This is a genomic window from Paraburkholderia sp. CNPSo 3281, from assembly GCF_024206515.1.
GTDB lineage: Bacteria > Pseudomonadota > Gammaproteobacteria > Burkholderiales > Burkholderiaceae > Paraburkholderia > Paraburkholderia nodosa.
The window spans coordinates 1-230686 of sequence record NZ_JAMBPS010000005.1; the positions used below are offsets into that span (position 1 = coordinate 1).

Here is a 230686-nt window from a genome sequence, read left to right on the forward strand (position 1 = left end):
CCAGCGCGTGACGTTCGCGAGGCTGATGACATAGTTGCCGTGGTTCTTGAAGTTGTCGGGCAGCGCCCAGTTCGGCACCGATTTAGCCCCCGTTTCGGAAAGAAAAAGGAACTTGTCCTCGGTCACGGGCACGTTCAGCGGTGCGCCTTGCTCTTTCCAGTCCGGCATCAGCTCGTTCAAGGCACGCGGATCCATGACCGCGCCCGAGAGGATATGCGCCCCGATTTCCGAGCCTTTCTCCAGCACGCAAACGCCGACTTCAGCGCCTTTCTCCGCGGCCAGCTGCTTCAGGCGGATCGCGGCGGACAGCCCGGCGGGGCCGCCGCCGACGATCACCACGTCGTATTCCATCGACTCGCGTGGACCGTGCCCTTGCTGATTCTCCTCCGCCATCCCCACTCTCTCCCTGGCCTCGTAACGTCGCCATGCTCGTTGGACTCTTGCCCGTCGAGGGCGCCATCAACACGGGAATCGCTTCCAGCATCTCCCGTAGGTGACAGCGAGGAGTATATATAAATGAATGACGTATAACAATATGAACGGCGGCGGTGGTGAAGGCGCCACATGAACGAGCGCCTCCACGCGCACGGACCGCCGCCGGCTCAAAGTGGGGTGCCTCGATATACGTCGAGGAAGCCCACCGTCTGGAGTTTGTCGAAGATCGCTCCCACGGCCGCTTCAGGAGACGATTTCGTGGTGTCTATGCGCATTTCCGGATTCTGCGGACGCTCGTAGGGCGAATCGATGCCGGTAAAGTTCTTCAACTCGCCGCAGCGTGCCTTCTTGTAGAGGCCCTTCGGGTCGCGCTGTTCAGCCACTTCGAGGGGAGTATCGATGAAAACTTCAATAAATTCGCCATCTTCCATGAGATCGCGCGCCATGCCTCGTTCGGAACGGAACGGCGAAATGAAGGCAGTGATCACGATTACGCCCGCGTCGGCCATCAACTTCGCCACCTCGGCGACGCGCCTGATATTCTCCACGCGATCCTCGGCCGTGAATCCGAGATCCTTGTTCAACCCATGTCTGACGTTGTCGCCATCGAGTAGATAAGTGCGCTTTCCCATTGCATGCAGGCGCTTCTCCAGCAGATTGGCAATGGTCGATTTGCCCGCCCCCGATAGTCCGGTAAGCCAGACAACGCCACTCTGATGCCCGTTCAGCACCCGCCGCGCGCGCTTGTCGACCTCAAGCGCCTGCCAATGGATGTTGCTTGCGCGGCGCAACGCGAACCGCAACATGCCCGCGCCAACCGTATTGTTGGTCATGCGATCGATCACGATGAAACCGCCCGTTTCGCGGTTATGCTCGTACGGATCGAAGGCAATCGCGCGGTCAAGCTCAATTTCCGCGACACCAATTTCGTTCAAAGTAAGCGTCTCGCCAGCCACGTGTTCGAGCGTATTGACATTCACTTTGTACTTGAGTGGCATTACGGTTGCCGTAACGGTCCGCGTGGCGAGTTTGAGCAAATAGCTGCGCCCGCGCAGCATAGGCTCGTCGCTCATCCACACGAGTGTCGCTTCAAACTGGTCGGCGACCTGTGCGGGCGAATCGACTGTCGAAATCAGGTCGCCGCGAGAAACGTCCACTTCGTCAGCAAGCACGAGCGTGACGGACTGTTCAGCGTAGGCCACGTCGAGCTCGCCATCTGCCGTCACGATTCGGGCTACGGTGCTCTCCCGTCCCGAGGGCTGTATCTGTACGCGATCCCCCTTACGCACCGCGCCGGATGCGATCGTTCCAGCGAAACCACGAAAATCGAGGTTGGGACGGTTGACCCACTGGACCGGGAAGCGGAAGGGCTGGGCTTGCAAGCGCGCCTCGTCGATCTCGACAGTCTCGAGGTGATGCATCAATGAAGGACCGTCGTACCACGCAGTCTTTTCGCTTTTCTCAATGATGTTGTCGCCGTTCACGCCGGAGATCGGAATGGCCGTTACCCCTCGAATACCGATCCTCTCCACAAAGTCACAGTATTCGCGCGAAATTTCATCGAATCGCTCGCGCGAGTAGTCGACGAGGTCCATCTTGTTGACCGCGAGCACCACGTTGCGGATACCGATCTGCGACACAAGATAGCTGTGTCTGCGAGTTTGCTGCAGCATGCCCTTGCGGGCGTCGACCAGGATAATGGCCAGATCGGCCGTCGATGCTCCCGTGATCATGTTGCGGGTGTACTGCTCGTGGCCTGGCGTATCGGCTACGATGAATTTGCGGCGATCCGTCGAGAAGAACCGGTAGGCGACATCGATGGTAATGCCCTGCTCGCGTTCGGCCGCCAGGCCATCCAGCAGCAACGCGTAATCTATCGCGCCGCCACGCGTACCTACCTTCCTGGAATCGGCTTCGAGTGCCGCGAGCTGGTCCTCAAACAGCATCTTCGACTCGTACAGCAAACGGCCTATCAGTGTGCTCTTGCCGTCATCTACGCTCCCGCATGTGATGAATCGAAGCAAGCTCTTCGTTTCGTGCTGTTTCAAGTACCGCTCGATGTCGGTGCCAATGAGTTCGGAGACGTGTGCCATCAGAAGTACCCCTCTTGCTTCTTTCGTTCCATCGAAGCCGCCCCATCATGATCGATAACGCGGCCCTGCCGTTCCGAGGTTGTCGTCAGGAGCATCTCTTGAATGATTTGCGGAAGAGTCGTGGCGCGCGACTCCACTGCACCGGTCAACGGATAACAGCCGAGCGTGCGAAAGCGCACGATCTTCTCCTCCGGCCTTTCACCCGGCTTGAGTGGCATACGGTCGTCGTCGACCATCACGAGCACGCCGTCCCGCTGCACTACCGGCCGTTTCGCTGCGAAATACAATGGCACGATTGGGATGTTCTCAAGGTAGATGTACTGCCAGATGTCAAGCTCAGTCCAGTTCGAGATCGGAAACACACGAATCGACTCGCCCTTGTTCTTGCGCACGCTATACAGGCGCCATAGCTCGGGCCGCTGGTTCTTCGGGTCCCACTGATGTGTTGCACTGCGAAACGAAAAGACGCGTTCTTTCGCGCGCGACTTTTCTTCGTCTCTGCGTGCTCCGCCAAAGGCCACATCGAAACCGTGATTGTCGAGGGCCTGCTTGAGACCCTGGGTCTTCCACATATCCGTGTGGACTTGCGATCCGTGATCGAACGGATTGATTCCTAGTGCCTTTGCTTCCGGGTTCTGGTGAACAATCATTTGCATTCCCGTCTCACGCGCCATGCGATCGCGCATCGCGTACATGTCGCGAAACTTCCACGTGGTATCCACGTGCAACAGTGGAAACGGTGGCGGTGCGGGATGAAACGCCTTTTTCGCGAGATGGAGCATGCAGGCGCTGTCCTTTCCGATCGAATAAAGCATCACCGGTCGCTCTGCTTCTGCAACGACTTCTCGCATGATATGAATGCTTTCGGCTTCGAGCCGTCGCAGGTGAGTCAAAGTGGGCATGACAGGTCCTTCAGGAGGAACGATTCATTGCGAGGCCGCGATAGCGCCCAGTATCGATTCGGCAACCTCGCGACGACAGATGAGCAGATCCGGCATCGCGGCGTCTGCGCCGTTGTATATGCACGTGCTGCCGTCAATGCGGCTTGCGTGAAGGCCAGCAGCGAGTGCCACCCCCACCGGCGCACACGAATCCCACTCGTATTGACCACCGGCATGGAGATAGGCGTGCGCCTCGCCTCGCACGACCGCCATTGCCTTGGCGCCTGCAGAGCCCATCGGCACGAGTTCAGCGTTCAGGCGTTCCGCGACCTTCTGTGCAAGATCAGGTGCCCGGGTGCGGCTAACGAGAATTTTCAGTTGCCCTTGTGGCGCAGCGGGTAAGGTTGCCGGCGAGCCGGTTGCGAACGTTATCCCCAAAGCCGGTAGCGCGACCGCGCATGCGTCCGGCTTACCTCTCACGGTCAACGCAACGTGGACCGCCCAGTCGCTGCGCCCTTCGATGCGCTCACCATACTCGCGGGTGCCGTCGAGCGGATCGATGATCCACACCCGATTGCAAATAAGGCGTTTCGGGTCCGGCACCGATTCCTCGGAGAGAAAGCCATCGTCAGGTCGTACGTGGCCGATGATTCGCGCGATAAGCTCATTGGCCGTAGCGTCGCCGACTGCGCCCAGAGGTTTGCCGGCAAGCACCGCCGATGCGCGTATCGCGTTCAACGCATCACCGGCCGCCGTCGCGATGCGAGCAGCGAGGCGATGGTCGTCATCCAGCGCGAACGCCTCTTCGAGTACGTTCATCGCAGTGCCCCGTTGCGCGGCAATTGCTCCATTCCTGCGAGACCCGCGGGCGTATACCAGATGTGTTCGATATAGTGCCCCAGCGTAGCGCGGTGATCCGTGTAGAAGTAGCGGGCCGCGCCCGACGACTGGCCGTCGACAACAATGGGCACACCTCTCGCAGCCATTTGCTCTCGTTGCGTATCGAATGCGGCTTCGCTTTCGATCAACTGGGCGATGTGATGGTGACGAATTGCGAAACCCGTTTGAGGCAACGCCTCGCGGTAGATGCGATCGTCGCCCGAAAGCGGTTCGATCAACTCCAATTGCGTTCGTCCAACGAACGCGAGGGCGATATTCAGCTTGCAGTGGCGGCCGCCCATGGACTCGATTTCAATTCCGGGCAACCGCGCCCACGCCGGAACGTTGTGTTCAGAAGCGAAGCGAGCAATCGCCTCGTCCACATCAGTCGTGACATAGGCAATCTGGAGGAAGCCGGAAAACGGCGAAAGCGAAGCAGTCTTCATCTGTCGAGCCCATAGGTGGTCATGTAGCGGGAGAAGCACTCCCTGATCGCATCCGCGGCGAGACCAAATTCGTCAAGCGTGTAGCCATGGGCACCGTGAGCGCGCTCCGGATTCTGCTTGACACGCTCGCGCATCGCCTTCTCTGTTTCCGCACTCAGCCCGAAACCGAAGTGACTATAGATCCGCCTCACCGCGCCGATCGGGTCGACCTGAAAGTCCTTCTGCCGGATATCGACGAACTGCCCCTTGGGTAAATGCGCACGCGCCTCGATTGCCGCTTCGCTCGCTCTCGCCCAATTCTCAACTTCCCGTCGGCCGATCTCGTGCTTGTCGACTCGCTCGCCCTCGGAGACGCGGCGCGCCATCGTCAGCACACTCGCGAGCGAAGGGAGTGCCTGCGTCGGGTCGCGGTGCGTCTGCACGACACAGGCATCGGGAAAGACCTCGAAGAGAGCGGGCAACTGCATGATGTGGCCGGGATTCTTCAGCAGCCACGTCTTCTCGCTATCGCGCGCTCCAATCAAGTCAATGGCCTTCGCGAAGTAGCGATATGCGGGCAACTCGCTTTGCTCGCGCCACCAGCTATCGTATTGGGGCACGCGGAATGACGACCCCCAGAGGTTGCTGCAGAATCCCTGCTTGAGGATCTCGAGACATTCGTCCACCTCATCGGCCACGATGTTGTGCGCTGCGCGCATTTCAGGCGCGGCGTTGAAGAAGGCTTCGAGCCCGGCCGCGGTCGCCCGGAACTGTGCATGGCCGCTCCACGCCTCCCGCGGGGGGCGAGGCTGCGGAAAGACCGTCAACCATTTTTCCAGCCCCTGGAACTGAGGATCCACCGAGAGCAGCTTATGCAACGCTGTTGTGCCTGTTCTGGGTATTCCCGTTATGACGAGCGGGCGCCGCGGAATTTTCTGCACGGCGCCGGCATGTTTGCGTAGGCCATCTACGAGCACCAAGCGCGAAATCAGCGCGCCGACCAGCGCATTCCAGACGAACTCGCGCCCTCCGGGTGCGAAGCGCGGACCGTCGTCGTCGAGCGCAATCAAAAGCTGCGTCAGACCCGGCATGTACTCCGCGCCGACTCCGAAATCGTTCAAGCCGGCTGCGCCGCTAGCGGCAGCATGGAGCGCATCCTCCGCGCCTGTGAATCGTCCAGGCAATGACATGTGGCATCTCCTTTAAAACATTTGTTGTACTTACCAACGCCGCCTCAACTGCGCGCCGATGCGTCGTTCCCGCAAGCGCTTCTCACGCTCGCTCTCGTCAACAATAGGAGTTTGCGCTGGCAGGTGATTGCGAACGTCAGCCAATGACACACGCTTGAGCGTCGGGACAGGCTCCGAACTGCACGCATACCATCTGCCTATCGCCGTGCCGCGATTGATGCCGCAGGTATCGAGCCAGTTCGGCACACCCGGATCACGATGAGCAATCACAGCGCGAAAATGCCCGTCTTCGTCGACGTGAGCCTGATGTCCATTGAGACTGCTTTGATGATCGATAAAGTCGAGCGTGTTGAAAAGCGCGTCATTCAACTGCACGTTCCAGTAGCGTTGTGTCTGCGGCAATGCCGTTTCAAGGATCAGCGCCTCGTCGGGACCAAAGTCGAAAATCGCCTGCCAGTAAGCCTGTTTCGCGAGACCGCCGCCGAAGATAAAGAACTCGAATTCGTTCACCTTGCTACGTGCACGCAGTTGCTGCATATGTGTGAGCCAACGGCGTGACAACCGGCCCGCATAGTTCATCAGTTCGCCGGTTCGCCGCGCGATGTCCTCGTACCCCATCAGTGGCTTCGTGAACGGCGCGTCAAGACACTCGATGGCGACACGCGCGTCGCGCTCCGTACCCCACGCATAGGAACGCTGGCGCAGCATCGCAAAGTCGGCTTCGCCATGTAGCGGCAGCCAGTTACCCTCGTAACCGACCGGCCGCTGCGCACTCAACAGCACCTGGAAGTTCCCGTCGTCGTCGATCTCCAGATCGTCGAGATCGAATTGACCGAGCGGAGGATGGATTTCGTCGGTGGTTCCCATGATGCCGCGGCCGATATCGAGCGTCAGCAGATGCACGCTTCCACGCTCTCCCACAAGCCGGTATCGCAGGTCGCCGCGTAGTGGGGCGATGAAGTACGTGTCGTCCGGATTTGGCTGCAGCATGAACACCGAGTTCAGGAAGGGCAGCCAGTCGGGATGAAGTGGATCGGACTGGAAATAGATGAAGTACGCAAGCGAGAGGTTCATCTGAAACTGACGATACAAATCCGCCCGCGTTTGAGGGTCGTCAGGCGTTTCGGTCAGTTCGAGCAAGTTCTCGGCCTCGCCGAGCCTGGCAAGATAGTCCCTCCACGATTTCAGCTGAGCCATGGATTCACCATGACCTTGCATTGCGTCGAGCGATTGCGCAGTGCTTCAAAAACTTCAGGCAGTGCGTCGAGCGAAATGCGATCCGTGATCATCATGCGCGGTTCGACATGGCCCGCGTCGAACACGTTCGCGACATGCGTGAACTCCCGCATGCTGTATGTAACAGCGAACAGGATCCGCACTTCCTTCCACACAGCCGCAGCGGGAACGAATTGATCGGGGACCGTGCAAAAGCCGAGCACGATCACGTCGCCCTGCGGCTTGACACACTGAATCGCCTTCGCGATCAGGTTCTTCTGTCCCGCGCATTCGAATACGACGTCCGGTGCACCTTCAAGCACATCGGCGGCCAATGTCGACAGATCTTGCGCGGCGTCGGGTACAACGAACGCATCGGCGCCCATATGCCGCGCGAGCGCCTCGCGGCGTAGTGAGGAAGCGGTCGCAACGATGCGTCCCGCGCCGAGCCGCCGCGCCCAGAAAGTCGCTGCGAGCCCCACGGGGCCTGCGCCAATCACCAGCACCTTCGCACCCGGCGTCAGTTTCGCGAGCGAGACGCCGTGCAAGCCAACCGCCATCGGTTCGATGAGTGCACCGTCCTCCATGCTCAGCGTCTTGGGAAGCTTCGTCGCGACACGCTCCGCGACGACGGCATACTGCGCAAACCCAGCCGCGGCGCCCTTGAACTCCGCACAAAAGTTAGGCTTTCCCGCAAGACAGGTGACGCAATGCCCGCAACCCGTGAACGGGAGCGCCGTAACAGAATCTCCGACCCTCAACTTCTCCACACCCTTTCCAATCGCAATCACTTCTCCGGCAAATTCATGACCCAGTGTCGAATTTTCCGGAAGCGTGAAGTGCGGCGCGTGCCCGTCCGTCATGTGAAGATCCGATCCGCAAATCCCGCAGCGGTGAATTTCCAACACAACTTCGCCCACACCCGGAGTTGGATCTGCAAGACTCCTAACTTCTAGCGGCGAACCTACGCCCGTGAAATATGCGGCTCTCATCGATCGCATCTCCGTTTTGCGTGAGTGATCTGCTCATGTCGAGCACCTGGAACTTACTTTACTGGGAAAGTAATTCGATTCCACCAGGTGTTTTTACGGAGAGTGCGCAGGAAATTCGCCTCGGCGACTATTGCTGCCGAGCGATCCCGCTGCAAGAAGACATGCGGCGTAGGCCCGGTCAGCTCACCGTGGCTGGACGAAGATGAGAGAAATGGCCGGCAAAGGGTGCCGGCGTGAGTGCTGCGTAGCGAACCGCTGCGCAGCGCAACGGGACATTTGGCGCCGACGGCGTTCGACGAGAAGATATCAGCGGCGCTCGCTGCTTCGACGCACAGCCTCTGCGTCGGCAAATAGCTGAAGTTCGCGCAATAGAATCGAGAGCGCAGCCCGCCGTTCCGGCGCCATATGACTGGACGCCACCCAGTCGGTTCCGTATGCCCCTTCGCGGAGAATGTTTTCGAGGACTTTGCGCGCTCGCGGCTTCATTCGCACGAGAATTCCGCGTCCGTCCGCCGGGTCCGGCGTTCGCTCCACCAAGCCCATCTGCTCCAAGCGGCTCACGCACTTCGTGATGCCGCCAAGCGTCATCGCCAGCGGCTTCTGAAGCTGCGTCGGCGACTGTGTATAAGGTGGCCCCGAAACCAGCAGCGCGTCCAGCAGCAACAACTCGGCAGCCAGCACGCCCTGGCTCGCGGCGGCCTCTTTGAGTGCCTGGTCGATGTGTGTCGACAGCCGAAGCAGTCGTTGCCCGATAAGATAGACGTTCGCGTCTTCGGCCGGCCACTCGCGCGCCCACGCCGCGGCTTGAGCGTCGAGGGCGTCGCCAGCTTCGGGGCTTACCGGTGTCTGCAACGCGACGCACTCCGCGAGGAATTGCGCTTCGGCGTGCGCGCGCTTCGAATAGAGCGCCTCGCCGCTATCGTCGTGAGCCACATCGACCCAGCCCGCCTCGTCGAGTGCACCCAGGTGATCGAGCACACTCGCGCGCGATATGTTCAGTCCGCGCGCCAGCCCGGGCGCGCTTTGCGCACCTGCGCCCAGCAACGACAACAGTTGTCGCCGGGTAGCGTCCGCGAGTGCGGCAAAAAGTGAATCGGCGGTCTTGCGAGCACCCATACCATCATCGTTCGGTTGAGACCCGCGTGCCAGATGGCAAATGCTCGTAACGAGCCATAGGCGACATGACGTGATCGGTAGCTCTACGGCTCGCGTCAACGCCATACAGGTGCCGTTTCCTGTAACGGGGTCATTTCGGCAACGCTAAGTTACCAGAAAAATCCGCCCGCAGAACAACACAACAAAGCGCCGTGCACGCCCAGCGCGCACGGCCCAACTATTGTCCAACGAGATCGTAAGCAGCAAGTGCCGCAATCTCCGTCACGCCGCCGTCCACTGGCAGGCATGTGCCGGTAATAAATCGCGACTCGTCGCTTGCGAGAAACAGCGCGGCAGACGCAACGTCCCACGCGTCTCCTTCCAGCGGAAGTGGTGCGATCTTGCGGCGCCGCTCGCGCGCCTTCTCATTGAGCATGCTCTGCACCATGGGTGTAAAGATGTGCCCCGGCGCGATGGCGTTGGCACGCACATGTTCACGGCCGTACATCACCGCTAACTCGCGTGTGAACGCAACCATGCCTGCCTTCGATGAACCGTACGCGGCTGACCCGTGACTGCGTATGCCAGCAACCGAACTGATATTGACGATTGCCCCGCCTCCGCGCGCCACGATCTTTGGCACCGCACTGCGACTCATCAGGAATGCGCTCTTCAGGTTCACGTCCATCACGCGGTCCCACGACGCCTCGTCGATATCCTGCAACCGTCCCGGCGCGCCTGAAATTCCGACGTTGTTCACGAGTATGTCCAGGCCACCATATCGCTCAACGGTCTCTTCGACGATTCGCGCGCACACGGCTGCATCCGTGATGTCACCCGTGCAGACGAACCCCTCACCGCCGGATTCGGTAATCAATGCGAGTGTCTCGGCAGCCCTTTCGTACTGCTGATCGACAAGGCACACGGACGCGCCCTCAGCCGAAAAAAGACAGGCAATCGCCTTGCCCGTGCCGTAACCTTGCCCGAGCGACCCCGCGCCAGTGACGATCGCGATCTTGCCGCTCAAACGCTGATAAAAAACTTTTGGAGAAGGCATGTTGTAGTCGAATGATGTAGTCGCTCGCCACTCAAAGCATTCGCGCGCTTGTGTGCCCGGTGTGGCTGTCCATACGCGCGCGCTGGAGTCGGCATTTTCGACCAAGCTTAGTCTCATGAGGACGATAATGCAACACATAGTTGCATTATCGTCCTTTGCGATCACCTGAGCCTACTCTTCCGTGATCCACCAATGCCGCGCCAAAGCGCGCCGCGTAGGCTGTGTTCACCGCCTCCGTCTGGAAGTGTGTCTCGTTGATGGCGAAGATGAAGTAGCCGTATGCCAGATCGCGTCGATAGTCTTCCCAAGCTTCGTCGAACGAGGGCGCCTCGACTCCGCCAGTTGCCAATTGCGATAAGTAGTGCTCGAGCAGCGGCCGCTCCCACGCGCGACGGTCTTCGATATCGAGCGCGCAGCCTATGTGGTAGGCAACCTCCAGGCTCCACGGCGCCCGGCTTACTTGAGCATCGAAAAAGCCTGGTGTTCCGTCTGGCTCGACGAACAGGTTGCCTAGATGCGTGTCGCCATGAATGAGACACACGGGCTTTCCTTTGTGCTGGCTCGCAATGTCTGCGAGCGCTGCCACCATCCATTCACGACCGTGCAGGTACCGGCTCACGGCGGCCCCTCGCGGAAGCGAGACGTAGTGGGCCCACACATCCGGTTCCAGATAGCGATTCTGATATTCCAGCGACCAGTCGGAAAAACGCTCCCCCACCCAATCAAAGCGGCCGCCCATTTCAAATTCGGCGCTGTTCCAGGTTTGCGCGTGATAGCGCGCCATCGCACTCAAACGCCGTTCCACCTCTTCGTAGCGTTGCGATCGCTGCGCCCTGCAAAAGCGAGCCTCGCGCTGCTCGAGGTCTTCCATCACGACGACAGATTGCCATCGATCGGGATCCGCGCCCGCATAGAAGCATTTCGGCGCGTTCATATTTATGAATGGCAAAACGTCACGATAGAACCGCATTTCATTGCGGTACATGTCCTTCATTGACTCGCTGTGATCCTGAAAGCCACCTTTTACGATCATGCGCGAAGGCAGCGCCATTTCCCTGCCCACATCGTTGTACTCGAGCGCCACGCGCACTTTCGTCGACGTCCCAGGCAACACGGCTACGTGGTTGCACGAAGTCACTTCCACGCCCGCGAAGCGAAACGCGAGTGCCGACGTGAGCCACTCTGCGGTCACGCCTTCCACCGTGACCGGCAACGACATGTCACTCATCACAGCAAATGCAGACAAGATTTCCCCCTGGCGATTGAAATACGCAAGCCGCGTGCGCATCGTCGCGCACAGAGTCGTTCGACCGCAACATGGGGAAAACCACACCTGGTCGAGCGTTGCATATTTTGAATGCCGTGCATATAGTTGCTTACAGATGCAGATACTTTTTTGGCAGGTACCTGATGAATCTCCTTGACGCACCCGCACTGGTCCATGACTTCGCCGGTGCCGCACCGGCAAGAATGCTCGCCCCGGAGGAATACCGAACTGAAGAAAGCGTGGCCTTCAAGATGAATCTGGTTCACCTTCTGCTGGGCAACGAAATCGACCGGAAGCTTGCCGCCAGCGGACTTTCCGCTCTCCAGTGGGGCATCCTGAAAGCGCTCTACGACGAGCGCGCACGCACGCCCACCGCACTCTGCCACATCCTTCTCGCGGACAGTGGCGCAATGACCCGGAAGCTCGATTCACTCGAAAAGCGCGGATTGATCGAGCGAATCCGAAGCATTTCCGATAGACGCAGCGTCGAACTCGCATTGACGGCAAACGGCCGTGGATTGCTGCGCGAGACCCTGCCGCACATCGTGGAAACGAGCAACCGCCAGCTTCACGGCTTCACGATGGACGAAGTCGCAACCGTCAAACGTCTTCTCGAGCGAATGATCGTCAACCTGAGCTGAACGGCTACGTCCATGCCCGAATTGAGCGACGAATCCGCCAAAGCTCAGCGCTTGACTCAATTGATAAAGGAGCAGTTCATGGAGCACACTGAAACAACCGCAAGACCGGCCGAGACGTCGACGCAAGCGTCGGCTTCCGCGCTGCTGCCGGTTGCGCATGTCTACCGCGGCCGTATGATCACCGGAAGCGCGATCAAGCACGTTTCGCGAGATCTCGGTCAGGGGTTCTGTACGCCCAAAATCGAACTGGATGACCTCGTCTGGCCGCGTGCGGAGTCGGGTCCAGCGTTTGATGTGCCGGTCGAGCAGATTATTGATTTCCTCGTCGAGCTCGGTCCCCGCCTGCATCTCGACGTCAATCCGCTCATGCAGGCCGCACTCGAATCGATGATCAAGGTCAGTCCCCTGGGACGCCGGATCCTCGAGAACTGCTATCGGGATCTACCTAACCTGTTTTTGCGCGAGGTAATCGAAGACGAGTTGCGTGTGAGCCTTGGCGACGCGAGGCTCGTCGACGGCTGGGTAGAACGCACGCTGCGCGGCCGCCCTAGCCGTCTGCGCGCCTTCCCGCCGAGGCTCGTTCATATTCTGGCGGGCAACTCGCCGATGGTTGCGGCCATGACCGTCATGCGCGCCGCGCTGACAAAAGGCGTGCATCTGCTCAAGCTGCCGTCGAACGACCTGTTCACGGCCACCGCGATTCTGCGCACGATGGCCGAAATCGATCCGAACCATCCCGTCACGCAGTCCTTTTCCGCCGCCTACTGGCGCGGAGGCGACGAGAACGTCGAGTCCATTCTTTATCGCCCGCAGTACTTCGACAAGATTGTCGTTTGGGGCGGCGAGAGCGCGGTACGCCACGTGACGCGCTACGCCGGGCCGGGTCTGGAACTGGTTGCCTTCGACCCCAAAGTGTCGATCTCCCTGATCGGCCGCGAGGCCTTCAGCTCCAGCGAAGTTCTGCGTGAGGTCGCGCGTGCGGGCGCCGCCGATGTGCTGTCGTTCAACCAGGATGCGTGCAACGCAAGCCGCTATCAGTTCATCGAAGGCGACGAAGACGACGCCGACCGTTACTGCGAGCAACTCGCTCTCGCGCTGGGCGAGGACTACCGCTATGGCGATGGCCGGGGCCCTCTGGTGCCGAGCGACATTCGTGAAGCCGTCGACGTGCTGCGTGAAATGGAGCCGCTTTATCGCGTGTTCGGTGGCTACGACGGCAAGGGTCTCGTCGTGCGCTCGGACGAAATGGTTGACTTCCATCCGATCTGCAAGACCGTCAATGTCATTCCCGTAGGCAGCTTGCGCGACGGAGCGCGCTACGCGACTGTAGCGACGCAGACCGTCGGCATCTATCCGCCGCATCGGGTAACCGAGGTGCGCGACGCCCTTGCGTGCGCAGGCGTGCAGCGCATGGTCGCTTTGGGCGAATCGATTTCCGATGGCGTTGGTGGCTACCCCCATGACGGCATGTTCCCGATCCACCGGTTCATGAAATGGATCTCGGAGGAATCGGGTCCGAACCAGGAGGAGACGCGATAATGCATGCCCTTTCCTCCCTCCTGCAATTCACGGATCTGCAGGACCCCTTTCGCAACGCGCCCGAGAACCTCCATACCGTACAGCTGCAGGCCGTACGGGAGCGCTTCGTGCAGCGCCGTCAACAGATTCGCATTCTCGACAAACGGGCCAGCGAAGCCGGTGTAACGGAACTTGGCACGCTGGATGACGCTGTTCCGCTGTTATTCGCCGACGCCGTCTACAAGAGCTATCCCGATTCGTTCATCGAAAACGGCAAATGGCGTCACCTCACGGCATGGCTTCAAACCCTTACGACGAACAAGATCGATGGGCTCGACTACAGTAAGGTCGCCAATCTCGACGACTGGATCAACGAGTTGCGCCGCAACGGCCACTATGTGATGAGCTCGAGCGGCACCTCGGGCAAGCAGTCGTTCATCTACCAGAGTGAAACCGACCGTGAGCTCGGCTGGCGCCTGCTCGACCAGGGTATTCGCTGGGCGGCAAGCTCCATGCGCGATCGGTCGCGCCGTTATCCCGCGTACCTTTTGACGCCCTCTTCCGGGTCCTACACCGGCACCGAGCGCATGGCGAAGTTCGCCGAATCGATTGCACTGCCTGGCGACATTCACTACATGTCGGATGTGCCACAAAGCGCCGCCCAGACCACGCGCATGGCGCGCATGCGGCGGGCGATTGCGGACGGCACCGCGTTGCCCAGCGAAATCGAAGCCTTCCAGAGCGAAAATCGTGAACGGACCGAGCGCGTGCAAGCCGACTTTCGGCGCTTCATCGACGAGTTGCTCGAGCGACGCCATGAACCGATGTTCATCATGGGCATGATGGGCATGCTCTACCAGATCGTAGCCACGGCTCGTGAACGAGGCATTCCCGACGGCGACTTCCACCCCGACACGATCATCAGTATCGGCGGCGGCAAGAAGGGTGCGAATTTGCCGGAGGATTTCCAGCAGCAGTGCGAACGCTTCTTCAATTTCAACGCGACCAATTTCAACGACGGATACGGCATGGGCGAAGTATCGGGGTTCTGCCCGTGGTTCCATCAAGCGAAGGCGTGGACAGTGCCGCCGTGGCTCGTCCCTCTTGTGCTCGATTCCACCGGCGAGCAGTTGCTGAATCCGCGTGACGGAAAAGGTGTCGTCGAAGGACGGCTTGCGATGATCGATCTACTCGCCGACGGCCGTTGGGGCGGGGTCATTAGCGGGGACAAGGTCACCCTGGAGTTCGGCCACGGCATTGACGGCGTGCAAACGCCCATCATACGCGACGTGGTGCGCTACAAGGATCTTCCCGGCGGCGACGACAAGCTGTCGTGTGCCGGAACGATCGACGCCTATGTCCGCGGAGAAATTGCGGATATGACCGAAGCCCGTATTGCCAAATGAGCCAATTCTTCCCAATACTACGTAGACCTACTCAATAATGACTGAGCAAACGACAAATCCGACCGTGTGGTTCATCACGGGAGTTTCGTCCGGCTTCGGCCGGTCCCTTGCGGAAGCGGTCCTCGCACGCGGTGACAAGGTGGTGGGCACCGTGCGTAACGACACGCAGATAGCGCCGTTCGAGAATCTCGCGCCCGGGCGCGCCTACGGCGTGTTGCTCGACGTCACCGACGCCGCTTCGGTGCCCCGCGCCGTCGAGCAGGCCATTGGCCGGGCGGGCGCCATCGACGTTCTCGTGAACAATGCCGGCTACGGCCTGTTCGGCGCATTCGAAGAGGTTTCCGACAAGGAAGCGCGTCAGCTCTTCGATACCAACGTGTTCGGCACGGTCAACGTGATCCGCGCCGTGCTGCCCCATTTTCGCGAGCGAAAGCACGGGCATATCGTGAATTTTTCCTCGGTGGCCGGAGTTATCGGCATTACGGGATGCAGCTTCTATTGCGCCTCGAAACACGCGATCGAAGGCCTGTCCGAATCGCTCGCGCGAGAACTGAAGCCGTTCGGAATTCACGTGACCATCGTCGAACCCGGCGGTTTTCGCACGAATTTCGCGGGTGGCTCGCTGAAATGGAGCGAGATCGAATCGCCTGCGTACGCTGAAACGGTGGGCAAGATGCGCCAGATGATGGGTGGCTACCACGGCACGCAGGCGGGAGATCCAGCCAAGGCCGCCGCCGCCGTCGTGCGCGCGGTGTCTGCGGAGAACCCGCCGTTGCGGTTGCCGCTCGGCCCGGATGCAGTCGACGTCGTCCGCAAGAAGCTCGCGTCCGTACAGGACAATCTTGAAGCGTGGCTCGACGTGTCGAGTTCCACTGACTTTGATCGCTAACGCTGCAGAAGCTCGTTGCCCGGGAGACGACATGTCCGCACTGGACTCATTTTACGCAATGCTTCGCGATGACGCCGATCCGTTCCGCAATCACCCTGAGAACCTTCGCGAGCTTCAGCTCGCCGCCATGAAGGAGCGTTTCGCCGAGCGCAGCAACCAGATCAGGCTGCTGCGCCGCCGCGCGGACGATATGGGCGTTGAAACCATCAACCGCCATGAGGACATGGTTCCTCTCCTGTTCGCGCATCAGATCTACAAGAGCTACCCCGAACAATTCATCGACAACGGCCGCTGGAAGCACCTGGCGGCCTGGCTGCAGACGCTTTCCAGCACCCCGGTGAGCGAAGTGGATATGACGGGCGTGGCGGACGTCGACGCGTGGATGGGCCGGTTGCGCGAAGCGGGACACTACGTGTTCAGCTCGAGCGGCACGTCCGGGAAATGCAGCTTCATCAACCAGACGCGAGCCGATCTAGAGAACGTCACCGAGTCGTGTGTGAAACTCGGCGTTCACGGTAACGAACTGATCCGCCGTGATTTCGGCAAGCGCCCGGTATTCCTGATGATGCCGCCTGCCGGCGCGCATCGTCACATCGAACCGGTACTTGGCGCTGCGAAGCGACTTGGCGCCGAAAGCACGCTGATGTTCGACGAGCCGGTGCTTGCTTCCGCAACGATCTCGATGGGCCGCATGCGTCGTGCCATTGCCGACGGTTCCGCCAAACCCAGTGAAGTCGCAGCTTTTCAGGAGCATGCAGTGGCACGGCAGCGCCATACTGGCGCGATGATCGACGGCTTTCTCGACAGGCTTGTCGCGCAGCGCAAAGTTCCTGTTCTCGTACAGGGTAACTGGTCGCTACACTGGACGCTCGTGGAGCGCGCCCGCCAGCGCGGCATCACCGATGGAATCTGCCACCCCGACACGGTGATCACGACCGGCGGCGGATTGAAGGGAACCTCGGCGCCCACCGACTATCGGGAGCAGATCATACGCTTCTATGGCATTCGCCCGGAGAACGTCCAGAACAGCTATGGCATGTCCGAAATGATCGGGACCGGCCCTTGGTCGGAGGTGGCGCAGGGCTACGCAATCTGCCCCTGGATCGTTCCGTTCGTGCTCGACAAAGCAGGTGAGCAGCTACTGAATCCGTCGGACGGGCGCGGCGTTGTCGAGGGCCGCTTCGCGTTTTTCGACCTGCTTGCCGATGGATACTGGGGCGGCTTCATCACCGGCGACAAAGTCACAATGGACTTCTCGCCAGCGGGGAACACCGACGGCCTCCAGGGACCGCTGGTCAGGCAGGTCGGCCGCTATGCCGACCTCGAAGAAGGCGAAGACAAGCTCTCTTGCGCGGGCACGATGGAGTCGTATGTGCGTGGGATGATCAACGTTTGATTTCGGCCGCGAGCACTTTGGACCCTAGGGGGTGCCAGTATTGGCACCCCCTCGCGCTCCTGAGTATACTGATGCCCTAATTCCGTCATCAAACGCTCAACAATGTCCAAACCTATGGCAGTTCAGGCTCCCGGCGGAGCCTCGCGGCTCGCTGCGGCGGGCAAACCTCGAACGGCCGGCCGGCCCACCCACGACGACGCGCTCCAGTTGCGCGAGCGACTGCTCGACGCCGCCAAAACGGTCTTCATGAGGGAGGGTTTCGGCGCCGCAAGGGTCGAGGAAATCGCATCACTGGCCGGCGTCAGCAAAACTACCGTTTACCGCCAGTTCGGCACGAAGGAAGAGCTTTTTCGCTCAATCGTCTGGCGCGGGATGTCCGACTTGCGCGGCAAGCTCGATGAGCACCTGGAGCCCGGCCGCGACTTTTCGACCAACCTGGCTTGCCTTATCGATGCGCTCGTTGAGCACATGGCAATACCGGACAGCATTCACACTTCACGCATGGTCATTGGCGAGGCGATACGTTTTCCGGATGTCGCAAGGCAGTTTCTGCAGTTCGTGGTGACGATGCTGGAACCGCTTACGGCCGTTCTGGAAGCCGCAGCGGCGAATGGAATGATCGACATCGACGATCCTGCGAACGCGGCACGTGATCTCCTCACGCTGGTCACTGGCGCCCCCGAAGTGCACCTCGCGATCCAGACTACGCGCGCTGAACGCAAGCGTAGGGCCGAGCGGATTCATCGGATCCTGTTGACCGCCTGGAGGTATCGAGCAACGCTCGATAAGGTTCGGGCCAGGGCAATGCAGTAACGTTCGCCGCGCGCCTGCCTCGCCGGCAGACTAGCCGCCGACTTCCCCCATCACCTGAAACTGCCCGGATGCCTGGGCAATGCACTTCGCATTGGCCCAGATCCGGCAGTCCGAGAAAATCACCCGTTTTCCAGAGCGCAGAACGTCGACATGGGCTTCCACCCAGTCGCCAGGTTCCGCGTTGCCCATGAAGTTGACCGTCAAGCCCGTCGTCAACACCCTTACAGCCGGTTGACGCGAATACTTGCTTGCCCACGTAATGGCCGTATCCGCCAGCATGCAAACGGCGCCGCCGTGCATCATCTGGCCGAGATTCCGATGCGCCTCGCGCACGTACATTCCGACGACGTGTCCACGCTCGCTCTTGCGAAAATAAGTAGGACCGAACATCTGATGGAAGGGGCCAAATTCCGGCATCAAGGCAAAGCCCTCCGGAATGGACTTTTCCTCGCCCTCTTCAAGCGCGTCTACCGCCAGTGCGTGTGCTTGTTCCAATGCCACTCTCCTCTTCAACGCCGTTGGTGACCGGCGCCAATATTCCTTTTTCATCGGCAGGACATAGCGTATCATTATTCGCACACAAGTCAACTATATGAATGAATATGGACATCGGATCGCTCTTTACGCCACTCGTTGTTCGAGGCGTCACGCTTGCCAACCGTATCGTCATGTCACCCATGACTCGCGGTTTTTCTCCCAACGGACTGCCCGGCAGTGACGTCGCCGCCTACTACAAGCGGCGCGCGCAGGGCGAGACTGGCCTCATCATCACGGAAGGTGTCGGTGTCGATCATCCGGCGGCGCTAGGCGAAGCCGGACTCGGCGAGAATTCGATTCCCGTACTCGCCGGGGAAGAATCGGTCGCCGCATGGCGGCGAGTGACGAACGAAGTTCATGCAAGCGGCGCCGTGATCTTTCCGCAACTGTGGCATATGGGACCGATGAAAGAGGCGAACACGGGGCCCTTCCCCGCCGCCGCGCCACTGCGGCCATCGGGACTGTGGGGACCGTCCGGACGTACGACTTCTCTCAACGCGGGCTACATGGAACGGGTCATGCCACCAACCCGACCAATGGCCGACACCGAGATCGCGGACGTCATCGCCGCCTACGGTCGAAGCGCGACTTTTGCGAAGGCCGCCGGATTCGACGGCATTGCCATCCACGGAGGGCACGGCTATCTGATCGATGCGTTTCTTTGGGCTGAGACCAATCAACGCACGGACAAATGGGGTAGGGATCTCGTGGCGCGCAGCCGCTTTGCCGCCGAAGTCGTGCGCGCGATACGCGAAGCGATCGGCGATACGATGCCGATTACATTCCGCTTTTCACAGTGGAAACAGCAGGATTTCCGTGCGCGCCTCGCCAACGATCCGCACGAGCTCGAACAGATCCTCGCACCGCTCGCAGATGCTGGCGTCGACATCTTCGAGGCTAGTACGCGTTATTTCAATCGCGCGGAATTCCCGGGCTCGGAGATGAATCTCGCAGGCTGGGTAAAGAAAGTGACCGGCCGGTATGCTATGGCGGTGGGCGGAATCGGTATTAATAAGGGTTACTACGATTCCATGGCCGGAGCCGAAACATCGGTGCAACCCGACCTAACACCACTGCTGGATCGTTTCTCGCGCAACGAGTTTGACCTTGTTGGCGTAGGACGTTCGCTTCTGCACGACCCGAACTGGGCCCGGCGTGCCCGCCTTGGCGAGCCGTTTCTCGGATTCAGCAACGATTCGCTCGCGCGCCTCACCTGAAATGCAGTTTTGCAGTTGACGCCCCTGTATCAGGCGTCAACTGCTGTTGGTGGCCTGTTAATCTTCAGGTGCGCCCAGTAACCGGAATCAATGCACCGGTTACCCCCGACGCAGCTTCGGAAGCGAGAAAAAGAATCACGTTCGCGATTTCCTCGGGCCGTACCCAACGTGAAAAGTCTGCATCGGGCATGTCGTTGCGGTTTTGCGGCGTGTCGATAATACCCGGCAGGATCGCATTCACGGTAATTGACCGATCCTTGAGCTCTTCGGCTAGCGCCTCCGTCAAACGCATTACTCCCGACTTCGACGCCGTGTACGCACCCATTCCCATACCTGCCTTCAGTGCGGCACCAGCGCCAATGTTGACAATGCGACCGCCGTGCGCGCCGACAGCAAGATAGTCCAACGCCGCTTTCGATGCCGTAGCGGCCGTCCGCACGTTCATCTGATACATCAAATCCCACGTCTCGAGGGAACCGTCCGCCAGTGTTTCCCAGCGAAATCCGCCCGCTATGTTGACGACGGCATCGAGCTTGCCAAGCTGCTCGACAGTCGCCGAAAACGCCGCGCGCGCCGCGTCCAGGTCAGTCAGTTCCACGCCGCCTCGCCACCAGGAGGCGTGTAGCTGCTCCGCGCTCGCGCCCTCCGGCGCAGGCGCCTTGTCGATCAGCGCGACCTTCCAGCCATTGTCGGCAAATACCCGGCCCACCGCGCGTCCCAATGTGCCGAAGCCACCGGTTACCACTACTACCCGTTGCATGTCCGATCACTCCCTCGCCGCTTCGGGCGCGAAAAAATCAACGTCCCTTGAAAACCGGCTCACGTTTCTCGCGAAACGCGTTGACCGCTTCCTGGTGGTCTTCAGTCAAATTCGACAGCGCCTCGTAGGCGATCGACGCATCGAGAATCGAATGCGCGAGTTGCTTGAGTCCGATGTTGATTGAAGCCTTGGTCCATTGAATCGCACGCGCGGCTCCGTTTGCCAGCCGCTTCGCCATGGCATCGACAACGGCATCGAGTTCGTCAGCCGGCACGGCGTGATTGATGAGCCCCAGACGCGCCGCCTCTTCCGCGGTGAGGAGGTCACCCGTCAGGAGGTATTCCTTGGCCTTCGCGTAGCCGACGAGCTGCGGCCAGATCACCGCGCCGCCATCGCCCGCTACGAAGCCGACTTTCACGTGCGGATCGCCGATCTTCGCGTGATTGGCCGCGTAGCTCAGATCCGAGAACAACGCGATCGTCGCGCCCAGACCAATTGCGTGACCATTGATCTTCGCGATGACCGGCTTCGGACAATCGAGCATCGAGAAGACGATTTTCTTGGCGCGCTGCATGCCTTCCAGAAACAACGCCGGGTTGTCGATGACCTGCTGCATGTGCTCGATATCACCGCCCGCGCTGAATGCGCGCCCAGCGCCCGTCAACACGACAACACGGGTCTCGTCGTCCTCCGCGACATCGAGAAAGAGCCGCGACATCTCGATGTCCATCTGCTCGTCAAACGCATTCAGCGTTTCGGGGCGGTTGAGCGTGACGGTCAAGACGCCGCCGTCGCGTTCGAGCAATAACGCCTTATAGTCCGAAATATTCATGGCTAACCTGTTCACAAAGAAGAGACCGCGCGGGACGGCGGGTCGCGCCGCCGCGCAAACGCCGGGTGCCATTCCCGCCGCACCGGCGCCCCGCGCGACTTCGATTACACCTGCAGCGGAATGAACCTGCGGCCGTTGTCGTACATGATCTTGCGCGTGTCTTCTTCGGCAAGCCCATTGAGCGCTTCCGCCGCGAAGTCTATCGGCTCCGGCACGCCTTCCGCGTGCGGATAGTCGGAGCCCATCAACAGGAAGTCCGATGATCCCGTTTGCGCGATGATCTGGCCGATGTCGTCCTCGGGATACGCGACCACAAACACGTTTTCCTTGAAGATCTGGCTCGGGCGCTTCTTCAGTTGACCGCACGGCCAGTAACCATTCTTCGCCATGCCCCGGCACTTGTCCATTTTCACGAGCAGCGACGGCACCCATTCGGCACCGTTTTCCGCGCTGCACAGCTTGACGCGCGGGAAACGCTCGAAGAAATTGTAGAAGATGAACGACGACAGCGTTTCCATCACCGGACGCTCGCCGTAACCGTGCATCCAGACAAAGGCGGTTTGACGCTGGCGCGACTGCTGCACCGGCTCGCCCCACACCGCCATGTGATCCTTCATGTAGATCGCTTCCGACACGTGGAACGTGACACGCACGCCCGCTTCGTTGAGGATCGACCAGAACGGATCGAAATACGGGTCCGCCGGCGCACGGCCATTGAACGGCCCCATCGGCATCAGGATGACGCGGACACCGTTCGCGACCAGCCATTTTGCCTCGGCGACAGCGGCGTCGAGATCGTCGAGCGTGACGACCGGAGTCGTGTAGATCCGGTCCTTGTAGTTGAAGCCCCAGTCGTCGAGCATCCAGTGGTTATACGCATGCAAAACGGCATTTGCGGCAGCAGGCTCGTTGAGGTACGAAATGCACGCGACCATTTCGCCGATGTACATCGTGCAGGCCTCCACGCCGAATTCGTCCATCTTCTTCAGGCGTGCGTCGCGATTGAACATGTCCGGCGTCGGGGCGACACGCATGTCGACGTTGTCCTTGCCGTCCTTCATCGCGCGCAGCCATTCATGCAGCTTGCCCGGCGGCGGCACATGCCCCTCGGCCGAGGTGTAGCCTTCGCTGATCTCCACCTTGCGGTCGCCGACATACATGCAGCGGTTGCCGTCCGCCGTGACACGGCTGGTGAACGACCAGTCCTTCTTGAACTTCTCGGGCAAATGGCGGCTGTATGCGTCCTCGACTTCGTAGAAGTGTGTGTCGGCGTCGTAAATCTTCCCTTGATACGCTTGCATGAACTCTCTCCTGATTGTGGGGGAGCGCTGCTGGCCGTGCGCCCTTGAGAGAAGTATCGGCTCAAGCCATCAGCCCAAAAACTCTCATATCGAACCCAGAAACGTCGATATCGAACTGATATCGGTCGACACCGTCACCAATCCTGAAGTTCGCATACCACTTTCCAGAAAACACCAATACGAACGTTGTTCGGATATGAGTATACTCGAAACGAGACGTACAACCGGAGACGTTTATGCAAGCTGAAGTCCTCCAGCAGCAGGCACACCGAGCACAGCCCGTTGCTGGTCCCCCGCGCGGGTTCACGACGGCGATCCTGCTAGCCGCGGTGGCAGCCTCGTCTGGTATCACCGTTATCTATACGGTACTGGTCACGCTCTACAAAGCATTCCCTGCCTCCAACTCCGTGAGCTGGACCGTTACCGCCTACTGGCTCGGCTCGGCCATCTTTGCCGCCATCAGCGGGCGGCTCGGCGACCTGTTGGGCTACCGTCGTATCCTGCTCGTCGTGATGTCGGTCGCCGCAGCCGGGGCAGTCGTCGCCGCGTGCGCAACCAACGTCGGCGTGCTCATCGCGGGGTGCGCGATGCAATCGATCGCGGCGGGCATCACGCCGCTCTCCATGGGCATGGTTCGCGAGAACCTGCCGCCCGCCAGACTGCCCGCCGCAGTGGGGCTAATCAGTGCGGCCGGCATGGTGTCGGCGGGGTTGATCTACATTTGCGCGGGCGTCGTCGTTGACCACTATTCGTGGCGAGGCGGCTTCTGGTTCAAGGTCGCGCTTTGCGTCGTGGCGGTCGTTGCCGTACGCGCGTGGACACCACCGTCACCACAGCATCCCAGCGTCCGGATCGACTACATTCGAGGCCTTGCGTTCGCTCCCGCACTTTGCGCGATCCTCTTCGCGATGCAACAGATTCGCGCGTGGGGGCTTGGCGATGCGCGACTCTGGGGTTTGATTGGCGGCGGCATGGTCGTGCTCGGACTATGGGCGCGGCATCAACTCAAGGCGCGTCATCCGCTCATCAACGTGCGTCTGCTGAAGACGCGCGAGGTCATCTTGGCGAATGCCTGCATGGCATTCCTCGCGGCAGGCGCGATGCAACTGGGACAGGTTTTCTCGCTGCTCGCCCAGCAGCCTGCCGGCACGCACGCCGGATTCGGGCTGAGTGCAACAGCGGCCGGATTGCTGATGTTCAGCGTCAACATCGTCGCGATGGTCGCGAGCCCGTGGAGCGGCCGCGTTGCGGCCCGCTACAAGGCGCGTCGCGCTGCCTTGATCGGCATGGTCATATTGGCCTTTGCCTGGGCCTCACTAATCGTGCTCCATCGCAGCCTGCTGCTCTTCGTTCCAGGCGCGGTCCTGTGCTCGTTCGGGCTCGCCTTCGCGAGCACGGCGCTGTACAACCAGATCGTGGAAACGACGCCTGCGCATCAGACAGGCGAGGCGACGGGCATGCTCTACGTCTTCTTCTCGTGCTTCTTCGCGGTAGGCGCCCAGGTGGTATTCGTGCTGCTGCGCGGCGCGACGGGGGGACATGACGGCGGGTCGTTTGCTGCCGACAGTGGCTATGTTTCTGTATTCGTCTACATCGCCTGCAGTTCGATTGCCGGACTGCTGATCGCTTCCATGCTGCCGAAGCGTCACGCCCATTGATCGTCGTTGCGGACGATCTGTTACACGCTGGTCCAACGCTTCTTCAAAATCGCCATGCGTGCCGCATATTGAAGCATATGCCTCAATGTGCGGCACGCTGGCCGGTCACTCCTCTTCGGCTTGACCCAATGCAGACGCGCGCTGGGCCACCCTGATCATGTTCTGCTCGAGTTGCGGGCGTTCGCGATCGAAACGCTCGAGCGGCGCACCAATCGCCATCGCTGCAATCACGTTACCGTTCGGCCCGAAGATCGGTGACGACACACCCGCGGAGTCCGGCAGCAGTTCGCCGCGGCTCACCGACAAACCGGTTTCGAGGATGTGATCGAGTTCGTCACGCAGCGCCTTCTTCGTCGCGACCGTTTGCGGCGTACGACGCTCGAACTTGACCGTCTTCATGTAGTCGGTAACGAAAGCTTCCGGCGCATGAGCCAGCAGCACGCGCCCCGCAGCCGTGCAATAGAGCGGACGGCGCAATCCGATGTGCATCGAATAGCGCACGGATTGTTCGCTCTCGATCACGTCGACATAGGTGATCTCTTTGTGCTCGTGATCAAGGACGCCGATATAAACGGTTTCATTGGTGCTCTTCGAGAGATCAACCAGGAACGGGCGCAGCATCTTCGAGAAATTCCACGCGGCCATCACGCCGGCGGACAAGCGGAAGATCGAAGGCCCCAGGCGATAGCGGCCTGCGTCGTGTAGCAAAAACCCTTCCGCCACGAGAGGCCTCAGCAGATTGAGCAGGCTGCTCTTCGGCGACTCGAGGGCAACATTCAGTTCTGCCAGCGACATCCCTTCCGGAGACTTCGCCAGCACGTCGAAAATTCCGAGGAGTCGGGTCAGCGAGCGCGGCCCGCTGACATCCCGATCCGCCGGCGCCGAGGTCTCTTTCAACATGATTTTCCCCATGAATTGACTCCATCGATTATACGTGAACTATTCACATAGTTTTACAACGATCACAATTTGGCACACTTTTCCACCGTCCGAATTCGGGAATACGCCAGGCCAACCTCTCGTCCAAGTTGAGATATAGTTGAACGACGTTCACAAAATTGAAACGCTCGGGCGACGGTTTCTGCAACTCTCACGTGGCACGCACGCGCGTCGAACTGCAGCATCAAACTTCACTTCTGGATCACTCATGCACACGAAAAAACTGGCAGAAAAGGTCGCCATCGTGACCGGAGGCGGGCAAGGCGTTGGACTCGGCATTGCCCGCGCGCTTGCCACCGAGGGCTCGAGTCTGGTGCTGACTGGCCGCACGGAAAGCAAACTCACGCACGCTGCCGGGGAATTGAGCGCCATCGGCTCGCAAGTGCTCGTCGTGCCTGGTGACACGCGCAATCGAGCCGACGCCGTGCGCACGGTCGAACTTGCCATTGAACGTTTCGGACGCGTGGACGCACTTATTAACAACGCACAAAGCAGCAGCCCGGGTGTGCCGCTTGAGTCCGTTACCGACGATGACTGGAGCAACACACTCGAGTCTGGCTTGTACGGCACGCTGTATTTCATGCAGGCAGTATTGCCGCACATGAAGGCACAGGGCTGCGGCGCCATCGTCAACTTCGGCTCGCGCACAGGTATCGAGGGGCTCAAGGGATTCGGGGCGTACGCCGCAACCAAGGAGGGCATTCGTGGGCTTTCACGTGTTGCCGCGCGCGAATGGGGTGCCTATGGCATTACCGTCAACGTCATTTGCCCGGCAGCGCTCACGCCAGCCGCTGAAGCCTATCTCGAAGCCAATCCCCAGGAACGCACGCGCTATCTCACTGAAATCGCTCTTGGCCGCTTCGGCGATCCTCAGCTCGATATTGGACGAACAGTTGCATTTCTATGTAGTGACGACGCTAATTTCATAACCGGGCAGACTATCAGTGTGGACGGCGGACAGTCAATGCTTTAGTGCGTCTTTTTGAACACGGTTGCAATATATGAAACGGGAAGTTGCATTTCGCAGCGGCGCAGATAATTTAATTGAACTATAAGTTGCATTAACTGAGATACCTCGATCCGATGGTGAGTTCGCGAGAGACGCGTACCAAGACGATTGCGAGTGGTCACATCTTTCTCCTCCGGCACACTTCGCGAGAGCGTGTGGAGTTTGGCCTTGGCTGCGGGACACGGAGCCAAGGTTTTTTTGCGCCGTTGCGTTTGGGGATCAAAGAACCCCTGATCGCAAAAGCGTGATACGAAACAAACCAGTTGGCTGCCGAGGGTTCGAGCAACCCCGCAACCATCCTCGAATGTCTCGCAACGACAGTGACATTCGTTATCCTGATTGATATGGATAGTCCACAAGAGAGCGCAGCCCCGCAGGGCTGCGCTTCGCAAGATCCTGCTTTCTAAAGTACCTTCTTTTCGCGCAAGGTATCGATATCGGATTGCGACATACCCAGCACATCACGCAGCACGGCGTCCGTGTGCTGACCGAGCATCGGCGGCGCTCCGTACGAATCGATAGGCGTGCCCGACATCTTCACCGGATTGGCAACCATACGGACCGCCTCGTCGGTGAGCGGATGCACGACTTCAACACACATCGCACGCGCCTGCACATGGGGATCGGCGAACACTTGTTCCAGATTGTTGATCGGCCCCGCCGGCACCCCAGCCGCGTCGAGAGCCGCAAGCAGTTCACCGCTCTGCCAATTGGCGATCAGCGGTTCGAACACTTCGCCAAGCGCGCGGCGATTCTTCACGCGCAGTGCAATCTCGCGGAATCGCGGGTCGCTGGCGAGTTCGGGATGCCCGAGGACCTGGCACATCCGCGCGTATTGTTCGTTGTTGCCCGCAACGATCATGATGTCGCGATCGGCACAGCGGAACATGCGCGACGGCATGCCGCCGTTTCCCTCCGTACCGCGCCGGATCGGAACCTGCCCCGAAACGAGGTACTGGCTCGCATAGTGCGAGGTGGCGGCGATCATCGCGTCCAGCAGCGCCAGGTCGATGTACTGCCCCTCCCCACTGCCGCCTTGCGCCGCGTCGCGATGATAGAGCGCGGCGATGATCGCGGACGCCGCGTACTGTCCACAAAGGATGTCCGCGAGACTGGGCCCGGTTTTCATCGGTCCTCCGCCTGGCACGTCGTCGCCGTTGCCCGTGACGCTCATCAGACCGCCCATCGCCTGGAAAATCGAGTCGTATCCGGGGCGCGGACTGTACGGCCCGGTTTGTCCGAACCCTGTTATCGAGCAGTAGATCAGGCGCGGATTGACGAGCTTGAGGCTCTCATAGTCGAGCCCATAACGCTTAAGGTCGCCAACCTTGTAATTCTCGAGCAGCACGTCGCAATGCGCGGCCAGCGAGCGTATCAGCGCCTGACCGTCGGGCGTCGATATATCGCACGTGATCGACTTCTTGCCGCGGTTCGCGCTGATAAAGAACGTCGACTCGCGCGTGACCTTGCCCTCGCGATCCATGAGAAACGGCGGGCCGAACTGCCGCGAATCGTCCCCCTTGCCCGGACGCTCGACCTTGATGACCTCCGCTCCGAGATCCGCCAGCATCTGCGCACCCCAAGGCCCCGCGAGAATACGGCTCAGGTCTAGTACGCGAACCCCCGCCAACGCGCCTTTCGTCATATCAAACTGTCCCCTTGAATTCATACCGGCCGCGCCGCAAGCCATGCCTCAGCGTCCGACGAACTTCGCCGTACGTTTTTCGATGAAGGACTGAACCCCTTCCTTTGCATCTTCCGTGTTGTAGAGAAACTGCTGCGTCGACTGAATCGTCGCATAGGCATCCTGCCAGCCTTGCCCCAGTGAAACGCGCGCGTTCTGCATCGTGGCCTGCACGGCGAGCGGCGCCTGCGCGGCGATGCGCTCCGCGATGGCAAGCGCCCGGTCGAACTCCTGGCCCGCCGGCACGACGTCCTGAACGAAGTTCATGTGGCGCGCCTCCTCGGCAGTGAACTCGTCGCCGGTGAGCAGCACCTTCATCGCGTTGCCCCAGCCGGCGCGCTGGACCATGCGGAACGTCGCACCACAACCTGCCATGATCCCCCGCTTCACTTCAAGCTGGGAGAAACGGCAGTTATCGGCGGCCACGGCCACTTCCGATGCGAGCATCAATTCGACCGCGACCGTAAAGCAGATTCCCTTGAGAGCGATGACGACCGGCTTGGTGCGCAGCGGCGCGCGCAAGTTGAACGGATCGACCTCGCCCTCCGGAAGCAAGGGTTTGCCCTCACGGCGCAGCGGCGCGATCTTCGGCATGTCGAGCCCCGCCGTAAAGTGGTCGCCTTCGGCATAGACCAGGCCGCAGAACAGATCGCTGCTGTTCTCGAGCCGCGTGTAAGCGGCGGCCAGTTCCTTGAACATCTTCGGGGTAAAGCCGTTGCGCTTTTCCGGCCGGTCGATCCCTATCAAAAGCAGGTTCCCGCGTTGTTCAACGCGAATCTGTCCGTCCTCGTGACGAGTCGTCATGCACTGTCTCCTCGCGGTGTTTTCCATTAGCGAATCTGACCATGGGCTCAATTGACAAAGCCGGGTCACACATTCAGAATCATAAACGTCGTTCACAAATTTGGCAACGCGCGGCACGCCCCGATGCAGTCTGAACGGGGTGCCACAGCCAATACAACCAAGGCCGGGCAGATACCGATGCTGGCTTAAGTGTTCACCCTGATTCCCGCAAGGAAAGACCATGGCCTACGAGACGATCATCGTCGATATTCACGGCAAGACCGGTTTGATCAAGCTGAACCGTCCGCAAGCCTATAACGCGCTGAACAACCAGTTGATGGACGAGCTGACGGCCGCACTCGACGGCCTCGAGGCCGATCCTGCCATCGGTGCGATCGTGCTCACCGGCAGTGAAAAAGCATTCGCCGCCGGAGCCGACATCAAGATGATGGGCGAATGGACGTACATGGACGTCTACAAGAACCAGTTCATCACTTCGAACTGGGAGCGCACCTCGCGTTGCCGTAAACCGGTCATCGCCGCCGTCGCCGGTCTCGCGTTGGGCGGAGGCTGCGAGCTGGCCATGATGTGCGATTTCATTCTGGCCGCCGACAACGCGCGTTTCGCTCTGCCCGAAATCACGCTCGCAACCATTCCCGGCGCCGGCGGCACACAACGCCTCACGCGCGTGCTCGGCAAATCGAAGGCGATGGAGATGATCCTCACCGGCCGCAAGATGGACGCTGTCGAAGCCGAACGATGCGGGCTCGTGAGCCGCATCGTTCCCGTCGATACGCTCGTCGGCGAAGCGCTGAAAACAGCCGACGAAATCGCGCGATTCTCGCAACCGGTCGTGGCGATGGCGAAAGAGTGCGTCAACCGTGCCTACGAATCGAGCCTCGCCGAAGGCATCCTGTTCGAGCGGCGCATGGCGTATTCGACTTTCGCCACCGAAGACCGCAAGGAAGGGATGGCAGCCTTCGCCGAAAAACGCAAGCCGCAGTTCCGCGATTGTTGAATCACTGAGAAAAAAGGCCACTTCTGCCGTGGCGAACTGAGCACGCCAGGCCGCGCGTCCAGCGCCCCTCTGGCACACACTTCCTACCCAAACTACGGGCACGCGATGAAACCCTACGTCAATCGCATTACTGAATTACTCGGCATTCAATACCCTATCATTCAAGGCGGCATGCGCTGGGTGGCGCGCGCCGAACTGGCAGCGGCCGTAGGCAACGCGGGCGGTCTTGGCTTCCTCTCCGCGCATACGCATGCAAGCGCCGACGCGCTCGCGCGTGAAATCGACAAAGTGCGTTCGCTCACGGACAAGCCGTTCGGTGTGAATCTGACCGTACTCGGCGCGAATGCCGGTCTCGACTATGACGCGTATGTGCGCACGATCGTTTCGCAGGACGTCAAGGTCGTGGAAACGGCAGGTAGCAATCCCGCGAAATACATCGCCGAATTCAAGGCGCACGGCGTCAAGGTCGTCCACAAGTGCGTCACGGTCCGCCACGCGGTGAAGGCCGAATCGCTCGGCGCAGACGCCGTCAGCATCGACGGGTTCGAATGCGCGGGGCACCCCGGTGAAGACGATATCCCGGGACTGATCCTGATTCCCGCCGCCGCCGACAAGCTGAAGGTGCCGATTCTCGCCTCCGGTGGTTTCGCCGATGGGCGCGGTCTGATGGCGGCTCTGGCGCTCGGTGCGGACGGCATCAATATGGGCACGCGCTTCATGCTCACGCAAGAATCGCAGGTCCACCCGGCGATCAAGCAACGTCTGCTGGAAGCGACGGAGCGCGATACGGTGCTGGTCGGCCGCTCGCTCGGCGATTCAAGCCGTGTGGTCAAGAATAGCGTGAGCCTCGCCGCGCTCGAACTGGAGCGCAGCGGGCACGTGACGCATGCCGACCTCTACGCGCTGACCGGAGCTAAGCGTTGGATGGACGCATTCGTCACGGGAGAAGTCGAAGGCGGCGCGTTCCCCGCCGGGATCGTGACCGGTCTCATCCACGACCTGCCGACTTGTGCGGAACTGATCGAACGCATCGTGAAGGAGGCTGCCGCGATCGCGCAACGCCAGCTCGGCTTCGGAGCCGCTCTCGCATGAAACTCACCGGTCTTCGCGTCGTGGACCTGTCACAGTTCATGCCGGGTCCGTTCCTCGCCGCCAATCTCGCGGAACACGGGGCGCAAGTCATCAAGATCGAACCGGTCACCGGCGACCCCACACGCGGCGCGCCGGGCACGGATGGCGCGTTCTTCGCCGCAATCAACCGCGGCAAGCGCAGCATCGCCCTCGACCTGAAGCATCCCGATGGACGTGAGGCGGCGCTCAAGCTGATGAACGAGGCCGACGTGGTGATCGAATCGTCACGGCCGGGGGTGGCCGCCCGCCTTGGCATCGACTACGACACGGTGAGCCGGACGAACCCGCGACTCGTTTATTGCGCGATGACCGCATTTGGACAGAATGGCCCGCTCTCTCAACTGCCCGCCCATGATCCGGTGATTCAAGCGCTTGCGGGCACGCTGCCGCGCGATAACCGCGGGATGCCCGTTACCACAGGGCCGTCGCTCGCCGCGCTGGCCGGTTCGTTGACGGCGTTGTCCGCTGTGTTGATGGCACTCCTGCGCGCGCGGGAAACAGGTCGCGGCGACTATATCGACATCTCGCTCTTCGATGCGGCGCTCACGGCGCAGCCGTATCTGAGTGGCCACTTGCTCAACACGCCGGACGTTTCATCTCAGGAAACGCCAGACGACAGCGGGCTCGCACTGCTCAGCAGCTATGAGACCGCCGATTCGAAATGGCTCTGCCTCGGCGGCCGGGAGCACAGCTTCGCCACCAACCTGCTTACGCCACTCGGCCGCCCTGATCTCGTCGGCGACGCCATCGGTCCGGCCGGCGAAGCTCAGACGCGGGTGTGCGCATTCCTGACGCGTACCTTCCTGACCCGCACGCTCGATGAATGGCTCGACTGGTTCGAGGGCCGAAACATCAGCGTCGCGCCTGTGCTCTCGCTCGCCGAAGCGCTCGACCATCCACATGCGCATGAGCGCGCGATGATTCAAAGCGATCCGTCCGGACGCAAACACGTTGCAAGCCCGATTCATTTCCGCACGGAGCCTGCAGCGCCGCCGCTCGCCGTTCCGCGCCTTGGCCAGCATACGGAAGACGTACTGCGCAGCATCGGATACAGCGAAGAGCGGATCGCGGAACTCATCGCGTCGGGCGCCGTGCGTGGGCAGTACGACGAGACCCATGCCGTTGCGCAAATGACTCAAACTACGCACTGACGCGAACAACATCATGCCCTTACTGCTAGAGGCGGACTCCGTCGACTTCGCATCCGTCGTTCGTTCTGGAGATACCGTTGCGTGGGGTCAATCGAACGCGGAGCCCCTCCCGCTCACGAGAAAGTTGCTAGAGCAACGGCGCAGCATTGGCGCATTTCGGATTTTTTTGGGCGCCAGCAGTTTCGACACCTGCCGCCCGGAGCACGCGGACTGCATCGATTTCGTTTCGTACTGTGGCACAGGCGCCAACCGCGCTTTGGCCAAGGCTGGCGCACTCGATATTCTTCCGTGCCACTATTCGCAGTTTCCACAGATGATGGAGTCGGGCCAGTTTCCCATCGACGTCTTGCTGCTGCAGCTTGCGCCGCCCGATTCGCAGGGCCGCTATAGCCTGTCCATTGCACATGAATATCTGATTCCGGCACTGACGCACGCGCGCGTCGTCGTTGCGGAAGTGAATGAGCAGGCGCCCTGGACATACGGCGAGCGCTACCTTCGCGACGACGAGATCGACTTCATCCTGCCGACGTCGCGGGCTCTGCCCGAAAGTTCGCCCAGCGCAGCAAGTGCAACGGATCTGGCGATCGCGCAGTACACGGCAAGTTTGATCGAAGACGGGGCCACGATTCAACTCGGTCTCGGCGCGATTCCAGAGGCGATCCTTGCGTGCCTCACCGATCGTCGAAACCTCGGTATTCATTCCGGCACGATCGGAGACAAGGTCGCCGAACTCATGCAAAGCGGCGTAATCAACAATGCGCGCAAATCCATCGACATGGGCAAGACCATCGCCGGCGTGATGATGGGCGGCCGCCGCATTCACGAGTTCGCGCACCGCAACGACGCGATCGAGTTTCGTTCGACCCGCTACACGCACGACCCGCATGTGCTCGCGAGCATCGATCGCTTCGTCGCCATCAACTCCGCAGTCGAAGTCGATCTTAGCGGGCAGATCAACGCCGAAATTGCCGGGGGCGTATACGTTGGTGCTGTGGGCGGTGCATTGGACTTCCTGCGCGGCGCGCGACGCTCTCGTGGCGGCGTTCCGATCATCGCACTGCCCTCGACGGCTGGCAAGGGCGCCACCCGCATTGTCGCGTCGTTGACGGGGCCGGTCAGCACGCCACGCAGTGATGCCGGGATCGTGGTGACGGAATATGGGGTTGCCGATCTGCGCGGACTGACGTTGCGGCAACGGCGCGAGCGCATGCTTGCGATCGCCCATCCGGACCATCGTGGCGCTCTCGACCAGATGGCCGGCGCCCCGCCGTCCAATCGCTCCGGAAGTGCAACGCTCGTTGCCTGACTGCAATCGGGCCCGAATCAGAATCTCGAAACCCTGCAAGGAAATGTCCCATGAAACGCGCAGCAATTGTGTCCCCCGTACGAACGCCCGTCGGCACCTTTGGCGGTAGCCTGCGCGGTGTCTCCGTCGAAGAGCTCGGCGCACTCGTTGCGAACGAAACGATCCGGCGAGCGAGACTCGATCCCGCTCGCATCGACGACGTCGTGTTCGCGCAATCGTATGCGAGCAGCGAAACGCCCTGCGTGGGCCGCTGGATCGCGCTGCAGGCGGGCCTGCCCGTGGAAGTGCCGGGCATGCAACTGGACCGCCGCTGCGGCGGCGGCCTGCAGGCGCTCGCCACCGCGGCGATGATGGTGCAGACTGGCGCCGCAGACGTGGTGCTGGCCGGCGGCGTGGAAAGCATGAGCAACATCGAGTACTACAGCACGGACATGCGCTGGGGCGCCCGTTCGGGCTCCGTCCAGTTTCACGACCGTCTCGCACGCGGCCGCGAGCGCTCGCAGCCCGAATCTCGCTTCGGCTATATCTCCGGCATGATCGAGACGGCGGAAAATCTCGCCACCGACTACGGCATCAGCCGGGAGGCTGCCGACGAATTCGCGTTGCGCAGCCATCAGCGCGCGGCGGCGGCGTGGGAGTCGGGCCGCATGGCCGAAGAAATCCTTGCGGTCAGCGTTCCCCAGAAGAAGGGCCAACCGCTCCTCTTTTCCAGGGACGAAGGATTCCGTGCAGACGCCAGCATGGAAAGTCTCGGCAAGCTTCGCGCGTTGACGCCGGGCGGCACGGTTACCGCGGGCAACTCCAGCCAGCAGAATGACGCCGCGGCCGCTTGCCTCGTCGTCGCGGAAGACCGCCTCGAAGCGCTCGGACTCGAACCCATCGCCTGGCTGACCGGCTGGGCCGCCGCCGGCTGCGAGCCGTCACGCATGGGCATCGGACCCGTGCCTGCGGTCCAGAAGCTCATGGCGCGCACGGGCCTCACACTCGACCAGATGGATCTCGTAGAAGTGAACGAGGCGTTCGCATGCCAGGTGCTGGCAGTCCTCAAAGGCTGGAACTGGCACGATATCGACCGGCTCAACGTGAACGGCTCCGGCATATCGCTCGGCCATCCGATTGGCGCAACGGGCGTGCGGATCATGACGACGCTCCTGCACGAACTCACGCGCCGAAAGGGGCGTTATGCGCTCGAGACCATGTGCATCGGCGGCGGCCAGGGTATTGCCGCAATCTTCGAGCGCGCTTGACACTGGGCGACGAAGCGCACGGCCTGGCGCGTGCGCATACCCTAACCCTCAGGCCTCCACCTCGACCATCACGAAGTCGGCCTTGGTCGCGCCGCACTCGGGGCATGCCCAGTCATCCGGGATGTCTTCCCAGCGGGTGCCGGGCGCGATGCCCTCCGCAGGAAGTCCCGCTGCTTCGTCGTAGTAAAACCCGCAAAAAATGCACTGCCACTTTTTCATGATCGCTCTGTGAGTCGTTGAGTTGGAGTTGTTTCAGGGCGCTACATCCCAGGCGAGCGGCAGATAAAGCATGCCGTTGACGGAGCCCGAGCCGCATCGTGGCCTGTCGTCTTCGCGAATGCGGAAATCGGGAATGCGTTTGAGCCATTCCTGCAGGAACACCTTGATCTCCGTGCGCGCGAGAAACGATCCGGGGCAGCGATGCGGCCCGTTGCCGAAAGCCGCGTGCATCACCGGCTTGCGCGTGAGGTCGACGGCAAGCGGGTTGCTGAACTTGCGGTCGTCGAGGCCGAACAGAGAGTTCGGCAACTGGATCTGGTCACCCTTTTTGAACTGGATGCCTTTGTATTCCATGTCCTGAGTAATGAGTCGCGCGGTATTCGCCACGCCAAAGCGCCGGATCAATTCGTCGACCGACGACACCATCAGTTCCGGATTCTCGATGAGTTGCTGCCGGTGCGCCGGATTCTCGGCGAGGAAACGTGCGATGAAACCCATCAACGACGCGACGGTATCCAGCCCGCCGAACAGCACGACGATGAACATGCCGAACATGCGCTCGGGGCTGATCGGCTTGCCGTCGATCTGCGCGTTGACGATCAGGCTGACCAGGTCGCCGCCCGCCTGCGCCTTGCGCTTTTCCACCCAGGTGGCGATATAGCCGCCAAGGCGGTGCTGGGATTCGATGCGTTCTTCGAGATTGCCGCGCACGGCCCACTCCGCCCATTCGAGCAACTGCTCGCGATCGCTCAACGGAAGATCTGCGAGACGCAGGAAAATCACGATCGGCAGGATCTTCGAGAACTCCGAGACGAACTCGCATTCGCCGCGCGGAGCGAGCTTTTCGATCAACTCGATTGCGAGGCTGCGCACGTCGCTCTCGAGCGATGCGATTGCCTGTGGAAGAAAAGCGGGCGTGATCAGGTTGCGGTACGCAGTGTGCTCAGGCGGGTCGAGTTCGAGCGGCACGAGCCGCGACTCGTTGAGCGGCGGAATGTTGACGCTTTGATGCGAGAAGCGCGTATGGTCCTTCTGCATCGCCTCGATATCTTCGCCTCGCGTGGCGATCCAGTGGCCGCCATAGTAAGGGGACCACACGATGTCGGGCCCCGCGTGCAACGATTTCCATGCCAGATGAACATCGTCTTGTGCGCCAGGCGGGTTCATATAGTCGAAATCGACCACGAGTTCTCGCGGAACGTGGTCTGGCACGGTCCAGCCTTTCGTATCATTCATCTTGCGTCTCCTTTCATTTCGTCGTCTTCAAATGGATGAATCGCCACACTCCGCGTCAACACGCTAGCGTTCATATTATGCAACGTCGTTCAGTTTTGCTATTATACCGAGGCGAGCTTTTCTACATCAACGCCTGTATCGAACGGAGACAAGAGTGAGCGATTTCGTCAAGGACAAGGTGGTAGTGGTAACGGGGGCGGGTGCCGGCATCGGGCGCGATTTCGCGCTGCAATTCGCGGCGAACGGCGCCAAGGTCGTCGTCAACGACCTCGGTCGTAACGCCGAAACCGGCGAATTCGCCGCACAGCGCGTTGTCGCGGAAATCAAGGAGGCCGGCGGACAAGCGGTTGCCTCGACGGACAGCGTCGCCGAATGGGATTCGGCCCAGAAGATCGTGCAGGCCGCGCTGGACACGTTCGGCCGCATCGACTGTGTGGTCAACAACGCCGGCATCGTGCGTGACCGCATGTTCTTCAACATGAGTCTCGACGAGTGGAAGGCCGTGGTCGACGTCCACCTGAACGGGTCGTTTTTCGTGGCGCGTGCTGCGGCTCCGCATTTCAAGGCCCAAAACGGCGGCAGCTTCGTTCATATGACCTCCACGTCCGGTCTGATCGGCAATATCGGGCAAGCCAACTACTCGGCCGCCAAGATGGGTGTCGTCGGTCTGTCGAAGTCGATCGCGCTCGACATGGCCAAATTCAATGTGCGCTCTAACTGCATCGCGCCGTGGGCATGGACTGCGATGACGGCCTCGATTCCCTCGGAAACGCCCGAGCAAAAGGCACGCGTCGAGATTCTCAAGCGCATGGAATCCCGCAAGATCGCGCCGCTTGCGGTGTACCTCGCCTCCGACCAGGCCGCCAAGGTTTCGGGCCAGATCTTCGGCGTGCGCGCCAACGAAATCTACTTCTTCAACCAGATCCGCATGATCCGCTCGCTGCATCGCGACGGCGGCTGGACGCCCGAAGCGATTGCCGAGCAAGTCATGCCGGCGTTCGAGTCGAGCTTCTTCCCGAACGTGCCCTCCATGGCGCTCACGCCGTGGGATCCGGTGTAAGCACGGTTGAACAACGCCCGCGCCACATCTTTCGGTGGTGGCGCGGGCGGCGCAGTGGCCGCCCCGCAGTTCTCCTTACCTTTCTACCGAACCGCGCACGTTTTCGGTCTTTTCGGACAAGCCGACGATGCGTCTTGCCTTGAGCAAGACCGGCAAGTCCACCATCCGTCCATCCACGGACACTGCCCCGCCTTCAGCGCGCTCGTACGCCTCGACGATTCGCCGCGCCTTGGCAATTTCATCTGCGCTCGGGCTGAACGCAGCGTTGACCGCTTCGACCTGGCGTGGATGAATGCACAGCTTGCCGCCGAAACCCATCGATCGCGCCTTCGACGAGTCCTCCGCAAGTTGCCGTTCGTCATCGATCGCCACGGTTACGCCATCCACCGGAGACGGAATTCCGGCTACACGCGAGGCCAGTACGATGCGCGAACGCGCGTGCAGCAACGCATCCCATGAACCATCGCAATCGAGATCGAGCTCGAAGTCCACCGAGCCGAAAATGAGCCTCTCGACACCGGGCATGCGCGCCACTTCCAACGCGTTCCAGACGCCCATGGCGGATTCGATGATCGGCCATATCGGCTTCTGCGCTGCCGTCGCGACAGCGGTCAGCGCTGCCGAATTCTCCGCCTTCGGCAGCACGATGCCATCGATACACTCAGACGCCGCAAGCGAGAGGTCATCCTCGAACCACTGAGTGCCAGCGCCATTGATGCGCAACAGCACGCGAACAGGCGCAGCCACAAATGTTCGCGCGGCATCGGCGACATGTGCGCGCGCTGACGCCTTATCCGCGTCGACGACGGCGTCTTCAAGGTCCACGATCACCGCATCGGCCCCTGCCGCGAGCGCCTTGGCGAATCGCTCGGGCTTGCTCCCAGGCACAAAAAGAAACGAACGCATAACACTCCAGTTCAGGGCCCGGTCCGCGGACGATCAAACACGTTGGCGGACCGGATTCATCACATCAGGCGAGCACGGCCGATGCTTCCATACGCAACGATCCATCGCTGCCCGAAATCCACAAGCCCACTTTGCCGGGGTCCAACTCGTCCCGCTTGCCGCAGACATAGAAAGGTGCCGTGTCCACCACTGGCTTGATCGCGCGAAACGAGAACGATCCCACGCGCGCACCCGGCAATTCGGATCTCAGCGAGTCCATGAGTAGCGTGGCAAGCAGCGGGCCGTGCACCACGAGCCCCTCGTATCCCTCCTCGCTGGTCGCGTATGGCCGATCGTAGTGAATACGATGACCATTCAAGGTAAGCGCCGAATAGCGAAACAGCAGCACGGGATCGGGAACGACCTCGCGCGCCCACTGAGCGCCTGCGGGCGCAGCCTGTGGCGCAGCCGGCTTTTCGCTCGCGGCCGGATGATCGCGATAAACGATATCCTGACGTTCGACGATCGCGAGTCCGGCTCCGTCGCTGACCTCGTGCTTGACCTTGACGAACACGAGATCGCCGGTGCGTCCCTGCTTGTGCGCAACGCTCTCGATGCGAGAAAGACGCGCAATCGCGCTGCCCGCCTTCAGCGGCCGCAGAAACTCGAGCTGACTGCCCGCCCACATGCGCCGGGGCAGGTCGACAGGCGGGAGGAAACCGCCGCGCTTTGGATGGCCGTCCGTACCGACCATCGACTGACGATGAACAGGCAGAAAATAAAGCCAGTGCCACAAAGGTGGCAAATCATCGCCAGCCGCTGCAGGCGGCTCGTCGCGGTCGAGCAAGGCGCCGAGCGCCGCCATCGGCGTGAGAGTGACCTCGTCCCGCACTTCCTCGGTGCGTCCGGTCCATTGCTGCAAATGCGCGATATCCATGACCATTGCGACGATCACTCCAGATCCAGCGCTTCACGAATCGCAACGGCGATCGGAAGCAACGGATCTTCTTCCGGCGTGGTCGGGTTGAACAGCTTGTTGTGGCAGATCGCCACCGCGAGTCCCGTATCGGGGTCCGCCCAGCCGATCGAATTGCCCTGCCCCGGATGGCACAATGCGCGCGGCGAACGCGCCGCCGTCACCGGCGGATGATTGCCGCCGAACCAGAAGCCGCCGATTGTGATCGGAATCGGAAAGCCGAACATCACCGGGTCCGGCTCTTCGCTGTTGGCGCGCGGCGTATTCAGCGTGGCCACGAGTTCCTTCGAAAGGATCCTCACGCCGTCCAGCTCGCCGCCGCATGCCAGCATCGCCCAGAAACGCGCTTCACTACGCGCATTGAAGATCCCGCCAACACCCGCCACTTCGGCGCGCCGTACGTCCGGGCGCTCGAACACGTGTGGCGTCAACGCGACCGGCTGCGGCATCGAGCGCAGGAACAGCGGCGGCAGATATTCCGCGGGAACTGGCACCATTGCATCGGTAAGTCGAGCGATGCGCGGCTCGACTTCGTCGGGAATGCCAATCCAGAGCTCGTCTATACCGAGCGGCTTCGCAATCTCCTCCTGAACGAAGCGGCCCAGCGAGCGCTTCTTCGGGTCGGCGCGTCGCACCAGCTCGCCAACGATCCAGCCGAAGGTCATCGAAAGATAAAGCGTCTTCGTGCCCGGCTCGGCGAGCGGCTCCAGGTTCGCGATGGCGCGCGTCATCCATTGCCAGTCGCACATCAGTTCCGGCGTCACGCCGTCCGGCATCTGCGGCACGCACGCGCGGTGAGTCAGCACATCGCGTACCGTCGTCTTGTCTTTCCCGTGCGCACCGTACTCCGGCCAATAGCGCGTGACCGGCGCGTCGTATTCGATGAGCCCGCGGTCCGCCAGGATGTGCAGCGCGGTTGCCGCGACTGCCTTCGTCACCGAATAGACGTTGAAGAGCGTATCGCCGTCAACGAGGCGGCCGGTGGACGGATCGGCCACGCCGCTCCATGCGTCGATCTCGAGCCTGCCATTCAGATAGGCCGCCACCTGCACACCGATCTCGCCGCCTTCCTGCGTCGCGCGGTCGAGCGCCTGTTGAACGATTGCATTTCGCCCAGCTAGTGTTTTCACTGCCAGATCCATATCGTGTCTCCCATTCGTGAACATGTCGCTTTGACGGACTAGGTCTTGCCAGACTGCGCGGCAATGCCGGCGAGCCCTTCGAGCGCGAGTCCGTAGCCCAGTTCGTCGGCCATGCGACGCTTGAACGGCTGAGCAAAGACCGCGCGGGTATAACGCAGGGTTTCGATCGGCTTCGCCGCGAGGCCGCAGGCGATCTCCCAGGCGCGATCGAGCAGCGCTTCCTGCGCGACGACTTCGCCGACCACGCCAAGCTCCCACGCGCGTTGTGCCGTCATACGCTCACCAGTGAGGAGGAAATGGCGAGCGCGGTTATGGCCGATCAACATCGGCCAGACGATCTGCACGCCATCCGCCGGCACGACGCCGTGAACGAAGTGCGCCTGGTCCGAGATTTCGGCGTGACTGGCCGCGAGCACGATATCGGACATCACGAGCAACTCGGCGTGAATGAGCGCCGGGCCGTTGATCGCGCCGATAACGGGAACCGGAACGTCCAGCAGTTGCATGAGCAAGTCCTGCCCCTCGCGCTGCAGGCGCGGCCAGATTTGCGCAAGCGGTCCCGACGGAAGCTCGGCGTAGTTCATGGCGTCGCAGAACGCATCGCCGGTGCCCGTCAGGATCACTACGCGATTTTCGAGGTCGCGTGCGATCTGATAAAACGCCTCGCCTAGCTGAGTGTGAATGCTGCCGTCGAGCGCGCCCCACTTGAGCGGGCCGCCATCCGTGTGCAGGCGTACCTGTAGAACGCCATCGCGCCGCTCGAATTCAATGTTCGCAAAGCGCCTGCCGTAGTCCTCGAGATGGCTCATCGTGCATCCTCGAGGATCAGGCCGGCGGCACGCCATGCCATCGCCATCATGGGGCCATTGGTGTTGCCGGAGATCATCGTGGGCGTCACTGAGAGATCCATCACGCGCAGGCCTTCAACGCCCCGCACGCGCAAGCGCGAATCGAGCACGGCAAGCGCATCGGAGCCCATCTTGCAGGTGCCGCAAGCGTGATAGCCGGACTGCCCCTCGCGCCGGTAGAGGTCGAGAATCTCGGCGTCGGTCTGAACGGCGGAACCTGGACGCGTCTCTCCATCGAGCAGGCTCGCAAGCGGCTCGGCGGCCAGCACGTTGCGCATGAGGCGGAACGCGTTGACGGCCATCCGCTGGTCGTACGTATCGGCAAGATAGTTCGCAACGACTTCGGGCGGCACGCGGGAGTCCGCCGACTGGATCCTCACGTGTCCCTCACTGCGCGGACGCAGTGGATAGCTGAAAAGCTGCATGCCAGGAAACGTCTCGAACGCATAGCTGGCCGCGCCGAAATCCATCGAGTACGGCGCCATCATCAACTGAACGTCGGGGCGCTTCGCGTCCGGAGCAGTCTTGACGAAACCGCCCACCTGATAGGAGCCGAGCGACATCACGCCACGGCGGAACAGGAAATACTGCATCGCGTTGCGCCACAAGCGCAGGCCGCTGAACTGCCGGTTCTGCGAGTCGCGCCAATGCCGCAAACGCGCCTGCACCATATACAGATAGTGCTCGCGCATGTTGAGCCCGACGCCCGGGCTCGCTGCCACGACCGGAATGCCAAGCGACTGCAGATGGCCGGGATCGCCAATGCCCGACAACTGCAAAAGCCGCGGTGACTCGATCGCTCCAGCCGACAGCACGACTTCGCGGCGTGCACGGTAAACGATCTGCTGCCCCGCGCTTTCGCATTGCACGCCTGTTGCGCGCGTGCCGTCAAACACGATTCGCGCGGCCTGCGTCGCAGTAACGACCGAGAGGTTCTTGCGCGAACGCGCGGGCTTCAGAAAGGCTTCGGCCGAGCTTTGCCGCTGCCCGTTGCGTATCGTGTAGATCAGATAGGCCACGCCCTCGTGATCGAGCCGGTTGATATCCTCCACGCGCCGAATGCCAAGCGACCGGCACGCCTCGAGAACAGCGTCGCCAATGCGGTTTCGCTGTGCATAGGGCGAGACTTTCAGTGGGCCGCCCGAACCCCGCAGTTCGTCGGCGCCCAGCGCGTGATCTTCGATCTGCCTGAAGCACGGCGCCAGGTTTTTCCAGCTCCAGCCCTCCACGCCCAGCTCGCTCCATCCGTCGTAGTCCTCAGGATGTCCGCGCATGTACACCATGCCGTTGATGCTGCTCGAACCTCCGAGCATCTTGCCGCGAAGCCAGATTTCATTGCGGTGCCCGTTGCCGTCGTCGGGCTGCACGGGGATGAACCAGGCGTGAGCCGGATCGCCCAGCAGCTTTCCGAATCCCTTTGGCATCCGGATCAAGGGACTGCGGTCCTCGGGCCCTGCTTCAATTAGCAGCACCGTATGGCGCCCGCTTTGCGAAAGACGGTTGGCGAGCACGCAACCTGCGGCGCCCGCGCCAACCACGACATAGTCAAACTCCGTCATCAATGCGTTCTCCACCGTCGGTGCGCGCCGGGCAACTCAATACGCGAGCTGCCCAGCGGCACCTGCCTTGTCGGTCGGCCTCGTGAAAAGCCCATGAGGCCGGCTTTGTTCTGATTAGCCGAAGACGACGGGAATCGAATGCGGGACGCGCATCATGATGCCGTTGATCTGCGGAGCCTGCGCGGCCGGATCGAGACGAAGATTGGGCAGGCGGTCGAGGATCGCGTTGAGCGCGCGCGTCATCTCTACACGCGCGAGATGTTGACCGATACACACGTGCGGTCCATACGCAAACGCGAAATGGCGGTGAGCCGGTTTGCGGTAGATGTCGAACTTGTCCGGATCGGGGAAGCGGCTGGGATCGCGATTGGCGCTGCCCGCCAGCACGTCCAGAAATGCGCCTGCGGGAATCTCGATGCTACCGAGCGTGACGTCACGCGTCGCCATGCGCGACTGCATCAACACGGGACCGTCCCAGCGCAGGGCCTCTTCGATCGCCTGCGCGACCAGCGTACGATCCTGGCGCACCGCTTCGAGCTGTGCCGGATCGCGCAGCAGTGCGAGCAGCAGCACGCTGGTTGCGCGATAGGTGGTGTCGCCGCCCGCATTCACGAGTTGGCGCAGGAACGAAATGACGACCTCGTCCGGCAGCAATTCGCCATCGACTTCCGCGGTGGCCAGCACGCTGACGAGATCGTCGCCCGGCTTGCTGCGGCGCGCCTCGACGAGTTGCGCGAAATAAGCGCCCAGCTTCGTCGACGCCTCCACGCCGTGCGCTACGTCGATCGACACCAGCGTTTGCGCGATCGCCAGCTTGTGGAAGATCTTCACGTCCTCCGGCGGCAACGCGAGCTGGCGGTAGATGATATTGAACGGATAGTGCAGCGTGAACTCGTTGACGAGATCCGCATGCCCGCGATCCACGAACTTCGACATCAGTTCGTTTACCACAGGATCGACCAATGTGTCGCCCCATGCCGCCACCGTGTGCGGCAAAAATGCTTTCTGAAAAATGCGGCGGTAGCGCGGGTGCTCTGGCGCGTCCATCGTCGAAATGCTGCGTCCGAAGCTGATGCCGATATTGCGCTCGTAAGACTTGTTCGAGTACGTCGCCGGATCGCCCAGCACCTGCGATACCTCGTCGTATCCGAATACGCAGTAGTGCGCGACATCGGACATTGTCAGGTCTGCGGCACCGCCCATCAGCACACGATAATCCCCTTCCTGAACCGTGCCTTTTTCGCGCAGCTCGGCAATGCGCGGATACGGGTTGGCATCGGCTCCGTAAGCGAGCGAATCCTCGAAAAAGGGATTGAACGTCGGATCGTCGAAGTCTTCAAGTCGCAGCGCGCCAGCCATGTTTCCCGTCTCCGTTAGTCGTTCGATTGCAGGTGCACGGCCTTGCCGTTTGTACCTATAGTTGAACTATGTTCGATTTTGCACGATTGTGCAAGAACGTTTTATCATTCGGTTGAAGGGCCTCCGGCGCTTGACCGGTTTGCGCCCGCGATGAAAGGGAAACTATGTCGTCGAGGAATACCCAGGCCGCCAGCAGCCCGGCAGTCGATAACAAGGAGCCGCGCGCTTCGGCTCGCAGCACAACGCCCGAGCGCATTCTCGATACGGCCGAAAGGCTGTTCGCGATGCACGGTTACTTCGGTACGTCGATTCGCGACATCATGCAGGGCTGCGGCATGGAACTGAGCCTCGCGCGCTACCACTTCGGCAGCAAGGACGCCCTGTTCCAGCAGGCGATAGGCCGCCGCGCGGCCGTGATCTGCCAGCAGGTGATCGGATCGCTGGAAGCGGCGCTCGCTCCGCTGCATGGCGAGTGGCCCGATGTGGAAGCCATTGTGACCGCGCTTTCCGCGCCGGCCTTCGCGCATCTGAAAAGCGGCGACCCGGGGTGGCAAAACTACCTGCGACTGCTGACCCAGATCGGCTGCCTGCTGGAGCGCCCCGACCTCACGGCGCCGTTCTACGACCAATACGCGCCAGCGGCGGCGCGCTACCGCGACGCCTTCGCGAAGGCGCTGCCTGGCGCCACGCGGGAAACCGTCGAACTCGTGCAGCATTTCGTCGAGTCCGTGTTTCATCTGGTGCTCAACGAGCTGTACGCGAAGGAAGCACGATCCGGTACGCGCGCACTTACGGCACCACATATCGAGCGCATGCGCACCTATTTGATCCGCTTTGCGGTTGGCGGCATCGAGGCGATGGTCAACTCCCCGCAGGACCAACGGGGTGCGTGAGCGGGGTTGATGAGCGGGGTTGATGAGCGGGGTTGATGAGCATTGACAGCCGCGCCGACCGTCGTTCACAATTTGGAACATCATTCATAATAACTGAGGCCGCAGCGAGCGCGGCCATGCGAGACGGAGTTCGCCTTATGACAGCTGTAGACGCAGAAAACACCGCGCTGATCGTTGGGGCGGGTCACGCTGCGGGAGAATGCGCGACCGCGATCCGCGAACAGGGTTGGACGGGGCGCATCGTGATGGTGGGGGAAGAACCGCATTTGCCGTACCAGCGGCCACCGCTTTCGAAGGCATTCCTTTCGGGCGAATCGACCGCCGAGCAGCTCTACCTGAAACCGCTTTCGACTTACGACAAGGCACGCGTCGAGTTCATTCCGAATACGCGCGCGGAGCGCATCGACCGTGACGCGAAGCGGGTCACGCTCTCCAGTGGCAGCGAAATCAGCTACGCGAAGCTCGTTCTGGCCACCGGCGGCCGCGCGCGGCGGCTCGCGCTGCCGGCTATCGAAGCCATCGAGAAGCTGCAGAATTTTCACTACCTTCGCACGCTTGATCACGTCGCGCGCATTCGCAACCAGTTTCATGCGGGCTCGCGGCTCGTGATCATCGGCGGCGGATATGTCGGCCTCGAAGTGGCCGCCGTGGCCGTGAAGCGCGGCTTGCATGTCACCGTGCTCGAGGCATTGCCGCGTGTGCTCGCGCGCGTCACCGCGCCCGAGCTTTCCACGTTCTACGAGAAAGTGCACCGCGAGGCCGGGGTCGACATCCGCACGAATGCGATCGTGAGCAGTTTCGAACTCGACGCGTCCTGCGACGCCGTCGCCGCAGTGTGCTGCGCGGACGACACGCGCGTCGCGGCGGATCTCGTCATCGTCGGCGTGGGACTGGAGCCCGCCACCGAACTCGCGCAGGCCGCGGGTCTCGCCGTCGACAACGGCATCGTGGTGGACGAGCATACGCGTACCTCCGATCCGGATATTTTCGCGGTCGGCGATTGCACCAACCATCCCAATCCCGCGCTCGGCCGCCGGCTGCGCCTGGAGTCGGTGCCGAACGCACTCGAGCAGGCCCGCACCGCCGCGGCGTCGCTGTGCGGCAAGGAGCGCGTCTATAACAGCGTGCCGTGGTTCTGGTCCGATCAATACGATCTGAAGCTCAAGATGGTCGGGCTGTCCCAGGGCTACGACGAACTCGTCCTGCGCGGCAGTCCCGAAAGCCGCTCGTTTTCGGCGTTTTATCTCAAGGATGGCGTGATGCTCGCAGCCGACACGGTGAGCCGTGCGCCCGAATTCATGCTGGCAAAGCGGTTCGTCGCCGAGAAAATTCCGGTTCGTGCGGCCGATCTCGCCGACGAGTCGATCCCGTTGAAAAGTCTGCTTCCCCAGTCCAACTAATTTTTCAGAGGTCCAGAAGCCATGCCGCTCATTCGATTCATCCAGCCGGACGGCAGCGAAGCCAGCGTAAGCGCCAACGTTGGCGACTCGGTCATGCAAACCGCGGTGAACAACCAGGTCCCGGGCATTCTCGGAGATTGTGGCGGCAGTTGCAGTTGCGCGACCTGTCACGCCTACGTCGACGAAGCCTGGCGCGGCCACATGCCAGCGGCCGAGTCCTACGAAGTCGACATGCTCACCTGTGCGATGGACGTGCGCGAAAACAGCCGTCTGACGTGCCAGATCTTCATGACGCCGGAACTGGACGGCCTGGTGGTGCGTCTGCCCGGCTCGGCAGCTTGAGCGTCATGACCACGACCGCTACCCGCACGACGCTGATCACCGGCGCGGCTTCCGGCATGGGCGCCGCGCTAGCCCGGCATTTGACCGCACTCGGCGAACGGGTGATTGGCGTCGATCTGAACAATGCCGATGTGTGTTCGGACCTCGCCGACCCGGCGGAACGTGCAGCGCTCGTCGCGCGCGTGCAGGAGATTGCGCCATCGATCGACGCGGTGGTCGCGTGCGCCGGGGTATCTCCCCCCGTGGCCGGCGATACGCTGGTGTCGGTCAACTACTTCGGCGTTGCGGACCTGCTGCCGCGCCTGTTGCCGCTCCTGCATCGCGCGAGGCAGCCCCGCGTCGTGGTGATCTCTTCACTGGCCTCGCTTCATCCCGTCGATACGCGCCTCGTCGAGTTGTGCCTCGACGGCGACGAAACCGCCGCGCGGGAACAGGCCGCAAGAATCGGCGCGCAATGCTATGCGTCGTCCAAACGCGCGCTGACGCAGTGGATACGGCGCACGGCCGTGCTGCCCGGCTGGGCGGACCAAGGGGTGTTGCTGAACGGGATCGCGCCAGGCATTGTGAAAACGCCGATGGTCGCGCCGCTGCTGGAAACCGCCGAGGGCCGCGAGGCGCTTGCAGCGGGTGTACCCACCGCCGTGCGGGACTATGCGAGCGCTGAGCAGATCGTTCCGCTCCTTGCGTTCCTCGCCAGTCCGGCCAATGGCTACATGGTGGGCCAGGTTCCCTTCGCGGACGGTGGCGCCGACGTGCTTTTGCGCGGGGAAGCGGCGCTTTGATGCACACGCCCGCGCGCTAGCGCCGAAGGCGCAAACACGATTACGGCGGCGCTTACGGCGCCTTCGTCAACGCGTCGATGGCGGGTTGTTCGCTCCTGCTCCAGAACGCCGCCCACGTCGGAAAGCCCTGCGGGAGACGCGGCTGGTAACGGTCACCCTCATATTTGCCGGGCCAGTTCTGGAAGCGCGGCGCGCCGGGACGTGCGAGCCAGTCCGTCGAATACCAGTGCTGCTCTTCGCGGCGCTCGAAATACCACTGCCCGTCGCGCCGCACATAGTGATCGAAGTAACAGATCGCCATGACCACCCACGAGCCGTTGTCCTCGTGCTCCGCGCGGCAATATACGCTGCCCGTCGCATGGTCGGCGTCGATGAAATCGACCGCGTGGCCGCAGATCTGGTGGATGCTGCGATAAAAGCCGCGCAGGATATGTTCGGACCCGTAGAACGTTTTCAGCGCAGCGCGCCCCACGCCCCAGCGGCCGCAATTGACGTCTTCGGCGAACAGTTGCACGAGGCTGTCCAGATCGCGCGAATCGACCGCGAGCGCGTATCGAACCGGCAACTGCTGAATGGCGAGTTGCGCCTCGACGCGTTCGACACGCTCAAGAAGGCTGGCGTCCGTCGTCATGCCGCCCCCGTCGTAGCGTTGGCTGCGGCCGAGCGCGCGCGGATTTCATCGGCATAGTAAGGCTGGTGCGAAAGCAGTCCGCCGTCAACGTTGAATACCTGGCCCGTGACGAACGCCGCTTCATCCGAAGCGAGATACACGACCGCGTGCGCAATGTCCTCGGGCAGCCCGAGGCGAGGCGTGAGATGGTGGCTCAACATCATTTCCCCGAGTTCGCCCGCGTAGTACGCCTGAGTCACCGGCGTGACGATCAGCCCGGGAGCGATCGCGTTGCACCGTATGCCCTCCTTGCCGTGCTGCGCGGCAATGTAGCGCGTCAAATTCTCGATGCCGGCCTTGCAGACGCCATAGGCGCTGTACCCCAGCGCACCTGCCTGAGCCGAGCCCGAAGAGGTATTGATGATCGAACCGCCGCCGCGCGAGCGCATGAGCGGCAGCGCGCGCCGCGAAGCCAGCATGGTGCCGCGAAGATTGATGCGCATCGTGTCGTCCCACACCGCGACGTCGACCGCCTCGACCGCCGCATCGACCGTACTGGAAAGCGACGTGGCGGCGGCGTTGTTGTGCAGGATATCGAGGCCGCCCCAGGCCTCGAGCGTGAGATCGAACAACGCCTCGATCGAGCTTTCGTCGCCGATATCGACACGCGCAGCAACCGCCTGGCCGCCCGACTCCTTGATACGGCGAACCTGCTCCTGCGCGCCTTCGAGATTCAGATCCGCCACGACCAGCAAGGCGCCTTCCTGCGCGAGCCTCACGGCACAGGCAGCGCCGATACCCGAGGCGGCCCCGGTCACAATCGCAATCTTGTCTTTCACGCGTTGCACGATCTGCTCCTCCGGGCTCACGCCGTTACCGGTGTGCGGTTGCTTGCCGCAACGCGGTCGAGATGAAAGTCGATATCGCCGAACATCTTTTCCATCATCGCCATCTTGCGGAAGTAATGTCCGATCGGATATTCCTCGGTCAACCCCATGCCGCCGTGCAACTGGATACCCTGCGCGCAAACGAAGCGATTGGCGCGCGCGGCAACGGCCTTGGCCGCCGAGATGGCGCGGCTGCGTTCGGCAGCCGGACGGTCCAGGTGCGCAATTCCGCAGTACAACATCGAGCGCGCTTCCTGCGTGGCGACGAACATCTCCGCCATGCGGTGCTGCAATGCCTGGAACTTGCCGATGGGCTGGCCGAACTGCGAGCGTCCCTTGATGTACTCCGAAGTGATGGCCATCACCGCCTCCATCATGCCGAGACTCTCGGCCACGCTCGCAAGGACGGCGAGTTCCGTTGCCTGCGTGAGCACCTCCAGCGCGCGCTCCGGTCCGACGATCAGCGCATCGTCGCCGACCTCGACGTTGTGCAGATCGATATCCGCCGCACGCGAACCGTCGAGCAGGCGATACGGCCGGCACGTGACGCCCGCAGCGCGACGGTCGACAAGAAACACGGCAACGCCTTGCGATGCGCTTTCCACTCGCGCGGTCACGAGCAGTTGATCTGCCGACTCACCGGCCACCACCAGCGTCTTCGCGCCGCTGATGAGATACCCCGAGGAGGTTCTACGAGCATGGGTTCGCTCATGGCAACCCACCTTGTAGCGGCTGCCCGCTTCACTATCCGCGAGCGAAAGCAGCAACTTGCCTTCGATGACAGCGGGCAGCAGCGTCTCGGGCTGTGGCTGCGAGTCGCCTCGCTCGATGATCGTGGCGCAAAGCAGCGCCGTTTGCACGACGGGCTCGAGCGCCATGCCGCGGCCGAGCGCCTCCATCAGGATCGCCATTTCGACAAACGAACACCCCAGTCCGCCAACATCTTCCGGCATGGTCAGTCCGAGCCAGCCAAGCTCCGCGTATACGCGCCAATGCTCGCGGCTGAAGCCCTCCTGCTGCGCCGCGATGTGCGTGCGCGCCTCGAATCCATACTCCTGATGGACGTAGCGCTCCGCGCCATCCTTCAGCATCAATTGTTCTTCGGAGAAGTTGAAGTCCATGGCTACAGTCCGAATGCGAGTTTCGCAATGATGTTCTTCTGCACTTCGCGCGCACCGCCGTAAATGGTGGATGCGCGCGCGATGAGATAGCCCGACGTGCGGCCGCCCACGTAATCTGGCCAGTTTTCGTCGACCGCAGGATCGGCGTGCGCGACGCTGTGGTCGTCGAAGCGCATTACGCGGGGACCCAGCGCGTCCATCTGTAGCTGCGTCACGCGCTGCTGCATTTCCGACCCGCTGATCTTCAGTGCGGACACCACGGCATCGAGGTTGCGCTCGCTCTTCTCTTCGGCGAGGATGCGCAGCACCGACCACTCGAGCGCCATGAGATCCGTTTCGATCTCCGCAACCTTGCGCGCGAACCCGGGCGTATCGACCAGCCGCACGCCGTCGACCATCTCCTGAGCGGCGATGTCCTTCGCGCGCTGCAACTCGCGTTTGTTGAAGTACAGGAACGCGCTTGTCGTGCGCTCCTTCTCCAGCAGGTACTTCGCATAGGTCCAACCCATGCCCGCCTCACCCACGAGATGCGCCTTCGGCACACGGACGTTCTCGAGGAACACCTCGTTCAGTCCCCTGCCGCCTTCGATTGACACGATCGGACGCACGGTAATGCCCGGCGTGTCCATCTTGACGAGCAGGAACGAGATGCCTCGCTGCGGCTTGACCGTCGTATCGGTCTTGACGAGAAAGAATCCCCAGTCAGCAATCGTGGCGTCGCTCGTCCAGATCTTCTGGCCGTTGATGACGTACTCGTCGCCATCGAGTACCGCCGTGGTTCTCAATCCGGCGAGGTCGGAGCCCGCGTTCGGTTCCGAGAAGCCCTGGCACCAGAATTCGTTGCCACGCAGGAGCGGCTTCAGGAAGCGCTCTTTTTGCCAGGCCGAGCCGAACGCGATGATGACGGGCGCGACCATATGCGTGGACTGCCAGCTGTAGTCCATGGCGTCGGCGTTGTACAGCTCTTCCATGAAGATATGCTTGCGAAACCCGCTCCAGTCGGTGCCGCCATGCTCGACCGGCAAATGGGGCGCACCCCAGCCGCGCTCGTACAGAATGCCCTGCCACTTGCGAATATCATTGCGCGCAGGCGGATGCACGCCAACGCGCCACCGGCGTGAAATATCGGCGGGTGCATGCTCTTTGAAGAACTGCCTCACTTCCCGACGAAACGCTTCGTCTTCCTTACTGTATTCAAAATTCATGTTTCCCGACTCCTGAATCTCTTACGCACCCGTATATCAGACTGGCCGGACCCGCCCTGCTCGTGCGGGCGCCCCAACTCAGCGGCCACGGAAGGCAGGCGCTCGTTTCTCTCTCGCCGCCAGCCGGCCCTCCGCCGCGTCTTCCGAATTCACCGCGAGCGCTACCGCGTTCAGTTCCTGGGCCAGAAACTCCTCCATGCTTGCGGTGTTCAACCGGAACAATTGCTTCGTCAGGCCAAGCGAAAAGGTCGGGCCGGCCGCGAGTTCGCCGGCCAGCTTCGCGGCTGCCGCGTCGAGTTCGCCGTCCTCGACGAAGTGGCTGGCAAGACCCATATCGAGCGCTTCCTTGCCTGTCAGCCGGCGGTTCAGATACATGATTTCCTTGGCGCGAAACTCACCGCAATGACGCGCAAGCAGATGCACCATGCCGCCTTCGGGCAGCGTGGCACGCATCAGGAATGCGGGAATGAACTGCGCCGTATCGGAAACGATCAACTGGTCCGCGCACAGCGCGAAGCTCCATGCAATACCCACGGCAACGCCCCGCACAGCCGCGACCATCGGCTTATTCAGGTTGTACAGCCTCAGCGCGATCTTTTGATACACCGCCATCGATGCGCGCGCATGCGCAACGCTCATTTGCGGCGGCGTGGCGCCGCTGCCGCTGCCTTTGATGTCGGCGCCCGCGCAGAAAGCGCGGCCCGCGCCGGTGAGAATGACTGCGCGAATCTCCGGGTCCTGCTCGATGCGATCGAGGTGGCCGAGAATCAGCTCGAGCATTTCCGGCGTCAGCGCATTGAGCTTCTCGGGGCGGTTCAGGCACAGTGTCGCAACCGCGCCATTCAATGTGAATTCAACGTCCATGATGTTCGGATGTTCGTTCGAGTTCGGTTCGTCAACTGCCACGAGCGTGCAGGCGGATCATCCCGTCGCCGAAAGGCTCGTCGCGGCGCTTGAGCGCTTCCTTGAGCCCAACCGCTTCCATATCTGCCTTAAACTGCGCGCGGCGCGGTCCCTGGCTCTGGTGAGCCCGCGAGTCGTTCTCCACGGCGAGCCGCTGAAGCGTGCGCGAACCGGCCAACTCCAGGCCGATGTTGACGATGCGTTTGTTGGCCGCCAGCAGATCGGCGTCGACGAAAGACAGACGGCGTGCGAGTTCGCCCACCTCCGCTTCGAGTTCCTCCGCCGGCACCGCGTCCATGACGAGGCCGATCTTCGCCGCGTCACGTCCCGTGAGCGAGTCTCCGGAAAGCAGCAGACGTTTCGCCCACTGAGGACCAACGTGATAGAACCACATGTGCGCGGGGGGGGAGCCGTTGGCGCGCGTGGCGGGAAAACCGATTCTCGCGTTGTCGGCGGCGATCACCATGTCGCATGCGAGCGCGAGATCCGTGCCACCTGCAAGACAGTTGCCGTGAACCTGCGCGATGATCGGCTTGTGGATTTCGGCCATCAGATTGACCGTCTCCGCCTGCCGCTCCATCGACCAGCAGTCGTCGTCGAAACTGCGAATCGTGCCGCGATACTCGCCTGGATCGACGGCTTCCGTCGCCCGGTCCGTATACGTCGTCACGAGGTCGTAGCCCGCACAGAAGTCGCGGCCAGCGCCCGAAAGCACGATCACGTTGACCGACTTCAGATCGTCGGCTTCGAGCAATGCCGCCTTCAGTTCCTGCAGCAGCGGATTGTTGATGGCATTGCGCTTGTCCGGGCGATTCAGCGTGATGCGCGCAACGCGCTCCGCGACTTCGAACTGTACGCACTCCGTACTCTTTAGCCATTTGGCCATGATCGGTTCTCTCTGAATGAAGCGATTGCCGGTTCAACTACGCAAACTGCTTGCGCAAAATCACCTTGCTGATCTTGCCTGTCGGCAACCTCGGTAGCTCGTCGACGAACGCAATGGCTTTCGGGCACTTGTAGCTCGCGATCAGATCGCGGCAGAATTCGATCAGCTCGGCTTCGCTGGCTTGTTCGCCCCGGCGCAAAACGACGATCGCCTTGACACATTCGCCCCACTTCTCATGCGGAACCGCGATCACGGCCACGTCGATGACTGCGGGATGCTGCACCAGTGCGTCCTCGACTTCACGGCTGTAAATGTTCTCGCCGCCCGAAATGATCATGTCCTTCTTGCGGTCGACGAGGAAGATATAGCCGTCCTTGTCCTGATAGCCCATGTCGCCGGAGCGATACCAGCCGTCTCGCAGTGCTTCCACCGTCGCGACGCTGTTGTTCCAGTAGCCGCTCAATTGCGTCTGCGAGCGCAGCCATACCTCGCCCGGCTGGCCTTGCGGCAAGTCGTTGCCGTGGTCGTCGACGATGCGTAGTTCGATGCCGGGACACGGCCGCCCAACCGATGCGAGGCGCCGAACCTGTTCCGGCGAGCCGTGCGGCTTGACCTCGTGAGAAGGCAACCAGCATGCGTTGCTCTCGGTCATGCCGTACTGAACCGAAAACACGGGGCCGAGCACCTGAATGCCACGCGAAAGCAGCGGCGCAGGCACGGGTGCCGCCGCAGTAACGATGTTCTCGATGCTCGATACGTCGTAGCTCGACAGTTCCGGCACGTCGAGCACCGCCTGAAGCATGGCGGCCACCATGAACGTGAAGGTGATACGTTCTTCGGCGATCGTTTCGAGCATCTGCTTCGGCTCGAAGCCGCGATGCACGACCGTCGTGCCGCCCATCCAGGCCACAGAATTAACGAAACCAATGCCGCCGACATGGAACGCCGGCGTGGTTTGCAGCACGCGCGTCTTGCCGGAGAATTCCGTGACGAGCGCGCAGCTTTCCGCGGTCACGCACATGGCGTGGTGCGTGCGGACGACGCCCTTGGGACGCCCTGTGGTGCCGCTCGTGTACATCAGGTAGGCGTAGTCTTCCGGGTTCGAACGGATCGGCGGCCCTTCCAGCGGGCCCTCGTCCATCACCGTTTCGAATGAAACAGCCCACTGCGGCGCGTCGCCGATGCAGATGTACTGCTCGATTTCCGGCAATTGCGAACGCAGCCCATCCACGACATCCGCGTACTGCGCCTCGAAGACGAGCGCCTTGGGCGCCGCATCCTTGAGGATATAAAGAATCTCCGCTGGCGCCAGCCGGAAATTGACGGTTGCCAGAATGAAGCCTGCCCACTCGCATGCGCGGTAGCTCTCGTAGTACTCCGCACAATTCATCGCGAGGATCGCAACCCGATCCTGACGCCGCAGCCCGCGCTCATATAGCGCCCCCGAGAAGCGGCGCGCGCGCTCCGCCAGCTGAGCGTGCGTCAAACGGCGCTCAGCGTACACGAGCGCCGTGTGGTCGGCATGCAAGCGAGCGTTTCGCTCAATCATCTCGCCAAGGGTTCTCATTTCAGTCCCGTCGTTGTTTTGTCACTTCGTTCTCTTAGCCTGCGAGCGCCTGCGGATCGGCCAGCACGGTCCCGATGAATGCGGCGAAGCGCGCCGCATCGGCTCCATTGATGACGCGATGGTCGTAGCTCAGCGAAAGGGGCAACATCTTGCGCCAGCTAATACCGCCGTCTTCCGCGGGCGTGGCCGCCAGCCGTGTTTTGGTCACGCCGAGAATCGCCACCTCCGGCGCATTGACGATAGGCGTGAAGCCGGTACCCCCAAAGCCGCCAAGCGAGCTGATCGAAAAGCAGCCGCCCGACATCTCCGCCATCGAAAGGCCCTTTTCGCGCGCCTTCAGGGAAATCGCCGCGAGTTCGGTTGCGAGTTCCTCGACGCTCTTCTTGTCGCAGTCGCGCAGCACCGGCACGAGCAGTCCAAAGCGGGTGTCGACAGCGACTCCAATGTGGAAATACTTCTTGAGGACGATGTTCTTGCCATCGCCGTCGAGCGAGGCATTGAATTGCGGGAACTCCTGCAAGGCGCGCACCACCGCCTTGATGAGAAACACGAGCGGTGTGAGCTTCACTGCCGCATTCGCCTCGTTGCGCGCCTTGCGCCAGGTTTCGAGCGACGTGATATCCGCATCGTCGTGGTGCGTCACATGCGGAATCGTCAGCCAGTTGCGTGACAGGAAAGCCCCTGTGAGCTTCTGGATGCGCGAGACCGGCTTGACCTCCACCTCGCCGAATTCGGCGAAGTCGACCTGCGGCCAGGGCGGCAAATTGGCACCAAATGCGGGCGTTACGGGTTCGCCGGGTCCGGCATTCGCATTGGCCTGCGGCCGGTTAGCAACGGATTCGACACTCATCGCGGATGCCTCTCAAACAACCTTTAAGTACTTGACGGCGTGAAGCCGATCAGCCGATTTCCGCCAGCAGCGTGCCGACGGGATACACTTCGCCAACCTGCGCAACGATGCGCAGCGTGCCCGACGCAGGCGACTCGACTTCCTGAATCGATTTGTCGCTCTCTAGCGCGTAGAGAATCTGGCCTTCGTTCACGGTCGCGCCGTCTTCGGCCAGCCATTCGGCCAGCGTGCCTTCGTTCATCGAAAAACCCAGTTTGGGAAGCAGAACTTGTGTGGTCATGACCTTGCTCTATTGATAATGAAAATCCTTGGGGTGCGCCGCTGTTATTTCAGCGTGGCGCGAACCGCCGCTTCGATTTCGGCCACGCCCGGAACGAAGGCGTCTTCGAGCGGCTTGGAGAACGGCACGGGGCAGAATTGCGCGCCGACGCGCTGCACCGGCGCCTTGAGTTCGCGGAAAAGGGCTTCGTAAATGCGAGATGCGATTTCCGCACCCACGCCGAACGGCTTGACCGCCTCGTGCACGATGACGGCGCGCCCTGTTTTAGCGACCGAAGTCAGTATCGTTTCGGTATCCAAAGGAGAGACAGTGCGCAAATCGATCACTTCACAGGCAATGCCGTCCTTCGCAAGCGCCTCGGCCGCAACCATGACCTCTTGCACGCGGCGGCTGTAGCTGATCAACGTCACGTCGGTGCCTGCGCGCACCACGTTGGCCTTGCCAAGCGGAATCGCCACGCCGCGCTCCGGCGCATTGCCCGGATTCCAGTAGGTCGGCATGTTCTCGATGAAGAGGCACGGGTCGTCGTCGCGGATGCAGGACAGCATCAGGCCGTAGGCATCGGCGGGGTTGGAAGGCACGACGACCTTGATGCCCGCAACGTGCGCGAACCATGCCTCCAGGTAGTCGGCGTGCTGGCCGCCCGTGCCGAATCCCGCGCCCGTCATGGTGCGAATGACAATCGGCACGTTGGTCTGCCCGCCGGACATGAAGCGCAACTTCGCGGCGTGATTGACGATCATGTCCATCGCGACCGTCGTGAAGTTCATCAGCATGATTTCCGCAACGGGACGCATGCCGACCATCGACGCGCCGATCGCCGCGCCAATGATGGCCTGCTCCGAGATCGGCGTCGAACGCACGCGCGACGTGCCGTATTTCGAAGAGAGTCCCTTCGTCACGCCGACAATGCCGCCTTCCTGACCATCGGCAACGTCTTCACCCAGCACGATCACATTGGCGTCGGAGGCCATTGCGTCGTCGAGCGCGTAGTTGACGGCCTGGATGGTGTTGATGTTCGTGGGTGCCTGGCTCATGCGATCACCTCGTCCTTGAAGATGTCGCGCCGAAGCTCCGCAACATCGGGATATTCGCTCGACAACGTGAATTCGACAGCAGCATCGATCTGCGCCTCGTGATCGGATTCCATCGCGGCCAGTTGCTCTTCGGTTGCGTGCTTCGCGTCGATGAGCCACTGCCGGAAGAGCGGCACGGGGTCCCTGGCGACCCAGGCCGCCTTTTCGTGCTTGTCCATATACGCGTCCGGGTCCCCGAACACGTGCCCTTGAAAGCGAAAGGTATTCGCTTCGATGAGCGTCGGCCCGCCGCCGTTGCGCGCGCGATCGACCGCCTCGTGTGCCGCCTTGTGCATCGCGATCGGATCGTTGCCGTTGACCGTTACGCCGGGCATCTGATAAGCGACGGCACGTTGCGCGATATTCGCCACAGAAGTGCCGTAGGCGTATTTGGTGTGCTCGGCGTAGCCGTTGTTCTGACACACGAAGATCACCGGCAACTTCCATACGGACGCCATATTCAGCGACTCGTGGAAGGCGCCGATATTCGAAGCGCCGTCGCCGAAATAAGCCACGGCCACCCGCGGCTCGCCACGAATCTGCGCTGCAAGCGCGAGACCGTTCGCAATGGGCATCGAACTGCCCACGATACCCGTGGTCACCATGACGCCGGATGCGGGATGGGTGACGTGCATCGGGCCGCCCTTGCCCTTACAGGTGCCCGTCACGCGGCCGCCGAGTTCGGCCCACAGTTCCTTGAGCGGCACGCCCTTGGCGATCATGTCGTGAACGCCGCGGTAGATCGTGCAGATGTAGTCGTCGTCCGTGAGGCACACCGACATCGCCGAGGGAATCACTTCCTGGCCGCGCGGCGAGTAATACGGCATGACCAGCCTGCCGGACTTGATGACAGCACGAAAGCGCTCATCGTTCTGCTTGATGAGTACCATGCGCCGGTATATATCGACCAGGACTTCACTGCTGGGCGGCTGATAGGCATTCATTCGTATCTCTCCTGTCTCACCAGATCTTTTGCGCGCCGCTAGCATGCAGCGCCGCGATATAACCGAATACGAACGACGCGCCGATACTGCTGCCGGCGCCCGGATAGCATCGTCCGACCACGGATGCCGTGCAGTTGCCGGTGGCGTACAGGCCGGAAATCTGCGAACCGTCGTCCCTGAGCACGCGAGCGTATTCGTCGGTCACGAGGCCGCCCGCCGTACCTACGTCGCCGGGGTACATGCGCACGGCGTAGAACGGTCCCTCTTCGATCGGCCCGAGGTTCGGGTTCGGCTTGATGGTCGGGTCGCCGTGACAGCGATCGAATGCACGCGAACCACGCCCGTAGTCTTCGTCGACGCCCGTTTCGCAGAAGCCGTTGAAGCGCTTGACCGTCTCGAGCAGACCGGCGCGGTCGATATTGCATTTCGCCGCCAGTTCTTCAAGCGTGTCGGCCTTGATCATGTAGCCGCTGTCGAGCCACTTCTGTGGAATCTGCCCCGGCATGGCGGTGCCCCATGGGTAGTACCTGCGCTGCCGGCTGTCCATGACGACCCACGCGGGCACGGCCTTGCCGGTGTCCTTGTGGCGCTGGTACATGCGCTGGCCGATTTCCATGTAGGCACCCGCTTCGTCGCAGAAGCGTTCGCCATCCTGATCAACCATGATGGAAAACGGCAGCGAGAGATCGAGGTGATGCATGAACGGCAGCGGCGAACCGTCCGGTGCGCGTGCGCCCTCGGGCAACTCTTCGTTGGGGCCGAGTGACGTCACGACCCACCACGCTTCCTCCATGCAGTCCACGGCGCCGCCCAGCGCGATGGCGGCTTGCAGGATTTCGCCGGTATCGCCCGGATTCGCATTCGTCCAATCCGCTGATGAAGGCTGCGGCTGGTATTTGCGGCGCATTTCCGCGTTGTGTGAAAATCCGCCCGTGTTGAGCAGCACGCCTTCGCGAGCCTGGATGCGCATCTCGCGGCCGCTGCGGACCGCAACGATGCCAGTCACACGCCCGTCCTCGACAATGAGTTCACGCACCGGCGTGTCGGTCCAGATCGGCACGTTCGCGCGCAACGCCATCTGCAGCATGCGCCCCTGAATTGCCGCGCCGTTGGCGACCAGCTCTTTGCCCGTGATCTTCTGATACAGCATGCGGCCGCCAAGCTGCATCGCCTTGCGCTTGCCGCCCCACGTCCGCTTCATCAGAAAGAGTTCCGGATACTCGTCCGAGTTGGCCGGCATCGAAGGACCTTTGTAGCGCGACAGGCGCGGCGCCCATTCGCCCAGCTCCTTCACGTCGAACAGCTTCGCCAGCAGCGAACGGCCACGCGGCTCGCCGCCGGGCAGCGTGTCGTAGTAGTCGGACCAGCCATCCGCGTACACGAACTGCATGCCCTGCTGCTCGAGAAACTCGGCCATTTTCGGGCCAGTGCGCAAATATGCCTCGCGTCGCGCCTCCGATGTGCCGGGGCCTTGATACGTCACCGCTGCGTCGAAATACTGGCGCGCGCGTTCATATGAATCGCTCACGCCGTGGCGCTTCATCACGTGATTGTTCGGCAGCCACCACACCCCGCCCGAATAACCGGTCGAGCCGCCGACCTTCGGCAGCTTCTCGATGATGAGCGCGTCCTTGCCCACTGACTTGCATGCGAGCGCCGCGCACATCGAACCGCCACCGCTTCCGACCACCACGAAATCGTAGCTTGCGTCCCAGGTCCCCGACATCACTCCTCCTGCGCGATGAATTCGCGCAGCGCGCGATGGAAGTTCGACACCGACGTTTCCTGCAGCGGATTCGTGCGCGAACCCTTGAACCCGCGCGACTTCATGCCCTGCTGCACGTTGGTCATGTTCTGGAAGTCCTGCCACAGGATCAGGCCGAAGTTCTCCTGCGCGTTCTCCTTCCAGTCGTCCACGCCGTAATAAAACTCACGCTTCAAAGGCGGCTCCGCGCCCGGCGCGAAGCGCTGGAGTGACCAGATGTCGTAGATGCACGAATCGGGGTTGTCACCGTCAGGCCGTGCGCGATAGAACAGCGCGCCGTCGGGGTACGGGAGAAACACGAGATTCGGAAACACGTGCCAGTCCGCACCGGCGCGACCGAGCTGCTCGAACGTGATCTCGGGCCAACCCGCGCCTTCGGCAATAGCCGCCTCGCGCTGGAATTCCATCGCTTTCCCAAGGACTTCGAACTGGTTGCCCGACGGCGACATTTCATGCATCAGGCGCTTCGCGGCTTCATAGTCGCGAGCGGTGTTGATCGCCTTGAGGGTCTCTTCCATGACACGGAAGAAGTTCACGAGCCCCTGGCGCACGTCCTCCGGCATCGGCTTGCCGGTGCGCGGCGACGGCGCACCGATCATGCGCGTGGCCGTCGAGTACCCGAACATGCCGTGGCGGCCGTAGGCGAAGCTGCGCGTCACGTCGTCGCCGGCAACGTCGAGCAATTGCGGATGCGTTGCGGCAACGTGATAGCCTTCGTTGAACGCTTCGAGCGCGACCTTCCAGTTGCACGGCAGGCGAATCGACTTGTACCAGCGGTAGCGCATCTTCTCGAACTCGAAGCAGTTCGTGATCTCCGGCACCGGATCGAGGAATTTTGCGAGCGGCTCGGCGTTCGGATCCATGTTGATGAAAACGAAACCGCCCCACGTGTCCACCAGAACGTCGGTGAGATGCAGATCGCCATCGGCCATTTCCGGGCAGCCTTCCCAGTCTTGCCGGTCTAGCACGCGCGCCACACTGCCGTCCAGATTCCACTGCCAGCCGTGATAGGCGCAGTGGAATTTCGCGGCCTTGCCGCATCCGTTGGTCAGGCGGCGGCCGCGATGCTGGCAGACGTTGAAAAACGCCTTGATCTCTTCAGCCGACTTGCGCACGACGATGATCGACTCGCCCGCCACATCGAAGGTCACGTAGTCGCCGACGTTGGGAATCTCTTCCACGCGGCAGGCAACCTGCCACACGCGCGGCCACAGGCGCTCGTTCTCCCGCTCGAGAAACTGCTTCGACAGGTAACTGTCCTTCGGGACGAAATCGAGTCTGACCGTGTGCTCACCCGAATCGGGACCTCTGTTACCCATGGATATCTCCTTGATGTGGCCGGCGTAGGCGCCGGTTCCGGCTTTTTATGTAGCGGCCGCTCGTCTTGCAGCCTGGTCGGTAGCCAATATGCAACTATCGGTGCAATTTCCGTGAACGGCGTTCAGATGCTAGGCTTACGCCAGGATTGCTGTCAATCCGGGCGAACGTCAATCGAACTCAATCGAGCGCCGCGGTCAGCGCGGGTACCGCTTCGAACAGATCGGCGGTGAGCCCGTAATCGGCCACCTGAAAAATCGGCGCCTCGCTGTCCTTGTTGATCGCGACGATGACTTTCGAGTCCTTCATGCCGGCAAGGTGCTGAATAGCGCCGGAGATGCCCACGGCGATATACAACTTGGGCGCGACGATCTTGCCGGTCTGCCCGACCTGATAGTCGTTCGGCGCGAACCCGGCGTCGACGGCCGCGCGCGACGCGCCGACGGCGGCGCCGAGCTTGTCCGCGAGCGCATCGAGCAGCTTGAAGTTATCGCCGTTCTGCATGCCGCGGCCGCCCGAAACAACGATATTCGCCGCGGAAAGCTCCGGGCGGCTCGACTTCGTGAGTTCCTGACCGACAAAACGGGCCTTATCGAAGGCCGGTGCCGTGGCAACCGCGCGCGCGGGCGCGGTGCCCGAACCGGTGGCCGCCGCATCGAAGGCGGTCGGGCGGATCGTGATGACTTTGATGGCATCGGACGATTGCACCGTTGCGAGTGCATTGCCCGCGTAGATCGGACGCACGAATACATCCGGCGCCCTGATGGCGACGACATCGGAAATCTGCGCGCTGTCGAGCAACGCCGCCACGCGGGGCATGAAGTTCTTGCCCACGGCCGTCGAAGCGGCAATCACATGCGTATAGCCGCTGGCAAGTGAAACAACGAGTGAGGCGAGATTTTCCGGCAGCGCGTGCGCGTACTCGGGTGCGTCCGCCACCAGCACCTCGGCGACACCGGCAATGCTTGCCGCTTGCTCCACCACGGCCGCTGCGCCGTGGCCGGCCACCAGCACATGAATGTCGCCGCCCGCTGCGCCCGCCGCCGTGACGGCGTTGAGCGTGGCGCGCTGCAGGGTTGCGTTGTCGTGTTCCGCGATTACGAGAATAGTCATGATCAGATCACCTTCGCTTCGTTGCGAAGCTTTTCAATCAGCGCTGCAACATCCGGAACCATTACGCCGCCTTTACGCGCCGGCGGCTCACTCACTTCGAGAACCTTCAAACGAGGCGCGACGTCAACGTTCAGCGCTCCGGGGCTCAGCGTCTCCAGCGGCTTCTTCTTCGCCTTCATGATGTTGGGCAGCGTGACGTAGCGCGGGCTATTCAAGCGCAGATCCGTCGTGACCACGGCCGGCAAATCGAGCGCGACGCGTTCGAGTCCACCGTCGATCTCACGCGTGACGAGCAGTTGCTGCCCGTCCACTTCCGTCTTGAACGCGAATGTCGCTTGCGGCCAGCCGAGCAATGCGGCGAGCTTCTGACCGGTTTGACCAGCGTCGTTGTCGATGGCCTGCTTGCCGAGCAACACCAGTTGCGGGTTTTCCCGCGACGCAACGGCGCTCAGCAGTTTGGCGACTGCGAGAGGTTGCAGGTCGGCATCGCTTTCGACGAGCACTGCGCGATCCGCCCCCATGGCGAGCGCCGTGCGCAACACCTCCTGCGATTGCGCAGTTCCCGCCGATACCACGACGACTTCACTCGCAATACCCGCTTCCTTGAGGCGCACCGCCTCCTCTACCGCGATCTCATCGAACGGGTTCATGGCCATCTTCACGTTGGCCAGATCGACACCCGAACCGTCGGCTTTCACCCGCGGTTTCACGTTGTAGTCGATCACGCGCTTCACCGCGACCAGTATCTTCAATTTGACGCTCCGAACGCTTTGTTGAACAATGTTCCATATTCTGAACTCATCTTTTTACGGCTGTCAACGAGAAGAATGAACAAGGCGTCGTTCGGCAACGAATTTGGCGCTCTCGTTCACCACCATGGAGACAACGAATGAAGCTCTATCGATGCGAACGTTTTGAGGGAATCTCAGGCCTGGCGCTACGCGAGGAACCCGATCCACCGCCGCCCGGCGCTCGTGAAGTCCTCGTGCAGGTCAATGCGAGTTCGCTGAACTTCCGCGAGCTGTTGCTGATGAACGGCGCGTTTCGCGACTGGATGGCGCCCAACTTCATTCCCGCCTCGGACGGCGCCGGCGTCGTGCTTGCAGTCGGTTCTGGCGTTCGGCGTTTCAAGCCCGGCGACCGGGTGATGGCGAATTTCGCGGAAGACTGGCACGGCGGCGCGCGCCCGCAACACGCGGATATGCTGGGCCGCGGCGCAATTGTCGAAGGCATGCTGCGCGACAAGGTGGTGTTGAGCGAGGAGGAACTGGTTGGCGTTCCGGATCATCTCTCCGACGAGGAGGCTGCGACGCTGCCTTGCGCCGCGGTCACCGCATGGAACGCGTTGTGCGCGCACGCGCCCCTTCTGCCGGGCCAAACTGTCCTCGTACAAGGGACGGGCGGCGTATCGATTTTCGCGCTGCAGCTTGCGCGTCTGTTCGGCGCTCGCGTGATTGCCACCTCGTCGAGCGATGCGAAGCTCAAGCGCCTCGCGGAATTAGGCGCCGACGCCACCATCAACTACCGCGAAACGCCGCAATGGGACGACGCCGTGCTGCGCTTGACCGATGGACTGGGCGTCGACGTCGTCGTCGAGGTGGGAGGCGCGCAAACGTTCGGCAAGTCCGTTGCCGCCACACGGGACGGCGGCCGGATCAGCGTCGTGGGGCTGCTAACCGGCGCCCCCTCTCCGGGCGAGGGATTCTTCACGCGTGGCCTGTCGATCGCGCCGATCCGCGTCGGTTCCCGTCAGGATTTCGAAGCGATGAATCGCGCGATCGGCCTGCACAAACTGCGGCCGGTCATCGACTCGGTTTATGACTTTGCGGACGTACCGGATGCGCTGCGGCACCTCGAAAGCCAGCGGCATTTCGGCAAGATCGTCATTCGCCACCAGCAGGCAGCCACTGCATGATCGATGGGAGTCAGACTATGAAACTGTTTTCACTGGAAGGACAGATTGCGCTCGTCACCGGCGCGTCACGCGGCCTTGGCTTCGCTATGGCAAGCGCGTTGGCGTCGGCAGGCGCGACCGTCATTCTTTGCGCGCGATCGCGCAAGAGTCTCGAAACTGCCGCGGAATCGATCCGGAAGACGGGCGGCAGCGTCGACGTCGAACCGTTCGATCTCACCGATCAAGACGCGATCAGGAACGGCGTGCGCAACGTTCTTGCGCGTCATGGACGCATCGACGTCCTGCTCAACAATGCCGGCATTTGCGAATGGAGCGATTTTCTTCAGTCGAGCGTCGAAATGTGGCAAAGGACGATGGATACCAACGTCACGGCCGCGTATCTGCTCGCGCAGGAAGTCGCACGTCCCATGATCGAACGTGGGCACGGACGCATCATCAACGTGGGCTCTTACGTTTCGGTGCTCGGCCGGGAGAAGCTCCAGGCGTACGTGGCCAGCAAGCACGCTGTCGCCGGGCTCACGAAATCGCTCGGCGCGGAGTTGGGCCGCCACGGCATTCGTTGCAACGGTATCTGTCCCGGCTATTTCCTCACCGATATGGCCGAGCCCGTTACATCGAATCCGCAAATGAAGGAGGTCGTCCGCTCGCATATCTCAGTTGGACGCTGGGGGAACCCGGAAGAACTCGGCGGCGTAGCCGTGTTTCTCGCCTCCGAGGCCAGCTCCTACATGAATGGCCAGATGCTGATGGTGGACGGCGGCGTCTCGGAGATCCTGAGCTTCTCGATGTCCGTGGTGTAGGCCTGCCCAGCACTGTCCGCCCCGACGTCTCCTGTCTTGCACGCAATTCGGCCCGCCATCTTCGCAGATGGCGGGCCGCTACATTCGTTCTGCGGGCATGTGCCGCGTAACGCGGCACATGCCACACGGTCACGACCGCAGGGTCACCTCGCCATTGCGGGCTTCGACCTGCGACGAACCCGCCGCCGCGGGTTTCGCCACTGCCTTGCGGGAAATCCCTTGCAAGAGGAAATGCGACAGCGCCGGGATCAGGATCAGCGCACCGATCATGTTCCACAGGAACATGAACGTAAGCAGGATGCCCATATCGGCCTGAAACTTGATCGGCGAGAACGCCCACGTCACCACCCCCGCGGCCAGCGTCACACCCACCAGCGCCACCACCTTGCCCGTGAACTGCACCGCGTGGCGGTAGGCCACCTTCAGCGGCTGCCCTGTGCGCTGGTACGCAAGCTGCACGCTCAGCAGGTACAGCGCGTAGTCCACGCCGATCCCCACCCCCAGCGCAATCACCGGCAGCGTCGCCACCTTCACGCCAATACCCAGCTTAACCATGAGCGCCTCGCACAGCACCGACGTAATGCCGAGCGGAACGACCGCCACAACCACCGCGCGCCAGCTGCGGAACGTGATGAAGCACAGCAGGATCACCGCCGCGTACACCATGAACAGCATCGTGCGGTTCGCCTTCGCAACAACCACGTTCGTCACCGCGTCGATACCCGCCGAGCCCGCCGCCATCAGGAACTGGTGGTCCGCATCACTGTGCGCCTTCGCGAACTCCTCGGCCACCTCCATCACCCGCGAGAGCGTTGCCGCCTTGTGGTCCGTCAGATACGCAATGACCGGCGCCGTACCGCACGTCTGGCTGATCAGGTCCGGATGGTCCAGCAGGATCTGCCAGACCGTCTTGTTGATGATCGACGGCACACGATCGATCGTGTACCACTTCGGATAGCCCTCGTAGAAGCCCGAGGTCATCCAGCGCGTCAGGCCACCCACCGAGGTCGTCGTCTGCACGCCCGGAACGCCGCGCAGTGCGGTCTCGAGGCGGTCCGCCTCCAGCACGAGCGGGAAGTTGTTCGCGTCGCAGGTGCCGTGCGACGACTTGCCGACCACCACGAACAGATCGCTCGACAGCCCGAAGTGCGCGTTGATGTACGCGTTGTCGAGGTTGTAGCGCGAGTTCGGGCGCAGCTCCGGTGCGCCGCTATCCAGGTCGCCGATCTGCAGGTGCTGGCTGATCGACCAGCCGACTGCCGTGAGCGCCGCCGCGCACACGATCGCGCCCACCGCCCAGCGGCGCTCGGTGAACCGGTCCAGCAGGTTCCAGAGCGCACCCGCGGACGACGTGCCGCGTTCGTCGTTCTGCTCGCCACGCACGCTGCGACGTGCCGCCGACGGACTCACACCCACATACGAGAGCAGCACCGGCAGGAGCAGCAGATTCGTGAAGACAAGCACGCCCACGCCCACGCTCGCCGTGAAGGCCAGGTCCTTGATCACCGGAATGTCGATCACCATCAGCACGGCGAACCCGACGACGTCCGCGAGCAGCGCCGTGAGTCCGGCCAGGAAGAGCCGCCGGAACGTATAGCGCGCGGCGACGTAGCGGTGTGTGCCGCGCCCGATGTCCTGCGTGATGCCGTTCATCTTCTGCGCGCCATGCGACACGCCGATCGCGAACACGAGGAACGGCACCAGCACCGAATACGGATCAAGCACGTAGCCGAGTGTGCTGATGATGCCCAGCTGCCAGACCACGGCGATGAGCGAGCAGGCCACCACCAGCAGCGTGCTGCGATAGCAGCGGGTGTACAGAAAGATCACGGTGAGCGCAATCGCCGCGGCGATACCAAAGTACATCGCCACCTGCTTCAGACCCGCGATCAGGTCTCCGATCAGCCTGGCGAAGCCCACCACGTGCACGCGCACCTCGCCCCGGCCTTCGGTCTTGATGACCTCGTCGATCTGGCGCGAGAGCTTCGCGTAGTCAAGCGCCTTGCCCGTATCGGCGTAGTGGTCCAGCAGCGGCAGCTGGATCATGCTCGAATGCAGGTCGTTGGATACGAGGCTGCCAACGATATTGGCCCGCGCCACGTTCGTACGCAGCTGTGTAATCGCCTGAGTCGAACTGTCGAAGCCGTCCGGCATGACGGGACCGCCCGCGAAGCCCTTCTCGGTCACCACGTTCCAGCGCACGATCGGCATCCACAGCGATTTCACGCCCGGGCGATCAACGCCTGGAATCAGGAACAGGGCATCGTTGATGCGACGCAGTGCCGCCAGGTACTTCGGATCGTAGATGTCGCCGGAAGGATTCTCGACGACGATACGCAGCGAGTTGCCGAGTCCCTTCAGGTCCGCCTTGTTGGCAAGATAGTTCTTGATGTACGGATGCGAGAGCGGAATCATCTTCTCGAAACTCGCATTGACATCGAGCCGCGTCGCCTGAAACCCGAGCACCGCGGTGATGATCGCGCAGATGATCATCAGCCAGGGACGCCGGTTGAAGATCAGCCGCTCGAGCGCGTTGCCAGAACGCGAATCGAACTGGGCAAGATCCGCCACGACGGGCATCTTGTCGAATTGGGCATTGTTGCCGCCAGCCATGTCTGCTCCCCCTTATTGCGACTTCGCCAATGTGACCCGCGTCAGTCCGGCTGCGCCGGCCAGCACCGCGGTGTCGTCGCGCAGCGCCATGGCGAAGACCCCGCCCGGCTGGCTCGCGCCCAGTGTGTGGAACGTTGCGGCCTGATCGGTGCTCTCGAGCAGCTCGCCGGCCTGCGTGGCCAGCAGCAGACGACCATTCGGGAGTTCGGCTGAGGCGAGGATGCTCGCACCGGTTGGCAGCGTGATCTTGCTCCAGGTGGCGCCGCCATCGGTGGAGCGGTAGGCGTTGCCGAGCAGGCCGTACACGACCATCGCGTTGCCAGCCGCGGCGAGTCCGAAGAGGCTGCCCTTGGACGGCGAGGACACCGCAACGAAGCGCTGCTTGTCGGGATCGAGTTTGAGCAGCAGGCCCTGCTCGCCCACGATATAGAGCGTCCCGTTAATACGCCGCATCGCATGCAGGTTCAGGGCGTCCGGGTTGTCGACGCGGTCAAACCATGGAACCCAGCTCTTGCCGCCGTCTTCGGTATGGAAAATGATGTTGAACGAACCGATGACCCAGCCCGAGCGCTCGTCGTCGAACCAGACGTCGAGGAAAGGACGTCCGCCCTGGTCGGCCACGAAGCGCTGGGCCTCCTCGCGCGAGGCCTTCAAGTCCGGCGAATCGCCCTGCTGCTTCGCGTAATAGTCGGTCATCAGCTTCGCGGCCTGCTCGCCGTCAAGCTGGCGCGTCCAGGTATTCCCGCCATCGACCGTATGGAGCACTTCCCCATCGTGTCCGACCGCCCAGCCCAGCGTCGCGGACTTGAAGGTCACCGCAACAAGATCGGCGCTCACTGGCACGTTCACCTGGCGCCAGTGCGCCGCGTCGTCGTCCGAGACGAGAATGACGCCGCGTGGCCCCACCGCGACCAGTCGCTGGCCGGCCTGGGCAACGGCCATCACGGGTTCGTGTGCAGCGCGTGGGTTGGTGATTGCCGGCGAGTGCATCGGGTCGGCAAACCCCGCATAAACCGCACTGCTCGCGAGGCCTGCTGCCGCCACCAGGGCGAGCCAACGAAACATGGTATTGCGCATTGCGTCTCCTTCACAGTTACTGCCGATCGACTCCGCGAACTGTCCTGGGCTTTATGTAATTTTGGCGTGCAGTGCCGGGTCGGACCGGCACTGCAAGTTTGCTGCGCTTACTGCTTTACCGCGTACTACCGGATACCGCTTGACTGCATGTGCTCTGGCGTAAAGAAGTCATGCGAAAAGCTGCTATTGAAGAAGACGCCTGGCGACTCGGCCGGATGGCTTCCGAAGATATACACACCGCTATTGAAGTCGTAGAACCAGTTGCCCAGCGAATACGGCACTTTGTAATCGTACGCAGGCACCGTAGTCTGGAAGCCCCCACGATAGAGCTTGCCCGACTGGTCGTACGCGTCCATCATTCCGCCGCCGCCGTCCTCGTCGAAGTACATCGTCTTCTTGCTGTAGATGTGGCGCGAGCCCGGCTTGAGCGTCAATTCCACAACCCACACTCGGTGCAGTTCCCAACGCACATCGTCGGGATTCACGAAATGCGGCGTCAGGATCTTGCTCGCAGGCGTCTCGTACTGTTGCTTGTAGTCGTTGTACGGGATGTACATCTCCTTCTTGCCGATCAGCTTCGCGTTCCAGCGATCGATCTTCCCGTAGAACAACTGAATGTCGTCCATCGTGATCGCGCCCGAGTAGCCGGGGTTCGGAGTGTCATAGGCCAGGTCCGGCGCTACTCGTACGCGACGCTGACCGGGGTTGTACTCCCACGATTGCTGGTCGTGATCCGCAGTGTCCGTGAAGAACCAGTAAAGCGTGGTATCACCAATCATTCGCGCCGGCGCTACGAAATCATTGTTGATGTACTGCCAGACGGCAGTGCCACCCTTCTTCTTGAATGCATCTTCCTGTTTGAGGTCGAAATACGGGTAGTAAATCGAACTCTTGAATTGAGCCGCGAGGATCGGCGTGCCGCTGGTGTCGACGAGCCACGTCTTTACATTGTTGCGCTGCGCCGTACCGACGTAGCGCAGTTCCCAGTCCCACATCGCTTCCTGCCCATTCCTGGGCACAGGAAACGGCTTTCCGCCGAATGCGTCTGCCACGAACAGACCGTTCTTTTCGAGCTTCGCACTCTGCGCATTCTTTTCCGAATTCGCCAGATACCAGTCCGGGTACGAGACGGAACGGTGCGTCGGGTAAACATCCATGCGGTACGTCGGGTAGCGCTTGAACAGCTCGACCGAACTGGCACTCAATTTGTCGGCGTATTGCTGGTAGTTTTGCGCCGTTATCTGCATCGTCGACTTCTCACCAGCAAACGGATCCGCCCACTTTCCCGAGTCGGGCTTAAAACCCGCCGGCGCCTGCGTAATTCCGCCCGTGTACGCAGGAATCGCCCCGTCCTTGCTGCCGGCAATTTGCGCGCCGAATGGCGTCATCCCGTTCTCAAGCGCGCCAGCCATCGGCGCCATGCAAACAGCCGCTGCAAATGCTAGCGCCTTCATCAACATCCGGGGGTTCTTCAAAGCCTTCACCATCCCTTTCCTGAATAACTCAGAACCAAAAGCAACAACGCTACTTTCGATACCCAACACCCATGTAGAACTTCGTTGCCGAAGCGTCCTGCCCGGCGGGGCCGGGCAGGACGCTACTAATTACCTCACCCCTACATCGGCAGGCAATTAGCGCACACCCGCAGACTGCATGCGTTCCGGTGTGTAGTAGTCGGACGGGAAGCTCACGTTAAAGAGAATCCCCGGCGTCTCAGCAGGGTGACTGCCGAAGATGTAAATGCCGCTATTGAAGTCGTAAAACCAGTTGCCGAGTGAATACGGAACCTTGTAGTCGTAGGCGGGCACCGTCGTCTCGAATCCACCGCGATAGAGCTTGCCCGACTGGTCGTAAGCGTCCATCATCCCGCCACCGCCATCTTCATCCAGGTAGAGCATCTTGCGGCCGTAGACGTGGCGCGCACCCGACTTGAGCTTCAGGTCAACGACCCACACACGGTGAAGCTCCCAGCGTACGTGATCCGGATTGACGAAATGCGGTGTGAGGATCTTGCTCGCTGGCGTTTCATACTGCTGCTTGTAGTCGTTGTACGGGATGTACATCTCCTTCTTGCCCACGAGCCTGGCGTCCCAGCGATCGATCCGTCCATAGAACAACTGGATGTCATCCATCGTGATTGCCCCCGAATAGCCGGGGTTCGGCGTATCGTAGGCGAGATCCGGCGCCACCCGCACACGACGCTGCCCCGGGTTGTATTCCCAGGACTGCTGATCATGATCCGCCGTGTCCATGAAGTACCAGAAGAGGGTCGTATCGCCAATCAAGCGCGCCGGTGCCGCGTAGTCGTTGTACACGTAATACCAGTTTGCGAGGCCCGCTTTTTTCCGGAATTCATCCTCCTTCTTGATATCGAAGTACGGGTAATAGAGGGAACTCTTGAATTGCGCCGCAAGGATCGGCGTACCACTCGAGTCCACCAACCACGTTTTCACGTTATTGCGTTGGATCGTACCGACGTAACGCAACTCCCAGTCCCACAACGCTTCCTGCCCATTCTTCGGCAGCGGAAACGGTTTTCCGCCAAATGCTCCGGATAGGTAAAGGCCGTTCTTTTCAAGCTTCGCGGTTTGAGCGTTCTTGGTGGAGTTCTCCAAATACCAGTCGGGATACGAAACGCTGCGGTGAGTCGGATAGACATCCATCCTGTAAGTCGGATAGCGTTTGAATAATTCGACTGCCGACGCACTTAATTTGTCCGCGTATTGCTCGTAGTTTTGTGCCGTGATCTGGAGAATGGGTTTTTCACCGGGAAACGGATCCGCCCATTTTCCTGAGTCCGGTTTGAATCCGGCCGGAGCCTGCGTGATGCCCCCAGTATAGGCAGGAATTGTCCCGTCCTTGTTTCCTGCGATCTCGGCGCCAAACGGCGTCAATCCGCTATCGGCGGCTAGCGTGTATGGCGAAGCCCAGATTGCCGCAAGAACCGCAAGCGTTTTAAGAAGCTTTGGGAATCTTTTCACAGCTGTCTCCATCTTTATCAAAACGTTGTCTGATACGTGATACCGAGCCAGGACTTGTCGCTGTAGGGCGCGCCGAGAGCCGTCGCGGCGCCCGCCGTCGAGTACCCCTTCTTGTTCATGTAATAGGTGTAGGTGATGTCCACCTCGTGCTTGTTGTAGATCGTGAAGTCGAGCCCGACCACGAACGTATTCTGGCCTTGCGCCTCGGCGGCCGGCGAGATAACGGACGAGTAGCCCTTCAGGTTCAGATTGACGAACAGCGGCATCGTCAGGTCGACCCCAGGGAATACCTGATACCACTGCGGGCTCGCACCGATGCCGAGACCGGCCCAGAAGCGCGTCGAGCAGTTATTGAATGCAGAATTGCCCGATGCCGAACACTGGCCCGTGGTGTCATAGCTGGAATTAGCAAAATTTCCCGCATTCGACTGCACGCTCAACAACTGATTGAACGAGAATTCCGCCTGCAGGAACATGTTGTCCCACAACGGCGACTTGCCGAACGACTGCGTAACGTTCAAAAGACCATGCAGCGTACGGCCGGTCGGCGCGTCGTTGACCGTCGTCGTGTTGACTGCATTGAGCGGCATGTTCCAGCGGTATGAGACTTCGCCAGCCACGGCGGCATTGCCGATAGCACTATTGAAGCCCAGACCGATCAGGTTGACGTCGTTGCCGTATTTCGCCGTGACGCCCGGCAGATTGGTGCCCGGGAAGAGTTGCGGCCCAGCGCCCGGCACGAGCACGGCCGCCCAGGGCATCTTCATGGCGAAGTGGCGATACGTCAATTCGTAGGTCGTCGCGATCGAATCGACACGCCACTTGCCGTCAAGACCGATATCACCGATCTGACCTTTGGTCGGCGGTACACGCGGAATCGCGAACGTGCCCAGTCCAGGAATCGTCGTGTAGCTGGCCACCGGCGGCCCATAGAGAATCGGATCCGCACCGCCGAAATACGTGCCGCCTTCTGGCAGGCGATCGTGGTTCCACTCGAAGGTATATTGCGCCCCGAGCGTGATCGTATCCGTAATGTTCGTCGTCACGTCAGCCTGAGCCGTCGGCAACACGATTTCCTTGAGCGAGGCGCTCGGGCTCTGCGTCAGCTTCATCAGGTCCAGCGGCGCCTGGCCGATCGCCACCGAGTTGGCGCCACCCAACGTAGCAAACGCCGACTGGCCCCAGGTCACTGCTGTGCGGCCGAGCTTGACGTTGACGGAGTGACCGCCAAGGTCGAACGTGTTGAACACGAACGCATCACGCAGCTCCGCGCTTGGCCCCTGGTAGTACTTCTTGATGTAGCTTGTGTACTCGTTGTTGGGATAGTTCGGCAGAAATGCCGGATTGCTCGTATTGTGATTCTTGAACGTCGGGTCGTACCACGCGTCCATACTGATGCGGAAGCCCGACGTCTCCTTGTACTTGAAATCGAACTCGCTGTAGAGGTTCAGCATCGCCTGGATCGTGCTGAACCTCGGCGTCGACAGATCGCCTTCGTCGTAGGTCGGACTGTTCGTGTAGAAGTGATCCGGGTTCTGAAGCCGAATGTCGTAATCCGCACGCACCGTGTTATCCCATTCCATGTCGATGTCCGGGTTCGGCACATCAAAGTGAAATGCATTGGCGTTCGCGCTCCACAACCCGCAAGCCGCCGCGATACAGGTTGCGTGCACGCCAAGGCTGATCGCACTTGGCTTCAGGCTCTTCTTTTTCATGCGTCTCCTCTTTTCTTTGTCGAACTGCCGCAGAAAAGGCCAAGGCCGTTGGACTGCCGCAGACTTTTAGCAATGAAGCGAAACCGGCCTCTACCTCGTCAGCATCGCGTCTCGGGGTCCCCCCCAGCGCATCACCAGAATACGAATGCTGTTCGCAAAGATAAACGCTCGAAACCTGACTGTCAACGCTCGCTCACCCCTATGCGGTACATTTTCTCGAACGCCGTTCACAAACCTGGGTAAACGAGAGTTCGATTTTTGTCATCGGCTTAACTCAGTACATGCATGCCTTGGCCAATGTGGCGCCGACTGCATACGGCGCGCGTTGTGCTAACGAGTGTTGGCGGCGCTTGCATTTGCGGGGCATCCGCCTCGCCTGCGCGGGTTGGCGACGCAAACCATGGGAGCTTTCGCGCAACAAGCCGGCGGCGGTTCATGAATCGACATGCAGGCCGGGCGCGGCCAAGTATCGCCGCCCCCAAGCGGCGCGGTACCGGTCACGGACGACGCGGCGTTTAGTCTTTCGATTCAATGGTGAACGGAGGAAGAATTGCACGAGCGACCGAAGCGCTTACGGGACCAGACCACCTTCCTTGGCAGTCCTTCCATATATGCCGGCTGTCGACCGCGACTTTCGCAATCCGCTATCCAGTTCCTGCGCTAGCGTGCATTGCTGGTTTTCGGGGAGCAGGAGGGAACACGCGCCAGGCCCCATCGTCATGCCGAAAGAAGAATATCGAAAGGTCCCCCTGCGAGGCGGATGACCGTGCGAGCACACACCTCGTCTGGCTCGAATTCGCGAAGGTACATCGGGTCACGTGCACCGGGGTGTTCGCAGTGGGTGCGAGCCATTTCTCGATGAGCGCACGCAAAGAACTTTCTCCAAGCTTCATGCCCTGCTCCTTCAACCGCTCTTGCGCGCCTCTGACGATCACACTCACGGGTGCAAATGGAGGCACTAACCAGTCAGCCCAGACACCCGTGTTCCTCGTGCTCCGGTTGCCGTCGCAGAAGGTTCCGTGTGATGCAGACGTAAATGTGTCTACTGACTAAATATTAGTAGTCAGTAGACCCATTATCAAGATTCAACGGTACCAGGGGAAATGCCGGTATGGACAAGTCCACCCTATTTTCTAGTAGCATGCGTGATGCTACAGGGCGAGAGCCGCATGTGATCTGGAGTCAATTAGTCGTCGGACTACTGTTTATTCGTCGCCTGACTAGCAGTATCATCAGATCAAACTCGCCGCCGTCCGATCCGAATCGGAAGACGTAAATATCGAGGGCGGGAACAGTTTCCAGTCTTATTCGTCTCGCCATTACGACGCGCGCGAGAAGGACAGGAAACGCCAAGGAGAGCACAACAGATGAAAGACCTGACCATCTCATCGGCAGACCTCGACAAGCCGGCAGCAGACGCGCCTCGGCGGCGAGGGAACAGATCTACACGTGTGCCAGCCATCATTGAAGTGGCGATCGAAGTCTTCGCATCGGAAGGCAACGCTGGATTCACGCAACGCCGCATCGCCAGCGACGCAGGCATCCGGCTGAGGACCCTGCAGCACTATTTCAGCACCCGCGAAGAACTATTGCGGGCCACGATCGAGGCATTCACGAATCGCTATTTCGAACACTATCAGGCGATCACGCAGGACAAACACCGGCCACCGGAGGCCCGGCTGGACATGATCGTCGAAGAGGCATTCTCTGTGCTGACGGCACCCGGCGGCAATCGCGTTAGCGCCTTTGTGCTGGAAACCTGGAGCCTGGCTGAACACGAACCGTATCTCCATGCCCTGATGGCCAAATCCACTGCGGATTTTCAGGTTCTTCTGGCGGAACTGATCGCGGAAATCAACCCAACCCTGGCGTCGGCGGAATGTACGCTGCGCGGCGCCCTGCTTCTTTCCCATCTGCAAGGTCTGGTCGTCTTTCTACGCCGGTCGGGAACGAACACACCCGAGCGGGATTCATTCCGTCACGCCATGAAGGTCGTCTGGCGTGCGCTGAGCAAAGCGTCTCCATGAACCTGAAGTTCAGGCGCGCGCAGCGCGCGTAGCGGTCTGCGCGCACCGGATTCTACAGATATGCGCTCAGCCGGCCACCTTCCACACAAGAGGCAGGTGGTACAGCGTGCCGTTCACACCGCCGTGAACCCCGGCCTTCTCGCCCGGTTTGATCTGGAAATCCGGAATACGCTTGAGCCATTCCTGAAGGAAGACCTTCAACTCCACGCGCGCAAGGAACGAGCCGGGACAACGATGCGCACCATTGCCGAATGTCGAATGAATCGGCGTGGGCCGCGCGAAATCGACAGTCAGCGGATCGTCGAACTTTCTGTCGTCGAGGCCATGCAGCGTGGTCGGCATGATGATCATGTCGCCCGCTTTGAGTTGCACGCCCTTGTACTCGAAATCGTGGGTAATCCGCCGCCCCTGGTTGACCACTGGGAAACGCCGTAATAGCTCGTCAACGGCCTTTTGGGTCAGCTCGGGATTGTCGATGAGCTGCTTGCGATGAGCGGGGCTGCCAGCCAGAAAACTGGCGATGAATCCCATTGCGGACGCAACGGTATCGAGCCCGCCGATCAGCACGAGTCCGCACAGACCGCGAACCTCCTCGTCGGTCAAGGCTCGCCCGTCGATTTTCGAGTTCACGATCTTGCTGATGAGATCGTCGCCCGGATTCGCGCGCCGTTCGGCGATCTTCACGCCCAGGTACTGGAAGATCGCGCCGAGCGCGCCCAGCTTCTCCCTGGCGTCCACCGGGCGCACCATCTTGTCGGCGAGGCTCAGGAGGTACTCGCGATCCTCGGCGGGCAGCGCCACCATGTTCATGAAAATGCCGATCGGCAGATGCTGCGCGAACCCGGAGACGAATTCCACTTCTCCCTTCGGGTAAAAGTCTTCGATCAACTCGATCGCCATTTCGCGCGCTTTTTCTTCGAGCTTGCTGATCGCCTGCGGCATGAACGCGGGCGCGATCAACGCGCGATACGCCGTATGCTGCGGAGGATCGAAGAAGATCGGCGGCAACGGCTGATGCTCGACCAGCGGCACGGTGAGCTGCTTCGACGAGAAGTTCTCGTAGTCCTTGAGGATGTGATAGATATCGTCGCCGCGCGTTGCGATCCAATGGCCGCCGTTGCGAGGCGTCCAGAAAATGTCGGGAATGCCTTCGGCGTGCAGCTTCTTGAGCGAGAGATGGTAGTCGTCTTCTGCCCCGGGCGGGTGATAGATATCGATATCGAATACCCGTTCCGGCGAAACGTGCGCAGGTACCGGCGCCAGTTCCGGAGTTGCGCCATGGCCAGCTGCTGACATAAGGTTGTCTCCTTTCTTCGAATTGGCCGCTATGCACGGCCGAATGAATCTTTCTTGTTACTGTGCGAGCCGCGGTTACAGGAACGCTCCGTATAGCTCGATATGGTGCTCGGTGTTTCCCCACGTCATGTCGATGCAGGTTAGGCGCTTCACATACCAACCCACCGCCAGCTCGTCCGTCATGCCCATCCCACCGTGAAGCTGCACTGCCTGCTGCGCGACGAAGCGCGCGCTGTGCCCGATGAGCGCTTTCGCGGCGGTCACAGCGCGATGAGCGGCAACGTCATCGTCTTCGCCGAGCTTGGCGGCCGCAAAATAGACGATCGATTTCGCCTGTTCCACCGCGGTCAAGATATCGGCAGCGCGATGCTGCAGCGCCTGGAACTTGCCGATCGGCGAACCAAACTGCTTGCGCGTGCGCAGATACTCGAAAGTCAGTTCACTCAGCCGCGACATCGCGCCCACGGCTTCGGCGCACAGCGCGAATATGCCTTGATCGACGGTCCATTCGAGCAACGGGTAACCCTGATCGATCGCGCCGATCACCGCCTTTTGGTCGACTCGCACGCCGTTCAGCACCACTTCCGCGACACGCTGGCCATCCAGTGAGGGAAACCCCTTGACGCTCACACCCTGCGCGTGCGCGTCGACAGCGAAGAGCGTGATACCGTGCTTGTCCGCCTGCTCGCCTGCCGTACGCGCCGAAACGAGCAGAATGTCCGCGCAGGCGCCATGCAGCACGACGCCCTTGCGGCCGTTGAGGATGTACCCGTCACGCGTTGCTTCGGCTCTCGTCGCTACGTTCCACAAATCGAAGTGCGCGCCAGGTTCCAGCGTCGCGAGCGCGGTCTTCAGGCTGCCGTCTGCGATACCGGCCAGCAGCTCCGCCTTGCGCGCCTCGTGTCCCGCGCGCCCGATGAGCTTCGCGCCGATCACAGCCGACGAAACGAACGGCTCCAGCACGAGTCCCCGGCCGAAGGCTTCCATCACGAGCATGGTCTCGACCGGGCCCGTGCCAAGCCCGCCGTGGTCCTGCGGCACGTTCAGCGCGAGCACGCCCATTTCGGCGAGCGTGGACCAATGCGCATCCGACCAGCCCTGCGGCGTGGCGGCGAGACGACGCCTCGCCTCGAAGTCGTATTCCTTTTCGACGAAGCGACCGACCACATCGGCCAGCATCTGTTCCTCTTCAACCAGCGTGAAGTCCATGGCGTGTCCTCAGATGCCGAGCGCCTGCTTGGCGATGATGTTTTTCTGCACTTCGGTCGAACCGCCGTAGATCGAAATCTTGCGCCAGTCCAGGTAGTGCGCGGCCAGCGCGTTGAGCAATTCGCCGTTCGCGGTTTCGCCGCGCCAGTCCGCATCCAGCGCTTCGCTTACGAAAGGCACTGCATAGGGACCTGCGCATTCCATGATCAATTCGGTGAGTTCCTGCTGAATCTCCGAACCCCGGATCTTTAGCACCGAAGCTTCCGGTCCGATGGGACGCCCTGCGGTTTCGGCGGAGACCACGCGCAGAAGCGACCATTCGTGAGCGATCAAATCGATTTCCACCTTGGCGATGCGATCGCGAAAGCGCACGTCCTCGATGAGCGGTTTGCCGTGCTTGCGCACGGTGCTCGCAATCTCCTTGAGACGCCGCATGAAACGCTTGCAGTTACCAAGTCCGGCAATATTGGTGCGCTCGTGTCCGAGCAGATACTTCGCGATCGACCAGCCGCGATGCTCCTCTCCGACGAGATTGCTCACTGGCACTTCCACGTTGTCGAAGAACACTTCGTTCACGTCGTGACCGCCGTCCAGCGTGCGGATCGGCCTGACCGTGATACCTGGCGTCGACATATCGATCAGCAGGAACGAGATGCCTTCCTGCGGCCGGCCGCTCCCGTCCGTGCGAACGAGACAGAAAATCCAGTTCGCCCATTGCGCGAACGAGGTCCAGATCTTCTGGCCGTTGACGACATAGAACGACTGACCGTCACGCTCGATGCGCTCCGCACGCGTCTTGAGCGAGGCCAGATCGGAACCCGCACCCGGTTCGGAATAACCCTGACACCACCAGTCTTCCATTGATACGATGCGCGGCAGGAACCGTTCGCGCTGCGCGTCGGTGCCGAATTTTTGAATCACGGGTCCGACCATGGAAAGGCCGAACGGCATCTGGCGCGGCGCGCCGGCGGTGAAGCATTCCTCGTCGAAAATGTTGCGCTGTGCGGCATTCCATGCGGCACCGCCGAATTGCGCCGGCCATGCGGGCGCGCCCCAACCCTTCCCGGCAAGAATGCGTTGCCAGCTCACGTAGTCTTCGCGCGGCACATGGCGGAAGTTCAGCACGCGCTCGCGAATATCGTCAGGCAAATGTGTCGCCACGAATTCACGCACTGTGGCGCGAAATTCCTTCTCGGCGGGACTCTCTCTCAGGTCCATCGTCAGGCTCCAGTCGCTGCCAGGCAAGTCGCATTGGCGCTGCCAGGCGCGGTTTCAGGCAATTTCCACGATGCCGTTGTTCAGCACCACCACATCGCGCGCATCAACACGCGCGCGCAAATGCAGGCGGGTGTCGCTATCCCGCCAGAACTGGAAACGCACTTCTTCGCCCGGGTAAACCGGCGAAGTCAGGCGCAGGGCGAGCCGCTTCAGACGGGTGGCATCGTTGCCAGCGAAGGTGCGAATCGCGGCGTAGCCCGCCATGCCATAGGTCGCGAGGCCATGCAGAATGGGCCGGCTGAAACCCGCCTTCGAAGCCACTTCAGGATCCGCGTGCAGCGGGTTGGCATCGCCCGAAAGGCGGTAGATCAACGCGGCATGGGCACCGGTGGAGAAGACGTATTCCGCATCCGGCGCGCGCTCCGGCACCGGCGGAAGCGCTTCAGGCGGCACGTCGCTGACCCCCGACTCTGCGCTGAATCCGCCGTCGCCACGAAGAAACGACACCTGGCGGACTTCGGCGAGTTGTTCGCCGCTCGAAACGTCGATGATGTCACGCATGAGCTCGACGATCGCGCCCTTTCCCGCGCCTTTATCGGAGATGCGGCTCACGCGCGTCTTGCTGACGATGGTCGCGGCAACCGGCATCGGCCGGACGAAACGAACGTCCTGCTCACCGTGCACGAGCTTCAGGTAGTCGATGCCCGTACGCGGATTGCGCATCCACGATTTCGGCCACGCGAACGCGGCCGCGCATGTCGGCATTGCCTGAAGGTCCTTTTCGTAGACGTAGCGCAGCTGGTCGGCGTCCAACGGGTCTCCGCCGAGGCCAAGGCCCAGTGAATACAGCATGACGTCGCGCTCGCTGTACGTCTGCGTGACGTCTTCGATAGGCCAGTTCTTGACGACTTCGTAGTTCAGCATGAGGGGTCCTGTAGGTGCTCAGTAGTCCGTGAAGTTAGGCTTGCGCTTCTCGAGAAAGCTCGCCATGCCTTCCTTGTAGTCATCGCACTGGTTGGCGATCGGCATGTCCAGACCAGCGGACATGACCGCCTCGTGGGGCGTCTGGAATGGCACGTCCCAGACCTGCTCCTTCATGATGCGCATCGAGCGCGGCGAGCAGAACTCCGCCATTTCGCGCGCATAGGCGTAAGTCTCCTCGACCAGTTTCTCCGCCGGGATCGCACGGTTCACGAGTCCCATGCGCTCGGCTTCGCGGCCCTTGATCTTGCGACCCGACAGCAGCAGGTCGAGCGCATGCGCCTGACCCACGTGGCGCGCGAGTATCCATGCCATGCCGTATTCGGCGGTCAGACCGCGGCGCGCGAATGCCGTGGTAATGGTGGCGTCTTCCGACGCGAACCGGATGTCGCAAAAGAGCGCGTGAATCAGGCCAATGCCGACGGTCGCGCCATTGAGCATGGCGATCACCGGCTTCGGAATGGCCGGGTAATACGAACAACGCGTCTGCCAGTCCGCGCGCTTACGCATGTCGAATGGGCGCGGCAGCTTGGTCATGAGCGCAGCCGGGTCACCGCCGAAGCTGTGAATATCGCCGCCCGCGCAAAACGCCTTCCCCGCGCCGGTGAATACGATGACACGCACGCCGCGGTCCGCACCCGCCGCCTGCATTGCCTCGTACACTTCCGTCGCCACCTGGTCGTTCCAGGTGTTCATGTGTTCAGGACGGTTGAGCGTGATCGTCGCGATACGGTCGTTGACGTCGTACAGAATGGTCTCGAAGTGCATGAGATCCCCCTCGATGCTCAGAATGAACGCGGCAGGTCGAGCACATGCTCGGCGACGTAGGACAAAATCAGGTTCGTCGAAATCGGCGCCACCTGATAAAGCCGCGTTTCGCGGAACTTGCGTTCGACATCGTATTCGCAGGCGAAACCGAAGCCGCCATGCGTCTGCAAGCAGGCATTCGCCGCTTTCCACGAAGCCGTGGCCGCCAGATGCTTCGCCATGTTCGCTTCTGCGCCGCATGCCTGATGGTTGTCGAACAGATCGCAGGCTTTGTAGCGCATGAGATCCGCCGCGCGCACGTCGATATACGCCTCGGCGATCGGAAACTGGATGCCCTGATTCATGCCGATTGGCCGGTCAAAGACGATACGCTCGCTAGCGTATTTCGATGCGCGCTCAACGAACCAGTAGCCGTCGCCGATGCACTCTGCCGCGATCAGCGCACGCTCGGCATTGAGCCCGTCGAGGATGTACTTGAAGCCCTTGCCTTCATCGCCAATCAGGTTCTCTTCAGGAATTTCCAGATTATCGAAGAACAGTTCATTCGTCTCGTGATTGACCATGTTGGGAATCGGCCGCACGGTCAGACCGTTTCCGATAGCCTGGTGCAGATCCACAAGGAAGCACGACAGCCCATCCGACTTCTTCTTCACATCCGACAAGGGCGTGGTACGCGCGAGCAGGATCATCATGTCCGAATGCTGCACGCGTGAAATCCATACCTTCTGGCCGTTGACCACATAGCGGCCGTCTTTCTTTACGGCGGTGGTCTTCAGCTTCGTGGTGTCCGTTCCGGTGGTCGGCTCGGTCACGCCCATCGATTGCAGGCGCAGTTCGCCGCTCGCGATCTTCGGCAGATATTTGCGCTTTTGCGCTTCCGAGCCGTTGCGCAGCAGCGTGTTCATGTTGTACATCTGGCCGTGGCAGAACCCGGAGTTGCCGCCGTTTCGGTTGATCTCCTCCATGATCACGGACGCCTCGGTTAGCCCGAGGCCGGAACCACCGTATTCCTGGGGAATCAGCGCCGCCATCCAGCCGGCCTTCGTCAACGCGTCGACAAACGCCTCCGGGTAGACGCGCTCGTGATCGATGCGGCGCCAGTACTCATCGGGATATTCCTTCGAGAGGTCACGCAGGGCGTCGCGCAGTTCCTGATATTGATCGGGAGGGGTAATTCGGCTCATGAATGGTTTCCGTATACTTGGCTGGATACGCGGCTCACGCTGCTGCATCGATCAGCCCGCCGGCATTGGCGAGCTGGGTCAGATGATGTTCGGTCGAGCCGAACTGGATATCGATCACGCTCAGGCGTCGCAGGTAGTGGCCGATCTTGCACTCCTCGGTCATCCCGATGCCGCCGTGCAGCTGCACGCCTTGCTGGCCGACGAAGCGGCCCGAGCGTCCGATCTGCACTTTCGCGGCGGACATGCTGCGATCGCGCTCCCCAACATCCGGCTCCTCGCTCATCATGGTCGCGAAGAGCGCCATGCTGCGCGCCTGCTCCACCATGACCAGCATGTCGACCGCCCGATGCTGGAGCGCCTGAAACGACCCGATAGGCACGCCGAACTGCTTGCGGACCTTGAGATACTCCACAGTCTCTTCGTGCGCGGCGGCCATCGCGCCGACGGCCTCCGCGCTCACCGCGGCGATTGCGTTCGCAACGACCGTTTCGATGAGCGGGAACGCAGCACCCGCGACTCCCAGCACGTCGCTATCCGAAACGCGCACGCCGGAAAACTCGATGTCTGCCGCGCTCAGCCGGTCCTGTGTCGGATACACGCGGCGTGTCACGCCCGCCGCATCGCTCCTCACCACGAACAGGCCGATGCCGTCACGCTCGCGCCTGCCGCCCGACACCCGCGCCGACACCACGAGGAGATCGGCGCTGCCGCCGTGCAGCACCACGCGCTTGGCGCCGTCGATCACCCATCCGTCGCCTTCACGCCGCGCGGTGGCCGCAACGTCCGCCAGGTCGTACCGCGACTGCGCTTCGCTGTGCGCAAAGGCCATCAGCAGTTCGCCCTGCGCAATCTGTGGCAGAATCTCCGCGCGTTGCGCCGTGTTGCCGCCAAGGCGCACGAAGCCGCCCCCCAGTACGACCGTTGCGAGGTACGGTTCGACCGCGAGGCCGCGGCCCAACGCCTCCATGACGATCATCGTTTCGACGGGACCGCAGTTGCTGCCGCCGTATTCCTCGTCGAATGAAAGACCCAGTAGCCCCATCTCCGCATAGCGCGCCCATTGCGCGCGGCTGAAGCCGTCCGGCTCCGCGAGATACTTCGCACGCTGCTCGAAACCGTACTCGTCCTTGACGAGCCGCTCGACGCTGTTCTTGAGCATGCGTTGCTCATCGGTGAAATCAAAGTCCATAGCCCACGCCTCTCCGCTGTTCGACCGTCGCTCAAAGTCCCAATACCGACTTGGCGAGAATGTTCTTCTGAATCTCGTTGGAACCGCCCACAATCGAAACGTGACGCGCAAAGTAGTGGTTCGGCGCGATCGTAAGCGCCCATTCGGGCTCGCGAACCGCGTCGCCAAGACCGCGAAGGAAGTCGACATCGAGCGGCAACGCATCCGGACCCGCCACTTCCAGCAGCAGTTCGGCGGAAAGTTGCTGGAGTTCCGAACCCTTGATCTTCAGGATCGAGGTCTTCGGGTCCGGCACATGGCTCTCTTGCGCGCTGCTTTCGGCGATCACGCGCATCTGCGTCATTTCCAGCGCCTTCAACTCCACTTCCACGGCCGCTACCCGCTCCCGAAAGCGCGGGTCGTCCCACAGCACGCCGTCACCGCACGGCACGCGCTTCGCCAGGTCCTTTGCGTGCCGCACGCGCATCTTCGAAACGCCCACGCGCGCGATGCCGCTGCGCTCGTTGCCGAGCAGATACTTGGCGTAGTCCCAGCCCTTGTTTTCCTCGCCAATGCGATTCGCGACTGGGACGCGCACGTTGTCGAAGAACACCTCGTTGGTTTCGTGGTGCCCGTCTATCGTGATGATCGGGCGCACCGTCAGGCCCGGCGTCTTCATGTCGATCAGCAGGTAAGTAATGCCCTGTTGCTTCTTCCCGCTCGAATCCGTGCGCACGAGACAGAACATCCAGTCGGCGTGATGCGCCGTCGAGGTCCAAAGCTTCTGCCCGTTGATGACATAGTGGTCGTCATCGCGAACCGCATGGGTTCGCAGCGCGGCCAGATCCGAACCCGCGCCCGGCTCGGAAAAGCCTTGGCAGAACCAGTATTCGAGGCTCGCGATGCGCGGCAGGAAGTGACGCTTCTGCTCTTCGCTGCCGAACGCGATCAACACCGGGCCGATCATGTTCACGTTGAACGACAGCGTCTCGGGCGCCGGAGCCATGTGCAGCTCTTCCTTGAAGATGTATTGCTGCACGGCGCTCCAGCCCGTCCCGCCCCACGCCTTGTCCCACGCCGGCGTCGCCCAGCCGCGCTCGTAGAGAATGCGCTGCCAGCGGCGCAGGTCGGCCGCCGAATAACGCTGTCCCAGGCTAGCCTTACGTCGAATGTCGGCGGGCAGCGCTTCCTTGAAGAAGGCTCTCACCTCATTGCGGAACGCCAGCTCCTCGTCGGTATATCGCAGATCCATGAGTGTCTCGTTTCGTTTTTTTGGGTCGCCTGCCGTGTGCCGCTCAGGCCAGCGTTCCCGCTTCTTTCAGCTCGCCAATGCGGCCCGGTTCGAGCCATGCGGCGAGCGCTGCATCGACCGTTGCCGCGTCGGGTGCTTCGGGGGCCGTCGGTTTCGCGGGCACCGTGGCGGAAAAGCGCGGCGCCGGAGCGGGCTGCACGATGCCGTCGACTTCGATGAACGTGCCGCGCGCCTTCAGATGCGCATGTTCGGGCGCCTCGGTCCACGACAGCACCGGTGCGAAGCATGCGTCCGAATGCTCGAGCAGCGCGGTCCATTGCTCGCGTGTGCGGCTCTTGAACTTCAGCGCAAACAGTGCGCGTGCGGCGGCCCAGTTGCTTTCTTCGAGCTGTGCGCCGAGGGTTCCCGGGTCGATGTCGAGCAGGCGCAGCAGTTCGAGATAGAACTTGTCCTCGATGGGACCGATCGTGATCCACTTGCCGTCCGCGCATTCGTACACGTCGTAGAAGTGTGATCCGGAGTCCGTGATATTCGTCCCGCGCCCGTCACGCCAGATTCCGGCAGCCTGCATGCCGAAGAACGTGGTGGCAAGGTTGGCTGTGCCATCGACGATCGCGGCATCCACGACCTGGCCCGCGCCGCCGTTGCGCGCATGCAGGATCGCCGAGAGCAGCCCCATCGCGAGATACAGCGAACCGCCGGCATAGTCACCGATCAGGTTGAGCGGTATCGACGGCGGCTGATCGCGGCGGCCTATCGCGTCGAGCACGCCGGTGATCGCGATGTAGTTCAGGTCATGCCCGGCGTACTGCGCGAGCGGACCGTCTTGCCCCCATCCCGTGATGCGCCCATAGGCGAGTTTCGCGTTGCGCTCGAGGCAGACCTGCGGGCCGAGTCCGAGGCGCTCGGTCACACCAGGGCGGAAGCCTTCGATCAAGGCGTCGGCGCGCTCCACCAGAGAGAGCACGAGTTCGACGGCCTCCGTGTCTTTCAGGTCAAGCGCGATCGTCTTCCGGTTGCGCAGCAACAGGTTGTAGCGCAGCGGGCGCTCGATACCGAGCTTGACGGGCTGGCGACGCTCGATGCGCAACACCGTCGCGCCGAGGTCGGCGAGCAACATCGCGGCCATGGGGCCCGGCCCGATGCCGGCCAGCTCGATGATTCGGACTCCTGCGAGCGGACCCATCGTTCAACCCTTGCGCGCATGGGTGCGCATGGCGTCCCATTGTTCGTCGGTCCAGTCCTGCATGGCACGGAAGGTCGGGCCACCAACGCCCTGCATCCAGCGGCCACCGTCAATCACGATCATGTCGCCGGTGATGTAGCCGGACCCATCCGAAGCCAGATACGCGTAAAGATCGGCGAGTTCCGTGTGATCGCCAAAGCGGCGCAGCGGGACGGAGCGCTCCTGCGGCTCGACCTGCGAGCCCGGCGGATACAGTTGCTCCCAGGCGCCGGGCGTCGGGAAGAGTCCGGGCGCCACCGCGTTCAGGCGAATGCCCTTCGGGCCCCACTCGACCGCAAGGCTACGGGTCATCGCCAGAACACCGGCCTTCGCCGCAGCGGACGGCGCCGTAAAGGCCGAGCCGGTCATCGTGGGCGTAGAGACCGTGCTGATCACGTTGCCCGTGTGGCCCGCGTCGATCCAGCGTTTGCCCGCCGCGATCGTGCAATAGAAGCTGCCGTGCAGCACGATGTCGAGCACCGCATCCACCGCCCGGGGCGAAAGGCTTTCCGTGCGCGCGATGAAATTGGCCGCGGCATTGTTCAGCAGCACGTCGAGCGGGCCGTCCTGCCAGATCGCATCCATCATCGCCTCGACGGATTCCGCGCTGCGCACGTCCGCTTGAACACTCGTAATGCGTGCGCCGGGCACCACGCCGCGAAACTCGTCGGCGGTCGCATCGAGCACTTCCTTGCGGCGGCCGCAGATGACAAGATCGGCGCCCAGTTCGAGATAGCGTCGGCCGATACTTTTCCCGAGCCCCGTGCCCCCGCCGGTGATCAGGATTCGTTTGTTCTTCAGCAGGTCAGGCGTAAACATATGCATTGAACTTCCAGTAGAGACAGCAATGAAGAACGGCGGCTTCAGGCGCCCGTGAAAACCGGCTTGCGCTTTTCCATGAAGGCCTTCACGGCTTCCGTGTGATCGCTCGTTTGACGCGCCAGCGGATTGAGATCGGTTTCCAGACGGCATGCGTCCTCGATCGAGTTGCCCGCGTTGACGAGGCTCGCCTTCAGGAGCGCCAGCGTCACCGGCGGATAGCTCGCAAAGCGAGCCGCAGCCTCGACCGCCGCATCGAGCGCGTGTCCGCTCGCCGTCACCTCGCTGACGAGGCCGATACGGCGCGCCGTGGCTGCATCGACGACATCGCCCTTCAGCATCAGTTCACGCGCCTTGCCGCCACCCACCTTTTGCGGGAGCGTCCAGAGAATCCCGGTGTCGGGCAGCAGGCCAACCTTGCCGAAGGCACACGAGTATTTCGCCGTCTCGGCGCTGACCACGACATCACAGGCAGCAGCCAGCGAGACGCCCGCTCCATAGCAACTGCCTTCCACTGCCGCGACGACAGGCTTCGTGCCCGTATAAATCAGCTTGAACAGACGCACGCCCACCGCAATGCGCTCACGCAGCGCGAGCAATGGCGGCGTGGCCGCGTGCATTTCCGAGAGGTCGCCGCCCGCGCAAAAATGACCGCCCGCGCCCGCCAGCACGATGGCGCGCGTATCCGGGTCGTCGTTCATGAGCCGCTGAAACACCTCGGTCAGCGCGAGCCGCATCTTCATGGAGAACGCGTTGCGGCGCTCGGGATAGTTCATCGTGACAATGGTCACGTCGCCTTCGCGGTGCACCTGCACGATCTCGTCGGTGGCCGCCGCCTTTTCCTTCTGCTCGATACTCATCGCTGGGGTCCCCGCGCTCACTCACCGGTGAAGACCGGTGTGGTCTTTTCCATAAATGCCTTGCACGCAGCCTGATGGTCTTTCGACTGACGCAGAATGGGCTGATAGTCGATCTCAGCTCGCAGCGCGCCTTCCATCGTGGTCGCGGCGTTGGTGAGCGATTCCTTAAGCAGCGCCACGCCGAGCGGCGGCAAGGCCGCGAGGCCGAGTGCAACTTCAATCGCCCTGGCGCGCGCCGCGCCCGGCTCGACCACGTCGTTTGCGAGGTCGATTGCCACGGCCTTGTTGCCGTCGATCTCCGTGGCGAGCGAAAGCATCTCGCGCGCGCGGGCCATGCCAATGCGCTTCGGAAGCGTCCACAGAATGCCGGTATCCGGAATCAGCCCCACGCGCAGAAACGCAGCGCAAAAACGCGCGCTCGACGCTGCGACGACGTAATCGGCCGCCACCGCGAGCGACAGGCCGGCGCCGAAGGCCACGCCTTCCACCGCCGCCACAACGGGCTTCGGACCCGCCTGCATTTCGCGCACCACCATGCAGGATTCCGCCAGGATCTCGCGGCTTTGCAGGATCGTGCGTTTCGTCATCTCGGAGATGTCCGCACCCGCGCAAAAATGCTCGCCCGCGCCAGCGAGTACAATTGCGCGCGACTCAGGGTCGTCGACCATGAGACGATGCACCGTGTCACGCAGCAACTGGCGCATCTGGCGCCCCATTGCATTGCGGCGTCGCGGATTGTTCAACGTCACGATCGCGACCGGCCCCTCGCGGGTCACCTCGATCAGCGGCGCCGTTTCGGTTGCTGCCGTTTGTTCTTCGCTCATGTTGGCTCCCTTCAGTCGGCCACGAACACCGGCTTGCGCTTTTCCATGAAGGCGCTCACGGCTTCCTGGTGTTCGCGGCTGCGGCGCAGGATGGGCTGCAGGTTGACTTCGGCTTCGATCGCTTCGTCGAGCGTGCGGATGCCCGTCGCGAGCGCGGCCTTCAGGTGCGCGGTGGCGACCGAGGGCAATTCCGCGTACTGTTGCGCCACCTTCAAGGCCGCGTTCTGCGCCTCGCCGGGCTCGACGACCTGGTTCGCGAAACCGGTCTCACCGGCTTCGACGCCGTTGAACTCGCGCGCGCTCAGCATGAGTTCACGTGCGAGGCCACCGCCCACGCGTTGCGAGAGCGACCAGTAGAGCCCCGTATCGGGCAGCAGCCCGACTTTCACGAACGCGCTCGCATAGCGCGCCGTCGACGATGTGACGACGTAGTCGCAAGCCGCTGCGAGCGAGAGGCCTGCGCCAAACGCAAACCCTTCGACCGCCGCGACCACCGCTTTTGGACCTTCGACCATCAGTCTGAAGATATCGAGCGGCAGTTCATTGCGTTGCCGGTACTCGAGCACCTTGCGCGTCTGCATCTCCGAGATGTCGCCGCCCGCACAAAATGTATTGCCTGCGCCGGTCAGGACGATTGCGCGGCAACTTTCCTCGTGATGCATCAGCCGATAAAGTTGCGCATACAACGTCTCGCGCATCTTCAATGAAAACGCGTTGCGGCGTTGGGGGTAATTCAATGTGACGATCGCGATTGCGCCGTCTTGCTGGGCCTGGACGATCTCTGTCGCGTCGCTGCCGGTCTCTTCGCTCATCTGTCCGTCTCCTGTCGATCAGAGTTGGCGCTTCAGCGCTTACTCTGATCCCATGCAAAGCTGTCGATCAGAGTTGGCGCTTCAGCGCTTACTCTGATCCCATGCAAAGCTGTTGACCGTGGCCTGGGCGGCCGGCGTGTCTTACAGCGTTTCCTCTGTTCCGAGAATCACCGTGGCCTGGCTCGAGAGCACGCCGCCGTTGCCGTGCGCGATGGCCAGCTTCGCGCCGGGGATCTGGCGCTCGCCGGCGCGCCCCGTCAGTTGCCGCATCGACTCTTCGATCAGGAAAAGCCCATACATGCCGGGGTGAACGCAGGACAAGCCGCCGCCGTTCGTATTCACCGCGAGCCGGCCGCCCGGCGCGATGGCCCCATCCGAAACGAAGCGACCGCCTTCGCCCTTAGGGCAAAAGCCGAGGTCTTCGAGGAACAGTATGGTGTTGATCGTGAACGCGTCGTACAGCATCGCGATATCGATGTCGCCGGCGTTCACGCCCGCCATGTCATACGCGCGCCGGCCCGATTGCGCCGCCGCAGTCAACGTGAGATCGGGCATGCTCGCAATTTCGCGGTGTGACGTGGCCGAGGCCGCGCCGAGCAGATAGACGGGCTTGTGGGTCAGATCGCGGGCGCGATCGGCGCGCACCATGACGACGGCCGCCGCGCCATCCGTCACGAGGCAGCAATCGCGCACGGAAAGCGGGTCGGATACGAGACGCGCGCCCATCACGTCATCGATCGACATGGGTGTGCGCATGTACGCATCCGGATTGAGCTGCGCCCATTTGCGCGCGGCGACGGCCACCTCGGCCAGATGTTCGCGCTTCGTGCCGAACTGGTGCATATGCCGCGCTGCCGCGAGCGCATAAGACGAGACCGGATTCATCGGCTTGTACGGGCTCTCCCACGGCGAGGGACGCGACGACTGCACGAGCTTGCCCGCCGCGCTGCGCTGGTTGCTCCCATATGCGATCAGTGCGACGTCGATCTGGCCCGTACACAACGCCATCGCCGCAGTGTGTGCGTAAATCTCGAACGCCGAGCCGCCGCTTCGGTTGTTGTCGGTGAACTTCGGGTTAATACCGAGGTATTCGGCAAACGTGAGGCCCGAGAGCATGTCGTCGGGCGTGCACACGAACAGGCCATCGACATCGCCGGGCGTGAGCCCTACCTGGGCCAGCGCGTCGACGGAAGCGCGCGCAGCAAGGTCCATCGACGACAACCCAGGTGCTTCCCCAATCCCATAGGTGGCGCCTGCCACCAGTGCGGTACGCCCGCGCAAGTTGAATTCCATTCGATCTACCTTTCATCAGGTGCGACCGGCTCTTGACGGCCGGTTGCGGGTTAGCGGGCGTCAGGCTGGTTCGAATACGAGCAGTGCCGCATCCCCCCGGTAGACGATCTTCGCCTGCACGGGCATGCCAATGCGCACGGCCTCCGGCTCGATGCCCTCAACGCAGCTGAGCATGCGCACACCTTCCTCCAGATCGATCACTGCAACGTTGTAGCTCGGCGTGGGCGACTTCTGGCGCACGACCGTGGTGGAATAAACCGTGCCTTTCCCGCACGCCTCGACCCATTCCAGATCGCGCGCCCCGGTAACCGGCTCGGCCACGCGCGGATAGAACACATAGCGGCCGCTGCTGCGGCTGCGCTGGATCATCAAGCGGCCCTCGGCCAGAAACTTCTGATAGTCGACTTCAGGACAAAGAGAGTCCATTCCCCGCTCCTCCAAATCGTTTTTGCCTTAGGGCTCACGCGAATCGAGCCACTGCGTCGGGCCAAAATGGAACAAATAACCGAACACTGTTCCAAATATTAAACGCATCGGAAGCATGCTGTCAACGGCGGGAAAGCCCTGCCGTGCCCCGCCCCACAAGGCTGACACTACATCCCGGCGAAATTCCGGGCGCACCTCGGACAAACCCGCGGCAGCCAGTTTCTGCGCTTGACGGCAATCTAGTCCATCGTTTACTTTATCGAACATTGTTCAATATTATGAAGATGCCGGAACGATTCGGAGCAGTCAGCGAGGGTGAAAAGTTTCCCTACTCCGAAAGTCGCATCTGGGGCCGGCCCGGAAAACCGCCAGTAAGAGAGCTCGAAGTGACATACGAACTAACAGACGACCAGGTTCAGATCCGCGACCTCATCCGTCGCGTCGCAAGGGAGCGCGTGGCACCGCGCGCCGACGAGATCGATCGTACGGCCGAGTATCCCCATGACATGTACGCACTGCTTAAGGAACTGGGCCTCTTCACGTTGCCGTTTCCCGAAGCGTATGGCGGCGCCGGCAGCGTGATGTCGGCCTGTATCGCCGTCGAGGAGTTCGGGCGGGTTTGCTACAACACTGGCTACTTGCTGGTCGTGCAATGGACGCCCTTTGGCGCCATTCTCGAAGGAGGCACGGAGGAACAGAAGGCACGCCTTCTGCCAGGACTCGCATCCGGCGAATTGCGCGGGGCGCTCTCAATTACAGAAGCGCAAAGCGGCTCAGACGTATCCGGCATTCGCACCACCGCGCGCCGCAAGAACGGTGGCTATGTGCTCAACGGCTCAAAGATCTGGTGCACGAACTCGCACATTGCCGACTTCATTCTCGTCGCGGCAAAGACGCTCGATGAGGAAGGACAGCCGCTGGGGATCAATCTCTTCATCGTCGATCGCAACACGCCCGGGCTCACGATCGGCAATGAAGAAGACAAGATGGGTGCGCGCGGCGTGGCGTCGTGCCCCCTCTATTTCGACGACGCCGTCATTCGCACGGAAGACCGTCTCGGGCCGGAAGGCGGCCAGGGATTCAAGGTGGCAATGGAAGCGCTCAACACGAGCCGCCCCATCGTTGCCGCGCGCGCGGTCGGCATCGCGCAGGGCGCGATCGACCACGCCGTCAAGTTCATTCAGGAGCGCGTAGCGTTCGGCCAGACCATCAGCAACTTCCAGGGTGTGCGCTGGATGATCGCCGACATGGTTACGCAGACCGAAGCCGCGCGCCAACTCGTCTACCGCACGGCATCGCTCGTCGACGCGGGCGTAAGCGGACGCGAACTTGCTCCAATGGCTGCGATGGCGAAGATGTTCGCATCGGATGTCGCCATGAAGGTCGCGACCGACGCCGTGCAGCTATTTGGCGCTGCCGGCATCTCCAACGAGTACCCGATCAACCGTTATTTCCGCGACGCAAAGGTTGTGCAGATCATTGAAGGCACCAACCAGATCCAGCGCAACATCGTCGCGGACAACGTGCTGGGCCGCATCAAGAAGAACTGAAAAACGACAGTTGAGCTTACAAGCGAGCGACAACAACAGAGGACAGGCAATGGAAGAAATCGAAACGGTTGGTTTGGGTATCCACTGGGAGGACCTGCCCGTTGGACGCAAGTTCAAGACCGTGGGCCGCACAGTCACCGAAACGGACGTCGTGAATTTCGTATCCGTGACTGGCATGCTGGAAGTGCTGTTTACCAACACAGAGTTTCTAAGGGAGCAGTCCGCGATCAAGGGACGCGTCGCGCCGGGGGCACTCGTGTTTACGCTCATGGAGGGGCTGCTCACGCAGGCCACCATGCAGGGCGTCGGCTTCGCGTTCCTCAACATGGAGCTGGATATCAAGGGTCCCACCTACGTGGGCGACACGATTCATGTGGAATGCGAAGTGATTGAATGCCGTCCGAGCAAGGGGCGCCCAGGACTTGGCCTGGTACGCACGCGTAACCGCGTGTTCAAGCAGGACGGCACGGAGGTGATGGTGTATACGCCGCTCAGACTCGTGAAGGGCAAAGAATACAAGGCCTGAGCATGGAAAATCCACAACAACCCCTCGAACGGGCCACGGGCCCGTTAGCCGGTGTGCGCGTGATCGACCTGACCATCAACGTGCTCGGTCCGGTAGCCACGCAACTGCTCGGCGACATGGGTGCGGACATCATCAAGATCGAACCGCCCGAAGGCGACCAGAACCGCAAGAACGGTCCCGGCCGCAATCCCGACATGGCCGTGTTCTATACGATCATGAACCGCAACAAGCGGAGCGTGATCCTGAACCTCAAACAGGCCGAGTGCCGCGAAGCGCTGCTCAAGCTTGTCGAAACGGCCGACGTCATCGTGCACAGCATGCGTCCGAGCGCCGCCGAGCGGCTCGGCATCGGCTATGAAGCCGTGCGCTCGCGCAACCCGCGCATCGTGTACGCGTCGGGCGCCGGCTACCGCATCGACGGCCCCTACAAGGACCGCCCCGCCTTCGACGACGTGATCCAGGGCGAAACCGGCATTGCCGCGATGAACCGTGACGCTGACGGCTCGCCGCGCTACTTCCCCACCGTGATCGTCGACAAGTTCTGCGGTTACGTGCTGGCCTCATCAATCGGCATGGCGCTCTATCACCGCGAGCGTACCGGTCTCGGTCAGCTCGTCCATGTGCCGATGTTCGAGACGATGCTGCAGTTCAATCTTTTCGAGCATCTCTGGGAAGGCGCGCTGGGCTCCAACGACGGCACCGGGCTCGGCTACCCGCGCATGTTCTCGCCGTACCGGCGGCCCTATGCGACGAAAGACGGCCATATCTGCCTGCTGGCGGTGAATAACGAGCAATGGCGCCGCGTGCTGTGCGCAATCGATGCAGCGCATCTGCTGGACGACCCGCGTTTCTGCCACATGACCGAGCGCATGCGCAACATCAACGAGTTGTACCGCATCGTCGGCGACGCCATACGCAACAAGACCACGGCCGAATGGAACGCCATTTTTGCCTCAGCGGACGTTCCGCACGGTCCCGTACGCGACCTGAAAGACCTGATGCACGACGCGTACATCAAGGAGACCGGCTTCTTCCAGCGCTTCGATCACCCGACCGAAGGCGACATGGTCATGACCTCGATCCCGGTGCACTTCTCCGAGTCGCCCGGCAACGTTCGCTATCTGCCGCCGAATCTCGGCGAGCACAGCATCGAAGTTCTGATCGAAGCGGGTTATAGCGCAAGCGAAGCCAGCGCGCTCGTCGCCCGTGCCACGGGAAAAGGCGAAGCCGTTACGGAAGCGTTGAGCAAAGACTAACTGGCGCGAAAGCGCCTCGCACATCACGGAGGGAATCAATGAAGGGGCTCAAGGAGAAGGTCGTCATCGTAACCGGCGCCGCGGGCGGGATCGGAACCGCCATCAGCAAGCGATTCGGCGAGGAAGGCTCGACCGTCGCGCTGTTCGATCTGAACGAAGAAGGCGCGGCACGTGTCGCGGCGGAAATCGAGGCGGCGGGTGGCAAGGCGCGTGCGTACCGCGTCGACATCACGGATCACGAAGGCGTACACGCCGCCGTGGCCAAAGTCGAGCAAGAACTCGGTCCAATCGAGGTTCTCGTCAACAACGCGGGTTGGGACATGGGTTCGTTCTTCCTGCAAACGGAGAAGCCGTTCTGGGACAAGGTCGTCGCCATCAACCTGTACGGCCCGCTGAATATGCACCACGCCGTGTTGCGACGCATGGCTGAGCGCGGCCGTGGCCGCGTCGTGAACATCTCGTCCGATGCGGGACGCGTGGGCTCCTCGATGGAAGCCGTGTACTCGTTCTGCAAAGGCGGTCTCATCGCGTTCACGAAAACCATGGCGCGCGAAATGGCCCGCCAGCATATTCCCGTCAACGTCGTTTGCCCCGGCCCCACCGCGACCCCGCTGCTCGACAACCTCGCGCAAGGCGAGAAAGGCGAGCGCATCAAGGCCGCGCTCGTGAAGGCCGTACCTTTTGGCCGTATGGGTGAACCGGGCGATATCCCCGGCACGGTTGCCTTCCTCGCGAGCGACGACGCCGCTTTCATCAGCGGCCAGGTCATCAGCGTGTCCGGCGGTCTGACGATGGCCGGCTAACCGGCGTCTCGAACCTGCTCAACAAACAACATCGGAATACGACATGGAATTCAGGGACATTGTCTACAAGGAAGCGGATGGCGTCGCGACGATCACCATCAATCGCCCCAACGTCTATAACGCGTTCAACGCCAACACCTGTGAAGAACTGATCAAGGCCTTCGGTCTCGCGGGATGGAACAAGGATATCGGCGTCGTGGTGCTCACCGGCGCCGGCGAAAAGGCGTTCTGCACCGGCGGCGACCAGTCCGGCGACGGCTACAATGGCCGCGGCACCGTGGGCCTGCCGATCGAGGAACTGCAAAGCATCATCCGCGACATTCCGAAGCCGGTGATCGCACGCGTGAACGGCTACGCGATCGGCGGCGGCAACGTGCTCGTGACGATCTGCGACCTGGCGATCGCATCCGAGACCGCGATTTTCGGCCAGGTCGGTCCGAAGGTGGGTTCGGTCGATCCGGGTTTCGGCACCGCGTACCTCGCGCGCATCATCGGCGAGAAGCGCGCACGGGAAATCTGGTACATGTGCCGCAAATACAGTGCGAAACAGGCGCTCGACTGGGGCCTCATCAACGCAGTCGTGCCTCCCGAGCAACTCGATGCCGAAACGAAGAAGTGGTGCGACGAGATTCTGCAGATGAGCCCCACCGCCATCGCGCTGGCAAAGCGCTCGTTCAATATCGATACCGAGAATATCCGCGGCATCGGTGCGTTCGCGATGCAAGCGCTCGCGATGTATTACGACACGGACGAGTCGAAGGAAGGCGGCAATGCGTTCCGCGAAAAGCGCAAGCCGGAGTTCCGTAAGTACGTGAAGTAAGGACGCACGTGCCTGCCGTCGCCAGCCCACCTCATTTCAATTTTCGCGCGTGTACGTCGATAGTGAGGCACCCGAAAACACTCATTGCCTCGGCCACGGCTCATGGTAAATGGAGGTCGGCAGTATGCTAGACGGAGCACCGAATTTTCGAGATCTTGGTGGACTTCTCGCGCGAGATGGGCGGCGCGTCCGCGCAGGCTTCATCTACCGCTCGGGAAGCCTTTCAGGGCTGACCGAGCGCGATCTCGACATCGTCACGAAACTTGGAATTCGCCTGGTTTGCGATATGCGCAGCGAGCGGGAGCGGAAGGCGGCACCAAACCGATGGCTGCCCGTTCAGGGCGTGGAGGAACTTCACATCGAGGTCGGAGTCGATTTGCGTGCGGGCGAAGCGTCGCTACTTGAAATCCTTAGGCACGACCCGAATGCGGATGGCGCCCGGCGGATGATGCTGCAGACCTACCGGAATTTGCCCAATGCGTTTTCCAGTTCGATCCGGGGTCTGTTCGCGCGGCTTGTCGATGGTGATTGTCTGCCCGTCATTTTCCACTGCACGGCGGGCAAAGACCGGACTGGATTTCTGATAGCCATCATCCTCCATGCGCTGGGCGTCTCGCGCGATACGATCTATCGTGATTATCTGAGGAGCACGCGCAATGGACTCTTGCGCGAATCCGCTGCGCAGGCGATGGCCATCCATTTCGGCGCAGCGCTCGATGCGTCGGTGATCGATGTTGTAGCCGGCGTCGATGCGCTCTATCTCCATGAGGCTTTCTCGGCGATGGCAGCCAGCCACGGCTCGGTAGAGCGTTACCTCGAAGACGTTGCCGGACTCGACCCGTCTCAACTACATCGGTTGCGCGACGCCCTGCTGGAGTGAAGGAGAACGTGGCTCGAATAGCGACCGCGCTTCCCTTGCGAGCCTCACCGGCCGCCGATCTCGATCCACCGCCCGCTGCGGCCGGATTCGATCACCGCCTCCACCACCTGGTGCGCGTGCGTGGCTTCCTCGAAGCTGGGTGACGGTGCCCGTTTTTGCTCGATGGCCTGGAGCATGTCGTGAAACATCCATCCCATCGACACCATGTACGAAGGCGCGTTCTCCTTCGAGAACCCGGTTCCCGGCACTTCGAAATAGTGTGCGGGCGTTTCGAGCCACTCGCCTCCCGCGGTGCCGAATTCGAATGGTTCCGGCTTGCCCGCATAAAGACGCGATGAAACCCCATCGCCAAACGTGGGATCGACATAGAGCAGGCGCCCTTTCGTTCCCCACAGTTCTGCGCGGATGCCGGGACCGTCGGCCACGGCCCAACTCGTCTGGACCGTGCCTAGCGCGCCGTTTTCCGTGCGCAGGACGCTACAGCCGAGATCGGCGGTGTCCGGCGTGAATACGCTGCCGTCCGGCAGGCGCCATTGCTTGATGCCCGTTGTGTCCGAACCGGTAGCCGCTTTCACCCGCCCGAGCAGCGGCATGAGCAGGAGCACCATGTGGCTGCCGAAATTGCGCCATGCGCTGCCGCCGCTTTGCGCGTCGGCAAGCCACTTGTAGGGCGAGACGCCGCCGCCGGGATAGGAGGCGTGTGGATAGATGAAACCATCGTGGTTGCGCAGTGGCTGAAGCAGCTGAAAATTGAATCCGAGCGGTTCGCCGAGGAACCCTTCTGCGATCAGCGCCTGCATGTGCATCGCTGCGGGCACCCAGCGGAACTGTGCATCGACGACCCCAACCAGTCCCTTCTTCGTGGCGAGTTCGCTCTGCGCAACGGCATGCGCCGTATCGACCGCAAAGGGCAGCGCGTCATACACGTGTTTGCCGGCGTTGAGGGCAGCCATGACCATTTCGTAGCGATATGCAGGCCTGCTGCCGACATCGATGATGTCGAGCGTCGGATCGGCGACGAGATCGGCGACGTTCCAATACGCGCGCGGCACGCCGAATGCCTGCGCCGCCGCTTCAGAGGTCTCGCGGTGCGCGGTGCAGACCGCCGCCACCTCCACATCCGGCAGCAGCCGCCAGGCGCTGCCGTGCACTTTCAGGCTCCAGTTGGCGCCGATGATGCCGATTCTGCGTGTCACGATCGCTTCTCCATGTCTCACTTTCTCTTTTCGTTGGTCACAGGCCGAGCCTCGTCCGGCCGCCGCTTCGCCGCCGCCGGTAGCTGGTGATGATCGCAACGCGCCCGGCGAAGCGAATCGCCGATTGCGCGTCCGATACGTGTATTGCACTCATGCCTGCACTCCGACATCGACGCGTAGCCGCCGCAGTTTCATGTTCTTGATCGACCACTGGCCGTCGATCTTCACGTAGGTTTCGACATAGTGGCCGTAGCCATGCAGCGTACGGTTTGGATACGCCGAGTCCGCTTCCCAACGCAACGTGTCTTCCATCGCCCACGTGCCGTTCGCGGTGGTGCTCGATGTGATGTCGATCTCCGGGCAATGGCCGTGATGAACGCTCACGCATCCGGCAAGCGGCACACTGACCGCGCGCACGATGTTCTCCCTGCCCGCGAGAATGCATCCGGGCACGTCGTCGCTGATGTCGAGTTGGCCATCTGGCGCGAACACGGAGCCGAACTCTTCCCAGTTCTTCGTATCGACGCAGCGCAGATAGCGCGCTTTGAGCTGCTTAATCTCCTCGATTGCAAGGAGTCGTTCGATGTCGGTCACGCAGGCTCCTCCAAGGATCGACGTCTTCCGCAGATTGCTTTGATATCCTTGAGAAACAATAGCACCTTCAGTACCATTATTCAATACGCGGACTCTGATGTGTTCTCGTTCACCCACATCACAATGACAGGAGGAGCCGATGGAAATTCTGGATCGCAGAGGCGCGCTTGAAGGGCGCAGAGCCGTGTTGGTTGGCGGCGCGGCAGGAATTGGCAGAGCGGTCACGCTTGCACTCGGCGAGGCCGGTGTTGACATCGCGTTTTGCGACGTCGATGACGAAAGCATTGCGAGCACATCGGCGGCGTTGCGGACGATGGGACGCCGCGTGTTCGGCATGCATGCGGACGCCACGCGGTCCGATCAGCTCGCGCAATTCTATGGCGAGACTGCGCGCTTCTTCGACGGCATCGACGTGCTTGTGAATGTGGTCGGCGGCACGCGCATGCAGCCATTCATGGAGCGCACGGAACACGATTGCGCCGACGACGTTCAGCGCAATTTCGGCTACGTAATCGAATCCGTGCGCCACGCGGTGCCGCTACTACAACTCAGCGGCCGCGGCGGATCGATCGTGAATTTCACGACCATCGAAGCACATCGCGGCGCCGGTGGTTTTGCCGTCTACGCGGGCGCGAAAGCCGCAACGACGAACTTCTCGAAGGCGATGGCCTGGGAACTCGGCCCGCTTGGAATACGCGTGAACCTGATCGCGCCCGACACGACGCCCAGCGCGGGGAACGCCGCAGCCATTCCCGAGCCATGGCGCTCGCTCAACGCCGGCGCCCCGCCTGAATGGTGGGCGAAGGCCTTTCAAATGTACATCCCGCTGCAAACTCCTCCTGCTGCGGACGACCTCGCCAATGCCGTGCTGTTCCTCGCATCCGACCTCGCGAGGTCGATCACAGGTCAGGTACTGCATGTGGACGGCGGTGCCGCGGCCGCCCTCGGCATGCTGCGCTGGCCTTACGACGAAGGCGCGACACTCCCCGTTCCCATGGGCGGCACGCTGCGCAAACTGTTTGGTTAGCGCAGCGGCGCGAGCCCTCACCTATTTCCGGGCAGATGCGCGCGGCAGTATGCCGTCGAGGAACAGCGTGAGTGCAAACTCCAGCGCGCCTCGCCGCTCGTTTTCGCGAGGCGGCTCGCCGAGGAAGCTGGCGAGACCGCCACTCGTCAACGCGCCGAAGCACGCAGCGGCCGCGCGCGGATCGGCAACAACGATCTTTCCGCTGCGCGCCAGCGTAGCCAGATATCCGGCGATGGGAGCCAACGCCCTGTCCTGCTGTTCGACAACGTGCCCGAGCATGTCTCCCAGTTCTTCTCTCGCCTCGCTTACCGCCCGCCACATCGCGCGTATGCTCGGATCGGAGTGGTAGGACTGAATGATTTCGCCGTAATCTCGCAGTACCGAACGCGGCGAGCGGCGAGCATCGGTGGAGACCTGGGCAAGCGGATCGAGCAGCAGCGGAACGCCGCGCTCCATCGCCGCGCTCAGCAAACCGGCCTTGCTTCCGTAGCGCCGGTAGATCGTGGATTTGCTCGCGCCAAACGAGGCCGCAATGCCGTCCATGGTCGCGGCTCGATAGCCCACAGCCATGAACTGCTCCAGTGTGTGGTCGAGCAGTTCATCCTGGCGCTTCTCCGCGTCGGCCTTGAATGGGCGGCCCCGCTTCGCACGTGGTAAAGCCTCGTCCTCAAACGTGGCCTGCGGCCTTTTCACTGCGCTCATGGCGTGTCGATAGAAATTGCGTATGAATTGCCGGAATTGAAACCAGTACGCGAGATTGTAGCCCAGGGGCCACTTGCGCCGGACCTGCCTAGCCCGCCGCACGCTCTATCGTCACCATGACATCTGAATACATCATCAGTTTGCTCAGCCGGTTCGACGCTGCCACTGCGTCGTCGATCATCTCGTCGAAGATGGCTTCGACGTTCCTCACCGCATCGGCAAAGACCGCCGCGTGGCCGTAGTCGATCATGCCCTTGCGGGTGTCGCCAGTCACGTAGGCATCGTGTGCAAGCGCGCCCATCACGTGAGGGCGGAATTGCTCGAACTCGGTCACCTGTGCACGATCCAGTTCCATGACCGCCTCGGCGCTCTCGTTGCGCAGCACGCGATGGTGATCACGGATCGCAGACTTGACCACGACGCTCTCGCTGCCGTCGCCCGCCACCACCGTCGCCTTGACCTCGGGATGAATCCACAACTCCTCGGCAACCATCATGCGCGTGCCCATGATGACCGCGTCGGCCCCCATCGCCAGCACGCCTGCAAGTTGCCGCCCCGTGCCGATGCCGCCGCCGATCACAACGGGCAAGCCAACTTCCCGCGGCGCCTGCGCGGCCTGCACGATGCTGCCGATCTGATAGATGCCGGGGTGTCCGCCGCACTCGTTGCCGACGACGATCACACCGTCGACGCCCATCCGCGCAGCCGTATGCGCATAGCGCACAGCGGGCACCTTGTGCAAAACCTTGATGCCCGCCTCCTTGAGGATGGGCACGACCGCTTCCGGACTCGCACCCGCCGTTTCCACGCAGGCGACGTTTTCTTCAATCAGAATGCGGATCTGCTGCTTGACGCGCTCCACACCGCCCGCTTGCCGTGAAATGTAGAGATTGACGCCGAAATTCTTCGCACCGCTGAGTTCGCGACAGGTCCGCAGCTCGTTGCGAAATTCGTCGGCATCGGGAAAGCCGGCACCGACGATGAACCCCATGCCGCCTGCATTGACGACCGCCGCGACATATCGGGCGTCGGACACGCGTGGCCCGAGGCCGCCGCAAAGAATGGGGTGGCGAATGCCGAGCAGATCGGTGATTCGCGTCTTGTACATCTGTGGGCGCACGATGCGGTTTCCTCGCGTAAGTCAGCGAAACGAGATCGTGTGGCCACCGTCCACCGCGATCGTCTGGCCGTTGATATAGCCGCCCGAGGGCGACGCCAGCAGCACGGCGAGCCCGGCAATCTCCTCGACTTCGCCGAAGCGCTGCGACGGATTGCGGCCACGGTACCATTCGACCATCGCCTCGTCTTCCCATTGCGATCGTGCCATCTCGGTCTTGAACGTGCCCGGCGCAATGCAGTTGGCAGTGACCCCCTTCGCGGCGAATTCCATCGCGAGGTTTCGCACCAGTTGCATGTCGGCGGCCTTGGTGAGCCCGTAGGTTCCCGTCACGGCGTCGCCGAACAGCCCGACCACCGATGCCACCGAAATGAAGCGGCCATAGCCGCGCTCGATCATGCCCGGCATGGTCATCTGCGCGAGCCAGATATTGCTCTGCACGTTGACCTGCATGAACTTGTTGAACGTTTCGTCCTGCAGATCGAGGGCAGATCCGATCCACGGATGAATTGCCGCATTGGCCATCACGATATCGACGCTGCCCCACTCGCCGTTCGCTGCCTCCACGAGATGTTGCAGCTCGGCCTTGCGCCCGATGTTGCAGGCAAACGGCATGGCCACGCGGCTGCCGATCTGTTCGTTGATTGCTTGCGCGGCGGATTCGCAGGCGTCGGCATTGCGGCCGGAAATGACGACCTTTGCGCCATGCTCGGCCATGCCGAGCGCGCTGGCGTACCCAATGCCGCGGCTCGATCCTGTGATGATGGCGACCCTATCGGTCAAGTCGAAAAGCGAAGAGCCCATGCGTACTCCACATAAGAATGGTGTGCCGATGAAGGAGAATCACCGTGCCAATTAGCCCTGTTTGCGTTTCTGCTGGGCGATGAACGCTGAAGCAATCTCGTGATGCTCATTGCTGAGCGTTGCCGCAAGCTGGCGCGCAAGCGTCGTGTCGAGCATCTGCGCGGCACTGCGATGGAGGTGGAGATTCATCAGCTTCTTGGTTTCTCGCAGCGCGTGACGTGGTTGTTTGAGCAGTTTTTCGGCAAGCGCCAACGCCTCGTGCATCAGCTTGCCTGGCTCCACGACGCGGTTGGCGAGTCCGTATTCAACCGCCTGCTGCGCGGTGATGCGATCGCCCGTAAAGATCAGTTCCTTCGCCCGCAGCAGGCTCGTGTAGAGCGGCCACGCTACCGAAATACCATCGCCGACGACAAGACCGATGTTGATATGCGGTTCGGCCAGAAACGACTTCTCGGACATCAGAACAATGTCGCACAACGTGGCCATCGTCGCGCCCCACCCCACCGCCGGGCCGTTGACTGCCGCGATGATCGGAATCGGCACGTCGATGAAGCCGTGTATGGTCTGGCGTGCATTCTCCTGAACACGCCGGGCGAACTCGGGGTCGTCGAGCGTCATGACGAAATGGTTCATGTCTCCGCCCGCGCTGAATGCCCTTCCCGCGCCGGTGAGAATCGCCACGCGCGCCTCGGGATCTTCAGCCAACGCCGCGAGTAGCTTTGGATAACTAAACAGCATTTCCGTCGTCGACGCGTTCAGATCGTCCGGCCGGTTGAGCGTGATGATGCGCAGGCCGCCATCTGCCGTAACTTGAATATCGTCTGGAAGGCCGTATAGATTTGTCATGTTTGCCGTCGTGGGGCCAGAGTTGCTGGATGAGCCGGCGCTACCGCGCCCGGGTTACGCGCCTTGTTCGGCGGATCGATTATTTCTGCACTTGCCACGCCATGCCGCCGCGTTGCTTTCGTTCCGCCAGCGCGGCCTTCTCGATGCGCAAGGCATCCTGGAGTGTTGCCAGCGCGCCCTGATCGATCACTTGCTTGACTGTTGCGAGGAGGTCGGGACGACGGCTCGCAATCGTCTTCGCAACCGCCTTTGCCCGCTCCATCAACTGATCGTGACCGACCACCTCGTTCACAAGGCCAATCCGCAACGCGGTCGCCGCGTCGATCGGCTCACTCGTCAGGCTGATCTGCTTGGCCCACCTCGGGCCCACGATATAGGGCAGCCGCGCTGTCATGCCGCCGCCTGCGAGTGCGCCGATTTTCGTGTGCGTGTCGGCAAAGCGCGCTCGCTCGGACGCAAGGATGAAATCGCACCCCATTGCAAGCTCGAACCCGCCAGTGACGGCGGCGCCATTCACCGCCGCGATCACCGGCTTGGTGATGCGCGGCCACATGTCGATCATTTCCGCGACTCGCGCGCGCGGCGCATCGGGCGCGGAGAAGTCGTTGAGATCGAGCCCCGAGCAAAAGGCCGGATCGGCACCCGTCACGATCAGCACGCGCAGGCTTTCGTCGGATTCGAAGCGGCGTAGTTCTTCGACCAGCGCTTCGGTCAACGCAAGGTTCAGCGCATTGCGCGCCTCGGGGCGGTTCAGTGTGAGCGTGAGTACGGCATCCTCATGCGTCGTGCCGAGCAAATCGGTTCTTTTCGCGTCCATGGCAGTGCCTCGATAAGGTTCAAGCCGCCGCCGCCAATGCCTCGTGTTGAATCTGGCATGCGTAGCGATTCAGGTGATAGTCCATGTTGCCGAACAACGCGTCGAGCACCAGATGGCGGCGATAGTGATGACCCACCTTGTATTCGTTCGTGATGCCATAGCCACCGTGCAACTGAATGCCTTGCTGCGTGACGAACTTCGCGCTGCGCGTGGTCTGCGCCTTGCAACCCGAGATCTCCACGGTTCGCTTCGCGCTGTCTTCGCTGAGCGCAAGCAATGCACGGTGCAGTGTTGCTCGCGCCTGCATGGCATCGATCGCCATGTCGGCCATACGGTGTTGCAGCGCCTGGAAGCTGCCAATTAAAACGCCGAACTGCTTGCGCGTTTTCAGGTATTCCGAAGCAAGTTCGATGGCGTCTTCCATATTGCCCACCAGTTCCGCGCAAATCGCAACGATGGCTTCGTCGACCGCTGCTTGCAGTCCTTCGTAAGCACGGCCTTGCTCGCCGACGACATCGGCATCCGCCACGATCACGCATTCGAGCAGCAGATCGGCCGACGGCGTACCGTCGAGCAGCGTGCACGTCTTGAGCGTCACGCCAGCCTGCTTCGGATCGACGAGGAAAATACCGATGCCGTCCTTGTCACAGGCTGCACCCGCGGTGCGAGCGACGACGAGCAAGCGGTCGGCAACGGGTGCACCGACCACGAGCGTCTTGTAGCCGTCCAGGCGCCAGGCGCCGTCCGCCGTCTTCTTCGCCGTGGCCGTGACGTAGTGCACCTGGCCTCGCGCCTCGCGCTCGCTATGCGCAACCGCGTAAACGGCTTCGCCGGAGACGATTTCCCCGAGCATGGTTTCGCGCTGCCCTTCGCGCCCGCAGCGCGTAACGAGCGCAGCCGGAAACACGCCGCACATCGCGTAGGGTTCCAGCACCAGTGCGCGCCCGATCTGCTCGGCCACGATGGCGCTTTCCACAGGCGAGAAACCGAGCCCGCCCATTTCCTCCGGCACCGCGATGCCAAGCCAGCCCATTTCCGCGAGCGCGCGCCATGTCTCGCGCGAAAAGCCGCCGCCTTGCGAAGCCAGATTGCTGCGATGTTCGAACGTATAGCTCTTTTGCACGAAGCGCTGCGCGCTTTCCTGCAGCATCCGCTGTTCGTCGCTCAACTCAAAGTCCATGCTGCACCCTCTTTCTACCGGCAATTGATGCGATCGCCCATAACGGCGATCGACGGATGATCGGGGATCGACGCATGCGTCACAGATCGAACATCGCCTTCGCGATGATGTTGCGCTGAATTTCAGCCGTGCCGCCGTAGATCGTGCACGCGCGCCGGTAGAAAACCTCGGCGGCGAGACCCGGCGCGTATTCGGGCCCGATGAACGATGCATCGCGCAGCGCGTGCTCTTCATTCGGATCGGGGTAGAACACGGCGCCGTAGTCGCCGATCACCTCCAGCAACATCTCCGTGAGCTTCTGGTGAAGTTCCGAGCCTCGCACCTTGAGCATGGACCCGATTGCCATGCCGCCGCTGCGCTCGTCGATCCCTTGATGCAGAATCTTCTGCACCGCCATATCAATCGCCCGAACCTCCAGTTCATGCTGCGCGAGACGCGCGGTAAACGTGGGGTCCTGAATCAATGGCCTGCCCGCCGCGCGCTCGCGCGACGCATAGTGCCGGATCTTGCGCAGATAACGCTTGAGCGCCGGTGCTTCGGCGCCGAGGAACGCACGTTCGTTAAAGAGCAGAAACTTCGTATACCCCCAGCCTTTGTTCACTTCGCCGATCAGGTTTTCGGCGGGCACGCGCACGTTGTCGTAAAACACTTCGGCCAGGTGGTGACAGCCATCGAGCGACCCGATGGGCCGCACGGTGACACCCGGCGTCGCCATGTCGAGCAGCAGGAATGAAATGCCCTTCTGCGGCTTCGCTTCGCTGTCCGTTCGTACCAGCACGAAGTTCCATTGGCCATAGGCGCCAAAGCTCGTCCAGATTTTTTGTCCGTTGACGATGTAGTGGTCTCCATCGCGAACCGCCGTCGTGCGCAGCGATGCGAGATCGGAGCCCGAACCCGGCTCCGAAAAGCCCTGCACCCAGAACACTTCGCCGCGCTGAATCGGCGGAAGAAAGCGCCGCTTCTGCTCTTCGTTTCCGAACTCGCAAATGACGGGTCCGACGAGCGATACACCCGCCTGATTCTGCGCGGGAGCGCCCGCCAAATAGCATTCTTCCTCGAAGATGTAGCGCTGCATCGCGGTCCAGCCGGTGCCGCCGTCGGCAACGGGCCAATGCGGGACCGACCATCCGCGTGTTTCATCCAGAATGCGGGTCCAGCGCTGGGAATCGTCGTCGCCTGCGAGAAAGCCCTGCTGGCCGCGAAACGCCATATCCACCGGCAGGTGCTCTTTGAGAAAAGCCCGAACTTCTTCGCGGAACGCAATGTCGGCGGGGTCTACGCGAAAATCCATACTCTTTAGCTTCCAGCGTTTTCGATACGTTGAACAGGATCTGCTTCGGCAGCGCCGGCATTGCCGACCAGCGTGCGCGGCGTGGGCGGCATGCGATAAAGCTCCTCTACGACGCCGCGACGCCGCTCGAGCACGTTGCGCTGGCTAATCGCGCTCTTCGCGCTCAATTCGCCGTTGTCGAGCGTGGGCGGCTCACTTTCGAGCACGATGCGCGCGATACGGGCGGAACTGCCGCCGGGGCGCGCCGCGAGTTTGTCGACGCCCGTCTGGAAGAACGCCAGCACACCACGGCTGTTGACGATCTGATCGACGCTCGGCGTAGGCTCGTGAAGGTCGTCGCACAGCGCACGGCACGCTTCGACGTCGGGGAATACGATTGCGGTCAGGTAATCGCGGTCGTGCCCCGCAATGACGATGTCGCGCGCATACGGGCCGAAAATGTTCAACGCATGCAGACGCAACTCGGCGACGTTGACCCATGTACCCGTGGACAGCTTGAAATTTTCCGCAATGCGGCCATCGAAGCGCAGGCCGAGTTCGATACGCTGCGGGTCGATGAAGGTTGCGGCGTCACCGGAGCGGAAATAGCCCTCCTCGTCGAACGAGGCGGCGGTGCGCTCGGGATCTTTCCAGTACCCTGGCGTAACACAGTCGCCAAAGAAACGGATCTCCAGCTTCGCACCAACTGGCGCCACCTTCACCTTGACGCCGGGCACGGGCAACCCTGCAATCGCCTCGCGCCGCGGGTCCCAGGCTGCCGACATCGGCGTGGGGCCTGCTTCCGTGCCGCCGATCCCCGACATGATGAGCACGCGCTGGCCTATCGTGCGCACGGCGAGTTCGTCGAGCTCGGCCCAGATGTACTCCGGCAGACTTGCGCCGCCGTAGTAGATCAGCGCGAGCTTGCTGAAGAATTTCTCGCGCAATGCCTTGTCGGCTTGAAGATGCGGAATGAGCGAAGCCAACCCTTGAGGCGTATTGAGGTAGACCACCGGTGCGATTTCACGCAAAGCCTGCACGGTCGGGCCAATTTCCTCCGGCGTTGGCTTGCCGGGGTCCAGGTAGTAAGTACCCCCACCGTACAGCACCATGCCGAAGTTATGCGTGCCACCGAAGGTGTGATGCCACGGCAGCCAGTCGACGAGATCCGGCGGCCCGTCCTGAAGAAACGCGAACACCTGCGCGACCTGCTGGCGATTGCTGCACAACATGCGCTGCGGGTAGATCACCCCCTTCGGTGCGCCCGTCGTACCCGAAGTGAACATGATCTTGCCCACCGTGTCCGGGCCCACTGCGTTGAACGCCTTTTCGACATCGGCGGTAACCGGCGTCTTCAGCCACTCCGCGACACGCGAACCGGCACGGCCCTCCGGCAACGGGCCGACGACGACGCACTCCACGTCACCGAATACCTCGCGCAATGCGCGGCCATACTGCGCGCCGTCATCCGCGAACACGAGCCCTGGTGTGCACACAGCCGCCAGTTGCCTGAGCTTCGAAAAGTCCTGCGATAAAAGCGAATACGCTGGGGTCACCGGAATATAAGGAATCCCGACGTGCAATGCGGCAAGCGCGAAGAGCGCATGCTCGAAGCTTCGATCCGAAAGAATCATCAACGGACGCGACGAGGACAACCCTCGATCGAGCAGCGCCTGCCCCAGTGCACGCGCACCGTCGAACGCCTGCTTATAGGTGAGGGACTCCCACGACTTGCCGTCCGGCGTGCGGCGCGCGAGCAATGCGCGCTCGGGCGTAACGCTCGCCCAGTGTTCGAGCCGCTCCGTCAAGCGGACGGGATACGGTTCGAGCGGTTCCTTCAGTTCGTACACCACGCTGCCATCGGGTCTGCGCTCGACTATCGCCTCCATGCTGCCGAGGCGAATGGGGCGAAACGGTACATCCATGAGGGCATCGTGCGAAGCCGTACCTGCATCCATCTGAATCGTCCTGTTGTTATTTGGCAAGCCATGTCCTGCGAGCGTTCGCACCACCTTTCGGCAGACGGAAATCTCGCACGTCCAAAATAACCAATAATTGAACGTCGATCATCATGTTGAACCAGCATAACGCGAAATCGAACGCTCGTCTATCCGGTTGTCACCCACAAGAAAGGCCCGATGCTGAACCGGCATCTGGCGCGAATACTCCTTGAAATGGGCGACACGATCCCGTCCTTGCGCACTGCACAATCACGTGGACATAAAACCAAAAATACGCTACTTTGTGAACGTCATTCATATTTCCAAACACGACGTACGGATCGTGGCCGAGCGTCGGATCAAGGAGCCATCATGTCGGATGAGGTCGTCGTCACTGCTGCCGTGCGCACTGCAATTGGAGATTTTGGTGGTGCGCTAGCGAGCGTTCCGCCTACGCAGCTTGGCGCGACAGTCGTTCGCGCGCTGCTCGACCGCACGAATCTGCCGGGTGACGATGTCGGCCATGTGGTGTTCGGCAATGTGATCCATACCGAGCCTCGCGACATGTACCTCGCGCGCGTAGCCGCGCTCGAGGGCGGCATCAGTGCGGACGCCCCGGCGCTGACACTCAACAGGCTGTGCGGCTCCGGCCTCCAGGCCATCATTTCAGCCGCCCAGGCCATCGCGCTCGGCGAAACCGAAATCGCCATCGGCGCAGGCGCGGAAAGCATGTCGCGCGCAGCGTACGTTGCCACTGCCGCGCGTTGGGGCTCACGCATGGGCGACATCCGCCTGATCGACATGATGGTCGGCGCGTTGACCGATCCGTTCAGCGCTTGCCATATGGGCGTGACTGCGGAGAACGTCGCGAAGAAGTACGGCGTTTCACGCGACGACCAGGACCAGCTCGCCGTCGAGTCGCACCGGCGCGCCGCACGAGCCATCCACGATGGACACTTCTGCGAGCAAATCGTGCCTGTAGCACTCCGCACGAAAAAGGGCGAAAGCGTTTTCGATACTGACGAACACGTTCGGCCCGGCACGACCGCCGCGGATCTCGCCAGGTTGCGCCCCGCATTCCAGAAGGACGGCACCGTGACGGCCGGCAACGCGTCCGGCCTCAACGACGGCGCCGCAGGAGTCCTGCTGATGGCGCGCCGCACTGCCGAGCAACGCGGCCTTCGTCCACTCGCGCGGCTCGTGTCCTGGGCACACGCGGGCGTCGATCCTCAATACATGGGCATTGGCCCGGTGCCTGCAACACGCAAGGCATTGCAACGCGCGGGCTTGACCGTGGCGGATCTGGACGTGATCGAAGCGAACGAAGCATTTGCCGCGCAGGCTTGCGCCGTCGCGAAGGAGCTAGAATTCGACAGCGCCCGGGTCAATCCAAACGGTTCGGGCATCTCGCTCGGCCATCCCATCGGCGCAACCGGCGCCGTCATTGCGGTGAAAGCAATTCACGAACTGCACCGTTGCGGTGGCCGCTATGCGCTCGTCACGATGTGCATCGGCGGCGGCCAGGGCATCGCGGCGGTCTTCGAACGCATTTAGGGCTACGCAAGCGGTTATTCATTGAATCAGAGGGAGTGACGTGGTACGCCCCGAACAACTGCTCCACCCGCAACGACAACCCGTTTCACCACGTCTGGCGGCAACGATGCTGTTGCTGCGCGACGCGCAATACGAAGGTTCGGCGGCTATTGAAGTGCTGATGACGCGGCGCTCGGCGAAAGCGAGCTTCGCACCGGGCGCCTTTGTCTTTCCTGGTGGAGCGATCGATCCATCCGATGCCCGCATCGCCGCGTGCGCATCACGGCGCGGCACACAAGACGAAGCGCAGGCGGTTCAGGCCGTGGCCGCCATACGCGAGACATTCGAGGAGCTAGGCGTGTTGCTCGCGCGGCGAAGCGATGGCGCGTTCGTCGACGACAGCGATATTGCGACGCTCGACCGAAGCGCGGCGATCGAGGAACATTGCGCGCGGCGAAGCCTCACACTCGCAGCCGACTGCATTTATCCGCTTGCGCACTGGATCACCGACCGCGACCTGCCCCGGCGCTTCGACGTGCAGTTTTTCGTGGCGCGCATGCCTGCTGGACAAACCGCTGTCGCGGACGGCGCCGAGCAATTCGAACCGGTGTGGGTGAATCCCTTCGATGCGCTCGCGCGCCACGCTGCAGGCGACTTCGCGATGATCTTCCCAACCGTGCGCACGCTCGAACGCCTTCGTTCGTTCGTCTCGGTCGAAGCGTTGCTTGCGGCATGCGCCGGTGAAAGACCGCTGTGGAGCAGTTGTCCGCGCGGCGGCTTGAAAGCCGGCAGCGTCGTGCGTTGCATGGAAGGCGACGCGCCGTACGGGGAGCTTCGCCTCGTGTGTCCTGACGGCCAGGTCCTTCACGCGCTCGACTGGCGATCGACCGAAGCCGTCCCGCTTCTGAAAAACGTGATGCGGTTGACCGTCGCGAACGGCGGCATGATGACGGGACCAGGCACGAATAGCTATATCGTCGGCACGGCGGCATCCGGCTTCATCGTGATCGATCCGGGGCCTGACGATCGGGCGCACCTCCAGCGCATTTTTGCGGCAACCGGTGGCGACATACGCATGATCGTCTGCACGCACTCGCACGCGGACCACGCGCCCGGCGCGCGGCCACTCCAGGCCATGTGCACGAACAAGCCAACGGTCCTCGGTCTGCCGTCCGGGCCCTTTGTCAGGGCGAGCAGCCACTTCGTCCCGGACCGCGAACTGCGCGACGGTGAGTGGCTCACGCTTGCCGGTGATGGCGAGACACATCGATTGCTTGTCGTTCCGACACCGGGGCACGCGAGCAACCACGTGTGTCTCGTCCTCGTCGAGGACGGTTTGCTGTTCAGCGGAGACCACATCCTGAATGGAAGCACGACCATCATCGATCCACCCGACGGCAACATGACTGCGTACCTCGCGTCGCTGGACCGGCTGGACGCGATCTGCGTTGAACATAAGATCGACTTCATTCTGCCTGCACACGGCTACGTGCTCGACTGCGCGCGCGAGCAGATCGCGCGCCTCAAGGCGCACCGCATGGCGCGGGAAGCAAAGATCGCGCAGGCAGTGAAGACACTGCCGAACGGCTCGATCGATGACTGGCTACGCCATGCCTACGACGACGTACCGGCAAAGCTCTGGCCAGCCGCGGCCCGCTCGCTGCTTGCTCATCTCGACCGGTTAGACGAACAAGCCCCGCGTTGCTGAATACAAACTGCCTGCCCACGCCCGTTTTCAATCCGGGCACGGGCAGGCGTATTCGAAAGACGCCTTACAGCACGCTCAGTTGTCTTCTGCGAACGCAGCCAGCCGGCCGTGAATGAGTGCGCGCGCCTCAGCGACCATCCGGCTCACGAGTTCCGCGCAGGTGGGAATATCCTCGATCAGCCCGATCGCGAGACCAGCGGGGAACGTTCCATCTTCCGTATCCCCCGTTTCGTAAATGCGTTTTCCGCGTTCGCCACTCACGAGTGGTTTGAGATCCGCGAAGGTCGCGCCTTCCTTGTATTCGAGTTCCAGCACATTCTCCGCTACCGAATTTCTGAAAATGCGCGAGGTGTTCTTCAGCGTGCGGAAAATCAGCGCCGTGTTGCGCTCGTCGTTCTCGACCAGCCTGCGCTTGACGTTCTCATGAATCGGCGCTTCCTGCGTGGCCATAAATCGCGTGCCCATGTTGATGCCGTCCGCACCGAGCGCGAGTGCCGCGACCATGCCGCGCGCGTCGGCGATGCCGCCCGATGCCAGCATCGGAATGCGCAGTTTCGCGGCGGCTGCCGGCAACAGAATGAGGTTGGGCACATCGTCTTCGCCTGGGTGACCCGCACATTCGAAGCCATCCACGCTCACGGCGTCACACCCCAGTGCCTCCGCCTTCAGCGCGTGACGCACGGAAGTGCATTTGTGGATGACCTTGATACCCGCAGCCTTGAACGCCGGCATGTACGGCTCGGGATTGCGTCCCGCCGTCTCGACGACCTTCACGCCGTTCTCCACGATCGCTTGCACGTACTCATCGTACGGAACCGGTTTGATCGTCGGCAGTATCGTCAGGTTCACGGCGAACGGCTGATCCGTCATCGATCGAACACGGCCAATCTCGTTGCGCAGCGCCTCCGGCGTGGGTTGCGTGAGTGCGGTGATGGTGCCGAGCGCACCGGCGTTCGAGACGGCAGCGGCCAGTTCCGCGCGGCCCACCCACATCATGCCGCCTTGAACGATGGGATATTGAATCCCAAGCAACTCGGTAATGCGCGTTTTCATGTACTGATCCTGTGATGTAAGTGCAACCTGCTTCCGCAGCGTGCAGGCCGTCGAGCGCAGCACGTTCGTTTGTATTTACGAACACCGTGCGATTATATACACTTTATTCACGTTGCCGATACGGGTGTGCCGAACACGCGCACGTGCGTCGGATTGCACGAGACATGAATGATCAGGAGAGTTGATGAACAAGCGAGACGAAAAAATTGGCGCTGAGGAAGCGTCGGTTCGCCCCACGCGGGATCAGGCGGAAGAAGCCGTGCGAACGCTTATCCGATGGGCGGGTGACGACCCCGAAAGAGAAGGTCTCATTCAAACACCCGCACGCGTCGCGCGCGCGTATCGCGAGTTCTTCTCGGGATACGAATCCGATCCGATGCAGATTCTTGCTACGACGTTTTCAGAAGTGGATGGCTACGACGAGATGGTGGTACTAAAGGACATCCGCTTCGAAAGCTATTGCGAGCACCATATGGTGCCCATCATCGGGCGCGCCCACGTTGCTTACCTGCCTGAGCATCGTGTGGTCGGCATCTCCAAGCTTGCGCGCCTCGTCGACATCTATGCCAAGCGTCTGCAGATTCAGGAGAAGATGACCGTTCAAATCGCCGATGCGTTGAACACAGTGTTGCAGCCCAAGGGAGTCGCCGTGATCCTCGAAGCCGCGCATCAGTGCATGAGCACGCGCGGCGTGCATAAGCCCGGCGCGTCGCTGGTGACGAGCCGGATGCTGGGTGCGTTTCGCGACGATCCCTCAACGCGCCGGGAGTTCCTGTCGATCGTAGGCCACAGCACGATCATGCCGTTGCCCAATAGCTAAAAGCCAACGTCGGCTCCCAACCGACGTTGGCTTGCATAACATTCTGGTTGCTTTCTCGCAAGCGTCGCACGGTGCTTACGCAAGCCCCTGGACTTCGCTGGGCTGACGTGTCGTGAGAGGCCGCTCGTAGGAGACGTCTTCACGATTTCGTGAAGTTACGCCATTGCTCATCAGGATTTCGCGCCAGGCAGCTGGCACTTCGGCCGGCGCGAGCTCGTTGATCGCCTCCGAGATGCAGACGCGAGCGGCAATCGCCCACACGCCATTGCGCCTTTCGAATCGGTCGATATAGCGCCCCACCGCAAGCGTGTCCGGCTTGACGCGATTCTCGCCGAAGAAAAGCCAGTACGTTTCCCCGTGCGCCTCGTCGCCCTTCAGTTCGACACTGTGATTGAACACCATATGGTGGTGCGATAGCTGATGCTCGGTATGGTACGCAAAGGCCCAATCTACGAATTCCTTTGCATTGCCAACGAATGCGCCGTGGTCATCTATCCCATCCGGGTGGTACGCCGACAGCGTCAACTCACGGTCCATGCGGTCGACCCCGCGGCAATAGCGGTGCACGCATTCGAGTATGGCCTGTTTGTCCAACAGCGCCTCCACGCGTGCGCTCAACTCTTCGTTCATGGTTTCTACCGTTAGTAAGTCATGGCGACGAAAAAGACCACCGCGCCGATCACCGCGCCAATGAAGCAATACCCTTCACCTGTCGACAAATCGGTTTCCTCTTCTTGCGCGCGACTCGCAATCGCACATCCAACGAGGCCCGCGAATGCCGTCGCACCGAGCACGGCAATCGTCATCACAACGTCGAACAGCGCCGAACGGCCCAACTCTTCCATGCGCAAGTCGCGTTGCAGCAGCCAGATCGCCGCTGCCGAAATCGACAAGAGGATAAGCGGGAGCCATACCCTGCGCGCTTCTCGAGCGCGCTCACCAGGCATCGTTTTCATCGTGCCGCCCCCTCCATGCGCATCTTGCCGAAGATACGGTGTGCCATCGCACCCAGCGCACGCGCCGCCCAGTTCGATTGTTTTGCGCGATCCGATTCGTCCGACGAGGGAGGATGGCTGCCAGCAGGCTGGCGCCGATAGTGGAACGTGTAGTCCGCGAGAGGGCCACGTAAATCGCTGTCGAGCAGATACATCGCATGTCTCCGATCAGGCTTATGCCACGCGGGCGCTTTCGCGGCGCCTCTATGTCGACATCGTAGGTGACGAAGTTCCGTTATGCAACAACTCGTTCAATTAATTGTGTCGGTATTTTCACCAGCCGCCAGGGCGTAGCGTGGTGCGTATGCGCGAGCGCACGCTACGCACACGGTCAAGTGTGCGCAACGGATCGTATTCAATGGGGGAGAGTAAAAAGCAGCCCCAAGCCGCATCGCCGATGCGGCTTCGCAACGCGAAAAACGGGCCGCCGAGGGGCGATCAGGAAACCTGGAAACCGCCGTCGACAGCCAGGAGCTGGCCGGTGACATAGTCCGATGCCGGCGAGGCAAAGAACAGCACGGCGCGCGCGATATCGGAGGCGACGCCAATGCGGCCCAGGGGCATACGGCCGGGCTGCGTAATCGGGCCGCTTGCCTGATGGACCTTGGTCGATGCAGCTGCGCCCTCGGTCGCCACGCCGCCGGGCAACACTGCGTTCACACGAATTGCGTCTGCTGCGAATTCGAGAGCGGCCACTTTGGTGAGGTTATTGACGCCCGCCTTCGATGCGCCGTAATCGCCGTTGTCGAAAATCACGGGCTGCAGCGAAGCCACCGACGAGATATTGATGATGGAACCGCCGCGCTTGGCCGCTTGCATGCGCTTGATCGCTTCGCGCATGCAGAGGAAGGTGCCGCGCAGGTTCACGCCGAGAACCTTGTCCCACTTCTCGGCTGACGTTTCGACGAATTGCGTCTTCGGATAGATGCCCGCATTGTTGACGAGAATATCGAGACGCCCGAGCTTCGCCTGCACGGTTTCGTACATCGCAAGAATCGAAGATTCGTTGCCGATGTCCACCTTGACGGCGATTGCCTTACCGGAAGCGCTTTCGATTTGTTTGACCGTTTCCTGCGCCGCTTCCTCGTTCAGGTCCGCCGCGACCACAGCGGCGCCGGCCGACGCCAGCAACAGCGCCGTCTCGCGGCCGATACCCGAACCTGCCCCTGTCACCACCGCCACTTTCTGATCGAGACTGAAAAGACTCGCCACATTCGTACTCACTGCTCCTCCTTTGGCTCGCCACGCGAGCGGGTTATTTTGTGAACGTCATTCGTAAACATAAACACCCCACCGTGGGGTGTCAAGGTGAACGCAGAAACGAATGGCGCGAGGAGCAGCGAGAATGAATCGGTTCAACGGCGCGACTGCGCGCGTCACACCGGGGTCGGCGACGCGATTTCGCGCATGATGTCGAGCATCGCGCGGTGCCAGGGCTTGTGGGGTCTATCCGCCCACACCAGCGACACTTCCGTTTCGCCAGATGCCGGGACATCTTCTATATCAACGTAAGCAACACCTTCCACGGGCAAGTATCGCGCCGAGTCCAGCATCAAACCGACACCCAGCTCGTGAGCGACGAGGTTGAGCATCGTATAGGGGTGGCGAGCCTGCTGGGTCACTCGCGGCGACAAGCCCTCCTCGCGCCGTGCTGCTTCGAACGCGGCGAACAGCGGTTGCGACATCTGCTGAGGGAACATGATGAGTGGATATCGAGCGAGATCAGCGATGCGAATCGAACGCTGCGCGGCGACGGGCCACTTCGCGGGGACCGCGGCCACCACGCGCAGGCGCTCGATCACTACGCTTTCCAGACCCGAGACGTCCGCCGCGCTGGTCACTACCACGCCCAGGTCGATGCTGCCATTTTTCACGCTCGCGACAGTCAGGGCACTACCACGCTCGATCAACCGGACATCGACACCCGGCCATTGCTTGCGCAGCCCCTGAATGGCGAGCGGCATGATGCGTAGCGCGCACATCGGCACGAACGCCACGCTCAAGCTCGCCAGTTCATCGGCTGCCTGACGCACCCGCCGCTCGGCTAGTTCCGCTTGCGCGATGAGCGGCTTGGCTTCCGCGAGCAACGCGGATCCCGCGGGCGTGAGGGTCACACCGCGCGGCGTGCGTTCGAGCAGCTTGATGCCAAGCTGTTCCTCCAGCCGCATGATCGACTGGCTGAGCGGCGGCTGCGCCATGCCGAGGCGCGCAGCCGCACGCCCGAAGTGCTGGGTCTCCGCAACCGCTACAAAGTGCCTGAGATGCCGCAATTCCATGGCTTGATATGACTTCGATATCGAGGGTGCCGCCAGCATATCGCCTTTGTCCCGTTGCAGTGCACTACGGATGAACCCTGGTCACATTGTTGAACGTGGGCGGTATCGGGTGCATCCGGACTTGACGTAGACCTGCGTCCACCATCCCCGCGGGCGTCTAACCGTGGCGGGCCAGCCGGATACCAGCCTCGTCGCGGCGCTCAGCGGCGCAGGGATCACGCCGTCATCCGTGCCCGTGGTGCTACCGTATCTGCGTACCGGGGCACTCAAGATCGTGCTTCCCGAATACCGGGCGCACGGCGACGAGGCGGATGGTACGGGGCGGCGCATTTAGGTGCATTACCCCCACCGCCAGTATCTGCCCGCAAAAGTCAGGGTTTTTGTGGATTACCTGCTCGAACAGTTTCGTTCGACCGATACCGGCAAGGCGGAACTCGACACCTTTGCCGCCTGAATGCCGGGCAGCTTCATTCTTCATTCGTGGCCGGCGCCGCGCCGTCGATACGCGGAAGGACTCATCGAAACGTATTTGTGGAAGATGTTGCGAAACGCGCGCACATCTGAATAGCCAACCATGACGGCGATCTGCTCGATGGAGACCTGAGTGTTGCGCAGCATGCGCTTTGCTGACTCGATTCGCAATGAGCTTGCATAAGCCCGCGGCGTCATGCCGAGGCTTCGTGAGAAGCGGCGCAGCAACGTAGCGTGACTGACCGCCAGCACGTCCGCCAGTTCGCTGATTTTGAAGTCCTGGGCGAAACGCTGTGCGAGCCAGAACTGCGCGCTGCTTACGAGCGGATCGTCGCTCGACAGGCGGCCTTCCTCGCGCTCGCCATCCGTGCCTGTCGTCGAGGCTAGCCATTGAGCGGTATGCGATGAAATCGCACGATCGACGAGGCGCGCCACGAGTTGCCATTCGCTTGCCGGCACGCTGCAGGTGTGCGCGCCTCCGTGCTCCGCGATTGTGGCGCCTGTGTCCACGCGCACCTTAGGATAGCGCGAGCGCAGCAAGCCCCTGAGCACGCGCGGGACAGCCGCAGGGCCACCGTCGAGAAGGCCTGCCTGAGCGAGCAGCAATACCCCTGTGCCGCTTGCGGCCAGTACCGCGCCCCGGGAACGTTGCCAACGCAGCCACTCCGTCACCGGCTGTGCGTGGTCGAGCAGCGTAACGAGCGCCTCCTCGCTGGCCACCGCAAAGGCCGGGAGGTAGACGATGCTGTACTCGGCGTCCCCCAGCAAGTCGCCGTCACTATCCATCTTCCGGCCGCCGGCGAACTCCAGACTGCCCGCGGTGGCGCTCAACAGGCGCACCTGCGTCTTCATCGTGTGGCGGTATGGCGGCGCGAACTGCGTAAATACATGTCGCGCAATGAGCGCGAACCCATCCACCAGCGCGCCCACGCTCGACAGGTAGCTGCCCGGCAGCACGAGCGCGGCAACGTCTTTCACTGGCTCAGTCGGGGTGGCGGGCTTGCGAATTTCGATCCCCTTATATGCAGAATTTGATCCTCTTTCGCGGCGATCTTAGCACGCATCATCGTCAATATTGCCAGCGAAAAGAATGGCGGGAAAAGCGGAGCCGCTACCCGCCACCCATAGCCGCGCCGCCGCGGTAAAACAGGAGACGCAAATGAAGACCCTCGAAGAAAAGCACGCCTATGGTTTAAAGGTATTCGGCGAAATCATGGGTGAGGACAAGGCAGCCGGCCTGCGGGCCGCAAGCGAGTCCAACGGCTTCGGCGCCGATATTTCACGCCTTGCCGTCAATTACGCGTTCGCGGACGTATGGGGCGACGACAAGCTCGAGCGCAAACAGCGCAGCCTCGTGACGCTCGGCATCCTGATTGCCAACCGGCAGACACTCGAGCTGAAAAACCACGTCCGCATTGCAGTACGCAACGGTCTGAGCGCACGAGAGCTCGAGGGTGTGCTCATTCAGGCGCTGCCGTATGCAGGCTTCCCGGCTGTCGCCTCCGCCACCACGGCCGTACTCGAGACGCTGCGGGAACTGGGCATCGACACAACCACCCGCACTTCGGAAGAACGCGGATTGCTGTGAGACAGCGGCAAAGCGCCCTGCGACCTGAGGAGACAATTTGTGAGCACACCAATCGTGGATATCGTGCCGACGATGCGCGAATTCAACGTTTCGAACGATCTGCTCGGCGATCACGCCGCGCTGCAACAACGCTGGGACGAAGACGGCTACCTGTTCTTCCGCGACGTACTGGACCACGAGCCGCTCGAACGCATGCGCGCGCTGCTCGTTGACCACCTCGACCGCAACGGTTTCGTGGACCGTAACGATCGGGACGTGCGATGGACCGGCAAGGAGCGCGAAAATTTCAGCTTCTTTCCCGTGAAGGAAATGAATGAGCAGCGCGCCGCGCGAACCGTGATGGAAGATCCCGCAACTCGCGCATTCTTCCAGCGGCTCTTCGACGTACCGCTTTATTGGGTGCCGTTTACCGAATACCGCACTTCGCCGCCCGCCATCGACAAAAACCGCACACGCTTCGACTTCATTCACGAAGATGCGATCTACAGCGACCGCCTCGACTTCATCATTTGCTGGATTCCACTCAGCGATATCGACGCGCAAGTTGGTGGACTGGCCGTAGCGGAAGGGCTGCACAAGCTTCCGTGCCTGCATAAGAAGGACGGAGACAAGATCATTCCCATCGACCTTGCGAGCGTGCCCGAAGAAGCATGGCGCCGCACGAACTACCGTCTGGGCGACGTCCTGTTGATGAGCCGGCGCACGCCGCATTCCGGGCTCAGCAATCATTCCGACCGCTTCCGCCTTTCGCTCGACACGCGCATCCTGCCGCAAGGCGGCAGTTTCCCGTTCGCGCCCCGGCTGCCCTATGTGGGCACGCTGACGTCTATCGCGCCTGACCAGATCGTTGTGCGCGACGCGGATGGCGAGCATGTCTTGCGGCTCGACGAAACGAGCTATTTGCGCGGTTTCCAGGGCAACCGCGTGCGCGGCGAGGAGATTGCCGACGTTTATCACCCGGGCTGCGAAGTGATCGTCGCACATGAAGGCGGCCTCGTTCAAACGCTGCGACCGCAGCATTGATCGTGCTATCGCGCGGAAAGACGACGCTTCGTCTTTCCGCTTCGCGCCCCTTGGCGCCCGCGCATTCGCCACCGCATATTTTTCTGAACACCGTGCTAATATTAGAACACAAGCGCGATTCCAGGCGATTCCTCAATGACCGGTCGCATGGCTAGTGACTTCGTGCGCTATGCGCCCAACCACGACACGGCCGGCCTACCTCTATAGTTCGACCACCGGAAAATCATGACCGATTCATCCGACGCGACACTCGTCATCGGCGCTACTGGCGCGCAAGGGGGTGCTACCGCTCGTCGCCTCCTTGCGGCTGGACGTACAGTGCGCTTTCTGACACGAGATCCAGACTCGCCGACTGCGCGGGCACTCATCGAAATGAATGCGCAGGGCCTAAGGGGGGATCTGGACGACCGTGAGTCGCTCGAAAAAGCGATGGAGGGCGTCCGCTCCGTCTTTTCCGTTCTCCTCCCTGATTTCGATCGCAGCGACAGGGAGCGCCGCCAGGGTTTCGCGCTCATCAACGCAGCGCGCAACGCGGGCGTCCCGCAATTCGTTCATACCTCCGTGGCGCAGGCAGGCAATCATTTGACGTTTCCAGACTGGAACGAGAAGCGCTGGAATCAAAAATACTGGACGGACAAATGGGACGTCGAAGAGGCCGTTCGCTCTGCGGGTTTCGAATCATGGACGGTCTTGCAACCGGCATTCATGATGGACAATCTCGCTGAGCCGAAAGCGCGCGCGATGTTCCCGCACCTGCGCGAGGGCTTGCTGCTCAGCGCGTTGCTGCCCGATACCCGGCTCGACTGGGTTGCCGCCGACGACGTGGGTGCGCTCGCAGCCAGCGCGCTCAACGACGCGCAACGCTGGCATGGCGAGACTGTGCCGCTGGCTTCGGAGAAGCTCACGATGTCCGCAGTGGGAGCTCGCCTCGCTCAGGTTCTTGGCACACAGATTGGCGTTTCGCACGTCTCGCCGGACGAAGCGCGAGCAAGGGGCCTCGCACCGGGCTGGGTGAACGCGCAGGAATGGATCAACGCGGTCGGGTATCGCGTCGACATCGATTCGCTCTCCGAACGTGGTATCCAGCTGACCTCGATGACAGACTGGATCGACGCGAATCGACAGCACATCCCGCTTGCGTGACAGGTGTGCGAAACAATCCTTGAGCAATGGAAGAGCCGCAATGAATGTCAGTGCCCCCTCCTGGTTCGATCTCGCCATGAGCCAGCCACGCCGCTCCCACTTCACCGAAGCCAGCGGGGCCGCAGTGCACTATGTTTCCTGGAACGCCGCAGACACAGGCAAACCTCCGCTCGTCTTCGCGCATGGATTTCTAGGACACACGCACTGGTGGGACTTCATTGCGCCGTTTTTCACCGACCGCTTTCGCGTGTTCGCTCTGGATTTCAGCGGCATGGGTGACAGCGGCTACAGGCAGGAATACAGCGCAGACATTTTCGTGCGCGACCTCGTAGCCGTCGTAGATGCAATCGGCTCCGGTCCGTGTGTTGCAGTCGGCCACAGCTTCGGCGGATCTCGTCTCCTGCAGGCGTGCGCGACTTTTCCCGATCGTCTCTCGCATGCCATCGTGCTCGATTCGTATTTCATGCTACGCGGCGATAGCTTGCCTGCCGTGGAACGTCGCCCGCCTCCGCGTCCCTATCCGGACTGGCAAACCAGCGTCAGCCGCTTTCGCCTCATCCCCGAGCAGGATTGCGAGCCGTGGCTTCTTGAACATCTTGCGCAGACATCGCTTCGCCAAACCGCCGAAGGTTGGGTGTGGCGTTTCGACCCGAAGCTGCGGGATCTCCAGCCGGTCGAAGGCGAGGAAGACCTGCTGACCCGCATCACGGTTCCCGTCAGCTACGTTCACGCCGAGTGCAGCAGCGTGGTCAGCGCGGATCGCGCGCGCCACATCGTAGCGGCGATTCCTGGCGCGAAGGGACCCATCACGATGCCGCGCGCAGGCCATCACATGATGCTTGACCAGCCACTCGCGCTGGTGAGCCTCTTACGAGCGTTGCTGGCATGAAACCCGACACAACTGCAACCTGGACAAGTGAGTTGCCTCTCTCGGCTCTGATCGCGCGCGCCGTCGAACAGCACGGCGCCACGCCGCTCCATTTTCATACCCAGGGCGGCGCCTACACGTGCACCACGCAGTCCTTGCTGCACGACGCGAGAGGAATATGCAAGGCGCTGCGAGCGATCGGCCTGCGTCGAGGCGAGGTGATCGCGATACAGCTCCCCACACAACGCGAGACTGCGCTTCTGTATCTGGCTGCACTCGAAATCGGCGCCGTGCTCGTACCGATCGTCCACATCTACGGTCCAGCCGAAGTCGGCTTCATCCTTCGGCAGTCGCGCGCCCGATTTCTTTGCGTACCCGACCTCTGGTGCGGCACGGACTACCTGGAGCGTGTCGCGGCGCTAGGCGACCCACCCGATCTGGAGCGCGTTATCGTCGTTGGCAATCGGGCGCCCGCGAACGGTATCACGTTCGATGCGCTGCAACGGCTCGCGGCGACAACGCACGATCGGCATCTCGGGGACGCGCCAACATCGGAAGACATCTGCCTGCTGCTGTACACATCGGGGACCACGGCTTCACCCAAAGGCGTTCAGCACTCGCATCGCACCGTTGGCGCAGAGTGGCAGATTCCGTTCATCGACGGGTCTGGGCCTTACCTCACACCCTTCCCCGCCGGACATATCGCAGGCTTCAATTTTCTGCTGCGCCCGTTCGTCACCGGCACGGAGATGGTGTTCATGGACCGATGGGACGCCTCGCTCGCTGCGCGACTCATCGAAGAGCATCGCGTGCGCCTTTCAGGCGGCACGCCGTTCCATCTTCAAGGACTCCTTGATGCCGCTCATCACGACGGCCGCAGCCTGGCGTCGCTTGTGTCTTACGGTCTGGGCGGCACTGGCGTCACGCCCGAGCACGTCGCGCTGGCCGATCGCGCCGGATTTACGGGAACACGCGCTTATGGGTTGACCGAGCACTCGACGGTGAGCGTTGGCTGGGCCGATTCGCCTTTTGAAATTCGAGCCAATTCGGACGGGCGCGTTCAGCCCGGTTCTCAGGTGCGCGTTGTCGACGAGTTAGACCGCGACCTGCCTGCGGGACACGACGGCGAGATTCTCATCAAGGGACCGGAGTTGTTCGTCGGTTACACCGACCCGGCGCTCAATGCAGCGGCATTCACTCGCGACGGATGGTTCCGGACTGGCGATATTGGTCATCTCGACGAAAGCGGCTGCCTGACCATCACGGACCGAAAGAAGGACATCGTGATTCGCGGTGGAGAAAACATCTCGTCGCTCGAAGTGGAGCGCGTGCTTGCCACTCACCCCGCCGTACGCGATGTCGCCGTCGTGGCGCAACCCGACGCCCGATACGGCGAAAGAGTCTGTGCCGTAGTCGTCTTGCACGAACACACGGCACTCGACCTGAGCGCAGTTCAGACCCACTTTGCCGCCGCGGGCGTGGCGAAGCAAAAGACCCCCGAGCATCTTTGCATCGTTACAGAACTGCCGCGCACGCCATCGGGAAAAGTGCGAAAAGGCGACCTGCGCAAGCAGCTTTCCACGTAACGGCAGTTCAGTCGGCACTTATCGCGCGTGGTTGTCCTGGCGCGACTTGAAAAAACGATCTCGCTGCCTCGACACCTCATCGGACGCAGCGAGCCGATCGTAAATCGTGCGCGCCGCGGCCAGGCCCGCTTCGAAATCAGCCGACTCGGCGGCGGCAGCGATGGCATCCAGGCACTTGCTTTCTATCGCATCGCCACAGGCGAGACGTGCGCGCGCCTTAGCGATAACGGAAACCGGATCGTGATCCGGCAATGGCAGCCGACTTATCAATGGCAACGCCGCGCTGCCGATCTTCGCTCGCGCCAGTTCGATCGCCAGGCGCAACACGTGCTGCTCATCGCCCTCGACGATTCGGTCGAATAGCGCTGTTCCGGCGAACGTACTCGCGGACACGATTTGCGTGCCGAGAATGAACTCGATCGATTTTGCGAGGCCCAGCACACGCGGCAAACGCTGCGTCCCGGACAAAGGGATCACACCAAGCCTGCACTCCGGCAGCCCGATCTGCGCATTGTCTGCGACAAGCCGGTAATGGCAGACCAACGCCGTTTCCAGCCCACCGCCAATGGCAAATCCGTGAATAGCGGCGACAACCGGCTTCTCGCTCGCCTCGATCACCGGATGAACATGCAGCGATAACGCGGGGGCTGCCGCCGCAGCGGCCGTGCCGAATTCGCGGATGTCGCCGCCTGCAGTGAAGCCACGACCGCAGCCTTTGAGCACGATCGCTCGAACTTCCGGATCGTGCCGCGCCGCTTCGAACGCAGCGACGAGCCCGCGACGAACTCCGAGGCCCAGCCCGTTGACCGGCGGGTGGCTCATCGCGACGACGGCCACGTCGTCTTCTACGTAATACTCGACGTTGTCGAAGCGCTGAGCGTTCCGGTTGTTCATCGATTGTTCGCCAGCCAACTCGGCATATCCGTCGGCCACGGATCCGCATATACCGCGTGCACACCCATTGCAGTCGTGTAGGCAAGGTTCAGTACATTGCAAAACGCGACGAAGGCCAGCACGCGCAGCGCCGTGCGAACCGCAGAATGGCACTCGAGACGATCGACGCCTCGTTCGATCGCCGTGTAACCGTTGTTGTCGACGCTCATCAGAAGGAACGCAGAAGCCACGAAGGCGGACGGAAACAGCAGGAACTCGTAAACCGGAAACTGGTAGTAGTGACCGCCCCAGAACGAAACACGCTGAAACGCGCCCGGCCACGCATCGAATCCCATGAAGCGGCTGGCAGCGATGTCGAGCAGACCCATCGTCATCCAGATGGCAGCGAAGCCCGCGAGCGTGAGTCCAACGTTGCCCGCACGGGGCCAACGCTGGCGGACCGCACGCATCGCCCATAGCGCGACCACCGCTGTGCCTGTGAACGTGTAGAAGTAGCTTGGCGCGTCGATCAGGACTGGCTCAGCAATGCGGGCATGCGGCGACTGCCAGAACGGAATGAATCGGCACCAGCAGCCGAAATTCACCGCATAGGCGTTATAGGTGAACATCGGCCGAAGGAAGTCCAACCACGGGTCGAGCCAGTATGCCGAGAGCCAGCCGATCATCATGAGACGCACCGCGTCGATGCGGCGGCTTTTGACGATTCCGTAGATGAACCAGATTGCCACCGGAATCAATAGCAGCACGCTGACCCATTGGTAATGGTCGATCGTCGCCTTCACGGATTCCGGAATCGGGTCCGCGCCCAGTTCGACGGGGCGGAAGTCCTCCGAACGAATCCATGCCACGTAGGCGTAGAATTGTGCAAAAGCGAAAAGCGCACCGAGCGCAGCCCACGCATACACCCTGTGCCAGGTCGTGCTGCGTCGAGCGACCATCTCCGACATGCTTGCCTCCTCATCATTATCACATCATTCACATTCTTGAATGATGGTCTAAAAAATGTACCCTGCTGAGGAGACAACGTCAAGCGCCATACGCGATGCGGCTTCGGTAGCGGCACGCCTGGCCGTGCCGCTCAACGCCCCCGAAGGTTGTTATCGGCCGATAAGGTCATGAATCTCGTGATCGAGCGCTGCCATTGCGAATCGCGGGGCAACTGCGCAATTGTTGACTTCCACCTGCCATTCCACCGGGTTCACGAGCCAGAAGAACAGTCCGTAGACGATGTGCCGCCGATACGCTTCGAGCGCGCTTTCAAATGACGGCGGCTCCTTCACCCCGTAAAACGCAAGCCGCTCGAGATAGTGCTCGAGCAGCGCACGCTCCCATCGCGGTCGATCCGCGATGTCCAATGCCGAGATCAGGAAATACGTGACATCATGGGCCCACGGTCCGCGTCGATACGACTGCCAGTCGAGAAAGCCGGGCGTGCCGTCGCGGTCGAAATAGAGATTTCCGAGGTGAACGTCGCCGTGGAGAAGCGTCATCGGCCCGATACGGTCGAAAGCGCGCAGATCGAGCAACGCGCGCTCCATCCAGTCCCGATCATGAAACCGCTTTGGCACGGCAACCCCGCGAGGCAACTGCGTATAGCTTGCGAAAACATCGGGTTTCAACTGGCCCCAGTGATACGTGCCTGACTCGCCATCGGGCAGCGGATCCTGCGGCGCCAGCCAGGCCAGTTCACCACCACTATCGAGTTCCGGTGATTGCCAGAACTGGGCGTGCCAACGTGCCTGCGCGTCCAGATTCGCCGCGGCCTGCGCAAACGTGAGCGGCTTTTGCACGCGGCAGAATTCAACGTTCCGTGAGCTTAGATCTTCGAGGATCACGATAGACTGCCCGCTTCGAGCGTCCGTCTCTGCGTAAAAGCAGGCCGGTACGTTCGCGTGCATGTGAGGATGGACTTCCTTGAAGAACCTCGCCTCGTATTCGTATATGTAGGCGTTCAGATTCCGATATTCTGGAACGAAACCGCCCTTCACGATCAACGACTCCGGCAAGCCTAGCTCGCGCCCTCTTGCGTTGTAGACAGGATGCACCCTGACTTTGGTAGCGGTTCCGTACATCACATCGCTCACGGTGAGTGATTCGACCGTCACGCCCTCATGACCGCGCGCGAGCGCCGACGTCAGCCACGACGGCGTGATTTCCTCGACGTGCAAGGGGAGCCTTTCGGGAACCGGGTTCGATCTGTTCGCAACAAACATGTTGACGCGCTCCTGAGAAGTGCATGTGAGTTCGCGCATGTTGCGCGGCACCTCCAGACGCTCGCAACAGGGGAAATCCCGGCTGGCGTCATTGTTTCAAATATAGAACAACGTACACATGTTCGGACATGCTTTCACTCCGGTACTGGCCTGGCAATCGCCTCGCAGCCCTGAAGTCTCTGATAATCCGAGCCAGCGACTTTGAGAACAGCCGACACCGCGCGGAAAGCACGCGTGCAACACCAACGTCGTGCCGGTGTCGACAGAGTTCCGACCCGCTTGCCTGCAGCCATACGGAAGGGCCTGCTTCGCTGCGGCATCGGTCATCGAGAACTGCTTTCCCGCGTCGGCGCCGGTTTGGTAGCTCAAGGTCTTGCTCGTGTAGAGCAGCGCGCCGTCGAGTACGCCATAGAGCGTCACGCTGCTTTGCGCGTGAGCGGCCGTACCGATGCTGCCTGATAAAATGCCCGCTAGTACAACGACTAAAATGCGATGGGAAGGGAATGTCACGAATAATCTCCATATATAGTTATACTTAATATCAATACAATTGTGCGACTTCTATCGTTGGCTCTAGCTGGACGATGTTATCCGCGCAGCGGCTGCGCGAACTGTCGACGTGCGTCGTAGCGCGAGCCCATTAACCGTTAAATTTCCTATGCGTGATCGCGAGCCGCGCCCCGCCTTCCGGTTCCTGGCCGATTTGTGCTCGGCCGCGTAGCATCACCGGTCCTCGGTCTCCGGCGCCGGCGCGGGTGCGCTGGGGAGCCGATCCATTGCGTATTCGGCGAGGGCAGTGATAGTGAGCGCGGGGTTGACCCCAGGATTCGCGGGAAGGGCGGCGGCGTCGCAGACGATCATGTTCTCGTAACCAAACACTTTCAGCCCCGCATCGATAACGCCGGTGGTCGCGTTCGAGCCGATGACCGCGCCGCCGAGGATGTGCGCCGTCCATGGGGCGTTGCGGAAGGCTTCTGTCAGGGTGCTGCCCGCAACCCCGCCCGTTTCTTCGGCGAGCCACTTCACGACCTTGTGCCCGACGCCGAGGAATGTCGGGGCGGGACGGGACTTGTCGATCTCGCTGACCAGCGTGTAGCCGTTGCCGCCGCTGCGTTTCTGCGCGCGCAACCGGACCGCGTTGTCGCGAGGCTGCATGACGAGCATCGCCAGTGATCGGGCGCTCCAACCCTCGGATTCGTACACGAGTCCCACCATTGCTGGCCTGCAAGGGAGCGCCATGCTGGCGCTCGGCGGCGAAGCGGGAAATTTCCAGGCGGGGCGGCAATATTCGGTCAGCCTGAAATACACATTCAAGGGGCTAATGATCAACGCCGCGCTGTATAGCGGCAATGCCGGGGGCACTGCCGCTACGACGCCCGTTCCCAGCGCAGTGCAGTTCACTGGCCACACCGTCGGCGCGGCTTACGATTTCGGAAAGCTAACACTCGATGCGTCGTTCGTCTCGTACAAGGTTGCGGGCTCCTTCGATAGTCACGTCTACGGCGGAGGCTTCAGCTATGGTGTGACGCCGGCGCTGAACGTGAACGGCGGCGTATGGTTCACGCAGGATCGTAACGACACATCCAATCATTCGATCCTAGCTGCAGTCGGCTCCGAAATCTACCTCTCGAAGCGCACGACACTCTATGGGCAGGTCGGATTCGTCCGTAACCACGGCGCGATGGACACTGGCCTGTCGATCAACGGGGCACTATATGGCGTGACGGGTTCGACAGTCGGCGCCAACGCTGGCATTCGCCACCTGTTCTGAACGGCACCTTTGCGACAAAGTCGGACAGAACGTGCCCCTCTGCTGTACATGCAGTTTCTAAAGATGAGCAGCTTGTTCCTGTCATAGTTTTAGCACAGGTATATTGGATACGCTCGTTGGTCGAGGTTCACTAGTCCGGCCGGCGCTGTCACGTTGACGAAGTGGCCGGGTAAGATGTGTTAATGAAGAAGACCAAATCGCTTTATCACGGCCACCGGTTTCCGGCGGCGGTCATCAGCCACGCGGTTCGCTGGTATTTCCGGTTCCACCTCAGCCTGCGCGACGTCGAGGAGTTGCTGTTCGAGCGCGGTGTGGTCGTGAGCTACGAGACCGTCCGTCGCTGGTGCGACAAATTTGGCGCGAGCTTTGCCCATCGTGTCAAAGCGGTGCGGCGCAAGCCAGCCAGCACCTGGCATCTCGACGAGATGTTTGTGACGTTGCGCGGTGAACCCTATCTGCTGTGGCGGGCAGTCGATGAACATGGGGCCGGACTGGACATCCTGCTGCAGAAGCGGCGCGGGGCGATTGCACCAAACACAATTGCCTCCCGCCTGCGTGCCCGCGGACAACGTCGCTCGACGGGGATGGGATGAAGCGTATAACACGCATAAGCCACAGTGTTTTTCGTCGCGCGCTGTCCGGTCAGCTCTGTCAAACGCACCACACATCAAGCAGGTAAGGCCTGCCTCGCACGCCCGGAGCGACGCGCAGTGTAGTCGACGGCTGCGCCCCCAAGATATGCGTCGTGCAGCACATCAAGCCGGGCCAGTTCGGCCGCCGCGCCCTCGGCAAGCACGCGTCCACCTTCGAGTACGTAGCCGTGCTGCGCGTAACGCAGCGCCATCGTCGCGTTCTGCTCGGCAAGCAGAAAACTCACGCCCTCGTCACGGTTGAGCGCCGCGACGATCTCGAAGATTTCCTCGACCACCAGCGGCGCGAGTCCCATTGACGGCTCGTCGAGCAGCACCATCGAGGGACGCGCCATCAGCGCGCGACCGATCGCCACCATCTGCTGCTCGCCACCCGACGTCAATCCCGCCAGCGAGTGGCGCTTAATCTTCAGACGCGGAAAGATCGCGTAGATCCGTTCGAGATCTGCTTCGATCCCGGCCCGGCGAGGGCGCCGGGCGAACGAGCCGATGCGCAGATTTTCCTCGACCGACAGATGCGCAAAGCAGCGCCGCCCTTCCAGCACCTGGACAAGACCGCGCTCGACCAGTGTCCACGGCTCGATGCGCGCGATGTCCGCGCCGCGATAGACGACGCGGCCACCCGTCAGTTCGCCGCGCTCCGCGCGCACGAGGTTCGAGATCGCCTTGAGCGTGGTCGTCTTGCCTGCACCGTTGCCGCCGAGCAGCGCAACGATCGCGCCCTCGGGCACCGCCAGCGACACCCCGCGCAGGGCGGGGATGATCTGGCTGTAGGTCACGGCGATCTCATCGACCTGCAGGATCGGGGGGCTCGCCATGTCAGAGGTCCTTGCTGCAATCGCGCGGCGTAATGCCCCTCTCCTTCGCATACGACAGCGCCGACTTCTCGATGATCGGACGCAGCAGCGCGCGGTCCGCCTGCACCCAGTTGCTGATCACGTTCCACTTACGGCCATCCCATTGCTGGAAGCGCACGGCGCCGCCGCCTTCGTGGTCCGCGCAGGTCAGCTTGAGCGGCTGGACGAGGCCGAGTGCGCCGAGTTGCTTGAGTCGCGCATCGTCGAGATCCAGATGCTCGAAGCCCCAGCGCACCTGTTCGCCAGTGAGGGGCTTGTTGCCGAACTTGCGCTGCGCGACGCGCACCGCCTCGACGTTCAAAATACCGTTCACCACGCCCAGGTTGTAATAGACGGTGCCAAAGCGCGTCGGGTCCTTGAGGTTGCCGTTGCCCGGCTTGATTACGTACTGGTTGATCGCCTGCAGCACCGGGTAGTCCGTGCCCGAGGGGTGCGTCGTGATCGAGATGAAGCCCCTGGCCGCATCGCCCGCCGGACGCACGTCTTCCTCGGAGTTGCTCCAGATGTTGCCGATGATGTGATCGACCGGGTATCCAACCTTCTGCGCGGTCTTGATCGCCACCGGATTCATCACACCCCAGCCGCGCAGGATCACCCAGTCGGGATTGATCTGGTGAATCTTCAGCCACTGCGAACCCTGTTCGTTGCCGGGATGCGGCACTTCGATCTGGGTCACGTCGAAGCCGTACTTCTTCGCCAGCAGATCGACCACAGGAATCGTTTCGCGGCCGTACGGCGAGCCGTGATACAGCACGACGATCTTCTTGCCCTTGAGCGCGGCGAGGCCGCCCGAGCGCTGCCCGATATAGTTGACGATTGCGGAGACCTCGCTGTACGGATTCAGCTGCAGCGGGAACACATAGGGAAACACGGCGCCATCGGTCGAATCGGTGCGGCCGTGGTTGATCGTGATGAGCGGGATCTTGTCGGCCGTTGATCGGTCGAGCGTCGCGTAGGCAATGCCAACTGACAACGGGTTCGTGGCCGCGGTCGGCGCGCCGTCGGGACCACCGTTCTTCAGGCGTTCATAGCATTCGACGCCCTTCTCCACAACATATTCGGTCTCGCACTCCTTCCATACGAGCTTGACGCCGTTCACGCCGCCGTCGCGCGCGTTGATCAGCTGTAGATAGTCGATGAATCCGCCGAAGAAGCCGCTGCCACCGGCTGCGTACGGGCCAACCCGGTAGCTTTGCAGCGGAAAGTATTCCTCACCTGCCGCTTGCGCGTGAGGCAACGCGCCGACAGCGAGCGCGGCCAGCAAGACCGAGGACCACTTTCCCCACTTGGTGCGAGCGAGACGAATATAATTATTTCGCATAACAAAATATTCCTTGAACGATAAGAGCAGCGATAAAGCAGAAGAATTGGCGGCTCAGGATGCCTTCGGTCGGCGTTGTCGAACGATCTGCACGAGTCTCGCAAGGCCTTCCGGTTCCTTGATCAGGAAGACGATGATCAGCGTGCCGAAGACGATCTTCTGCACGTTCTGCACCTGGTCTGCGCCAATACCAGCATAGGCCAGCGCGCCAGCCGCGTTGGAAAGCAGAATCGGCAGCAACACGATGAAGGCTGCGCCCAGGAAGTTGCCCGAGATGCTGCCCATGCCGCCGATGATGATGATGAACAGCACCTGGAATGAAAGATTCAGGTTGAAACCGTCCGGCTCGATCGTGCCGAGATACGCAAAAGCCCACAGCGCGCCTGCCACGCCGAGCACGAAGGAACTCAGCGCGAAGGCCAGCAGCTTGCTGCGCCCCACCGGGATGCCGATCACGCGCGCAGCGGCTTCCATGTCGCGCACGGCCATCCAGCGCCTGCCCAGCTCGCTGCGCACGAGGCTCGCGCCGAATGCGAACAGCAAGGTCGCGACACCGAGCACGAACAGGTAGCGCGACACCGGCGTGTCGATGCGCCAGTGACCGATCATGAGCTGCGGCGCGCTCAGCACGCCGGACGTGTCGTAGTTCGAGAACCACGCCACGCGCGTGAACAGCCAGACCACGAAGAACTGCGCGGCCAGCGTCGAGACGATCAGGTAAAAGCCCTTGATGCGCAGGCTCGGCAGTCCGAACAGCACGCCGGCCGCGGCACTGACCAGGCCGCCGAGCAGCAGGCCGACCGGAAGCGGCAACGCGGGCACGCGAACGAGCAGGTTGTAGGTCGCATAGGCGCCGATCGACATGAACGCGGCCGAGCCGAGCGACAGTTGCCCCGCATAGCCGGTCAGGAAGTTCAGACCGAGTCCGGCCACGGACAGGATCAGAAATGGCACGAGGATCGCGTTCAGCCAGTAGTCGTTCGCCACGAGAGGCACGCCGGCGAACGCGACGAGCGCTCCCGCAAGCGGCAAGGCCAGCTGGCGCAGGTTCAGCCGGCGCGGTTCGACGAGGGGACGGGTCAGTTCCATCAACGTTTCCTCAAACGCGCTCGACGGCCGCCTCGCCAAACAGGCCGGACGGGCGCGCGAGCAGGAACAGCATCGCAAGCAGATAGGGAAACCAGTTCTCGATGCCGTCGCCGATCACGCTCCCGACATAGACTTCGGCCAGCTTCTCCGTTGCGCCGACCAGCAGCCCGCCGACGATCGCGCCGCCGATCGACGAGAAGCCGCCGATGATCAGCACCGGCAGAGCCTTGAGCACGACGAGCGAGAGCGAGAACTGCACGCCGAGCCGCGCGCCCCAGAGCAGGCCCGCAACGAGGCTGACGAAGCCCGCCAGTGCCCAGACGATTGCCCAGATGCGCGGCAGCCGCAGGCCGACCGCGAACGCGGCGAGCGGATCGTCCGCCACGGCGCGCAGCGACAGGCCGAAGCGCGAGTGCTTCGCGAGCTGCGACAGCACGAGCACCAGCACGCCGGCCGTGCCGGCGGCGAACAGGTCGAAGCGGCTCACCATCACGCCGGCCAGGTGTAGCGGCTTGTCGTCGATGCCGAGATCGAGCCCGTGCACCTGCGCGCCCCAGAACAGTTGCGCCGCGCCTTCAAGAATCAGGCTCAGGCCGAGGGTGGCCATGAACAACACGATCGGCGCGCGGTTGACGAGCGGCAGCAGCACGAACCGGCCGGCTGCGATCGCGATCAGCACGAGCGCGGCGAGCGTCGCGCCGAACGACAGCCACGGGGTCCAGCCGCGTTCGACGAGACTCACGTAGGTCAGCGCACCGAACAGCACGAGTGAGCCCTGCGCGAAGTTGAAGATGCCCGACGCCTTGTAGATCAGCACGAAGCCGATCGCGACCAGCGAGTACATCACGCCGGCGAGCAGCCCGCCCACCAGCACCTCGATAAAAAATTGCATTGCGCGCCCCTCTCAATGTCGTGTGCCGAGATAGGCCGCCAGCACGTCCGGGTTCGTGCGGACTTCGTCGGGCCTGCCGTCGGCGATCTTCTTTCCGTAATCGAGCACCACCACGTGATCGGACAGGCCCATCACCACGCCGATGTCGTGCTCGATCAGCACGACCGTCACACCGAGATGCTCGTTGGCATCGAGCACATACCCCGCCATCGCGTGCTTCTCCTCGGTATTCATTCCAGCCATGGGCTCGTCGAGCAGCAGCAGGCGCGGTTCGGCGGCCAGCGCGCGCGCCAGCTCGACCCGCTTCTGCAACCCGTAGGACAGTGTGCCCACCACGCTGTCACGCCACGGCTGCAGATCCAGCGCTTCGATCACGCACTGCGCTCGCTCGCGCTGTTCGGCCTCATCCCGTGCGGCACGGCCAACGTGCAGTGTCTGTTCGAGCCATGTACTGCGGCGATGCAGGTTGCGTCCGGCCAGCACGTTGTCGAACACGCTCATGCGCCTGAACAGCGCCAGATTCTGGAACGTGCGCGCGATGCCGCGATGCGCGGCGTCGTGCGCGTCCATGCGCCGGTAAGCATGGCCGTCGAAGCGCAGCGTGCCGTGCTGCGGACGATAGACGCCGTTGATCACGTTCAGCAGCGAACTCTTGCCCGCGCCGTTCGGGCCGATCAACGCGCAGATCTCGCCAGCCGCGACTTCGAAACTGATATCGGTAATGGCCTTGACGCCCCCGAACGACACCGAAATGTCGTCGAGCGCCAGCAGGGCCGTCGAGGCTTGCGTCATGCTGATTCACCCCTTGGGGTGCCGTTTCCCGGTTGTGTCCTTCTGTTCCATGTGACCGGGTCTGCTCGCGCGCCCGGCCCCGCCCCGCCGCCACTGGCGTCAGGCAGCCTGCCTTTCGCGCTGCGCCTCGAGCTCGCGCACGAGCGGCAGCACCTTCTGACCGAAATACTCGACTTCCTCGATGAAATGCAGGAAGCCGGTCAGCACCAGGTCGACCCCGATCGACTTGAGTTCGACGATGCGTTCGGCAATCTGCTGCGGCGTGCCGATCAGGTTCGTACGGAAGCCGTCGTTGTACTGGACGAGATCTTCGAAGGTCGATTTGGCCCAGTTGCCCTCGCCTTCAGGCGAAGCCTTGCCGGCCTGCTTGACTGCGTCGCCGAACGCATGGACGGCCTCGACGTGCGCGTGCCTGATGATGTCGTCGAGCACGGCCTTCGCTTCCTCCTCGGTATCGCGCGCGATCACGAAAGCGTTCACGCCGATACGGACCTGGTGATTGTTCTGCGCCGCTTTCGCACGGATATCATCGATCTGGGCCTTGAGATTCTCGGGCGTGTTGCCGTTCGTGAAATACCAGTCCGATACGCTCGCCGCGTTGTCGCGCGCCGCGCGCGAGCTGCCGCCCTGGAAGATCTCGGGGTGAGGCTTCTGCACCGGCTTCGGACTCAACGTGTAGTTGTTGAAGCGGTAGAAGTCGCCCTTGAACGTGAAGTTGTCCTCGGTCCAGATGCCCTTGAGCGCGCGGATGAACTCGTTCGAGCGGCGGTAACGCTCGTCGTGCTCGAGCCACGGTTCACCGATCGCGGTGAACTCCCCCTTGAACCAGCCGCTTACGACGTTGATCGCTATGCGGCCGTTCGAGATGTGATCGATGGTGGCGATCTGCTTGGCGACCACGGCCGGATGCCACGGCCCGGGCAGGATCGCCGCGAGCACCTTGAGCTTCGTGGTCGATTGCAGTAGCGCCTGGCTGAATGAAACCGACTCGTGCTGATACTCGGCGCCATAGCCGGCCGTGAAGCGGATCTGGCTCAGCGCGTATTCGAAGCCCGCGCGCTCGGCGGTCTGCGCAAGACGCTGGTTGTACTCGAGGCCCCAGTCGGTGCGCTGCTCGATCGTGCTGACGACAAGGCCGCCGCTTACGTTGGGCACCCAGTAGGCAAACTTGACGGCGTCTTTGGCTTGGGAAGTCTGGCTCATTGAAGGTTCCTTGAATGACTTTGAATTCAGACGGCTAACGCCGCGGTGACGTTTTCCGAGCGTGCTCCGAGTTGCGGGACCGCACGCTCGACAGCCAGTGCGATGCGAGCCTGCAACGCCTCGCTCGCGATCTCGTAGCGATCGAAATCGCTTTCGGAGGCGTAGACGCCGACCGGGAGCGTGCGTGCCTGGAAGAAGCTGAAGAGCGGACGCAGCTGGTGATCGATCACGAGCGCATGACGGTCGCTGCCGCCCGTGGCGGCCAGCAAAACGGGCACGTCGATTAGCGCCTCGTGATGCACGAGATCGAACAGATGCTTGAAGAGGCCTGTATATGAGGCGCGGTAAACTGGACTGGCGGCGATCACGAGGTCGGCTGTCTCGATCGCCCCGATAGGTTCTTCGATATCCGCCGGCACCTGCGCACGCGTGAGCGCACCGGAGAGTCGCCCTGCGATCTCGCCGAGATCGATCACGCGGATTTCGACCGGCAGTGCGGCCTCCAGCGCGGACAGTAGCGAGTGCACCAGTGCCAGCGTGCGCGATGGCCGCTGCAAGCTGCCCGACACTGCGACGATCTTGTATTTCTTGCTCATGAGGATTCCTTCGTGAATCGGGACGTGCCTGATCGGTCCCGTCAAGAGCTAAAGGCAAGGACCGTGCCAAATCGCGCGAACTGACCACTCACAGCAGAGCCGCTGACATAGCAGCCGTTTTCGTCGTCGAGCAGCCTTTCCAGAAGGGGGAAATGCACCTGATAAGCACATCCCGGAGACACTCGGATCGATATGCCGACATGTGATGACGCACCGGCAACAATGCTGCTGCTTCGCTGCTTCCCACGCAGCAGCACCGGTTCATCACATGAATGGAGGCACGCAGGACGCATGACTTCGCGTCTCGATGCTGCTGGCGCAGCAGCCTGATTAGGTTATGAGAAATGGTTGCTTCTCTCGTCGGCCAAAACCTTGAACACTGTGCTGATCCAGCAGCACGCATGCGCGTGCATGGCTGTTTCAACCACTCACACTGCGATGGCCTCCCTTCCCCTACCGTTGCCGCTGGCCGAAGCGCCCGATGACGTCCGGCCCGTCCTGCAGGGCGAGTCGCCGCTGCACGTCGCCCACGGTCTTGCCGAACGCTTCGCGCAGACCGCTGCGGAGCGCGATGCGCGCGGCGGCACACCGAAGGCGGAGCGCGACGCGCTGCGTGCGAGCGGCCTGCTCGCACTGAGCATCCCGACCGTTCATGGCGGGCTCGGTGCGGACTGGCGCACGACACTCGACGTCGTACGCGTGCTTGCGTGCGCCGACAGTTCACTCGCCCACGTGTTCGGATTTCATCACCTGATGCTCGCCACGGTCCGTCTGTTCGGCTCGCCGGAGCAATGGCACGCGCTGTTCGAACAGACCTCGCGGCACCGGTGGTTCTGGGGCAATGCGCTCAATCCACTCGACGAACGCACGCTTGCGCACCCGCGCGGTGGGTGGCTCGAATTCAGCGGCCAGAAGAGCTTCTGCTCGGGCGCGCTCGACTCGGAAATGCTGATCGTCTCCGCGCGCCACGCCGAAACGCGAGCGTTTCTCGTGGCCGCCATCCCGACCCAGCGAAGCGGCATTTCGATTGCCCAGGACTGGAACAATTTCGGCCAACGCCAGACCGATAGTGGCTCCCTGACGTTCGAACAGGTCCGCGTCGAGCATCACGAGCTGCTCTCGGACCCTGGTCCGTTCTCGTCACCGTTCGCGGGGCTGCGGCCGCTCATCGCGCAACTGATCCTGACGAACATCTATCTCGGCATTGGCGAGGCCGCATTCGAGGATGCGCGGCACTACACCCTCAACGAAGCGCGGCCCTGGCCCGCCTCGAACGTCGCGAGTTCCGGTGAGGACCCGTACATCCTGAGCCAGTACGGCGAGTTCTGGCTCGGGCTGGAAGCCGCACGCGCGCTTGCGGACAAAGCCGCCGCCGGACTCGACCATGCATGGTCGCGTGGCACCCGCCTCACCGCGACCGAACGTGGGGAACTGGCGCTTGCCATCGCGAGCGCGAAGGTCGCCGCCGCGCAAACCGGCCTCGACATCTGTACGCGCATGTTCGATGTCGCCGGCGCCCGCGCGACCCACGGCGAGCTTCGGCTCGACCGCCACTGGCGCAACCTGCGCACCCATACGCTGCACGATCCGCTCGCCTACAAGATCCGCGAGATCGGCGAATGGGCGCTCAATCGAACCTATCCCACGCCGAGCTTCTACTCATGAACCACCCGCTCCCCCACGCATGGTCCGACGATGCCGAAGCCAACGGCGAGGTGCCCGTCCTGACGCTGCCGCACAAGCATTCGCTGACCGCCTCGATCCGCGCCCGCGCGCAGGTGTTCGTCGATCCCCGGTCAATCGAACTGCTCGAGCGCATCCAGCTGGTCGCGCCGAGCGACGCGAATATCCTGATCATCGGCGAGACCGGCACCGGCAAGGAGCTGATCGCGCGCCACGTACACAGCCTGAGCGAGCGGCGCGACAAGCCGTTCGTCGCCGTGAACTGCGGCGCCTTTTCCGAGACGCTGGTCGAAAGCGAACTGTTCGGGCACGAGAAAGGGGCCTTCACGGGTGCGTTCCATGCCAAGGCTGGCTGGTTCGAAGCGGCCAACGGCGGCACGCTGTTCCTCGACGAAATCGGCGACCTGCCGCTGTCCATGCAGGTCAAGCTGCTGCGCGTGCTGCAGGAGCGCGAGGTCGTGCGGCTCGGTTCCCGACGCGGCGTGCCGATCGACGTGCGCGTGGTGGCAGCGACGAACGTCCATCTGCAGCACGCGGTGGCGGCCGGGCACTTTCGCAGCGACCTGTTCTACCGGCTCAACGTCGTGCAGCTCGCCATTCCGACGCTGCGCGAGCGCACCGGCGACATCCTTCCACTCGCCCGCTACTTCATCGAGGACTACCGCAGCCGGCTTGGGTACGGGCCGGGCACGATCTCGCCGCGCGCCGAGCAGAAGCTGCTCGCGTACAGCTGGCCCGGCAACATTCGCGAGCTGGAGAACGTCATCCATCACGCGCTGCTCGTGAGTCGCCACGACACCCTGCAGGACGGCGACCTGCACCTGTTCTCATCCGGCATCACGACCCCGGCTGGCGCGAGTGCGCCGAGCGGTCCGCACCACGCCCTCGAATCGGCGCTGCTCGAACTGTTCAACGGCGAACACGAGAATCTCTTCGAGCAGATCGAGGACATGGTGATGCGCACGGCGTTCGAGTACAGCCACCGCAACCAGATTCAGGCGGCGAGGCTCCTCGGCATCAGCCGCAACGTGTTGCGCGCGCGGCTGATCCGGACGAAGGAAATCGCGGCCCTCAAATAGCGGTGCCGTGCGCTCGACGGCACCGCACTTTCGCGCTCACGCCGCCTTCTGCTCCGGCGCGGGACCGGCGCCGATCGCCCAGACATACGGCGGCTCGGTCCCGTTGATTTCGCGGTCGCCCACGATACGCTCCTTGAAGACGATCGGGTTGTGCGAGGCTGCCGTGCGCGCGTTGCGCCAGTGGCGGTCGAGCCGCTTCTGCTCGCTCGTGCCCGATGCGCCGAGCGCGTTGAACAGCAGCGTGGTCGCGCGCAGCACGAGATCGGCAATCGCGCTCTGGCCGCGAGCGGAATCGAGTTCGGCATCGACATTCGCTGCGTGCTCGGCCTGCGCATCGCCGCCGAAACGCGCCTCGTACGCGCGTTGCGAGGCCTGCGCCGCGCGCACGGCTGTGGCCTCGGCGGCGAACACGAGCGACGAGACCTGGCCCACGACCTGCTGCACCTGTGGGTCCTGCGCGAACGAAGGCGCATTGCCGTGGCTGAAGATGCGCCGGCGCGAGCGCACCTCCTGCGAGATGTCGCGCAGCGCGGCGCGGCCCGTGCCCGCGAGAACGGCCAGCAGCACCAGCTGGTAGAACGCGGTCTGATACTTGAAGCGAGTCGAGAAGTCGATGATGTCGATCTCGTCCACGTCGGCGGCGACAAACGTGGTGGTGCCGCTGCCCGTCGTGCGCTGGCCGAAACCGTCCCAGTCGTCGTGATGCGTCACGCCGGGCTGCCTTGCCCGCACGGCCGCGATCACGTCTTCTCCCGTGTCGTCGCGGCGAGCGAACACGTCAATCCAGTCGGCGAAGATGCTGCCCGTGCTGTAGTACTTCGCGCCGTTGACGACCCAGCGCGCGCCATCACGCGACACGCGCGTGATCACGTCGCCGATCGCCACGCTGCCGACTTCGGTCCAGGCATTGCCGACCAGTTCGCCCGCTACGAAGCGCTTGAACCAGACGTCGCGAGCCGGGCCCGGCTCGGCATTGAGCCGATCCTCGACGAACGCGAAGTGGCCGCGCAGCGCCTGTGGCAAGTTCGAGTCCGCCTCGGCCAGTTCGATCAGCAGCTGAATCAACTGCGGCAGCGAAGCCCCTGCGCCGCCGTGCTCGAGAGGCACGCGAACGGCGCCGAAGCCTGCAGCCTTGAGCCATTCGATCTGCTCATAAGGCAGCCTGCGATCGCGCTCACGCTCGAGCACGCCCTCGGCAATGCGGGCGAAGACGGGTCGAAAACGTGAAGCGAGAGGCTCGTAGTCCGTACCGGGAGAAAGAACGGGAGCAACTGCCACCGTGCTGGCGAGATTCAATGCGGTCATAGGGGCTCCTGGTATCGGCTTGTTGGGTGGCCCGTGATCGGGCCTCGTTCTTTTACCGATAAAGCAGAAGCCATGCCAATCATTGGTCGGGGAGCAGGTGTGCGTATGGCGGCAAAACCGCATGCACGTTGCTGGTTCAGCAACAGCATACTGCTGATTCACTGCTGGATTTCCAGCGATTCAAGGCGCCGAATGCTCCGCGCAATCGCGCTGTAGAGACGACCTGGCCTTGATAAGGCAAACGATCTACACTGCAACTCAGCACAACCGAATAGATCGGCCAGCCGTTGCGGACTGATCGTAACCCGCTGGACTTGCGGAGTCCGTGCGTGCTGTCCGTTCTGTCTGGAGGTGGCCATGAAAAAGGAGACGAAAACTGCACGGCGACACCGCCAACGATTGCTCTTTCCAATCATATTGGAAAGAGCACTATTTTTTTGTCTTCCACAAGATTTCACGTAGAGCCACCAAAAAGTTCTCGCAAAAGCATTTTAAGTAGGAATGCATATTTATCATAAAACCAGATGCTTCTACTACGAGTCCGGGACGCTGATATCGGTAACCGTGCGTCACCTCACTCCCGTGCATTTTCGGAACTCGATGATCCTGCTTCCGACAAGCTAGCGACATCGGGCTCCTGAGGTACTCAGCCTCGAATCTCCTACGCCCTCACGCTCGTTGGGCGCTCCCAAGGAGCTTCAGACCAACAGAGAATTCTGGAAGCTGCCGTTTGCGCCGGCGCCCGGTTCGCCGTCCCGTGCGGCGATTGCCTGTTCAGTCCATGAAGGCGGTTTCGTCGAACAGGTCTGGTGCCACGTGAGACGCCACCGGTTCCGGCATCGCGTCCGCTCGGACCTGCGCCAGCAGAGCGGGACGCAACCATACCTCCTCCAGCGCGCTGATCCCCCCTTCGATCAACTGCTGCGGGAAGAAGGACGGCTTCCGGCAGGTCGTTTCCGGTAGTAACAGGATCTCGTGCTCGATGACCGGATCGATGCGGACCGCCACAACCTTCAACTTTTCTGCGCTCTTTTTTCTGCCCAACATGTGCTCCCTGACATTCCACTTCATCGCATTCTAATCGGCACCCTCTCAGCCGCTGGCCATCGGCCGCTCTTGTTTCTCATCGCAGCCTCTCGACAGACGTGCAGGAAGATCACGGCAAACCTCCTGGGCTGGCGTGGGGCTTCGGCCAGAGGTACAGCTGGACTTTGTCTATTCGCCGCATCCCGGTCCCGTTGCACATCTCGCAAGCCGGCCCAGTCGCCAGACCAGCCGGTGCCGCACCGCCCGAAAATCACTCGCGGCGTTTCGCGGGTTTCGAGGCAGCGGGCGCACGCACCGCGGGCTTTGGCGGCGCAGCCGAACGTGTCGCCTTCGACACGCCGGGGTTGGTTTTGCCCTTTGGCTTCTTCACCGCGGCAGCACTGACTTTCACGTCCGGCGCCGCGGCCTTGCCTTTCGGTGTCAATTTCGCGGTCGCAGACGACTTCGACGCCGTCGATCTCGGCGTGCGTGCTGTTTGCGGGGCGGCTTCCTTGCGCGTGCGTTTGCCGCGGGCCGGGGGCGCATCGGCAAAGGGTTCGGCATCAATATCGATGCCGAACACGTCGCCCAGGTCCACGTTGTCGAGTACCTTGCCGGACGTCGGGCCGGCTCCTGCCCCGGAGAGGTTCGCACCGGTGCTGCTGACGAGATCGCCAGGGTCAACGCCGCGTAGCGTAAAGAGCAACTCCGGCTGCTGGTCGAGCCGCGCGCCGACGCCATAGAGTACGGCGGCGACGTGCTTGCACATCGCCGCCCAGTCCAGGCAGTTGCAGCCGAGTTTGATGTCCTTCGGCGCGGGGAAGAGCCCGCTGCCCGGCTTGCAGATGCGGCCCATCACCGCAGCCGACAGCTTGCCCTGCAGCAGTTCGACCATGGAGTCAACCGACGACGCGCACTCGGCACTCAACGCCCGCCACTGTTTCTCCGGGCAGGCTGTGACATCGATTTCGATCTCGTACAGGCTGGACCCCATGACCTGTGCACGGATCCTGCCCGTCGAAATCTGCAGATCGATCACCGAACCATTGCGCACATAGGTGCGACCGCGCGGCAGGCGACTGGCGTAGTCGCTGTAGTGCTCCAGGTTATCGCACCATGCCTTGCCCCAGAAGGTCTTCGCGATAGCTCCACGATAGGGCGCTATGGGCGACAGCATCTTGCCTGCCTTGAGCGCTTTCGCGACCAGTTGCTCCGCCTGCTTTCTGCGCTCGGCCACCGGGACGTAGGGGTTCCATCCGCCGTAGTCAGCCATTCGCGTTCCTCTCCATGATCAGTTTTCCTGCGCGGAATGAATATCGAGCCTGACCAGATCGAGCAGCTCGCGGTCGCTCATCTCGGTCAGCAGCAGCTCCGCGCCGCCCTCAAGCACATCCTTCACCAGTTGCTGCTTTGTTTCAATCAGCTGGTCGATCCGGTCCTCGACCGTTCCCCGGCAAACGAACTTGTGTACCAGAACATTCCTGCGCTGGCCAATGCGGAATGCCCGGTCCGTCGCCTGATTTTCGACCGCGGGATTCCACCAGCGATCGAAATGGATCACGTGGGACGCGGCGGTGAGATTCAACCCCGCGCCACCCGCCTTGAGCGAGAGCACAAAGAACGGGACCGATTCATCTTCCTGGAATTGCCGGACCAGTTCGCGGCGTTTGGCTACGGGCGTTCCGCCGTGGAGAATCAGGCCTTCCCGCCCGAAAAGCGATCCGAGGAACGCGGCAAGGGGCTCGGTGGTTTCGCGGAATTGCGTAAACACCAGAACCTTTTCCTGCTTCGCCGCGATCACGTCGACCAGTTCGCGCAGCCGCGCAAATTTGCCACTGGCTTCCGGCTGCCACGCCGCGTCGCCAAGCCACTGGGACGGATGGTTGCAGATCTGCTTGAACCGCATCAGGTAGCTTAGTACGATCCCTTTGCGTTCAATACCGTCGGTACCATCCAGCGCCGCAGTCAGGTCCTTGACTGCGCGTCCGTAAAGGGCGGCCTGGATGGGGCTCAGGTGGCACCACGCCTTGAGTTCGGTTTTTTCCGGGAGATCGGCAATCACACGCCGGTCTGTTTTCAGACGACGCAGAATGTAGGGCCGCACGAGGTTTCGAAGCGGGCCGAAATGCTCCATTTTCGCCAGACGCCGGGTCAGACCGGCAAATTCCTTCGCCGAGCCCAGCAGGCCTGGATGCGTGAAATCAAAAATGGACCACAGGTCCGACAGGCGATTTTCCACCGGGGTGCCCGTCAGCGCGATGCGTGAGCGTGCCTGAAGCTTCTTGACCTGTTTCGTCTGGCGGGTGCCGGGGTTCTTGATCGCCTGGGCCTCGTCGACAATCGCGATATTCCACTGGAACGCTTCCAGAACGGGCTGGCGCAGCAGCGAGCCGAAGCTGGTAATGACGAGGTCCGTCTGCATGAGCCGCGCACTGTCCAGGGCGCGCAGTTCGTCGGCAGGCATCACGGACGGGTGCACCACCAGCACGCGCAGGCCCGGCGAGAAACGCTCCGCTTCCGCGGCCCAGTTTGCCAGGAGGGACGCCGGTGCGACCAGCAGGCTCGGGCACGGGCCGACCGGGTCGCGCTTGAGGATCAGCAGCAGGGAGAGGACCTGCATCGTCTTTCCGAGGCCCATGTCGTCGGCCAGACATGCCCCCAGCCCGAGCCGGCTTAGCAGGTAGAGCCAGCGCACACCGGCCTGCTGGTACGGTCGAAGCTGCGCTTTCAGATCGGGGCCCGGATCGACCTGCGCCAGCCCTTCCGGCTGGCGCAACTGCTGCAGCGTCTGTGCAAGCCAGTCGCCAGCCACGACCTGCGCCCAGTCGCGCTCGCCGAACCCGTCACCTTCATCACCGGCGACGCCCGCCAGCAGACGCAGCGCATCGTTCAGCGGCAGCCCCGCCTGCGCGGCCTTTTCCAGACCTTCAAAGCGCTGAAGCAGGCGGCCGAGCTTCTTCGTGTCCACCTCGATCCAGCGCCCGCGAATCCACTGAAGGCCGTCGGCCCCCTTGAGCAGACTCCGGATCTCGGCCGGACTCAACGTTTCGCCATCGAGCGACACCTCCATCCTGAAGTCGAGCAGCGCTTCCCTGCCAAGGAGTGACGGAGGCTGCGTCCCAACGCTCGCCCTGACCGCGGGCCGCGCGGGGCGTCCCGCCGCCCAGCTCGCCGGTAGTCGAACCTTGATGCCGGCGGATTCCAGGGCGGGCAGATCCGAGAGAAGGCGCCAGGCGTCGGCGGGCATCCAGCGCAACGGGTGATAGATTTCGCGCGACTCAACCATCGCACGCAGCCAGTCGCAGCGTTCAGCCGCACGCTGAACCGGCATGAGCAGAGAGAGAAGCTGCGCCCTGTTGCGCGCACCGGAAAATTCCTCGAGCGCGCGTGATAGGGGTTGATGCTGCGTCTTGCCATGGGCCGACAGGCGCGCAGCGTACGTAGCCAGGAACGCGAAAGGTGCTTCGGGGTCCTTGCGGTTTTCGGCAAGGTTGAAGTGAACCCGGCCCACCAGATTCCAGGCAGGATGACGCGACCTGAGGAATGCCTGAAGTGACTCTCCCGAATCAGCAAGCTCATCGCGCAGGGCGCGATCGATTTCGCCCCATAGTGCCGCCAGAACATCCGGCGTGAGATATTCAGCGCCCGTCATGGGCGGCGCGTCTTCGATCAGTGTGCCGAGCTCCAGCGGGTCTGGCTCTGCGCCCGCGATGTCCCCACCTTCCGCCGTAGTGCACAGGGCCGTGACATAGCGGGCCCCCAGTTCGCGCCACCACGCCCAGGCGGGCGGCAATGCGCGCCCGATGGTTGCGCTTCCCAGGTAAAGCAGCCCGTGACCAGCGCCGCGCGCGAAAGCCGCGCCCAGCGCTACGTCATCGGGCAGCGCGGGCGCCTCGACGTCCGGCGCGACAAGCAGGTGGCCCGCCGGTGTGATTCTTGGCGAGAGGCGATCGGTATCGGTAAAGGACATGAACAGTTGATGGGGAAAACCGGTTTCAAATGCAGGCGGAAGTCGGGTCCGCCAGGAGATCACGTATCGCGCGCATCGTGGGAAAAATGACCGGTCCTGGTCGTGGGACGGATTGTTTCGCAGCACGTCACATGACATCGCCGGGCGACGCATCTGTCCACGGCCCGCAAAGCCAGACCCCTCTGGGTGCGGGCGCGCTCGCGGGATCGGGATGATCGAATTTCATGGTATGTCCGTGCGGTATGCGGCAACCGCAATGCAGTTCACCCGCTTTGCCATCGCCGCCGACGTTCAGCGCGACGCCGCGCCTCCGGGAAGCATCTCCGGCCAGTGTCACAGTCCCGGCATTTTATCCGAGGCGCGATGCACAGACCGGATGCCGGGCGACACGCGATGAGGTACGGCGATCGACACACTCGATACGCTGATTCTGCTCAATCAGCTGCGACGACAAGCGCTGGCAGCACGCAACATTACGATCAGCGTACTGGACATTGATCTCAATGGCCGCCAATTCGGTGCCGCTGCCTTGCGCGCGTTGTGTGCGCACGGTAGTGCGCTAGAGGGGCTTCGCGTAAAGTTCGTTCACTACCCATACGACTGGAACGAGCCCGCGTGCCTCGCAGGAATCGTTGAAAACGCAATCATGTCCGGTGCGATCGTCGCCGCTTCTTCAGAAGGTGGGCTGTTTGAATACGGCATTGATGCAGCAATTCTCGCCAACCTGCGCGCATTATGCCCGCGTGTACATGGGCAAAAAATAGTGGTCACGGGCTCGGTGACATGCGACGCCGAAGCTCGGCTGATGCCCAAAAGTCGGCCCTGCTTTGAGTGTGGACGACCACAGCAAAGGGCCGCACTGTGTCCATCGACTGCCTGGATCTGCGGTCGTTGGACCATCCAGACGCCTTTCACACCTTACCTGCAGTCATTCCCCAGTGATTCGGTTAACGCATATCGGGTCTTTACCCATGCCCTTTGGAGTGGCTGCCGACTTCCTGTCATATCCATCCGCGCAAGAATGACATGACCGTCGCCGATGGGGTACCGGGAAGTGCCATGCCCGTCACTGATTCGCGGCAAGACCAGGCCCCCACCATCGGGCTACTGTCCTATCGATATTCCGACTCACTGTCGGTTCGCTAAGGGATCACATCATGAACAAGCTCACTGCCACCATTCTCGCCAGCTGCTTCTCGTTCGCGACCGCGGGCGCCTTCGCTGATGATAGTGTGCCAACCGACGCGACTGCCAACGACGCGCCGAGTCAGGAGATAACCGCAAAGAGCGCAACAGCATCAGACGCGATGAGCGCCGACAGCGCGGCCAAAGACGGGATGAAAGAAGATGCGATGAACCATGACGGCATGGCCGGAGATGAAACAAAGAATGCCGAGGTGAAGGAGTAGTGTCGATCCGAAGTGATCCGCTGATGCCAGACCAGAAGACGCTTCTCGGAGGCGCTCCACGGATCACCCTCACCAGGCACCCGCGCCGTAGTCAGGCCCTTCAAAGCCTTGACGGTGTCGGAACGTCCCTTGCCTGCTGGAGAGCCGACGTACGAATGTCAGCGTGAGAACGGTGGCCAGCGTCGGCAACTGGCCGACGCCGGCCCGAGGTTGACCGGCGGGCGTGGTCGGCGATAGATCGGCCTCGTCAGGCAGTAGCCGTTAAGGTTTACCTGAAGCCTTGCGCCTGCTTCGGCGGCAGAGTCGCTTGTGGGTGGCTGCGGCCTGTTGTGCTGACGCGACGTGCCTATCCCGTTATGGGTTTCCGCTTGTCGGAAACGCCGGGCCGGCTCTTAGCATTCTTTCCCCTCGTGTTTTTTGCCGTCTCGCAGATTCGCCATGCTCAACCGCCGCCGTCAGAAGATTGGTGCCTGGCTTGGGACGCTTGCCATCCTGCTGAGCGTGATCGCGCCGACGGTGTCCCAGGTGCTGCGCGGCGAGTATGGCGAGGTCGGACATCACGCACATCATTCGCATCATCATCACCCGGCCGTCCAGGTTGCATTGGATGCCCATGCCGCGCACGCCATGCACCACCATGGCTCCGATTCGTCGTCGCTGTGCGACGCGTGCCCCTATTGCGCACTGTTCGCTCACTCGCCAGCCTTGCCTGGCGTGGCCGTCGCATCGAACGTCGCGCGGCAGCGCCCCTCCTTTCCTGCCCCCCTCGTCACCGCTGCGTTCCGCCCGTACACGGTGCTGACGCCGGCTCAGCCGCGCGCTCCCCCCGCCTGGTCCTGATCTTCGCAGACGTTTTCCAGCCAATGTGGCGATGCCGGTGAACGGCATCGCTGCGCTGGCGCGCACCTGCGGCGTGCTCCCTGCAAGGACTCTCCGGTCCCCTCGGGGCAGCCTGCAGCGTGCGTCACGATAATCTGATCAGGATCTGAACATGCGAACCACTCTCAAACGGGGCGCCGCCGCGCTATGCGCGATCGCCTCCTGCCTCGTTTCAATCGATGCGTCGGCCCACGCGGTGGTCGGCGATCGCGTATTCCCGGCCACGATGGCGGTCGACGATCCCGGCGTCGGCGATGAATTCAACCTGCAGTACGGCCACATCAAGACGCCCGATAGCAATGGCAACGACATGAACGTCAACACGGTGTCGTACGAGTGGGACAAACTGATCACAAAGAATCTCGCGTTCAGCGTCGCGAGCAACTATTCGAGCCTGAACTCGCCGGATGGCAGCGCCAAGGGCTGGGACAATTTCACGCTCGGCGTCAAATATCTCGTCTATGCGAACCCGCAGCACGAGTTCATGGCGTCGGTCGGACTCCTTGCCGCGCTCGGCGGCACGGGCGCCAGATCGGTCGCGAACTCGTTTTCGACCTTCACACCGACCGTCTATTTCGGCAAGGGCTTCGGCGACCTGCCCGCGTCGCTCGGCTACCTGCGGCCGTTCGCCATCACCGGCACGATCGGCCCGAACCTGACGACCGCGTCGTCGGACCAGGGGCCGAACTCGCTCGGCTGGGGCTTGACGCTGCAGTACAGCATTCCGTACCTGCAGCAGCAGGTGAAGGATCTCGGGCTGCCGCAGCCGTTCAGCAACCTGATTCCCGTCGTCGAATTCCCGATGAGCACCTGCATGGCAGGCGCGTGCGCCGGACAGACGACTGGCACGATCAACCCCGGCGTAATCTGGATCAATCGCTACGGGCAGTTCGGCGTCGAAGCACAGATTCCCGTCAATCGCGCGACCGGCACTCACACGGGTATCCTGGTGCAAGCCCATATCTACTTCGACGACATTTTCCCGAGCTCGATCGGCAAGCCGCTGTTCTGACCTATGAGGAATCCCTTCATGAAGCTGCATACGACCGCACGCGGCGCCGTTGCCGCGCTCCTGACCGCTACCTGTCAGCTCGCGCAGGCGCACGCCTACCCGACCCATCAGGCGCCGGGGGCTGGTTTGACCGTGCCCGCCTCGCAGAAGGACGTCGCAATCGATTTCGACGATGGCCTCGAGCCGGCCTTCAGCTCGATCACCGTCACGGATGCGCAGGGCGGCGCCGTCACCCGTGGCAAGGCCGTGATCGACCCGTCGAACAGCAAGCACATGTCGGTAGCGCTGAACCCGCTGACTCCAGGTGTCTACACGGTCTCGTGGGTCGCTGTCGCGACGGACGGGCATCGCACGCAGGGTCACTACACGTTCACGGTGAAGTGAGCATGGAGCCGCTCGTCGCCGGACAGATGGCTCTCGCCGCAGTGCAGGACGTGCTGTTCGCGACGGCCGCCGGCTCGCTGGCGTGCGCTGTGCTGGGCAAGAGGAGCGGCATGGGCGCGCCGGCCGCGCTGCGCGGGTGGCAGGCGGGTCTTGCAATCGCGTTGGCGCTCACGGCTCTCGCGTACCTCTGGCTGCAGGCTGCCGTGATGAGTGGCTTGCCGCTTGCCGGCGCCAGCGACGCGGTCGCCGCCGTGCTCACGGAGTCACACTACGGCGTCGCATGGTCAGTCGGGTTCATCGGCGCGCTGCTCGCAACACTGAGTCGCATCGCTGATCGTCGCGGCCTACCGCTGTTCGCCGTGGGCCTCCTCGTGTGGGCGGCGGGCAAGGCTGCGGCCAGCCACGCGGCGGACGCGGGCGACTTCTCGGTGCGCGAAGCGATCCATCTCGTGCATCTGTGTGCGACAGCGCTATGGGCCGGCAGCGTGATCGTCGCGTCCGTGATGCTGCGCCGGGCCGCGCCGAGCGCTTACGCAGCGGCCGGACAAAGGTCGGCGTTCTGTATAGGGCTGTCGCATCTCGCCACGGCCGCGCTTGTCGTCGTGCTGATCACCGGCCTCTACAACGTGATGCAGGACACCGCACAGGCAGGCGCGCCGTTCTTCGGCATGGCATGGGGCCGGATACTCTCTGCGAAGCTCGTATGCGTCGCCGCCGCGGTGGCCTTGGGCGGCTGGAACCGGCGGATGGTCCTGCCTGATCTGTGCGCACAGGCGCGGCAGGACGGCTCCGGTTTCATGGCCGCGCAAGGCCGCTTCTACGCCTGGCTGACCGTTGAAGCGCTTGTCATGCTGGCCATTCTCGTGTTCGCCGCAGTGCTGGGACATACGTCTCCAACGGGCGGATGATAGGACAGGGAACGGGGTCCCCGCCGCACTTCAATAGCGCTCAGGCGAGTTCCACCGGACCGTGGTCATCGCAGTGGTCGCCGTGCGGGTGATGAAGATGGCCATCGTGCAGATAGTCTACGTGGTCGCCATGCCTGACGGCGGTGTGTCCACAGCCTGGGCATGCTGATGGTCATGGTGAGCGTGATGGGGTTCGTTGCAAGTGCTCATGCCTGTCTCCTTTGTCCGTCTGGCCGCGCGGGACCCTTCGACGGCCACCTGCCTACTCTCCATTGAACGGGGCTTCGACGCGTGAAACCTGCCGTGGAGGCAGTTGCGCGTCCGGAAAACGAAACCGAAATGCGTCAGCCTCCCTGTAAGGATACTCCTGGCTGCTCCGAGGAAGACACGAACGACTTCCATGCAAGTGCTAGACCGCTCAATGATGGAAACGTGTGGTTCTTCACGCTGTTCATACGCCGTTCTTCGGTCTGAAGCCCGGCGTAATGCCGACGCTCGCCAGTCATACCGGAATGACTCAGTTTGGCCGGCTATTGCCCGATGCGGTCGGCCGGTGCCGACCCACAACAGCCGTTCGAGCCGCGCCGACGTGTGACCGCTGCCGCTCATGTAGCGGCCGGCGGGGCACTGATTGGAAACACCGTAGCCTATTGAGCGTTTTCGTTGAAATCGTCATTGTTGTGGCCGTGGTTGTGCTCCTGCTCTTCGCCCGACTCGAACCTGGAGTTTCCTTTGTCGTCGACACAGATTTTCTTTTCGGACTTCCTGATCTGAGCGTTGTTTTTGTCCGTGACTTTCTTCACAAAATCGACCACATCACAGTTCGCGGCGCCGGAACTCCCGGTGGCCCCAGAGCCCGATCCCCCGGAAGTCCCGCTGCTGGCCCCTCCAGAACTCCCGCTCCCGGTCCCTCCCGGGTTCCCGGTGCCGGATTCGACGACGTAGGAATCCTCGACATTGCCGACCACCGTCTGTTGGGTCGTATCTGAGAACTCGGTGCCGGTGCCGAGCACACCCGAACTTCCCACCGGCGCAGAGGCGGGAATGGGATCGATCTGGGTGATCACATCAACTGAACCATCATCATTGATCTGCCCGACTTCAGCCGCCGTATTGGGATCGGTGAAGATCGTTTTTGTCTCAGTGACGGTAGTGGGGGTGCCGTTCTCAACCACGGTGTCGGTGATGGTTTCGGTGGTCTGGAAAACAGTCGCACCATTAAACGTCGCCGCTACAGGCGTCGAGTCTGCCAGCGTCCCCGATCCGGTCACGGGAACGTTGTCTATCGTGCCAGAGACGGAGAAATTCGCCGTGCCGCCATTATCGACCTCATTGGTCAGGGCGGCCTGCAACGGCACCGAAACAGGTTGTGCGGATGTTGTATTCGCATTGTTACTACCGCCCCCACAGCCGCCGAGCAGCATCGCGGCAGCCACGGCCACCAGGGCGCGTCGCGTGCGCAACGCCCGCTGCGTGGACTCGCTTCGAAGCTTCGCGGATGACCCGCACGCCGGATGGCGGTGTAGCATTGCAAGGCAAACGGCGGGTGCAGTTACGGGAGGATGACGTTTCATAACGAACTCCCCAGTGGCCATTCGGGATTTATTTCGATTGAAACGGCGGCGCAACTTCTAAATTAGCGGGCGGGACGCGTTCGCTCTATCGGACCAAGGTCCGATACGTGTACAAAGCGTTGGCGGTTCGGCTGGGGCAAACGTGTGCTGCAAAACGATTTGCCAAAAGGATCCCCCGTCATTGACGCCGTTAGCGTATGACCCAGCGCGTGCCCTTTACGATTGGATGGCCGTTCACGGGATGGAGCCGACGCGTGAACGTCCGACCGACGACGCATGTGAACGGCGGTTCTTGGCCGTCAAGCGTCTTTGGCTTCGGCTGCGACAGCAGTGCGCCATCGGGCGCGGCTACCTGTCTGCCTGGAGACCGGGTTTGGCGCGGTCGACCTGTGTGGCGGGCGAGATGGCGCAAGACCGTTAGTCGCGTTTTCCTGACGGATGGACTCAGCAGGTGGCACCGAATGGAGATTTGACTGTCGGCCGGTAATGTCGAAAACTCGTCCGGTGACGGGTGCCCGGGCACGACCGCATGTCATGGCGCACGCAGGCAACTTCCTGATCTGGAGCAGCAAGCGTGCAGCAGGCCGGGAGATCGATTTTCCTTAGGATACCTAATTCAATGGGATGACTGCGCACGTCACCACTCCGCTCACCGGCGCACCAACCCAATCATCGACTCATATCACCATGACATGCGGGTCAATCGACCGGCTCCATACGAAGCCGGTACCGCGCCAGAAGCTGATGCGGCGCTCACCGCGAACCACCCCAGCCTCCCCTGTTGGTACGTTCGCCCCAAAGCCTCTCTCAGGAGAGGTTCTTGGGGACTGTCCATCGCCCGGGGGCCGCCACCGAATGGTTGCCTAGACCCACCCGTGAATGCTGGCCACGGAGAGATGCATGAACAGTTCTACAAGGTGAAGGCGTAGCCGGTGGGCAGCCACCGCTTCGCTTACTTCGAGCGCGCGTCGATTACCTTCTTCATGCGCGAACACACGTGCGTGCAGAAAGTCTCAGCGAGCTGCCTGTTTGTCGTGAGGATGTTTTCGGTGGTGAGCGACTCACGCGCGATGCCAACCCTAGCCATTTGCCGCTGGTGCAGCAGACCCGTCACAAACGTGTGCAGTAGCTCTTTTCGGATATAGGCGTCCGCTGCCTCATAGTACTCCCTGCCGGCCTCAGCCTCGGAACGGACTTTGGCAGCCGCAATTTCAGCCTGGGCTTTCTCAGCCTCGCGTCGCTGCGACTCCGCGTTTTGACGGGCGCGTGCGTCGTCCTGCGAATGCTGGGACTGTTGCGACTGAACAGCCAGCATCTTCTTTTCGGCGCCACCAATGCGGTAGTTCCCCTCGAGCGACTTGAAGAGATAGCCCTTGGGGCTAATTGTAACCTTCCCCTGCGTCAGCCTGGTCTGCGTGTATTCGATGGCCTGCGCCAGGCGTTCGTCCGTCCAGGTGTGCCGATTATTTGCGAGGCGCAGAAAGTCCAGCTCATCGAACGCGAACTCGTTGTGAAGCACGAGGTACATTTCATCCGGAATGCCTGCGCGCGCAGCATCCGCGCCCTGCTTCTTCGTGAACCGAAAGCGCAGTTTCATCTTGTCCGCGGACACGCGCGCGGCGTTCGCTTCCCAGCTGACTTCAAAATCCGACTCTTCGTTGAGCTGCTGCACCGCAGGCTCAAGGAAATGCTTCCGGAACTCCTTGAAAACCCTGCGCGACACGCCGACCTTCCCTGGCCATTCGAGAACGTCTTCGTACGCGAACCACTCAGTTACACCATGGCCCTCGCATGGAATGAGGCGGTCATAGACTGCGCGCGCGAGCGAAAGCGTAAACTTCGCAGCATCGCGCAGACTGAGCCAATGTGCCTTGTACGGGCTGATGAGATATCGAATCACTCGCCCTGAGAGCAGGATGCACACCACGTTTCTCTCGATGTAGCAATCACCAAGCAGACTTATCGTGCCCCACGAGTCCTTCTCGGTCAGTTCCTCGATTGAGGGGGCTGTCATGATTTCAACGCGGGCCTTCGCGGCGGCACGCATCTGGGTGACGAGATGGCTGTGGTTGCGGCTGTCGTAGCGCATCAGCCACTTGAAGTAATTAATGTCCTCGGAAAACGTGTAGACCTTGTCGTCGATTAGTTCGTCAGGCGCCTTCGAAGCGACGATGAAGTATGCAGCGTCGAGCACGCGGCGTGCGGCGATGCCGAGTCCGCCAACACGGGTGAAGATGTTGTTTCGGAGATACCCGATGTCCCTGTCTGCCTGGTCTATCCGCGCGTCTTTCCCGGACATGTCGTCGTAGATGTCCAAGGCAAGTTGATGCGGCGTGGCGGGAAGCGTCAGGTTTTCCATTCGTTCTTTCGGCTCGATGCGGGCACTCTATCAGCCAAGCAGCGTCTGTCAACACAAAAACCATCCCCAATATCGTGCCCTTCTCCCGCACAAAAACCACCCCTTATCTTCGAGCGAGCGCCCAAAAACCGCACGGTGTTCTCACAATTTCCACCCATCCAAACCCAATTTCTGCGCACTGCATCACAAAAAGCGTCCTGGTCTTCACAAAAACCGTCTCTATCCACACGCTTTGGCTTTGATAAGAAAGGTTTTTCCAGCTTCTGTTTGTTGGTTTGCTGGTTTATGTTTACAAAAAGCAAACGGACATAGCCCCCGTCAACGCAAAAGATCACGTTAAAGCAGAGACCCGAACCACGATAACTGTATGATTTCAATGCATAATTTCGGCTGGTGAGAAAATACACAAAAACCACCTCCGGGGGTGGTTTTTGTGCTGACGCCTTTTCCGCGCGATCGCGGCGAACCGTGAATGGGTCGCTGCGCGTAGTGAATTCGTCCAGGGTCTACTGCCAGTGAACGTTCCAAATCTCATCGCGAATACCCGAATTGGACGTGAAATCAATCAACTGGCGCAAAATCTTGATGTTTCCGCTAAAAAACCAGGCTCAATACAACTCTGTTTACACGCAATAGTGTATTCTGCGCTTCATCGTCAAAAACCCAAGGAAGTGCAGAATGGATGCAGTGGCTACCGCTCTCCCAATTGAAAGCCGTCGCACGACGCTTCGCGAGGTCGCAGAGTTCGCCGACAAACTCGCACCGTTCGCGGACAACCTGCGCGAGCAGATTCTCGCGCCGCGGCCGCGAAAGACCGCTCCCATATTTACTATCAGCGAACTGGCCGACATGTGCAATCTGTCGCGCCAGCAGATCCAGTATCTGGTGACGAAGGCCGATCAGGGGCTTCCGTCGGGCACGCTCAACGGCAGCGGTCGTAGCCGGACGTTCACGCTAGCCGAAGTACGCACGTGGGTGAAGATGGCCTCGGACATCTATCAAACGCGACTTGCCGAATCGGACAGCAATTTTCGAGGACGGGTGCTGACGACGGCTCAGCTGAAGGGGGGTTCTGCGAAAACCACCACAACTGTCTGCCTCGGGCAAGCCTTGTCGCTGCTCGGACGCAGAGTGCTCATCATCGACCTGGACCCGCAGGCTTCCGCTTCGGAGTTGTGCGGACTGTATGCGGAGAAGGAAATTAGCGGAGAGGACACCGTCCTCCCCTACATCTATGACCAGTCTATCGAAGGCGGGCTGAATTCGAAGGTGCAGAGCACCTATTGGGATGGCCTTGACATTATTCCGGGGCACACATTCCTGTATGGCGCTGAGTTTCTGTTGCCGGCCCGGCAGAAGACGATGAAGGGTTTTCGGTTCTGGTCAGTGCTTCGCGAAGGCCTCGAGCCGCTACGTTCGCAATACGACTACATCCTGATGGATACCTCGCCGTCGCTGTCGTACATGAACCTCAACGCGTTGCTCGCCGCAGACGCACTCGTGATGCCGATGGTCCCGGAGAACCTGGACTTCATCAGCTCGATGGCTTTCTGGCGTCTCTTTTCAGAAGTCGCGGGCGACTTCCTCGCGTACGAGGAAGACAAGGTCTACGAGTTCATCTCCATCCTTCTTTCCAAGGTGGATTATGGCAAGACGTCATCGGCCCCGGTGGTTCGGCAATGGGCTCAGACAGCTTACGGGAAATGGTTGGATCCGTTCGAAATTCCGGCAAGCTCAGTGATGAGTGGTGGGGCCCTCTCATTCTCCACCGCTCTGGATATCACGAATACGCATTCGACCGCTAAATCGCTTCAACGAGTGAAACAACCGTTGATGCAGTACGCGCGTTGGCTTGACGACATGTTCGTCAAGAATTGGAAGGAGGAGGCATGAGCAATATTCGCGAGCAGCTGTTGGCCAAGACTGCAGGCCTGGCGTCGCCGGCTGAGATGACGCCGGTTAGGAAAGAGGCGGAAAAGGGTACTCGCAGTCCGCAAACCATGCCGGGACTTACCAGCGCCTTGACCGCGGCGCAAATCCGAATCCAGGAGCTTGAAGAAAAAGGTGTAGGGACCGATTTGCCGGTCAACGGGATTTCGCCGAACCCATGGCAACCTCGCCGCGAATTCAATGAGACGAAGCTGCATGAATTGGCTCGCTCGATTGAAGAGATTGGACTACTGCAATCGGTGCTAGTGCGTCGAGTGGGCGATGACGCCTACCAGCTGGTAGCTGGTGAGAGGCGTTGGCGTGCACATAAGCTCCTGAATCGGGAGACCATTAAGAGTGTGGTTGTAGACTGCACTGACCAGGATATGGCCGCGCTCGCGCTCGTAGAGAACGTGACGCGGGATGACCTCTCAGATTACGAGATTGCGTTGTCGGTCCGCCGGGCCGAGAGTGAGTTTCCAAATAAGACTCGGCTTGCCAAGACGATGGGCATCTCCAGAAATGAACTCTACCGATACCTTGCCTTCGATGAGCTTCCTGACTTCGTTAAGCGCGACTTGGATCTGAGGCCGACGCTTTTGCAATCAAATCAGGCACAGGAGATTGTGAGCGCGTTGAAGAAGACCGGCGATGCGGGCCTGAAGGCGCTAACGGAGTTGTGGACGCAGGTAGTAGCGGGTGACCTCCTTGAGTCGAAGGTCGCCCCTGCGATTCTCGCTGCAGCGACTCGCGGGGTGTCTACGCATGACGCGGCGGGCCGAAGCATCCTCAAAATTTTCTCGGGAAATCTCCATGCAGGCAGCATCACGAAAGATGTCTCGGGGCTGACCTTTAAGTTCAAGGCCGGCGTAATTTCAGAGGAGCAGGAGCGCGCGCTCAGAGAGACAGTCGCGAAGATGTTCTCGGTTCAAGCGGAGTAGGTCTGCAAGATAGGATAAAGAGCCCCCGTAATTTGCGGGGCTTTTTTATTGGGGTGCCGATCCCTTCATCTCTGGAGTGTTCGGATCCGAACACCTTCGCTCGCGGCGAGCTGCTCGGAGCTTTGCTCCCCATCAACTGGCGGATGCATCGGCTGCGCTGAAGAGTGTTCGGATCCGAACACTCTTCAGCGATGACTCTCAGCGGGCAAAAAGTGTTCGGCTCCGAACACTCTTCAGTGCCGAGCTGCTCCATATCAAATGGCAATAGGCTTCTGGCCTGCAAGGTAGTCGAACACGTCTGCCGCAAAGAGAACAGCAGATACGGGTCCGACTCGTCGGGAGAGGCATTTATCTCAATGGAAGATACATCGATAGCGCCGCTGAAGCCGGGTGAAACCGATGGCCCTTGGACTCCAGTAATCTCGCCACCCTGAATTCCGACCGCATTTAACACGGTGCAGTTTGCGTAATCGTGGGGGTTGGTCCAGGAATATGCGCTGACTGCTCAGCCGGGCAAGCCCTTCGACTCTTGCCGCTTCCCGCTTAATAGCGGTTGATTTCATGCGCGAGATGCGGGCACGACACGCACGAAGTTGACGCAATGACTAAAGAATGCCACGTTTTCCAGAAACATCAGTGCCGCTAGCTTGCAGTCTTCCACGGTCCCATCCTGTGCCAATGGCCCTGGACATTTCAGTGCGAAAGTCCTAAAGCAATGAGTCCAGCGACGAGGAATAGAACGGTTGAGCAGCCTAAGTCTGTAGCCTTTCAACCAGATCCATCAATTCTTCCGTGATGTCTCTGCATCGATCTGCTGCGTCCTTTGAGCGAGCATCGGCCGCATTTATATTTGCTTTGGCCACGATTCATTGCTAAGCGCCCCCCGGTCTTGAAGGCCGACTTGCGTGATTGCAAGACCGTATAGCGACGGTTCGGGCGCGCCCAAGTAGCGTCGCCGAGGAGCTTTGCGACTCCCTCGCTGCTACGCTTGCGCTCGGCGCGCGCGTGGATGGCGAGGGAGAAGAACGCGTGGTCCAGCAGACGCTGGACCACGTCGGGCGGCATCTTTCGCGCGATTACCTCCCTGGCCCACGTGTGGCAAAAAGCGTCCGCGCGCGCGAGTGCTCAGCCTGCTCGAGCGACAGGCTCTCGTTTTCGGCAAGACGGAGCAGCCTGTACGACAGCGGCGGGTACAAGGCGCTGGCGCGAAGCCATTGCCCCGCGTAGTTGCCGCCCTTGCCCAGGACAGTCATTTCCCACAGCACCTCTGAGTCGCGGCTCTCAACCACCGTTCTGTGCTTGTAGTGTGTGGTGCTCGCCGCTTTCGCCTCGTGCATCCTGTCACCAACATGGCCGCGCGCCGGGCGATATTCTTCACCGACAGCCGAAGGCTCAGGGACAAAAGAGGTCCGTCCAGGGGCGCGGCGGTGTACCGCGCATACCCGCGCAAACATTGCGCGCCCGAGGACAGTGTTGCACGGAGAGGCCGATAGGTCCTTCTTGAAAGCCATGTGATTTTCCTTCAGCACGACGACGGGGGACGCGAGCGTCAGGCACGGGTTGCCGACGAAATGGGAAGCGGATGTCAATCACTCGAAAAAGACCACGCTGCACAAGCGTAGGATATCGTTGGTAGCCAGCCGCGAGTCGGCCCACAAACGTGCGCTAGCGACGGGAGACGCGCTGTGCTTTAGACCTGGCCACCCAGTCCAGTGATAGGGTGGCGAGGTAATCTTTGGAGCGTTGGGGTTCATCGGCGCTCACACTAGAAGCAGCCTCGCGCTCGACACATACGCTCCACCGGAGTGAGTTCCGTAGGCTAGGTAGCAAGAGTGGACCGGTTCCACTAGCCGTACTGTGATGCGGAGTTCACCGTACGGATGAAGCCCCCATCTAGACGGTAGGGCAATCGCACGCCGCTAGGACGTATACGGTTTACGGCAACATCGGCGTGATTGCATGAATACTGCAACTAACAGTTTAGCGCTAACCGAATTCACTGACGACGACGCTCCGAAATGCATTCGCTCTAGTCCGAGCCTGACATGGCAGCAGTTCAGGTCTAGTCGTGCCGTGAAACATTCAGGGCCAAATTCGCAGCGCTCTGAATCGACGTAACAGCGGGCTGTTCGGGCAAATCTGCAACGAATGTTTCACGACGAGACTGGCACATCGGTAACAGATTCCCAGCTTCCGGGCGTACACACAATAAGTTCTAAATGGGAAATCCTGTTCGTATCAAATCGCACGTATTTTGTAATGTAAAGGCGGACATACCCATGCTTGGGCTGGTCGCCGCAGACCTGGAGAAGCCAGCCCGAAATGCTGATGGCAACAACAGTAGTTGTGAGCTACGTAGACGTGATTCGTATTGGATTGCGCGGTCGCCGGGTCCCGCGCGGGGTGAGATGGAAGTGGTTGCGGTGGGAACGGATAGTTATGGTCGTGGTCTCCTTAGCGACATGTGATACGCCGCAGCCTGCGCAAGGTGACGGGGAGGGGCAGGAAATAGAGGCACTAGCAGGCCAGTGCGTCGACGAGGGCGGCAGGGCCGAGGGAACGGAGATCACTCACGAATGGACCCCTCAATGGGAAAAATGCGCAGAGCGCACGACGGACAACCCGGACGAAACCGTAACCGCTAAGCGTGCCGTTACCACACGGCTCAGCGCCGATGGAACTAGGTTCTTGTGTTCGAGCGAATGCAAGTCGCCATCGGTGAGTGTGGCTCGGCAGTCAGGCGTCGAGTCAGCGGACTGCAATGCCGTCACCGCGAGAAGGGTCCATTAGAAGCCGCGAAAGACCTTGTGGACAAGATCGACGGGCGGCAATGTTCGCCGTCGTGAGGGTGGGCTGCTCGGTGCGCGTACTCGCGCTGCCTTCTCTTATCCGTACGCAAAACTCGTAGACGGTCATTCGGCCCACCCGCACGCCACACTTCTCCTTGAGAAAGCGCCAAATCATGTACGCGCTCCATTCCTTTCCGAGAAAGAGACGCGATCAGGTCCCGCTGGGGACTGAGCTTTAGCCGGCGCTTGCTCTCACTTAAAAAGCGATCAGGGTCGGGCTGGGGGGCTTCTCAAGCTCACGCATTCTCTTGTCTCAGCAGTGTGACGCATGTCACTGACATAGTGCTTCGGTGGCGCCGCCGGTATGGTGCGGCCGCTCAGGTCCCGCACCTCCTCTCGCCTGCGGCAAGAATGCGTACGCTGTTGCTCGGACTCGGACGGCTCGCAGTACGGAATCGTATGGACTTGAGCTGATGTACGTACAGATGGACGTACGCCTGAACGTACGGATAGCCATGTCAACACCGTACATGGCGTTCAGATCGGCGGGCGCACCAACCGGAAGACGCCGAAGAGGATGATTCCTCCTCTAACCCGTACACCGGGGCGTCCCGGCATACGCCCGACTTCGCACGAACACGTACGGAGATGTACGCCCAAGCGTACGGCCAGCCTGGCACCCCGGTCCATGCCGAAGATCGAGTCCACGCATCACCGTGCCCCGGCGGGAGTGGCACCGCTAGACCTCGCCGGAATGGCGACCAGTGGCTTCAACTAGATACTATGGAAGGGCCGTGCGAGGCGCGTTCATTTGCGTACTCCTCTCGGGAAAACGGGTGTCGGAATCCTCGTTTTACTCCAGGAGGCTTACTTCCGCGGCCCTTCCATAGTATCTACCAGGCCGTGCAGGAAAAGGTGATCTCCGAAACGCGTCCAAGGTGCTGTATCCGAATGACGAGCCCGAAGCCGGGAAGCGGTTGCGCCTTGCACAGCAGTACTTCTTCGTCTCATGCTCGCTACAGGACATGCTGTGTCTGCTGGATCTGAAGGGCGAACCCGTTTCGCGCTTCGCCGAGATGTTCATCGCCCAACTGAACGATACGCATCCTGCCATCGCCGTCGCAGAACTGATGCGTCTGCTCGTCGACGAGCGACTGCTCCCCTGGGAGGAGGCGTGGGACATTACGCGGCGCACGCTCGCGTATACCAACATACTCTGTTGCACGAAGCGCTGGAGACCTGGGGGTTGCCGCTTTTTGGACGGTTGCTGCCGCGTCCGCTCGAGATCATCTACGAGATTAACCGTCGTTTCCTCGACGAGGTGCGGCGGACATTCCCGGGTGACGAGTCGCGCGTGGCGCGCATGTCGATCATTGACGAGGCCGGCGAGAAAAAAGTGCGCATGGCTCACCTGTCGACCATCGGTTGCCACGCCGTGAACGGTGTTGCAGCGCTGCATTCCGCGCTTCTCACGCAGACTTTGCTGCGCGACTTTGCGCAGATGTGGCCCGAACGTTTTCTCAACGTCACAAACGGTGTCACGCCGCGCCGCTTCATTCTGCTCGCCAATCCGCGCCTTGCCCGGCTGCTTGACGAAACGGTGGGCGAGGGGTGGGTCGCTGACCTCAAGCGCCTTCGGAAACTGGAGGCGTACGCCGACGATCCGGCGTTTCGGGAAAAGTGGTGTGCAGTCAAGCGGTCGAACAAAAAGGTGCTGGCGGAGCGCATCCGCGACGTGACGAACGTCATTGTGGATCCCGACGCACTCTTCGACATTCAGGTAAAGCGCATTCACGAGTACAAGCGACAGCATCTGAATGCGCTTTACATCATCACGCTTTACCAGCGTCTGCGCCGTAATCGGGAGCGGGGTTGTGTGCCACGATCTTTGGCGGAAAATCGGCGGCAGGCTACAGGATGGCGAAACTGATGATCCGGCTGATCACGGGCATCGCCGAGGTCGTGAACAACGACCCGATGATGGCGGGCAGGCTGAAGGTTGTGTTCCTTCGCGACTTCAATGTGAAGAACGCGCAATTTATCTATCCCGCCGCCGATCTGTCCGAGCAGATCTCAACGGCCGGCAAGGAAGCATCCGGCACCGGCAACATGAAATTCATGATGAACGGCGCGCTCACGATCGGAACACTGGACGGCGCCAACGTCGAGATCCGCGAGGAAGCGGGTGACGAAAACTTCTTTCTGTTCGGTCTGACTGCCGAACAGGTGGAATACGTCAAACGCGAAGGCTATCGACCCGCGCAATATGTCGAAGGCAATGCGGAGTTGCGCGACGTGCTGGACCTGATTGCCGGCGGATATTTTTCGTGCGGCGACCACGAGGTGTTTCGTCCACTCGTTGAGAACCTGATGCGCGTCGATGCATTTCTCGTGCTTGCCGATTACGCCGACTATGTCGCGTGCCAGGAGCGTGTGAGCGACGTCTGGAAAGACGAGGCACGCTGGACGCGCATCGATCCTCAACACGGCGCGCTCGGGGAAGTTCTCGTCGGATCGCGCGATCGGCGAATACTGTGAACGGATCTGGAAGGTCGCGCCCGTGCAAATCTCCCTTGATCAACCCTGACGTTGAACACGATCCGCGCCAGGCGGTGCGAGCCATGCCGCGGCGTTACGCCGGTGCATCCGCCCGGATGGGACAGTCGGAAGCAGCGCTGTAGTGCAGAGCGACTCTGCTGGGTGCCGTTGCGCACCAGAACCGTGCCGCGCTGCGCCGCCGTGCAGCGATATCCACGCCGGCGACGGGCGAAACGGACTGGCACGGCACTTGCGTTGCACTGCACCAGGGCGAGTCAACGGCGACTCGCTCCGTAGCACTGAGTATCACTGAATACTGATTTGCCCGGCAACGGGCTCACTGGGCAACGGCGTCCTGCGTAACGGGTTGAAAGACCTGATACGCAGGACGCCGTTCTCGTTTTGGCAGACACCCCATGTCAGGCAAAGCCACCCGCATCGAACTCTTGAGTCTCTCGAAGTGCGCCGCGTGCTGGGCGCAGGTGGCAACGTTGGTGCAGTCGCGACGGGCTTTCTGATGAAGGGCATTGGCGACTGTCTATGACGGCGGAATGCATTCTCGCTTTGGCCTGATTGACCATATGCGATGGAACAAAAACCTGGGATGATAAAATCACAATGTTCGAATTGAGTTGTTTTTGCGCTCTCGCGTTAGTTACGCTTGCGATCGCTGGCCGGATGATCGTGCTCATTCACGAAGAAAATGACGACACGACGGTGTTCCACGAAATGCAACTGGCATTGCACGTCGCTTTAATCCTGGTTTTGGCGATGACTTTCGACGCGGGGATCAATCCGGAATATGTGTGGATCCGCCGCACGTTGCCGCATAACGGTACGCAGGTAAACGGGACCATGGCTGCAGTACTTGCCGGATTGGGATGCGTTGTATTCGTATTTATCGTTCCATGGGCCCTGGTTGCATTCGAACGGTTGCGCCGTGATTCATTGACGGCTCGCCGGGTCACCAGCGACTTGATTGATCGATTGCGCGTCGGACGCAAGGAGTCGGCGCTGATGTGACGGCTGGCAGACCCACCGGCGCGGGAGAGGTGATAGATTGTCATTTGACTCGTCGTCGCGAATCAACGGGGCTTCGCTGCTCGCGATCCGGGTTTATGACCCCCGTGATCATCGCGTAACGGCGGTAAGAAGATCCTCAAGAAAGGAGCTGCCATGTGCCGTCGATACATCGCTGCCGCTGCCTTCCTTATCCCCACCTTGTCGCAAGCATTCCAGCCTGTAGCTATCCCCGAATGTCAGGCTGCAGGCCCTTATGCTTCAGTTCAGGAAACCATAGACGCCGCCAAATGCCGAGCCCGATGGCTTCTCGCGGGCGCCTACAACCGGACGGAAGGGGACGCGATGAGCGCGGTCTCGGAGTGCGCCGGGACATTCGACGAGGTGCTAAATCATCGTTTGACCGAAGGTGTTTCGCACGACAAGCTGGTAGTCATGTGTGCCGACACCGCGATGCACATGGGCATCATGAAACTCGACTAGTCGCAGGTATGCATTCTGCGTAGACTGGCGGCATCGCCATGGCTGGTTAAACGTGCAGTCTCGCAAGCCCCGGGGGAAGGGTTAGATTGATTAATCCGATGTCTACGCGGAGCACACCATGGTCACGAGAACGGTCCGCCCAAAACGTCGAACAGTTGCAGGAGCAACTCACAAGGGCGGAGGGCGAACTCGACGCCTGGCGAGGCAATCCGGGCATCAGTACGAGATGGCCTGCGCGATGGTCGAAGCTCTCTGAAAGCAAATGGCTGCGGGAGAGCCTACGCAGCCCTGAGATCACGGAAAACGCTATGCATATCACACTCGACACGGCAAAGGCGATCTATCGCAACGCGATCGACTCGCGGGCAAGCGATGGTGAAGGAGCAACATGGTGGGATGAGGTTGCGGACGAAATCCGTAATGTGGTTGCCGCCCGCTCGATCTGCGCCGCCCACCTCAGCTCAGGCGTGACGGTCGTCGTGCGGCACTCCAGCGGCCGTGGGCCCCGACGATTTTGCAGACAGTGTCGGGAATATCCGTGACGCGGAGGTTGTACCTTGCGAGCGGTTGTTGAGAGCCCCAGGAAGCGAAGGGCAGGGGTCTGTCCGGACAGTGCCATTGTTCCCGGTCGACTTTCGAAGTGTCGGTACCTGCGGTGTTGAATCAGTTGTCGTCGCTTCTGGACGGGAGACGCCCGTGAGGCTTGGGCTCTGCCGCGTCGGCGTCAGGAAGGTCGTCTGGGGCCGGATTTTGCAGGCCCTTTGGATCGGGCTGGCGCGTCGTGTCGACGGAAGTTTGCGCGGGGTTGAGGGAGGTCCCAGTCGGCTCACTGGATGGATTCGACGCCGTGATGTGCTCCTGCGCTGATGAATACAGCTTCCCATTATGATATTCCGCCTAGTCGCCTTGAGCCGATGACCCGATTCCGAATGTGCTTCCTGGCTGCACAGCTAAGCAAGCGAAAATCGCTAAACATCAAATGGCAAGTAGCCCAGATGGTCCATCGAAGGCACGCCAGCCATCGCTGGCATAGCCAACGCGATTCATTCGCAGATTCCGGTCACCCGAAGTGTGGACGCACAAGATCAGGAGATACCGAGCCGCCCCGTGCCGATCGGTAGAGCCGAATGACGTTTGAGTGCGCGCTCGCCTCAATAAAAGGGGCCGCGAAGCGTTTGCTGCAGTAGAGACGCTTGACCATCGGCAGCACAAGCGGCTGGACAACCGGGCGGAGAATTCGCACCAGCCCACATGCGTGCGCGAGAAGGTGGTACGCCGCTTCAAATCGCCGCGCCAGCTGCAGCGATTTGCCTCGGTTCACGAATCAAACATCATCGTGCAAATCCTGCCATCATTTTCGACTTTGACGAATCCGATCTTCCTATACCAGTCATAGGCGGCCCGGTTGCATACGAATACATGCAAGTACAGCGGCTTTAGCAAGTGACTGGATAAAGACATGACCTTCGCAAGCGCTTGACTGCCAATCAACTTGTGTTGCATGTCCGGCACAATACAAAGCATCCTCAGCCAAACGAGATCCGGTTCGACCTCCCAGTGCACAAATCCGCATCGTTTGCCCTCGCACGTCACGATCTGGCAGGTACCTTGGCGAACGCTTTTTGCGAACCCTGCCCGTTGCGAATCCTCGTCCCATCCATACACCTGGGTGACAAAAACCCTCATCGCTCGTTTGTACGTGTCAAATAGCCATTCCAGGTCGCCGGATACAGCTTGATCGAAACTCAGATCCATCATAGCGTTTCAACGCGATATACAGGTCTTCTTCAGTGAATCGAATCCATGCTTCACGCGTGGATCTGGCTCGATCTGAAGGAACACTCCATCAGGATGCGCCGAACAGGAGGGCCGTCAGTTTCGGGCATACATCGATCAGCGCAAGCGCCGTTGTCATGCATGAACACTTGCAGCAGTGTCCCCAGGACGATGCGCCGCGGCCCGTCTGGCACCACGCTTTGCACGATCGTGCTGCCGGGTTGCCCCGATTGAGGGCCCAGTGCTGCGCAGGCTTACGCAATTCATCCTCATTGGAGGCGCACATGGCAACTGCAATTATCACACCACAGAATGACGGCCCGTACCTCATCACAGGAGACTTCCAGATTACCACCGAGGGCGGCCGACCAATCGCAGCGGGCAACACGAAGTCTGGCTATGCCGGTGCGGTCAATCGAGCCACAAGCCACTCTGCGACGGCTCACATAAGAAAATCGGGTTCTCGAGCAATCTCGACGAAAAGCCATAAAAAGGGCATACACCTTGACGCGGCACGCCGCCTGTTGCGGTGACGTTCCCCGGTGGCGGTTCTACAGTGTTCTTGCTTCGGCGACCTTGGGTTTTCGATTCTCGGGTTCGGAGGCGAGAAGCTGCAGGCTCGATCGAGTGACTCTCTAAGGTAAACTACGGTTTTTACGGACACATGGCCCTCGTTCATCAACTACAAAGCCCGGCGGATTGGTTAGTGCAGTTGTCGCTTCAGATCCGAAAGTTCAGAATGCAACGAGCTGACTGCATCCTTGATCCTGGTGTCGAGGCCTACTGCCTTTTGGCACTCGCGCTCCGCACGATCACCGATCCGTCCAAGAAGCCGTGACTGCGGAATACATGGGCGGCAGGCACGGCGCGATTTCTACGCCACCATGGAAAATCCTCTGTAAACGCCTTCAGGTCGACGTTGGCGGCACCAACCTGAAGCGACCACTGCACTGACCTACCTGAGGGCCCCGGTCCAACCCGCCGCGGTTAATGACGCTTCGGAACAACAATGCGCACCGCAATGCTTCCGCTTGACGCGCGGGCGCCTGTTTGCGTGCGACTGCAGTAATCGATAGCGGGGCAATTCTTTGCTCGGAGGTATGCCATGGCTACGTACGTCATCCTGAGCCGTCTCGCTCCTGACGCATTCACGGATCCCGGCGAACTGAAGCAGATCGCCGCCACAGTGGCCGAAAAGATCAGGGCCGAATGCCCTGCCGTCACCTGGAAGGACAGCTATCTGACTCTCGGGCGCTTCGACGTCCTGGACGTTGTCGAGTCGAACGATCTGAAACAGCTTGAGCTGGCGGCTCTACTCGTCCGCGCCTATGGACACGCTGCCACCGAGACCCTGCAGGCGACGCCGTGGAACGAGTTCATCGCGGCGCTGTAGCGCAGATCGACGGATCGGGCTCCAGGCGATGAAATGCGCCAGGTGAATTCTGCGTCTCACCGTCGGGTGTCTGAACGTGTTCGCAGAAATCGCTATCTTGCAGGTGAAGATGTCGTCACCATGCTGGCAAGGCGGAGAGAGGCAAATGGTCGAAGCTTCCGGATTGAAGCCGGGCATGGTCGTCATGCTCGAAGGCGAACTTCATAGCGTCGCCAGCGCCGGGTACCATGCCGGCGGGGGCCAGCAGGGTAGCGCAGTGTTCGCCAGGGTCAAGAACCTGAAGACCGGGCACATCAGGGAGTTGCGGCTGCACCCGAGCGACAGGCTCGAAGAGGTCGCGCTCGATCACAAGGAGATGGAATATCTGTATACGGATGGTGTCGCCTTTTACTTCATGGATCCCGACACATTCGAGCAGATCAGTTTGTCCTCGGAAACTATTGGCGCATACGAAAAGTTCCTTCAGCCCAATATGCGAATCCCGGTCGCGCTGAATGACGGCGAGCCGGTCACCATCGCGTTTCCGCATGCGGTCGAGTTAGGCGTGGTGTCCGCGCCGCTGGGCGTGCACGAGCATGCAACCTCCACTTTCAAGACGGCCACACTCGAGAACGGCATGGAAGTTCTCGTTCCCCAGTTCATCAAGGAAGGGGATACTGTGCGAATCGAGGTCGCGTCAGGAAAATACGTGGAGCGTGTAAGGCGAGAAATGCGAAAGCCATGACTTCGGCGCTTCTTGAACTGTGCCTCGAAGACGTTCGGGTGAGTCTCTGGAGGTAATCATGCACGACGTTCTCGCGGGTTACGATGGCTCGGCTTCCGCACAGGAGGCAATCCGCTTCGCAAAAAATCTTGCTGAAAAGGAAGGGGCGCGGCTCCACATTCTTATGGTTGCTCGTCCGCCTGACTGGGGTAAGTTGGCCTATGAGGTGCCTGAGCTGCTTGAGACCGAAAAACGCCACTGTCAGGACCTCATCACCGAACTCAAGGGAAAGCTCGGGTTACCCGGAGTAACGGTCCAATATGAGGTGATTGTCGGGCATCCGGCCAAGGAGCTGGTGCTGTATGCCGAACGACACAATATTGACCACGTTGTTGTAGGACATCGAGGACGTACTACCTTTGATCGTTGGCTGCTTGGTTCCATCGCGAGGCAAGTGATCGCATACGCGCCGTGCTCGGTCACAATCGTGCGCGACCGGCCAGATGTCGCAAAGGAGCATCGATGATACCGGAAGCTATGCGGATCACGACGCAGAAGCGCTTGACGATGAAGTTACGAGTGGTGGGCGGATCGCTGACGGATCCGGCTCATCGCTATCGCTTCGCTGGCTAGCAGCGCGCGGCTATCTGCGTCCTGCCCTCCGATCGGTCTGCTTTCCAGGCCTACGGCAACATGCCGTCGGCACAGGTAACGGCGCCGCCGAAGGCCGTTGCCCGGCTGGCTCACCAGGGACCGATGCACGACGGAAATCCTCGTCAGTCCAGGTGCGACCGGCGCGCTTTTACCGCTGCTACAGGAGAGGTGAGCTGCATGCCTCCCTTCAACGGGCCACTCCTGAATTTTCTCGCCTTTCGCTCAAGCGCTGCTCTGGATGCGATGCGCTGAATTCGGCGCCGGGGCACGGCATCGCGCACGCCGCGTTGCCGGCGAACGCCCGCTATTCCCGTGGCGTCATGCCATATTTGTGGCGATCAGCGGCAGAACGCTTACGATGTGTGAAACACACAGGAGGCCGTCATGACCACGGCTGCCAGTTTTCACATCGGCTACACGCAGTACCTCGGGCCCGAGGGCGAACCCGTGCATCCGCTTCCGGCCTTCGCAAGCGACCCCGCAGCGCTCCTGCCGCTGTATCGTGCGATGGTGCTGACACGGGCCTTCGACACGAAAGCAGTTGCGCTGCAGCGTACGGGCCAACTTGGCACATTCGCATCATCGGTTGGCCAGGAGGCGACCGGCGTTGGCGTGGCCAGTGCAATGCGCCCCGAAGACGTGCTGTTTCCCTCCTATCGCGACCACGCGGCCCAATTGCTGCGCGGCGTCACGATGACGGAAAGTCTGCTCTATTGGGGCGGTGACGAGCGTGGAAGCGATTTCAGTGTGCCCCGCTTCGACTTTCCGAACTGTGTGCCGATCGGTACGCAGGTCTGCCATGCGGCGGGTGCCGCCTATGCGTTCAAGTTGCGCCATGAGCCGCGCGTCGCAGTGGCGCTTTTCGGCGACGGCGCCACCTCCAAGGGAGACTTTTACGAGGCGATGAACTTCGCCGGCGTGTGGGGCGCGCCGCTCGTGCTCGTGATCAACAACAACCAATGGGCAATTTCAGTGCCGCGCAGCCAGCAAAGCGCCGCACAAACGCTCGCGCAAAAGGCGATTGCAGCGGGAATCGACGGCCTGCAGGTCGATGGCAACGACGTGATTGCCGTGCACCACGTAGTTGGGGCGGCACTCGCGAAGGCCCGACGCGGTGACGGTCCGACCTTGATCGAAGCGCTCAGCTTTCGCCTCGGCGATCACACGACGGCCGATGATGCCACGCGCTATCGCGATGCCGAAGTGGTCAGCAGGCATTGGGAATCCGAGCCGCTGCGCCGGTTGCGCGCCTACCTGATCCGTATGAATGTTTGGGACAAGGCGCGCGAAGAGGAACTTGGCAGGACGTGTCACACGCAGGTCGAGCAGGCTGTCGAGGCGTATCTCGCGATTGCTCCGCCTGACGTTTCCTCGATGTTCGACCATCTCTATGAGGCGCTACCGCTCGCCATGCGCGAGCAACTGGCGATGGCGCAGCGACTTGCTCCGGTTGTGCCGCTTGCGGAGAACGGCCATGGCTGACCTGAACATGGTCGAGGCGGTCAATGTCGCGCTCGCCTGGGAGCTTGCGCATGACCCCGCTGTCGTGCTGCTCGGCGAGGACATCGGCGTGAACGGCGGCGTCTTTCGGACAACCACTGGGTTACAGACGCGCTTTGGCGCTCAGCGCGTGATGGATACGCCGCTCGCCGAAACGGCGATCGTCGGCACGGCGGTCGGCATGGCCGCAATGGGCCTCAAACCAGTCGCGGAGATCCAGTTCAGCGGCTTCATCTATCCGGCCATCGATCACTTGCTGAATCACGCGTCGCGCCTGCGGCACAGGACGCGCGGACGGCTCACGTGCCCCCTCGTGGTCAGGTCGCCTGCCGGTGCGGGCATCCACGCGCCGGAGCATCATTCCGAAAGCCCGGAGGCGCTGTTTGCGCACATACCGGGGTTGCGCGTCGTGACCCCTTCTTCGCCCGCGCGCGCATATGGCCTGCTGCTGGCGGCAATCCGCGATCCGGACCCGGTCATCTTCTTCGAGCCGACACGCCTCTACCGCATCTACAGGCAGCCCGTGGAAGACAACGGCGAAGCGCTGCCGCTCGATTGCTGCTACGTGCTGCGCGACGGGGCGGATGTGACGTTGGTCAGTTGGGGCGGAGCGCTGCAGGAAGTCCTTATGGCCGCCGATCTGCTTGCGCAGGAGGGCGTGATGGCGGAGGTAATCGACGTGGCCACGCTCAAGCCACTCGACATGGAGACGATTCTTGCGTCGGTGGCGAAAACGGGACGCTGCGTGATCGTGCATGAAGGATCGCGCACGGGCGGCGTGGGCGCGGAAATTGCCGCGGGCATTGCGGAGCGCGGACTCTATTCGTTGCTTGCGCCGGTGCAGCGCGTCACGGGATATGACGTGGTGGTCCCGCTTTACAGGCTCGAGAGTCAGTACATGCCAGGCACGGGGCGCATCGTTGCCGCGGTCAGGCAGGCGCTGGAGGCGCAGTGAAACCATGAAGATCTTCAAGCTGCCCGACCTGGGCGAAGGCCTCCAGGAAGCGGAAATCGTCGAATGGCACGTCAAGAGCGGCGAGGACATTCGCGCGGACCAGCCGCTCGTGTCGGTCGAAACGGCAAAAGCCATCGTCGAGATTCCCTCGCCGCAATCCGGCCGCATCGCGAAGCTGTTCGGCAAGCCGGGCGACATCGTGCATCTGGGGGCCCCGCTTGCCGCTTTCGAAGGGGATAGAGAGGGTGGTGAGGATGCCGATGCCGGCACCGTGGTCGGCCATATGGAAGTGGGCAGGCAACCGGTGGAGGAGGCGCCAGCCGCGCCCGGTAGCGGCACGGGTGCGGGGCCTGGCGCTATCAAGGCGATTCCCGCGGTGCGGGCGCTCGCCCGCAAGCTGGACGTCGATCTCGCAATGGTGACGCCTTCCGGGCCGGAAGGCGTCATCACGGCGACCGACGTACAACGGGCGGCAAAGTTGTTCGCTGAACTCGGTCCGCCTGAAGTGCTGCGCGGCGTGCGGCGCGCGATGGCGCAGAACATGGCGCGTGCCCAGAGCGAAGTGGCCGCCGCGACCGTTATCGACGACGCCGATATTCACGCGTGGCCACCGCATACCGATGTGACGATCCGCCTGATCCGTGCGCTGGTGGCCGGGTGCCACGCGGAGCCGGGACTGAACGCATGGTTCGACGGCAGAATGGCGCGGCGCCATGTGCTGGAGAAGATCGATCTCGGCATTGCCGTCGATCTGCCGGATGGCTTGTTCGTCCCGGTGCTGCGCGATGTCGCGCATCGTGACGCGGCCGGTCTGCGTGCCGGACTCGACCGGATGCGTGCCGATATTCGCGCACGCAAGATTCCACCGGAAGAGATGCGCGGCAACACGATCACATTGTCGAACTTCGGCATGATTGCCGGTAAATATGCGGCTCCCGTGGTTGTGCCGCCCACTGTTGCGATTCTTGGCGCGGGGCGGATGCATGACCAGGTCGTGGCGCACGAGGGTGCGCCCGCCGTGCACAGGACCTTGCCGCTGAGCCTGACATTCGACCACCGGGTTGTCACGGGAGGAGAGGCTGCGCGCTTTCTCGCCGCGGTCATCAAGGATCTCGAGATGGCGCAGTAGGCGGTTTCCGCGCCGGTGCCGCATTGCGCACCGGATCGCATTGGCGGCGCGGCATCTGCATCGGCGCGGGATCATGCATGGCGATCTCTATGCGTACAACATCCTGCATGACGGCTCAGGGCACGTAGTGCTCGGCGACTTCGGCGCGGCGTCCTTTCACGATATCGATGATCACGCGCTGGCGCAGGCGCTCGAGCGCGTCGAGGTACGCGCGATCGGCGGCCTGCGCGAAGAACTCGCGCAACGTCTGGCCGGAGAGGCCGACGATCGTGCCGCCGGGATCCATGCGTTGATCGAAGACTGTATGGGCGAGCACGTCGAGATGCGGTCTTCGTTCGATGAGATAGTCGGGCGGCTGTCTGCCTGAAGCTATGCCCTGTTGCCAACGCCGGCGCATCATAAGCGTGCGGGAACCGTTGACGACGACGGAGGCGGACGTGGCAAATTTCCTCAGGCTCGAACTGCTTTGCCGGTTGTTTCTTGGTCTCTTTGTGGGTTTTTTTTTGCGTGACGGCCGCCCTTTTTGTGCGGTACAAGTGGGCGAGTCCGCTGCCTCAAGCCACCTTCGTGCACGCGAAAGGCGCGTCGGCGCCACGCACCTTGCCGGGAAGCGCTCCGGCAGCCCCATTCTCATCCGCCTGCGCCTCCCAATCGCAACCCGCAACGCCCTCGCCAGATGCAGGGGAAAAGACGCTCCTCGCGTCGTCGGCCTCCACTGTCGTCACGTTCATTGCGGCTGCAGTGGCCAACTTCATGTGCTGGAAGACCAACGGGCGGGGGAGGCGCACAAAGAAAAGCGGAACACCTCGTTCGAGTCGCTCGAATTAGTGTGACGCGCTGGCGGAATTTTCGTAAGGAGCTGGCTAGCCGGTTGTGCCGTTGGATAGGCAGTTTGTTTGAAGAATCCGCGAGCCGTAAGCGTCGCCTGGAGGCATGCGTTCAAGAGGGCTTACCTCCGGGGACAAAATTCCGTTCTCTTTCACACACTCATTCCAGCGATGAGCAACTACAGTTTAGTTGTTGGGGATCATCCTGCACGTTGACCCCCCATCGCCTGTTGCTGTCTCAAGGTGTGAACGTCATGAAGCATTTCCTGAGCGCGCTACTGCTCGCTTCTGCGCCGTTCGTGGCGTGGGCCGAAACGCCATTGCTCCATTCACGTAGCGCAATCGTGTACGACGTCGGGCGCGGCGAAGTTCTGCTGGAAAAGAACGCCGATGACGTCCAGCCGGTCGCGTCGATCACCAAGCTGATGACAGCGATGGTCGTGCTGGACAGCGCCCAGTCGCTGGGCGCCATGGTGAGTGTCGACAATGACGACATTGATCGGCGCAAGCACTCGGGGTCCCGTATCCCGATCGGTGCGTCGCTCGAACGGGGAGAGATGCTGCGCCTTGCGCTCATGTCGTCGGAGAACCGCGCGGCGTCTGCGCTATCGCGTGCGTACCCGGGCGGCCAGCCGGCGTTCATCCGGAAGATGAACGAAAAGGCGCGCACGCTGCACATGTTCAATACGCACTTCGACGACCCGACCGGGCTCTCGCCCGACAATCTCTCTACGGCACGCGACGTCGTGAAGATGGCGGCCGCCGCGGCGCACTATCCATTGATCAGCGAATACACGACGCTTCCCCGTTACGAAGAGGAAATCGGTACGAGGACGAGGTTCTATCACAACACCGACCCGATAGTCCGCTCAGCCGATTGGGACGTTGTGGTCGCGAAGACCGGCTATATTCGCGAGGCGGGACGCTGCATCGTGGTCGATGCCAACATGCCCAATGGTCAGGTGATGATTGCGCTGCTCGGCTCGCAAACATCGTGGGGGCGCTCTGCCGATCTCGTCACGATACGTCGATGGCTGAACGGCGACGAAACGCCGGTCGTCGAGCCGCGCTATTACGCAAGTGCGCGGCTGCATCATCGCCATTCGATGCTCGCGCATTCGCACCGCGTCAAGGTGCGATTCGTCTCGTACCGCACAGGTTCGGCGTCCGGTGCGCACCGGCAGACCGCCGTGCACCATGCCGGTAAGCGGCAACACCAAGCGCCTGTTGCCGCCTGAGCCAAATGACGTCCGCGCGACCAGTCACGTAAGCCGTTAAACCGAGACTTGCGGCGACGCGCCAATGCCTGACGTCGTGTTGCAGGGCTCGAGCCCGCGATGCGAGAGTGGAGCGCGGTTGCAGCGTCGCGTTCATCGAAACCGTCGCCGCGAGCCTGTTCGTGCTATCGCCCGACATCCTCGCAAGGCTGGTGGCCGGACGAAAGCCGTTGCGTCAGACGGCCTCTGGCGGACCATTCGAAGCCTTGACGTTACGGGAGACCGAAGTGCTGGCGATGCTCGCCGGCGGACTCGGCAACAAGGAGATCCCGGCAACTCCCTTCAAGCGTGCATGAAATCAATGGCAGCCACGGTCGCTTATGCGCGGGGCCGATGTCAATGGCCACACCGAACTACAATCATTCAACGGGCCTGAACCCGCTCCACCCGAATTCGGGTCGCACAGGTCATGGGGCGGCTACGCGAGGACTGTCCGGGTGCGTTGACAGGCTGTTCAACCATGCTCCCCGGCAGTTCGGCAGTGCGTGATTGATCCGATCGCATCAGAGTATGCGCGACGGCCAGCACAGGAGGGACTATGCGGTCGGGAGTGAAGTCCGGCGTGCGCCTGAGACGTTATGCAATCACGGCGATTTCCGTCATCGCAGGCTTGATTGTCGTCGGACGCATCACCGGCATCCTGGTCGACTGGCTGTGGTTCTCCTCCATCGGCTACGGTGGCGTTTTCTGGACCATGCTTTGCGCGAGAGCGTTGCTGTTTGCCGCCGTGTTCGCGGTCTCGGCGTGCGCGATCTGGCTGTCGGGAATTTTGGCGCATCGTTACGCGAGGGAGGGCGAGAGCCTGCGAGCGGAAACAGCCGGTCCCTCGGGCGCGACGGTGGTCACCGGCGATCTGGCCGAACTGGTCGCGCCGTACGTTCCCTGGCGTTTCAGTATTGCCTGCGCAGCGGTCGTACTGGGGCTGCTTACCGCTGCCAGCGAAATCTCGAACTGGGACGTCGCGCTTCGCTTCATCAATCAGGTGCCTGTTGGCGAGCGCGATCCGATCTTCGAGAGGGACATCGGCTTTTATCTCTTCTCGCTCCCCGCGTATGTCGCGCTCAAGAACTGGTTGCTGTGGCTGGTCTTCTGCAGCGCGATCGTGGCAGGTGCCGTCTACGGGTTGAGTGGTGACATCGCGCCGGAGCGGCCACCACGGACGCTCTCGCGCGCCGCCATCACTCATGGTTCGGCACTGCTCGGTTTGTTCTTCGCGGTGAAGGCCTGGTCGTGGTGGCTCGACCGCTTTCTGCTGCTCTACGGTGACAACGGCGTCGTGGTCGGCGCCAGCTATACCGATGTCCACGTCGAGTTACCGGTCCTGTGGATGCTTGTCGGCCTTTCGGCGGCCTCATCCGTGGCTCTTTGGATCAACATGCGCCAGCGTAGCTATCTGCTGCCTGCCGTTCTCGCGCTGCTCGTATTCGGCAGTTCGTTTGTGTTCGCTGTGATCTATCCGTTGCTGTTTCAGCGCTTCTATGTCAAACCGAGCGAGCTGAGACTGGAAACACCCTATATCGAGCACACTATCGCGCTAACGCGACAGGCTTACGGTCTCGCAAAGATTGAGGTTAAGCCGTTTGAGGTCGGCCAGGGACTGACTCTCGACTCGCTGCAGGCCAATCGACCGACCATCGACAACATCCGGCTATGGGACGTGCAACCGCTGATGGATACCTACGCACAGTTGCAGGAGATCAGGACCTACTACAAATTTCTCTCGGTGGACATCGACCGCTATCAGCTTGACACCGGATACAGGCAGGTGATGCTGTCGGCGCGTGAACTGGAACCGGCGATGCTTGCGCCCAACGCCCAAACCTGGGTGAACCTGCACCTTATCTTTACTCACGGCATCGGTGTCGTGATGTCGCCAGTCACCGAGAAGTCCACCGAAGGCTTACCCCTTTTCTATCTGCGGGATATTCCACCCGTCTCCAACGGCGGCCCGGCCATTCGCGAACCACGTCTCTATTTCAGTGAAGGCCGGCAGGACTATGTCATCGTGAACGGCAATGTGGCTGAATTCGATTACCCCAAAGGGGCGGACAATGCGTACACGACGTATAGCGGGCGCGACGGCGTCCCTGTCGGCAGCGTGGCGCAACGCAGTCTCTTCGCCTGGCAGTTTGACGATCCCAACATCCTGCTGAGCGGCTATATCACGGACCAGAGCCGGATCCTGCTTCACCGCAACGTTCAGGACCGCGTGCGGACGATCGCGCCGTTCCTGAGTCTGGACCATGACCCCTATGTCGTGGCGAGCAATGGGCGCTTGTTCTGGGTACAGGACGCCTACACGGTCAGCCAGTGGTTTCCTTATTCCCGGCCGGGTTTCGACCAAGGCGCCAATTACATCCGAAACGCGGTCAAGGTCGTGGTCGACGCGTACAACGGCACGGTCGACTTCTACGTCAGCGAACCCGCCGATCCGCTGCTGCGCACATACGAGCGCACCTTCCCGGGTTTGTTCAAGCCTTTGGACATGATGTCACCGGAGCTCCGGCGTCATATCCGCTACCCCGAAGATCTGTTCCTGATCCAGGCGCTGCTTTACCGCGCCTATCACATGGATGCGCCGGAGGTCTTCTACAACCGCGAGGATCTGTGGCAGTTTCCCCGGGAGTTGTCCGGAATGGATGGCGTGAGCGCCGCCAGCACGATGCCGCCGTACTACACGATCATGCGACTTCCCGGCGAAGCACGCGCCGAGTTCATCCTCATGCTGCCGATGGTGCCGAGCCAGCGGGAGAACATGATTGCCTGGCTGGTGGCGCGTTGCGATCCGTCCGTGTATGGCAAGCTCAGCGTCTATACATTCCCCAAGGACAGGCTGGTCTTTGGGCCGTTTCAGATCGAAGCGCGTATTCAGCAGAATACGGAGATCTCGCAGCAGATCTCGCTGTGGAACCAGATGGGCTCACGCGTCATCCGCGGTCATCTTGTGGTCGTGCCGATCGAGAACTCGATCCTCTACGTTTCCCCGCTCTATTTACGCGCGGAGTCCGGTCAGTTGCCGGAGTTGAAGCGGGTGATTGCCACTTATGGTGACCGTGTGGTGATGGAGGACAGCCTGGGTGAAGCCCTGGCGGCGCTTTTCAAGGAAACCGCGCAAGCGGCGCCGGCCCCGCGAGGCACAGGGGACGCGCGTGCGCGCGAGGCACTTGCCCACTATGACCGCGCCCTCGAGCGCCTGAAGGCGGGAGACTGGAGCGGCTTCGGCGCGGAACTGGATGCCCTTCGGCCGTTGCTCGAGGCACTCGGTGCCGGCCATTCCGATGATCAGAAATGAAGAGGGGGAGATTTTAAGGGGCGTATAAACTGCTTCGTGCCGGTAGCGGGATTCGCCGCCATGCCCGGCCCGTTGTTTGCCATTCAAATGGCCGCGCAGCCTTGTCGTCCGGTACAGACGCTTCAGGCCTTTTGCAGGATGGCAATCGCCTTTTCGGCATCGTCCAACGAGTCGACCTCGAGATAAGCAATGAACTGCGTGCCCAGTACAGCGGCCGAGACGCCGCGGAGGTTGATACTCGCCGCGCCAATATCTGGGTCAATTGCGTGATGATGCCCAGTTGGTCCGGACTCGTTACACGGATGGAGTGAAGGCCCGGGGTGACGCTGAACCCCACCTGTGTGGCTGTACAAATTCCCAGGAAGCACTCTCCCGCATCTGGCGTGAATTGTCGTTATCTCGACTACCATACCTCGACCGTCTACAACATTCCGTTTCAAGCGTTATGCGTTGCACAGATAATGCCGCAAGCGCGTAGCTTGCAGGAGTTTGCTCCCCTTGCTCGCGAAGCGTTCCTCGCTTTCTTTAGCGGATATCGTGCCTCTAGCATCTCTGCGTTGATACCAGCAATCGAAGGAAGTCTGGCGCGGATCGTTTCAAGTGTTGGAACCGTCCTTCAGATACACGAGAAGGCAAGCGGGGCGGTCGACGGCGCCATTGGGTACGCGGCGCAGCTTCACTTCGATCAGATGTGGGTACCTCGGGAGTACCTGACGACAGAGTACTTATTTGGCCAGGATGAACGTGTCTTCATATTTGAGACTTTTCGGCGCTGGCTGCAGAGATCCTTTTTTTGTAACACTGGAGAGTATGACGGTGCGACCTGGTTGAACCGGCACTTGTTCGCCCATGGCAGCTCTTCCTTGTGGCAGCAGTCAGCCAATTTCAGCCGTATCGTAGTCGCGTTGACGACCGTAGGAGCAATCGAATCGTGGCACGACCAGTCTAATCGCGTCTCCTTGTTCTTCCCCGAGATGAACGACGATGGCAAGCTCTATGACAGCAGGCGTTATTTCAGGCAACGGCGCAAAGCCGCCTTAAGCTTATCGAGCAACAGACGTATCAGAAGCACGGCCGATTGGTTCCGGAGATGCCTACCGACAACGGAGCCCTGTTACGAAAGGCTAAGTTACCGGGTGATTGCATCAAAGACTTGGTTCACCCTTTGCGAAACGCGCTGCATTACCCCGAGGACGATTGATCAGCATCAGACCATTCTGAAGACGAACTGGCCGGCGCTGGCCCTATATCCGCAGTGTTGTTGAAAATGGTCGAACTAGGACGGTCACTCGTGGCTGGTCCTGGAAGTTCGAGGCTAGTCGACGATCGCGCGTCGCCGAGCCGGCCCAAATTCCGAAGTCGACCCAACTCGGTCGCTCACCGACAATATCTGAAGGACCGCTTTGCGGCAGATTTGCGAGAGGGGCGTCCCGGTCGCAGCGGTTCAGCCGAGCATGGCTAAAGCCGTCGTCAGAACGGCGCGTTTGAATGCCTTGGGACGCCGCGGTAAGGAAGAGAACGGACTCAGTACATGGCTATAGGCGACAGTTTTGCTGATGCCATTGGCGAGCATCGTGAACATGATGTCGGGATCTTGCCGCGAAATCTCACCTGCGTCGATCGCATCGATGAGCAACGGCACGAACACGTCATGAAACGGCCGCACCACCCGTTCGATCAGCAAGTTAAGGCGCTCTCCAGTTTCGGTTGCGGCAGTCGAAAAAAACATGCCAACGTCTGGCGTCAGAAACACCTGGTCGATCAGGATCGACACGGCGCCCTCGACGCGCGCTCGCGGTCCTGGACCTGAAATCTCCCGCAACGCGGCGGTCTTCGCGACCATGGGAGCCACATCGTCGGCAATCTGGTCCACCACGGCAACCCACAGCGCTTCCTTCGAGCCGTAGTGATGCGCGACCAGCGCGGGGTCGACGCCCGACGCCCTGGCGATTTCGCGCACGCTCGTCGCCTCATAGCCGCTCCTCGCGAACGCCCCTCGGGCGCTGCGAAGCAATGCGTCGGCGCCACCCGCGTCGCTGCACGCTGGACGGCCGCGCGACCGACGGGGCGTGGGTGTCGTCGTGGCGCACTGGGTTTGATCGTGAGGGTGTTTCATCGGCGACGGTAGATCGTGTTCAAGGAAAGCTCAGAATTTTAACGGGTGCCGCACCGCGAATAGCAGCGGCACCGGTTTGACATGAACCCTTCGAAACCTTAGTATCGCATTAATTCATCACTCGTAGAATATTCAACCATGCGCCAGACCACCCGGATCGTCATCGTCGGCGGCGGTATCGCTGGACTTTTGCTTGCGACCAGGCTGGGCAACACGCTTGGCCGCAGCGGCCGCGCTCAGGTCACGTTGATCGACAAAAGCGCAACCCACATCTGGAAGCCCATGCTGCACACGATCGCGGCGGGCACGCGCGATGTCCAGCAACAGCAGGTCATCTATCTCGCCCACGCTCGCGACCACGGCTTCAACTATCAGCCAGGCGAGATGGAAGGCCTGGACCGCAATGCGCGCATCGTAAAGCTGGCTGCGCTGCGTTCGAAGTCGGGTGAAGTTGTGATCGGCCCGCGCACCGTCGAATACGATGTACTGATTCTTGCGTTAGGCAGTCGCGCCAACGACTTCGGCACCCCAGGCATCCTCGATCATTGCCATTTCATTGACAGCCAGGCACAGGCTGAAGTCTTCAACGAAGCATTGCGAATCCGCATATTCCAGAGTGTTGTGACGAATAGCGCGTTGCGCGTGTCTATCGTCGGCGCCGGAGCGACTGGCGTCGAACTGGCAGCGGAATTGAGCCGCTTGCTCGAAGTGGCGTCGAGTTACGGGGACCCCGGCATCCGCTCACGTCTGAACCTCACGCTTTATGAAAGCGCACCTCGCGTACTGGCGGCGTTTCCGCCGGCGGTGTCGGAGTCCAGTGAGGCACAGTTACGGCATATTGGTTTCACGGTGCGAACGGGCACGCGAGTGACCGCCGCCGAACCCGACGGACTCCGGTTGGGCGATGGCAGCCACCAACCGGCGGATTTGATGGTGTGGGCGGCGGGCGTCAAGGCCCCTGATTTTCTAAGCAAACTGGATGGGATCGAGATCAATCGTTCCAATCAGATCGCCGTCAGGCCAACCCTGCAGGCGCAGGACGACGACACACTATTCGCGCTCGGCGATTGCTCGACGTTGACGCTCGCCGGCAATGAACGTCCTCTCGCACCCACGGCGCAAGTCGCCACGCAGCAGGCACAACATCTCGCCAAGCACTTGCCGGGCTGGCTCGGCGGCGGCTCATTGCCCGACTTTGCATTTCACGACTTCGGCGCGCTGGTATCGCTGAGCGACTACAACGCCTTTGGGACGCTCGGGCAGTTCGGGTTCTTCCGTGGCGGGTTCATCAAGGGCCGATTCGCGCAGCTCAGTCACGCCATGCTCTACCGGCAACATCAGCAGGCTTTGCACGGTTTTGGCAAGGCCATGATGCTGTGGACCGCCGAGCAGATCAACGGCCTCGTGCAGCCGAAGATACGGCTGAGCTGAACGCCACCTCACTTTCGACGGGAGTACCCATGGATCAATACGTGACGGCCGACATTGCATTCTTACTTCATCGCATGGAAATTGGCCGCAACGCGCTGACGCAGATAGTCCTCTGCACTGATCGGATCGTACTTGCGGCTGGGACCCTCGATCATCACGTTGCGGTTCGCCTGGCAAAAGAAAGCCAGACTGTAGCGCGATCCCTGATATTCATGCGGTAGTGGATTGCGCACGCGGTGGAAGTTGGACGGCAACTGGTCGTCACTCCATCGCATCAGCATGTCGCCGATGTTGCAAGTGATCACCTCGTCGGCTGGTTCGACGCTGGTCCATTCCTGCCCGTCCATTTCCTTCCCGGGGCACAGTTGCAGGCCGCCTTGCTCGGCGCGCTGGAACAGCAGCGTCAGGCAGTCGAAATCCGTATGCGCCCCTGCGCGCCACAGGCCGCTCGGCAAAGACGGATCGTTCGGATAGTAATGCAGCAGGCGCAGCGTGCTTTGGTACGTCGGCAGGGACGGATCGTGGGCGTGCTCGAAGAAGTCGCGCGCAAAACCGAGCTTGTCGGCGAAGCACGACAGCACGCGCACGCTGAGGCGCCAGCACTGCGTCTCGAACGCCAGCATCGCAGCCCGAAAGCCGGGCAGCTGCTCCTCGGTTGGCCACAGCCCACACATGTGCGGCAATGTGATCTGGTAAGACTCTTTCTGGTCCTGCGTGCCCGTAGAGGGGCGCACCTGGGCCTTGCTCTCCCAGCCGCTGTTCTGCGCCTTCTGCAACGGATACTGGGCCTTGACGCGTTCCGGAAGCGCAAAAAAGCGCTGCGCCATCTCGAAAGCGCCCCGCACCTGCTCGAGGTCGATGCCGTGGTTGGCCAGCTGGAAGAAGCCGACGTCGGTCGCGGCGGCCCACAGTTCGTCGGCAATCGGCGCACGACGTTCCTCGAAGTCGGCGAGATCGATGATGCGAACCTCGCGAGCATGCGTTTCCGAACCCAGGCCACCCATGCGGGCTTCCTTGTCGAGTTCGGTCAACGTGTAACGGCGGTCGTTCGGCGTGGTCATGCATGTGCTCCGTGCAAAAAAGGTCGATGGACGTCGGACCGGGAGCAACGCAACAACGCGGGGCGATCGAAACGGATCCAGGCATCGCGGTCTTGAAGCTCCAATGGCATCCAGGCCGCCCGTTGAGGCTTGGCCCGGTCCGACTTCAAGAGCAATTCCCAGCCAGTCGACATTCTCTGCGCGACTGGTGAACGCTTCTACTCTTGCCGGCTTGGGAGCAATATCCACGCCAACCGTGAATGTCGATGCGGCGCGGGTCTTCCGCGCGGCGATGCACCACACGCGGGCGCGACGCACCATGGGCCCACATCGCACGCACTACGGCGGCTTCCGGACGAGAGCATCGTGCTCGGAATGACCGCTCGCGCCCCGCCGGCGCGTTGCACGCCATCCCCTGGTACGGTAGTTGCATTATTGCGGGCAGAGTAGAAGCGTTCACTACTGCACGAGGTGGCATCGAGCCTTCGGCCGATTCGCGCAGCAGCCGGAAATTGCTCTTGAAAGCCGCGCCTGGGCGTCCGGTATCCGGATGCATGGCCGAGCCTTCATGACGCGTCACGTCCGGCTACATTGGTACCGCTCAGACTCTCATGATGGCGTGGTCACAGGCGTGTTGAATCACGATCAACCCGTGTCCAGCCATGAATCCTCGTACCGTTCTCCGCCGTCTCCTCGGACTGGCCGCTGTCGCCGCCGCTTGCTGGTCCGCCAGCGCCTTCGCGCTCGACAAAGTCGTCTTCCTCACTTCGTGGTATGCCCAGGCCGAACACGGCGGCTTCTATCAGGCCGTCGCCACCGGCATCTACCAGAAATACGGGCTCGACGTGCAGATCCGCATGGGCGGTCCGCAGGTCAACGGCATGCAGATCCTGACCAGCGGGCAGGCCGATTTCCTGATGGGTTACGACTTCCAGGTGCTCAAGAGCATCGAGCAGGGCGTGCCCGTCACCACCGTCGGCGCCGCGATGCAGACCGATCCCCAGGGCATGATGACGCACGACGACGTGAAGAGGCTGGCGGATCTGAAAACGCACGTCATCCTGGTCTCGACGTCCGGCCGCACCACGTGGTGGCCGTGGCTCAGGGGCAAGTACAAGCTCGACGATTCGCAATCGCGCGTGTACACGTTCAACCTGCAGCCGTTCTTTGCCGATCCCAATGCGGCGCAGCAGGCCTATGCCTCGTCCGAGCAGTTCAGCGCCGACAAGGCCGGCGTGAAGACGCGCTTCTTCCTGTTTGCCGACGACGGCTATCCGCCGTACGGCACCACCATTGTCACGATGAGCAACACCGTCAAGGACAAGCCCGACCTGGTAGCGCGTTTCGTTCGCGCGTCGATGGAAGGGTGGAAGAGCTACCTCGCCGACCCGGCGCCCGCTAACGCGCTCATCAAGCGTGACAACCCGGCGATGAAGGACGACCAGCTCGCCTACGCCGTGCAGAAACTCAAGCAGTTCCGCATGATCACCGGGGGCGACGCCGCCACGATGGGCATCGGCGTGATGACGGATACGCGCTGGAAGAAGACGCGCGACTTCATGGTCAGCGCCGGCATGCTGGGAGCCGGTGTGGACTGGAAGCGCGCATACACCACGCAGTTCACCAAGGACTTGAAGGTGATGCCGTGAGTACCGCATCCGGAACTGAATCGGCAAATTTCGGGGAAACCGCCATGTCGCTCGCCTTTGGTGGCAACGATATCGACACAGCCAGGCCGTCGGCCGGCGGCCCGCCTTCACGCGGCGGCCAGCGCCCCACCGACGCGCCCGCGCTGTTCGCGAACCAGGTCGAGAAAACCTATCCCAACGGCACCGTCGCGCTGGAACGGGTGAAGCTCGCCATCCAGCCGGGCGAATTCGTCTCGCTGCTGGGTCCGTCCGGTTGCGGCAAGAGCACGCTGCTCAAGTTGTTTGCGGGGATCGAGCTGCCGTCCGCCGGGCACCTGCGCTGGTGGGGCGAGCCCACGCTCGCTGCCGGCGTCGGCACCCCAGGCCGCACGTTGGCGATGGTGTTCCAGGAGGCGACGCTGATGCCATGGGCGAACGTGGCCGCCAACGTCCGCCTGCCGCTCGACCTCGCCCGCATGTCGCGCGCGGAAGCAGACGAGCGCGTGCATCGCGCGCTGGCACTCGTCGGGCTGGGACAGTTCGGGCAGGTGTATCCGCGCGAACTGTCCGGCGGCATGCAGATGCGCGTGTCAATCGCGCGCGCGCTCGCCACGCATCCCGACTTGCTGCTGATGGACGAGCCGTTCGGCGCGCTCGACGAGTTCACGCGCAACAAGCTCGACGCAGATCTGCGTGCGCTGTGGGCCGAACGGGGGCTGACGGTGGTGTTCGTGACGCACAGCATCTACGAGGCGGTCTACCTGTCGAGCCGCGTGATCGTGATGGCGGCCCGCCCGGGCCGCGTCATCGCCGATGTGCCGATCGAAGGTCCCGCGGTCCGCGACGAGGCGTTCCGCGTGTCGCCCGAGTTCATGCAGTACTGCGCACAACTGTCGGCCCTGCTGACGCAGGCCAATACCGGCGCTCCCGTTGTCGATTGATTGTCGGAGAATTCATATGCATCCCCCGCTATTTGCGCGGCCGGCCGTTCAGCGCGTAGCCGCGCCCATGGCCGTAGGCATCGTGCTGCTGTTCGTGTGGCAGAGCGTCTGCATGGCGCTCGCCGTGCCGCCGTACCTCGTACCCTCACCGATTGCGATCGGCAAGACGCTCGTTGAAGACTGGCCGCTGCTGTCCGGCTCGCTGTGGGTGACGCTGCGCATCACGCTGCTGGCGTTTGCACTGGCCGTGGTGTGCGGCACGGCCGCGGCTTTCCTGTTCGTCCAGAGCCGCGTGATCGAAGCCAGCCTCTTTCCCTACGCGATCCTGCTGCAGGTGACGCCTGTGGTGGCCATTGCCCCGCTGATCATCATCTGGGTCAAGGAACCGACGCTTGCGCTCGTCATCTGCGCGACGCTCGTAGCTGTGTTCCCGATCATCTCGAACACCGTGCTCGGGCTGCGCAGCGTCAACCCCGGGCTGATCAACCTGTTCCGGATCAATCGTGCAAGCCGCTGGGATACGTTGGTGCGGCTGCGCATCCCGAGCGCGCTGCCGTATTTCTTCGGTGGCCTGCGCATTTCGTGCGGCCTCGCGCTGATCGGCGCGGTGGTGGCGGAGTTCGTGGCCGGCACGGGCGGCACCGGCGCGGGCCTCGCGTACCAGATCCTGCAGGCGGGCTTCGCGCTCAACATTCCCAGGCTGTTCGCCGCGCTCGCGCTGATTACCGTAACGGGCGTGGCGCTGTTCGGCCTCACGACCTGGTTGTCGCGTTTGTGCCTCGGAAGCTGGCACGAAAGTGAACTCTGACTCCCCGTTGCCTCCTCGACCATGTCTGATACAGCACACTCGACCATGACCGATCCAGCACACTCGACCCTGATCCGCGCCGCGGTGGCTATCATGACCGGCGGCGGCAACGACGCCGGCGACCCGGCGCGCGTTGCCGGCCCGGACATTCGGATCGTCGACGACGTCATCGCGGAAGTCGGCGCGCTGAAGCCGCGCCCCGGCGAGACGATCGTCGACGCGACCGGCTGCGTCGTGTACCCCGCCTGGGTCAATACGCATCATCATCTGTTCCAGTCGATCCTGAAAGGCGATCCTCTGGGGTTGGACGCGTCGCTGACTCCGTGGCTCGCGGCGACGCCCTACCGCTTTCGCGCGCTGTTTGACGAAGCACGCTTCCGGCTCGCCGCGCGCATCGGCATGATCGAACTGATCCGCTCGGGCTGCACGACGATCGCCGACCACAATTACCTGTATTACCCGGGGATGCCGTTCGACAGTTCGGCGATCCTGTTCGAAGAGGCGGAAAAACTTGGCCTTCGCTTCGTGCTGCTGCGCGGAGGCGCAACCGGGACGCGCCAGCTCGAAGCCGAGCTGCCGACGGCGCTGCGCCCCGAAACGCTCGACGCCTATTTCGCCGACGTAGAGCGGCTCGCGTCGTCGTATCACGACGCCGGGCCGGGCGCCATGCGCCGCGTCGTCGTTGCGCCCACGACCGTGCTGTACTCGGTCGAGCCGGCGCAAATGCGCGAGATCGCCGCATTTACACGGCGACTGGGCCTGCGGATGCATTCGCATCTGTCCGAGACCGTCGCCTATCGGGATCACGCGCATCGGTGGCATCAGCGTTCGCCGGTGGCGTTTTGCGGTGAGCATGATTGGCTCGGCACCGACGTGTGGTTCGCGCATCTCGTCAAGGTCGACGCAACCGAAATCGCCCTGCTAGCCCAGACCGGCACTGGACTGGCGCATTGCCCGCAGAGCAACGGCCGCCTCGGAAGCGGGATCAGCCCTGTGCGCGAAATGGCGGATGCGGGCGTGCCGATTTCCATCGGGGTCGACGGCGCCGCATCCAACGAAGCGGCCGACATGATTTCGGAAGTCCATATGGCGTGGCTCGCGCAACGCGCGAGGCTGGGAATGGCTGCCGAACCGGAATTCCAGGGCGGCCGTTTCGAAGGCGGCGCGCATGCTGCGACGGTGACGGACGTGATTCACTGGGGCACCGCAGGAGGCGCCCGGATCCTCGGCCTGCCGAATGTTGGAAAAATTGCGCCGGGCTATTCGGCCGACATTGCGGTCTATCGCCTCGACGATCCCCGCTATTTCGGGCTGCACGACCCCGCTATCGGGCCGGTCGCATCGGGAGGACGCCCGTCGCTCGCTGCCCTCTTCTCGGCCGGACGACGAATCGTCAAGGACGACGAGATCGCCGGCGTCGACATGGCCGAACTCGGCCGTCAAGCGCAGGCGGCCGTAGCCGGATTGCTCCGTGAAATCGGCAACGGCCGCCATCGGTTATGAGTCCCGTCTTCAGCCCGTCGGTGACGGCGTGCAGAGCAGTTGTATCCAGATTTAGCCCCATTGATCGACAGTAACCATATCTGAATATGAGCCAGTCAATCAGCTTCTATCATCGTCAGGCAATCCGCGAAGTCGACGGCGCAGACGTCACCCGCACCGTGCTGCAATACCTGCGCGAGGACGCGCATTGCACGGGCACCAAGGAAGGTTGCGCGGAAGGCGACTGCGGCGCGTGCACGGTCGTCGTCGGCGAACTAACCGAAGCGGGAACCGTCGAGTTCAAGGCCGTCAACGCGTGCATCCAGTTCCTGCCGACGCTCGACGGCAAGGCGTTGCTGACCGTCGAGGGCCTGCGCCAGCCAGATGGCTCGCTGCACCCCGTGCAGCAGGCGATGGTCGATTGCCACGGCTCGCAGTGCGGCTTCTGCACGCCCGGCTTCGTGATGTCGATGTGGGCGCTCTACGAGAAGCACGGCCATGAGGCGTGCGGCAGCGCATGCGCGGCCGCGAAGGAAACGCCGACGCGCACCGAGATCGCCGACGCGCTGACGGGCAACCTGTGCCGCTGCACGGGCTACCGTCCGATCGTCGATGCGGCCGTGCAGATGTTCGATGCGCCGCCGCCTTCGGCACCCGTCGACACGGCCGCGCTCGCGCGCACGCTCGCATCGCTGAAGCGCAACGACACCTTCGACTACACGGTCGGCGACGCGCGCTTCGCGGCGCCGCGCACGCTCGACGCGCTTGCCGCGCTAAAGGCCGAGCGCCCCGACGCGCGGATCCTCGCGGGGAGCACCGACATCGGCCTGTGGGTCACGAAGCAGATGCGCCGGCTCGACGATCTGATCTACGTCGGCCAGATCGCCGAACTGAAGCGCATCAAGCACGGCGACGACTGGATCGCGATCGGCGCGGCCGTGACGGTCGAGAACGCATACGCGGCGCTGGCTGGCACCTATCCGGAACTGACCGAGATGTGGAAGCGCTTCGCGTCGCTGCCGATCCGCAACGCGGGCACGCTCGGCGGCAACGTCGTGAACGGCTCGCCGATCGGCGACTCGATGCCGGGGCTCATCGCGCTCGGCGCGCGCGTCGTGCTGCGCGGCGGCGACGTCGTGCGCGAGCTGCCGCTCGATGCGCTCTACACGGGCTACCAGCAGAAGGACATGGCGCCGCACGAATTCGTCATGGGCCTGAAGGTGCCGACCCGCAGCGGCGCACGCGCGAACCTGCAGTTCCGCACCTATAAGTTGTCGAAGCGCTTCGATTCGGACATCTCGGCCGTGTGCGCGGCGTTCGCGTTCATCGCGGACGGCGACACGATCCGCGAACCGCGCATCGCGTTCGGCGGGATGGCCGCGACGCCGAAGCGCGCGGCGCAGACGGAAGCCGTGCTCGACGGCGTGCCGTGGCACGAGGCGACCGCGCAGGCCGCGATGCAGGCGCTCGAACGGGACTACCAGCCGCTGTCCGACATGCGCGCGACGAGCGTGTACCGGCTCGACACCGCGAAGAACCTGCTGTACCGGTTCTGGCTCGAGACCCGTCCGCACGATCCGCTGCCGCCGCAGGCGCTGAGCGTGCGTGAAGTGGCCGCCGAGACGGCGCGCGCGTGACGATCGAAGCTCCGGAGAACACCATGAACCAGCAAGCAGAACCGTTTCTGAACGCCCTCGATACGCGGGCCGATGCGGGCCAGGTGCACTTGTCGCGCCCCCACGAATCAGCGCACCTGCACGTGAGCGGCCGCGCGACCTACACCGACGACATCCCACTCGTCGCGGGCACGCTGCACGCGGCGCTCGGGTTGTCCGCGCAGGCGCACGCGAAGATCCTGTCGATGAACTTCGACGCGGTGCGCGCGACGCCCGGCGTCGTCACGGTGTTGACGGCCGACGACATTCCGGGCGTCAACGACTGCGGCCCGATCATCCACGACGACCCCGTGCTCGCGAGCGGCGTGGTGCAGTTCGTCGGCCAGCCGATGTTCATCGTCGTCGCGACGTCGCACGAAACCGCGCGACTCGCCGCGCGCCGCGCGAGGGTCGACTACGAGGAATTGCCCGCGATCTTCACCGCGCAGGACGCGCGCAAAGCCGAGTCGTACGTGATCCCGCCGCTGAAGCTCGCGCGCGGCGATGCGGCCGCGCGGCTCGCGGCCGCGCCGCACCGCGAGGCTGGCGAGATGACGCTCGGCGGCCAGGAACAGTTCTATCTCGAAGGGCAGATCGCGTACGCGGTGCCGAAGGACGACGAAGGGATGCACGTCTACTGTTCGACGCAGCACCCGAGCGAGATGCAGCACCTCGTCGCGCACGTGCTCGGCGTCGCGTCGCACAACGTGCTGGTCGAATGCCGGCGGATGGGCGGCGGGTTCGGCGGCAAGGAATCGCAGTCGGGCCTGTTCGCGTGCTGCGCGGCGCTCGCCGCGTGGAAGCTGCTGTGCCCGGTGAAGCTGCGTCCGGACCGCGACGACGACATGATGATCACCGGCAAGCGGCACGATTTCTACTACCGCTTCGACGTCGGCTACGAAGACGACGGCCGCATCAGCGGCGTGTCGATCGACATGACATCGCGCTGCGGCTTCTCGGCCGACCTGTCGGGTCCCGTGATGACGCGCGCGGTATGCCATTTCGACAACGCGTACTGGCTGCCGGACGTCGCGATCGCTGGCTACTGCGGGAAGACCAACACACAGTCGAACACGGCGTTCCGCGGTTTCGGGGGCCCGCAGAGTGCGTTCGCGATCGAGTACCTCCTGGACAACATCGCCCGCTCGCTGGGCCGCGATCCGCTCGACGTCCGCTACGCGAACCTGTACGGCAAGACCGAGCGCAACGTGACGCCGTACGGCCAGACGGTCGAGGACAACTGCCTGCCCGAGCTGCTCGCCGAGCTCGAGGCGACCAGCCACTACCGCACGCGCCGCGCCGGGGTGCGCGAATTCAACGCGAGCAACGCGGTCCTGAAGAAGGGCATCGCGCTGACACCGCTGAAGTTCGGCATTGCATTCAACGCGACCCACTTCAACCAGGCCGGCGCGCTCGTCCATATCTATACGGACGGCTCGGTGCTCGTGAACCACGGCGGTACGGAGATGGGGCAGGGACTCAACACGAAGGTCGCGCAGGTTGTCGCGCACGAGCTTGGGATCCCCTTCGGGCGGATCCGCGTGACGGCGACCGACACGAGCAAGGTCGCGAACACGTCGGCGACGGCCGCATCGACGGGCTCGGACCTGAACGGCAAGGCCGCGCAGGACGCGGCGCGCCAACTGCGCGAACGGCTCGCGGCGTTCGCCGCGAAGCAATACGGCGGCAGCTCGAACAATGCGAAGGACGTGCGCTTCGGCAACGACCGCGTGTGGGTCGGCGAGACCGGTGTGCCGTTCGGCGAGGTGATCGCGAAAGCGTATCTCGCACGCGTGCAGCTGTGGTCGGACGGCTTTTATGCGACGCCGAAACTGTACTGGGATCAAGCGAAGCTGCAGGGCCGGCCGTTCTTCTACTACGCGTACGGCGCGGCCGTATCCGAAGTCGTGATCGACACGCTGACGGGCGAGATGCGCACGCTGCGCGTCGACGCGCTGCACGACGTCGGCACGTCGCTGAACCCGGCGCTCGATGTCGGCCAGGTCGAAGGCGCGTTCATCCAGGGCATGGGCTGGCTCACGACCGAGGAGCTGTGGTGGAACCCGGAGGGCAAGCTGATGACGCACGCGCCGTCGACCTACAAGATCCCGACCGTCAACGACACGCCGCCCGAGTTCAATGTGCGGCTGTTCCAGAACCACAACGTCGAGGACAGCGTCCACCGTTCGAAGGCCGTCGGCGAGCCGCCGCTGTTGCTGCCGTTCTCGGTGTTCTTCGCGGTGCGTGACGCGATCGCAGCGATCGGTGACTATCGCGTGAATCCGCCGCTCGACGCGCCGGCGACCGGCGAGTCGATCCTGCGCGCGGTGCAGGCCGTACGCGCGGCGTGAGACTGACATGAAACGGTCCCCACGCTCGGTTTGCTCGCTGCCCTCGAGGGGGAGTCAGGACGCCGGGGACGACCCGGAGCGCCCTGACATGACAATCGCCCAACGGACCGGCCGGCGCAACCGCGCGACGGGCACGCCCGTGCCGATGCACGACGCACGGCAGCCGGCCGAGCAGTGTCACGAGCGCATGGCCGACGTGCCCCGCGCCGAACAGCACGACGTGCTATGGGTCGACACCCGCGACGAGCTGTTACCGAACGAATGTCCGCCAAACGGATCAAGTGGCCACGATCGCAGGCCTGGTATGTCCAACTCGTACGCGTAACGGGGAGATCCAGTTTTCGGATGTTTAGCGAGATGGGCGTAGGCATACTCGATCTCCGCAATGAATCCGAGCGCTGCCTGTTCCGAGCCTTCGTCTACGAGATAGTAGGTCAGCTCGTCCTCCACGTCCTGCCTGGCCAGCCTCGTCGGAACGACGGGCTTTGCTGTCATTTGCGCGACGTCCGCACGCGGGCGCGCAGCGATTCGAAGTAGTCGGAATCAACCGGATCCGTGAGCCCCGACGCCGCTCCCTGCAGGATAACTGCGCGCAGGCGCTTTCGATCCTGATCCTTACGGATGAGCTCGCGCACGTATTCGCTGCTTGTGCCGTAGGGAACCCGAAAAGAAGCGTCGCATCGGCTGGGGTAGGCAAGCGCTCGCGCCTGCTCATACCGATGCCGCGGGTCAGTCGTCGGCATGCAGATAAAGCGTCGTGGTCGCGAGCCGCTACCCGCATGTGATCTTCTACATTGAGCGCAAGGACTACGTCGAGGTTCTGGCGCGTGCTCAACGGCAAACGCGATATCCCGTCGTGGCTATTGAACGATGACAGCGAGCTTCATTGACGCTTACTGAACGGTACCCGCGAGCGTCTCACACAATGGAGCGGAAGTGGTTCTTCAACCTGCGCGCCGGCTGATTTCTCGAGTACCGCTCACCGATCGTGCAGCGCGTCCATACACGTTGCGTCACATACCTAAAGGCGTCCTGAATATTTTGCGGGCTGAAGCGGAATTAATTTCGGATTCCAGAATCACGATCGAACGATTCGTCGATTCCGTGATCTATTTGCGCTTTCGCGGCGCTCCTCGTATCGTTGTTCCGCAACTCGCTACTGTCATTCGGGTCTCAGAGACGCTGCAGACTGCCTTTTTTGGGGCGAAACCGCCACACAACTCGCGCCGCTAGCCGCTCGCCGATGAAAGCTCCAGTTTCTTGCGCTGCAGGAACCGGCGCACGGCCGGATCGCGCTCGAGGCCAATCGCAAGATCGTACGCGTCAAGCGCTTCGGTCGTAGCGCCTGCACGCGCGAGCAGATTGGCGCGTGCGGCCCAGTATGGCTGGTAGTCAGTCAGCCGCGGATCGTCAGCATACGGCGCGAGCGCGTCGAGCGCCGCCTGTGTGCCGTCGCGTTCCGCCAGTGCGAGTGCGCGGTTCACCGCGATCACGGGCGAAGCTGCAATGGCGAGCAGCCCATCGTAGAGTTGCACGATCTCGTCCCAGTTCGGGCAATGCGATCGGCAGCGATGCACATGCGCCGACTGCAGCGCGGCCTCGAGTTGAAAGCGACCGATTGAATTTAACGCGTTCGCGCGCCGCAGCAGTGCGTTGGCTGCGTCGATCATCGGTGCGTTCCATGTTGCCGGGTCCTGAGCCGACAGCGGCACGTAATCGCCAGCCGCATCGCGGCGGGCATCTCGCCGCGCCTGCGCAAACAGCATCAGCGCAAGCAGACCCAGCGTCTCCGGTTCCTCGGGCAGCAGTTCGACGAGCAATTGTGCAAGGTACAGCGCCTCGTCGGTTAGATCGCGCCGTTCGGTATCACCGCCGACCGGGTCCGTCCAACCTTCCGCATACGCTGCATAGACAGCTTCAAGCACCGAGTCGAGCCGGCCGGGCAGTTCCTCACGCTCGGGCACGCTGAACGGAATGCCCGCTTCGCGGATCTTGGTCTTCGCGCGCACGAGGCGCTTGCTCATGGCGGCGGGAGACATCAGAAACGCGGATGCAATCGTCTTCGCTTCCAGGCCCAGCACTACCTGCAGCATCAGCGGCGTGCGAATCGCGGCCTCGAGTGCAGGGTGAGTGCACGCGAAGAGCAGCGCGAGCCGCCGGTCGGGCAACGCGCCGGGTTCACACTCGTCGATCTCTTCCGCGAGGATCGCGAGCTGGTGCACCACTGCGTCGCCGACATGGCGATGGCGTGCGCCATCTATCGCCCGGCGCCGCGCAACGGTCATCAGCCAGGCTTCGGGGCTCTCGGGGCAGCCGTGCTCCGGCCAGTCCGTGAGCGCCGCTGCAAACGCGTCGGCGAGTGCGTCCTCGGCCGCGGCGACGTCGCGCGTGCGCATCGCCAACAGCGCGACGAGCTTGCCATAACTGCGGCGCGCGACTGCCTCGGCAATGGAATGTGCGGCGGCGTCAGCGTGACGGCCGCCGCCGGACTGGCTCATGCAGCAGATGGCGCATCGTACGGAGCGGTCCAGACCGGGCGCACTTCCATGATGCCGTGCGCCGCGCCTGGACACCGCGACGCCCACGCCATTGCCGCGTCCAGGTTGGGTACGTCGATCAGGTAGTAGCCCGCGAGCTGCTCCTTCGAATCGGAGTACGGTCCGTCGAGCACCTGCGGCTTGCCGTCGACCAGCCGCACGGTCGTGGCCGTATTCGTGTGCTGCAGCCGGTTGGCACCCACCAGCACCCCCGCTTTCTGGAGCGATTCGGTGTACGCGTGATAGGCGGCGACGCCTTGCTGTCGCTCGCTGTCGGTCATCTGGTTCCAGCCGTTTTCTTCCGAATAGATCATCAAGAGGTATTCCATTTGAGTCTCCGTCATGGGGTTGAGGCGGATGAATTACATCGTGCCGCCATCATAATGACGCTCGCACGTCATGCTGACGGACAAGGCGCATCAAAAAAATCGCAGAGGGCAGATGTCAAGCGGCAGCAGCAAGAGGTCGACGAATCAACGCAACTAACGGCCTGTCAGTTTCGAATGCACGCAGCGCCATTCGGCGAAATGTGCTCTGGCAACGCGCGAAGGGGCGGCGCACGCGCATGAACGGAGTTTCCCAAACGTATCTGCAGGAACATCCTCCCGGAGAACGCCAGGTGATCTCTCGATGCGTCATGCCGTGACCAGATCGAGCGATTGGCGGGAATGTCGCACGACGTGCCGCTGCGCGAAACGAAGCGCAGAGAGCGAATCTCTGCGCAGTTTATATGCAGTATCAACTGAGAATGGGCGGCAATTCCCGTCGTGGCGAGTTCGGCAGCACCTTCGGTTGCATCGGCTTCGTCTCGACGACGAGGCGATGCTGCGGCACCGGATGAGCGGCGGCAGTTGCGAGCGAACGTCGCGAGCCGTCACTGTGCGGCGGTATCTTTGCCGCCAGGCGCGCGCGAGCGACCGGCTTATGCCGGGTGTTGTCCTTACTGTTGCCGGCTGAAGTGCGATGCGGCGGCGCGTCCGTTGTCGTTCGCGCGACAGTACTCGGCGCATGCCAAACGTTTGCGCGACGGCCATAGCTAAACGCGTGATGCGATCCACCCTCCGGCGCGTGTGCGGCAGCAACCGGCTCGTGCCGAACGTTGCGGACAATCTGCCCGGTTACGACGTGACCTGTATGGTTCCCGGAGTCTTTCGGCCAAAGCCCGAGCATCGCTGCCCCCGCCTTGAGCGCTCCGTCGTCATCCTGGTCTTTATGATCGCCCGACGGCGGTGCAGGGCGGGCTGCCGCGGCGCGCGGTCCGGCGCCCGCAGGCTGGCAAACACACGCGTTGCCCGCAGCCGCGCCGACCGCGATCTGAGCTGTTGCCTCGGTCCGTTTCGCGACGGCGCCGTGACACACATCCGGCGGCGTCGATTGTTCGCGATACTCGACGGAGGCCACGGCCGCCGTCGTCACACTCATTGCCGCAACTGCCATTACCGCTGCCATTGTCGCGCGCACGACATGTCCCCTTGTTTGATTTTTGCGCCACCCGGGCGGCGATTATACCTATTACGAGATGGTGCTGCGCACAGCCGAAGGCGAGCAGGTGACGCTCGAGGATCTTGCGCGCCGCCTCAACGTCTCCGCCCGAACGATAGACCGCCACCTGAGAGCGGAGAATCTGGCATTTCGCGAGCTTTCCGACAAGGTGCGGTGTGGTTTGCGCGAGCCTGCGAGATGCTGTGTGAATCTGGTGCGACGATTAAGCAGGTGGCACTAAAGCTTGGTTTCAGCGACACCGCCAATTTCAGTCGGGCATTCCGTCGCGTGGTTGGCGTCACACCGACTGAATATGTCAGCAGCGGCGCTCACTCGTTCCCGCCGCTCACACAACGAGACTCGTCCCTCACTTATTCGTGAGCACGAGCGCTTCAACCAGCAGCGTAAAGCCATCGAGCTTATCCATCCAGTCAGGCTCCACGAGCCGCACCGTGATGCGCGACGGTACAGAAGCACCTGGTGTTTGATAACACTGAAAAAAGTAGGCACAGTCATGATGATTCGGGTTTGCGGCTTGCCATGGCATCTACGTTGCGGGTATCAGACAGAACGTTTTGACTCGACACCGAAGATTCCGCCAATAAGGTGGCTTCAAAAATGCATCGGCAACATGGTGCCAATCGCGACGAAGAGACTCCCGCATACCCGATTGAAAGGTCGTCCAACGCGTCCGAGCCAAGGTCGAATCCGGTTCGCAGCGCTCGCCAGTGCATATTCCGTGATGAACTCCGTCGCCATGAAGGTCAGGGCCACTGCCGCATACTGCGAAACGAGATTGCGGTGCGGGTCAATAAATTGCGGCAGCAGTGCGCTGAAGAACAGCAAACCCTTGGGATTGGTCGCAGACGACAGAAGGCCGAGTCGAAACAGCGACCAGCCGCTGGCGACTGCCGGTACTTCGCTCATTTCAACCGTTGTCGGCGGGGAGCGCCACACGCGCACGCCGAGCCAGATCAGATAGGCTCCGCCAATCAGCTTGATCACTGTGAGCCAGAGCACCGAAGCCCTCACCAGCGCTCCAATGCCGAACATGCACAGCGCAATAACAGCGGCAAAGCCCAACAGCGCGCCCGCGATGGTGAACAAGGTTTTTCGGGTCCCGTACATCGCACCATGCGTCATCGCGAGAAGCCCGTTCGGACCCGGTGAGAGAGACATGCCGACCGAAGTCAGGAGAAAGATAAGCCACGTATGAAATGCCATCTGGTACCTCAATAAAAGATGCTGGACAAAGCAAGCCGTTCGGCTGAGAGGGTTGGCTTCCGTGCCTCCCGTCAGAGCAGCGCCCGCCCGAGGCCGCCGTCCACCTGAATGGTCGTGCCGTTGATATAGCTGGCACGTCCGGAGGCCAGAAACGCGACCAGCGCGCCAAGTTCTTCCGGTCGCCCGAGGCGCTTGAGCGGCACTTCGTCAGTCAGTTCGGCGAGGCCTTGCTGCTCGCTCTTTCCCTCGTCGAACTTGTTTTTCAGGGCCGATTCGCGAATCCGGTCCGTCAGGATCATTCCGGCCGCGACGTTGTTGACCGTGATGCCGTAATCGCCTGCCTCGCGTGAGAGCAATTTCGCCAGACCGACAACGCCCATGCGCATGCTTGTCGAGAGAATCGAGCCTTGAACGGCATGACGCACCGAATAGCTGATGATGTTGATTACACGCCCTTCACCGGTGCGGCGCAGATGCGGCAGCGCAAGCCGGGTAAAGCGCGCGACGGAAAGAAAGCTCAGTTCGAAGGCGTTTTGCCATGCGTCGTCGTCGAATGCGCCGAACGCTCCGAACGGGGGGCCGCCGGCATTGTTCACGAGAATATCGAGAGACGCGAAGCGGGCGACGGTGTCGTCGATTGCACGCTGCGCGTGAGCGGCGTTGCGAACGTCGATAGTCAGTGCCTGCGCGTTCGTCACGCCTGATTCGCGCAGTTGGTACAGCGCCTGCTCATGACGCTCGTTACCAGGCGAACCGATCATCACGTTCACGCCTTCGCGTCCAAGTTCGATCGCACTCGCGAGGCCCAGACCACGCGACGCGCCGAGCACGAGCGCGGTTTTTCCAGTCAGATTGAGGTTCATGACACGTCTCCTGCGAGGTTGACAGGGACAAAGTCTAGGTATGAACCTGTGGAACATAAATGAAGGATGCTGTAATCGTCCATTACAAATATGAAACGATCAGGATAAGCTGTCGGGAACCACAAGACTTGGCGAGTTTGTATGGACTGGAATCAACTGCGATTTTTTCTTGCCGTGTACCGGCATCGCACCCTGGCGGGTGCGTCGCGCGAACTCGCCAGCAATTCGCCGACGGTGAGTCGCCAGCTCGCGGCGCTCGAACACGACCTCAAGGCAAAACTGTTTCTGCGAACGCCACGCGGTTACGTACCCACGGAAGTCGCGGACGGACTGCTCGAGCTTGCCACGCGCATGGAGGCTTGTGCGCTCGAGATCGAGCGTCACGCGGGTGGCACGGACGCTTCGTTGAGCGGGATAGTGCGCATCGGCACATCCGATGTGCTTGGCACCGGCTATGTGCTGCCGGCGGTCGCATCGGTACGGCGAGCATATCCGGCTATCCGGATCGAAGTGGATATCGCGTCAGCGTTTTCAAACCTGTCGCAGCGTGAGAGCGATATTGTCGTGCGCAACGTCCGGCCCGTGGAGTCCGCGACGATCGTGCGCCGCCTGCCGGGGCTGACAACCGCGCTCTATGCGAGCGAAGGCTATCTGGCAGAACATCCGCCACTCGCCGATATGAGCGACGTGCTCGCGCACGAGCTTGTCACGCTGGTGGGGGGCGGCAAGATTCGCTGGTTCCCGCCGCTCTATCCGGCGCGGGCGAAAATGCGTGCGCCCGGCCTGCAGGTGAATTCGATTCTTGCGCTCGTTTCGGCGTTGCAGGCGGGGGCCGGCATCGGTGAGTTACCCACCTATATCGGCGACGCGGCAGCGGGTCTCGTGCGCGTGCTGCCGGACCTCACGGCGGCTTACGACGTATGGCTCGGGACACACGGTGATCTTCATCGCACCGCGCGTGTGCGGATTCTCGTGGACGCGATTTCCCGACAGTTCGCCAGTTGAGCGATTTAACCAAATCGTTGCATCGACCGGTTGAATCCGCCGCCGGCTACAGCCGACCACATCAGGCGGTAGTCGACCAGGGCAGTCGATTTTCATGTTGCTCAAAGGCAGTCGTGCTGGAAAAGGTGTGCGCCTATCCCACGATGCCAAGGACGAACGCATTCACGGCCAAAAGCAATAGAAACAGGATCGCAGGCAGATAGCGTATGGCGATTGATCCAGCATCGCGCTTGCGCGAACTGGGTGTCGCGTTGAATCCTGCTCGTTTTCTCATTTCGAAGGCCGTCAAAGTGGTGCCCGACGACGATGCACCCACCGCAGTGAGGCGGTGGGGTTTCACGTCACAGCGTTGAACGTTCACGGCAACGAACAGCGATGCCGTGTTCAGTAGGCAGCAGCCATCGACAGCAGCAGATAGCGCATGAGTTCGACTTCTTCGTCGACCAGCGCGGTCGGGTTGGCGCTGTCGTCCGTCGATGGCGGGGGCGCATCTCCGCCGATGGCTGTGCAGTTCGGCGCTTCCAGGGCGGTGCAAGACACGTTGCCGCAGTCAGCGGCAGCGCGCCGAAGCAACCGGCTCAGCGCGGCGATCACGAAAGATCCTCGACGAAATGCGCCTCGTCGATCGGAATCCGCATATAGCGGCGGCCATTTCGGTCGGAAGCCGGCAGCCGTCCGCCGCGCAGATTCACCTGCATCGCGGGAAACAGTAGCGCGGGCACCTTCAACGTGAGATCGCGCGTGGTTCGCATTGCAACGAATTCGCTTTCGCCAATGCCGTCGCGCACATGAATATTGTATTGCCGTTGTTCGGCAATCGTCGTCGAGAAGCGGACGTCACGCCCCGCAGGCGGGTAGTCGTGACAGACAAATACGCGAGTCGATTCGGGCAGTGCCAGGAGCCGCCGGATCGACGCGTAGAGCGTTTGCGCATCGCCACCCGGGAAATCGCAGCGTGCCGTGCCCAAGTCGGGCATGAACAGCGTATCGCCGACGAACAGCGCATCGCCAACCAAATAGGCCGTGTCTGCGGGCGTGTGTCCAGGTGTCGGAATTGCACGCGCCGTCATTGTGCCGATCGTGAATTCTTCCTCGGGGCCGAATAGACAATCAAAGCCGTGGTCATCGGCAAGATCGAACGTCGTCGAGAACAGCGAGCGCACGTCGGCGACACGCGCGCTCGTAGCGATGGCGCCGCCCATGCGCCGTTTCAGTTCGACTGCGCCCGATAGATGATCCGCATGCGTATGCGTTTCGAGAATCCATCCGACGACCAGTTGCTGGTCACCGATAAACGCGAGGATGTGATCGAGCGACGCAGTCGATGCGCGCCCTGACGCCGCATCGTAGTCCAGCACTGGGTCGATCACCGCACAAGTCGAACCGGCGCCCGCATAAACGATGTGACTGACAGTGCCCGTGACTGCATCATGAAAGGATTGAACGTGGGGAAACATAACACTCCTGAAACGTGATTTGCTACATGCAGGAAGCGCGCACGAGAAAGAACGTGCGTTGCGCGGCGGGGGCGGGCGCCGCTGACCCGTGATCGACATAGCGTTCGATCTGCACGTGATCGAAGCCGGCTTCGAAGCAGGCTTCGCGAAAAGCGGTGGGTCCATAGACGCGAAAGCCGTGGCGGCTGAACGGGATCGACAGCGCCGCTTCGGGTGTCATCGCTGCGATCACCAGTTGCCCTTCGTCGCGCAGCACCCGGCGGATTTCCCGAAGGGCCGCCAGCAGGTCCGGCCAGAAGTAGACGCTGTTGATCGCGATGGCCTTGTCGAACGAGGCGTTCCCGTAGGGAATGCTGGCGACGTCCGCCGTCGTGAGCGCGATGCGTCCGCTTGCGAGCAACATGGCGTTGCGTTCACGAGCTGAGGTAGTCATCGTCGGTGATATGTCAATGCCGACGAGCGTGAGCCGCGGTGCACGCATCAGCACGGATTCGATATGGCCGCCGTTGCCTGGCCCGATCTCGACGATGCGTTCGTCCGCTCGCAGATCGAGCCTGGTGAAGGCTGCGTCGATCAACGCGGCGTTGACGCGCTCCATCATGTCGCCAACCGCGAGGCCGGTCTCGGCCCTAGGACACGCGAGGTGAGACATCAGGGTATCGATGTCGATGCCCGCGAGCGTATCGTTGTTATCAGCTCTGGAGGTCACCTTCTACTCCCTTTTCCTGCGGTTTCATGAAGAGGAACGACGACGCGAGGACGACGACGAAGTTGGCAAGCAACGCGATCACAGCGGCATAAACAGGCATCGCGAGCGCGCCGACATGAATCGTGTAAATCGCGGTCTTGAAGCCGTTCCCCGCAATCATCCATGTTCCTGTGCCCAGCCCGGCTATCCAGCCTGCCATCAGACTGCGTGCGCGCACGGCGGGCACGAAGAGACCTAGCACGACGGCAGGCAAGGTCTGCGTAATCCACACGCCCCCGAGTAACTGCAACTGAATCGCGAACTGCACGGGCACGAACAGCACGAAACCCAGCGCCCCGAACTTGACGAACAGCGAAACCTGCTTTGCCACGCGGGTCTCGCGCGCTGCGCTGCAATACGGCGCGAAATACGGCCGCCACACGTTGCGCGTGAACAGATTGGCCGCGGCAATCGACATGATCGCCGCGGGCACCAGCGCGCCGATGCCGATCGCGGCGAACGCGATGCCGACGAACCACGAAGGGAAGTAGTGCAGGAAAAGTGCGAACACCGCGAAGTTCGGGCCGTACTGCCGGAACTGATCCGCGTACTCGGGCATCGCGCCGACACCCGCAGCGAGCGCCATCACACCAAGCAGTGCGACGAAGGCGAGCAGCAGCGAATACGCGGGGAGCAAGGCCATGTTGCGGCTGATCACGCGGTCGCATGAGGCGGAGAGTGTTGCCGTCATCGAATGCGGATAAAGCAGCAACGCAAGTGCCGAGCCGAGCGCGAGTGTCGCATACGACGAGTAGGCGTTGAGGCTCGTGGCGTCCGGCGCTTTCAGCAGCAGCTTCGCTGGCGGCAACGCCGCAAACATGTGACCGAAGCCGCCAAGCCGCGCCGGGATCACGATCAGTGCCCCGATGATCGTCGCGTAGATCAGCAAGTCCTTGACGACAGCGATCATCGCGGGCGCGCGTAATCCGCTCGACCACGTATAGACCGCGAGCACGCCGAACGCGACGAAAAGCGGCGCTTCGCCGAGCCAGCCATGCGTCGGAAAACCGAGCGCGCCGAGCGTGACCCGAATGCCGACCAGTTGCAACGCGATATACGGCATGGTCGCGAGAATGCCTGTCAACGCTATCGCGAGCGCAAGTGGGCGGCTGCCAAAGCGCTGTTCGATGTAGTCGGCGAGGGTCACGTGACCATGCTTGCGCGCAACGCGCCACAGGCGCGGCAAGACGAGAAAGCCGAGCGGAAACGTGATGATGATGTACGGGACCGCAAAGAAGCCCGTAGCGCCCGCAGCGAAGACGAGCGCCGGCACGGCGACGAAGGTATACGCGGTGTAAAGGTCTCCGCCGATCAGGAACCAGCTCATCACGGTGCCGAAGCGCCGACCGGCGAGTCCCCATTCGTGAATGGCGCTGAGATCGCCGCGCCGCCATCGCGCCGCCGCCATGCCGAGCGCGCTCACCAGCGCAAAGAGTGCAACAAAGATACCTATGGACATCACGTTCATGCGGCACCTTCTTGCGATCGCGCTGCGGCCTTGCGCACGGCGCGCGCGTCGAGCAGGCCAGCCGCGCCCGTCAGCAGCGCGCCCGCGAGGACGCAGCCCGTTTGCCACCAGTAGAAGAATGGCCAGCCATCGAGCGTTGGCGTGACGCGGTTGTAGAAGGGCACGCAGAGTGCGGCGACGATTGGCGAGGCAAGCAACAGAAGAGTCAGCCGGGTTGTCATCGGTCGAGATCCAGTTCGAGAAGGGGGGTAAACGCACGGGAGTACGCATTGATGAGCTTAGCCAGCCGTTCGATGCCGCAATCGATCTGCTGCGGCGATACGGTCGCGAAGGACAGGCGCAGGAAGTGGTGGAGCGGCTCGCGCGCAAAGAACGGCGCGCCGGGGACGAATGCGACGTTGACGGCAAGCGCGTCCTGGAGTAGCGCCGCGCTGTCGATGTCGGGTGGCAGCGCGAGCCAGATGAACATGCCGCCTTCGGGCACATTCCAGCGCACGCCTTCCGGCATATGCCGGTCGAGCGCAGCTAGCATCGCTTCGCATTGCTTGCGATAGAAGCTGGCAAGGCGCGGCGCATGTGATTCGAGAAAGCCGTCGCGCACGGTCTCGTAGACGATGTGTTGCGAAAGCGTCGAGCTATGCAGATCGGCCGCCTGCTTGACCTGCACGAACTTTTGCTGGAGGGCGCCCGGCACGATCATGTAGCCGACCCGCAATCCAGGCGCGAGGGCCTTTGAAAAGGAGCCCAGGTAAATAACGTTATCGGGCGCCATCGAATGGATGGACGGCAACTGTCCGCCGTCGAACGCGAGCGCGGCATAGGGATCGTCCTCGACGACGATGAGCCCCGTGCGCCGCGCAATCTCCGCAATCTTCCTGCGACGCTGGAACGACAGACGTGCACCCGTGGGGTTCTGGAAATTCGGCTGCAGAAACAACAGCGCGGCACGTTCGGGTTCGATGTTTTCGAGCGCTTTCGACACGATGCCATGTTCGTCCGTCTGCACGCTCACGAATTCGGGTTCGTATAACGACAGCGACTGCAACGCGCCGAGATACGTCGGACGCTCCACGAGCACTGCGCTTTGCGGATCGACGAGCACCTTGCCGATGAGGTCGAACGCCTGCTGGGAGCCGCTCGTGATCAGCACGTTTGACGACGCGACAGGATGCTGGCTCGTCGAGTGCTCGCGCGCGATCCATTCGCGCAATGGCGCATAGCCTTCCGTCGCGCTGTACTGGAAGGTGTCGGCACCGGAAGCATGTGTCGCCCGAGCGGACGCATCGCGCAGCGCGGCGAGCGGAAAGGAGGCGGGCGATGGAACGCCACCCGCAAACGAGATCATGTGGGGGCGTTCGGTAAGCTTGAGAATTTCGCGAATCGCCGAACTGTTCAGCGACCGCGCACGTTGAGCGATACGCCGCTCGGCACGGGACAACGTATTTGCCATCTGATTGCTCCTTGAAGAGCATCATCGTAGACAGCAGGGAAACGATGAAAAAGATGGCTCGAGGAGTAAAACTGTTTCCGCATGGAAACGATAGGACGGCGACGCAATCGCGGCCTGCGCCTTTTTTCATGCGCTCGTATGAAGGCTGTTCGCGAAGGGTGTCAGTCGTTCATCAAGGCGGGCAACGCTTCGGCGAGATAGTCGACGGTCGCGCGCATCGCTTGCGTCATGCCGCGTTGCGAGGGAAAGACGATACTTAACGTGCCGCGTGGAATATGCCAGTCGGGCAGGACACGCACGAGCCGCCCGTCTGCGAGTTCGGCCTTGCACATCGGCGAGGGCAGAGCGACGACGCCTAGACCCGCCTGGGCGGCGAACTTCGCGAACGGCGCGTCGTTGCAGCGAATCCTCGGATGGTAGGAAACGGTCGCGGTGCGCCCATCCGATGCATGCAGCAACCACGTGCAGCCGGTATCGCGACGCGCCAGCTGCATGCCGGCCACGCCGTCCAGCTCATCCGGCCCGCAGGGCAGTCCATTCGCAAAGAGCGTGGGGCTCGCGACGAGCACTACGCGCGTTTGCCCGACGGGCCGTGCGATCAGCGACGAATTTTGCAGCGGCTCGGTATGGCTGCGCAGCGCAATGTCATACCCTTCTTCAACGATGTCGACATAGCGGCTGGAGGTCATCAGATCGATGTCGATTTTCGGATGCACGGCGAGAAACGGCGGCAGCACGCTATCGAGCGCCATGCGGACGATGCCAGCCGCACACGTAATGCGTACGCGTCCGACGGGCTCCGTCAGGCGCGCCTGTGCGGCCTGCTCGGCATTGCGTACCTCGTTCATTACGCGCAGGCAGTGCGCGTGGAAGTCCACGCCGGCCTCGGTGAGCGAGAACTTGCGCGTCGTGCGGTTCGCGAGGCGCAGCCCCAGCGCCTGCTCCAATGCCTGCAGGCGTTTGCTAAGGGTGCCCTTGGGAATCCCGATTGCATCGGCCGCAGCGGAAAAGCCGCGTTTCTCGACCACGACCGAAAAGTAGTACAGGTCATTGAGATCGATCATGGCAATCGTTTCCGTACTGAGACAATGAATCAATTTTAGACCGCTTTCAGGGCGGTGCTCGTCTTTCGGAATGCTGGGCGAAACGGCGCCGCGCGCCGACGCGCGCCACCCTCGCGGAACATGGAATGCCGTTGCCGAGGCCACCGTCGACCTGGATCGTTGCGCCGTTGATATAGCTCGCGCGGGGAGACGCCAGAAACGCGACCAGCGCGCCGAGTTCCTCCGGACGACCGAGGCGCCGCAACGTGACGTCCGCGGCCTGTTTCTGCGCACGCCCCGCGGCTATTTGCCGACAGACGCAGCCCGTGCACTGATCGACGTCGCGACGCAGTTGGACAGCAGTGCGCTGGAACTTGAGCTGCGCGCGGGCGGTGCTGATACGTTGCGGAGTGGCGTGGTCCGTGTTGGCACGTCGGATGTGCTGGGCACCGAGTATGTGAGGCTTATCACAGAGATCGTCATGTACCGCGCAAGCGGCACCGCATCATGGACTATCTGGTTGCGGCGTTTGCGGAAGATGCGCGGGCATTCCGGGAGCGAGCAGGCCGTGGGAAACGTCGGCGCGCCGGTGCAGGTGCGCGACGTTCAGCGTGACGGGGGAATGGCCTTCCGCATGCGCCGTATGCTCGAGGGCGAGTTCGAAGAAAGCCTGACTGCAAGGCGAAAGCGAACGCCCCTTGAGCCAGACCAGATGCAGCGCGCGCTCGATTCGCATGTCGGCCACCTCCAGTGTGCGGAGTTCGCCACGAGCGATTTCCTCACCGATACTAAGCGAGGACACGTAGGCCATGGTCTGTTGCGCAACCAGCATGCGCTTGATGGCCTCGGTGTCGCTCACGGACATCGACGGTATCATCTCGAGCCCGGCGCGCTGATACGCGCATTCGACTACCGCTCGCGTACCCGAACCCGGTTCGCGCAGGATCACCATCTGTGCTGCAAGATCGCGCGCGAACAGTCGCCCGTTGCCTTGCCGATACCCCGGTGCGGCCGCGAGTACGATTTCGTCGGAGCCAATATATTGCGCATACAGGCGTGCTTCTTCGTATGGACCCTCGATGAAACCTAGCGTGAAGTTGCCGTTGCCCAGGCCGTTTACGACTTCGTGAGTGTTGGTCACAGTCAGTTCGATGCTGACCTTCGGATAAAGCGTGGTGAATTCGGCGATCATCTTCGGCACGAGATAGACACCGAGTGTTGCGCTCGCGCCTATTGTCAGATGTCCTGAGCTCAGACCGGCGACTTCCTTCAATTCGGATCGGGCCGCCTCGGCGAGGGTGAATATCCGTTCCGCGTAACCGAATAACAGTTTTCCTGCATAGGTGAGAGCCACGCCTCGGGGCAGCCTGTCGAACAGCAGAACACCGAGACGCTCCTCCAGTTCCTTGACCTCGCGGCTAACGGCGGGCTGGCTCACCCGCAGGCGCAGAGCGCCGCCGCTCAAGCTGCCTGCACGGGCAACTTCGTAGAACGCAAACAGATGAGTGAAATTCATTGGCGACGGCCCGCGAAAATTGCTGTGGCAGATTCATGGTCCGAGATTCAATGACCAATGGTTTAGCACGCGATGGTCACGATAGTAGTGGCGTTCCATTTGCCAATAAAGGATCTCGCAAGAGCAACACTGTTTCCTGCGGGAAACGATCACCTTAAAGGGGCTGCCAGATTCTGGATACGAGTTGGGCATAACTCAAAGTCAGAGCGCCGATGCCTATTTCATATTTTTCACAATGTCGGAGGACGCATAGCCTAGTCGCTCCGTTTAACCGACTGGTGTCGACATGTCATCTCCTTCCCCGAATCGCCCAACATCCCGAAGCAGGAATCCCGTTGAGCCTGGTTACCTTATTGGACTGATTCCCGGCGTGGCACTATGTATCGGAGTGTGCCTGATCGCATGGCTGCTGCAATCGCTGCAAGCGCGTCTATTCGGTCATGTATGGCTTGAATCACTCGTGCTAGCGATCCTCGTTGGCGCGCAGGTCCGTATCATATGGACGCCAGGTGAGCGTTGGACAGGCGGGATTACGTTCAGCGCGAAAACCTTGCTGGAAATCTCCGTCATGCTGCTCGGTGCATCGTTTACGGCCGCCGCATTGCAAGGGGCCGGCGTCAACTTGCTGTCGGGCATCGTTGCGATCGTCATCGCGGCCATCCTTGTGAGCTACGGAATCGGACGCGCACTGAAGTTGCCACGGCGCATGGCGCTGCTGATCGCGTGCGGAAATTCAATCTGTGGAAATTCGGCCATCGCAGCGGTTGCGCCCGTGATTGGCGCGAGCCGTGACGATGTTGCTGCGTCGATCGCCTTCACAGCGGTGCTTGGCGTTGCAGTTGTGCTTGGCTTGCCGCTGCTGTCCACGGTACTTCATCTGAACGCCGTGCAGTATGGGACATTGGCAGGTTTGACCGTCTATGCGGTGCCACAGGTGCTTGCCGCGACTGTACCCGTTTCAACCGTCAGTGTGCACATTGGCACGCTGGTCAAACTGGTGCGTGTGCTCATGCTCGGACCGGTGATGCTGTTCCTCTCTACGCTTGCACCTGGGCGTGATGCGAAAACAGGAACGTCAGAGCCGAGCGACAACGCGACGACGCGGCCCGATATGGTTCGTCTGACGAAGCTGGTGCCATGGTTCATCGTTGGCTTCGTTCTCCTGTGCGCGGCACGGGCGACGGGGCTGATTCCGATGCCGCTGTTGCCGCCGGCAAGCCAGCTAGGCAACGCGCTCACTGTCGTTTCAATGGCTGCCTTGGGTTTAGGTACCGATCTGCGTACCGTCGCAAAGGCGGGGCCGCGCGTCACGTCGGCGGTGGTTCTTTCGATACTCGCGTTGGCGATGATGAGTCTGGTGCTGATCCACATATTGCGGATTGCATGATGTTGCCGTTCGGTCGTGGCGACGAACTTGCGCACAATGCGCTCGCCACCGGGGAACCCCTTCGACTGAATCTCGCGCCACAGAACTGTCGCTGGAATCCAGTCCGGTGACGCCGCCGCGATCCTTGCCCGTAGATAGGCCTCGAACGGTTTCAGTATCGACTCACGCGGACTCGCTGCGGGCCGAAACGTCGGCCCGTCCTGCGCCGCCAGATACTTCCTTACCGTGTTGACTGAGCAGCCAACCTCACAAGCAATGGCACGCAGGCTCTTACCCTGCTTGTGCAATATCCTGATCTGCATGTATCCCTCGTACGAGATCATCGCCGCTCAAAGCGGCCATTATCCCTTCGTCGAGGTGTATCAATTCCTCAGTGCCGACGGTGTATCAATTTACAGGTGCCGATGACAAGGGGTCGTGGTGGAACCAACCTATAACTGGTACTGGCTGTCGATGACTTGGTGGCCGCGGGCTTTGCCGTCCATCTGGCCAACACCGCGGCCATTAAGCAGCACGAGGGCCTAAAGTACGCCGGCGATGAACGAGATGCCGTGTTTCTCGCACATATCTTCCGCCTTGGACTACTGCCAGAAGGTTACATCTATCCGCCGGAGGAGCGAGGCCTGCGTGATCTCGCCCGCAAGCGCATGCAACTCGTACAGCAAAGCACGCTGAATACGCTTAGCATCGAGAACATCCTGGCTAGGCAGATGAATCTGCGCCTCAACGCAGAGCAGGTCCGCCATCTCGATAGCGCGGCTGTAGCCTCGCTTGGTTTGCCACTGCATATCGAGGCTGCTCTGGCGGCAAACTTGGCGGTCGTGCATACCCTGCAAGCACAGATCCGGGTAATCGAGTCGATACTTCATCGCGAAGCAAAACTGCGTCCCGAGTTTGCAATCCTCAAAACCACGCCTGGTATCGGAGTCACACTCGCGACTACGATCATGCTGGAAACGGGCAACATTTCCCGCTTCCGTACTGTCGGTCAGTTCAGCTCGTACTGTCGGCGCGTTGAAAGCAGGCGCGTCTCGAATGGCAGGAAGAAAGGCGAAGGCAATGCCAAGAACGGCAACAAGTATCTCTCCTGGGCTTTCATCGAAGCTGCCGCTGTTGCCATGCGCAGCTGTCCGCAGGCGAGACGCTTCTATGAGCGCAAGAAAGCCCGGCGCATGCCCGTGGTCGCTATGAAGGCGCTCGCGCACAAGCTCGCGCGCGCGGCTTTCTACATGTTGCGAGACGGGAAACCATTCGAGATGACCAAATGCTTTGGTTAGATCCGGCGGGGCCGTGAGCCCGGTAAATGTGTTGGCTTGAACCCAAGCTAGTGATTGGGCCACGCGCTCCCGCCGCCCCCTTAATCAGCGACCGCTGGGATGCCCAGACCATGAGCCGAAATGAGCCTGGCACTGCTAACGCAGCAAGCCGATCATTGGTGAATACTCCCGTGGACAACGGTCTGGTACCGATGGTTTTCTGGGGCTCTTGCTTGAGCCACGGGCGAAAGCCAGGACTCCGGCCCTCGCCTTGATCCCGATGCATGACTGGTGCAAACCAGTTCTGCAACCAGACGAGCGAAAAACCGGATGCATGCTCACGCGCGTCGACGCGTTGAGGGTGAACGTCACAAGTGATGCGAATCTCGTGGGCATGCATCTGCGCGCCAGTGCGTGAAGGTGAAGGGCGTCCGGTGCGCTTCACACGAGGTCGCAGCGAGGATGGGCATCTGACGGGCATTCGGGCGATGTGCGTGCGCCCTCGCGCTCGATTATCCTCACGGCGAGCGGGCAGCAGAATTGAGTGAACTGACGGCGTCAGCAGTCTTTGCAGTGATCGGCGACGCCGACATAGCGCTAACCGGGCCGAAGGGGCCATGAACAATTTCATACAGATCGGGCCCGATGTGGTGTTCTCTTCTGTCGTCCTGGGCCTCAACTGGTACAACTGGGACGTGTTGCCGGGTGATTTTGCGTCTCATGCGCTCCAATTTACTCGTCGCAGGAAGCTGGCGATGCGTGCAGCAGGATATGTACAGGTACTTGTACATGACTAAGGCGCGTGGTAGACTTGTACGATATTTGGTACAAATCTGCCTCGAAGGAGGATGCATGCGCACAATTCCCTTTTCAGACGCCCGCGCGAATCTGAAGCGCGTCATTGACCAGGTAGTGGATGACGTAGACGTTACGCTCATTACCCGGCGGGACGCACCCAACGCGATCGTCATGTCTCAGGAGCATTACGACAGTTTGATGGAAACGGTCCACCTGCTGCGCTCCCCGGCCAACGTAGCCCATCTGGAGCGCTCAATCGCGCAGGCAAGGTCGGGCAAGGTCAAGTCCCGCAAGCTGGTCGAAGACAGCGAATGAGCGGCGCCTTGAACATCATGTGGACCGCCGAGGCATGGGACGACTATGTCTACTGGCAGGGGCAGGATAGAAAGACGTTAAAGCGGATCAATCAACTCATCAAGGATACGCAGCGCTCCCCGTTTGAGGGCATTGGCAAGCCCGAGCCATTGAAGGAAAACCTGACGGGTTTCTGGTCACGCCGGATCGATGAGACGAATCGTCTGGTCTACGAAATAGACCGCACGCAGATCAACATCATTTCGTGTCGCTACCATTACTGATCGACGCCGGCGTCCAGCTGCATTGCGAGGCTGCCAGAATTCTCTATGCGTGCCTGCCGGCCCATCCCGAACGCGAATCGGTAAGCGGCAGATCGGAACGCATTTGACCTGCAAGCTGTCTTTTGCTGATCTGGGGCACTTCTGCTGGGGAGCGTCGCTTCGCTTTGCGGTCGAAGCATTTGCGTCCAGGAAAGGGTAGCCGCTCATCAGTACGCGCACGCGCCTGCGCGCCGTTGACCAGGACCGGTCACCTGACGGAGCAATGCCTGCATGCAGGCAGGCATGAAGGCGAGGCCGGTCAGTGCTTGAGGCGGCATTCCCGTGCATGACGAGCCCCAGCCGGGATTCATCGGATCGACACCACATCGCCGTCTCCCGACAATCACCTGCGTGGCGAAAGCGGTGATCCTTGCGCTTCAATTTACAGGCTGCCGGGCGCGCACATATGCCAGCAGCGCGAGGCGGTCCCGGCGTTTTGGAAGAGCTGGGGGCGCGTTAATGCCCCTTCGGTTGACAGTCGACCTGTAGTGTCAAGATTCGCGTGGCGAACAGCTTGACGCCTCGTGGATGTCGAGCGAGTTGGTGATCCGGGCGCCTGCAGCGGAATCAGGCAATGGAAGCGCCCAAGCAAGGGGGAACGCTTCGGCGCGCAAACGATCGAGGTATCTCGCGCCGCTGGTATCTCTCGGGCAGTATCAGGCCAAAGGGCGGGTTTTGGAGAGGATGGGTCATTCCGTACCGATGCTCGGCGACAAGTCATCGACCAAGGCAGCCGTTCCGATGACGCAGTTCGTGAGGCAGCTTCAGGTCGGTCTTCAGCAATCCACACCCGCACGACTATGAATGTCAGCTCTCGGTCGGATGCGTCCTCTCGACCCGATGCTGGCGGTCGAACCTTTTGCGGCACAACGGCGGGTATCGGAAGTTGAGAAGTCGCTCGCTACGACCACTTACGGAAATGGCAGGCCTCCATAGCTGCCCGGACGTCGATATTTCCAGCCACGCGGACCCTCATATTGTTATAGGTTGGGTGACAAACGGCGCGAGCCTACCGCGCCGCGTCACCGGTCAAGGTATAGGCTGCCCAGAAGTACGGATGGCGATACAACTTGCCGTACTTTCCGTGAAGCATGTCTCGCTCGACGTGGGCAAGGGCGTCGGCTTTCGAGAGCGTTGCATCAGCGGCGTAGGACTGGAACGCACCCGTAGTGACCGCCGCTGCCGAGTGCGATTCGACCGCCCACTGCGTCACAAGCATCGTACGCGCACCACTTGCGAAGAACGCGCGCGAGAGTTCGGAAATCGCGTCGCCCGCGTTTCCTGTCGCGAGCCCCGTGTTGCACGCCGAAAGCACCACCCAGTCTGCGTTCAATCGTAAAGTGATGATGTCATCGGACGTCAGAATTGAATCATCGAGTCCGCTGCCTTCGTAGGCCAGCGCGAGGCCGGCCTTACGCCACCCAGGCACCTCGCCGGGCACGATTCCGTGGGTCGCGAAGAGTACGACGCGATCGTTCGAGAGGTCGGTCTTCATCACCATGCTACGCGAGGCGCGTGTGCCCGATATTACACTCTGCTCTGGCGCACCTAGCGCGCTGGCAATCGCTCGAGCCTCGTCAAGCGTTTCGGGAAGTGGCGTCACGCGATGGTAATCGAGACTACGCGTAGATTGATCGAGCGGAAACGCTCGCGCGGTGCCCCCTGCATCCGCAGCCACAGGTATGGGGGCGGCGGCAGTGTCACGGCCATCGAAGCTCGGATCGGCATATGCGACGAGCGGTTCGTTCGCGTGAGGCGCCGGAAGACTGCGTGCAAAGACGAGCGCGGAAGCGCTGGGAATGCGCACGGGGATGGCTGTGTCAATCCACCAGTTGGCCTGCGCGAGGCTGGCGGTGGGACGCATCAAAAGTGCGTCGAACGGCACGCTCGCCAGAAGGCCGCTGGTGGCAATGTAGACCGTCGTGAAGCCCCGTAATTCGCCTTCAACCGGTGCGATCAGCGTCTGATAGAGCCCTGCTGCGGCCGCGAGGTCAAACCCGCCGGAATCATCAGGTGTCGTCGGCGGCCGGCCCATGTCGAAACCCCTTCGCAGCGCGACAACCAGCTTGCGCAGGTCCGCGCGCGTTGCCGCGATCCGAACGGCATGGAATGTGCCGCCCGGCTGCACGATGAACGCATAGCTAGCGTCGCGCCCCGCATAGAAGTTGACATATACCTCCCCACCTCGCAGCACACTGCCAAGCGCAGTGGGCGACGGAATGACCGGCGCCGTGAGATGCCGGTATGCGGGGAACTGCGCCGCAATCTGCTTACGCAACGCATGCAGTCGATCTTCGGTTTCGCGCAGCGCACTGTCCTCGCTCTCCAGGTTGTTCCTTGCGCGATTCACGGCCTGTGTTGAAGCCTGATTCACGGCGTCGAGGCGCACCTGTCCTTGAGCCATTTTTCGGTGCGCATCGTTGCTCTGGTCACTGAGCGCGCGTTCCTGTTCGATCAGTGCGCGGAGTTGTGGCGTCGCCGCCGCGAGGCGTGCCGCGCCATCGCTCATGGCCCCCTGTGTCGCGTTCATGTGGAAAAGCTCAGCGATACGGAACGCCAGCGCCTGGTCCTGAGCGTCGCCCTGCGTCAGCCGGCTCAACGAGGCCGCCAATGCCCCGTCTTCGTCGTAGGCTCCGCGCGTCGGCGAGTCGTTGCCTTCGTCCTCGCTGCCGAGGATGGGATCGACGTACGCAGCAATGTCGGCGTTATTGACCTTCAATGACGGGTCCTCAAGCATATAGAGCATCTGCATCGCGGCCTTGTACTTGTAGAACGGGCTTTCCGGGCCTTGCTGGCGCAGATCTTTGGCCTTGTCGGCGGCTATGTGACTTGTTGCGACAGCCCACTGCCCGTGCGCCGCTGCGACCAGCGATTCACGCTCGCCATCCCTTATCGATTGCCCCACGACAGGATTGATTGAGGCCGAATTTTCGTAAGCGTCCGCGTCGGCACGGTAGTCGCCGATCCGGCCTAAGGCAAGCGCAATCATCAGCCGCATTCGCAGCGCATCCGCGTACGAGCCGCTCCATGGCTCGACGCCGGCCCGACGGTAGCCGTCGAGCGCATCATCGATGGCCGTGAGCGCACTTTCGTAGTCGTCGTTGGATGAAAGGGCAATGGCGAGCGCGTGAGCGAGACCCGCCCGCTGAACGTCCGAGGGTTTCAACTGAGCGAGGTTATCGGCATTCCAGCGCATTTCATTCGCGTAACTGAGCGCTTCGCCGCGGCGATTGTTCTGCACGAGAAGCCGAACCAGCTCCGTGGTGACGGAAAGCAGTTCGTTGGCCGCCACGCGATGACGCTTTTCACTGAGCGAGGGATCGTTGAGGTTACGCCACGCCAGGTCAAAGTCTTCGCGGCGCTTGATTAGTGCTTCCTGATGATGATTTTCGCGGCGCCGCGCAATTTCAGCCTCGGCGCCATAGTACGCATAGGCAGGTTCGCGCGGCAGCGTTTCGAGTTCAGCCGGCGTCGTTTCCTTTGCCAATGACGTGGCACGCCCAATGAGGCGCTCACTGCGTGCCCAGTCGCTCTCTAGCGCATAGGACCGGGCGAGATCTGAAGCCTCGAGCGAGCGACGCCCAGCGGGTATGTGCCGGTCTTCAACGATCTGCTCGCGTACACGCATGGAATCGGTCACCATGCCGGCCGCGAAATACTCGCTGGAAACCGATTTGAGCATTGTGAATCTCTGCTCGCCGTCTGAAGTGTTGACCAGTTGTTGCTGGATCTGCTTCTCGTGTTCGGCGACCGCCTGCGCCCGCGACTGCTGTGAAGGAGCGGAGGCCGCAGGTGGGGCGTTCAACAAACTCGAGGCCTGATGAGACGTTTGGGGGGAAGAGCACGCGACACACACGAGCACGCAAAACGCCGGCGCGAATTGCGAAACAAACGCGGGAAACTGGCAATGAGAATGGATTTGCACGACACCTTCCTCGCGCCGCGTGGGTCTGCTCGAACCGTACGGCGTTCGTCGCGCGTATCCCGGCGAGTCGAACAGCCGTCTGCCTGCGAACTATTTCAGCAGGCGCCGCGCCTCGACAAGCGCTCGCAACCGCGCAATTGGTTGCTCACGCAGGCTATCGCGAATCTGATTCCGGTCCCCCAGCGGGCAGCGCCCGGTACCTAATCAACCACGTTTGCCGGTCGTAACAATGTGCGGTGGACCACACAACGGGACAGTTTTGATTTCCCTACGTCAGCGCGCCGCGCGGTTCCCGGCTTCGTTGTGTCGGACGAGCGTCGGCCGCCCTCCTAACCCTCCTATTGAAACAGCGGAGGAATTGAGCCTTTGCGCCACAAAGGCCTCAAAGCAATCTGGTTCGCCCCACCGCGACGGGTGAGGCCCTACTTCGATTCATCAACCGCTCCGCGACGCGGCCACGGTTGTGTGGGATCGACGCTGGGCTTGGCGTTATCCGGAACGAGGCTGCGTGTCACGGGTGGCGCATCCCCCTTGTCCGGCTTCGAAGTGGCGCCGCTTGCGCCGTCTTCAGGCTGTGCATTCGCGGCGCGCGGCAGGGTCTTCACGCTCCCTTGAGCAGGTGTGTCCGTTTCGGGCACCCCAGCCATAGTGAGAGTCGACCAGCACAACAGCGCCGCCGGCATTACGAGAACGCCTTTGCTGGGTTTCTTGACTATCATTGTTGTGCTCCGCACGTGTACGGGGGAATTATGGAACGCGAGAACCATCCTGTCTGGGCGGTCTATGACATGCTTCGTACTGCTCGGCTCAATGTCCGATATTACAGTCAACGACTGCGCCGCCTCGAACATTTGGATATGGCTATGGACACGGCGCTCGTCATTGCGGCCCCCACGTCGGCGGTCGCCGGCCTGTGGTTCTTCAAAACGGACATGGGCAGACACGTCTGGCAAGCCCTTGGGACGTTTTCCGCCTTCGTCGCAGCCATCCGGCCGGCGATTCAGTTCAGAAGAACGCTGAAAGCCTACGAAACAACTATCGCCTCCTATCAGGCCCTCGAGTACGACCTGGAAACGATACGCCGCAAAATCGAACAGCGCGGGACCTACGACGAGGAGTTGAAGGCCGATTATTTGCGTGCTCTCGAACGGCAGCGCCACATCGATATATCTAGTCCCGACAAGATCGCCAATTCCCGGCTCCTGAAAACGTGTACGGCGGCAGTAATGTCTGAAATGCCGGCTAGTGCGTTTTTTGTTCCGGAAACGTAGTGGTGGCGGTGCGGTCGCCGCGCTGATCGCACCTTGGCCTGGCACCCTCGGGCTCCATATACCGGATCGTCAGGCCCCACCGGCGCAATCAATGAGCGGCATAGTGAACCGGAGGCAAAGATGGTCATGCGACCCGAAAATGCATCGCAGGTCGTGTGGTCGTGTCTGAGGCCCACGCTGGGTATCCTGGCGGCAGCGATCGTCGGATCGTTCTGCGGGTTACTCGGGACTTCGCTGGCAGATGAGCCTCATGGCGTGAATGCACCGGCTGCAAAAATTTACAGGACGTCGGGACAACCCTCCGTCGCCGATGAAGAGAAGGCCATTCGCAAGCTGCTCGATGAGAATTCGGACGGCGATGTGCGACTCGCGCTGCTGATCGCGCTCGTCCAGGATTACTTCGACGCGGATGACCCTGCCGACGCGAGGCGGGTGATGGAAAACATTGTTGATGACGAGCAGATCCCGCCTGGCCGACGCTCGCTGACCGCATCGGGACTCGCCCTTGCGTATGCGTTGGAAAACGACTTCGTGCGAAGCCAGAGGCTGGTGAATCAGGCGAAGAAGCTGGCGGACCAGACGCCCGCTGACGAACTTGAAACCCTTCCGGAAGAACCGGCCTACGAGTATCTCTCTGCCGAGGCGGAGCTTGCGCGCCGCGCGTTGAATCAACATGACACGGCATTGCGCAAGGTACGCGAGGCGGCCGATCTGGCGAGAAAAAACCTCAACAACCCGTCGCTCAGTGAACATCGTCACGAGGAAGCCGCCAATCAACTGCTCGACGAAAGTGAGCATCTCGTGCTTTTGTTAACGCAGAACAATCGGCGCACCGAGGCGCTGAACTACGCGAACGGGATGCTTTGGGACATCGATCACGATCCGCGACTCAAACCTCGCGCCGTGCAGCGCGCCCTCGTCGAAGTTGCAGTCTCGATAGCGCTCATGTCCAACGACGACTACGATGGCGCACTCTTCTGGATCGACAAAGCCATCAAGGGGTATCAGGATGCCGGCGTGCTCCCCTATGCGTTCACCTATGCGGAAGCGCTGCGCATGAGGTTGATGATCGCGCTTGCGACGAATCGCCTTGCAGACTACAAGGCCGATGCAGACGCTTTCGCATACGCTGCTTCGGTCAATCCTGTCGTGGCTAAAACACCGAGCTCGGACGAGCGGCTATCTGTGATACTCGCGACGCAGGGGAACTGGCCGGGAGCCGAGTCGAGCCTCTCACACGTGCTGACGTACAACCTGATGCACCAGGGTGCGCAGAGTCCGTTCGTCAAGTATCAGTCTGCGATGCAGATGCTCTATCGCCTTGAGGATCCCGAAAGAAAGGTCAGCGAAGGGGATATCTCCCGATATGTGACGCCCATGCTTGACCAAAACGACGACTGGGACGCTTCCAGTAGCGCGGGAGCTTTTGTCGAGGACGGTGCGCTTGCAATGTGTCTGAGCCGCCTCACGGACGACGGCGAAGAAGGTCAGGCACTCGCCTTCCGTATCGCCGAGTTGTTTCACATGAATGCGACCCAGGGCGCCATGAGCGATGGTGCAGTGCGATTGGCGGCGGTCACGCCGGAACTGCGCAGCCTGGTCGAGCATGAGCAGATGGCACGTCATGCCCGGGATTCCGAGCGACTGGGATTCTCGGGGCTGACTACACCCTTTGCCAAAGACGACACGGAAAATGCCGGAAATAAAGGGAGTGCGATCGCTAGTGTCACAGATGCCGAGAAAACCATGAATGCTTCGGCCGGGGATCTCGCCACACTGCACGACCGCATCAACAAGCAGTTTCCCGAGTACCGGCGGCTTGTATCGTCCGCGGTTCCCACCCCGGAACAGGTCGGCGCGGCGCTGCATTCCGGTGAGGTGTATGTCGACTTCTACGTAGGGCGCGATGCGACCTACGCATTCGTCGTCAACGCGAAAGGCTCGCTGCATGCGACACGACTCAACGTCACGCGCACAGACCTGAAGAAGCAGATCGTGACGCTGCGCAAAGCGTTTGATGCGGGTGTTCCGCCGCGTAAGGCGGGTGATCTGGCCGGGTTCGACACGACAACGGCATCGGATCTCTATCGGTTGCTGATCTCGTCGATAGAGCCCGATCTCGAAGGGGCGACAACCGTGTACATCGCCACAAGCGGCATTCTCTCGAGCCTGCCGTTCGACGTGCTCGTGACGGCGCCCGCAACGGATCTTGCGAGTGCGCACTGGTGGATCGCCAACACCATGCCGGTGCGCATTCCGAATGCCTCGGCTCTTGTGCTCGCCCGTAGTCATCCGGCAACGCACGCTAGCGAGCCGCTGATCGCGTTCGCAGATCCGAGCTTCGACGGCCGCAATCCAACCACGAATGCCGGCCCCTCTGCGGACAGAACGCCCGCGCGAGCGTTTCCTGTTGATGCGGGTACTGCGTCGTTCGACTACCATCGCGTCGCACCGCTACCTGATACGCTCGACGAGGCGACCTCCATTGCGAAGACGCTCAATGCCTCCGATCACAACGTGCTGTGGGGCACGAGCGCCTCGCGCAGCGAAGTGATGAAACGGGATTTGTTGAACGATCGGGTTGTCCTGTTCGCTACGCACGGCATCGTGGCGGGCGAAGTGCCAGGCTGGCACAAGGCGGGACTCGCGCTGGCTTATGAGGGAAGCGGGCTGCCGGATTCGGTTCTCACTGCGGACGACATCGTGACCTTGCGGTTGAATGCAGACTGGGTGGTACTGTCCGCCTGCAACACCGGACTCGTCACCGGTAACGCGGGCGATGCAATGTCGGAACTATCCCGGGCATTTTTTGCGGCGGGGGCACGCTCGATACTCCTCACCCAGTGGGCTGTCGAATCTCGATCGGCAACGGAGGTGACGACCGGTGTATTCCGGACTTATGCCAACGATCCGTCGCTATCAAAGGCCGAGGCACTAGCGCGCACCGAGCGCGACATGGCTAGCGGGAAGGATGGGGAACTCTACCGTCACCCGTATTTCTGGGGCGCATACGTTCTCGCCGGTGACGCGGCCCGCTGATCTTCGGTCATGCTTCCTCAGTGGAAACTTCGGGCAGCGGCCGGTATTGTCAAATCTGATGGCTCGACAGGCAGAAACGGGGCGACAGGACGCGTTTGACCCAGCCGCGAGCCGGGACATGCACCTCACTTGATGTCCAGCAGACGAGCCGACGTATGACGGGTAACTGTCGAATTGAGCCGCCTTCCTCCAGCAATGCTGAAGATGCCGGACCATCGCCATGGTCACCCGAAATTCCGAACGCCTCGGACCACTCCGCAGTTCCCTCCCTCGAGGCTTATTCGACGCCTGCCCGCGCGCGCCGCGGCAGACTTACGGCCATGTGAATGAGGGCAGACGTCCAATAACCCTTAACGCCTACAGCCCAACGCGTATGCCCGCAGGCGACCCGAAGCAGCCACCGGTGCCAGGCGAAACCGGACATCCGGGAACTCAGCGAAACGAACAGTTACTGTTGGTGAAGTGAGCGCGACGGATGACGCGCCACGACTTTGCCGCGTCGTCATGAATGGTGACCGCCCTCACGCTCCAGATCGGCGAACGCGTGCGTGCGCACCCAAAGCACGCCGAGGGTCGATCCGTGCATGCCACATCATGAGCGCTACTGACGGCGCGGCAGGCGCACGGCGAATACAGTTTCTGTCTTATCGGACCGCGCCTCGATCTCGCCCCCATGCGCCGTCGCAATCTCGCGCGCGATATACAAACCGAGTCCGAGACTGCCCTTGCCGTCTCGTCTGTTCTCATGATCCGGGCCGCGCTGGAGGGGATCAAAGATGTGCTCCAGCAACGACCTCTCAATGGCAGGTCCGCTGTTCCTGACCTCGAAACACACCTCCGCTTCTTCGCCAGTCACCACCACGCGCACCGGCGCGTTTGGCGCTCCATACCTGAGCGCATTGAGAACCAGATTGCCAAGCAACTGCTGCAGACGCGGGCCATCCCAGACGCCCTGAGGATTGCCCTGCAACTCCATCTCGATCTGCCTGTCCGGATGAACTGCTCGCAACCGGTCTAACTCATCCGTGAACACATCCGCCAAATCAACGTTGGTGGGCGTGACATTAATACCGAGGCCCAGCCTGGTCCGATTGAAATCGCACAGATCATCAAGAAGAGACTGCATGCGAGCGCCGCTTCGTATCAGACGGCCTGCAGCGTCCGAAACGCGTTCCCCCGCGTTCAGGGCGGCCAGATATGCGGCTGTCACCTGGATCGTCTGAAGCGGGCTGCGCATGTCGTGCCCGAGCATCCCCAGCAACAGATTGCGTGCCTGATCGACTTGCTCGCTGAAAAGGTCGACCGATTCGGCGAGCGCCTGATCGATGCCCTCGTTGAAGCGGATGACGTCATCCAGATGAGGCGCGTCGGGCTGGCAGTCGTCCATCCACAATCGAAGCACGCTTGCGCGCAGGGCGCGGTACTCGGCGGCCAGTTGCCTGATGTTGAAGCCGCTTCGCGCGCGCAGAAGGGCATGCGTTTGCGCGGCTGTTTCCGGAGCTCCGCTCAGGATGGGGGCTCGTCCCATTGACTTTTCGGCTTGCGCTTCCCGGGTCTGGGCCGTCGTCAGATCCTTCGCTACGGCTTGCAGGATCTGTTGCGCATGGTCTCGCAGAGCGAGCGATTGCATGTTTGCGGCTGCCGGCAAGAGGGTGCCGGCAAACGCCTCCCACTGAACCAGAATAGTTTCCATGTCGCGCAGGATGAAGTCAGCCAATCGCATGTTCGCCTCGAAGACGGGAAAAAGTCCGTATGGAGTATTCGCTGAATTTATATTCTGCACAAATATCTGCTTCGATTCTATCGGGTCCCCAAATAGCGTGACATAGGGGGCAGCCTATAGGGAACCAAATGTCCACTGCCAAAGCGGGCGCTTACCCATCGCGGACGACGACGCGAATGTGGTCGAGGGCTACGTGCTGTTCTTCGAGGCTTACGGTTACACCATCCAAACGGCTGCAGACGGCGTGGACGCGCCCGCCGCGTGCTGTGCCTGGCGTCCTGATGTAGTGATGCTCGATATCCAGATGCCGCGTATGGACGGTTGGGCGGTGGCGAGAGATATACGGCGCATGAGCGTCATCCCCCGGCCGTTGCTGCTGGCGGTGACTGTACTGTATGCGCGATCCGCGCACTGACAACGGTCCGGGCTTCGAGCACGGACAAAACCGGCTTCCCGCGAAATCGTCAAACGAATTTTTCCAAGGAGCCGAAGGTGAAGTTATCTGAAAACCAAAGGCCGATCACGCGTATGACGATCGATGCCGACGTCGGGTTCGACGGACTTCCAAGCTCGAGCGAGCGAGAAAGGCGGTATTTCCGATGTTTTAGGGCTATGGCTTAAACTGGGAAAGGCCTCTCACAGCCGGGATGGGATGACTCTTTGGTCTCTCAGCCCAGCCTCTCCCCGCCTCCTCATACTTTCTCTCGTCAAAGCCCGCCGCTGCACCTCGCGTGCGTCAGGTAAACCCCGCATGGCAACCTTGAAGTTCAGTGTTTAACATCCCACGACGTTACCGGTAACGTTGCATGGTACGCAAACATGCTTTCTGGCCAGGCACACCACTATAAGGAGACGGGAATGCATCCATCGGGGATCGCCTTGCGTGCACTGTACGCAGGCGTCACATTGCTCACGATTGCGTCGATCTCAGGTTGCGCGCACAACCAAACGGTTGCCACCCGCGATGGATTGCCGCTCGCAGCCGCTCCCACACACGCCGTGCCGCAACTGAAAAGCGTGATGGCCGCGCATTTCAAGGTAGGCGCGGCAATTGAACCCGATTCCATCGACAGTCCCGCCGACGCCGCGTTGCTGGCCGTCCAGTTCTCGAGCCTGACCGCCGAGAACAAAATGAAACCGGGCACGATAGGCGTGGCCGCAGGTGAGTACAACTTCGCGCCGGCCGACCAGATCGTGGCGTTCGCGCAGGCGCATGGCCTAGCCGTGCGTGGGCACACGCTGGTGTGGCATTACAGGAGCGGCGAATGGACCGAGGCGCCGGACTGGTTCTTTGCAGGCGACGCCAAAGATCCGCATTACCACGATATCGTCGCGGCACGGCTCCAACGCTATGTGACCGATGTCGTCACGCATTTTCGCGGCAAGGTTTATGCATGGGACGTCGTGAACGAAGTCATCAGCGACGACCCGCATCAGGTCTATCGCGAAGACAGCCCGTGGTATCGCGCGCTCGGCAAGGACTACATTGCAATTGCGTTCCGCGCCGCGCGTGCGGCCGACCCTGACGTCAAGCTCTATATCAACGAGTACAGCACGGACGACGCGGCCAAGCGCGCGAAGCTGCTCTCCGTGATACGCGATTTGCGTGCTCAGGGCGTGCCGATCGATGGCGTCGGGCATCAAATGCATATCAGCATCAACTGGCCGCCGCTGCAAAATATGAAGCAGGCTTTCGACGACGTCGCCGCCCTCGGACTCGAAAACCAGGTGACGGAACTCGATGTCAGTCTCTACAGCGACCCGGGCGCATGCTGGAGCCATCCGCCTGCGTGTTTGCCCGATCTCGGCGAGCCGGTGCCGAACGACGTGATGCGTGCGCAGGCGCAGCGGTATCGCGCGGTGTTCGATCTGTTCGAGCACGAGCCAAGCATCAAGGCCGTCACCTTCTGGGGCTATTCGGACAAGCACACGTGGCTGACCTCGATACCGGTGCCGCGTACCAATCTGCCGCTGCTATTCGACGCGAACCTGAAACCGAAAGCCGCGTTCTGGGCAATAGCCGATTCGTCGTGGCAGCCGTAAGGCTATTCGCCACGCATCGACGCGATCCGCTTGAACCAGCCGCTGCGCCCGAAGTCGGTCTGCGGGGTGTGCCTTTGATTTTCGTGCATGTTTCCGGTTAGGCGCAGCTTGGCCGAGTGCGGGCCCGTCTTGTGGCCATGTATAAATGGCCTTTCAAGTCAAATACCTGCTGACCGCCCTTTGTGAACCGACATTTGCGCGCCAGACCGTAAGAGTCTAATGGTTCAATCATTGACCTCCGCGCTGTTCGATCGCGTCATGCATCATGCCGAGACCGTCGTCATCGAAGGCAGGAGCTGTCGCATGAAAGACCAGCGCGACCTCGAAAGCCCGCCGCTTGATGTTGTTCAGTGCCGTGAGTTTCAAACTACCCCGTTTCGCGTGAAATTCAGGCTGCCGCTGACAACATCGCGTTCGGCGGGGATTACTTCCCTTCAAGCAGGGGCAACCGCACGGACCTGCCTGGCAGTGAGCACAACGAGACAAGCAGGAGGGGCACTCGTAAGGTGTGGCGGTCAGGTGCCGACGGCATTGCGCAGGATCCCTCAATGCCGAAGATCTTCAGCGTGAAGTCGAGCGAATAGGCGGGCACCGAGCCCCGCTATGCATTTTCACTTGCTTGCCCCGTATCTGAACCTTTTTTCAGCGCACCGCTTATCCATCGCTCCCCGGAAGCCTTGAGATGAGCACGCATCGCTGTCTGCGCCGCGATAGGATCGCCGGCCTGCAAGGCCCTCAGGACTTCTTCATGCTCGCATACCGCCTCGGTCCAGGTTTGAGGACTTTCCGTATGACCGCGCATGGCAGCCGCGATCGGATCGTGGCGGCTATCGAAGAGTTCGCCGACGAAGCGACTGAGCACGGAGTTACCCGCGGCCTCCGCGATCAGCATGTGGAATTGCCGGTCCGCTTCAACGGGGGATTTGCCCGCTGCTGCAAGTCTGCGCATCCGCTCGATTGAGCGGCGCAGGCGATCGAGTGTGGCGGCGGTCATGCGCGCTGCGGCGAGCACCGTTACGCTGCCTTCGATTGCAGCGCGCGCCTGCATGAGTTCGGACGGACTATCGCCAAGTGATCCCACCGCGCTCTCATCATCGATACCTGTCTCACGCACATAGACGCCGGATCCGACACGGATCTCGACCTTGCCACCGATCTCCAGTGCAATAAGCGCCTCACGTAACGAGGGCCGCGAGACGCCGAGCTTGATGGCTAGTTCCCGCTCTGGTGGTAGACGCTCCCCCGCCGGGAATTCACCCTGACGAATCAATGTGAGGATCTGGGTAGCGATGGATTGGTAAAGCCGCTTGGGTTCTGTTGATTTCACGATGAGGTTCGGTGCCTGCCAGCTGCCGACAAGTTGAACGGCCTATAGAGTCTAGCATTTCGGCTGAAGTACCGTGGGACAAGCGATTGCGCCCGTCCCAGGGTTTTCCTTATGGGTAAGACCAGTTAACGAAAATCATATTGGCTTGACCAATAACTGAGTTTACCGTCTAATCCGTCTCAATTGGACTGACCAGCGCGAAGCCAGGTCGGCCATTTCAAAGGAGACGAGATGAGCGTGCCCAACGGGCTGCCCAGCCTGGATGCAGAACTCCATAAGCCACCAAACGAGGAGATCCTTCGCCTCGAAGGTATCGGAAAGCGCTTCCCGGGCGTGATCGCACTCGATGGCATCAACCTCGATCTGCGCTGCGGAGAGGTCCACGCCATTTGCGGCGAAAACGGGGCGGGCAAGTCCACGCTGATGAAGATCATCAGCGGGCAATACGGTCCGGACGTCGGTGTGATCCGCTATCGCGGCGAGGCCGTGCAGTTCCTCTCGACTTCCGAAGCGCAGACCGCAGGCATCGCGATCATCCATCAGGAACTGAACCTGGTGCCGCATCTGAGCGTGGCGGAAAACCTCTATCTGGCACGCGAGCCCAAACGCGGACCCTTCGTCGATACGCGCAGGCTTAGCGCGGATGCAACGCGTTGTCTTGCACGCATCGGGCTGGATGTGGCGCCCACGACGCTGGTCGGGACGCTCTCGATCGCGCAGCAGCAGATGGTCGAAATCGCGAAGGCGCTTTCGCTCGACGCTCAGGTACTGATCATGGACGAGCCGACGTCGTCCCTCACGGAATCGGAAACGGTCCAGCTATTCAGGATCATCAAGGAACTACGCGCTGCGGGCGTGGCGATTCTCTACATCTCGCACCGGCTCGACGAGATGGCGCACATTGTCGATCGCGTGACGGTTCTGCGCGATGGCCGCCACATCTCGACCGATGACTTCGCTGCGCTGAGCGTCAACGATATCGTTGCGCGCATGGTCGGTCGCTCGCTTGAGGACGCCTATCCGGCCAGACAATCGTCTCCTTCCGAAGAGGTGCTGCTGAGCGTGAAGGATCTGCACCGCAACGGTGTCTTCGGCCCGGTCTCATTCGAGCTGCGCAGAGGCGAGATTCTCGGATTTGCCGGCCTCATGGGCGCTGGCCGCACCGAGGTTGCGCGCGCAATCTTCGGCGCTGACAGGCTGGATAGCGGAACGATCACGCTTCATGGTCAGCCGGTGAGCATCCGCTCACCGAGAGAGGCCATCCGGCACGGGCTCGCCTATCTGTCCGAAGACCGGAAGAGGGAGGGCCTCGCCCTGATGATGCCGGTTGCCGCGAACATCACGCTGGCAAATGTGCGCGCCATTGCATCACGCACGGGTTTCCTGCGCTTTCGGGAGGAGCAACAGATCGCCGAGCGATACGTCAAGGAGCTGGCGATCCGGACGCCATCGGTCAATCAGATCGTACGCAATCTTTCCGGCGGCAACCAGCAAAAGGTCGTGATCGGCAAGTGGCTCTATCGTGGCTCAAAGATCCTCTTTTTCGACGAGCCGACACGCGGTATCGACGTTGGGGCGAAGTTCGCCATTTACGGGTTGATGGACCGGCTCGCCGCCGAGGGCGTCGGGGTCGTGCTGATCAGTTCCGAGTTGCCCGAACTGCTCGGCATGACAGACCGGATCGCCGTCTTCCACGAGGGCCGCATGACTGCGGTTCTCGAAACCGCACATACCAGTCAGGAGGAAATCATGCACTACGCTTCGGGGCGCACCCATGCTTGAAATGACATCAGATTCGACCCAGGCCGCGAGGCAGACGGCCCAGCAACGGCGCCGCGACCTTATCCAGAAGTTTGCTGCATTGGGCAGCCTGGTCGTGCTCCTGGCGGCATTTTCTGTGACGAGTTCGGCCTTCTTCTCGGTCGGCAACCTGATGACCGTCTGCCTGCAGGTGACGTCCATCGCCTACCTGGGCGTAGCGGCTACGTGTGTCATCATAACCGGCGGCATCGACCTCTCGGTCGGCTCCGTTCTTGCACTCGCGGGAGTTTCCGCAGCACTACTGACAAAGGCTGGCGCGCCCGTGCCGGTCGCGATGCTGTGTGGGGTGCTGGTCGGCGCGCTGTGCGGGACCGTCAACGGAATCTGCGTGACGCGTATGGGGTTGCCGCCGTTCATTGCGACACTGGGCATGATGCTCGTCGCGCGGGGTCTGGCGCTGCAGATCACCGGCGCGCGCCCGGTTTCAGATCTGGGTGACGCGTTTGGAGCACTCGGAAACGGGGCGTTGCTTCGCGTCTCCCATATTGGCGCGGACGGATTTCCGGACACAACGTTTCCGGGTATCCCCTATCCGGTCGTCATCATGATCTTCCTGTTCGTCGCAGTCTCCGTGTTGCTGTCAAAGACCTCGCTTGGCCGCCACATCTACGCGGTGGGCTCGAACGCGGAAGCAGCGCGGCTTTCCGGCGTGAACGTTCAGGGAGTGACGCTTTTCACGTACGTCCTCTCCGGCGCCATGGCTGGAGTGACGGGCTGTGTGTTGATGTCCCGACTCGTCACCGGGCAGCCTAACGAGGGTGTCATGTACGAGCTCGACGCGATTGCCAGCTCGGTCATCGGCGGCACTTCGCTGATGGGCGGTGTGGGGACGATCTCGGGAACAGCGATCGGGTCGTTCGTCATCGGCGTCCTGCGCAACGGGCTCAACATGAACGGCGTATCGAGTTTCATCCAGCAGATCATCATCGGCGTCGTCATTCTCGGCACCGTCTGGATCGACCAGTTGCGAAATCGCAAGCGGTAATCACACGTAGTTCAACCACCACACGAAGTTCAACCACAAGAGAGGAGCGAGACATGCGAAAGCTATCCCTGCTGACGGTATCGGCGATGTTGTGTGCAGCGTTCAGTACCGGCGCCTATGCTGCAGGCGGCGAGATCGCCGTGATCGTCAAGACGGTAAATTCGAACTACTGGCAGAACGTCCAGAAGGGCGCGAACGCGGCGCTTGCAGAAACGAAGGGCTATACGATGACCTTCCAGGGGCCGGCCGCCGAGTCGGACATCGCCGACGAGGTGAACATGGTCGAGAACGCGGTCAACCGGCACGTGGCAGGTATCGTGCTGGCGCCTTCCGATCCTGACGCTCTTGTGCCTGCCATCAAGAAAGCCTGGGAAGCACATATCCCGGTGGTGCTGATCGACTCGGCAATCTCGGACTCGGGCAAACCGTATTACCAGTCGTTCCTCTCGACCGACAACGTGAAGGCGGGCGAACTGTGTGCCCAGGCACTGATCGCTCGCGTAGGACAGACGGGCAAAATTGCAGTCATGTCGTACGTGCCCGGCGCCGGGTCGGAAGTTGGCCGGGTAGGCGGCTTCCGTAAATACATCGCGGCCCATTCGAAGCTGCAGATTGTCGGACCTTACTACTCGCAGTCGCAGATGGCGACAGCGCTGAACCAGACAACCGATGTGCTGTCCGCGAATCCGGATCTGAAAGGCATCTTCGGCGCGAACGAACCGACCGCGGTTGGCATGGGACGCGCGCTCAAGCAGGCGGGCAAGGCTGGCAAGCTGGTGGCGGTCGGTTTCGATGGCAATGAGGATCTGCAAGGCTTCGTTCGCGACGGCACCATCCAGGCGATCGCCGTTCAGGGGTCGTGGAAGATGGGGAACAAGGGAATCCAGACGGTGGTCGGCGTCATCGAACACAAGCCCGTCGCGAAGCTGGTCGATACCGGTGTAGTCATGGTCGACAAACCGAACCTCGACTCCCAGGAAGCGAAGAACGTCCTCTACTGATGGTGGCCGATCTGCGACGAAGCCATCTGGCTCGTCGCAGGGAGCCTTCACGGTATTCCCCTGACACCTGCCTCCCCGGTTTATGAATGCTTCCGAAAAACGCGCCTTACCGCGCAGTGGCCTCGAACTGACCAGGCTTGGCCTTGGCTGCTCCCAGCTCGGCGGCCTCTACCGTGCCATGTCGGCCACCGATGCCTGCGCATTGCTCGACGCAGCCTGGTCCGCTGGCGTGCGCTACTTCGATACCGCGCCGTATTACGGCTATACGCTCTCTGAGCGGCGCGTCGGGCAGGCACTCGCGGCGCGCCAGTGCAACGCTTTCACGCTGAGCACGAAAGTAGGTCGTTTGATGCGCCCCGATGTCGGCGTCCAGCCCGGTGAGGATGGCTGGGCTGAACCGTTGCCGTTTCGCCCTGTGTTTGACTACAGCTACGAGGGCATCATGCGCTCGTACGAAGACAGCCGGCAGCGCCTCGGCCTCGCGCGCATCGATGTCCTGTATGTCCATGACATCGGCAGCCTGACCCACGGTGATCGACATACGCACTACTGGAGCCAGCTCACGGCCGGCGGTGGGTTTCGCGCGCTCGAAGAGCTACGCGCGGGCGGCGAAGTACGCGCCGTCGGTCTTGGCGTCAACGAGTGGGAAGTCGCCGTTGATGCATTGAACGAAGCGTCGCTCGACGTCATTCTGCTGGCCGGCCGGTACACCTTGCTCGAACAGGGTGCGCTGGAGCCGCTGCTCGATCGCTGCACCCGCCTGGGCACTGGCGTCGTCGTGGGCGGGGTATTCAATTCCGGCATACTCGCTGGCAACGGCAAGTTCAACTATTCGGAAGCGCCAGCCGAAGTCGTCGGTAAGGTGCGTCGCCTTTCTGCTCTATGTGAGCGCTTCAATGTTCCACTTCCTGCAGCGGCGCTGCAGTTTCCATTCGCGCATGACGCTGTCGTTTCCTGCGTGATCGGTGCGCGTAGCGTTTCCCAGCTGCAGCAGAACATCACGTGGCTCGAACAACCCGTGCCGGCGGACTTCTGGGGCGCGCTTGGCCAGGAAGGACTGATCGCCGCAGATGCGCCCGTCCCCGGGAGTCGTCAATGACCCCGCGCGTCGACGCACACCAGCACTACTGGCGCATCGGAGCACGTGCCGGTCACTGGCCTCCACGCGACCTGGTCACGATCTATCGGGACTTCGGCCCCGAAGATCTTGCGCCGGAACTCAACGCGGGCCGTATCGACGGGACCGTGCTTGTGCAGTCATTGCCTGTCGAGGAAGACACGCAATATCTGCTTGACCTTGCCGGGCAGACTGAATCTATTGCGATGAGCGAACTGGGGGCATGGCTCTGCTGCGCTCGCCGACATTTTTGGTGGTAACGCGAGCCGTTTTTACCGGCTTGGCACACCGAGCCGCCATACCTGACCTGATCGAGAGGATATCAACATGCTTAGCGTGATCTGCGAATCACCCGGGGTACTGCGCGCCGAGGAGCGTGATTTACCCGCGCGGGGTGACGGCGAAGTACTGATGCGGGTCAGCCGTGTCGGGATTTGCGGTACCGATCTGCATATTTTTACCGGCAGTCAACCCTACCTCCAATACCCGCGCGTAATGGGTCATGAACTGTCCGCAGTGGTCGTCGAGGCGGATCCTGACTCGGGGTTCGCGGCTGGCGACGGCGTCTACGTCATGCCCTATCTGTCGTGTGGACACTGCGTCGCATGCCGTCAAGGCAAGACGAACTGCTGCGTCAACATCCAGGTGCTGGGTGTGCATCGCGATGGCGCACTGACCGAGTATCTCAGCGTGCCTGCGCAGTTCGTGCACAAGGCGCAAGGGGTGTCGCTCGATCAGGCAGCGATGCTCGAATTTCTTGCCATCGGCGCACATGCCGTCCGGCGTGCCGATGTGTCACCCGGTCAACGGGTGCTGGTGGTTGGGGCTGGCCCGATTGGCATGGCTGCGATGATCTTTGCCAGGCTGCGCGGTGCCACGGTCGTTTGTCTGGACACGCGCGCGGACCGCCTTGAATTCTGCAAGTCGCATCTGGGCGTCGATGCAACGGTCGCGGTGGGCCCGGACGACGTGGCGCAACTCGCATCGCTCACGCATGGCGAGTTTTTTGATGCGGTCTTTGACGCGACCGGCAACATCGATGCGATGAACCGCGGCTTTGCCTTCGTCGCGCATGGCGGCAAATACACCCTTATCTCGATCGTGCCGGGTCAGGTGACATTCTCCGATCCGGAATTTCATAAGCGCGAGACCACGTTGCTTGCAAGCCGCAACGCTACCGCCACCGACTTCGAAACCGTGCTGGAGGCGATGCGTGCGGGACGCATTCCTGACCAGGCGTTGAATACGCACCGCATGCGCCTTGACGAGGTGCCCGACGCATTTCCGCGATTGCTGGAACCCGGGCAGACCGTTGTCAAGGCGTTGGTCGAATGCTGAATTGCACGGCGAAACAATCAGGACAGGCAGCATGAGCACACCCATTCTTCAGTTTGGCACCAGCCGGTTTCTCCTGGCCCATGTCGCCTTTTTCGTATCGCAGGCTCTCGAGCGCGGCGACGCGATTGGCGGAATCGGCGTTGTGCAGACCACATGCAATCCGTCGAGCCGGGCGCGTATTGCCGCGCTCGCGAATGCGGGCAGTTATCCGGTCCGCATTCGGGGCAGGGAAGGCAGTATGGCGGTCGATCGCGTCGTCGATTGCCGCGCCGTCCAGAAGGCATGGGTCGCCGATCTCGACTGGGCGGACATTCGCCGCGTCATGATCGAGGAGGTGCGGGTCATTGTGTCGAACACGGGCGATGCCGGTTACCGGCTTGACGACCGGGATTCGGCGGACATGCTTGTCGGAGACGAACACGTTCCGCGCAGCTTTCCGGCGAAGCTGCTGGCTCTCCTGTATGCACGTTGGCAGGTGCGTCCCGATGATGGTGTGTCGATCTTTCCCTGCGAACTTGTCGAAAGCAATGGCAACACGCTTCGCGATACCGTGCTCGGCGTGGCACGGCAATGGGGAATGCCGGCGGCGTTTATCGGATATCTGCAGCATAGCTGCGTCTGGGTGAACTCACTGGTCGACCGGATCGTGTCCGAGCCGATCGACCCGGTCGGTGCGATCGCCGAGCCTTATGCGCTATGGGCCATCGAGCGACGTGCTGGCATGGTGTTGCCATGTGTGCACGAGCAGATGGTTGTGACGGACGACCTGCGCACCCATGAGCGTCTGAAGCTCTTCTTTCTCAATCTTGGCCACAGTTGGCTCGCCGATCAGTGGATTAACGAACGCCGCCGATCCGACGAAACGGTGCTGGTGGCGTTGGGCGATCCCCGGCTTCGGGACGGACTCGAGGGAATCTGGCACGAGGAGGTCCTGCCGGTGTTCGACGCATTGGGCCTGCGCGGCGCCGCAGAGCGCTACATCGAGAATGTGCGCGACCGGCTGCTCAATCCGTGGCTGGCTCATCGTCTTGCGGACATCGCAACCAATCACGAAGAAAAGGTCAGACGGCGAATACACCCGCTGATCGAACTCGCTGACTCGTTGTCGCTTGCCGCCACACAGCCGCGCTTGCGAAGCATGCTGGCCGCGCACAACCGCCGGGACACTGTAGAAGGGAGACACGCATCATGAACGCGGAGAAGGTTCTGGTGCTTCACCGTGAAGACAATGTTGCGGTTGCGCTTCGCGCGCTGGATGCAGGCACGCAGATCGATACGAATGGGCAGCAGGTTCAGGTCTTGACGTCCGTGCCAGCCGGTCACAAGGTGGCGATACGGAACATCGCCCGCGGCGCGTCCGTGACAAAGTATCAGCAGACGATTGGCGTTGCGCTATGCGACATCGCTGCGGGCGAACACGTTCACGTACACAACGTCGACATGCCTGAACGTCACGGGAGTGGGCAGTCGGGCCACGAAACGGCGCTTCGGGCTGCAGAGATCGACCGTTCCGACACGTTTCAGGGATTCGTGCGGCCGGACGGTCAGGTAGGAACGCGCAATTACATCGGCGTTATCGCGAGCGTGAACTGCTCGGCCAGTGTTTGTCATGCGATAGCGGATGCGTTCAGGGGGGCAGCCATGGAGGCCTTCAGAAACGTGGACGGTGTTGTCGCGATTACGCACCAGAGCGGATGCGGGATGTCGGCCTCAGGTGACGGAATCGCGATATTGCGTCGGACACTGGCCGGTTATGCGCGCAATCCCAATTTTGCGGCCGTGCTGTTTGTCGGACTGGGTTGCGAGGTCAATCAGGTCGAGGATCTCGCGGCATCGTTGCGAGCGCGCCACGACGGGTCGATCAGAACGCTCGTCATCCAGGACGCAGGCGGTGTCCGCGAAGCGGTGACGCGGGGAGCCGCGATCGTACACGAACTGCTCGAAGTGGCAGATCGGGCCGTGCGCACAACAGTACCTGTGGCGCGGCTCAAAATCGGGTTGCAGTGCGGCGGATCGGACGGGTACTCGGGAATCACCGCCAATCCCGCGCTCGGCGTGGCGGTCGACCTGATCGCACGCAATGGCGGCACCGCAATCCTGTCGGAGACGCCGGAGATTTACGGGGCAGAACATCTGCTGACGGCACGGGCAGCGTCGGATGACGTCGCCGCGCGTCTGCTCGCGAAGCTGCGATGGTGGGAACGCTATGCGGCGGAAAATGGTGGCGAAATGAACAACAATCCGTCGCCCGGCAACAAGGCAGGTGGCATTACAACGATCCTTGAAAAGTCACTGGGAGCAGTCTCGAAAGCAGGCGGCACCGTACTGAACGCGGTCTACGACTACGCAGAGCCGGTATCTGAAAGCGGGCTCGTATTCATGGACACGCCGGGCTACGACCCGGTGTCGGCTACGGGGCAGATAGCAGGAGGGGCCAACCTGATCTGCTTTACGACCGGACGCGGCTCAGTCTTCGGTTCCAGGCCGGCTCCCACCATCAAGATCGCAACCACGACGGACCTGTTCGAGCGAATGCGCCCGGACATGGACTTCAACAGCGGCGACATCGTCGACGGTCGTCTGAGCGTCGAGGAAGCAGGGATGCGGCTGTTCCAGCTCATTCTGGAGGTTGCATCCGGAAGGCGAACATGCAGCGAGGAAAACGGAATCGGTGATCGCGAGTTCGTTCCCTGGCTGCGGGGGGCGATCATGTAACGGGCCATGCCCGGGTATGGTATGCGGGCAGCGGAGATGGATTGCGAGGAACAGATCGAAAGCAGCGTATCCGGATTGTCGGCTCAGGAGGCATGGCAGGAATTCCGGTTGTCGTCGCTCGAACAATCACTTGTGCAGGAAGCGTTGTTGCTGCTTGTTGA

General features: G+C 61.7%; 206 protein-coding genes and 11 pseudogenes. 94 read left to right on the top strand and 123 right to left on the bottom strand.

Annotated elements, in window-relative coordinates; translation table 11 throughout:
* The 12 genes and pseudogenes from M3I56_RS07550 to M3I56_RS07605 form a co-directional block, all read right to left on the bottom strand.
* On the bottom strand, positions 1-393 hold a 393-nt coding region (locus M3I56_RS07550), incomplete at its 3' end, for an NAD(P)/FAD-dependent oxidoreductase (protein WP_254353245.1).
* Positions 394-602: 209 nt separating this feature from the next.
* Complete coding sequence (gene cysN, locus M3I56_RS07555) at positions 603-2528, bottom strand: sulfate adenylyltransferase subunit CysN (RefSeq protein WP_254353246.1); 1926 nt, start codon at positions 2526-2528, stop codon at positions 603-605.
* Complete coding sequence (gene cysD, locus M3I56_RS07560) at positions 2528-3430, bottom strand: sulfate adenylyltransferase subunit CysD (protein ID WP_254353247.1); 903 nt, start codon at positions 3428-3430, stop codon at positions 2528-2530. Before cysD ends, cysN begins: the two co-directional genes overlap by 1 nt.
* 24 nt (positions 3431-3454) lie before the next feature.
* A complete protein-coding gene (locus M3I56_RS07565) occupies positions 3455-4228 on the bottom strand; it encodes a 3'(2'),5'-bisphosphate nucleotidase CysQ (protein ID WP_254353248.1) in 774 nt (257 codons plus the stop codon).
* A complete protein-coding gene (locus M3I56_RS07570; RefSeq protein ID WP_266228870.1) occupies positions 4225-4734 on the bottom strand; it encodes a VOC family protein in 510 nt (169 codons plus the stop codon). The genes M3I56_RS07565 and M3I56_RS07570 overlap by 4 nt, the downstream gene beginning before the upstream one ends.
* A complete protein-coding gene (locus M3I56_RS07575) occupies positions 4731-5903 on the bottom strand; it encodes a sulfotransferase (RefSeq protein ID WP_254353250.1) in 1173 nt (390 codons plus the stop codon). Before M3I56_RS07575 ends, M3I56_RS07570 begins: the two co-directional genes overlap by 4 nt.
* A gap of 30 nt (positions 5904-5933) precedes the next feature.
* On the bottom strand, positions 5934-7043 hold the full coding sequence (locus tag M3I56_RS07580; RefSeq protein ID WP_254353251.1) for a DUF1214 domain-containing protein: 1110 nt from the start codon (positions 7041-7043) through the stop codon (positions 5934-5936).
* 44 nt (positions 7044-7087) lie between these two features.
* A complete protein-coding gene (locus M3I56_RS07585; RefSeq protein WP_254353475.1) occupies positions 7088-7705 on the bottom strand; it encodes a zinc-binding dehydrogenase in 618 nt (205 codons plus the stop codon).
* A gap of 21 nt (positions 7706-7726) precedes the next feature.
* Positions 7727-8119, bottom strand: a pseudogene (locus tag M3I56_RS41000) (alcohol dehydrogenase catalytic domain-containing protein); the annotation flags it as partial.
* A gap of 297 nt (positions 8120-8416) precedes the next feature.
* Positions 8417-9331, bottom strand: a complete 915-nt coding sequence (locus M3I56_RS07595; RefSeq protein WP_254353252.1) for an ArsR family transcriptional regulator — start codon at positions 9329-9331, stop codon at positions 8417-8419.
* 112 nt (positions 9332-9443) lie between these two features.
* Entirely contained in the window at positions 9444-10367 is a 924-nt protein-coding gene (locus tag M3I56_RS07600) for an SDR family NAD(P)-dependent oxidoreductase (RefSeq protein ID WP_254353253.1), read from the bottom strand.
* 40 nt (positions 10368-10407) lie between these two features.
* Complete coding sequence (locus tag M3I56_RS07605; RefSeq protein ID WP_254353254.1) at positions 10408-11550, bottom strand: ecdysteroid 22-kinase family protein; 1143 nt, start codon at positions 11548-11550, stop codon at positions 10408-10410.
* Between the two features lie 29 nt (positions 11551-11579).
* Here M3I56_RS07605 and M3I56_RS07610 point away from each other — a divergent pair, with 29 nt between their 5' ends.
* The 6 genes from M3I56_RS07610 to M3I56_RS07635 all read left to right on the top strand — a co-directional run bounded on the left by M3I56_RS07610 (position 11580) and on the right by M3I56_RS07635 (position 18192).
* Positions 11580-12170, top strand: a complete 591-nt coding sequence (locus M3I56_RS07610) for a MarR family winged helix-turn-helix transcriptional regulator (RefSeq protein WP_254353255.1) — start codon at positions 11580-11582, stop codon at positions 12168-12170.
* 78 nt (positions 12171-12248) lie between these two features.
* Complete coding sequence (locus M3I56_RS07615; RefSeq protein ID WP_254353256.1) at positions 12249-13709, top strand: acyl-CoA reductase; 1461 nt, start codon at positions 12249-12251, stop codon at positions 13707-13709.
* Complete coding sequence (locus M3I56_RS07620) at positions 13664-15094, top strand: hypothetical protein (RefSeq protein WP_254353257.1); 1431 nt, start codon at positions 13664-13666, stop codon at positions 15092-15094. The genes M3I56_RS07615 and M3I56_RS07620 overlap by 46 nt, the downstream gene beginning before the upstream one ends.
* 37 nt (positions 15095-15131) lie before the next feature.
* The gene (locus tag M3I56_RS07625) at positions 15132-15983 is read left to right on the top strand and encodes an oxidoreductase (protein WP_254353258.1); all 852 of its coding nucleotides are present in this window, start codon (positions 15132-15134) and stop codon (positions 15981-15983) included.
* A gap of 31 nt (positions 15984-16014) precedes the next feature.
* Positions 16015-17379 (top strand): hypothetical protein, encoded by a 1365-nt coding sequence (locus tag M3I56_RS07630; protein WP_254353259.1) that lies wholly within the window; start codon positions 16015-16017, stop codon positions 17377-17379.
* 102 nt (positions 17380-17481) lie between these two features.
* The gene (locus tag M3I56_RS07635) at positions 17482-18192 is read left to right on the top strand and encodes a TetR/AcrR family transcriptional regulator (RefSeq protein ID WP_254353260.1); all 711 of its coding nucleotides are present in this window, start codon (positions 17482-17484) and stop codon (positions 18190-18192) included.
* Positions 18193-18222: 30 nt separating this feature from the next.
* On the opposite strand, the gene M3I56_RS07640 is transcribed toward M3I56_RS07635, so the two are convergent.
* Positions 18223-18693: a PaaI family thioesterase gene (locus M3I56_RS07640; RefSeq protein WP_254353261.1), complete on the bottom strand. Its 471-nt coding sequence runs from the start codon at positions 18691-18693 to the stop codon at positions 18223-18225.
* A 101-nt stretch (positions 18694-18794) separates the two neighbouring features.
* On the opposite strand from M3I56_RS07640, the gene M3I56_RS07645 reads away from it, so the two are divergent.
* Entirely contained in the window at positions 18795-19946 is a 1152-nt protein-coding gene (locus tag M3I56_RS07645) for an NADH:flavin oxidoreductase (RefSeq protein ID WP_254353262.1), read from the top strand.
* Positions 19947-20010: 64 nt separating this feature from the next.
* On the opposite strand, the gene M3I56_RS07650 is transcribed toward M3I56_RS07645, so the two are convergent.
* The 3 genes from M3I56_RS07650 to M3I56_RS07660 all read right to left on the bottom strand — a co-directional run bounded on the left by M3I56_RS07650 (position 20011) and on the right by M3I56_RS07660 (position 22839).
* On the bottom strand, positions 20011-20706 hold the full coding sequence (locus tag M3I56_RS07650; RefSeq protein ID WP_254353263.1) for an SDR family NAD(P)-dependent oxidoreductase: 696 nt from the start codon (positions 20704-20706) through the stop codon (positions 20011-20013).
* A 37-nt stretch (positions 20707-20743) separates the two neighbouring features.
* Positions 20744-21538, bottom strand: a complete 795-nt coding sequence (locus M3I56_RS07655) for an enoyl-CoA hydratase/isomerase family protein (RefSeq protein WP_254353264.1) — start codon at positions 21536-21538, stop codon at positions 20744-20746.
* A 104-nt stretch (positions 21539-21642) separates the two neighbouring features.
* Positions 21643-22839 carry an amidohydrolase family protein gene (locus tag M3I56_RS07660; RefSeq protein WP_254353265.1) on the bottom strand — a complete coding sequence of 399 codons (1197 nt, stop codon included), beginning with the start codon at positions 22837-22839 and terminating at the stop codon, positions 21643-21645.
* Between the two features lie 236 nt (positions 22840-23075).
* Between M3I56_RS07660 and M3I56_RS07665 the strand changes: the two genes are divergently transcribed.
* Entirely contained in the window at positions 23076-24497 is a 1422-nt protein-coding gene (locus M3I56_RS07665) for an MFS transporter (protein ID WP_254353266.1), read from the top strand.
* 105 nt (positions 24498-24602) lie between these two features.
* Here M3I56_RS07665 and M3I56_RS07670 read toward each other — a convergent pair whose 3' ends face one another.
* Positions 24603-25409, bottom strand: a complete 807-nt coding sequence (locus M3I56_RS07670; protein ID WP_254353267.1) for an IclR family transcriptional regulator — start codon at positions 25407-25409, stop codon at positions 24603-24605.
* Between the two features lie 235 nt (positions 25410-25644).
* On the opposite strand from M3I56_RS07670, the gene M3I56_RS07675 reads away from it, so the two are divergent.
* Positions 25645-26409 (top strand): SDR family NAD(P)-dependent oxidoreductase, encoded by a 765-nt coding sequence (locus M3I56_RS07675; protein WP_254353268.1) that lies wholly within the window; start codon positions 25645-25647, stop codon positions 26407-26409.
* Between the two features lie 439 nt (positions 26410-26848).
* Here the strand turns inward: M3I56_RS07675 and M3I56_RS07680 are convergent, their stop codons facing one another.
* Both M3I56_RS07680 and M3I56_RS07685 read right to left on the bottom strand, forming a co-directional pair.
* Complete coding sequence (locus M3I56_RS07680; protein ID WP_254353269.1) at positions 26849-28090, bottom strand: CaiB/BaiF CoA-transferase family protein; 1242 nt, start codon at positions 28088-28090, stop codon at positions 26849-26851.
* A gap of 48 nt (positions 28091-28138) precedes the next feature.
* The gene (locus M3I56_RS07685) at positions 28139-28933 is read right to left on the bottom strand and encodes a crotonase/enoyl-CoA hydratase family protein (protein ID WP_254353270.1); all 795 of its coding nucleotides are present in this window, start codon (positions 28931-28933) and stop codon (positions 28139-28141) included.
* A 220-nt stretch (positions 28934-29153) separates the two neighbouring features.
* On the opposite strand from M3I56_RS07685, the gene M3I56_RS07690 reads away from it, so the two are divergent.
* From M3I56_RS07690 to M3I56_RS07710, 7 genes and pseudogenes are all read left to right on the top strand, one after another.
* Complete coding sequence (locus tag M3I56_RS07690; protein ID WP_254353271.1) at positions 29154-29930, top strand: enoyl-CoA hydratase; 777 nt, start codon at positions 29154-29156, stop codon at positions 29928-29930.
* Between the two features lie 105 nt (positions 29931-30035).
* Complete coding sequence (locus tag M3I56_RS07695; RefSeq protein ID WP_254353272.1) at positions 30036-31022, top strand: nitronate monooxygenase family protein; 987 nt, start codon at positions 30036-30038, stop codon at positions 31020-31022.
* Positions 31019-32212 carry a CaiB/BaiF CoA-transferase family protein gene (locus M3I56_RS07700; RefSeq protein WP_254353273.1) on the top strand — a complete coding sequence of 398 codons (1194 nt, stop codon included), beginning with the start codon at positions 31019-31021 and terminating at the stop codon, positions 32210-32212. The genes M3I56_RS07695 and M3I56_RS07700 overlap by 4 nt, the downstream gene beginning before the upstream one ends.
* A 13-nt stretch (positions 32213-32225) precedes the next feature.
* Positions 32226-32723 (top strand): annotated as a pseudogene (locus M3I56_RS41550) (acetyl-CoA hydrolase); the annotation flags it as partial.
* Positions 32724-32878: 155 nt separating this feature from the next.
* Positions 32879-32986 (top strand): annotated as a pseudogene (locus tag M3I56_RS41555) (hypothetical protein); the annotation flags it as partial.
* Positions 32987-33014: 28 nt separating this feature from the next.
* Positions 33015-33518, top strand: coding sequence for an acetyl-CoA hydrolase/transferase C-terminal domain-containing protein (locus M3I56_RS41560; protein WP_375541696.1), 504 nt, complete (start codon positions 33015-33017; stop codon positions 33516-33518).
* A 50-nt stretch (positions 33519-33568) separates the two neighbouring features.
* A complete protein-coding gene (locus M3I56_RS07710; RefSeq protein WP_254353275.1) occupies positions 33569-34765 on the top strand; it encodes an acetyl-CoA C-acetyltransferase in 1197 nt (398 codons plus the stop codon).
* A gap of 48 nt (positions 34766-34813) precedes the next feature.
* On the opposite strand, the gene M3I56_RS07715 is transcribed toward M3I56_RS07710, so the two are convergent.
* Complete coding sequence (locus M3I56_RS07715) at positions 34814-34984, bottom strand: rubredoxin (protein WP_008917747.1); 171 nt, start codon at positions 34982-34984, stop codon at positions 34814-34816.
* 33 nt (positions 34985-35017) lie between these two features.
* Positions 35018-36220, bottom strand: a complete 1203-nt coding sequence (locus tag M3I56_RS07720; RefSeq protein ID WP_254353276.1) for a cytochrome P450 — start codon at positions 36218-36220, stop codon at positions 35018-35020.
* A gap of 154 nt (positions 36221-36374) precedes the next feature.
* On the opposite strand from M3I56_RS07720, the gene M3I56_RS07725 reads away from it, so the two are divergent.
* Positions 36375-37280, top strand: a complete 906-nt coding sequence (locus M3I56_RS07725; protein WP_254353277.1) for an SDR family NAD(P)-dependent oxidoreductase — start codon at positions 36375-36377, stop codon at positions 37278-37280.
* A 75-nt stretch (positions 37281-37355) separates the two neighbouring features.
* On the opposite strand, the gene M3I56_RS07730 is transcribed toward M3I56_RS07725, so the two are convergent.
* The 6 genes from M3I56_RS07730 to M3I56_RS07755 form a co-directional block, all read right to left on the bottom strand.
* Complete coding sequence (locus tag M3I56_RS07730) at positions 37356-38186, bottom strand: CoA ester lyase (protein WP_254353278.1); 831 nt, start codon at positions 38184-38186, stop codon at positions 37356-37358.
* A gap of 64 nt (positions 38187-38250) precedes the next feature.
* Complete coding sequence (locus M3I56_RS07735; RefSeq protein WP_254353476.1) at positions 38251-39108, bottom strand: MaoC family dehydratase N-terminal domain-containing protein; 858 nt, start codon at positions 39106-39108, stop codon at positions 38251-38253.
* Between the two features lie 8 nt (positions 39109-39116).
* Positions 39117-40271, bottom strand: a complete 1155-nt coding sequence (locus tag M3I56_RS07740) for a serine hydrolase domain-containing protein (RefSeq protein ID WP_254353279.1) — start codon at positions 40269-40271, stop codon at positions 39117-39119.
* A 50-nt stretch (positions 40272-40321) separates the two neighbouring features.
* Complete coding sequence (locus M3I56_RS07745; RefSeq protein WP_254353280.1) at positions 40322-41092, bottom strand: enoyl-CoA hydratase/isomerase family protein; 771 nt, start codon at positions 41090-41092, stop codon at positions 40322-40324.
* On the bottom strand, positions 41089-42690 hold the full coding sequence (locus tag M3I56_RS07750; protein ID WP_254353281.1) for a GMC family oxidoreductase: 1602 nt from the start codon (positions 42688-42690) through the stop codon (positions 41089-41091). The genes M3I56_RS07745 and M3I56_RS07750 overlap by 4 nt, the downstream gene beginning before the upstream one ends.
* A gap of 114 nt (positions 42691-42804) precedes the next feature.
* Positions 42805-44049, bottom strand: a complete 1245-nt coding sequence (locus M3I56_RS07755) for a cytochrome P450 (protein WP_254353282.1) — start codon at positions 44047-44049, stop codon at positions 42805-42807.
* Positions 44050-44213: 164 nt separating this feature from the next.
* Between M3I56_RS07755 and M3I56_RS07760 the strand changes: the two genes are divergently transcribed.
* The 4 genes from M3I56_RS07760 (at position 44214) to M3I56_RS07775 (ending at position 47466) form a co-directional block, all read left to right on the top strand.
* Complete coding sequence (locus tag M3I56_RS07760) at positions 44214-44942, top strand: TetR/AcrR family transcriptional regulator (protein WP_254353283.1); 729 nt, start codon at positions 44214-44216, stop codon at positions 44940-44942.
* A gap of 137 nt (positions 44943-45079) precedes the next feature.
* On the top strand, positions 45080-46342 hold the full coding sequence (locus M3I56_RS07765; RefSeq protein ID WP_254353284.1) for an NAD(P)/FAD-dependent oxidoreductase: 1263 nt from the start codon (positions 45080-45082) through the stop codon (positions 46340-46342).
* Between the two features lie 21 nt (positions 46343-46363).
* On the top strand, positions 46364-46684 hold the full coding sequence (locus M3I56_RS07770) for a 2Fe-2S iron-sulfur cluster-binding protein (RefSeq protein ID WP_069268796.1): 321 nt from the start codon (positions 46364-46366) through the stop codon (positions 46682-46684).
* A gap of 5 nt (positions 46685-46689) precedes the next feature.
* Entirely contained in the window at positions 46690-47466 is a 777-nt protein-coding gene (locus M3I56_RS07775; protein WP_254353285.1) for an SDR family oxidoreductase, read from the top strand.
* 52 nt (positions 47467-47518) lie between these two features.
* On the opposite strand, the gene M3I56_RS07780 is transcribed toward M3I56_RS07775, so the two are convergent.
* From M3I56_RS07780 to M3I56_RS07850, 15 genes are all read right to left on the bottom strand, one after another.
* On the bottom strand, positions 47519-48097 hold the full coding sequence (locus tag M3I56_RS07780; RefSeq protein WP_254353286.1) for a nuclear transport factor 2 family protein: 579 nt from the start codon (positions 48095-48097) through the stop codon (positions 47519-47521).
* Positions 48094-48924 (bottom strand): SDR family oxidoreductase, encoded by an 831-nt coding sequence (locus M3I56_RS07785; RefSeq protein ID WP_254353287.1) that lies wholly within the window; start codon positions 48922-48924, stop codon positions 48094-48096. The genes M3I56_RS07780 and M3I56_RS07785 overlap by 4 nt, the downstream gene beginning before the upstream one ends.
* Before the next feature lie 17 nt (positions 48925-48941).
* A complete protein-coding gene (locus tag M3I56_RS07790) occupies positions 48942-50084 on the bottom strand; it encodes an acyl-CoA dehydrogenase family protein (protein WP_254353288.1) in 1143 nt (380 codons plus the stop codon).
* Positions 50085-50086: 2 nt separating this feature from the next.
* Positions 50087-51289 carry an acyl-CoA dehydrogenase family protein gene (locus tag M3I56_RS07795; RefSeq protein ID WP_254353289.1) on the bottom strand — a complete coding sequence of 401 codons (1203 nt, stop codon included), beginning with the start codon at positions 51287-51289 and terminating at the stop codon, positions 50087-50089.
* Positions 51290-51367: 78 nt separating this feature from the next.
* Positions 51368-52153 (bottom strand): enoyl-CoA hydratase/isomerase family protein, encoded by a 786-nt coding sequence (locus M3I56_RS07800; RefSeq protein WP_254353290.1) that lies wholly within the window; start codon positions 52151-52153, stop codon positions 51368-51370.
* Between the two features lie 31 nt (positions 52154-52184).
* Positions 52185-53078: a crotonase/enoyl-CoA hydratase family protein gene (locus tag M3I56_RS07805; protein WP_254353291.1), complete on the bottom strand. Its 894-nt coding sequence runs from the start codon at positions 53076-53078 to the stop codon at positions 52185-52187.
* Positions 53079-53115: 37 nt separating this feature from the next.
* A complete protein-coding gene (locus M3I56_RS07810; protein ID WP_254353292.1) occupies positions 53116-54645 on the bottom strand; it encodes a class I adenylate-forming enzyme family protein in 1530 nt (509 codons plus the stop codon).
* A gap of 34 nt (positions 54646-54679) precedes the next feature.
* Entirely contained in the window at positions 54680-55495 is an 816-nt protein-coding gene (locus tag M3I56_RS07815; protein WP_254353293.1) for a 2-oxo acid dehydrogenase subunit E2, read from the bottom strand.
* 49 nt (positions 55496-55544) lie between these two features.
* Positions 55545-55775, bottom strand: a complete 231-nt coding sequence (locus M3I56_RS07820) for a lipoyl domain-containing protein (protein ID WP_254341490.1) — start codon at positions 55773-55775, stop codon at positions 55545-55547.
* Between the two features lie 44 nt (positions 55776-55819).
* Positions 55820-56812 carry an alpha-ketoacid dehydrogenase subunit beta gene (locus tag M3I56_RS07825; protein ID WP_254353294.1) on the bottom strand — a complete coding sequence of 331 codons (993 nt, stop codon included), beginning with the start codon at positions 56810-56812 and terminating at the stop codon, positions 55820-55822.
* Positions 56809-57795, bottom strand: a complete 987-nt coding sequence (locus M3I56_RS07830) for a thiamine pyrophosphate-dependent dehydrogenase E1 component subunit alpha (RefSeq protein WP_254341494.1) — start codon at positions 57793-57795, stop codon at positions 56809-56811. The genes M3I56_RS07825 and M3I56_RS07830 overlap by 4 nt, the downstream gene beginning before the upstream one ends.
* A 16-nt stretch (positions 57796-57811) precedes the next feature.
* On the bottom strand, positions 57812-59521 hold the full coding sequence (locus M3I56_RS07835) for an FAD-binding protein (protein ID WP_254341496.1): 1710 nt from the start codon (positions 59519-59521) through the stop codon (positions 57812-57814).
* On the bottom strand, positions 59521-60879 hold the full coding sequence (locus M3I56_RS07840; RefSeq protein WP_254353295.1) for an SRPBCC family protein: 1359 nt from the start codon (positions 60877-60879) through the stop codon (positions 59521-59523). The genes M3I56_RS07835 and M3I56_RS07840 overlap by 1 nt, the downstream gene beginning before the upstream one ends.
* A gap of 178 nt (positions 60880-61057) precedes the next feature.
* Complete coding sequence (locus tag M3I56_RS07845; protein WP_254353296.1) at positions 61058-61990, bottom strand: electron transfer flavoprotein subunit alpha/FixB family protein; 933 nt, start codon at positions 61988-61990, stop codon at positions 61058-61060.
* A gap of 2 nt (positions 61991-61992) precedes the next feature.
* Positions 61993-62742, bottom strand: a complete 750-nt coding sequence (locus M3I56_RS07850) for an electron transfer flavoprotein subunit beta/FixA family protein (protein ID WP_254353297.1) — start codon at positions 62740-62742, stop codon at positions 61993-61995.
* Between the two features lie 137 nt (positions 62743-62879).
* On the opposite strand from M3I56_RS07850, the gene M3I56_RS07855 reads away from it, so the two are divergent.
* Together M3I56_RS07855 and M3I56_RS07860 are read left to right on the top strand one after the other, a co-directional pair.
* The gene (locus M3I56_RS07855) at positions 62880-63905 is read left to right on the top strand and encodes an NAD(P)-dependent alcohol dehydrogenase (RefSeq protein WP_254353298.1); all 1026 of its coding nucleotides are present in this window, start codon (positions 62880-62882) and stop codon (positions 63903-63905) included.
* A 17-nt stretch (positions 63906-63922) separates the two neighbouring features.
* Entirely contained in the window at positions 63923-64705 is a 783-nt protein-coding gene (locus M3I56_RS07860; RefSeq protein WP_254353299.1) for an SDR family oxidoreductase, read from the top strand.
* A 129-nt stretch (positions 64706-64834) separates the two neighbouring features.
* Here M3I56_RS07860 and M3I56_RS07865 read toward each other — a convergent pair whose 3' ends face one another.
* The 5 genes from M3I56_RS07865 to M3I56_RS07885 form a co-directional block, all read right to left on the bottom strand.
* Positions 64835-67318, bottom strand: coding sequence for an RND family transporter (locus tag M3I56_RS07865; protein WP_254353300.1), 2484 nt, complete (start codon positions 67316-67318; stop codon positions 64835-64837).
* A gap of 12 nt (positions 67319-67330) precedes the next feature.
* Entirely contained in the window at positions 67331-68395 is a 1065-nt protein-coding gene (locus M3I56_RS07870; protein WP_254353301.1) for a YCF48-related protein, read from the bottom strand.
* Between the two features lie 125 nt (positions 68396-68520).
* Entirely contained in the window at positions 68521-69882 is a 1362-nt protein-coding gene (locus M3I56_RS07875; RefSeq protein WP_302056723.1) for a DUF1329 domain-containing protein, read from the bottom strand.
* Between the two features lie 144 nt (positions 69883-70026).
* Entirely contained in the window at positions 70027-71376 is a 1350-nt protein-coding gene (locus tag M3I56_RS07880) for a DUF1329 domain-containing protein (protein WP_254353303.1), read from the bottom strand.
* A gap of 17 nt (positions 71377-71393) precedes the next feature.
* The gene (locus tag M3I56_RS07885) at positions 71394-73091 is read right to left on the bottom strand and encodes a DUF1302 domain-containing protein (RefSeq protein WP_254353304.1); all 1698 of its coding nucleotides are present in this window, start codon (positions 73089-73091) and stop codon (positions 71394-71396) included.
* Between the two features lie 1367 nt (positions 73092-74458).
* Between M3I56_RS07885 and M3I56_RS07890 the strand changes: the two genes are divergently transcribed.
* Positions 74459-75118 (top strand): TetR/AcrR family transcriptional regulator, encoded by a 660-nt coding sequence (locus M3I56_RS07890; protein ID WP_069266531.1) that lies wholly within the window; start codon positions 74459-74461, stop codon positions 75116-75118.
* Positions 75119-75184: 66 nt separating this feature from the next.
* Here M3I56_RS07890 and M3I56_RS07895 read toward each other — a convergent pair whose 3' ends face one another.
* The 15 genes from M3I56_RS07895 to M3I56_RS07965 form a co-directional block, all read right to left on the bottom strand.
* Entirely contained in the window at positions 75185-76414 is a 1230-nt protein-coding gene (locus M3I56_RS07895; RefSeq protein WP_254353305.1) for a cytochrome P450, read from the bottom strand.
* Positions 76415-76489: 75 nt separating this feature from the next.
* On the bottom strand, positions 76490-77623 hold the full coding sequence (locus M3I56_RS07900) for an acyl-CoA dehydrogenase family protein (RefSeq protein WP_254353306.1): 1134 nt from the start codon (positions 77621-77623) through the stop codon (positions 76490-76492).
* Positions 77624-77632: 9 nt separating this feature from the next.
* On the bottom strand, positions 77633-78841 hold the full coding sequence (locus tag M3I56_RS07905; protein WP_254353307.1) for an acyl-CoA dehydrogenase family protein: 1209 nt from the start codon (positions 78839-78841) through the stop codon (positions 77633-77635).
* Positions 78842-78895: 54 nt separating this feature from the next.
* Positions 78896-79765, bottom strand: coding sequence for a MaoC/PaaZ C-terminal domain-containing protein (locus M3I56_RS07910; protein WP_254353308.1), 870 nt, complete (start codon positions 79763-79765; stop codon positions 78896-78898).
* 18 nt (positions 79766-79783) lie between these two features.
* The gene (locus M3I56_RS07915; protein ID WP_254353309.1) at positions 79784-80590 is read right to left on the bottom strand and encodes an enoyl-CoA hydratase; all 807 of its coding nucleotides are present in this window, start codon (positions 80588-80590) and stop codon (positions 79784-79786) included.
* A gap of 17 nt (positions 80591-80607) precedes the next feature.
* Complete coding sequence (locus M3I56_RS07920; protein WP_254353310.1) at positions 80608-81774, bottom strand: acyl-CoA dehydrogenase family protein; 1167 nt, start codon at positions 81772-81774, stop codon at positions 80608-80610.
* A 34-nt stretch (positions 81775-81808) separates the two neighbouring features.
* Positions 81809-82963, bottom strand: coding sequence for an acyl-CoA dehydrogenase family protein (locus M3I56_RS07925; RefSeq protein ID WP_254353311.1), 1155 nt, complete (start codon positions 82961-82963; stop codon positions 81809-81811).
* Positions 82964-82994: 31 nt separating this feature from the next.
* Positions 82995-84194: an acyl-CoA dehydrogenase family protein gene (locus M3I56_RS07930; RefSeq protein ID WP_254353312.1), complete on the bottom strand. Its 1200-nt coding sequence runs from the start codon at positions 84192-84194 to the stop codon at positions 82995-82997.
* Between the two features lie 43 nt (positions 84195-84237).
* Entirely contained in the window at positions 84238-85380 is a 1143-nt protein-coding gene (locus tag M3I56_RS07935) for a CaiB/BaiF CoA-transferase family protein (RefSeq protein WP_254353313.1), read from the bottom strand.
* 3 nt (positions 85381-85383) lie between these two features.
* Positions 85384-86238, bottom strand: coding sequence for an SDR family oxidoreductase (locus M3I56_RS07940; RefSeq protein WP_375541697.1), 855 nt, complete (start codon positions 86236-86238; stop codon positions 85384-85386).
* A 44-nt stretch (positions 86239-86282) separates the two neighbouring features.
* The gene (locus M3I56_RS07945) at positions 86283-87098 is read right to left on the bottom strand and encodes an enoyl-CoA hydratase/isomerase family protein (protein ID WP_254353315.1); all 816 of its coding nucleotides are present in this window, start codon (positions 87096-87098) and stop codon (positions 86283-86285) included.
* A 17-nt stretch (positions 87099-87115) separates the two neighbouring features.
* Positions 87116-87922: an enoyl-CoA hydratase/isomerase family protein gene (locus M3I56_RS07950; protein ID WP_254353316.1), complete on the bottom strand. Its 807-nt coding sequence runs from the start codon at positions 87920-87922 to the stop codon at positions 87116-87118.
* Positions 87923-87933: 11 nt separating this feature from the next.
* Positions 87934-88734, bottom strand: a complete 801-nt coding sequence (locus M3I56_RS07955) for an enoyl-CoA hydratase/isomerase family protein (protein WP_254353317.1) — start codon at positions 88732-88734, stop codon at positions 87934-87936.
* Between the two features lie 141 nt (positions 88735-88875).
* Complete coding sequence (locus M3I56_RS07960) at positions 88876-90027, bottom strand: thiolase (protein WP_254353318.1); 1152 nt, start codon at positions 90025-90027, stop codon at positions 88876-88878.
* Between the two features lie 60 nt (positions 90028-90087).
* A complete protein-coding gene (locus M3I56_RS07965) occupies positions 90088-90453 on the bottom strand; it encodes a Zn-ribbon domain-containing OB-fold protein (RefSeq protein ID WP_254353319.1) in 366 nt (121 codons plus the stop codon).
* Between the two features lie 386 nt (positions 90454-90839).
* Here M3I56_RS07965 and M3I56_RS07970 point away from each other — a divergent pair, with 386 nt between their 5' ends.
* From M3I56_RS07970 to M3I56_RS07995, 6 genes are all read left to right on the top strand, one after another.
* On the top strand, positions 90840-92003 hold the full coding sequence (locus M3I56_RS07970; protein WP_254353320.1) for an acyl-CoA dehydrogenase family protein: 1164 nt from the start codon (positions 90840-90842) through the stop codon (positions 92001-92003).
* 49 nt (positions 92004-92052) lie between these two features.
* Positions 92053-92529: a MaoC/PaaZ C-terminal domain-containing protein gene (locus M3I56_RS07975; RefSeq protein WP_254353321.1), complete on the top strand. Its 477-nt coding sequence runs from the start codon at positions 92053-92055 to the stop codon at positions 92527-92529.
* A 2-nt stretch (positions 92530-92531) separates the two neighbouring features.
* A complete protein-coding gene (locus M3I56_RS07980) occupies positions 92532-93785 on the top strand; it encodes a CaiB/BaiF CoA-transferase family protein (protein WP_254353322.1) in 1254 nt (417 codons plus the stop codon).
* Positions 93786-93823: 38 nt separating this feature from the next.
* Positions 93824-94588, top strand: coding sequence for a glucose 1-dehydrogenase (locus tag M3I56_RS07985; RefSeq protein WP_254353323.1), 765 nt, complete (start codon positions 93824-93826; stop codon positions 94586-94588).
* A 43-nt stretch (positions 94589-94631) separates the two neighbouring features.
* Complete coding sequence (locus M3I56_RS07990; RefSeq protein ID WP_254353324.1) at positions 94632-95408, top strand: enoyl-CoA hydratase-related protein; 777 nt, start codon at positions 94632-94634, stop codon at positions 95406-95408.
* 124 nt (positions 95409-95532) lie between these two features.
* Positions 95533-96288, top strand: a complete 756-nt coding sequence (locus M3I56_RS07995) for a tyrosine-protein phosphatase (RefSeq protein WP_254353325.1) — start codon at positions 95533-95535, stop codon at positions 96286-96288.
* A 44-nt stretch (positions 96289-96332) separates the two neighbouring features.
* Here M3I56_RS07995 and M3I56_RS08000 read toward each other — a convergent pair whose 3' ends face one another.
* Positions 96333-97484, bottom strand: coding sequence for a Gfo/Idh/MocA family protein (locus tag M3I56_RS08000; RefSeq protein ID WP_254353326.1), 1152 nt, complete (start codon positions 97482-97484; stop codon positions 96333-96335).
* 150 nt (positions 97485-97634) lie between these two features.
* Positions 97635-98078, bottom strand: coding sequence for a nuclear transport factor 2 family protein (locus M3I56_RS41340; protein WP_254353327.1), 444 nt, complete (start codon positions 98076-98078; stop codon positions 97635-97637).
* Positions 98079-98217: 139 nt separating this feature from the next.
* On the opposite strand from M3I56_RS41340, the gene M3I56_RS08010 reads away from it, so the two are divergent.
* Positions 98218-99105: an SDR family NAD(P)-dependent oxidoreductase gene (locus M3I56_RS08010; protein ID WP_254353328.1), complete on the top strand. Its 888-nt coding sequence runs from the start codon at positions 98218-98220 to the stop codon at positions 99103-99105.
* A gap of 21 nt (positions 99106-99126) precedes the next feature.
* Here the strand turns inward: M3I56_RS08010 and M3I56_RS08015 are convergent, their stop codons facing one another.
* The 8 genes from M3I56_RS08015 to M3I56_RS08050 all read right to left on the bottom strand — a co-directional run bounded on the left by M3I56_RS08015 (position 99127) and on the right by M3I56_RS08050 (position 107799).
* The gene (locus M3I56_RS08015) at positions 99127-99807 is read right to left on the bottom strand and encodes a TetR/AcrR family transcriptional regulator (protein ID WP_254353329.1); all 681 of its coding nucleotides are present in this window, start codon (positions 99805-99807) and stop codon (positions 99127-99129) included.
* A gap of 88 nt (positions 99808-99895) precedes the next feature.
* The gene (locus M3I56_RS08020) at positions 99896-100927 is read right to left on the bottom strand and encodes a nitronate monooxygenase (RefSeq protein WP_254353330.1); all 1032 of its coding nucleotides are present in this window, start codon (positions 100925-100927) and stop codon (positions 99896-99898) included.
* Positions 100928-100948: 21 nt separating this feature from the next.
* Positions 100949-101728: an SDR family NAD(P)-dependent oxidoreductase gene (locus M3I56_RS08025; protein ID WP_254353331.1), complete on the bottom strand. Its 780-nt coding sequence runs from the start codon at positions 101726-101728 to the stop codon at positions 100949-100951.
* Between the two features lie 51 nt (positions 101729-101779).
* A complete protein-coding gene (locus M3I56_RS08030; protein WP_302056714.1) occupies positions 101780-102574 on the bottom strand; it encodes an enoyl-CoA hydratase/isomerase family protein in 795 nt (264 codons plus the stop codon).
* Positions 102575-102653: 79 nt separating this feature from the next.
* Positions 102654-103391 (bottom strand): enoyl-CoA hydratase, encoded by a 738-nt coding sequence (locus tag M3I56_RS08035; protein ID WP_254353332.1) that lies wholly within the window; start codon positions 103389-103391, stop codon positions 102654-102656.
* A 19-nt stretch (positions 103392-103410) separates the two neighbouring features.
* The gene (locus M3I56_RS08040) at positions 103411-104571 is read right to left on the bottom strand and encodes an acyl-CoA dehydrogenase family protein (protein ID WP_254353333.1); all 1161 of its coding nucleotides are present in this window, start codon (positions 104569-104571) and stop codon (positions 103411-103413) included.
* 79 nt (positions 104572-104650) lie between these two features.
* Positions 104651-105862: an acyl-CoA dehydrogenase family protein gene (locus tag M3I56_RS08045; protein ID WP_254353334.1), complete on the bottom strand. Its 1212-nt coding sequence runs from the start codon at positions 105860-105862 to the stop codon at positions 104651-104653.
* Between the two features lie 5 nt (positions 105863-105867).
* On the bottom strand, positions 105868-107799 hold the full coding sequence (locus M3I56_RS08050) for an AMP-binding protein (protein WP_254353335.1): 1932 nt from the start codon (positions 107797-107799) through the stop codon (positions 105868-105870).
* A gap of 354 nt (positions 107800-108153) precedes the next feature.
* On the opposite strand from M3I56_RS08050, the gene bktB reads away from it, so the two are divergent.
* Both bktB and M3I56_RS08060 read left to right on the top strand, forming a co-directional pair.
* The gene (bktB, locus tag M3I56_RS08055) at positions 108154-109335 is read left to right on the top strand and encodes a beta-ketothiolase BktB (protein WP_254353336.1); all 1182 of its coding nucleotides are present in this window, start codon (positions 108154-108156) and stop codon (positions 109333-109335) included.
* A 40-nt stretch (positions 109336-109375) separates the two neighbouring features.
* A complete protein-coding gene (locus tag M3I56_RS08060; protein WP_254353337.1) occupies positions 109376-111022 on the top strand; it encodes an MBL fold metallo-hydrolase in 1647 nt (548 codons plus the stop codon).
* A 75-nt stretch (positions 111023-111097) separates the two neighbouring features.
* Here the strand turns inward: M3I56_RS08060 and M3I56_RS08065 are convergent, their stop codons facing one another.
* Entirely contained in the window at positions 111098-112075 is a 978-nt protein-coding gene (locus M3I56_RS08065; protein WP_254353338.1) for a nitronate monooxygenase, read from the bottom strand.
* Between the two features lie 184 nt (positions 112076-112259).
* On the opposite strand from M3I56_RS08065, the gene folE reads away from it, so the two are divergent.
* A complete protein-coding gene (gene folE, locus M3I56_RS08070) occupies positions 112260-112895 on the top strand; it encodes a GTP cyclohydrolase I FolE (protein ID WP_254353339.1) in 636 nt (211 codons plus the stop codon).
* 75 nt (positions 112896-112970) lie between these two features.
* On the opposite strand, the gene M3I56_RS08075 is transcribed toward folE, so the two are convergent.
* The 6 genes from M3I56_RS08075 to M3I56_RS08100 form a co-directional block, all read right to left on the bottom strand.
* Positions 112971-113525, bottom strand: a complete 555-nt coding sequence (locus M3I56_RS08075; protein ID WP_254353340.1) for a nuclear transport factor 2 family protein — start codon at positions 113523-113525, stop codon at positions 112971-112973.
* An 11-nt stretch (positions 113526-113536) separates the two neighbouring features.
* Positions 113537-113851 carry a hypothetical protein gene (locus M3I56_RS08080; protein ID WP_254353341.1) on the bottom strand — a complete coding sequence of 105 codons (315 nt, stop codon included), beginning with the start codon at positions 113849-113851 and terminating at the stop codon, positions 113537-113539.
* Positions 113848-114045 carry a hypothetical protein gene (locus tag M3I56_RS08085; RefSeq protein WP_254353342.1) on the bottom strand — a complete coding sequence of 66 codons (198 nt, stop codon included), beginning with the start codon at positions 114043-114045 and terminating at the stop codon, positions 113848-113850. The genes M3I56_RS08080 and M3I56_RS08085 overlap by 4 nt, the downstream gene beginning before the upstream one ends.
* Before the next feature lie 283 nt (positions 114046-114328).
* On the bottom strand, positions 114329-115114 hold the full coding sequence (locus M3I56_RS08090; protein WP_254353343.1) for a glucose 1-dehydrogenase: 786 nt from the start codon (positions 115112-115114) through the stop codon (positions 114329-114331).
* Positions 115115-115266: 152 nt separating this feature from the next.
* Complete coding sequence (locus M3I56_RS08095; RefSeq protein WP_309249136.1) at positions 115267-116205, bottom strand: LysR family transcriptional regulator; 939 nt, start codon at positions 116203-116205, stop codon at positions 115267-115269.
* A 435-nt stretch (positions 116206-116640) separates the two neighbouring features.
* Positions 116641-117615, bottom strand: coding sequence for a GlxA family transcriptional regulator (locus M3I56_RS08100; RefSeq protein WP_254353345.1), 975 nt, complete (start codon positions 117613-117615; stop codon positions 116641-116643).
* A gap of 181 nt (positions 117616-117796) precedes the next feature.
* On the opposite strand from M3I56_RS08100, the gene M3I56_RS08105 reads away from it, so the two are divergent.
* The 5 genes from M3I56_RS08105 (at position 117797) to M3I56_RS08125 (ending at position 122845) form a co-directional block, all read left to right on the top strand.
* Complete coding sequence (locus M3I56_RS08105) at positions 117797-118225, top strand: carboxymuconolactone decarboxylase family protein (RefSeq protein WP_254353346.1); 429 nt, start codon at positions 117797-117799, stop codon at positions 118223-118225.
* 39 nt (positions 118226-118264) lie between these two features.
* Entirely contained in the window at positions 118265-119248 is a 984-nt protein-coding gene (locus M3I56_RS08110; RefSeq protein WP_254353347.1) for a phytanoyl-CoA dioxygenase family protein, read from the top strand.
* A 225-nt stretch (positions 119249-119473) separates the two neighbouring features.
* A complete protein-coding gene (locus tag M3I56_RS08115) occupies positions 119474-120391 on the top strand; it encodes an NmrA/HSCARG family protein (protein WP_254353348.1) in 918 nt (305 codons plus the stop codon).
* Positions 120392-120431: 40 nt separating this feature from the next.
* Complete coding sequence (locus tag M3I56_RS08120; protein ID WP_254353349.1) at positions 120432-121280, top strand: alpha/beta fold hydrolase; 849 nt, start codon at positions 120432-120434, stop codon at positions 121278-121280.
* A 32-nt stretch (positions 121281-121312) separates the two neighbouring features.
* Positions 121313-122845 (top strand): AMP-binding protein, encoded by a 1533-nt coding sequence (locus M3I56_RS08125; protein ID WP_254353350.1) that lies wholly within the window; start codon positions 121313-121315, stop codon positions 122843-122845.
* Between the two features lie 18 nt (positions 122846-122863).
* Here the strand turns inward: M3I56_RS08125 and M3I56_RS08130 are convergent, their stop codons facing one another.
* The 5 genes from M3I56_RS08130 to M3I56_RS08150 all read right to left on the bottom strand — a co-directional run bounded on the left by M3I56_RS08130 (position 122864) and on the right by M3I56_RS08150 (position 127107).
* Entirely contained in the window at positions 122864-123739 is an 876-nt protein-coding gene (locus M3I56_RS08130; RefSeq protein WP_254353351.1) for an enoyl-CoA hydratase-related protein, read from the bottom strand.
* A complete protein-coding gene (locus M3I56_RS08135; protein WP_254353352.1) occupies positions 123736-124686 on the bottom strand; it encodes a spirocyclase AveC family protein in 951 nt (316 codons plus the stop codon). The genes M3I56_RS08130 and M3I56_RS08135 overlap by 4 nt, the downstream gene beginning before the upstream one ends.
* Before the next feature lie 150 nt (positions 124687-124836).
* Positions 124837-126003 carry an ecdysteroid 22-kinase family protein gene (locus tag M3I56_RS08140; RefSeq protein ID WP_254353353.1) on the bottom strand — a complete coding sequence of 389 codons (1167 nt, stop codon included), beginning with the start codon at positions 126001-126003 and terminating at the stop codon, positions 124837-124839.
* Between the two features lie 45 nt (positions 126004-126048).
* Positions 126049-126462 carry a hypothetical protein gene (locus M3I56_RS41565; RefSeq protein ID WP_375541690.1) on the bottom strand — a complete coding sequence of 138 codons (414 nt, stop codon included), beginning with the start codon at positions 126460-126462 and terminating at the stop codon, positions 126049-126051.
* A gap of 213 nt (positions 126463-126675) precedes the next feature.
* Complete coding sequence (locus M3I56_RS08150) at positions 126676-127107, bottom strand: GMC oxidoreductase (protein ID WP_254353354.1); 432 nt, start codon at positions 127105-127107, stop codon at positions 126676-126678.
* Between the two features lie 40 nt (positions 127108-127147).
* Here M3I56_RS08150 and M3I56_RS08155 point away from each other — a divergent pair.
* Both M3I56_RS08155 and M3I56_RS08160 read left to right on the top strand, forming a co-directional pair.
* Positions 127148-127723, top strand: a pseudogene (locus M3I56_RS08155) (porin); the annotation flags it as partial.
* A gap of 182 nt (positions 127724-127905) precedes the next feature.
* A pseudogene (locus tag M3I56_RS08160) lies at positions 127906-128283 on the top strand (IS6 family transposase); the annotation flags it as partial.
* Positions 128284-128390: 107 nt separating this feature from the next.
* Here the strand turns inward: M3I56_RS08160 and M3I56_RS08165 are convergent.
* The 7 genes from M3I56_RS08165 to msuE all read right to left on the bottom strand — a co-directional run bounded on the left by M3I56_RS08165 (position 128391) and on the right by msuE (position 135123).
* The gene (locus M3I56_RS08165; RefSeq protein ID WP_254353355.1) at positions 128391-129191 is read right to left on the bottom strand and encodes an ABC transporter ATP-binding protein; all 801 of its coding nucleotides are present in this window, start codon (positions 129189-129191) and stop codon (positions 128391-128393) included.
* A 1-nt stretch (position 129192) separates the two neighbouring features.
* Positions 129193-130551 carry an ABC transporter substrate-binding protein gene (locus tag M3I56_RS08170; protein WP_254353356.1) on the bottom strand — a complete coding sequence of 453 codons (1359 nt, stop codon included), beginning with the start codon at positions 130549-130551 and terminating at the stop codon, positions 129193-129195.
* Between the two features lie 54 nt (positions 130552-130605).
* Positions 130606-131640, bottom strand: a complete 1035-nt coding sequence (locus M3I56_RS08175; protein ID WP_254353357.1) for a branched-chain amino acid ABC transporter permease — start codon at positions 131638-131640, stop codon at positions 130606-130608.
* Between the two features lie 10 nt (positions 131641-131650).
* Entirely contained in the window at positions 131651-132532 is an 882-nt protein-coding gene (locus M3I56_RS08180) for a branched-chain amino acid ABC transporter permease (RefSeq protein ID WP_254353358.1), read from the bottom strand.
* Between the two features lie 12 nt (positions 132533-132544).
* Positions 132545-133324 carry an ABC transporter ATP-binding protein gene (locus M3I56_RS08185; protein WP_254353359.1) on the bottom strand — a complete coding sequence of 260 codons (780 nt, stop codon included), beginning with the start codon at positions 133322-133324 and terminating at the stop codon, positions 132545-132547.
* 99 nt (positions 133325-133423) lie between these two features.
* A complete protein-coding gene (gene sfnG, locus M3I56_RS08190; RefSeq protein ID WP_254353360.1) occupies positions 133424-134527 on the bottom strand; it encodes a dimethylsulfone monooxygenase SfnG in 1104 nt (367 codons plus the stop codon).
* Between the two features lie 26 nt (positions 134528-134553).
* Positions 134554-135123: an FMN reductase gene (msuE, locus tag M3I56_RS08195; protein ID WP_254353361.1), complete on the bottom strand. Its 570-nt coding sequence runs from the start codon at positions 135121-135123 to the stop codon at positions 134554-134556.
* Between the two features lie 438 nt (positions 135124-135561).
* Between msuE and M3I56_RS08200 the strand changes: the two genes are divergently transcribed.
* On the top strand, positions 135562-136788 hold the full coding sequence (locus tag M3I56_RS08200) for an acyl-CoA dehydrogenase family protein (protein ID WP_254353362.1): 1227 nt from the start codon (positions 135562-135564) through the stop codon (positions 136786-136788).
* The gene (locus M3I56_RS08205) at positions 136785-137885 is read left to right on the top strand and encodes a sigma-54-dependent Fis family transcriptional regulator (RefSeq protein WP_302056716.1); all 1101 of its coding nucleotides are present in this window, start codon (positions 136785-136787) and stop codon (positions 137883-137885) included. Before M3I56_RS08200 ends, M3I56_RS08205 begins: the two co-directional genes overlap by 4 nt.
* 36 nt (positions 137886-137921) lie before the next feature.
* On the opposite strand, the gene M3I56_RS08210 is transcribed toward M3I56_RS08205, so the two are convergent.
* The 4 genes from M3I56_RS08210 to M3I56_RS08225 form a co-directional block, all read right to left on the bottom strand.
* On the bottom strand, positions 137922-139190 hold the full coding sequence (locus M3I56_RS08210; protein WP_254353363.1) for an acyl-CoA dehydrogenase family protein: 1269 nt from the start codon (positions 139188-139190) through the stop codon (positions 137922-137924).
* A 774-nt stretch (positions 139191-139964) separates the two neighbouring features.
* Positions 139965-140261 (bottom strand): hypothetical protein, encoded by a 297-nt coding sequence (locus tag M3I56_RS08215; RefSeq protein ID WP_254353364.1) that lies wholly within the window; start codon positions 140259-140261, stop codon positions 139965-139967.
* A gap of 226 nt (positions 140262-140487) precedes the next feature.
* A complete protein-coding gene (locus M3I56_RS08220) occupies positions 140488-141489 on the bottom strand; it encodes a hypothetical protein (protein WP_254353365.1) in 1002 nt (333 codons plus the stop codon).
* An 18-nt stretch (positions 141490-141507) separates the two neighbouring features.
* Entirely contained in the window at positions 141508-144186 is a 2679-nt protein-coding gene (locus M3I56_RS08225; protein WP_254353366.1) for a DEAD/DEAH box helicase, read from the bottom strand.
* Positions 144187-145343: 1157 nt separating this feature from the next.
* Here M3I56_RS08225 and M3I56_RS08230 point away from each other — a divergent pair.
* The 5 genes from M3I56_RS08230 to M3I56_RS08250 all read left to right on the top strand — a co-directional run bounded on the left by M3I56_RS08230 (position 145344) and on the right by M3I56_RS08250 (position 148778).
* Positions 145344-145595, top strand: a complete 252-nt coding sequence (locus tag M3I56_RS08230; protein WP_254353089.1) for a pentapeptide MXKDX repeat protein — start codon at positions 145344-145346, stop codon at positions 145593-145595.
* 438 nt (positions 145596-146033) lie between these two features.
* Complete coding sequence (locus M3I56_RS08235) at positions 146034-146435, top strand: DUF2946 domain-containing protein (protein WP_254353367.1); 402 nt, start codon at positions 146034-146036, stop codon at positions 146433-146435.
* A gap of 151 nt (positions 146436-146586) precedes the next feature.
* Positions 146587-147486, top strand: a complete 900-nt coding sequence (locus tag M3I56_RS08240) for a hypothetical protein (RefSeq protein ID WP_254353368.1) — start codon at positions 146587-146589, stop codon at positions 147484-147486.
* An 18-nt stretch (positions 147487-147504) separates the two neighbouring features.
* Complete coding sequence (locus M3I56_RS08245; RefSeq protein ID WP_254353369.1) at positions 147505-147870, top strand: copper resistance protein CopC; 366 nt, start codon at positions 147505-147507, stop codon at positions 147868-147870.
* Positions 147871-147872: 2 nt separating this feature from the next.
* Complete coding sequence (locus tag M3I56_RS08250; RefSeq protein WP_254353370.1) at positions 147873-148778, top strand: CopD family protein; 906 nt, start codon at positions 147873-147875, stop codon at positions 148776-148778.
* A 647-nt stretch (positions 148779-149425) separates the two neighbouring features.
* Here M3I56_RS08250 and M3I56_RS08255 read toward each other — a convergent pair.
* The 3 genes from M3I56_RS08255 to M3I56_RS08265 form a co-directional block, all read right to left on the bottom strand.
* The gene (locus M3I56_RS08255; RefSeq protein WP_254353371.1) at positions 149426-150214 is read right to left on the bottom strand and encodes a hypothetical protein; all 789 of its coding nucleotides are present in this window, start codon (positions 150212-150214) and stop codon (positions 149426-149428) included.
* A gap of 1090 nt (positions 150215-151304) precedes the next feature.
* Entirely contained in the window at positions 151305-152711 is a 1407-nt protein-coding gene (locus tag M3I56_RS08260) for a replication initiation protein (RefSeq protein ID WP_254353372.1), read from the bottom strand.
* Positions 152699-153118, bottom strand: a complete 420-nt coding sequence (locus M3I56_RS08265) for a hypothetical protein (RefSeq protein WP_254353373.1) — start codon at positions 153116-153118, stop codon at positions 152699-152701. The genes M3I56_RS08260 and M3I56_RS08265 overlap by 13 nt, the downstream gene beginning before the upstream one ends.
* Before the next feature lie 271 nt (positions 153119-153389).
* Between M3I56_RS08265 and M3I56_RS08270 the strand changes: the two genes are divergently transcribed.
* A complete protein-coding gene (locus M3I56_RS08270; RefSeq protein WP_254353374.1) occupies positions 153390-154604 on the top strand; it encodes a ParA family protein in 1215 nt (404 codons plus the stop codon).
* Positions 154601-155581, top strand: a complete 981-nt coding sequence (locus M3I56_RS08275) for a ParB/RepB/Spo0J family partition protein (protein WP_254353375.1) — start codon at positions 154601-154603, stop codon at positions 155579-155581. Before M3I56_RS08270 ends, M3I56_RS08275 begins: the two co-directional genes overlap by 4 nt.
* A gap of 1076 nt (positions 155582-156657) precedes the next feature.
* Here M3I56_RS08275 and M3I56_RS08280 read toward each other — a convergent pair.
* Positions 156658-157092, bottom strand: a complete 435-nt coding sequence (locus M3I56_RS08280; protein WP_254353376.1) for a hypothetical protein — start codon at positions 157090-157092, stop codon at positions 156658-156660.
* A gap of 2172 nt (positions 157093-159264) precedes the next feature.
* Between M3I56_RS08280 and M3I56_RS08285 the strand changes: the two are divergent.
* The 5 genes and pseudogenes from M3I56_RS08285 to M3I56_RS08305 all read left to right on the top strand — a co-directional run.
* Positions 159265-160957 (top strand): annotated as a pseudogene (locus M3I56_RS08285) (glycogen/starch/alpha-glucan phosphorylase); the annotation flags it as partial.
* A gap of 569 nt (positions 160958-161526) precedes the next feature.
* Positions 161527-161931 carry a hypothetical protein gene (locus M3I56_RS08290; RefSeq protein WP_254353377.1) on the top strand — a complete coding sequence of 135 codons (405 nt, stop codon included), beginning with the start codon at positions 161527-161529 and terminating at the stop codon, positions 161929-161931.
* A 153-nt stretch (positions 161932-162084) separates the two neighbouring features.
* On the top strand, positions 162085-162411 hold the full coding sequence (locus M3I56_RS08295; protein WP_254353378.1) for a hypothetical protein: 327 nt from the start codon (positions 162085-162087) through the stop codon (positions 162409-162411).
* A gap of 308 nt (positions 162412-162719) precedes the next feature.
* On the top strand, positions 162720-162953 hold the full coding sequence (locus tag M3I56_RS08300) for a hypothetical protein (RefSeq protein ID WP_254353379.1): 234 nt from the start codon (positions 162720-162722) through the stop codon (positions 162951-162953).
* Positions 162954-163603: 650 nt separating this feature from the next.
* A pseudogene (locus tag M3I56_RS08305) lies at positions 163604-163735 on the top strand (IS6 family transposase); the annotation flags it as partial.
* On the opposite strand, the gene M3I56_RS08310 reads toward M3I56_RS08305, so the two are convergent.
* Entirely contained in the window at positions 163729-164169 is a 441-nt protein-coding gene (locus M3I56_RS08310; RefSeq protein ID WP_254353380.1) for a GNAT family N-acetyltransferase, read from the bottom strand. The pseudogene M3I56_RS08305 and the gene M3I56_RS08310 overlap by 7 nt on opposite strands.
* 421 nt (positions 164170-164590) lie before the next feature.
* On the opposite strand from M3I56_RS08310, the pseudogene M3I56_RS41570 reads away from it, so the two are divergent.
* The 12 genes and pseudogenes from M3I56_RS41570 to M3I56_RS08370 all read left to right on the top strand — a co-directional run.
* Positions 164591-164677, top strand: a pseudogene (locus M3I56_RS41570) (CDGSH iron-sulfur domain-containing protein); the annotation flags it as partial.
* Between the two features lie 615 nt (positions 164678-165292).
* On the top strand, positions 165293-165580 hold the full coding sequence (locus M3I56_RS08320; protein ID WP_254353381.1) for a GYD domain-containing protein: 288 nt from the start codon (positions 165293-165295) through the stop codon (positions 165578-165580).
* 145 nt (positions 165581-165725) lie between these two features.
* On the top strand, positions 165726-166304 hold the full coding sequence (locus M3I56_RS08325) for an elongation factor P (protein WP_254353382.1): 579 nt from the start codon (positions 165726-165728) through the stop codon (positions 166302-166304).
* 58 nt (positions 166305-166362) lie between these two features.
* Positions 166363-166809, top strand: coding sequence for a universal stress protein (locus M3I56_RS08330; protein ID WP_254353383.1), 447 nt, complete (start codon positions 166363-166365; stop codon positions 166807-166809).
* Between the two features lie 512 nt (positions 166810-167321).
* Positions 167322-168419: a pyruvate dehydrogenase (acetyl-transferring) E1 component subunit alpha gene (gene pdhA / locus M3I56_RS08335; RefSeq protein WP_254353384.1), complete on the top strand. Its 1098-nt coding sequence runs from the start codon at positions 167322-167324 to the stop codon at positions 168417-168419.
* Positions 168412-169392, top strand: coding sequence for an alpha-ketoacid dehydrogenase subunit beta (locus tag M3I56_RS08340; protein ID WP_254353385.1), 981 nt, complete (start codon positions 168412-168414; stop codon positions 169390-169392). The genes pdhA and M3I56_RS08340 overlap by 8 nt, the downstream gene beginning before the upstream one ends.
* Before the next feature lie 4 nt (positions 169393-169396).
* On the top strand, positions 169397-170521 hold the full coding sequence (locus M3I56_RS08345) for a dihydrolipoamide acetyltransferase family protein (RefSeq protein ID WP_254343735.1): 1125 nt from the start codon (positions 169397-169399) through the stop codon (positions 170519-170521).
* 40 nt (positions 170522-170561) lie between these two features.
* Complete coding sequence (locus M3I56_RS08350; protein ID WP_254353386.1) at positions 170562-170888, top strand: lipopolysaccharide kinase InaA family protein; 327 nt, start codon at positions 170562-170564, stop codon at positions 170886-170888.
* Positions 170889-171413: 525 nt separating this feature from the next.
* On the top strand, positions 171414-172586 hold the full coding sequence (locus M3I56_RS08355) for a D-alanyl-D-alanine carboxypeptidase family protein (protein ID WP_254353387.1): 1173 nt from the start codon (positions 171414-171416) through the stop codon (positions 172584-172586).
* 107 nt (positions 172587-172693) lie between these two features.
* The gene (locus tag M3I56_RS08360; protein WP_254353388.1) at positions 172694-172921 is read left to right on the top strand and encodes a hypothetical protein; all 228 of its coding nucleotides are present in this window, start codon (positions 172694-172696) and stop codon (positions 172919-172921) included.
* Positions 172922-173163: 242 nt separating this feature from the next.
* Complete coding sequence (locus M3I56_RS08365; RefSeq protein WP_254353389.1) at positions 173164-175917, top strand: UPF0182 family protein; 2754 nt, start codon at positions 173164-173166, stop codon at positions 175915-175917.
* 320 nt (positions 175918-176237) lie between these two features.
* Positions 176238-177182, top strand: coding sequence for a hypothetical protein (locus M3I56_RS08370; RefSeq protein ID WP_254353390.1), 945 nt, complete (start codon positions 176238-176240; stop codon positions 177180-177182).
* A 179-nt stretch (positions 177183-177361) separates the two neighbouring features.
* Here the strand turns inward: M3I56_RS08370 and M3I56_RS08375 are convergent, their stop codons facing one another.
* Complete coding sequence (locus M3I56_RS08375) at positions 177362-178033, bottom strand: TetR/AcrR family transcriptional regulator (RefSeq protein WP_254342811.1); 672 nt, start codon at positions 178031-178033, stop codon at positions 177362-177364.
* A 138-nt stretch (positions 178034-178171) separates the two neighbouring features.
* Here M3I56_RS08375 and M3I56_RS08380 point away from each other — a divergent pair, with 138 nt between their 5' ends.
* The gene (locus M3I56_RS08380) at positions 178172-179464 is read left to right on the top strand and encodes an NAD(P)/FAD-dependent oxidoreductase (protein ID WP_254353391.1); all 1293 of its coding nucleotides are present in this window, start codon (positions 178172-178174) and stop codon (positions 179462-179464) included.
* 62 nt (positions 179465-179526) lie between these two features.
* On the opposite strand, the gene M3I56_RS08385 is transcribed toward M3I56_RS08380, so the two are convergent.
* The gene (locus M3I56_RS08385) at positions 179527-180525 is read right to left on the bottom strand and encodes an isopenicillin N synthase family oxygenase (protein ID WP_254353479.1); all 999 of its coding nucleotides are present in this window, start codon (positions 180523-180525) and stop codon (positions 179527-179529) included.
* Positions 180526-181166: 641 nt separating this feature from the next.
* Here M3I56_RS08385 and M3I56_RS08390 point away from each other — a divergent pair.
* The 6 genes from M3I56_RS08390 to xdhB all read left to right on the top strand — a co-directional run bounded on the left by M3I56_RS08390 (position 181167) and on the right by xdhB (position 189369).
* On the top strand, positions 181167-182153 hold the full coding sequence (locus M3I56_RS08390) for an ABC transporter substrate-binding protein (protein ID WP_254353392.1): 987 nt from the start codon (positions 181167-181169) through the stop codon (positions 182151-182153).
* Between the two features lie 44 nt (positions 182154-182197).
* Positions 182198-183073: an ABC transporter ATP-binding protein gene (locus M3I56_RS08395; protein WP_254353393.1), complete on the top strand. Its 876-nt coding sequence runs from the start codon at positions 182198-182200 to the stop codon at positions 183071-183073.
* A 16-nt stretch (positions 183074-183089) separates the two neighbouring features.
* A complete protein-coding gene (locus tag M3I56_RS08400) occupies positions 183090-183881 on the top strand; it encodes an ABC transporter permease (protein WP_254353394.1) in 792 nt (263 codons plus the stop codon).
* 93 nt (positions 183882-183974) lie between these two features.
* Entirely contained in the window at positions 183975-185384 is a 1410-nt protein-coding gene (locus M3I56_RS08405; protein ID WP_254353395.1) for an amidohydrolase family protein, read from the top strand.
* Between the two features lie 86 nt (positions 185385-185470).
* Positions 185471-187000 carry a xanthine dehydrogenase small subunit gene (gene xdhA / locus M3I56_RS08410; RefSeq protein ID WP_254353396.1) on the top strand — a complete coding sequence of 510 codons (1530 nt, stop codon included), beginning with the start codon at positions 185471-185473 and terminating at the stop codon, positions 186998-187000.
* Between the two features lie 23 nt (positions 187001-187023).
* Positions 187024-189369, top strand: a complete 2346-nt coding sequence (xdhB, locus tag M3I56_RS08415; protein ID WP_254353397.1) for a xanthine dehydrogenase molybdopterin binding subunit — start codon at positions 187024-187026, stop codon at positions 189367-189369.
* Positions 189370-189517: 148 nt separating this feature from the next.
* Here the strand turns inward: xdhB and M3I56_RS08420 are convergent.
* From M3I56_RS08420 to M3I56_RS08445, 5 genes and pseudogenes are all read right to left on the bottom strand, one after another.
* Positions 189518-189586, bottom strand: a pseudogene (locus tag M3I56_RS08420) (xanthine dehydrogenase accessory protein XdhC); the annotation flags it as partial.
* A 274-nt stretch (positions 189587-189860) separates the two neighbouring features.
* The gene (locus M3I56_RS08430; RefSeq protein WP_254353398.1) at positions 189861-190004 is read right to left on the bottom strand and encodes a hypothetical protein; all 144 of its coding nucleotides are present in this window, start codon (positions 190002-190004) and stop codon (positions 189861-189863) included.
* A gap of 594 nt (positions 190005-190598) precedes the next feature.
* Positions 190599-191867: an RNA polymerase sigma factor gene (locus M3I56_RS08435; protein ID WP_254353399.1), complete on the bottom strand. Its 1269-nt coding sequence runs from the start codon at positions 191865-191867 to the stop codon at positions 190599-190601.
* Positions 191864-192235, bottom strand: coding sequence for a YciI family protein (locus M3I56_RS08440; RefSeq protein ID WP_254353400.1), 372 nt, complete (start codon positions 192233-192235; stop codon positions 191864-191866). Before M3I56_RS08440 ends, M3I56_RS08435 begins: the two co-directional genes overlap by 4 nt.
* Positions 192236-192644: 409 nt before the next feature.
* A complete protein-coding gene (locus tag M3I56_RS08445) occupies positions 192645-193328 on the bottom strand; it encodes a hypothetical protein (protein WP_254353401.1) in 684 nt (227 codons plus the stop codon).
* A 97-nt stretch (positions 193329-193425) separates the two neighbouring features.
* Here M3I56_RS08445 and M3I56_RS41575 point away from each other — a divergent pair, with 97 nt between their 5' ends.
* Entirely contained in the window at positions 193426-193629 is a 204-nt protein-coding gene (locus M3I56_RS41575) for an HTH domain-containing protein (RefSeq protein ID WP_375541698.1), read from the top strand.
* The gene (locus M3I56_RS41580; RefSeq protein WP_375541691.1) at positions 193563-193769 is read left to right on the top strand and encodes a helix-turn-helix domain-containing protein; all 207 of its coding nucleotides are present in this window, start codon (positions 193563-193565) and stop codon (positions 193767-193769) included. The genes M3I56_RS41575 and M3I56_RS41580 overlap by 67 nt, the downstream gene beginning before the upstream one ends.
* A 231-nt stretch (positions 193770-194000) precedes the next feature.
* On the opposite strand, the gene M3I56_RS08450 is transcribed toward M3I56_RS41580, so the two are convergent.
* Both M3I56_RS08450 and M3I56_RS08455 read right to left on the bottom strand, forming a co-directional pair.
* Complete coding sequence (locus M3I56_RS08450; RefSeq protein ID WP_254353402.1) at positions 194001-194612, bottom strand: LysE family translocator; 612 nt, start codon at positions 194610-194612, stop codon at positions 194001-194003.
* Positions 194613-194683: 71 nt separating this feature from the next.
* A complete protein-coding gene (locus M3I56_RS08455; RefSeq protein WP_254353403.1) occupies positions 194684-195475 on the bottom strand; it encodes an SDR family oxidoreductase in 792 nt (263 codons plus the stop codon).
* A 141-nt stretch (positions 195476-195616) separates the two neighbouring features.
* On the opposite strand from M3I56_RS08455, the gene M3I56_RS08460 reads away from it, so the two are divergent.
* Positions 195617-196480 carry a LysR family transcriptional regulator gene (locus M3I56_RS08460; RefSeq protein WP_254353404.1) on the top strand — a complete coding sequence of 288 codons (864 nt, stop codon included), beginning with the start codon at positions 195617-195619 and terminating at the stop codon, positions 196478-196480.
* A gap of 384 nt (positions 196481-196864) precedes the next feature.
* On the opposite strand, the gene M3I56_RS08465 is transcribed toward M3I56_RS08460, so the two are convergent.
* The 9 genes and pseudogenes from M3I56_RS08465 to M3I56_RS08505 all read right to left on the bottom strand — a co-directional run bounded on the left by M3I56_RS08465 (position 196865) and on the right by M3I56_RS08505 (position 204162).
* On the bottom strand, positions 196865-197074 hold the full coding sequence (locus M3I56_RS08465) for a hypothetical protein (RefSeq protein ID WP_254353405.1): 210 nt from the start codon (positions 197072-197074) through the stop codon (positions 196865-196867).
* A complete protein-coding gene (locus M3I56_RS08470; protein ID WP_254353406.1) occupies positions 197071-197937 on the bottom strand; it encodes an MBL fold metallo-hydrolase in 867 nt (288 codons plus the stop codon). Before M3I56_RS08470 ends, M3I56_RS08465 begins: the two co-directional genes overlap by 4 nt.
* 22 nt (positions 197938-197959) lie before the next feature.
* Positions 197960-198646: a class I SAM-dependent methyltransferase gene (locus M3I56_RS08475; RefSeq protein WP_254353407.1), complete on the bottom strand. Its 687-nt coding sequence runs from the start codon at positions 198644-198646 to the stop codon at positions 197960-197962.
* Positions 198630-200153: a monocarboxylate uptake permease MctP gene (mctP, locus tag M3I56_RS08480; RefSeq protein ID WP_254353408.1), complete on the bottom strand. Its 1524-nt coding sequence runs from the start codon at positions 200151-200153 to the stop codon at positions 198630-198632. The genes M3I56_RS08475 and mctP overlap by 17 nt, the downstream gene beginning before the upstream one ends.
* On the bottom strand, positions 200150-200374 hold the full coding sequence (locus M3I56_RS08485; protein WP_254353409.1) for a DUF3311 domain-containing protein: 225 nt from the start codon (positions 200372-200374) through the stop codon (positions 200150-200152). The genes mctP and M3I56_RS08485 overlap by 4 nt, the downstream gene beginning before the upstream one ends.
* Positions 200371-201603, bottom strand: a complete 1233-nt coding sequence (locus M3I56_RS08490; RefSeq protein ID WP_254353410.1) for a PLP-dependent aminotransferase family protein — start codon at positions 201601-201603, stop codon at positions 200371-200373. Before M3I56_RS08490 ends, M3I56_RS08485 begins: the two co-directional genes overlap by 4 nt.
* Before the next feature lie 161 nt (positions 201604-201764).
* Positions 201765-202667, bottom strand: a complete 903-nt coding sequence (locus tag M3I56_RS08495; RefSeq protein ID WP_254353411.1) for a LysR substrate-binding domain-containing protein — start codon at positions 202665-202667, stop codon at positions 201765-201767.
* Positions 202668-202803: 136 nt separating this feature from the next.
* Positions 202804-202923: pseudogene (locus M3I56_RS41585) on the bottom strand (SDR family oxidoreductase); the annotation flags it as partial.
* A 228-nt stretch (positions 202924-203151) separates the two neighbouring features.
* Positions 203152-204162, bottom strand: coding sequence for a LysR substrate-binding domain-containing protein (locus M3I56_RS08505; RefSeq protein WP_254353413.1), 1011 nt, complete (start codon positions 204160-204162; stop codon positions 203152-203154).
* Positions 204163-204532: 370 nt separating this feature from the next.
* On the opposite strand from M3I56_RS08505, the gene M3I56_RS08510 reads away from it, so the two are divergent.
* A complete protein-coding gene (locus M3I56_RS08510; protein WP_309249139.1) occupies positions 204533-205549 on the top strand; it encodes a putative sulfate exporter family transporter in 1017 nt (338 codons plus the stop codon).
* Between the two features lie 212 nt (positions 205550-205761).
* On the opposite strand, the pseudogene M3I56_RS41010 reads toward M3I56_RS08510, so the two are convergent.
* Positions 205762-205872 (bottom strand): annotated as a pseudogene (locus M3I56_RS41010) (helix-turn-helix domain-containing protein); the annotation flags it as partial.
* 138 nt (positions 205873-206010) lie between these two features.
* Here M3I56_RS41010 and M3I56_RS08520 point away from each other — a divergent pair.
* From M3I56_RS08520 to M3I56_RS08535, 4 genes are all read left to right on the top strand, one after another.
* Entirely contained in the window at positions 206011-206826 is an 816-nt protein-coding gene (locus M3I56_RS08520; RefSeq protein WP_254353414.1) for an IS110 family transposase, read from the top strand.
* 596 nt (positions 206827-207422) lie between these two features.
* Complete coding sequence (locus tag M3I56_RS08525) at positions 207423-207602, top strand: hypothetical protein (protein WP_254353415.1); 180 nt, start codon at positions 207423-207425, stop codon at positions 207600-207602.
* 55 nt (positions 207603-207657) lie between these two features.
* Positions 207658-207918, top strand: a complete 261-nt coding sequence (locus tag M3I56_RS08530; RefSeq protein ID WP_069262059.1) for a type II toxin-antitoxin system Phd/YefM family antitoxin — start codon at positions 207658-207660, stop codon at positions 207916-207918.
* Entirely contained in the window at positions 207915-208181 is a 267-nt protein-coding gene (locus M3I56_RS08535) for a Txe/YoeB family addiction module toxin (RefSeq protein ID WP_302056719.1), read from the top strand. Before M3I56_RS08530 ends, M3I56_RS08535 begins: the two co-directional genes overlap by 4 nt.
* Before the next feature lie 1048 nt (positions 208182-209229).
* Here the strand turns inward: M3I56_RS08535 and M3I56_RS41350 are convergent.
* Positions 209230-212145 (bottom strand): CHAT domain-containing protein, encoded by a 2916-nt coding sequence (locus tag M3I56_RS41350; protein ID WP_254353416.1) that lies wholly within the window; start codon positions 212143-212145, stop codon positions 209230-209232.
* 863 nt (positions 212146-213008) lie between these two features.
* On the opposite strand from M3I56_RS41350, the gene M3I56_RS08545 reads away from it, so the two are divergent.
* Complete coding sequence (locus tag M3I56_RS08545) at positions 213009-213416, top strand: hypothetical protein (RefSeq protein ID WP_254353417.1); 408 nt, start codon at positions 213009-213011, stop codon at positions 213414-213416.
* A 120-nt stretch (positions 213417-213536) separates the two neighbouring features.
* Positions 213537-216455, top strand: coding sequence for a CHAT domain-containing protein (locus M3I56_RS08550; protein WP_254353418.1), 2919 nt, complete (start codon positions 213537-213539; stop codon positions 216453-216455).
* Between the two features lie 601 nt (positions 216456-217056).
* On the opposite strand, the gene M3I56_RS08555 is transcribed toward M3I56_RS08550, so the two are convergent.
* Positions 217057-218178, bottom strand: coding sequence for a sensor histidine kinase (locus M3I56_RS08555; protein ID WP_254353419.1), 1122 nt, complete (start codon positions 218176-218178; stop codon positions 217057-217059).
* A 157-nt stretch (positions 218179-218335) separates the two neighbouring features.
* Between M3I56_RS08555 and M3I56_RS08560 the strand changes: the two genes are divergently transcribed.
* On the top strand, positions 218336-218593 hold the full coding sequence (locus M3I56_RS08560; RefSeq protein ID WP_309249140.1) for a response regulator: 258 nt from the start codon (positions 218336-218338) through the stop codon (positions 218591-218593).
* 443 nt (positions 218594-219036) lie between these two features.
* Positions 219037-220221, top strand: coding sequence for an endo-1,4-beta-xylanase (locus tag M3I56_RS08565; RefSeq protein WP_254353421.1), 1185 nt, complete (start codon positions 219037-219039; stop codon positions 220219-220221).
* Between the two features lie 228 nt (positions 220222-220449).
* On the opposite strand, the gene M3I56_RS08570 is transcribed toward M3I56_RS08565, so the two are convergent.
* Both M3I56_RS08570 and M3I56_RS08575 read right to left on the bottom strand, forming a co-directional pair.
* Positions 220450-220587 carry a hypothetical protein gene (locus M3I56_RS08570; RefSeq protein ID WP_254353422.1) on the bottom strand — a complete coding sequence of 46 codons (138 nt, stop codon included), beginning with the start codon at positions 220585-220587 and terminating at the stop codon, positions 220450-220452.
* 235 nt (positions 220588-220822) lie between these two features.
* A complete protein-coding gene (locus M3I56_RS08575; RefSeq protein WP_254353423.1) occupies positions 220823-221548 on the bottom strand; it encodes a FadR/GntR family transcriptional regulator in 726 nt (241 codons plus the stop codon).
* A 231-nt stretch (positions 221549-221779) separates the two neighbouring features.
* Here M3I56_RS08575 and M3I56_RS08580 point away from each other — a divergent pair, with 231 nt between their 5' ends.
* The 8 genes from M3I56_RS08580 (at position 221780) to M3I56_RS08615 (ending at position 230525) form a co-directional block, all read left to right on the top strand.
* Entirely contained in the window at positions 221780-223330 is a 1551-nt protein-coding gene (locus M3I56_RS08580; protein ID WP_254353424.1) for a sugar ABC transporter ATP-binding protein, read from the top strand.
* Positions 223323-224354, top strand: a complete 1032-nt coding sequence (locus tag M3I56_RS08585) for an ABC transporter permease (protein ID WP_254339439.1) — start codon at positions 223323-223325, stop codon at positions 224352-224354. The genes M3I56_RS08580 and M3I56_RS08585 overlap by 8 nt, the downstream gene beginning before the upstream one ends.
* A gap of 53 nt (positions 224355-224407) precedes the next feature.
* Positions 224408-225355 (top strand): ABC transporter substrate-binding protein, encoded by a 948-nt coding sequence (locus M3I56_RS08590; RefSeq protein WP_254353425.1) that lies wholly within the window; start codon positions 224408-224410, stop codon positions 225353-225355.
* Positions 225356-225437: 82 nt separating this feature from the next.
* The gene (locus M3I56_RS08595) at positions 225438-226454 is read left to right on the top strand and encodes an aldo/keto reductase (protein ID WP_254353426.1); all 1017 of its coding nucleotides are present in this window, start codon (positions 225438-225440) and stop codon (positions 226452-226454) included.
* On the top strand, positions 226451-226732 hold the full coding sequence (locus M3I56_RS08600; protein WP_254353427.1) for a hypothetical protein: 282 nt from the start codon (positions 226451-226453) through the stop codon (positions 226730-226732). The genes M3I56_RS08595 and M3I56_RS08600 overlap by 4 nt, the downstream gene beginning before the upstream one ends.
* 67 nt (positions 226733-226799) lie before the next feature.
* Positions 226800-227810: a zinc-binding alcohol dehydrogenase family protein gene (locus M3I56_RS08605; RefSeq protein WP_254353428.1), complete on the top strand. Its 1011-nt coding sequence runs from the start codon at positions 226800-226802 to the stop codon at positions 227808-227810.
* A gap of 31 nt (positions 227811-227841) precedes the next feature.
* Positions 227842-229002, top strand: a complete 1161-nt coding sequence (locus M3I56_RS08610) for a mannitol dehydrogenase family protein (protein ID WP_254353429.1) — start codon at positions 227842-227844, stop codon at positions 229000-229002.
* A complete protein-coding gene (locus M3I56_RS08615; protein WP_254353430.1) occupies positions 228999-230525 on the top strand; it encodes a UxaA family hydrolase in 1527 nt (508 codons plus the stop codon). Before M3I56_RS08610 ends, M3I56_RS08615 begins: the two co-directional genes overlap by 4 nt.
* Positions 230526-230686: the final 161 nt, after the last annotated feature.

What these genes read in the sequence shown, in the direction of transcription:
- cysN (WP_254353246.1), bottom strand. Translation starts at nt 2,528, where the DNA reads ATGGCACACGTCTCCGAACTCATTGGCACCGACATCGAGCGGTACTTG.
- cysD (WP_254353247.1), bottom strand. Translation starts at nt 3,430, where the DNA reads ATGCCCACTTTGACTCACCTGCGACGGCTCGAAGCCGAAAGCATTCAT.
- M3I56_RS07565 (WP_254353248.1), bottom strand. Translation starts at nt 4,228, where the DNA reads ATGAACGTACTCGAAGAGGCGTTCGCGCTGGATGACGACCATCGCCTC.
- M3I56_RS07570 (WP_266228870.1), bottom strand. Translation starts at nt 4,734, where the DNA reads ATGAAGACTGCTTCGCTTTCGCCGTTTTCCGGCTTCCTCCAGATTGCC.
- M3I56_RS07575 (WP_254353250.1), bottom strand. Translation starts at nt 5,903, where the DNA reads ATGTCATTGCCTGGACGATTCACAGGCGCGGAGGATGCGCTCCATGCT.
- M3I56_RS07585 (WP_254353475.1), bottom strand. Translation starts at nt 7,705, where the DNA reads ATGGAGGACGGTGCACTCATCGAACCGATGGCGGTTGGCTTGCACGGC.
- M3I56_RS07595 (WP_254353252.1), bottom strand. Translation starts at nt 9,331, where the DNA reads ATGGCGTTGACGCGAGCCGTAGAGCTACCGATCACGTCATGTCGCCTA.
- M3I56_RS07605 (WP_254353254.1), bottom strand. Translation starts at nt 11,550, where the DNA reads ATGCGCACGCGGCTTGCGTATTTCAATCGCCAGGGGGAAATCTTGTCT.
- M3I56_RS07610 (WP_254353255.1), top strand. Translation starts at nt 11,580, where the DNA reads ATGGGGAAAACCACACCTGGTCGAGCGTTGCATATTTTGAATGCCGTG.
- M3I56_RS07615 (WP_254353256.1), top strand. Translation starts at nt 12,249, where the DNA reads ATGGAGCACACTGAAACAACCGCAAGACCGGCCGAGACGTCGACGCAA.
- M3I56_RS07620 (WP_254353257.1), top strand. Translation starts at nt 13,664, where the DNA reads ATGGATCTCGGAGGAATCGGGTCCGAACCAGGAGGAGACGCGATAATG.
- M3I56_RS07625 (WP_254353258.1), top strand. Translation starts at nt 15,132, where the DNA reads ATGACTGAGCAAACGACAAATCCGACCGTGTGGTTCATCACGGGAGTT.
- M3I56_RS07630 (WP_254353259.1), top strand. Translation starts at nt 16,015, where the DNA reads ATGTCCGCACTGGACTCATTTTACGCAATGCTTCGCGATGACGCCGAT.
- M3I56_RS07635 (WP_254353260.1), top strand. Translation starts at nt 17,482, where the DNA reads ATGTCCAAACCTATGGCAGTTCAGGCTCCCGGCGGAGCCTCGCGGCTC.
- M3I56_RS07645 (WP_254353262.1), top strand. Translation starts at nt 18,795, where the DNA reads ATGGACATCGGATCGCTCTTTACGCCACTCGTTGTTCGAGGCGTCACG.
- M3I56_RS07650 (WP_254353263.1), bottom strand. Translation starts at nt 20,706, where the DNA reads ATGCAACGGGTAGTAGTGGTAACCGGTGGCTTCGGCACATTGGGACGC.
- M3I56_RS07655 (WP_254353264.1), bottom strand. Translation starts at nt 21,538, where the DNA reads ATGAATATTTCGGACTATAAGGCGTTATTGCTCGAACGCGACGGCGGC.
- M3I56_RS07660 (WP_254353265.1), bottom strand. Translation starts at nt 22,839, where the DNA reads ATGCAAGCGTATCAAGGGAAGATTTACGACGCCGACACACACTTCTAC.
- M3I56_RS07665 (WP_254353266.1), top strand. Translation starts at nt 23,076, where the DNA reads ATGCAAGCTGAAGTCCTCCAGCAGCAGGCACACCGAGCACAGCCCGTT.
- M3I56_RS07670 (WP_254353267.1), bottom strand. Translation starts at nt 25,409, where the DNA reads ATGGGGAAAATCATGTTGAAAGAGACCTCGGCGCCGGCGGATCGGGAT.
- M3I56_RS07675 (WP_254353268.1), top strand. Translation starts at nt 25,645, where the DNA reads ATGCACACGAAAAAACTGGCAGAAAAGGTCGCCATCGTGACCGGAGGC.
- M3I56_RS07680 (WP_254353269.1), bottom strand. Translation starts at nt 28,090, where the DNA reads ATGACGAAAGGCGCGTTGGCGGGGGTTCGCGTACTAGACCTGAGCCGT.
- M3I56_RS07685 (WP_254353270.1), bottom strand. Translation starts at nt 28,933, where the DNA reads ATGACGACTCGTCACGAGGACGGACAGATTCGCGTTGAACAACGCGGG.
- M3I56_RS07690 (WP_254353271.1), top strand. Translation starts at nt 29,154, where the DNA reads ATGGCCTACGAGACGATCATCGTCGATATTCACGGCAAGACCGGTTTG.
- M3I56_RS07695 (WP_254353272.1), top strand. Translation starts at nt 30,036, where the DNA reads ATGAAACCCTACGTCAATCGCATTACTGAATTACTCGGCATTCAATAC.
- M3I56_RS07700 (WP_254353273.1), top strand. Translation starts at nt 31,019, where the DNA reads ATGAAACTCACCGGTCTTCGCGTCGTGGACCTGTCACAGTTCATGCCG.
- M3I56_RS41560 (WP_375541696.1), top strand. Translation starts at nt 33,015, where the DNA reads ATGGGCGGCCGCCGCATTCACGAGTTCGCGCACCGCAACGACGCGATC.
- M3I56_RS07710 (WP_254353275.1), top strand. Translation starts at nt 33,569, where the DNA reads ATGAAACGCGCAGCAATTGTGTCCCCCGTACGAACGCCCGTCGGCACC.
- M3I56_RS07715 (WP_008917747.1), bottom strand. Translation starts at nt 34,984, where the DNA reads ATGAAAAAGTGGCAGTGCATTTTTTGCGGGTTTTACTACGACGAAGCA.
- M3I56_RS07720 (WP_254353276.1), bottom strand. Translation starts at nt 36,220, where the DNA reads ATGAATGATACGAAAGGCTGGACCGTGCCAGACCACGTTCCGCGAGAA.
- M3I56_RS07730 (WP_254353278.1), bottom strand. Translation starts at nt 38,186, where the DNA reads ATGCGTTCGTTTCTTTTTGTGCCTGGGAGCAAGCCCGAGCGATTCGCC.
- M3I56_RS07735 (WP_254353476.1), bottom strand. Translation starts at nt 39,108, where the DNA reads ATGGTCATGGATATCGCGCATTTGCAGCAATGGACCGGACGCACCGAG.
- M3I56_RS07745 (WP_254353280.1), bottom strand. Translation starts at nt 41,092, where the DNA reads ATGAGCCATCTCGAGGACTACGGCAGGCGCTTTGCGAACATTGAATTC.
- M3I56_RS07750 (WP_254353281.1), bottom strand. Translation starts at nt 42,690, where the DNA reads ATGACGGAGTTTGACTATGTCGTGGTTGGCGCGGGCGCCGCAGGTTGC.
- M3I56_RS07755 (WP_254353282.1), bottom strand. Translation starts at nt 44,049, where the DNA reads ATGGCTGGCGCGCTGCGACTTGAAGACTTCGACGATCCGACGTTCAAT.
- M3I56_RS07760 (WP_254353283.1), top strand. Translation starts at nt 44,214, where the DNA reads ATGTCGTCGAGGAATACCCAGGCCGCCAGCAGCCCGGCAGTCGATAAC.
- M3I56_RS07765 (WP_254353284.1), top strand. Translation starts at nt 45,080, where the DNA reads ATGACAGCTGTAGACGCAGAAAACACCGCGCTGATCGTTGGGGCGGGT.
- M3I56_RS07770 (WP_069268796.1), top strand. Translation starts at nt 46,364, where the DNA reads ATGCCGCTCATTCGATTCATCCAGCCGGACGGCAGCGAAGCCAGCGTA.
- M3I56_RS07775 (WP_254353285.1), top strand. Translation starts at nt 46,690, where the DNA reads ATGACCACGACCGCTACCCGCACGACGCTGATCACCGGCGCGGCTTCC.
- M3I56_RS07780 (WP_254353286.1), bottom strand. Translation starts at nt 48,097, where the DNA reads ATGACGACGGACGCCAGCCTTCTTGAGCGTGTCGAACGCGTCGAGGCG.
- M3I56_RS07790 (WP_254353288.1), bottom strand. Translation starts at nt 50,084, where the DNA reads ATGGACTTCAACTTCTCCGAAGAACAATTGATGCTGAAGGATGGCGCG.
- M3I56_RS07795 (WP_254353289.1), bottom strand. Translation starts at nt 51,289, where the DNA reads ATGAATTTTGAATACAGTAAGGAAGACGAAGCGTTTCGTCGGGAAGTG.
- M3I56_RS07800 (WP_254353290.1), bottom strand. Translation starts at nt 52,153, where the DNA reads ATGGACGTTGAATTCACATTGAATGGCGCGGTTGCGACACTGTGCCTG.
- M3I56_RS07805 (WP_254353291.1), bottom strand. Translation starts at nt 53,078, where the DNA reads ATGGCCAAATGGCTAAAGAGTACGGAGTGCGTACAGTTCGAAGTCGCG.
- M3I56_RS07810 (WP_254353292.1), bottom strand. Translation starts at nt 54,645, where the DNA reads ATGAGAACCCTTGGCGAGATGATTGAGCGAAACGCTCGCTTGCATGCC.
- M3I56_RS07815 (WP_254353293.1), bottom strand. Translation starts at nt 55,495, where the DNA reads ATGAGTGTCGAATCCGTTGCTAACCGGCCGCAGGCCAATGCGAATGCC.
- M3I56_RS07820 (WP_254341490.1), bottom strand. Translation starts at nt 55,775, where the DNA reads ATGACCACACAAGTTCTGCTTCCCAAACTGGGTTTTTCGATGAACGAA.
- M3I56_RS07825 (WP_254353294.1), bottom strand. Translation starts at nt 56,812, where the DNA reads ATGAGCCAGGCACCCACGAACATCAACACCATCCAGGCCGTCAACTAC.
- M3I56_RS07830 (WP_254341494.1), bottom strand. Translation starts at nt 57,795, where the DNA reads ATGAATGCCTATCAGCCGCCCAGCAGTGAAGTCCTGGTCGATATATAC.
- M3I56_RS07835 (WP_254341496.1), bottom strand. Translation starts at nt 59,521, where the DNA reads ATGTCGGGGACCTGGGACGCAAGCTACGATTTCGTGGTGGTCGGAAGC.
- M3I56_RS07840 (WP_254353295.1), bottom strand. Translation starts at nt 60,879, where the DNA reads ATGGGTAACAGAGGTCCCGATTCGGGTGAGCACACGGTCAGACTCGAT.
- M3I56_RS07845 (WP_254353296.1), bottom strand. Translation starts at nt 61,990, where the DNA reads ATGACTATTCTCGTAATCGCGGAACACGACAACGCAACCCTGCAGCGC.
- M3I56_RS07855 (WP_254353298.1), top strand. Translation starts at nt 62,880, where the DNA reads ATGAAGCTCTATCGATGCGAACGTTTTGAGGGAATCTCAGGCCTGGCG.
- M3I56_RS07860 (WP_254353299.1), top strand. Translation starts at nt 63,923, where the DNA reads ATGAAACTGTTTTCACTGGAAGGACAGATTGCGCTCGTCACCGGCGCG.
- M3I56_RS07865 (WP_254353300.1), bottom strand. Translation starts at nt 67,318, where the DNA reads ATGGCTGGCGGCAACAATGCCCAATTCGACAAGATGCCCGTCGTGGCG.
- M3I56_RS07870 (WP_254353301.1), bottom strand. Translation starts at nt 68,395, where the DNA reads ATGCGCAATACCATGTTTCGTTGGCTCGCCCTGGTGGCGGCAGCAGGC.
- M3I56_RS07875 (WP_302056723.1), bottom strand. Translation starts at nt 69,882, where the DNA reads ATGGTGAAGGCTTTGAAGAACCCCCGGATGTTGATGAAGGCGCTAGCA.
- M3I56_RS07885 (WP_254353304.1), bottom strand. Translation starts at nt 73,091, where the DNA reads ATGAAAAAGAAGAGCCTGAAGCCAAGTGCGATCAGCCTTGGCGTGCAC.
- M3I56_RS07890 (WP_069266531.1), top strand. Translation starts at nt 74,459, where the DNA reads ATGAAAGACCTGACCATCTCATCGGCAGACCTCGACAAGCCGGCAGCA.
- M3I56_RS07895 (WP_254353305.1), bottom strand. Translation starts at nt 76,414, where the DNA reads ATGTCAGCAGCTGGCCATGGCGCAACTCCGGAACTGGCGCCGGTACCT.
- M3I56_RS07900 (WP_254353306.1), bottom strand. Translation starts at nt 77,623, where the DNA reads ATGGACTTCACGCTGGTTGAAGAGGAACAGATGCTGGCCGATGTGGTC.
- M3I56_RS07905 (WP_254353307.1), bottom strand. Translation starts at nt 78,841, where the DNA reads ATGGACCTGAGAGAGAGTCCCGCCGAGAAGGAATTTCGCGCCACAGTG.
- M3I56_RS07910 (WP_254353308.1), bottom strand. Translation starts at nt 79,765, where the DNA reads ATGCTGAACTACGAAGTCGTCAAGAACTGGCCTATCGAAGACGTCACG.
- M3I56_RS07915 (WP_254353309.1), bottom strand. Translation starts at nt 80,590, where the DNA reads ATGCACTTCGAGACCATTCTGTACGACGTCAACGACCGTATCGCGACG.
- M3I56_RS07920 (WP_254353310.1), bottom strand. Translation starts at nt 81,774, where the DNA reads ATGAGCCGAATTACCCCTCCCGATCAATATCAGGAACTGCGCGACGCC.
- M3I56_RS07925 (WP_254353311.1), bottom strand. Translation starts at nt 82,963, where the DNA reads ATGGACTTTGATTTCACCGATGAGCAACGCATGCTCAAGAACAGCGTC.
- M3I56_RS07930 (WP_254353312.1), bottom strand. Translation starts at nt 84,194, where the DNA reads ATGGATCTGCGATATACCGACGAGGAGCTGGCGTTCCGCAATGAGGTG.
- M3I56_RS07935 (WP_254353313.1), bottom strand. Translation starts at nt 85,380, where the DNA reads ATGGGTCCGCTCGCAGGAGTCCGAATCATCGAGCTGGCCGGCATCGGG.
- M3I56_RS07940 (WP_375541697.1), bottom strand. Translation starts at nt 86,238, where the DNA reads ATGTTTACGCCTGACCTGCTGAAGAACAAACGAATCCTGATCACCGGC.
- M3I56_RS07945 (WP_254353315.1), bottom strand. Translation starts at nt 87,098, where the DNA reads ATGAGTATCGAGCAGAAGGAAAAGGCGGCGGCCACCGACGAGATCGTG.
- M3I56_RS07950 (WP_254353316.1), bottom strand. Translation starts at nt 87,922, where the DNA reads ATGAGCGAAGAACAAACGGCAGCAACCGAAACGGCGCCGCTGATCGAG.
- M3I56_RS07955 (WP_254353317.1), bottom strand. Translation starts at nt 88,734, where the DNA reads ATGAGCGAAGAGACCGGCAGCGACGCGACAGAGATCGTCCAGGCCCAG.
- M3I56_RS07960 (WP_254353318.1), bottom strand. Translation starts at nt 90,027, where the DNA reads ATGGAATTCAACTTGCGCGGGCGTACCGCACTGGTGGCAGGCGCCACC.
- M3I56_RS07965 (WP_254353319.1), bottom strand. Translation starts at nt 90,453, where the DNA reads ATGGACTCTCTTTGTCCTGAAGTCGACTATCAGAAGTTTCTGGCCGAG.
- M3I56_RS07975 (WP_254353321.1), top strand. Translation starts at nt 92,053, where the DNA reads ATGGAAGAAATCGAAACGGTTGGTTTGGGTATCCACTGGGAGGACCTG.
- M3I56_RS07980 (WP_254353322.1), top strand. Translation starts at nt 92,532, where the DNA reads ATGGAAAATCCACAACAACCCCTCGAACGGGCCACGGGCCCGTTAGCC.
- M3I56_RS07985 (WP_254353323.1), top strand. Translation starts at nt 93,824, where the DNA reads ATGAAGGGGCTCAAGGAGAAGGTCGTCATCGTAACCGGCGCCGCGGGC.
- M3I56_RS07990 (WP_254353324.1), top strand. Translation starts at nt 94,632, where the DNA reads ATGGAATTCAGGGACATTGTCTACAAGGAAGCGGATGGCGTCGCGACG.
- M3I56_RS07995 (WP_254353325.1), top strand. Translation starts at nt 95,533, where the DNA reads ATGCTAGACGGAGCACCGAATTTTCGAGATCTTGGTGGACTTCTCGCG.
- M3I56_RS08010 (WP_254353328.1), top strand. Translation starts at nt 98,218, where the DNA reads ATGGAAATTCTGGATCGCAGAGGCGCGCTTGAAGGGCGCAGAGCCGTG.
- M3I56_RS08015 (WP_254353329.1), bottom strand. Translation starts at nt 99,807, where the DNA reads ATGAGCGCAGTGAAAAGGCCGCAGGCCACGTTTGAGGACGAGGCTTTA.
- M3I56_RS08025 (WP_254353331.1), bottom strand. Translation starts at nt 101,728, where the DNA reads ATGGGCTCTTCGCTTTTCGACTTGACCGATAGGGTCGCCATCATCACA.
- M3I56_RS08030 (WP_302056714.1), bottom strand. Translation starts at nt 102,574, where the DNA reads ATGACAAATCTATACGGCCTTCCAGACGATATTCAAGTTACGGCAGAT.
- M3I56_RS08035 (WP_254353332.1), bottom strand. Translation starts at nt 103,391, where the DNA reads ATGGACGCGAAAAGAACCGATTTGCTCGGCACGACGCATGAGGATGCC.
- M3I56_RS08040 (WP_254353333.1), bottom strand. Translation starts at nt 104,571, where the DNA reads ATGGACTTTGAGTTGAGCGACGAACAGCGGATGCTGCAGGAAAGCGCG.
- M3I56_RS08045 (WP_254353334.1), bottom strand. Translation starts at nt 105,862, where the DNA reads ATGGATTTTCGCGTAGACCCCGCCGACATTGCGTTCCGCGAAGAAGTT.
- M3I56_RS08050 (WP_254353335.1), bottom strand. Translation starts at nt 107,799, where the DNA reads ATGGATGCAGGTACGGCTTCGCACGATGCCCTCATGGATGTACCGTTT.
- bktB (WP_254353336.1), top strand. Translation starts at nt 108,154, where the DNA reads ATGTCGGATGAGGTCGTCGTCACTGCTGCCGTGCGCACTGCAATTGGA.
- M3I56_RS08065 (WP_254353338.1), bottom strand. Translation starts at nt 112,075, where the DNA reads ATGAAAACGCGCATTACCGAGTTGCTTGGGATTCAATATCCCATCGTT.
- folE (WP_254353339.1), top strand. Translation starts at nt 112,260, where the DNA reads ATGAACAAGCGAGACGAAAAAATTGGCGCTGAGGAAGCGTCGGTTCGC.
- M3I56_RS08075 (WP_254353340.1), bottom strand. Translation starts at nt 113,525, where the DNA reads ATGAACGAAGAGTTGAGCGCACGCGTGGAGGCGCTGTTGGACAAACAG.
- M3I56_RS08080 (WP_254353341.1), bottom strand. Translation starts at nt 113,851, where the DNA reads ATGAAAACGATGCCTGGTGAGCGCGCTCGAGAAGCGCGCAGGGTATGG.
- M3I56_RS08085 (WP_254353342.1), bottom strand. Translation starts at nt 114,045, where the DNA reads ATGTATCTGCTCGACAGCGATTTACGTGGCCCTCTCGCGGACTACACG.
- M3I56_RS08095 (WP_309249136.1), bottom strand. Translation starts at nt 116,205, where the DNA reads ATGCTGGCGGCACCCTCGATATCGAAGTCATATCAAGCCATGGAATTG.
- M3I56_RS08105 (WP_254353346.1), top strand. Translation starts at nt 117,797, where the DNA reads ATGAAGACCCTCGAAGAAAAGCACGCCTATGGTTTAAAGGTATTCGGC.
- M3I56_RS08115 (WP_254353348.1), top strand. Translation starts at nt 119,474, where the DNA reads ATGACCGATTCATCCGACGCGACACTCGTCATCGGCGCTACTGGCGCG.
- M3I56_RS08120 (WP_254353349.1), top strand. Translation starts at nt 120,432, where the DNA reads ATGAATGTCAGTGCCCCCTCCTGGTTCGATCTCGCCATGAGCCAGCCA.
- M3I56_RS08130 (WP_254353351.1), bottom strand. Translation starts at nt 123,739, where the DNA reads ATGAACAACCGGAACGCTCAGCGCTTCGACAACGTCGAGTATTACGTA.
- M3I56_RS08135 (WP_254353352.1), bottom strand. Translation starts at nt 124,686, where the DNA reads ATGTCGGAGATGGTCGCTCGACGCAGCACGACCTGGCACAGGGTGTAT.
- M3I56_RS08150 (WP_254353354.1), bottom strand. Translation starts at nt 127,107, where the DNA reads ATGCAGCCTCGCGACAACGCGGTCCGGTTGCGCGCGCAGAAACGCAGC.
- M3I56_RS08165 (WP_254353355.1), bottom strand. Translation starts at nt 129,191, where the DNA reads ATGGCGAGCCCCCCGATCCTGCAGGTCGATGAGATCGCCGTGACCTAC.
- M3I56_RS08170 (WP_254353356.1), bottom strand. Translation starts at nt 130,551, where the DNA reads ATGCGAAATAATTATATTCGTCTCGCTCGCACCAAGTGGGGAAAGTGG.
- M3I56_RS08175 (WP_254353357.1), bottom strand. Translation starts at nt 131,640, where the DNA reads ATGGAACTGACCCGTCCCCTCGTCGAACCGCGCCGGCTGAACCTGCGC.
- M3I56_RS08180 (WP_254353358.1), bottom strand. Translation starts at nt 132,532, where the DNA reads ATGCAATTTTTTATCGAGGTGCTGGTGGGCGGGCTGCTCGCCGGCGTG.
- M3I56_RS08185 (WP_254353359.1), bottom strand. Translation starts at nt 133,324, where the DNA reads ATGACGCAAGCCTCGACGGCCCTGCTGGCGCTCGACGACATTTCGGTG.
- sfnG (WP_254353360.1), bottom strand. Translation starts at nt 134,527, where the DNA reads ATGAGCCAGACTTCCCAAGCCAAAGACGCCGTCAAGTTTGCCTACTGG.
- msuE (WP_254353361.1), bottom strand. Translation starts at nt 135,123, where the DNA reads ATGAGCAAGAAATACAAGATCGTCGCAGTGTCGGGCAGCTTGCAGCGG.
- M3I56_RS08200 (WP_254353362.1), top strand. Translation starts at nt 135,562, where the DNA reads ATGGCCTCCCTTCCCCTACCGTTGCCGCTGGCCGAAGCGCCCGATGAC.
- M3I56_RS08205 (WP_302056716.1), top strand. Translation starts at nt 136,785, where the DNA reads ATGAACCACCCGCTCCCCCACGCATGGTCCGACGATGCCGAAGCCAAC.
- M3I56_RS08210 (WP_254353363.1), bottom strand. Translation starts at nt 139,190, where the DNA reads ATGACCGCATTGAATCTCGCCAGCACGGTGGCAGTTGCTCCCGTTCTT.
- M3I56_RS08215 (WP_254353364.1), bottom strand. Translation starts at nt 140,261, where the DNA reads ATGAAGTGGAATGTCAGGGAGCACATGTTGGGCAGAAAAAAGAGCGCA.
- M3I56_RS08220 (WP_254353365.1), bottom strand. Translation starts at nt 141,489, where the DNA reads ATGGCTGACTACGGCGGATGGAACCCCTACGTCCCGGTGGCCGAGCGC.
- M3I56_RS08225 (WP_254353366.1), bottom strand. Translation starts at nt 144,186, where the DNA reads ATGTCCTTTACCGATACCGATCGCCTCTCGCCAAGAATCACACCGGCG.
- M3I56_RS08230 (WP_254353089.1), top strand. Translation starts at nt 145,344, where the DNA reads ATGAACAAGCTCACTGCCACCATTCTCGCCAGCTGCTTCTCGTTCGCG.
- M3I56_RS08235 (WP_254353367.1), top strand. Translation starts at nt 146,034, where the DNA reads ATGCTCAACCGCCGCCGTCAGAAGATTGGTGCCTGGCTTGGGACGCTT.
- M3I56_RS08240 (WP_254353368.1), top strand. Translation starts at nt 146,587, where the DNA reads ATGCGAACCACTCTCAAACGGGGCGCCGCCGCGCTATGCGCGATCGCC.
- M3I56_RS08245 (WP_254353369.1), top strand. Translation starts at nt 147,505, where the DNA reads ATGAAGCTGCATACGACCGCACGCGGCGCCGTTGCCGCGCTCCTGACC.
- M3I56_RS08250 (WP_254353370.1), top strand. Translation starts at nt 147,873, where the DNA reads ATGGAGCCGCTCGTCGCCGGACAGATGGCTCTCGCCGCAGTGCAGGAC.
- M3I56_RS08260 (WP_254353372.1), bottom strand. Translation starts at nt 152,711, where the DNA reads ATGGAAAACCTGACGCTTCCCGCCACGCCGCATCAACTTGCCTTGGAC.
- M3I56_RS08270 (WP_254353374.1), top strand. Translation starts at nt 153,390, where the DNA reads ATGGATGCAGTGGCTACCGCTCTCCCAATTGAAAGCCGTCGCACGACG.
- M3I56_RS08275 (WP_254353375.1), top strand. Translation starts at nt 154,601, where the DNA reads ATGAGCAATATTCGCGAGCAGCTGTTGGCCAAGACTGCAGGCCTGGCG.
- M3I56_RS08280 (WP_254353376.1), bottom strand. Translation starts at nt 157,092, where the DNA reads ATGGCTTTCAAGAAGGACCTATCGGCCTCTCCGTGCAACACTGTCCTC.
- M3I56_RS08290 (WP_254353377.1), top strand. Translation starts at nt 161,527, where the DNA reads ATGTTCGAATTGAGTTGTTTTTGCGCTCTCGCGTTAGTTACGCTTGCG.
- M3I56_RS08295 (WP_254353378.1), top strand. Translation starts at nt 162,085, where the DNA reads ATGTGCCGTCGATACATCGCTGCCGCTGCCTTCCTTATCCCCACCTTG.
- M3I56_RS08300 (WP_254353379.1), top strand. Translation starts at nt 162,720, where the DNA reads ATGCATATCACACTCGACACGGCAAAGGCGATCTATCGCAACGCGATC.
- M3I56_RS08310 (WP_254353380.1), bottom strand. Translation starts at nt 164,169, where the DNA reads ATGATGGATCTGAGTTTCGATCAAGCTGTATCCGGCGACCTGGAATGG.
- M3I56_RS08320 (WP_254353381.1), top strand. Translation starts at nt 165,293, where the DNA reads ATGGCTACGTACGTCATCCTGAGCCGTCTCGCTCCTGACGCATTCACG.
- M3I56_RS08325 (WP_254353382.1), top strand. Translation starts at nt 165,726, where the DNA reads ATGGTCGAAGCTTCCGGATTGAAGCCGGGCATGGTCGTCATGCTCGAA.
- M3I56_RS08330 (WP_254353383.1), top strand. Translation starts at nt 166,363, where the DNA reads ATGCACGACGTTCTCGCGGGTTACGATGGCTCGGCTTCCGCACAGGAG.
- pdhA (WP_254353384.1), top strand. Translation starts at nt 167,322, where the DNA reads ATGACCACGGCTGCCAGTTTTCACATCGGCTACACGCAGTACCTCGGG.
- M3I56_RS08340 (WP_254353385.1), top strand. Translation starts at nt 168,412, where the DNA reads ATGGCTGACCTGAACATGGTCGAGGCGGTCAATGTCGCGCTCGCCTGG.
- M3I56_RS08345 (WP_254343735.1), top strand. Translation starts at nt 169,397, where the DNA reads ATGAAGATCTTCAAGCTGCCCGACCTGGGCGAAGGCCTCCAGGAAGCG.
- M3I56_RS08365 (WP_254353389.1), top strand. Translation starts at nt 173,164, where the DNA reads ATGCGGTCGGGAGTGAAGTCCGGCGTGCGCCTGAGACGTTATGCAATC.
- M3I56_RS08375 (WP_254342811.1), bottom strand. Translation starts at nt 178,033, where the DNA reads ATGAAACACCCTCACGATCAAACCCAGTGCGCCACGACGACACCCACG.
- M3I56_RS08380 (WP_254353391.1), top strand. Translation starts at nt 178,172, where the DNA reads ATGCGCCAGACCACCCGGATCGTCATCGTCGGCGGCGGTATCGCTGGA.
- M3I56_RS08385 (WP_254353479.1), bottom strand. Translation starts at nt 180,525, where the DNA reads ATGACCACGCCGAACGACCGCCGTTACACGTTGACCGAACTCGACAAG.
- M3I56_RS08390 (WP_254353392.1), top strand. Translation starts at nt 181,167, where the DNA reads ATGAATCCTCGTACCGTTCTCCGCCGTCTCCTCGGACTGGCCGCTGTC.
- M3I56_RS08395 (WP_254353393.1), top strand. Translation starts at nt 182,198, where the DNA reads ATGTCGCTCGCCTTTGGTGGCAACGATATCGACACAGCCAGGCCGTCG.
- M3I56_RS08400 (WP_254353394.1), top strand. Translation starts at nt 183,090, where the DNA reads ATGCATCCCCCGCTATTTGCGCGGCCGGCCGTTCAGCGCGTAGCCGCG.
- M3I56_RS08405 (WP_254353395.1), top strand. Translation starts at nt 183,975, where the DNA reads ATGACCGGCGGCGGCAACGACGCCGGCGACCCGGCGCGCGTTGCCGGC.
- xdhA (WP_254353396.1), top strand. Translation starts at nt 185,471, where the DNA reads ATGAGCCAGTCAATCAGCTTCTATCATCGTCAGGCAATCCGCGAAGTC.
- xdhB (WP_254353397.1), top strand. Translation starts at nt 187,024, where the DNA reads ATGAACCAGCAAGCAGAACCGTTTCTGAACGCCCTCGATACGCGGGCC.
- M3I56_RS08435 (WP_254353399.1), bottom strand. Translation starts at nt 191,867, where the DNA reads ATGAGCCAGTCCGGCGGCGGCCGTCACGCTGACGCCGCCGCACATTCC.
- M3I56_RS08440 (WP_254353400.1), bottom strand. Translation starts at nt 192,235, where the DNA reads ATGGAATACCTCTTGATGATCTATTCGGAAGAAAACGGCTGGAACCAG.
- M3I56_RS08445 (WP_254353401.1), bottom strand. Translation starts at nt 193,328, where the DNA reads ATGAGTGTGACGACGGCGGCCGTGGCCTCCGTCGAGTATCGCGAACAA.
- M3I56_RS41575 (WP_375541698.1), top strand. Translation starts at nt 193,426, where the DNA reads ATGGTGCTGCGCACAGCCGAAGGCGAGCAGGTGACGCTCGAGGATCTT.
- M3I56_RS08450 (WP_254353402.1), bottom strand. Translation starts at nt 194,612, where the DNA reads ATGGCATTTCATACGTGGCTTATCTTTCTCCTGACTTCGGTCGGCATG.
- M3I56_RS08455 (WP_254353403.1), bottom strand. Translation starts at nt 195,475, where the DNA reads ATGAACCTCAATCTGACTGGAAAAACCGCGCTCGTGCTCGGCGCGTCG.
- M3I56_RS08460 (WP_254353404.1), top strand. Translation starts at nt 195,617, where the DNA reads ATGGACTGGAATCAACTGCGATTTTTTCTTGCCGTGTACCGGCATCGC.
- M3I56_RS08470 (WP_254353406.1), bottom strand. Translation starts at nt 197,937, where the DNA reads ATGTTTCCCCACGTTCAATCCTTTCATGATGCAGTCACGGGCACTGTC.
- mctP (WP_254353408.1), bottom strand. Translation starts at nt 200,153, where the DNA reads ATGAACGTGATGTCCATAGGTATCTTTGTTGCACTCTTTGCGCTGGTG.
- M3I56_RS08485 (WP_254353409.1), bottom strand. Translation starts at nt 200,374, where the DNA reads ATGACAACCCGGCTGACTCTTCTGTTGCTTGCCTCGCCAATCGTCGCC.
- M3I56_RS08490 (WP_254353410.1), bottom strand. Translation starts at nt 201,603, where the DNA reads ATGGCAAATACGTTGTCCCGTGCCGAGCGGCGTATCGCTCAACGTGCG.
- M3I56_RS08495 (WP_254353411.1), bottom strand. Translation starts at nt 202,667, where the DNA reads ATGATCGATCTCAATGACCTGTACTACTTTTCGGTCGTGGTCGAGAAA.
- M3I56_RS08505 (WP_254353413.1), bottom strand. Translation starts at nt 204,162, where the DNA reads ATGAATTTCACTCATCTGTTTGCGTTCTACGAAGTTGCCCGTGCAGGC.
- M3I56_RS08525 (WP_254353415.1), top strand. Translation starts at nt 207,423, where the DNA reads ATGAACAATTTCATACAGATCGGGCCCGATGTGGTGTTCTCTTCTGTC.
- M3I56_RS08530 (WP_069262059.1), top strand. Translation starts at nt 207,658, where the DNA reads ATGCGCACAATTCCCTTTTCAGACGCCCGCGCGAATCTGAAGCGCGTC.
- M3I56_RS08535 (WP_302056719.1), top strand. Translation starts at nt 207,915, where the DNA reads ATGAGCGGCGCCTTGAACATCATGTGGACCGCCGAGGCATGGGACGAC.
- M3I56_RS08545 (WP_254353417.1), top strand. Translation starts at nt 213,009, where the DNA reads ATGGACACGGCGCTCGTCATTGCGGCCCCCACGTCGGCGGTCGCCGGC.
- M3I56_RS08550 (WP_254353418.1), top strand. Translation starts at nt 213,537, where the DNA reads ATGGTCATGCGACCCGAAAATGCATCGCAGGTCGTGTGGTCGTGTCTG.
- M3I56_RS08555 (WP_254353419.1), bottom strand. Translation starts at nt 218,178, where the DNA reads ATGCGATTGGCTGACTTCATCCTGCGCGACATGGAAACTATTCTGGTT.
- M3I56_RS08565 (WP_254353421.1), top strand. Translation starts at nt 219,037, where the DNA reads ATGCATCCATCGGGGATCGCCTTGCGTGCACTGTACGCAGGCGTCACA.
- M3I56_RS08580 (WP_254353424.1), top strand. Translation starts at nt 221,780, where the DNA reads ATGAGCGTGCCCAACGGGCTGCCCAGCCTGGATGCAGAACTCCATAAG.
- M3I56_RS08585 (WP_254339439.1), top strand. Translation starts at nt 223,323, where the DNA reads ATGCTTGAAATGACATCAGATTCGACCCAGGCCGCGAGGCAGACGGCC.
- M3I56_RS08590 (WP_254353425.1), top strand. Translation starts at nt 224,408, where the DNA reads ATGCGAAAGCTATCCCTGCTGACGGTATCGGCGATGTTGTGTGCAGCG.
- M3I56_RS08595 (WP_254353426.1), top strand. Translation starts at nt 225,438, where the DNA reads ATGAATGCTTCCGAAAAACGCGCCTTACCGCGCAGTGGCCTCGAACTG.
- M3I56_RS08600 (WP_254353427.1), top strand. Translation starts at nt 226,451, where the DNA reads ATGACCCCGCGCGTCGACGCACACCAGCACTACTGGCGCATCGGAGCA.
- M3I56_RS08605 (WP_254353428.1), top strand. Translation starts at nt 226,800, where the DNA reads ATGCTTAGCGTGATCTGCGAATCACCCGGGGTACTGCGCGCCGAGGAG.
- M3I56_RS08610 (WP_254353429.1), top strand. Translation starts at nt 227,842, where the DNA reads ATGAGCACACCCATTCTTCAGTTTGGCACCAGCCGGTTTCTCCTGGCC.
- M3I56_RS08615 (WP_254353430.1), top strand. Translation starts at nt 228,999, where the DNA reads ATGAACGCGGAGAAGGTTCTGGTGCTTCACCGTGAAGACAATGTTGCG.